At 46.2% G+C, this 230,686-nt stretch carries 213 protein-coding genes, 1 tRNA gene, 1 other RNA gene and 4 pseudogenes (1 of these 219 only partly in view); 106 read left to right on the top strand and 113 right to left on the bottom strand.

Going from position 1 to position 230,686, the window contains the following annotated elements:
• Positions 1 to 77: 77 nt before the first annotated feature.
• Positions 78 to 1,244, bottom strand: coding sequence for a glutamate 5-kinase (gene proB / locus MSMTP_RS02840; protein WP_048177696.1), 1,167 nt, complete (start codon positions 1,242 to 1,244; stop codon positions 78 to 80).
• A gap of 262 nt (positions 1,245 to 1,506) precedes the next feature.
• Positions 1,507 to 2,850, bottom strand: coding sequence for a glutamate-5-semialdehyde dehydrogenase (locus MSMTP_RS02835; RefSeq protein WP_048177694.1), 1,344 nt, complete (start codon positions 2,848 to 2,850; stop codon positions 1,507 to 1,509).
• A 1,146-nt stretch (positions 2,851 to 3,996) separates the two neighbouring features.
• Here MSMTP_RS02835 and MSMTP_RS02830 point away from each other — a divergent pair.
• Complete coding sequence (locus MSMTP_RS02830) at positions 3,997 to 4,413, top strand: DUF356 domain-containing protein (RefSeq protein ID WP_048177692.1); 417 nt, start codon at positions 3,997 to 3,999, stop codon at positions 4,411 to 4,413.
• A 290-nt stretch (positions 4,414 to 4,703) separates the two neighbouring features.
• Here the strand turns inward: MSMTP_RS02830 and MSMTP_RS02825 are convergent, their stop codons facing one another.
• Positions 4,704 to 5,135 (bottom strand): toprim domain-containing protein, encoded by a 432-nt coding sequence (locus MSMTP_RS02825; RefSeq protein ID WP_048182555.1) that lies wholly within the window; start codon positions 5,133 to 5,135, stop codon positions 4,704 to 4,706.
• Positions 5,136 to 5,222: 87 nt separating this feature from the next.
• Positions 5,223 to 5,537 (bottom strand): DUF167 domain-containing protein, encoded by a 315-nt coding sequence (locus MSMTP_RS02820; RefSeq protein WP_048177690.1) that lies wholly within the window; start codon positions 5,535 to 5,537, stop codon positions 5,223 to 5,225.
• A gap of 727 nt (positions 5,538 to 6,264) precedes the next feature.
• On the opposite strand from MSMTP_RS02820, the gene MSMTP_RS02815 reads away from it, so the two are divergent.
• From MSMTP_RS02815 to MSMTP_RS02800, 4 genes are all read left to right on the top strand, one after another.
• Positions 6,265 to 7,395, top strand: a complete 1,131-nt coding sequence (locus MSMTP_RS02815; RefSeq protein WP_048177689.1) for an amidohydrolase family protein — start codon at positions 6,265 to 6,267, stop codon at positions 7,393 to 7,395.
• Positions 7,392 to 7,832 (top strand): universal stress protein, encoded by a 441-nt coding sequence (locus MSMTP_RS02810; protein ID WP_048177687.1) that lies wholly within the window; start codon positions 7,392 to 7,394, stop codon positions 7,830 to 7,832. Before MSMTP_RS02815 ends, MSMTP_RS02810 begins: the two co-directional genes overlap by 4 nt.
• A 103-nt stretch (positions 7,833 to 7,935) precedes the next feature.
• Complete coding sequence (locus tag MSMTP_RS02805) at positions 7,936 to 8,790, top strand: CBS domain-containing protein (RefSeq protein ID WP_048177685.1); 855 nt, start codon at positions 7,936 to 7,938, stop codon at positions 8,788 to 8,790.
• Between the two features lie 97 nt (positions 8,791 to 8,887).
• Positions 8,888 to 9,574, top strand: coding sequence for a 2,5-diamino-6-(ribosylamino)-4(3H)-pyrimidinone 5'-phosphate reductase (locus MSMTP_RS02800; protein ID WP_048177683.1), 687 nt, complete (start codon positions 8,888 to 8,890; stop codon positions 9,572 to 9,574).
• Positions 9,575 to 9,630: 56 nt separating this feature from the next.
• On the opposite strand, the gene MSMTP_RS02795 is transcribed toward MSMTP_RS02800, so the two are convergent.
• Positions 9,631 to 10,347 (bottom strand): YkgJ family cysteine cluster protein, encoded by a 717-nt coding sequence (locus MSMTP_RS02795; protein ID WP_048182552.1) that lies wholly within the window; start codon positions 10,345 to 10,347, stop codon positions 9,631 to 9,633.
• Positions 10,348 to 10,741: 394 nt separating this feature from the next.
• Between MSMTP_RS02795 and MSMTP_RS18875 the strand changes: the two genes are divergently transcribed.
• Positions 10,742 to 10,915 (top strand): DUF5350 domain-containing protein, encoded by a 174-nt coding sequence (locus MSMTP_RS18875; protein WP_197076174.1) that lies wholly within the window; start codon positions 10,742 to 10,744, stop codon positions 10,913 to 10,915.
• Positions 10,916 to 11,354: 439 nt separating this feature from the next.
• Here the strand turns inward: MSMTP_RS18875 and crcB (MSMTP_RS02790) are convergent, their stop codons facing one another.
• The 4 genes from crcB (MSMTP_RS02790) to MSMTP_RS02775 form a co-directional block, all read right to left on the bottom strand.
• Positions 11,355 to 11,723, bottom strand: coding sequence for a fluoride efflux transporter CrcB (gene crcB / locus MSMTP_RS02790; RefSeq protein ID WP_048177682.1), 369 nt, complete (start codon positions 11,721 to 11,723; stop codon positions 11,355 to 11,357).
• A 1-nt stretch (position 11,724) separates the two neighbouring features.
• Positions 11,725 to 12,105 (bottom strand): fluoride efflux transporter CrcB, encoded by a 381-nt coding sequence (gene crcB, locus MSMTP_RS02785; RefSeq protein ID WP_048177681.1) that lies wholly within the window; start codon positions 12,103 to 12,105, stop codon positions 11,725 to 11,727.
• 196 nt (positions 12,106 to 12,301) lie between these two features.
• Complete coding sequence (locus MSMTP_RS02780; protein WP_048177679.1) at positions 12,302 to 13,495, bottom strand: molybdopterin molybdotransferase MoeA; 1,194 nt, start codon at positions 13,493 to 13,495, stop codon at positions 12,302 to 12,304.
• 27 nt (positions 13,496 to 13,522) lie between these two features.
• A complete protein-coding gene (locus MSMTP_RS02775) occupies positions 13,523 to 13,816 on the bottom strand; it encodes a ubiquitin-like small modifier protein 1 (protein ID WP_048177676.1) in 294 nt (97 codons plus the stop codon).
• A gap of 197 nt (positions 13,817 to 14,013) precedes the next feature.
• On the opposite strand from MSMTP_RS02775, the gene MSMTP_RS02770 reads away from it, so the two are divergent.
• Complete coding sequence (locus MSMTP_RS02770; RefSeq protein ID WP_156153652.1) at positions 14,014 to 14,697, top strand: HPP family protein; 684 nt, start codon at positions 14,014 to 14,016, stop codon at positions 14,695 to 14,697.
• 145 nt (positions 14,698 to 14,842) lie between these two features.
• On the top strand, positions 14,843 to 15,970 hold the full coding sequence (locus MSMTP_RS02765) for a cation:proton antiporter (RefSeq protein ID WP_231582899.1): 1,128 nt from the start codon (positions 14,843 to 14,845) through the stop codon (positions 15,968 to 15,970).
• Positions 15,971 to 15,998: 28 nt separating this feature from the next.
• On the opposite strand, the pseudogene MSMTP_RS20300 reads toward MSMTP_RS02765, so the two are convergent.
• Positions 15,999 to 16,321 (bottom strand): annotated as a pseudogene (locus tag MSMTP_RS20300) (mechanosensitive ion channel domain-containing protein).
• A 481-nt stretch (positions 16,322 to 16,802) separates the two neighbouring features.
• The gene (locus MSMTP_RS18310) at positions 16,803 to 19,628 is read right to left on the bottom strand and encodes a cation-translocating P-type ATPase (protein ID WP_048177672.1); all 2,826 of its coding nucleotides are present in this window, start codon (positions 19,626 to 19,628) and stop codon (positions 16,803 to 16,805) included.
• 127 nt (positions 19,629 to 19,755) lie between these two features.
• On the opposite strand from MSMTP_RS18310, the gene MSMTP_RS02750 reads away from it, so the two are divergent.
• The 3 genes from MSMTP_RS02750 (at position 19,756) to MSMTP_RS02740 (ending at position 21,576) form a co-directional block, all read left to right on the top strand.
• Positions 19,756 to 20,592, top strand: a complete 837-nt coding sequence (locus tag MSMTP_RS02750) for an undecaprenyl-diphosphate phosphatase (RefSeq protein WP_048177670.1) — start codon at positions 19,756 to 19,758, stop codon at positions 20,590 to 20,592.
• A 456-nt stretch (positions 20,593 to 21,048) separates the two neighbouring features.
• Complete coding sequence (locus tag MSMTP_RS02745; RefSeq protein ID WP_048177668.1) at positions 21,049 to 21,267, top strand: hypothetical protein; 219 nt, start codon at positions 21,049 to 21,051, stop codon at positions 21,265 to 21,267.
• A 42-nt stretch (positions 21,268 to 21,309) separates the two neighbouring features.
• Positions 21,310 to 21,576: a DUF3303 domain-containing protein gene (locus MSMTP_RS02740; protein ID WP_048177666.1), complete on the top strand. Its 267-nt coding sequence runs from the start codon at positions 21,310 to 21,312 to the stop codon at positions 21,574 to 21,576.
• A gap of 229 nt (positions 21,577 to 21,805) precedes the next feature.
• Here the strand turns inward: MSMTP_RS02740 and MSMTP_RS02735 are convergent, their stop codons facing one another.
• On the bottom strand, positions 21,806 to 23,236 hold the full coding sequence (locus MSMTP_RS02735; protein WP_048177665.1) for an aldehyde dehydrogenase: 1,431 nt from the start codon (positions 23,234 to 23,236) through the stop codon (positions 21,806 to 21,808).
• A gap of 522 nt (positions 23,237 to 23,758) precedes the next feature.
• Here MSMTP_RS02735 and MSMTP_RS02730 point away from each other — a divergent pair.
• Positions 23,759 to 24,115 carry a helix-turn-helix transcriptional regulator gene (locus tag MSMTP_RS02730; protein WP_048177663.1) on the top strand — a complete coding sequence of 119 codons (357 nt, stop codon included), beginning with the start codon at positions 23,759 to 23,761 and terminating at the stop codon, positions 24,113 to 24,115.
• Between the two features lie 93 nt (positions 24,116 to 24,208).
• On the opposite strand, the gene nikR is transcribed toward MSMTP_RS02730, so the two are convergent.
• The 3 genes from nikR to MSMTP_RS18870 form a co-directional block, all read right to left on the bottom strand.
• The gene (nikR, locus tag MSMTP_RS02725) at positions 24,209 to 24,631 is read right to left on the bottom strand and encodes a nickel-responsive transcriptional regulator NikR (protein WP_048177662.1); all 423 of its coding nucleotides are present in this window, start codon (positions 24,629 to 24,631) and stop codon (positions 24,209 to 24,211) included.
• Positions 24,632 to 25,011: 380 nt separating this feature from the next.
• On the bottom strand, positions 25,012 to 26,364 hold the full coding sequence (gene ftsA, locus MSMTP_RS02720) for a coenzyme F390 synthetase (protein WP_197076173.1): 1,353 nt from the start codon (positions 26,362 to 26,364) through the stop codon (positions 25,012 to 25,014).
• 221 nt (positions 26,365 to 26,585) lie between these two features.
• Positions 26,586 to 26,948 carry a hypothetical protein gene (locus MSMTP_RS18870; RefSeq protein ID WP_156153650.1) on the bottom strand — a complete coding sequence of 121 codons (363 nt, stop codon included), beginning with the start codon at positions 26,946 to 26,948 and terminating at the stop codon, positions 26,586 to 26,588.
• On the opposite strand from MSMTP_RS18870, the gene MSMTP_RS02715 reads away from it, so the two are divergent.
• The 4 genes from MSMTP_RS02715 (at position 26,947) to MSMTP_RS02700 (ending at position 30,814) form a co-directional block, all read left to right on the top strand.
• On the top strand, positions 26,947 to 27,429 hold the full coding sequence (locus MSMTP_RS02715) for a hypothetical protein (protein WP_156153649.1): 483 nt from the start codon (positions 26,947 to 26,949) through the stop codon (positions 27,427 to 27,429). The two genes, MSMTP_RS18870 and MSMTP_RS02715, sit on opposite strands and share 2 nt — an antisense overlap.
• Positions 27,430 to 27,723: 294 nt before the next feature.
• Positions 27,724 to 29,439: a CotH kinase family protein gene (locus MSMTP_RS02710; protein WP_197076126.1), complete on the top strand. Its 1,716-nt coding sequence runs from the start codon at positions 27,724 to 27,726 to the stop codon at positions 29,437 to 29,439.
• Positions 29,436 to 30,233, top strand: coding sequence for a polyphosphate polymerase domain-containing protein (locus tag MSMTP_RS02705; RefSeq protein ID WP_048182546.1), 798 nt, complete (start codon positions 29,436 to 29,438; stop codon positions 30,231 to 30,233). The genes MSMTP_RS02710 and MSMTP_RS02705 overlap by 4 nt, the downstream gene beginning before the upstream one ends.
• Positions 30,227 to 30,814: a DUF4956 domain-containing protein gene (locus MSMTP_RS02700; protein ID WP_048177658.1), complete on the top strand. Its 588-nt coding sequence runs from the start codon at positions 30,227 to 30,229 to the stop codon at positions 30,812 to 30,814. Before MSMTP_RS02705 ends, MSMTP_RS02700 begins: the two co-directional genes overlap by 7 nt.
• Positions 30,815 to 31,185: 371 nt before the next feature.
• Here MSMTP_RS02700 and MSMTP_RS02695 read toward each other — a convergent pair whose 3' ends face one another.
• The 4 genes from MSMTP_RS02695 to MSMTP_RS02680 form a co-directional block, all read right to left on the bottom strand.
• Complete coding sequence (locus MSMTP_RS02695) at positions 31,186 to 31,599, bottom strand: LIM domain-containing protein (RefSeq protein WP_048177656.1); 414 nt, start codon at positions 31,597 to 31,599, stop codon at positions 31,186 to 31,188.
• A gap of 94 nt (positions 31,600 to 31,693) precedes the next feature.
• Entirely contained in the window at positions 31,694 to 32,023 is a 330-nt protein-coding gene (locus tag MSMTP_RS02690) for a carboxymuconolactone decarboxylase family protein (protein ID WP_048177654.1), read from the bottom strand.
• 31 nt (positions 32,024 to 32,054) lie between these two features.
• Complete coding sequence (locus tag MSMTP_RS02685) at positions 32,055 to 32,651, bottom strand: hypothetical protein (protein ID WP_048177653.1); 597 nt, start codon at positions 32,649 to 32,651, stop codon at positions 32,055 to 32,057.
• A 270-nt stretch (positions 32,652 to 32,921) separates the two neighbouring features.
• Positions 32,922 to 33,251: a pyrimidine dimer DNA glycosylase/endonuclease V gene (locus MSMTP_RS02680; protein ID WP_048177652.1), complete on the bottom strand. Its 330-nt coding sequence runs from the start codon at positions 33,249 to 33,251 to the stop codon at positions 32,922 to 32,924.
• A gap of 246 nt (positions 33,252 to 33,497) precedes the next feature.
• Between MSMTP_RS02680 and MSMTP_RS02675 the strand changes: the two genes are divergently transcribed.
• Together MSMTP_RS02675 and MSMTP_RS02670 are read left to right on the top strand one after the other, a co-directional pair.
• Positions 33,498 to 34,598: a hypothetical protein gene (locus tag MSMTP_RS02675; RefSeq protein WP_231582898.1), complete on the top strand. Its 1,101-nt coding sequence runs from the start codon at positions 33,498 to 33,500 to the stop codon at positions 34,596 to 34,598.
• Positions 34,599 to 34,795: 197 nt separating this feature from the next.
• Complete coding sequence (locus MSMTP_RS02670; protein WP_048177650.1) at positions 34,796 to 35,278, top strand: peroxiredoxin; 483 nt, start codon at positions 34,796 to 34,798, stop codon at positions 35,276 to 35,278.
• Between the two features lie 198 nt (positions 35,279 to 35,476).
• Here the strand turns inward: MSMTP_RS02670 and MSMTP_RS02665 are convergent, their stop codons facing one another.
• The 4 genes from MSMTP_RS02665 to MSMTP_RS02650 form a co-directional block, all read right to left on the bottom strand.
• Positions 35,477 to 35,674: a DUF378 domain-containing protein gene (locus tag MSMTP_RS02665; protein ID WP_048177648.1), complete on the bottom strand. Its 198-nt coding sequence runs from the start codon at positions 35,672 to 35,674 to the stop codon at positions 35,477 to 35,479.
• 242 nt (positions 35,675 to 35,916) lie between these two features.
• Positions 35,917 to 37,341 carry a deoxyribodipyrimidine photo-lyase gene (locus MSMTP_RS02660; RefSeq protein WP_048177647.1) on the bottom strand — a complete coding sequence of 475 codons (1,425 nt, stop codon included), beginning with the start codon at positions 37,339 to 37,341 and terminating at the stop codon, positions 35,917 to 35,919.
• Positions 37,342 to 37,515: 174 nt separating this feature from the next.
• Positions 37,516 to 38,277, bottom strand: a complete 762-nt coding sequence (locus MSMTP_RS02655; protein WP_048177645.1) for an MBL fold metallo-hydrolase — start codon at positions 38,275 to 38,277, stop codon at positions 37,516 to 37,518.
• A 142-nt stretch (positions 38,278 to 38,419) separates the two neighbouring features.
• On the bottom strand, positions 38,420 to 39,697 hold the full coding sequence (locus tag MSMTP_RS02650; RefSeq protein WP_048177641.1) for an ATP-binding protein: 1,278 nt from the start codon (positions 39,695 to 39,697) through the stop codon (positions 38,420 to 38,422).
• Positions 39,698 to 40,087: 390 nt separating this feature from the next.
• Between MSMTP_RS02650 and purC the strand changes: the two genes are divergently transcribed.
• Positions 40,088 to 40,801: a phosphoribosylaminoimidazolesuccinocarboxamide synthase gene (gene purC, locus MSMTP_RS02645; RefSeq protein ID WP_048177640.1), complete on the top strand. Its 714-nt coding sequence runs from the start codon at positions 40,088 to 40,090 to the stop codon at positions 40,799 to 40,801.
• 225 nt (positions 40,802 to 41,026) lie between these two features.
• On the opposite strand, the gene MSMTP_RS02640 is transcribed toward purC, so the two are convergent.
• The 3 genes from MSMTP_RS02640 to yciH form a co-directional block, all read right to left on the bottom strand.
• Entirely contained in the window at positions 41,027 to 42,253 is a 1,227-nt protein-coding gene (locus MSMTP_RS02640) for an Nre family DNA repair protein (RefSeq protein ID WP_048177638.1), read from the bottom strand.
• A 40-nt stretch (positions 42,254 to 42,293) separates the two neighbouring features.
• The gene (locus tag MSMTP_RS02635) at positions 42,294 to 42,659 is read right to left on the bottom strand and encodes a transcriptional regulator (protein WP_048177636.1); all 366 of its coding nucleotides are present in this window, start codon (positions 42,657 to 42,659) and stop codon (positions 42,294 to 42,296) included.
• Positions 42,660 to 42,887: 228 nt separating this feature from the next.
• The gene (gene yciH, locus MSMTP_RS02630) at positions 42,888 to 43,196 is read right to left on the bottom strand and encodes a stress response translation initiation inhibitor YciH (protein ID WP_048177634.1); all 309 of its coding nucleotides are present in this window, start codon (positions 43,194 to 43,196) and stop codon (positions 42,888 to 42,890) included.
• Between the two features lie 554 nt (positions 43,197 to 43,750).
• On the opposite strand from yciH, the gene MSMTP_RS02625 reads away from it, so the two are divergent.
• The 6 genes from MSMTP_RS02625 to MSMTP_RS02600 all read left to right on the top strand — a co-directional run bounded on the left by MSMTP_RS02625 (position 43,751) and on the right by MSMTP_RS02600 (position 52,466).
• Entirely contained in the window at positions 43,751 to 43,990 is a 240-nt protein-coding gene (locus tag MSMTP_RS02625; RefSeq protein WP_048177632.1) for a winged helix-turn-helix domain-containing protein, read from the top strand.
• Between the two features lie 691 nt (positions 43,991 to 44,681).
• Positions 44,682 to 46,829, top strand: a complete 2,148-nt coding sequence (purL, locus tag MSMTP_RS02620) for a phosphoribosylformylglycinamidine synthase subunit PurL (RefSeq protein ID WP_048177630.1) — start codon at positions 44,682 to 44,684, stop codon at positions 46,827 to 46,829.
• A 333-nt stretch (positions 46,830 to 47,162) separates the two neighbouring features.
• Positions 47,163 to 48,443 (top strand): alpha-amylase, encoded by a 1,281-nt coding sequence (locus MSMTP_RS02615; RefSeq protein ID WP_231582897.1) that lies wholly within the window; start codon positions 47,163 to 47,165, stop codon positions 48,441 to 48,443.
• Positions 48,440 to 49,636: a glycoside hydrolase family 57 protein gene (locus MSMTP_RS02610; RefSeq protein ID WP_048177629.1), complete on the top strand. Its 1,197-nt coding sequence runs from the start codon at positions 48,440 to 48,442 to the stop codon at positions 49,634 to 49,636. The genes MSMTP_RS02615 and MSMTP_RS02610 overlap by 4 nt, the downstream gene beginning before the upstream one ends.
• Before the next feature lie 38 nt (positions 49,637 to 49,674).
• Positions 49,675 to 50,484 (top strand): V4R domain-containing protein, encoded by an 810-nt coding sequence (locus tag MSMTP_RS02605; protein ID WP_048177628.1) that lies wholly within the window; start codon positions 49,675 to 49,677, stop codon positions 50,482 to 50,484.
• On the top strand, positions 50,481 to 52,466 hold the full coding sequence (locus MSMTP_RS02600) for a glycoside hydrolase family 15 protein (protein WP_048177627.1): 1,986 nt from the start codon (positions 50,481 to 50,483) through the stop codon (positions 52,464 to 52,466). Before MSMTP_RS02605 ends, MSMTP_RS02600 begins: the two co-directional genes overlap by 4 nt.
• A 265-nt stretch (positions 52,467 to 52,731) precedes the next feature.
• Here the strand turns inward: MSMTP_RS02600 and sppA are convergent, their stop codons facing one another.
• A complete protein-coding gene (sppA, locus tag MSMTP_RS02595) occupies positions 52,732 to 53,703 on the bottom strand; it encodes a signal peptide peptidase SppA (RefSeq protein WP_082090469.1) in 972 nt (323 codons plus the stop codon).
• 636 nt (positions 53,704 to 54,339) lie between these two features.
• On the opposite strand from sppA, the gene metG reads away from it, so the two are divergent.
• Complete coding sequence (metG, locus tag MSMTP_RS02590) at positions 54,340 to 56,466, top strand: methionine--tRNA ligase (RefSeq protein ID WP_048177625.1); 2,127 nt, start codon at positions 54,340 to 54,342, stop codon at positions 56,464 to 56,466.
• A gap of 211 nt (positions 56,467 to 56,677) precedes the next feature.
• Here the strand turns inward: metG and MSMTP_RS18305 are convergent, their stop codons facing one another.
• From MSMTP_RS18305 to MSMTP_RS02555, 7 genes are all read right to left on the bottom strand, one after another.
• On the bottom strand, positions 56,678 to 57,145 hold the full coding sequence (locus tag MSMTP_RS18305; RefSeq protein ID WP_197076125.1) for a type IV pilin: 468 nt from the start codon (positions 57,143 to 57,145) through the stop codon (positions 56,678 to 56,680).
• A 223-nt stretch (positions 57,146 to 57,368) separates the two neighbouring features.
• Positions 57,369 to 57,830, bottom strand: coding sequence for a type IV pilin (locus MSMTP_RS02580; protein ID WP_048177622.1), 462 nt, complete (start codon positions 57,828 to 57,830; stop codon positions 57,369 to 57,371).
• A gap of 178 nt (positions 57,831 to 58,008) precedes the next feature.
• Positions 58,009 to 58,542 (bottom strand): class IV adenylate cyclase, encoded by a 534-nt coding sequence (cyaB, locus tag MSMTP_RS02575; RefSeq protein WP_048177621.1) that lies wholly within the window; start codon positions 58,540 to 58,542, stop codon positions 58,009 to 58,011.
• Between the two features lie 308 nt (positions 58,543 to 58,850).
• Positions 58,851 to 59,246, bottom strand: a complete 396-nt coding sequence (locus MSMTP_RS02570; RefSeq protein WP_048177620.1) for a Zn-ribbon domain-containing OB-fold protein — start codon at positions 59,244 to 59,246, stop codon at positions 58,851 to 58,853.
• Positions 59,247 to 59,252: 6 nt separating this feature from the next.
• Positions 59,253 to 60,425, bottom strand: coding sequence for a thiolase domain-containing protein (locus MSMTP_RS02565; protein WP_048177617.1), 1,173 nt, complete (start codon positions 60,423 to 60,425; stop codon positions 59,253 to 59,255).
• A 15-nt stretch (positions 60,426 to 60,440) separates the two neighbouring features.
• Positions 60,441 to 61,490, bottom strand: coding sequence for a hydroxymethylglutaryl-CoA synthase (locus MSMTP_RS02560; RefSeq protein WP_048177615.1), 1,050 nt, complete (start codon positions 61,488 to 61,490; stop codon positions 60,441 to 60,443).
• A gap of 51 nt (positions 61,491 to 61,541) precedes the next feature.
• The gene (locus MSMTP_RS02555) at positions 61,542 to 62,282 is read right to left on the bottom strand and encodes a helix-turn-helix domain-containing protein (protein ID WP_048177613.1); all 741 of its coding nucleotides are present in this window, start codon (positions 62,280 to 62,282) and stop codon (positions 61,542 to 61,544) included.
• A gap of 212 nt (positions 62,283 to 62,494) precedes the next feature.
• Here MSMTP_RS02555 and MSMTP_RS02550 point away from each other — a divergent pair, with 212 nt between their 5' ends.
• Complete coding sequence (locus tag MSMTP_RS02550; RefSeq protein ID WP_231582896.1) at positions 62,495 to 63,286, top strand: Dna2/Cas4 domain-containing protein; 792 nt, start codon at positions 62,495 to 62,497, stop codon at positions 63,284 to 63,286.
• Positions 63,287 to 63,386: 100 nt separating this feature from the next.
• Here MSMTP_RS02550 and MSMTP_RS02545 read toward each other — a convergent pair whose 3' ends face one another.
• Positions 63,387 to 63,674: a hypothetical protein gene (locus tag MSMTP_RS02545; RefSeq protein WP_048177609.1), complete on the bottom strand. Its 288-nt coding sequence runs from the start codon at positions 63,672 to 63,674 to the stop codon at positions 63,387 to 63,389.
• A 221-nt stretch (positions 63,675 to 63,895) separates the two neighbouring features.
• On the opposite strand from MSMTP_RS02545, the gene MSMTP_RS02540 reads away from it, so the two are divergent.
• On the top strand, positions 63,896 to 65,812 hold the full coding sequence (locus tag MSMTP_RS02540) for a phosphoadenosine phosphosulfate reductase family protein (RefSeq protein WP_048177607.1): 1,917 nt from the start codon (positions 63,896 to 63,898) through the stop codon (positions 65,810 to 65,812).
• A 226-nt stretch (positions 65,813 to 66,038) separates the two neighbouring features.
• Here the strand turns inward: MSMTP_RS02540 and MSMTP_RS02535 are convergent, their stop codons facing one another.
• Both MSMTP_RS02535 and dinB read right to left on the bottom strand, forming a co-directional pair.
• Positions 66,039 to 66,290, bottom strand: a complete 252-nt coding sequence (locus MSMTP_RS02535) for a protease inhibitor I42 family protein (protein ID WP_048177606.1) — start codon at positions 66,288 to 66,290, stop codon at positions 66,039 to 66,041.
• Between the two features lie 566 nt (positions 66,291 to 66,856).
• Complete coding sequence (gene dinB / locus MSMTP_RS02530) at positions 66,857 to 67,960, bottom strand: DNA polymerase IV (RefSeq protein WP_048177604.1); 1,104 nt, start codon at positions 67,958 to 67,960, stop codon at positions 66,857 to 66,859.
• Between the two features lie 250 nt (positions 67,961 to 68,210).
• Between dinB and MSMTP_RS02525 the strand changes: the two genes are divergently transcribed.
• The 4 genes from MSMTP_RS02525 (at position 68,211) to MSMTP_RS02510 (ending at position 71,351) form a co-directional block, all read left to right on the top strand.
• On the top strand, positions 68,211 to 69,098 hold the full coding sequence (locus tag MSMTP_RS02525; protein ID WP_082090467.1) for an energy-coupling factor ABC transporter ATP-binding protein: 888 nt from the start codon (positions 68,211 to 68,213) through the stop codon (positions 69,096 to 69,098).
• Positions 69,099 to 69,266: 168 nt separating this feature from the next.
• Positions 69,267 to 70,073 carry a cobalt ECF transporter T component CbiQ gene (gene cbiQ, locus MSMTP_RS02520; RefSeq protein ID WP_048177602.1) on the top strand — a complete coding sequence of 269 codons (807 nt, stop codon included), beginning with the start codon at positions 69,267 to 69,269 and terminating at the stop codon, positions 70,071 to 70,073.
• A gap of 310 nt (positions 70,074 to 70,383) precedes the next feature.
• Positions 70,384 to 71,049 carry a cobalt transporter CbiM gene (gene cbiM, locus MSMTP_RS02515; RefSeq protein WP_048177600.1) on the top strand — a complete coding sequence of 222 codons (666 nt, stop codon included), beginning with the start codon at positions 70,384 to 70,386 and terminating at the stop codon, positions 71,047 to 71,049.
• Positions 71,046 to 71,351 carry a PDGLE domain-containing protein gene (locus MSMTP_RS02510; RefSeq protein WP_048177598.1) on the top strand — a complete coding sequence of 102 codons (306 nt, stop codon included), beginning with the start codon at positions 71,046 to 71,048 and terminating at the stop codon, positions 71,349 to 71,351. The genes cbiM and MSMTP_RS02510 overlap by 4 nt, the downstream gene beginning before the upstream one ends.
• Before the next feature lie 185 nt (positions 71,352 to 71,536).
• Here MSMTP_RS02510 and nth read toward each other — a convergent pair whose 3' ends face one another.
• Together nth and MSMTP_RS02500 are read right to left on the bottom strand one after the other, a co-directional pair.
• Entirely contained in the window at positions 71,537 to 72,241 is a 705-nt protein-coding gene (nth, locus tag MSMTP_RS02505; RefSeq protein WP_048177596.1) for an endonuclease III, read from the bottom strand.
• Positions 72,242 to 72,540: 299 nt separating this feature from the next.
• The gene (locus MSMTP_RS02500) at positions 72,541 to 73,893 is read right to left on the bottom strand and encodes an NAD(P)/FAD-dependent oxidoreductase (protein ID WP_048177594.1); all 1,353 of its coding nucleotides are present in this window, start codon (positions 73,891 to 73,893) and stop codon (positions 72,541 to 72,543) included.
• Between the two features lie 456 nt (positions 73,894 to 74,349).
• Here MSMTP_RS02500 and purH point away from each other — a divergent pair, with 456 nt between their 5' ends.
• From purH to MSMTP_RS19875, 3 genes are all read left to right on the top strand, one after another.
• A complete protein-coding gene (gene purH, locus MSMTP_RS02495; protein WP_048177593.1) occupies positions 74,350 to 75,966 on the top strand; it encodes a bifunctional phosphoribosylaminoimidazolecarboxamide formyltransferase/IMP cyclohydrolase in 1,617 nt (538 codons plus the stop codon).
• Between the two features lie 691 nt (positions 75,967 to 76,657).
• A complete protein-coding gene (locus tag MSMTP_RS02490; protein WP_231582895.1) occupies positions 76,658 to 77,257 on the top strand; it encodes a winged helix-turn-helix domain-containing protein in 600 nt (199 codons plus the stop codon).
• Between the two features lie 27 nt (positions 77,258 to 77,284).
• Positions 77,285 to 77,443, top strand: a complete 159-nt coding sequence (locus MSMTP_RS19875) for a transcriptional regulator FilR1 domain-containing protein (protein ID WP_231582984.1) — start codon at positions 77,285 to 77,287, stop codon at positions 77,441 to 77,443.
• Here MSMTP_RS19875 and MSMTP_RS19605 read toward each other — a convergent pair.
• Both MSMTP_RS19605 and MSMTP_RS02485 read right to left on the bottom strand, forming a co-directional pair.
• A complete protein-coding gene (locus tag MSMTP_RS19605) occupies positions 77,400 to 77,606 on the bottom strand; it encodes a hypothetical protein (RefSeq protein WP_197076203.1) in 207 nt (68 codons plus the stop codon). The genes MSMTP_RS19875 and MSMTP_RS19605 overlap by 44 nt on opposite strands.
• Before the next feature lie 122 nt (positions 77,607 to 77,728).
• On the bottom strand, positions 77,729 to 78,652 hold the full coding sequence (locus MSMTP_RS02485; RefSeq protein ID WP_048177591.1) for a UbiA family prenyltransferase: 924 nt from the start codon (positions 78,650 to 78,652) through the stop codon (positions 77,729 to 77,731).
• A gap of 605 nt (positions 78,653 to 79,257) precedes the next feature.
• Here MSMTP_RS02485 and MSMTP_RS02475 point away from each other — a divergent pair.
• Positions 79,258 to 79,689, top strand: a complete 432-nt coding sequence (locus MSMTP_RS02475) for a methyltransferase dimerization domain-containing protein (protein ID WP_048177588.1) — start codon at positions 79,258 to 79,260, stop codon at positions 79,687 to 79,689.
• Between the two features lie 140 nt (positions 79,690 to 79,829).
• Here the strand turns inward: MSMTP_RS02475 and MSMTP_RS02470 are convergent, their stop codons facing one another.
• Both MSMTP_RS02470 and MSMTP_RS02465 read right to left on the bottom strand, forming a co-directional pair.
• Complete coding sequence (locus MSMTP_RS02470; protein ID WP_048177585.1) at positions 79,830 to 80,687, bottom strand: class I SAM-dependent methyltransferase; 858 nt, start codon at positions 80,685 to 80,687, stop codon at positions 79,830 to 79,832.
• 230 nt (positions 80,688 to 80,917) lie between these two features.
• Positions 80,918 to 81,520, bottom strand: coding sequence for an acetate uptake transporter (locus tag MSMTP_RS02465; protein WP_048177582.1), 603 nt, complete (start codon positions 81,518 to 81,520; stop codon positions 80,918 to 80,920).
• 258 nt (positions 81,521 to 81,778) lie between these two features.
• Between MSMTP_RS02465 and gpmI the strand changes: the two genes are divergently transcribed.
• The 4 genes from gpmI (at position 81,779) to MSMTP_RS02445 (ending at position 89,335) form a co-directional block, all read left to right on the top strand.
• The gene (gene gpmI / locus MSMTP_RS02460) at positions 81,779 to 83,338 is read left to right on the top strand and encodes a 2,3-bisphosphoglycerate-independent phosphoglycerate mutase (RefSeq protein WP_048177581.1); all 1,560 of its coding nucleotides are present in this window, start codon (positions 81,779 to 81,781) and stop codon (positions 83,336 to 83,338) included.
• 597 nt (positions 83,339 to 83,935) lie between these two features.
• On the top strand, positions 83,936 to 86,575 hold the full coding sequence (locus MSMTP_RS19870; RefSeq protein WP_231582894.1) for an ATPase, T2SS/T4P/T4SS family: 2,640 nt from the start codon (positions 83,936 to 83,938) through the stop codon (positions 86,573 to 86,575).
• 14 nt (positions 86,576 to 86,589) lie between these two features.
• Positions 86,590 to 88,539 (top strand): type II secretion system F family protein, encoded by a 1,950-nt coding sequence (locus tag MSMTP_RS02450; RefSeq protein ID WP_048177579.1) that lies wholly within the window; start codon positions 86,590 to 86,592, stop codon positions 88,537 to 88,539.
• Between the two features lie 178 nt (positions 88,540 to 88,717).
• Positions 88,718 to 89,335 carry a hypothetical protein gene (locus MSMTP_RS02445; protein ID WP_048177578.1) on the top strand — a complete coding sequence of 206 codons (618 nt, stop codon included), beginning with the start codon at positions 88,718 to 88,720 and terminating at the stop codon, positions 89,333 to 89,335.
• 60 nt (positions 89,336 to 89,395) lie between these two features.
• On the opposite strand, the gene ablB is transcribed toward MSMTP_RS02445, so the two are convergent.
• Together ablB and ablA are read right to left on the bottom strand one after the other, a co-directional pair.
• Entirely contained in the window at positions 89,396 to 90,217 is an 822-nt protein-coding gene (gene ablB / locus MSMTP_RS02440) for a putative beta-lysine N-acetyltransferase (RefSeq protein WP_255351032.1), read from the bottom strand.
• A 584-nt stretch (positions 90,218 to 90,801) separates the two neighbouring features.
• Complete coding sequence (gene ablA, locus MSMTP_RS02435; protein WP_156153895.1) at positions 90,802 to 92,067, bottom strand: lysine 2,3-aminomutase; 1,266 nt, start codon at positions 92,065 to 92,067, stop codon at positions 90,802 to 90,804.
• Between the two features lie 1,087 nt (positions 92,068 to 93,154).
• Here ablA and MSMTP_RS02430 point away from each other — a divergent pair.
• The 5 genes from MSMTP_RS02430 (at position 93,155) to MSMTP_RS19595 (ending at position 98,834) form a co-directional block, all read left to right on the top strand.
• The gene (locus MSMTP_RS02430; protein WP_048177571.1) at positions 93,155 to 95,146 is read left to right on the top strand and encodes a cation:proton antiporter; all 1,992 of its coding nucleotides are present in this window, start codon (positions 93,155 to 93,157) and stop codon (positions 95,144 to 95,146) included.
• Between the two features lie 394 nt (positions 95,147 to 95,540).
• Positions 95,541 to 96,329, top strand: a complete 789-nt coding sequence (locus MSMTP_RS02425; protein WP_197076124.1) for a hypothetical protein — start codon at positions 95,541 to 95,543, stop codon at positions 96,327 to 96,329.
• Positions 96,322 to 97,407 (top strand): rod shape-determining protein, encoded by a 1,086-nt coding sequence (locus MSMTP_RS02420; RefSeq protein WP_048177567.1) that lies wholly within the window; start codon positions 96,322 to 96,324, stop codon positions 97,405 to 97,407. Before MSMTP_RS02425 ends, MSMTP_RS02420 begins: the two co-directional genes overlap by 8 nt.
• A 718-nt stretch (positions 97,408 to 98,125) precedes the next feature.
• Entirely contained in the window at positions 98,126 to 98,302 is a 177-nt protein-coding gene (locus tag MSMTP_RS20270; RefSeq protein WP_304413658.1) for an MM0924 family protein, read from the top strand.
• Between the two features lie 355 nt (positions 98,303 to 98,657).
• Complete coding sequence (locus tag MSMTP_RS19595; RefSeq protein ID WP_197076122.1) at positions 98,658 to 98,834, top strand: MM0924 family protein; 177 nt, start codon at positions 98,658 to 98,660, stop codon at positions 98,832 to 98,834.
• Positions 98,835 to 99,106: 272 nt separating this feature from the next.
• Here MSMTP_RS19595 and speB read toward each other — a convergent pair whose 3' ends face one another.
• From speB to MSMTP_RS02405, 3 genes are all read right to left on the bottom strand, one after another.
• Positions 99,107 to 99,976, bottom strand: coding sequence for an agmatinase (gene speB, locus MSMTP_RS02415; protein WP_048177565.1), 870 nt, complete (start codon positions 99,974 to 99,976; stop codon positions 99,107 to 99,109).
• 115 nt (positions 99,977 to 100,091) lie between these two features.
• The gene (locus MSMTP_RS02410) at positions 100,092 to 100,478 is read right to left on the bottom strand and encodes a translation initiation factor IF-5A (protein ID WP_048177563.1); all 387 of its coding nucleotides are present in this window, start codon (positions 100,476 to 100,478) and stop codon (positions 100,092 to 100,094) included.
• 458 nt (positions 100,479 to 100,936) lie between these two features.
• On the bottom strand, positions 100,937 to 102,760 hold the full coding sequence (locus MSMTP_RS02405; protein WP_048177560.1) for an aldehyde ferredoxin oxidoreductase family protein: 1,824 nt from the start codon (positions 102,758 to 102,760) through the stop codon (positions 100,937 to 100,939).
• A gap of 240 nt (positions 102,761 to 103,000) precedes the next feature.
• Here MSMTP_RS02405 and MSMTP_RS02400 point away from each other — a divergent pair, with 240 nt between their 5' ends.
• Positions 103,001 to 103,438, top strand: a complete 438-nt coding sequence (locus tag MSMTP_RS02400) for an NUDIX domain-containing protein (RefSeq protein WP_048177559.1) — start codon at positions 103,001 to 103,003, stop codon at positions 103,436 to 103,438.
• A 205-nt stretch (positions 103,439 to 103,643) separates the two neighbouring features.
• Here MSMTP_RS02400 and MSMTP_RS02395 read toward each other — a convergent pair whose 3' ends face one another.
• The 11 genes from MSMTP_RS02395 to MSMTP_RS02345 all read right to left on the bottom strand — a co-directional run bounded on the left by MSMTP_RS02395 (position 103,644) and on the right by MSMTP_RS02345 (position 114,320).
• Positions 103,644 to 104,333, bottom strand: coding sequence for a matrixin family metalloprotease (locus tag MSMTP_RS02395; RefSeq protein WP_048177557.1), 690 nt, complete (start codon positions 104,331 to 104,333; stop codon positions 103,644 to 103,646).
• Between the two features lie 217 nt (positions 104,334 to 104,550).
• Complete coding sequence (locus MSMTP_RS02390) at positions 104,551 to 105,018, bottom strand: carboxymuconolactone decarboxylase family protein (RefSeq protein WP_048177554.1); 468 nt, start codon at positions 105,016 to 105,018, stop codon at positions 104,551 to 104,553.
• A 129-nt stretch (positions 105,019 to 105,147) separates the two neighbouring features.
• Positions 105,148 to 106,083 carry a methanogenesis marker 7 protein gene (locus MSMTP_RS02385; protein ID WP_048177552.1) on the bottom strand — a complete coding sequence of 312 codons (936 nt, stop codon included), beginning with the start codon at positions 106,081 to 106,083 and terminating at the stop codon, positions 105,148 to 105,150.
• Positions 106,080 to 106,685 (bottom strand): methanogenesis marker 17 protein, encoded by a 606-nt coding sequence (locus tag MSMTP_RS02380; RefSeq protein WP_048177550.1) that lies wholly within the window; start codon positions 106,683 to 106,685, stop codon positions 106,080 to 106,082. The genes MSMTP_RS02385 and MSMTP_RS02380 overlap by 4 nt, the downstream gene beginning before the upstream one ends.
• A gap of 6 nt (positions 106,686 to 106,691) precedes the next feature.
• Positions 106,692 to 107,936: a methanogenesis marker 15 protein gene (locus tag MSMTP_RS02375; protein ID WP_048177548.1), complete on the bottom strand. Its 1,245-nt coding sequence runs from the start codon at positions 107,934 to 107,936 to the stop codon at positions 106,692 to 106,694.
• A complete protein-coding gene (locus tag MSMTP_RS02370) occupies positions 107,933 to 108,385 on the bottom strand; it encodes a methanogenesis marker 5 protein (protein ID WP_048177546.1) in 453 nt (150 codons plus the stop codon). Before MSMTP_RS02370 ends, MSMTP_RS02375 begins: the two co-directional genes overlap by 4 nt.
• Positions 108,386 to 108,391: 6 nt before the next feature.
• Entirely contained in the window at positions 108,392 to 108,835 is a 444-nt protein-coding gene (locus MSMTP_RS02365) for a methanogenesis marker 6 protein (RefSeq protein ID WP_048177544.1), read from the bottom strand.
• A 200-nt stretch (positions 108,836 to 109,035) separates the two neighbouring features.
• Entirely contained in the window at positions 109,036 to 110,601 is a 1,566-nt protein-coding gene (locus tag MSMTP_RS02360; RefSeq protein ID WP_048182527.1) for a methanogenesis marker 3 protein, read from the bottom strand.
• 35 nt (positions 110,602 to 110,636) lie between these two features.
• Positions 110,637 to 112,250 (bottom strand): methyl coenzyme M reductase system, component A2, encoded by a 1,614-nt coding sequence (gene atwA / locus MSMTP_RS02355; RefSeq protein WP_048177542.1) that lies wholly within the window; start codon positions 112,248 to 112,250, stop codon positions 110,637 to 110,639.
• Between the two features lie 255 nt (positions 112,251 to 112,505).
• On the bottom strand, positions 112,506 to 113,306 hold the full coding sequence (locus tag MSMTP_RS02350) for an HAD family hydrolase (protein WP_048177540.1): 801 nt from the start codon (positions 113,304 to 113,306) through the stop codon (positions 112,506 to 112,508).
• Positions 113,307 to 113,462: 156 nt separating this feature from the next.
• Positions 113,463 to 114,320 carry a presenilin family intramembrane aspartyl protease PSH gene (locus MSMTP_RS02345; RefSeq protein WP_231582893.1) on the bottom strand — a complete coding sequence of 286 codons (858 nt, stop codon included), beginning with the start codon at positions 114,318 to 114,320 and terminating at the stop codon, positions 113,463 to 113,465.
• A 605-nt stretch (positions 114,321 to 114,925) separates the two neighbouring features.
• Between MSMTP_RS02345 and MSMTP_RS02340 the strand changes: the two genes are divergently transcribed.
• The 5 genes from MSMTP_RS02340 (at position 114,926) to MSMTP_RS02320 (ending at position 120,728) form a co-directional block, all read left to right on the top strand.
• Positions 114,926 to 115,249 carry a hypothetical protein gene (locus MSMTP_RS02340; protein ID WP_048177537.1) on the top strand — a complete coding sequence of 108 codons (324 nt, stop codon included), beginning with the start codon at positions 114,926 to 114,928 and terminating at the stop codon, positions 115,247 to 115,249.
• A gap of 676 nt (positions 115,250 to 115,925) precedes the next feature.
• Complete coding sequence (locus tag MSMTP_RS02335) at positions 115,926 to 116,228, top strand: hypothetical protein (RefSeq protein WP_048177535.1); 303 nt, start codon at positions 115,926 to 115,928, stop codon at positions 116,226 to 116,228.
• A gap of 145 nt (positions 116,229 to 116,373) precedes the next feature.
• Positions 116,374 to 118,260 carry a clostripain-related cysteine peptidase gene (locus MSMTP_RS02330; RefSeq protein WP_082090464.1) on the top strand — a complete coding sequence of 629 codons (1,887 nt, stop codon included), beginning with the start codon at positions 116,374 to 116,376 and terminating at the stop codon, positions 118,258 to 118,260.
• Positions 118,261 to 118,575: 315 nt separating this feature from the next.
• Positions 118,576 to 119,592, top strand: coding sequence for a flap endonuclease-1 (gene fen / locus MSMTP_RS02325; protein WP_048177532.1), 1,017 nt, complete (start codon positions 118,576 to 118,578; stop codon positions 119,590 to 119,592).
• 89 nt (positions 119,593 to 119,681) lie between these two features.
• Complete coding sequence (locus MSMTP_RS02320) at positions 119,682 to 120,728, top strand: cation diffusion facilitator family transporter (RefSeq protein WP_082090463.1); 1,047 nt, start codon at positions 119,682 to 119,684, stop codon at positions 120,726 to 120,728.
• Between the two features lie 112 nt (positions 120,729 to 120,840).
• Here the strand turns inward: MSMTP_RS02320 and MSMTP_RS02315 are convergent, their stop codons facing one another.
• The 4 genes from MSMTP_RS02315 to ffs form a co-directional block, all read right to left on the bottom strand.
• A complete protein-coding gene (locus tag MSMTP_RS02315) occupies positions 120,841 to 121,797 on the bottom strand; it encodes a beta-ribofuranosylaminobenzene 5'-phosphate synthase (protein ID WP_048177531.1) in 957 nt (318 codons plus the stop codon).
• Positions 121,798 to 122,144: 347 nt separating this feature from the next.
• Positions 122,145 to 122,843 carry an ATPase domain-containing protein gene (locus MSMTP_RS02310; protein ID WP_048177529.1) on the bottom strand — a complete coding sequence of 233 codons (699 nt, stop codon included), beginning with the start codon at positions 122,841 to 122,843 and terminating at the stop codon, positions 122,145 to 122,147.
• Between the two features lie 406 nt (positions 122,844 to 123,249).
• A tRNA-Ser gene (locus tag MSMTP_RS02305) sits at positions 123,250 to 123,334 on the bottom strand.
• Between the two features lie 165 nt (positions 123,335 to 123,499).
• An RNA gene (ffs, locus tag MSMTP_RS18295) (signal recognition particle sRNA) lies at positions 123,500 to 123,814 on the bottom strand.
• Positions 123,815 to 124,236: 422 nt separating this feature from the next.
• Here ffs and MSMTP_RS02300 point away from each other — a divergent pair.
• On the top strand, positions 124,237 to 125,856 hold the full coding sequence (locus tag MSMTP_RS02300) for a methylamine methyltransferase corrinoid protein reductive activase (protein WP_048177528.1): 1,620 nt from the start codon (positions 124,237 to 124,239) through the stop codon (positions 125,854 to 125,856).
• 1,671 nt (positions 125,857 to 127,527) lie between these two features.
• Here the strand turns inward: MSMTP_RS02300 and purB are convergent.
• Complete coding sequence (purB, locus tag MSMTP_RS02285) at positions 127,528 to 128,874, bottom strand: adenylosuccinate lyase (RefSeq protein ID WP_048182522.1); 1,347 nt, start codon at positions 128,872 to 128,874, stop codon at positions 127,528 to 127,530.
• Between the two features lie 514 nt (positions 128,875 to 129,388).
• Here purB and MSMTP_RS02280 point away from each other — a divergent pair.
• The 3 genes from MSMTP_RS02280 to MSMTP_RS02270 all read left to right on the top strand — a co-directional run bounded on the left by MSMTP_RS02280 (position 129,389) and on the right by MSMTP_RS02270 (position 130,926).
• A complete protein-coding gene (locus MSMTP_RS02280) occupies positions 129,389 to 129,538 on the top strand; it encodes a 50S ribosomal protein L40e (protein WP_048177522.1) in 150 nt (49 codons plus the stop codon).
• A 6-nt stretch (positions 129,539 to 129,544) separates the two neighbouring features.
• Positions 129,545 to 130,288, top strand: coding sequence for a geranylgeranylglyceryl/heptaprenylglyceryl phosphate synthase (locus MSMTP_RS02275; RefSeq protein ID WP_048177521.1), 744 nt, complete (start codon positions 129,545 to 129,547; stop codon positions 130,286 to 130,288).
• A gap of 398 nt (positions 130,289 to 130,686) precedes the next feature.
• On the top strand, positions 130,687 to 130,926 hold the full coding sequence (locus MSMTP_RS02270) for an MTH865 family protein (protein ID WP_048182519.1): 240 nt from the start codon (positions 130,687 to 130,689) through the stop codon (positions 130,924 to 130,926).
• A gap of 23 nt (positions 130,927 to 130,949) precedes the next feature.
• Here MSMTP_RS02270 and MSMTP_RS02265 read toward each other — a convergent pair whose 3' ends face one another.
• Positions 130,950 to 131,174: a hypothetical protein gene (locus MSMTP_RS02265; protein WP_048177519.1), complete on the bottom strand. Its 225-nt coding sequence runs from the start codon at positions 131,172 to 131,174 to the stop codon at positions 130,950 to 130,952.
• Between the two features lie 350 nt (positions 131,175 to 131,524).
• Here MSMTP_RS02265 and MSMTP_RS02260 point away from each other — a divergent pair, with 350 nt between their 5' ends.
• A complete protein-coding gene (locus tag MSMTP_RS02260) occupies positions 131,525 to 133,249 on the top strand; it encodes an ABC transporter ATP-binding protein (RefSeq protein ID WP_048177517.1) in 1,725 nt (574 codons plus the stop codon).
• Between the two features lie 156 nt (positions 133,250 to 133,405).
• On the opposite strand, the gene MSMTP_RS02255 is transcribed toward MSMTP_RS02260, so the two are convergent.
• From MSMTP_RS02255 to MSMTP_RS02245, 3 genes are all read right to left on the bottom strand, one after another.
• Positions 133,406 to 134,149: a flavodoxin family protein gene (locus tag MSMTP_RS02255; RefSeq protein WP_048177515.1), complete on the bottom strand. Its 744-nt coding sequence runs from the start codon at positions 134,147 to 134,149 to the stop codon at positions 133,406 to 133,408.
• A 273-nt stretch (positions 134,150 to 134,422) separates the two neighbouring features.
• Complete coding sequence (locus MSMTP_RS02250) at positions 134,423 to 135,043, bottom strand: flavin reductase family protein (RefSeq protein ID WP_231582892.1); 621 nt, start codon at positions 135,041 to 135,043, stop codon at positions 134,423 to 134,425.
• Between the two features lie 360 nt (positions 135,044 to 135,403).
• Positions 135,404 to 136,618, bottom strand: coding sequence for an ABC transporter permease (locus MSMTP_RS02245; RefSeq protein WP_048177511.1), 1,215 nt, complete (start codon positions 136,616 to 136,618; stop codon positions 135,404 to 135,406).
• A 623-nt stretch (positions 136,619 to 137,241) separates the two neighbouring features.
• On the opposite strand from MSMTP_RS02245, the gene MSMTP_RS17805 reads away from it, so the two are divergent.
• Positions 137,242 to 139,005 carry an ATP-binding protein gene (locus MSMTP_RS17805; RefSeq protein ID WP_369799624.1) on the top strand — a complete coding sequence of 588 codons (1,764 nt, stop codon included), beginning with the start codon at positions 137,242 to 137,244 and terminating at the stop codon, positions 139,003 to 139,005.
• A gap of 63 nt (positions 139,006 to 139,068) precedes the next feature.
• Here MSMTP_RS17805 and MSMTP_RS02235 read toward each other — a convergent pair whose 3' ends face one another.
• The 8 genes from MSMTP_RS02235 to MSMTP_RS02200 all read right to left on the bottom strand — a co-directional run bounded on the left by MSMTP_RS02235 (position 139,069) and on the right by MSMTP_RS02200 (position 147,396).
• Complete coding sequence (locus MSMTP_RS02235) at positions 139,069 to 140,283, bottom strand: ABC transporter permease (protein WP_048177509.1); 1,215 nt, start codon at positions 140,281 to 140,283, stop codon at positions 139,069 to 139,071.
• An 85-nt stretch (positions 140,284 to 140,368) separates the two neighbouring features.
• Positions 140,369 to 141,625, bottom strand: a complete 1,257-nt coding sequence (locus MSMTP_RS02230) for a COG1361 S-layer family protein (RefSeq protein WP_156153894.1) — start codon at positions 141,623 to 141,625, stop codon at positions 140,369 to 140,371.
• Between the two features lie 71 nt (positions 141,626 to 141,696).
• A complete protein-coding gene (locus tag MSMTP_RS02225; RefSeq protein WP_304413657.1) occupies positions 141,697 to 142,668 on the bottom strand; it encodes an ABC transporter ATP-binding protein in 972 nt (323 codons plus the stop codon).
• A 98-nt stretch (positions 142,669 to 142,766) separates the two neighbouring features.
• Complete coding sequence (locus MSMTP_RS02220; RefSeq protein ID WP_048177505.1) at positions 142,767 to 143,153, bottom strand: transcriptional regulator; 387 nt, start codon at positions 143,151 to 143,153, stop codon at positions 142,767 to 142,769.
• A 44-nt stretch (positions 143,154 to 143,197) separates the two neighbouring features.
• Positions 143,198 to 143,683, bottom strand: coding sequence for a GbsR/MarR family transcriptional regulator (locus tag MSMTP_RS17800; protein WP_052718249.1), 486 nt, complete (start codon positions 143,681 to 143,683; stop codon positions 143,198 to 143,200).
• A gap of 471 nt (positions 143,684 to 144,154) precedes the next feature.
• Positions 144,155 to 145,369, bottom strand: a complete 1,215-nt coding sequence (locus tag MSMTP_RS02210; RefSeq protein WP_048182508.1) for an ABC transporter permease — start codon at positions 145,367 to 145,369, stop codon at positions 144,155 to 144,157.
• A 79-nt stretch (positions 145,370 to 145,448) separates the two neighbouring features.
• Complete coding sequence (locus MSMTP_RS02205) at positions 145,449 to 146,705, bottom strand: COG1361 S-layer family protein (protein ID WP_048177503.1); 1,257 nt, start codon at positions 146,703 to 146,705, stop codon at positions 145,449 to 145,451.
• Between the two features lie 10 nt (positions 146,706 to 146,715).
• The gene (locus MSMTP_RS02200; protein ID WP_231582891.1) at positions 146,716 to 147,396 is read right to left on the bottom strand and encodes an ABC transporter ATP-binding protein; all 681 of its coding nucleotides are present in this window, start codon (positions 147,394 to 147,396) and stop codon (positions 146,716 to 146,718) included.
• Between the two features lie 2,906 nt (positions 147,397 to 150,302).
• Between MSMTP_RS02200 and MSMTP_RS02195 the strand changes: the two genes are divergently transcribed.
• The 6 genes from MSMTP_RS02195 (at position 150,303) to MSMTP_RS02170 (ending at position 154,079) form a co-directional block, all read left to right on the top strand.
• Positions 150,303 to 151,712 carry an ammonium transporter gene (locus tag MSMTP_RS02195; RefSeq protein WP_048177498.1) on the top strand — a complete coding sequence of 470 codons (1,410 nt, stop codon included), beginning with the start codon at positions 150,303 to 150,305 and terminating at the stop codon, positions 151,710 to 151,712.
• 12 nt (positions 151,713 to 151,724) lie between these two features.
• On the top strand, positions 151,725 to 152,063 hold the full coding sequence (locus tag MSMTP_RS02190; RefSeq protein ID WP_048177497.1) for a P-II family nitrogen regulator: 339 nt from the start codon (positions 151,725 to 151,727) through the stop codon (positions 152,061 to 152,063).
• A gap of 195 nt (positions 152,064 to 152,258) precedes the next feature.
• Positions 152,259 to 152,705: a hypothetical protein gene (locus MSMTP_RS02185; protein ID WP_048177495.1), complete on the top strand. Its 447-nt coding sequence runs from the start codon at positions 152,259 to 152,261 to the stop codon at positions 152,703 to 152,705.
• Positions 152,706 to 153,170: 465 nt separating this feature from the next.
• Positions 153,171 to 153,407, top strand: a complete 237-nt coding sequence (locus MSMTP_RS02180) for an Hsp20/alpha crystallin family protein (protein WP_048177493.1) — start codon at positions 153,171 to 153,173, stop codon at positions 153,405 to 153,407.
• A gap of 63 nt (positions 153,408 to 153,470) precedes the next feature.
• On the top strand, positions 153,471 to 153,779 hold the full coding sequence (locus MSMTP_RS02175; RefSeq protein ID WP_048182505.1) for an Hsp20/alpha crystallin family protein: 309 nt from the start codon (positions 153,471 to 153,473) through the stop codon (positions 153,777 to 153,779).
• Between the two features lie 90 nt (positions 153,780 to 153,869).
• Complete coding sequence (locus MSMTP_RS02170) at positions 153,870 to 154,079, top strand: DUF1059 domain-containing protein (protein WP_048177491.1); 210 nt, start codon at positions 153,870 to 153,872, stop codon at positions 154,077 to 154,079.
• 87 nt (positions 154,080 to 154,166) lie between these two features.
• Here the strand turns inward: MSMTP_RS02170 and MSMTP_RS02165 are convergent, their stop codons facing one another.
• Positions 154,167 to 154,649 carry a TspO/MBR family protein gene (locus MSMTP_RS02165; protein WP_048177489.1) on the bottom strand — a complete coding sequence of 161 codons (483 nt, stop codon included), beginning with the start codon at positions 154,647 to 154,649 and terminating at the stop codon, positions 154,167 to 154,169.
• Between the two features lie 341 nt (positions 154,650 to 154,990).
• On the opposite strand from MSMTP_RS02165, the gene glnA reads away from it, so the two are divergent.
• The 6 genes from glnA (at position 154,991) to MSMTP_RS02135 (ending at position 161,745) form a co-directional block, all read left to right on the top strand.
• Positions 154,991 to 156,361 carry a type I glutamate--ammonia ligase gene (gene glnA / locus MSMTP_RS02160; protein WP_231582890.1) on the top strand — a complete coding sequence of 457 codons (1,371 nt, stop codon included), beginning with the start codon at positions 154,991 to 154,993 and terminating at the stop codon, positions 156,359 to 156,361.
• Between the two features lie 407 nt (positions 156,362 to 156,768).
• The gene (locus MSMTP_RS19590) at positions 156,769 to 157,023 is read left to right on the top strand and encodes a hypothetical protein (RefSeq protein ID WP_048177486.1); all 255 of its coding nucleotides are present in this window, start codon (positions 156,769 to 156,771) and stop codon (positions 157,021 to 157,023) included.
• Positions 157,024 to 157,398: 375 nt separating this feature from the next.
• Entirely contained in the window at positions 157,399 to 158,451 is a 1,053-nt protein-coding gene (locus MSMTP_RS02150; RefSeq protein WP_048182502.1) for a glutamine amidotransferase family protein, read from the top strand.
• On the top strand, positions 158,448 to 159,959 hold the full coding sequence (locus MSMTP_RS02145) for a glutamate synthase-related protein (protein WP_048177484.1): 1,512 nt from the start codon (positions 158,448 to 158,450) through the stop codon (positions 159,957 to 159,959). The genes MSMTP_RS02150 and MSMTP_RS02145 overlap by 4 nt, the downstream gene beginning before the upstream one ends.
• A gap of 2 nt (positions 159,960 to 159,961) precedes the next feature.
• On the top strand, positions 159,962 to 160,705 hold the full coding sequence (locus MSMTP_RS02140) for a hypothetical protein (protein WP_048182499.1): 744 nt from the start codon (positions 159,962 to 159,964) through the stop codon (positions 160,703 to 160,705).
• 5 nt (positions 160,706 to 160,710) lie between these two features.
• A complete protein-coding gene (locus tag MSMTP_RS02135; protein ID WP_048182497.1) occupies positions 160,711 to 161,745 on the top strand; it encodes a Coenzyme F420 hydrogenase/dehydrogenase, beta subunit C-terminal domain in 1,035 nt (344 codons plus the stop codon).
• 124 nt (positions 161,746 to 161,869) lie between these two features.
• Here MSMTP_RS02135 and MSMTP_RS18860 read toward each other — a convergent pair whose 3' ends face one another.
• The 4 genes from MSMTP_RS18860 to MSMTP_RS02120 form a co-directional block, all read right to left on the bottom strand.
• Entirely contained in the window at positions 161,870 to 162,055 is a 186-nt protein-coding gene (locus MSMTP_RS18860; RefSeq protein ID WP_156153646.1) for a hypothetical protein, read from the bottom strand.
• An 85-nt stretch (positions 162,056 to 162,140) separates the two neighbouring features.
• Positions 162,141 to 163,067: an ABC transporter ATP-binding protein gene (locus tag MSMTP_RS02130; protein ID WP_082090461.1), complete on the bottom strand. Its 927-nt coding sequence runs from the start codon at positions 163,065 to 163,067 to the stop codon at positions 162,141 to 162,143.
• 5 nt (positions 163,068 to 163,072) lie between these two features.
• Complete coding sequence (locus MSMTP_RS02125) at positions 163,073 to 163,822, bottom strand: ABC transporter permease (RefSeq protein WP_048129818.1); 750 nt, start codon at positions 163,820 to 163,822, stop codon at positions 163,073 to 163,075.
• 5 nt (positions 163,823 to 163,827) lie between these two features.
• On the bottom strand, positions 163,828 to 164,196 hold the full coding sequence (locus MSMTP_RS02120) for a hypothetical protein (protein WP_048182492.1): 369 nt from the start codon (positions 164,194 to 164,196) through the stop codon (positions 163,828 to 163,830).
• 486 nt (positions 164,197 to 164,682) lie between these two features.
• On the opposite strand from MSMTP_RS02120, the gene MSMTP_RS18290 reads away from it, so the two are divergent.
• Positions 164,683 to 164,889 (top strand): Coenzyme F420 hydrogenase/dehydrogenase, beta subunit C-terminal domain, encoded by a 207-nt coding sequence (locus MSMTP_RS18290; RefSeq protein ID WP_082090460.1) that lies wholly within the window; start codon positions 164,683 to 164,685, stop codon positions 164,887 to 164,889.
• Positions 164,890 to 165,675: 786 nt separating this feature from the next.
• On the opposite strand, the gene MSMTP_RS02110 is transcribed toward MSMTP_RS18290, so the two are convergent.
• A complete protein-coding gene (locus tag MSMTP_RS02110) occupies positions 165,676 to 166,488 on the bottom strand; it encodes a hypothetical protein (RefSeq protein WP_048177480.1) in 813 nt (270 codons plus the stop codon).
• Between the two features lie 434 nt (positions 166,489 to 166,922).
• Between MSMTP_RS02110 and MSMTP_RS02105 the strand changes: the two genes are divergently transcribed.
• Complete coding sequence (locus MSMTP_RS02105) at positions 166,923 to 167,735, top strand: winged helix-turn-helix domain-containing protein (protein WP_048177478.1); 813 nt, start codon at positions 166,923 to 166,925, stop codon at positions 167,733 to 167,735.
• Between the two features lie 26 nt (positions 167,736 to 167,761).
• Here the strand turns inward: MSMTP_RS02105 and MSMTP_RS19865 are convergent, their stop codons facing one another.
• On the bottom strand, positions 167,762 to 168,007 hold the full coding sequence (locus MSMTP_RS19865; protein WP_048177476.1) for a hypothetical protein: 246 nt from the start codon (positions 168,005 to 168,007) through the stop codon (positions 167,762 to 167,764).
• Between MSMTP_RS19865 and MSMTP_RS18285 the strand changes: the two are divergent.
• Positions 167,933 to 168,115: pseudogene (locus MSMTP_RS18285) on the top strand (Coenzyme F420 hydrogenase/dehydrogenase, beta subunit C-terminal domain); the annotation flags it as partial. The gene MSMTP_RS19865 and the pseudogene MSMTP_RS18285 overlap by 75 nt on opposite strands.
• Before the next feature lie 138 nt (positions 168,116 to 168,253).
• Here MSMTP_RS18285 and MSMTP_RS02095 read toward each other — a convergent pair.
• A complete protein-coding gene (locus tag MSMTP_RS02095; RefSeq protein WP_048177474.1) occupies positions 168,254 to 168,592 on the bottom strand; it encodes a hypothetical protein in 339 nt (112 codons plus the stop codon).
• A 63-nt stretch (positions 168,593 to 168,655) separates the two neighbouring features.
• The gene (locus MSMTP_RS02090; protein ID WP_048177472.1) at positions 168,656 to 169,552 is read right to left on the bottom strand and encodes a zinc-dependent metalloprotease; all 897 of its coding nucleotides are present in this window, start codon (positions 169,550 to 169,552) and stop codon (positions 168,656 to 168,658) included.
• Between the two features lie 350 nt (positions 169,553 to 169,902).
• Between MSMTP_RS02090 and MSMTP_RS18280 the strand changes: the two genes are divergently transcribed.
• A complete protein-coding gene (locus MSMTP_RS18280; protein WP_082090459.1) occupies positions 169,903 to 170,082 on the top strand; it encodes a Coenzyme F420 hydrogenase/dehydrogenase, beta subunit C-terminal domain in 180 nt (59 codons plus the stop codon).
• Positions 170,083 to 170,249: 167 nt separating this feature from the next.
• On the opposite strand, the gene MSMTP_RS02085 is transcribed toward MSMTP_RS18280, so the two are convergent.
• Entirely contained in the window at positions 170,250 to 172,286 is a 2,037-nt protein-coding gene (locus tag MSMTP_RS02085; protein ID WP_369799623.1) for a DUF3160 domain-containing protein, read from the bottom strand.
• 585 nt (positions 172,287 to 172,871) lie between these two features.
• On the opposite strand from MSMTP_RS02085, the gene MSMTP_RS18275 reads away from it, so the two are divergent.
• Complete coding sequence (locus tag MSMTP_RS18275) at positions 172,872 to 173,078, top strand: Coenzyme F420 hydrogenase/dehydrogenase, beta subunit C-terminal domain (RefSeq protein ID WP_082090458.1); 207 nt, start codon at positions 172,872 to 172,874, stop codon at positions 173,076 to 173,078.
• Positions 173,079 to 173,387: 309 nt separating this feature from the next.
• Here MSMTP_RS18275 and MSMTP_RS02080 read toward each other — a convergent pair whose 3' ends face one another.
• Positions 173,388 to 175,046 (bottom strand): nitrous oxide reductase family maturation protein NosD, encoded by a 1,659-nt coding sequence (locus MSMTP_RS02080; RefSeq protein ID WP_048177469.1) that lies wholly within the window; start codon positions 175,044 to 175,046, stop codon positions 173,388 to 173,390.
• A gap of 20 nt (positions 175,047 to 175,066) precedes the next feature.
• Positions 175,067 to 175,549, bottom strand: a complete 483-nt coding sequence (locus MSMTP_RS02075; protein WP_231582885.1) for a hypothetical protein — start codon at positions 175,547 to 175,549, stop codon at positions 175,067 to 175,069.
• 150 nt (positions 175,550 to 175,699) lie between these two features.
• On the opposite strand from MSMTP_RS02075, the gene MSMTP_RS02070 reads away from it, so the two are divergent.
• Positions 175,700 to 176,425 carry a winged helix-turn-helix transcriptional regulator gene (locus MSMTP_RS02070; protein ID WP_048177468.1) on the top strand — a complete coding sequence of 242 codons (726 nt, stop codon included), beginning with the start codon at positions 175,700 to 175,702 and terminating at the stop codon, positions 176,423 to 176,425.
• Between the two features lie 18 nt (positions 176,426 to 176,443).
• Here the strand turns inward: MSMTP_RS02070 and MSMTP_RS02065 are convergent, their stop codons facing one another.
• The 5 genes from MSMTP_RS02065 to MSMTP_RS02045 form a co-directional block, all read right to left on the bottom strand.
• A complete protein-coding gene (locus MSMTP_RS02065) occupies positions 176,444 to 176,971 on the bottom strand; it encodes a hypothetical protein (protein WP_231582884.1) in 528 nt (175 codons plus the stop codon).
• A 78-nt stretch (positions 176,972 to 177,049) separates the two neighbouring features.
• Positions 177,050 to 178,723, bottom strand: coding sequence for a NosD domain-containing protein (locus tag MSMTP_RS02060; RefSeq protein ID WP_048177466.1), 1,674 nt, complete (start codon positions 178,721 to 178,723; stop codon positions 177,050 to 177,052).
• Between the two features lie 7 nt (positions 178,724 to 178,730).
• On the bottom strand, positions 178,731 to 179,252 hold the full coding sequence (locus MSMTP_RS02055; RefSeq protein ID WP_231582883.1) for a hypothetical protein: 522 nt from the start codon (positions 179,250 to 179,252) through the stop codon (positions 178,731 to 178,733).
• A 92-nt stretch (positions 179,253 to 179,344) separates the two neighbouring features.
• The gene (locus MSMTP_RS02050) at positions 179,345 to 179,692 is read right to left on the bottom strand and encodes a hypothetical protein (RefSeq protein ID WP_156153644.1); all 348 of its coding nucleotides are present in this window, start codon (positions 179,690 to 179,692) and stop codon (positions 179,345 to 179,347) included.
• Positions 179,693 to 180,094: 402 nt separating this feature from the next.
• Positions 180,095 to 181,579 (bottom strand): IS1182 family transposase, encoded by a 1,485-nt coding sequence (locus tag MSMTP_RS02045; protein ID WP_048177463.1) that lies wholly within the window; start codon positions 181,577 to 181,579, stop codon positions 180,095 to 180,097.
• Between the two features lie 309 nt (positions 181,580 to 181,888).
• Between MSMTP_RS02045 and tnpC the strand changes: the two are divergent.
• From tnpC to MSMTP_RS02020, 4 genes and pseudogenes are all read left to right on the top strand, one after another.
• Positions 181,889 to 183,481, top strand: a pseudogene (gene tnpC, locus MSMTP_RS18270) (IS66 family transposase).
• 336 nt (positions 183,482 to 183,817) lie between these two features.
• Positions 183,818 to 184,465 (top strand): winged helix-turn-helix transcriptional regulator, encoded by a 648-nt coding sequence (locus MSMTP_RS02025; protein ID WP_231582882.1) that lies wholly within the window; start codon positions 183,818 to 183,820, stop codon positions 184,463 to 184,465.
• Positions 184,458 to 185,075, top strand: a complete 618-nt coding sequence (locus tag MSMTP_RS19860) for a C39 family peptidase (RefSeq protein ID WP_369799622.1) — start codon at positions 184,458 to 184,460, stop codon at positions 185,073 to 185,075. Before MSMTP_RS02025 ends, MSMTP_RS19860 begins: the two co-directional genes overlap by 8 nt.
• 27 nt (positions 185,076 to 185,102) lie before the next feature.
• The gene (locus tag MSMTP_RS02020) at positions 185,103 to 185,639 is read left to right on the top strand and encodes a UPF0228 family protein (protein ID WP_011024107.1); all 537 of its coding nucleotides are present in this window, start codon (positions 185,103 to 185,105) and stop codon (positions 185,637 to 185,639) included.
• A 441-nt stretch (positions 185,640 to 186,080) separates the two neighbouring features.
• Here MSMTP_RS02020 and MSMTP_RS02015 read toward each other — a convergent pair whose 3' ends face one another.
• Positions 186,081 to 187,319 (bottom strand): Xaa-Pro peptidase family protein, encoded by a 1,239-nt coding sequence (locus tag MSMTP_RS02015; RefSeq protein ID WP_048177460.1) that lies wholly within the window; start codon positions 187,317 to 187,319, stop codon positions 186,081 to 186,083.
• A gap of 209 nt (positions 187,320 to 187,528) precedes the next feature.
• Between MSMTP_RS02015 and MSMTP_RS02010 the strand changes: the two genes are divergently transcribed.
• On the top strand, positions 187,529 to 188,068 hold the full coding sequence (locus MSMTP_RS02010; RefSeq protein WP_048177459.1) for a DUF2284 domain-containing protein: 540 nt from the start codon (positions 187,529 to 187,531) through the stop codon (positions 188,066 to 188,068).
• 75 nt (positions 188,069 to 188,143) lie between these two features.
• On the opposite strand, the gene MSMTP_RS02005 is transcribed toward MSMTP_RS02010, so the two are convergent.
• Positions 188,144 to 189,811, bottom strand: a complete 1,668-nt coding sequence (locus tag MSMTP_RS02005; RefSeq protein WP_052718248.1) for a S8 family serine peptidase — start codon at positions 189,809 to 189,811, stop codon at positions 188,144 to 188,146.
• Between the two features lie 417 nt (positions 189,812 to 190,228).
• Between MSMTP_RS02005 and npdG the strand changes: the two genes are divergently transcribed.
• The 3 genes from npdG (at position 190,229) to hdrB (ending at position 192,870) form a co-directional block, all read left to right on the top strand.
• Positions 190,229 to 190,936 carry an NADPH-dependent F420 reductase gene (npdG, locus tag MSMTP_RS02000; protein ID WP_048177456.1) on the top strand — a complete coding sequence of 236 codons (708 nt, stop codon included), beginning with the start codon at positions 190,229 to 190,231 and terminating at the stop codon, positions 190,934 to 190,936.
• A 528-nt stretch (positions 190,937 to 191,464) separates the two neighbouring features.
• Positions 191,465 to 191,953, top strand: a complete 489-nt coding sequence (hdrC, locus tag MSMTP_RS01995; protein WP_048177455.1) for a CoB--CoM heterodisulfide reductase subunit C — start codon at positions 191,465 to 191,467, stop codon at positions 191,951 to 191,953.
• Positions 191,954 to 191,967: 14 nt separating this feature from the next.
• Complete coding sequence (hdrB, locus tag MSMTP_RS01990) at positions 191,968 to 192,870, top strand: CoB--CoM heterodisulfide reductase subunit B (RefSeq protein WP_048177454.1); 903 nt, start codon at positions 191,968 to 191,970, stop codon at positions 192,868 to 192,870.
• Between the two features lie 60 nt (positions 192,871 to 192,930).
• Here hdrB and MSMTP_RS01985 read toward each other — a convergent pair whose 3' ends face one another.
• From MSMTP_RS01985 to MSMTP_RS01950, 8 genes are all read right to left on the bottom strand, one after another.
• Positions 192,931 to 193,359, bottom strand: coding sequence for a DUF1284 domain-containing protein (locus MSMTP_RS01985; protein WP_048177453.1), 429 nt, complete (start codon positions 193,357 to 193,359; stop codon positions 192,931 to 192,933).
• Between the two features lie 345 nt (positions 193,360 to 193,704).
• Positions 193,705 to 194,184, bottom strand: coding sequence for a DUF1847 domain-containing protein (locus tag MSMTP_RS01980; protein ID WP_231582880.1), 480 nt, complete (start codon positions 194,182 to 194,184; stop codon positions 193,705 to 193,707).
• A gap of 324 nt (positions 194,185 to 194,508) precedes the next feature.
• The gene (locus tag MSMTP_RS01975; protein WP_048177451.1) at positions 194,509 to 195,207 is read right to left on the bottom strand and encodes a DUF169 domain-containing protein; all 699 of its coding nucleotides are present in this window, start codon (positions 195,205 to 195,207) and stop codon (positions 194,509 to 194,511) included.
• 192 nt (positions 195,208 to 195,399) lie between these two features.
• Positions 195,400 to 196,392, bottom strand: a complete 993-nt coding sequence (locus MSMTP_RS01970) for an ATP-binding protein (protein WP_048177450.1) — start codon at positions 196,390 to 196,392, stop codon at positions 195,400 to 195,402.
• Entirely contained in the window at positions 196,389 to 197,243 is an 855-nt protein-coding gene (locus MSMTP_RS01965) for an ATP-binding protein (protein ID WP_048177449.1), read from the bottom strand. The genes MSMTP_RS01970 and MSMTP_RS01965 overlap by 4 nt, the downstream gene beginning before the upstream one ends.
• A gap of 32 nt (positions 197,244 to 197,275) precedes the next feature.
• Positions 197,276 to 198,508, bottom strand: coding sequence for a cation diffusion facilitator family transporter (locus MSMTP_RS01960; RefSeq protein ID WP_048177448.1), 1,233 nt, complete (start codon positions 198,506 to 198,508; stop codon positions 197,276 to 197,278).
• A 46-nt stretch (positions 198,509 to 198,554) separates the two neighbouring features.
• Complete coding sequence (locus MSMTP_RS01955; protein ID WP_048177447.1) at positions 198,555 to 198,920, bottom strand: NifB/NifX family molybdenum-iron cluster-binding protein; 366 nt, start codon at positions 198,918 to 198,920, stop codon at positions 198,555 to 198,557.
• A 110-nt stretch (positions 198,921 to 199,030) separates the two neighbouring features.
• Entirely contained in the window at positions 199,031 to 199,396 is a 366-nt protein-coding gene (locus MSMTP_RS01950; protein ID WP_048177445.1) for a NifB/NifX family molybdenum-iron cluster-binding protein, read from the bottom strand.
• 232 nt (positions 199,397 to 199,628) lie between these two features.
• Here MSMTP_RS01950 and MSMTP_RS01945 point away from each other — a divergent pair, with 232 nt between their 5' ends.
• The 4 genes from MSMTP_RS01945 (at position 199,629) to MSMTP_RS01930 (ending at position 203,843) form a co-directional block, all read left to right on the top strand.
• The gene (locus MSMTP_RS01945; protein ID WP_048177444.1) at positions 199,629 to 199,967 is read left to right on the top strand and encodes a DUF134 domain-containing protein; all 339 of its coding nucleotides are present in this window, start codon (positions 199,629 to 199,631) and stop codon (positions 199,965 to 199,967) included.
• 82 nt (positions 199,968 to 200,049) lie between these two features.
• A complete protein-coding gene (locus MSMTP_RS01940; RefSeq protein WP_082090456.1) occupies positions 200,050 to 200,883 on the top strand; it encodes an Mrp/NBP35 family ATP-binding protein in 834 nt (277 codons plus the stop codon).
• A 434-nt stretch (positions 200,884 to 201,317) separates the two neighbouring features.
• A complete protein-coding gene (locus tag MSMTP_RS01935) occupies positions 201,318 to 202,883 on the top strand; it encodes an ABC transporter substrate-binding protein (protein ID WP_231582879.1) in 1,566 nt (521 codons plus the stop codon).
• A 204-nt stretch (positions 202,884 to 203,087) separates the two neighbouring features.
• Positions 203,088 to 203,843 (top strand): class I SAM-dependent methyltransferase, encoded by a 756-nt coding sequence (locus tag MSMTP_RS01930; RefSeq protein ID WP_048177439.1) that lies wholly within the window; start codon positions 203,088 to 203,090, stop codon positions 203,841 to 203,843.
• Positions 203,844 to 203,879: 36 nt separating this feature from the next.
• On the opposite strand, the gene MSMTP_RS01925 is transcribed toward MSMTP_RS01930, so the two are convergent.
• Entirely contained in the window at positions 203,880 to 204,614 is a 735-nt protein-coding gene (locus MSMTP_RS01925) for a 4Fe-4S double cluster binding domain-containing protein (protein ID WP_231582878.1), read from the bottom strand.
• Between the two features lie 369 nt (positions 204,615 to 204,983).
• On the opposite strand from MSMTP_RS01925, the gene nikB reads away from it, so the two are divergent.
• The 7 genes from nikB (at position 204,984) to MSMTP_RS01885 (ending at position 210,904) form a co-directional block, all read left to right on the top strand.
• Complete coding sequence (gene nikB, locus MSMTP_RS01920) at positions 204,984 to 205,931, top strand: nickel ABC transporter permease (RefSeq protein WP_048177437.1); 948 nt, start codon at positions 204,984 to 204,986, stop codon at positions 205,929 to 205,931.
• Positions 205,915 to 206,745, top strand: a complete 831-nt coding sequence (locus MSMTP_RS01915) for an ABC transporter permease (RefSeq protein WP_048177436.1) — start codon at positions 205,915 to 205,917, stop codon at positions 206,743 to 206,745. Before nikB ends, MSMTP_RS01915 begins: the two co-directional genes overlap by 17 nt.
• Complete coding sequence (locus MSMTP_RS01910) at positions 206,742 to 207,725, top strand: ABC transporter ATP-binding protein (protein ID WP_048177434.1); 984 nt, start codon at positions 206,742 to 206,744, stop codon at positions 207,723 to 207,725. Before MSMTP_RS01915 ends, MSMTP_RS01910 begins: the two co-directional genes overlap by 4 nt.
• Positions 207,718 to 208,668, top strand: coding sequence for an ABC transporter ATP-binding protein (locus tag MSMTP_RS01905; RefSeq protein WP_048177433.1), 951 nt, complete (start codon positions 207,718 to 207,720; stop codon positions 208,666 to 208,668). Before MSMTP_RS01910 ends, MSMTP_RS01905 begins: the two co-directional genes overlap by 8 nt.
• A gap of 385 nt (positions 208,669 to 209,053) precedes the next feature.
• Positions 209,054 to 209,530 carry a co-chaperone YbbN gene (locus MSMTP_RS01895; RefSeq protein WP_048177428.1) on the top strand — a complete coding sequence of 159 codons (477 nt, stop codon included), beginning with the start codon at positions 209,054 to 209,056 and terminating at the stop codon, positions 209,528 to 209,530.
• 51 nt (positions 209,531 to 209,581) lie between these two features.
• Entirely contained in the window at positions 209,582 to 210,232 is a 651-nt protein-coding gene (locus MSMTP_RS01890; RefSeq protein ID WP_048177427.1) for a cytochrome c biogenesis CcdA family protein, read from the top strand.
• Between the two features lie 129 nt (positions 210,233 to 210,361).
• Positions 210,362 to 210,904, top strand: coding sequence for a hypothetical protein (locus MSMTP_RS01885; protein WP_048177425.1), 543 nt, complete (start codon positions 210,362 to 210,364; stop codon positions 210,902 to 210,904).
• Between the two features lie 97 nt (positions 210,905 to 211,001).
• Here the strand turns inward: MSMTP_RS01885 and MSMTP_RS01880 are convergent, their stop codons facing one another.
• The 7 genes from MSMTP_RS01880 to cbiT all read right to left on the bottom strand — a co-directional run bounded on the left by MSMTP_RS01880 (position 211,002) and on the right by cbiT (position 215,911).
• A complete protein-coding gene (locus tag MSMTP_RS01880; RefSeq protein WP_048177424.1) occupies positions 211,002 to 211,730 on the bottom strand; it encodes a precorrin-8X methylmutase in 729 nt (242 codons plus the stop codon).
• Positions 211,720 to 212,520 carry a precorrin-3B C(17)-methyltransferase gene (gene cobJ / locus MSMTP_RS01875; RefSeq protein WP_048177423.1) on the bottom strand — a complete coding sequence of 267 codons (801 nt, stop codon included), beginning with the start codon at positions 212,518 to 212,520 and terminating at the stop codon, positions 211,720 to 211,722. The genes MSMTP_RS01880 and cobJ overlap by 11 nt, the downstream gene beginning before the upstream one ends.
• The gene (locus MSMTP_RS01870; RefSeq protein ID WP_048177421.1) at positions 212,489 to 212,842 is read right to left on the bottom strand and encodes a cobalamin biosynthesis protein; all 354 of its coding nucleotides are present in this window, start codon (positions 212,840 to 212,842) and stop codon (positions 212,489 to 212,491) included. Before MSMTP_RS01870 ends, cobJ begins: the two co-directional genes overlap by 32 nt.
• 353 nt (positions 212,843 to 213,195) lie before the next feature.
• Positions 213,196 to 213,660 carry a cobalamin biosynthesis protein CbiG gene (locus MSMTP_RS01865; protein WP_231582877.1) on the bottom strand — a complete coding sequence of 155 codons (465 nt, stop codon included), beginning with the start codon at positions 213,658 to 213,660 and terminating at the stop codon, positions 213,196 to 213,198.
• 47 nt (positions 213,661 to 213,707) lie between these two features.
• Positions 213,708 to 214,436 carry a cobalt-precorrin-4/precorrin-4 C(11)-methyltransferase gene (locus MSMTP_RS01860; protein ID WP_048177419.1) on the bottom strand — a complete coding sequence of 243 codons (729 nt, stop codon included), beginning with the start codon at positions 214,434 to 214,436 and terminating at the stop codon, positions 213,708 to 213,710.
• A gap of 80 nt (positions 214,437 to 214,516) precedes the next feature.
• On the bottom strand, positions 214,517 to 215,125 hold the full coding sequence (locus MSMTP_RS01855; protein ID WP_048177418.1) for a cobalt-factor II C(20)-methyltransferase: 609 nt from the start codon (positions 215,123 to 215,125) through the stop codon (positions 214,517 to 214,519).
• 240 nt (positions 215,126 to 215,365) lie between these two features.
• Positions 215,366 to 215,911 carry a precorrin-6Y C5,15-methyltransferase (decarboxylating) subunit CbiT gene (cbiT, locus tag MSMTP_RS01850; RefSeq protein ID WP_048177417.1) on the bottom strand — a complete coding sequence of 182 codons (546 nt, stop codon included), beginning with the start codon at positions 215,909 to 215,911 and terminating at the stop codon, positions 215,366 to 215,368.
• Between the two features lie 845 nt (positions 215,912 to 216,756).
• Here cbiT and MSMTP_RS01845 point away from each other — a divergent pair.
• Positions 216,757 to 218,052, top strand: a complete 1,296-nt coding sequence (locus tag MSMTP_RS01845; RefSeq protein ID WP_048177415.1) for an isopropylmalate synthase — start codon at positions 216,757 to 216,759, stop codon at positions 218,050 to 218,052.
• A gap of 158 nt (positions 218,053 to 218,210) precedes the next feature.
• On the opposite strand, the gene MSMTP_RS01840 is transcribed toward MSMTP_RS01845, so the two are convergent.
• Positions 218,211 to 219,239 (bottom strand): isocitrate/isopropylmalate dehydrogenase family protein, encoded by a 1,029-nt coding sequence (locus tag MSMTP_RS01840; protein ID WP_048177414.1) that lies wholly within the window; start codon positions 219,237 to 219,239, stop codon positions 218,211 to 218,213.
• Positions 219,240 to 219,649: 410 nt separating this feature from the next.
• Between MSMTP_RS01840 and MSMTP_RS01830 the strand changes: the two genes are divergently transcribed.
• A complete protein-coding gene (locus MSMTP_RS01830; RefSeq protein WP_048177411.1) occupies positions 219,650 to 220,492 on the top strand; it encodes a TatD family hydrolase in 843 nt (280 codons plus the stop codon).
• A 439-nt stretch (positions 220,493 to 220,931) separates the two neighbouring features.
• Here the strand turns inward: MSMTP_RS01830 and MSMTP_RS01825 are convergent, their stop codons facing one another.
• Positions 220,932 to 221,417, bottom strand: a complete 486-nt coding sequence (locus tag MSMTP_RS01825; RefSeq protein ID WP_048177410.1) for a multiprotein bridging factor aMBF1 — start codon at positions 221,415 to 221,417, stop codon at positions 220,932 to 220,934.
• Between the two features lie 57 nt (positions 221,418 to 221,474).
• Here MSMTP_RS01825 and MSMTP_RS01820 point away from each other — a divergent pair.
• The 10 genes and pseudogenes from MSMTP_RS01820 to MSMTP_RS01775 form a co-directional block, all read left to right on the top strand.
• Positions 221,475 to 222,770, top strand: a pseudogene (locus MSMTP_RS01820) (proteasome-activating nucleotidase).
• Between the two features lie 287 nt (positions 222,771 to 223,057).
• Positions 223,058 to 223,648 (top strand): DUF99 family protein, encoded by a 591-nt coding sequence (locus MSMTP_RS01815; protein WP_048177409.1) that lies wholly within the window; start codon positions 223,058 to 223,060, stop codon positions 223,646 to 223,648.
• 505 nt (positions 223,649 to 224,153) lie between these two features.
• Positions 224,154 to 225,278: a cell division protein FtsZ gene (gene ftsZ / locus MSMTP_RS01810; RefSeq protein ID WP_048177407.1), complete on the top strand. Its 1,125-nt coding sequence runs from the start codon at positions 224,154 to 224,156 to the stop codon at positions 225,276 to 225,278.
• 445 nt (positions 225,279 to 225,723) lie between these two features.
• The gene (locus MSMTP_RS01805; protein WP_048177406.1) at positions 225,724 to 225,939 is read left to right on the top strand and encodes a protein translocase SEC61 complex subunit gamma; all 216 of its coding nucleotides are present in this window, start codon (positions 225,724 to 225,726) and stop codon (positions 225,937 to 225,939) included.
• A complete protein-coding gene (locus MSMTP_RS01800) occupies positions 225,936 to 226,397 on the top strand; it encodes a transcription elongation factor Spt5 (RefSeq protein ID WP_048177405.1) in 462 nt (153 codons plus the stop codon). The genes MSMTP_RS01805 and MSMTP_RS01800 overlap by 4 nt, the downstream gene beginning before the upstream one ends.
• 378 nt (positions 226,398 to 226,775) lie before the next feature.
• Positions 226,776 to 227,261 (top strand): 50S ribosomal protein L11, encoded by a 486-nt coding sequence (locus MSMTP_RS01795; protein WP_048177403.1) that lies wholly within the window; start codon positions 226,776 to 226,778, stop codon positions 227,259 to 227,261.
• A 290-nt stretch (positions 227,262 to 227,551) separates the two neighbouring features.
• Entirely contained in the window at positions 227,552 to 228,193 is a 642-nt protein-coding gene (locus tag MSMTP_RS01790) for a 50S ribosomal protein L1 (protein ID WP_048177401.1), read from the top strand.
• A complete protein-coding gene (locus MSMTP_RS01785; RefSeq protein WP_048177400.1) occupies positions 228,194 to 229,240 on the top strand; it encodes a 50S ribosomal protein L10 in 1,047 nt (348 codons plus the stop codon). It abuts the gene before it with no gap.
• A 50-nt stretch (positions 229,241 to 229,290) separates the two neighbouring features.
• On the top strand, positions 229,291 to 229,608 hold the full coding sequence (rpl12p, locus tag MSMTP_RS01780; protein WP_048177397.1) for a 50S ribosomal protein P1: 318 nt from the start codon (positions 229,291 to 229,293) through the stop codon (positions 229,606 to 229,608).
• A 233-nt stretch (positions 229,609 to 229,841) separates the two neighbouring features.
• Positions 229,842 to 230,686 carry the 5' portion of a radical SAM protein gene (locus MSMTP_RS01775; protein WP_048177395.1) on the top strand. The gene runs 148 nt beyond the window's last position, so 845 of the gene's 993 nt are visible here — the first part of the coding sequence; it begins with the start codon at positions 229,842 to 229,844; its stop codon lies off the right edge, out of view.

The raw sequence follows: 230,686 nt of genomic DNA, 5'->3' as shown, positions 1-230,686 counted from the left end.
GATATTTGGATCCGAATATTGAGTCAGAATGTTTAAATAAGAATATTTAAAGGAATGAGGGCACTAAAGATGCCCCGTTACTCAGGATGTTCCGACGAATCCATAAACCCGATGTTTTCCGTCTTTATGACATTGTCATAGTTTTTATAACCGAGGATACTCTCGATCTGGTCGGTGTGAGCTCCTTTTATTTCCATCAGTTCTTCGGAAGTATAGTCAGTGATCCCTTTTGCAAAAACCCTGCCAGCACATTCGAGTTTCACGACATCGCCCCTGCCAAAATCACCCTCAACACCTACAACTCCCGCAGGAAGAAGACTGTTTTTCCCGAGAATTGCAGCTTTTGCCCCGGCGTCCACGCGGATAGTCCCTGAAGCTTTCGAGAGAATAATCCAGCGGGAGCGGTTTTTCTGGATGTGCCTTTCTGCAAGGAAGAGAGTCCCCACATCCTCACCTGAAAGGATTTTGAGGAGAACATCATCTATATCGCTGTTTGCGATCACAACATAGCAGCCTGCCATGCTGCAGATCTTTGCAGCCTTGATTTTCGTCCGCATCCCCCCAACCCCTTTAAAGCTGGTAGGGTCTCCCCCATAACTCTCGATTTCGGGGGTAATTTTTTCCACCAGGGAGATGAGTCGGGCATCGCTGTTCATCTTCGGGTTCCTGTCAAAGAGCCCTTCAATGTCCGAGAGAATGACCAGAAGGTCGGCATCGATCTTGCTGGCAACCATTGCTGAAAGCTTGTCGTTATCCCCGAAAATAGCTTCAATCTCATTCGTGCAGGTGCAGTCGTTTTCATTAATGATTGGAACGACTCCGTACTCGAGCAAAGTGGAGATACTGTTCCGCAGGTTCAGGTAGGTCACCCGGTCCGAGTAGAAGTCATAGGTCAGGAGGATCTGCGCAACCTTCATTCCATACTTCGAAAATGCCCGGATCCAGTCCTGCATCAGGAGGCTTTGGCCAACCGCTGCCGCAGCCTGCCGGATCGGGATTGCCCGGGGTTTGGGAGCAATACCCATTTCATGGAGCCCCACACCTATGGCGCCCGAGCTTACAAGGATCACTTCTTTCCCATGCTTTCTAAGTTCGAAAACCTGGGCTGCGACCCCTTCCATGAATACCGGATCTATGCTGCAGTTTTCCTTCGTTTCGTCACAGTTCCGTTTGGTTATCGAGGAAGTCCCGATCTTGATAACAACCTTGTTTACATCGTGGAAAAACTGTTTTCTATCTGTCAAGAGTAATGCCTCTTAGGGTATTTTGAATTGCAGCGCTTACCCGGACCTCAGTACAAAGCCGCACGGGGTTCTCGCTGCAATAGGGGATTTACACCGCCTCTGCGCATTTTCCGGCGCAAATTTCACATTTCAAATATATAAGTATTTCATAATTATTCGGAAGATTTAGCCCGAGTTAAGGATTCAGGTGAACAATTGATTCCGCTCAAACCTGCATAGTTCATACCTACTTCAGTTAAAACCTGCCTGGTTCAGAACTGATTCAGTTAGCATCTCCAAACTTAAGGTCAAGTTTCCTGTGAGCGAAGGGTTTTGCGTCTTTTCCGGCATAATCCGCTACAATGTGCCCTTTCCCCATGAGGATGTACTTGTAAATCAGAAGGCCTTCCATGCCCGTCGGCCCCCGGGAATGAATCTTGTTCGTGCTGATCCCGACTTCGGCACCTTTTCCATAGCGATAGCCGTCTGCAAAGCGAGTGGAGGCATTAACCATGATACTGGAAGAATCTACAAGCCCGGTGAACTTCTTTCTCCTCTCATCGCTTGTGGTGATGATCCCGTCGCTGTGGTGGGAGCCGTAGGTATTGATGTGGTCAATGGCTTCCTTGATCGAGTCAACGATTTTGACAGAAAGGATAAGGTCATTGTACTCAAGGCCCCAGTCCTCTGCCGTAGCCTTTGCAAGAGAAGACAGACCCTTTCCTGCAAGCAGGGTGTAGCTATCCTCATCGCAGCGCAGCTCCACTCCGGCTTCAAGATACATTTCCGCCATTTTCGGGAGGAAAGCTTCGGCAAGGTTCCGATTTACGAGCAGGGTTTCGATTGCATTGCAGACCGCAGGGTACTGCACCTTCGCATCGAAACAGACCTTCCAGGCCGTTTCCAGGTCCGCAAACTCGTCTATGTAATAGTGGCAAATGCCACTTGTGTGCCCCAGCACTGGGATCCTCGTGTTATCCTGAATGAACTTGACAAATTCGTTGGAACCCCTCGGGATAAGGAGGTCTATGTAAGCGTCCAGGCTAAGGAGATCCATGACCTCTTCCCGGGTCTCTATCAACTGAAAAGCACCCTGTGGCATTCCTTCCGTGGATTCGATAGCTCTTACGAGAATATCGAAGATCGTGCGGTTCGACTCCCTTGCTTCACTCCCGCCCTTGAAAATCGTTGCGTTCCCGCTTTTCAGGCAAAGGGACATGACCTGTGGCACCACGTCAGGCCGGGACTCGAAGATAACCCCTATCAGGCCAATAGGACAACTCACCTGATAGAGGATCAGCCCATCATCAAGTTCAAGAGCCGAAAGGGTTTCTCCCACAGGGTCTTCCAGTTTTATTACGTCCCTGATTCCTGCTATCATCCCATCAATTTTCGAATCGTTGACCTTCAGCCTGTCCACAAGAGCCTGGGTGAGCTTCCCGGATTTTTTCAGCTCTTCAGCATATTCACAGTCCTTTACATTTGCTTCGAGAATTGCTTTTCTTTCCCTATCAAGGGCATCTGCCATGGCCTCCAGAGCCCTGTTTTTAATTTCCGTACTCACGCTGGCAAGTTCGATTGACGCTTTCTTTGCCGTAATTACCTTCGTTTCGATATCCTCAGCCATATAATCACCGAATTATGAACTAAACTTTGATTTATGAAATAACCTTTAAACGTATCGAGTTCCATGCAATAACCATTAAATGAATCATGACCCGGCAGATAAGCCGGAGAGGCAGAAAAACCAACCTCATCAATTGATAGAGCAAATCACACCACACATATATCCAGGAGGGTATTAAGCCTTCCACACTGCACCTTTTGTGTAAATATAGGACAAATTATAATTGTGAAATATAATTGAAAAGGATTTTTCCACATTAAGATGACAACTTTACATTAGTATGTAAGTTCCCATTTGTGACATACGACATGACAGGATCATGACGCGCCAGAATAATCCATTTGCATCCACAGGCTTTTTTCGTCTACAAGGCCAAACAGATAGCACGAAGAATACGTTATTGCACGTATTTGTGTACTGTTCAGGTATATGATACAGGCAGGACCTAAATAAAAGATACCATTCTTGAAGGGGAGTTCTTAAAGCCTGGCCAGAAATTGGAAATTGTAATAAACTTTATAATATTATTTTGTATTGAACCAATTTATCATTCAAGAAGTTGAAAGCAGGAGATTGAAGAGACAATACACATTTCATAAATATGTAAGAGCCAGATCAAAGCTTTTGATCAAATCAAAACAATTAAGTTTAGATGACAGTATATTAAGATAGAGAGAGTTAACAAGATTAATATAACATACAATGTTAACTATGTTAACGAGATCACTGTGCAGATGTTATATGACATAGGAAAGAGGGTTAATCCTTATTTAATTTCAGGAGGGAGCAGGAAAAATAAAGCAAATTTGCTTCTTCCGGAAATATTATTTCAAAACGAATATATATTCGGAGAATATAAGTATAGAATACTCCAGTAAAACGAAGGAAATACTACATACTGAAAAATGATCTTACAATGCGCCTGTGTAATTTTTGAACTTCGTCGGCATGAAGGTAAGAAGCGGGTTGGGTGTACTTAACCAGTAATTCCAAACATTTTTGAAGGGAGAAAAGCCCCTCAGCATGTCGTTTTCACAAAGAGAACTTCTGGTTAGCAATTTATCAGCCCTCATGTACAAAGATTATTATAGGTGCAGAGCAATAAAGAAATGGGGAAAACTTTAGTAGATTGGCGGTGTGTAAAAAATGAAATCTTTCGCATTAGTCCGGGCAGACGACTCGGACAAAGTAAAAATAGCCCTGCATGACTTAGAACGGTACGGACACATTCAGTTTTCAGCTACTCCCAGATGCATCGAACCAAATATAGCCGATGATCTTCTTGTCAGCGTAATGGGAGTACCTCTCAAGTCAAAATGCAACTCTGCAGCACTTGTAGAACTGAACAACCATGCTGGAGCAGCAATTAGCAGATTGAAGAAAATTCATCCTCCTGCCCATATAATCATCATCAGTCCGAGGCACAAGATGTTCGAGGAGCTGGCTGGCAAGTTCCAGAAGTATCCAGAATTTGACAGAACGTTTAACCAGCAAAAGCATCCCGATAACCTCTCTATGGTTCAGGAAAAAGAGGAAGCTGACAAAGCAGTGCAAAATGAATAGGAACTGTTAATCCCTCTTCCAAGATGAATTACCTGTCCAAATCCACCTCATTTATTTTTTATTTTGGAGAGGATTAAATGCATTTTCACCCACTTTTAGTTTAACACTTTTAGTTTAACACTTTTAGTTTAACACTTTTAGTTTAACACTTTTAGTTTAACACTTTTAGTTTAACACTTTTAGTTTAACACTTTTAGTTATAGGTCTTCCCGCCAGTCCACATTAGTTATTCAATGAGTTGCCGATTCCAAAAAAGCTTTTCAAGCCCACTTATCTAAAAAAAATCAAATTCAGCATAGATCAGAGTCAGTGTATGCGCCTGTTAAAGCTCTGAGCTTTGAGACATATGTGTACAGGCTTTCCACATCCTTGATTTCTTTCTGCGTAATGAGCTTTAGCTTATGCCGGATCTGAAGTTCGGGATTTATGGCGAGATTTCCGAAATATTCAGTTAGTTTTGAGGCCAGCAGGTCCCCTCTGCGGTCCCAGTCAGTAAGCACGACAATATCCCGGTTCTGCCGTGCTATTTTCTCGGAGAAATTAAGAAGAGGGTGCTGGGTGGCAAGCTCAAAATGTCCTTCTATCCCAAGCTTCTTTAGCGAAAGAACATCTCTTTTGCCTTCCACTATTATTATAGAGCCTTTTTCGGCATACTCAGAAAGCTCGGAAAGCAGCTCTTCAAGCCTCTCAAGCCTTTTTCTGTATACTTCAACATCAACCACGTTTACCATCAACCTTTTCTTATGATATAGCCTCGACAGGGCAGGGAATCCACCAGAACTTAACAGAGATCTTTTTGGGCCTTTATATTATTTCAAACGGGACCCAAAAACCGAGACTGCCTGCTCGTAAGAAATACCTTTTATCAAAACAGATTTTTTGCTGCTTGTAGCCCCACTGCTGATCATGATGCTGGAACTACTGATTCCGAAAAATTCAGCAAGGCTTTCGATCAACTGTCCATTTGCTTTTCCTTTCTGGGCATTTTTAGTAAGTTTGACCTCAATTCTCTTACGCCATTCATTATAACCACTGGGAACAGACACGGATTTTGACCCGGGTGTGACCTCTATATCCACAATTACTCCGGAATCCAGTGATTTTATTGCGTCTTCAAAAGACATGTTTGTTAGCTTTTTCCGGATATCCTATAAATCAATAACGAATTAATCTGCAATAAATCAATACAACAACCACATCAGTGATTAATCTGCAACTGATCAAATACACGCAACTATATCGGTGAAGGCGGCAAATAGCGGTTACAAGAGTTGCCAAGAATGCTGACCAGCATTATCAAAAAAACTTACTGACCACGACTGAAGAACCACAAAAATAAAAGTACAAATTGAACAAGGAAAACAGGTAGAAATAGTGCTGTAGCCCGAGCGCACTAACTCCGAAAGTTCATCCTCTGGCAATCCGCAGTCCCTTCCGGTTACCCTCGTGCCGGGCATTCTCACACTATAGGTGTATCGCATTGGGGTTGTCTGTACATTCACAGGCAGGGAATCCCATATCCTCGTGCAAGGACCTATACAATGCGACTGAGTGTTTAAATATCTGTATTTAGATATAAAGATAACGCCCCCTACATGCATATACCATATATCGTATATCATGTTTACAGATAGGACATGCCAGGAAGGATAGTTAGGACATATTCCAGCATATGGGGGGAATTTAATAGTGTATATATGGAAAAAATCCGGAAAATATACCGACTTGAACCAAACTACACAAAAAGTTTCATAAAATATATAAGATTCTTAAGGAAAAGTTATATAGGATGCCCATATCTGGTCATCAATAATTGGACTCAAGCGCCATAAACAATAGGGTTGCTTTTCTATGTACGGCATTGAAAAGATCATCTCCGGAACTATAATTTCAGGCCCCGAACTTGAACCTATCAGGGGCTACGTCTGCATAAAAAACGGGATAATTACGGAAATCGGAGAAGAAAACACTAATTCTTCCAACATTATAGCACCCTGTTTCATCAACGCCCACACCCACCTTGGGGATTCCGTATTCAAAGACCCGTCTCTGGGGAAAGTTTCCGGTTTCAGGGTTGAAAGAGAACTTGATTCACTTGTAAAACCCCCTGATGGATTGAAACATCGGATACTTCGACAAACATCCTATCCGGCCCTCATAGAAAGCATTAGAAGGTCTCTGCTCGATATGATCGAAACGGGTACTTTTGCTTTTGCGGATTTCAGAGAAGGAGGAGTTGTGGGGGCTGCAGCACTGAATAAAGCTCTTGAAGGCCTTAATATCCATTCTCTTGTATTCGGAAGACCAGATAAACCCGAATTAGCTCTGGAAACCGTTCTGAATGAGATAAAAAGAGTTCTTTTGCACTCTGACGGGCTAGGGATGAGCGGAGCAAACGATCTGGACTTCAAGCGCCTAGAAGAAATTGCCGCCTGCACCAGGAAAAGGAATAAACTCTTTGCAATCCATGCAGGAGAAAAAAAGAGGGACGACATTGAAAAAGCCCTTTCACTGAATCCTGATTTGCTCATTCACCTTACAAAAGCAGAAAAAAAAGACCTGGACCAGGTAGCAGATGCCGGAATTCCGGTAGTTGTCTGTCCAAGATCCAACTTTGTAACAGGAGTTGGCATGGCACCTATTGCCGAAATGCTCGAAGCAGGTATTCGAGTAGCCGCCGGCACTGATAATGTAATGTTAAATTCTGTAAATATGTTTGCTGAAATGGAATTTATGTCCAAAGTGTTTTCGATTGATGACAGACAAGTATTTAAAATTTGTACACTTAATGGTTCTTTTGTAATGGGGCTTGATTCCAAGGGTTCAATAGAAAAGGGGAATAAAGCTAATTTGATGATCCTTAACGGAAATTCAAATAATCTTACAGGGATAAAGGACCCGATAAATGGAGTCGTCAGGCGGGCCAGACCCGACGATATACTATCCGTGCTTCATTCAAAGCAGATGGAGAACATAACATGACAAGCGAGTTTTACAGGAACATTGTGATTGCAACCGATGGATCTGAGAACAGTGACAGGGCGATATCTTATGGGATTGAGATTGCAAAAATGAGCGGGGCTACAGTCCATGCACTCTACGTGGTGGATACATCTTCTTTTTCCTCAATACCCATGGATGCCGGTTGGGAAGCAATGTACGAAATCCTGAAGAATGAAGGGAATAAAGCGATTTCCTACGTAAAGGAAACCGGAGAAGCCACGGGGGTTGAAGTCAAAGAAATTCTTGGGGAAGGACATCCGAGCAACGAGATAATCGATTTCGCAGAAAACAACAACGTTGACCTGATAGTAATGGGAACACACGGAAAAAGTGGGATTGACAGGTTCCTCCTTGGCAGCGTTGCTGAGAAAGTTGTACGGAACTCAAAGATCCCGGTAATGGTTGTCAGGAGTTAAGCGAAAAACCGGAAGCCTGTACAATCAGGATAGAGTTGTTTTTAAACAAAAAGGGTATCCAGGAAAAAATCCAGGATCATACGACAACAAAGGTGTAGATGAGATGCCAAAAAACATTTTCATTGAAGATATCATGGTGAGGGACGTTGCATGTGCAACCCTTCCCGGTTCCAGAGACGAGGTTCTTAAAATCCTGAAGAACAAACAAATCTCAGGGGTACCCGTGCTCAAGGACTCGAAGGTAGTCGGGCTTGTAACCAGAAGTAACATTCTGCGCAATCCCGAAGAGGAGCAGCTGGCCCTCCTCATGACTAGAGACCCTATCACCATCACCCCGGAGTCGGACCTGCAAACCGCTGCCCGTCTGCTCCTTGAACACAGGATTCGGAGGTTACCTGTGGTCGATGACGGAAAACTCGTCGGGCTTGTTACGGTGTCAGACGTAATCGGCACCATTGCCGACATGAACATCGAGTCTCCTATCAAGGACTATGTTGACAAGAAGGTAGTTGCAGCTTACAGTGAAACGCCTTTACCTGTCATCGCCAGGATCATGGAACTCGCAGGTGTCAAGGCAGCCCCGATGCTTGACGGAAACCTGGAACTCGTGGGGATTATATCGGACAGGGACGTCGTGAGCGCCAGCGTAATCGAAGACAGTGTAGAGGTGTCTGACATGTCAGCAGGTTCGGACGACGACGCCTGGACCTGGGAATCCATGCGCGACACCATGAGTATTTACTACAGCGTTTCCAGGATCAAAGTCCCGAACCTCATCGCAAAAGACGTGATGATCCGGGAACCGATTACTGCCACATACATAACTTCGGTAAGCGACTGTGCAAGGAAGATGAAACGGAACAGGATCGACCAGATTCCCATCATCAACTCCAACAGGAAACTGCAGGGGCTCCTGAGGGACCGCGACCTCCTGAAACCACTGATTGACGCCGAATAAAGCTTTTTCAAAAGGGGCAAAATCAGAAATGCCCCCAAAAGGAGGCAATTAATCCAAAAATGCCTCCTCCTAATTACTTTTTTAAGGAGCACATGTCATGGACAGACCTTTTATTTTTATTAATTCCGCAATGTCCGCAGACGGTAAGCTCTCGACAAAAGAGCGCAAACAGGTCCGTATCTCAGGAAAACAGGATTTTGAACGGGTGGACGAACTCCGGGCGCAGGCAGACGCCATCATGGTCGGAATAGGAACCGTGCTTGCAGATGACCCGAGCCTCACCGTAAAATCCCCGGAGAGAAAAGCCACTAGGAAAGCCGAAGGAAGAGACGAAAATCCGGTAAGGATCGTCGTAGACAGTTCCGCCAGGACCCCTCTTGACGCAGATATTTTCAGGAAAGGAGAGGGAAAGAGGATCATTGCCGTTTCAAAGTCAGCCCCTTCCGAGAAAGTAAGGGATCTCGAAAAAAAGGCAAGGGTCATCAAAACCGGTGAAGAACGGGTAGACCTCCCCGAACTTGCCAGGGAATTGAAAAAAATAGGGATCGATACCCTGATGGTAGAAGGCGGTGCTACCCTGAACTGGGGAATGCTTTCCGCATGCCTTGTGGACGAAATCTATACTTTTGCAGGAAACGTCATTATAGGAGGAAAAGCTGCCCCTACCTTCGCAGATGGGGAAGGATTTACGGAAGCCGAACTCCTGAAACTTGAACTGCTCTCGGCAGAGCCGATAGAAGAAGGTGTCCTCCTGAAGTGGAAAGTCAAAGGAAAAAGGAACTGAAGTTTAGGTAAATCAAGTTTTCCTTCTTCAATTCAACTTTTTTGATAAGGAGTCAGTCAAGCCTCTCCGGAGTGCAGCGTGTGCTTTTCAAACCGGCCCTCATAGTACACGAAAACCTCTATTTCGACCTCACCTTTCCGGAATTCTCGAATCCTTTTATCATAGGTTCTCTGGACATGTTTCAGGCCGTTTTTCTCGAAGTGGGCCTGAACGGCTTTGAAGAAATCAATCAACTGCAGGAGGTAGGCTTTTTCATAAGCTTTCGTCTCCCGAACGACGGCTTCACATTCGGAATCATCAAGCTCCGAGTGATAGCTCCCGTGCTCGTTCAGGCCGCTAATCTGCCGCCAGTCGACATTTCCCGTTTCGTCTGCCTCCTTGTGGAGCATGTAGGGATAGACCCTGCAGATTGAGGGACGCTTCCCATAAATTTTGCAGCGTTTGTTTTCGAGAAAGATGCAGGAACCGTCGGCTTTTGTTTTCAGCGCATAGCCCGAGACGTAAAACCGGCCTTTCTGGTCGCAAAACTCATAGTAGGGAGCAGGTTCGAGAGCTGCAGGATCGATTTCTTTTATTACAGCTGCATCGGAGTCGAGCAGGAAGACGTGGTCGTTGAACTCCTTCGTACAGCAGCGAGCGCAAAGTTCGCATTTGAAGCCCAATTCTTTGACGATGCAGGCAAAATCAGAGTCCGGATAAGTCCTCAAGCCCTCAAGATCTTTTTTAGCTTCGGCAAGCTCAGTTTCAAGGTATTTGTTTATTACGCTGACCACCTTTTTCAAAAAATTGTCATCAGGAATATCTTAGCAAAAACTTCTCATAAGGAGATACCTGCCCTCATTTTCGGCAAATCTCCGCAACATTTAATTACTAGCATTTCTTTTTATGATAGACCCAATGCTTGATAACATTTATATTTTCGCAATTTCAGGCTTGCAACGGAGAATCACAAATTTTCTTCAATATCATTAATTATAGAGATATATTAGAGATATATAATCGAATCAAGACACTTATATTGCCAGAGAAACGCTGATGAGATTTCAAAACCCGCGGCTCTCGGAAGCTGGGAGCAATAAAGTGCAACAGGTTACGAAAAAACCATCACCAGATCCGAAAATAATCGGGTCCGGAATAAATCCAGATTAAAAATTAAGAGGCATGATAATGGGCAAAACCGGCAGCATTGAATGGATAAAGGCAAAAGGCAGAAAAGGCAGAGTAATCAAGATCGAAAAGTCAAAGGCACACAAGGCACACCCAGGGCCTGCACAGCGCTTCACTTCCTCCGGGCACAAGAGGCGCTTCATGAGAAGGTCCCCGAAAGCCCTTGTTAAGTGATTTTAAGGGCTTTACCCTTACACTTTTTTTGACTTTTCAATATATTACTTCATTTTTTTTCGGGAATTGGATTTCGGTTACTTGATTTGTTATTGATTTTACACTACTAGCAGTTACTGGATTTCAGTTGTTTATTTTTACGCTAACTTAATGTTCAGCCCTAGCTCTGCTTACAACCGTAACTTTGCCAACAGACATAAAACTCAGCTTACAAGGCATAACCTTTGACAACAGACATAAAACTCAGCTTACAAGGCATAACCTTTGACAACAGACATAAAACTCAGCTTACAAGGCATAACCTTTGACAACAGACATAAAACTCAGCTTACAAGGCATAACCTTTGACAACAGACATACACTCAGCTTACAAGGCATAACCTTTGACAACAGACATAACTCGGCCATATCCCCGTACTTACCGGACCTGAATTTAAAATCACACATTAAGAACCATGTATGCAACACTCACACCTGCCAGGCAGAGCGTGACATTCAGGAAGATATTCAGGAAAAAAGAGAGGTTTTCACCTTCTTCGAGGAGCCGGAAGGTTTCATAGGCAAAGGTGGAGAAAGTTGTGAAGGAGCCTAGCATTCCGATATTCACCAGATAGACCATGGACTCAGGTTCGGAGGAAAGAGTCAGGAGCGCGAGGACGATGCTTCCCAGAATATTTACCGTCAGGGTTCCTGCGGGGATGCTCCTTATTTTCGGGACCCGGCTTGAAACCGTATATCTGAGGGATGCCCCGATGAAGCCTCCGGCACCAACAAGGAGGAGTTTTCCCAGAACCGGCGGGAAAAACAACTCAGATCCTCCGACTTGAAATTGATTTTATTACGCTTCTGCCAAGGAAAACCCCTGTAAGGGTCAAAAGAAGGTTTAGGCTGATGTTACCCATTGCAGGAAGAAAGGTCATCCCGAAAGACTGGACTGCAAAGGTGGAAAAAGTGGTAAATGCCCCCATAAACCCGGTCCCAAAAGCGATTTTTCCTTTTGGCCCTATGAACCCCAGGTATTCCGTGTCGTACATGATCATTCCAAGCATGAAACTCCCGAGTACGTTTACCGAAAGGACCCCTAACTCCGCATCAACAAGTTCGCAGAGCAGGAACCGGCACACTGCACCCAGAAACCCTCCGGCTCCTATAAGAAACATCTTGTCCGTATCTTTTTCCAGAAAGGGCATTATCTTCACTTTTGAAGGTTATAGTTCTTCCATAGGTTGTAACTCTTCCTGCATATTATGGTTTTGTGTATAAAATTTTATCTATAGGCAGTAGGAAACCGGATTGACCTTTTCCTGCACCGTTGAGTTTTAGGAAAGAACTTCATATCCCACATAAGGCACCAATCAAAAAAATTATTGAGGATGAAAGCCGAAATCATTCGATCAAAAAGACGGAAACTTCCTCACCAGCTTCATAGCCTTCCACATTTTCGGGCACGAGTACATAGCCGTCGGCTTTTGCAACAGAACTCAGGACCCCTGCCCCGGCACCCATCAAAGGTCTTACACGGTCTCCTTCGAAGACTACCCGCACGAAACTAACATACCCGATTCTGGAACTGAGCTTTGCAGCCAGGCACATTTTCAGAACAGTGTCCGGAATTTCAGGAATTGCCCCGCATTTCCTCAGCCCGGGCCTTGCAAAGAAGTACAGGGCGACAAGCCCGGCTACAGGATAGCCGGGGAGGCAGACAATGGGGACCTCGCCTATGACCCCTAAAGCTGCAGGTTTTCCGGGAACGCTTCCTACCCCGTGTACCAGCAGCTTCCCGAGAGATTCAACTACCTGTGGAGCATGGTCCCGCTTTCCCACTGAAGTTCCCCCGCATATTAGGACCATATCCCCATCCAGGCTGGCTTTTACGGCATCTGCAATCTTTTCCGGGTCGTCGGGCACGATTTTGGTGCAGCGGGGGATTCCCCCCCACTTTTCAACATAAAGAGCCGCCATCAGGCCGTTTGTTTCGAGCACCATTCCCGGAGGTGGGACTTCCAGGGTGTTTTCCCGACTAACGAGTTCGTCGCCCGTGGGAATGATCGTAACTACCGGTTTTCTAAGGACCCTAACATCACTAAAGCCCAGGGATGCGAGAACTGAAGCGTCACAGGGACGCAGGAAATGTCCCTTTTCAAAGATCAGGTCACCTATTTTTACGTCTTCCCCCACCATTCCGATGTTCCTGTTAGGATAGACCTGAGCCCTGGCTTCGACCATATCGCCTACAACCACCGTATCCTCAACCATGAGCACGGCATCGGCTTCGTCAGGCACGGCTGTCCCAGTATGCACCCAGATGCAGGTCCCTTCCCCTACATTCTCCGAAAGCTGCAGCAACACGGGATTAGAAGGGGTCGCTCCCAGGGTATCGGAAGCCCTGACTGCGTATCCGTCCATCGCTGAACGCCGGTAATGAGGCACGTTTCGCTCTGCGATTACAACCTCTGCCAGCACCCTGCCTGCACAGGCTTCAAGAGGCACTTCTTCAGACTCACGAATCGGAGAGATATTTTCAAGAAAAAGTTTTCTGGCTTCCCCGACAGGGGTCCGCTCCCTGAATATTTTGCCCATACTCTTCAAGCACTCCTTAAAGGTAAATCAGCCTCCAGAAACCGGGGGCAAGACTGCTATTTCATCGGCCTCGGACAGAAGAGTATCGAGCCCTTCCAGGTGCCGGACATTGTTTCCGTTGATAAGGACATTTATGTATCCGCAAAGGGCAGGGTTTTCACTTTCATCTTCCGCCTCTTCAAAAATGAGGTCTTTTAGCCCGGGGAATTTTTCCGTGAGAGATAAAAGAATATCAAGCACTTTTTCTCCGGAGAGCTGCAACTCAGGGGTCCCGGCAGCCTCCCGCAAATTTGCAAATAATTTGATTTTAACCTCAGCCATGAGGTAGACTATTTCATTCTATCCCTTAAATATACCTATGTATAAGAGGAACGGGAAACCCTGAGAAAGGAACAGAACAGAAAGGAGAAAAACGGAAAAAGACAGATATCCACGCGCTTCAAACAAAAGTGCATACCCGGAACAAAAGGTCATAAGAAAGAAAACAAATATTATAATTGGGCAGGGGGCTTGTCAGGGTGAAATTTTCGGGAGGAAAGAGAGAATCGGAGGAAAAAGAACCGGGGGGAGAGAAGCTTATGGAAAATTACGGCATCTTCGGGGCCAAAGGATCGGAAATTCCCAAAAATCAAGCGGGTAAAAATAAAGAGGAGCCAGGATCTAAAAAAGAGCCGAATTTTAAAGAAGGGCAGAATTTTGTCAGAGGCTCAAAAGACATAGACCCCCCGGGTAGACTGGATACCAATCCTCTGGAGTGCAAAAGCTGTGCGGAAATAAAGATAGGAGAAATCATGACCCGAAACGTGGTCATAGCCCATGAAGACGCCCTGCTTGAAGAAATCTTCGCCCTTTTTGAAAAACATTCCTACCACACTCTACCCATTCTGAATTCCGAAAAAAAGCTTGTGGGAATCATTAACCAGGACATAGTCCTTGAAATCCTGCTCTTTTCCCAGATTCCGCGGGCGAAACATACACACCTTGCTGCAGTCAGGTCCCTGGGAGTACACGCAAAAGACATTATGATTACCCACCCCATGACCATAACTCCGGATTCCAGTCTAACATATGCCGCAGACCTGATGATGAAACACCGTTTTGACCGGGTCTGCATAACTGAGGATGAAAAACTTGTAGGGATCATATCCAAGAGGGATATCATAAAAGAAGTAAGCAAAAGAATTTCTCTGGAAAAAGGATAAGAGACGAAGATAGAAAAACGATGGAATCAAAAACATTGAATCAAAAAATGGAATAAAAAACATTATGGAATGAAAGGGGAAAATAAATAGCGGGGGTCAACAAACAATTAGCGCTTTATTACAGGTACTGTTTCTCCTGTTTGCCGTGAAAGTCTTAGGAGAAGTATTTGAGCGGGCAGGAGTCCCTGCAATCCTGGGAGAAATCCTTTCCGGAGTAGCATTAGGAATCCTCTTTCTGGATGTCGATCTTGAAGTAATCTCTTTTTTTGCCGAACTCGGAGCTATCTTCCTGCTCTTCACTGCCGGTTATAAGGAAGTTCACCTGAAGGACCTGAAATCCGCCTCAAAAACCGCCCTGGTCCCAACCCTCACCCAGATAGTCCTTGCCTTTGCCTTTGGCTTCGGGATAGGCAGGCTCTTTTCTTTCGGGCTCCTGGAAAGCCTCTTTATGGCTGTTGCCTTCAGCCCGACCAGTATAGGAGTGGTGGTCCGGACTCTTATTGACTTCGATTATCTTTCCAGCAGGCCTGGAATGGTAATGCTTTCCTCGGCAATCCTGGACGACATCATCGGGATCTTTCTCCTCTCCATCGTGGTCACCTTCGCCCGCTTAAACCATATACCTCCGGCTGCCCAGATCCTCCTGCTTGCAGGGAAAATCCTGGCATTCCTTGTAATCATGTACTTGCTCGGACATTACCTGCTCCCCCGCCTCTTCAAGCGCGTCCAGCAGATGCATGCAAAAGAAGCCATCTTTGCCTTCGTGGTCATGGTAGCCCTTTTTTCCGCCTACCTTGCAGAACTCTTTGAACTCCATGCCGTCATAGGGGCTTTCGTAGGCGGCATCATGATCTCGGAAATTCCCCTTGCAAAACTTGAGGACGTCCAGAGCAAAGTCAGCGGGCTTGCCCACGGAATATTGATTCCCCTCTTTTTTGCCTTCATTGGCTATTCAATTGACCTGTCAGCCCTTGAAGGAAACGGGCTTTTCACCCTGCTGGTAACCCTTGCTGCCCTTTCGGGAAAACTAATTGGGGGCTTTTTGGGGTCGAAAGCCGTGGGGTTCGATTTCTACGACAGCCTTATCTTCGGGATAGGCGTAATGCCGCGGGCAGGGGTCGAACTGGTCGTGCTCTCAATAGGGAGGGAACTGGGAATCATTAGCCACGAGGTTTTTTCAGCTATCGTGATAATGGTTGCAGCATCAATAATAGTGTCCCCGGTCTGTTTGAAGTGGGCAATTCTGAAGAAGAAAAATACTTACGGAGATTAATCAGCCGCCCTGTTGATCAGGTACCCCGTTAATCAGGCACCCCATCAGCATCCTTATCAAAGAGCAGCCAGCCGGAAGAATCTATTTTCCCGTTTGGCAGTACAACAATAGTCCCTTCATCGGTTTTTATCCGAGTCTTTCTGAGGGTAACGTTGATGATCTCCCCCTATACTTCATCGTCTCGACCCTGTCCCCGATGTTAAACTGATGATCAGAGAGAAGAAAAAGCCCAGCCACGGCGTCGGCAAGAATTTCCTTTACAGCCAGGGCAAAAGTGGCAGCTATTATGACCGAGCCCCCTATGATGGGTTTCAAAAGCTCCCCGAGATTAAGCTCCGACACAACACACATTATTGCGATGAACCAGAGAACATAAACCACAGCTCGACTCAAAATGTTCTGGACGTCCCGGGGGATATCGGTTCTGCTTAAAAATTCCTTTATAATACTCTTGACCCAGCTGATGAAAAAAAAGGAAAACACTAACAACACTAATACTTCAAAATAAGGTATAAACCCTACCTGCAGAAAGTTCGAAACCTCCATTTCAACCACCTCAGTTACCGGAATTTCCGGTTTTTAGACCAAATGATATCTTTGCCTGAGCACGGACATCCGAACGCTCAGGAAAACTAAGTGCTCAGAAAGCATTACCCAGAGAGCATTACTCAGGAAAACACCTGAAAAGATTTCATTTCAACATATTGTACATAGAAAAATATATAAAACTTTTCAAAATGTTTGCTTTAGGAATCCCTCAGGAAAAATCAGCGTAAAGGAATGTAGTTCCCACCTGAGTTCATTTGTAGCATCTTTTAGCCTGTACAGCCAATCATTTGTACCGCCTGGAGCGCAGAAACTTCATAAGTTCCATGGAAATCAATGTGGTCGAAGCCAGAGGCAGGATTACTCCCCACTCGGCAAGTGAGAGAGGCACGGTCCTGAAAGCTGTCTGCAGGACCGGGGTATATATTACCAGGAGCTGGAGGATCAGTGTGATTCCTATGGCATAGATAAGGGGTTTGTTTGTGAAGAGCCCCAGAGCAAAAACCGAATACCTGTCCGAGCGCCAGTTAAAGGCGTTGAACATCTCGGACAGGACCAGCAGGGTAAATATAAGGGTCTGGAGCTTTTCAAGGGAAAAACCACTTTCAAGAGCCCATATAAGGACTAAAAGAGCCTGGACAGCAATCAAAACCCCTATTCCCACACCTGCAGTTATTTCCCGCCGGGTGATAAGGCCCTCTTCGACGTTTCTTGGTTTCTGTCTCATGAGGCCCCTGTCGGGAGGTTCCACGGAAAGAGCCATTGGAGGCAGCCCGTCTGTTATCAGGTTGATCCAGAGGATCTGCACGGCTATCAGGGGGAGGATTTGCCAGCCCAGGACTGCGGCAAGGACGATCAGGACTTCCCCGAGATGGGTTGTCAGGCCGTAGGTGATGAAGTTTTTAATATTTTTGAATATGTTTCGCCCTTCTTCGACTGCGGAGACAATCGAAGCGAAATTGTCGTCAGTCAGGATCATGCTCGCGGCTTCTTTGCTCACGTCGGTGCCTGTTATGCCCATGGCAATACCCATGTCCGCAGCTTTCAGGGCAGGAGCGTCGTTTACCCCGTCCCCGGTCATGGCTACCACATAGCCTTTCTTCTTAAAAGCTTCCACGACCCGGAGTTTATGAGTCGGGTATACCCTTGCATAGACCAAGACTTGCTCTACCATATCTTCAAATTCATTGTCCTCAATTCGGTCCAGTTCGGTTCCGGTGAGGGCAAGGTCCCCTTCACTGAAAATTCCGAGTTCCCGGGCAACAGCAGAGGCCGTGACCTTATGGTCTCCTGTGATCATTACGGTCTTGATGCCGGCACTCGCACAGGTCCTGATTGCTGCCTTCGCTTCTTCCCGCGGAGGGTCTCGCATCCCCATAAGCCCCACAAAGACCATTTCAGACTCTACCTCCTCCAGAGGGATTTCTTCTTCAAGGCCACGGTAAGCAACAGCAATAACCCTGAGAGCCTGATCCCCCATGTCCCCAACGATATCAAGGATTTCCTGCCTGAGTTCGGGAGTTAAAGGTCTCTCCACGCCCTCAAAAAAAGTTTTCGTACAGGAATCGAGGATTACTTCAGGGGCTCCTTTGGAATAGGCTACGAGCCTCCCCGATTCCCCGGCCCCGGAAGAACTATCGGAACTGATGGAAGTAGCTTCATTTGAATTGGGAATGGAAGTGGAAGTGGAGACTGAATTAGAGACTGAATTGGAAGTTAGATAGGGAGTTGACCTGGAGACTGAATCGGAAGTGAAATTAGAGACTGAATTGGGAGTCGAATTGAGAGTGGTCATCCTCTTGCTCTCAGAAGAAAAAGGGATCTCCTCCACCCGGGGGTATTTTTTTTCAAGTTCCCCTTTTCGAAGCCCGACTTTAGCTGCCGCGACAACAAGGGCGGCTTCTGTTGGGTCCCCTTTAATCTCCCAGGAACCTTCGTTTTTGACAAGGTCCGCATCGTTGCAGAGGGCACCTGCAAGCAGCAGCCTCCTGAGGTGAGGTTCGTCCCCGGATACCGGAGCAGAACCGCCTCCTCCGAAAAATTCTCCGGAGGGCTCGTACCCACTGCCTGTGACTTTCAGTTTCTGTCCGTTCACATAGACCCTTTCAACCGTCATTTTGTTCTGGGTAAGGGTCCCGGTCTTGTCCGAACAGATAACATTGGTTGCTCCCAGGGTCTCCACGGAAGGAAGCTTCCTCACAAGGGCGTTCCTTTTGACCATACGCCGGACCCCAAGCCCCAGCCCCACAGCCACAACCGCAGGGAGGGCTTCGGGAATTGCGGCAACAGCAAGGGCAACTCCCCAGAGGAACATGTCAAAAAGGGGAAAACCGCTGAGAATCCCAAGGACTGCGACAAAAGACACCACCACAAGAGTTGCAGCGCCAATCCACCTACCGAAACGGTCAAGACTTTCCTGCAAAGGAGTCCTTGACCTCTCGATTGTTCCCAAAAGCTTTGCAAGACTCCCGAAAGCCGTACTCATGCCTGTTGCCGTGACCAGGGCTTTACCCCTGCCGTAAGTCACAGCCGTGCCCGTGTAGACCATGTTTGTCCTGTCAACTTCAGGCGTTTCGAGAGGCAAGGCCCCGGTATTCTTAAGGACGGGCAGGGACTCCCCGGTCAGGGCAGCCTCGTCAACTCTGAGGTTAAAAGCCTCTACAAGCCTTGCATCTGCAGGGATGCGGTCGCCCGCCTGGAGCAGGATAAGGTCTCCGGGCACAAGGGTCCTTGAAGGAATTTTCTGATCATGCCCATCCCTTATTACCAGGGCTTCGGGGGCTGTAAGGGACTTGAGGAGTTCTATTGCCTTTTCTGCCCGGTATTCCTGAAAGAAACCAAGGACCCCCGCCAAAAAGACCGTAAACATAATCACGACTGCGTCAACAAGTTCACCAAGAACGGCGGAGACGAGGGCTGCAGCTATAAGGATCAGGATCAAAATGCTTTTGAACTGAACGAGGAAGAGCTTCATGACTGAAATTTGTTCTTCCTCTTCAAGCTCGTTATTCCCGAATTCCAGAAGCCTTTTTTCGGCCTCCTCGAAGCTCAAACCTGCCTCTGAAGATCCAAGTGCTTCAAAAACAGAGCCCTTTTCCTGATCGTAATGCACCCTGACAACTCCCTCCCCGGCTGCTTGGAATAAAGCTTCACTTTAATATCAACGAAGCTTTAATCTATAATCTATTTATGAAATAAGACGGGTTAATATATATACCGGCCAGACATATCGACAATACATGTTAACATTTTTTGAAGCTGTTGTACTCGGAACCATTCAGGGGATCGCGGAATGGCTGCCTGTAAGCAGTGAGGGGATGACATCCCTCGTTCTAATAAACTTTTTTGGGAAATCACTTTCGGAAGCAATCCCAATTGCCATATGGTTGCACCTGGGTACCCTCCTGGCAGCTCTTGTCTATTTTAAAGATGATGTAATTTTAATTACTAAAAGGCTCCCTGAATATTTTACAGGGATTGTTTCCCGGAAAAGGATTCAGGAGATACCTGATTCCGAACCAGCCGGAGCCGGGGAAGACCTTCTGATAAGCTTTCTTATAATATCCACTTTCCTGACAGGGGTAATCGGGCTTCCAATCATGCTTTATATTACGGAAAAAACCGAAATATCGGGGGAAGGCGCAACTGCCGCAGTAGGGGTATTTTTAATATTGACCGGCCTTTTCCAGCGGCTTTCGGCAGGTGCAAAAAACCCAAAAAAAGAGCCAGGGATGCAAGACGCCCTGTTCACAGGTATAGCTCAGGGTTTTGCCGCATTCCCCGGGATCAGCCGGTCGGGAATTACGGTAGCAGCCCTTCTCTTCAGGAAATTTGATTCTGAAAAAGCTCTTAAGCTAAGTTTTTTAATGAGTATTCCGGCAGTCCTTGCTTCCGAGATAGGAATAGGGATTATGGGCCTTCTTGTTGTAGATCTGAACTCACTTCTTGCAGTAATTTTTTCGTTTATTTTCGGGCTGCTGACGATAAACATCTTATTAAAAGTCGCTCGAAAAGTTGATTTTTCCTATTTCTGCATGATTCTCGGCTTCATGAGTGTCCTGCCTCTCTTTTTATGAACAAGACTCAGCCCGGGGAAATTAATCAAGTGCCTTTTTCACCGGCTTTCCTTTGAACTCGCCAGCTTTCTCCTGAACAAATACACAGGACCCCTGGGGAAAGAAGGAGAGAGCTTTTTGAAATATTCATCCGAAAATGCACATTATCCAGAAATGTGTGTGATCCAGAAATGTGTGTGATCCAGAAATGTGTGTGATCCAGAAATGTGTGTGATCCAGAAATGTGTGTGATCCAGAAATGTGTGTGATCCAGAATAAAAATCCCGGGATGATCGTTAGTCCCGCGGCCACAGGCTCTTCCATCCTTAGAAACTCTGCGAGCAATCATTAAGAAATTTTTTAGAACTAACAATTATATAGGCTAAGGGCTGATATTATAATGTAAATTACCTGCGGAACTTATTTCCACAGGAAAGCCTGTCTAACCGGGTTTATCATTCATACTCAGAGGGGTTTTTGGGGGATGATAAACTGCAGGAAGGCAACAAAATATTTAAAAAACTTTTAAAAAAGGTCGCATTTGACCGGCCTTTTGGGGCTCAGATGCCGCATACCTGCTCCGGCAGAGCGGTTACAGGGGGAAGCAATACTGTTTTTCACTGGAGCGGAGCCCATAAAAAATATGGAAACCTGGGAGCGGTAAAGCGCTGCCTGAGCTTCCAGGTCAGGGGGTAGTTGGCAGCATTCGTGTAACAAAGAAAATGGAGTGGTTAAAAGATGTTGTTTTTGGACATTAGTACCTGGGATCCGGCGGAACGCGATAAAGTTATGGAACACTTCAAGAAGCTTGAAGTTCCTGATGGAATTGATATCATCAACCAGTGGATTGACCTTTCCGGCAACCGTTACTTCGTTCTCTATGAAGCGGAAAGTGCAGAAGCCTACGGAGCCTTCAACCTGCCCTGGACTGATATCTGTATAATCGACAGCGTACCTGTTATGGAAGCTGCCGAGTTCATGCAGCTCCTGCCCAAGTACAAGTAAGTTCTCCAGGCATTTCACACAGGTACCGCATAACTTTTACGAATACCGGTTTCTGCAGATAGAGATACCGTAAGGCGTCGAACCCTGCAGAAACTGAAAATGGGCATAAAACCAGAATTTCGGTTTAATTTAAACTCAGTTTAATTTCGATGGACCCGGCCTTTGAGACCGGTTCATCGGAGAAGCTTTCTTTTTTGACAATTTTTCCTCTTCCAGGTCCAGGTCCCGATCAGGTCCTGATCATCACGGTTTTGCTTTCCAGATAGTCCGAAAGAGCGTAAGGTCCGTTTTCCCTGCCAAGCCCGCTTTCCTTCGTGCCGCCGAAAGGAAGTTCCGGGGCAACCTTGAGGTGCTGGTTAACCCAGACCGTACCTGCTTTGAGTTGTTCGTATGCCTGCCGGACCCTATCGATGTTCTTTGTCCAGACGGATGCCCCTAGCCCATACCTTGTCCTGTTTGCCTCTTCAATTGCTTCGTCCAGGTTCTGTACCCTGACAACCGGAAGCACGGGCCCGAAGACCTCTTCTGTCAGAAGCCGCGAATCCGGGGAAACCTCACTTATCAGGGTAGGCTCAAAGAAATAACCGTCACTGTAACCCCCCCCTGCAGGGACCTTTCCGCCTGTAAGGATTTTACCTTCCCCGCGCTCTTCCACACCCCTGACAAGTTCCGCAACGTAGTTCCGCTGCCCCTCATTGTTAAGGGGCCCCATATCGATTCCGTCCAGCATGCCATTTCCCACTCTCAGGCTGCGGACCCTTCTTTCAAGTAGCCCGAGGAATTCCTCTGCGATCCCTTCGAAAAGATAGAGCCTTTTTACCGCCGTACAGGTCTGCCCGCAGTTGTAAAACCTGCCCCTGAGAACCCCGTCCACTGCAGTTTCAAGCTCTGCGTCGTCACAGACGATCATGGGGTCACTTCCCCCCAGTTCCAGGGTCAGCCTCTTCAGGGTGGGCGCCGCAAGGGCTGCAACGCGTTTCCCGGTCCCTGACTCCCCGGTAAAGGAAAGTTTCCTGATGTCCGGGTGCCCGGCAATTGCCTCTCCAACAACTGAGCCAGGCCCGGTTACAAGGTTCAGCACCCCGGCAGGGAGCCCCGCTTCCCCCAGGAGGAATGCAAGCTTCAGGTTCGTAAGCGGGGTAGAACTTGCAGGCTTCAGAACCACAGTGTTGCCCGATACGAGGGCAGGCCCGAGCTTCCAGCCCATGATCAGGGCAGGCATGTTCCAGGGAATGATTGCCGCACAGACCCCCAGGGGCTCATTGAGGGTAAAGGAATAACCATTCCCCGGCCCCTGGATAAACTCCCCTTTCAGCGTACTTGCCAGCCCGCAGTAGTATTCTAACACCGAAGCAAAGCCCCGGATCTCGTTCCTGGCTTCAGGAAGGGGTTTTCCCTGTTCCGAGGTAAGGAGCAAGGCCAGTTCTTCCCCACGTTCCCGCACAAGCCCCGCAGCCCTGTAAAAGAACCTTGCCCTTTCCTGCGGGGAAAGAGACGCCCAGGAACCGCAAGCCCTGCCGGCAGCCTCAACCGCGGCATCCACGTCTTCCCTGCAGCCAGCCGGCGCACTATCGACCAGTTTTCCTGTTGCAGGGTTCCGGACATCCATATATTCCGAACTGCAGGAATCTTCATTCTTTCCGTTTATCCACATTTTCATGATATCATCATCCGTGGTTTTCTAATCCCTGAATATAGAGTAATCATTAAATTCCGGGCTTTTATACGCGGCGCCCGCAGGAAGAAACTACTTGCCGCAAAACTTCCTGCCCGATTTCAACATATGATTCCACTGCACCATTTCAATATACAGCTTCACATATTCCCGACGTCAATATACGATTTCACTGTACAATTACAATAAACCTCAATGCATAACTTTAACGTATAACTCAAACGTATAACCTCAATGCATAACTTTAACGTATAACTCAAACGTATAACCTCAATGCATAACTTTAACGTATAACTCCAATGTACAACTTCTCTTGCAAACCCTTCACCGAGGGATTCCGATTCAAAAACATTAAATATCTTAAAATCGGACAAATAGATAACTGTCAATTTATTAACATATAAATTATTTAAATTACCAGTGAAATGATATTTAAAAAAATAATATTTAGAAAGAGATTTGTTTAAAAAATACTTTTACCCTAATCAGTATTATTAAGTGGAATAAATGTCTGAAAAAAAGCTTATCGAAGTCAGAAACTCGTACGCCCTTCCAGAAGATGTACTGGACGCCGTACATGAAGCAATGAGCGAAGATATGGGGGAACTCGTTAGCCTGTTCAAGGTGCTCGCAGACCCTACCCGCCTCCGGATACTCAAAGCCCTGGAGATCCAGAGCCTTTGCGTATGCGTCCTTGTGGAAAATACGGATCAGAAGCATTCCGCTCTGTCCTATCACCTCAAGCTCTTAAAAGAAGCGGAGCTCGTGGACTCCAGGAGAGAACGCAGTTTCCAGATTTACGAACTCACGGAATTCGGGAGCACGCTCTTGAAATCCATTGAAAAACATTTTGAAAAGAGTTAAAGGCTAAAAGTAAAAGACTAAAAGTAAAAGGCAAAAAGTAAAAGGTAAAGCCAGAAAAAGGCAAAAATTAAAAAATAGAAATTGAAAAGGCATTCAGATATTTTCACTGGATGCCACTGTAGTAAGTTTTGAGAACTTTACACCTTTTAGGGACATGATAGCTTCGGCAAGTTCCTTGATATCTTCTCCGTCTCCGTCCAGCACTATTACTTCGAAACAGTTGTCATGGTCCAGGTGGATATGCACCGAAGACTTGATAAGATGGGTGTAGTGGTGCTGGATGTCGGCAAGGGCATTGGAAAGCCCGCGCTTTGTGTGGTCGTAAATTACAGAGACGGTTCCGACACGATGACCTTTGATATCTCCCATCCATTCATAGTAGGAAATGTAGTTCCTGATGGCATCCCTTATGCCTTCAGAACGGGATGAATAGCCTCTCTTATCAATAATCTCATCAAATTTATTCAAAAGGGTGTCGGGGAGGGAAACCCCTATCCTCATAAGTTCTTTTTCCATCGTATCACCATTACTGTCGGATTTATGCAAGAAAATACTAGAAGTTATTATACTTAATAATACTTTAACTTATCATACTTAATATAATATATGTTTTTTTCACAGAACAATTAAGATAATAAAGTTATTTTTGTGGGTTATTTCAATTTCCTGTAATATTAATGTTTGGGATTTATTAATAATTATATATTAAGAAGTCAAACCGAGATATATACTCAAAATTAAAAGAATCACTGTAAAAAGATTATATATTTGAAATTATAGAGGGTTTTTCAGGAAGGGACCAGTCACCCCCGAAAAAACAAGCTGAAACGCTTCAGGGAAAGAGGTTTCAAAAAAGGCACCTCGGGAAAGCTGCCCCGGGAAGCAAATCATTTTTCTCACCTGCGGTCCACAAGCCTTTTTGGCCTGCCCTTAATCTTATGCAGTTCCAGCCCTTTGTGGCCTGTGAAATTGAAAAGGATCTTGAAAAAACCCTCATCATACGCCCGGGATAATAACAGCCTGTACTGCAGGAAAGCCCTAAGGAAATTTTCCTTAATAAAGTCCCTGTCACAGGTCTCCGGGTTCTCGCACTCCATGCTGACCCTGAGCGTAACTTCTCCTTCGTCCTCGTCCCCATAGAGAAAAGCTTCGTATTCCCCTGTAAGATAGTCCATATTCCCGCGCTGGAAGACCCCCCTTTCCACATCGACCCGGTTAAAGGGAGTGTTTGCCACCCAGACCGTCTCGGCTTCCCTCTGGGGAGTCATGATTTTCATATGCGTCCGCCCGCAGGGGCAAGGGTTCCGGGTGATCACCACAGTTGTGTCCTCGGTATCGTAGTTTAAGAGAAGGTTCCCCGCCTTTGCGCCCACAGGCAGAAGGGTGCTCAGGACAACTCGTCCGCATTCCCCGTCAGGCACAAAATTTTCGATCCTGGGGTCATAGACGTCCATATGGACCATATCTTCGGGCACGTGTAGCCCCGAAATTTCACTGCACTCCCCGCACATGGTCCCTTCCGTGCTCCCATAAATGTTGTAGACCGGACAGCCCCAGATTTCCGCAAGGTAATTCCGTGACTCTTCGGCAAAAGCCTCTCCCCCTACCACCAGCTTCTCGATACCCGATTCCTGGGGTTCAAGCCCCTCAGCCCGCATCCGCCGGGCAAGGTTCAGGAGTTTGAAGACACTTCCCACGATACCTGTCGGCCTGTAGGATTCGATGACCCTCAGGGGAAAAGTGCACTTGCCTTCCGGGATAATTGCCATACCGATCTGGCTTGCCGCAAGGGTCATGGTATTTGCCCCGACGTTCATCCCGTAGGAAGCACAGACCACGACCCGATCCCCGGAGCCGAAGCCCTGGGACGTAAAGATCCGGGCGTACTTTTCCGCATACCTTTCCCAGTCTTCCCAGGTCAAGAAAAAACCCTTTGGTGTCCCGCTGGTCCCGCTGGTTTCGTGGATGGTGAACACGTCTTTCCAGTCCACGCTCTTGAAAAGGAAAGAGTCGGTCTCAGGGGGCTGGTTTTCCCGGATGGTCTTTCCGGAGATAACGGGAAGCTCCAGGAGATCTTCATGGGCTTTGATATCCCCGGGCTTTACCCCGTGCCTTTCGAACCATTTCCTGTAAAAAGGAGAATTTTCGGCTGCGTATTTTACCGTGTAGCGCACGCGCTCTTCAATGAGAGCATCAAGCTCTCCTCTATCCATAGTTTCGATTTCCGGATTGTAGTAAGCCTGGCTGATCTTAAAACCCCCTGCAAGATATTTTCCCTGAATTCTATATGGGCAGTAACCGATATGAAACCCGGCCCTTGGCCACCGCTAAAGATGAGATATTTAAGAGGCAGTATGGCCTTGATAAGCACTAAAACCTTTATTAAAGATTAAATAGTCTATATAAGCTTAATTAAAGATTAATTAGTCCATATAAGCTTAATTAAAGTTTATTTTATAAATTTATGTCATTATCTGGTTTTATTTCTGTAAGTAACCTTATATCTAAGTCTGCCAATCTGGGGAATGTCAACCGGCAAGGAATTGTAGACCGGCGAAACCGCATCAGAAATATCAGAAACAGACCACCTATAAGACCAGGCAGAAATGTCTGGTCTGGAAAAAACATAAGGGTGAAAACACAGGAATCGAGATGATTGTATGAAGATTTCCGTTATGAAAATAATTTCCCTGATCTCAACTTTATTAATTTTATTCTGTACAGTCCCAGGTAGTGCGTTTGCTGAGGAAGGTAGAGAAGCCCCGCCCTTTGCTTCGGATGAAGAAAGCTTTGATGAAATGAAAAGCCGAATGGAGGAGTCTATCTCCAGCATGATAGAAAACCTGGAGGACTCGGAAGAGGATCTTGACGAGGACCTGGTTGATGAGGCCGAAGAACTCATTACGGAACTTGAGCAGTTACAGACAGACCTTGAAGACGTCGAAACGGAGTCCGAATTGCTTGAGATAAAGACCGAACTTGATTCTTTAATTGAGGAAGCCTCTGACGAGTTGAAGGCCGTGTTAGGATCTTTTGGACAGGGCGGACAGGGAATGAACTCTGGCCAGGGCCGTCCGGATGGTAACGGAGCTGAGCAGGGCACTGAAGACGGACCTGAAAGGGACTCATCGATGATGCAAAACAGGAGCCAGGCAAAAGATGGGAATGCAACAGAAGAAGACGGAGCACCTGAAGAAAGGAAAATGTCCAAGCAAAGCTCTGATGGGAATAAAGGAAATGCTGAAGAAACGGAGTCCGAAAGTACAGGTTTCTTTGGACAGCTCTTAAACAGCATAAAATCTCTTTTCGGCTGAGCTTCCAGGCTCAGTCCGTTTCAAGACTCAGTTTTCCATGTGTTCCGTGGTTTGACTGTCCACAGCAAATGTCTCCTCACACAAAAACACAATCGTTGTGAGTATAGAGCAATTTCCGTGCTTAGGGCTCGTCACAAAATAAATTGAGCATTTTATTTACAATGTAAAATTTCGATTGTTGACAATGATCTTGAAAATCAACACATTTCAATCGAAATGATGCATAGGTTGTTGCGTGACAGGCCATTAAATACTCCCCGGAACAACGGTGCAGGAATACCAGAGGAATTCACTATGAAAATATCACTACATAAAAACAAAAAATCAAAGGATAAAATAGTCAGGAGAAAACTTCAATTATGCGTTTTGGCGACCTGCACCTGTACGGTGTTATGCCTGCTTGCATGTGGATGCGCCTCTGTCGGAGATACCGATGAAACAAACCCCGGTGACACCGGACTGAACCGGTCCGCAGACTGGACAGAAGAAACACATGGAAATGACGCAGACCCGGACTATTCTGTCGTATTCCCCGATGACAGGGTAAATGAGATCACCATTTCCATAAGTCCGGAAAACTGGCAGATTATGCTTGATGACATGACCGCAGAATTTGGAGAATTTGGCGGATCTTCGACTGCTCAGGCAGGAATGGGGGAAAAACCACAGGATAACTTTGATTTTGATCCGGTCACAGTTGCGGCAGACATCACATTTAATGATACGGAATGGACCGATGTCGGCATCCGGTTCAAAGGGCAGTCAACCCTTGGAAATACCTGGAAGGACGCTTCGTATAAAATCTCATTCAAACTGAATTTTGACAAATTCGAAGATGAAAATCCCGACATTAAAAATCAACGGTTCTATGGATTTGACGAACTGAACCTGAAGAGCGGATTCGGGGACAGCTCACTGATGAGGGATAAAATTGCCCCGGAAATATTCAGTGATGCAGGAGTTGTCGCCCCTGATACTGCGTTTTACCGGGTGTATGTCGATTACGGAGACGGCCCCGTATACTTTGGCCTGTATACCATGATCGAGAGTGTTGAAGACACCCTTATTGAGACTTCCTTTACCAATGATTCCGGAAATGTGTACAAGCCTGAGGGAAGCGGAGCCACGTTTGCAGAAGGCACGTTTGACACAGAATATTTCGAAAAGAAAACGAACGAAGACGATGAAGACTGGAGCGATGTGGAAACATTGTATACCGTTCTCAATGACGACACCCGGACAACTGACCCCGAAGAATGGAGAGATAATCTGGAGGAGACCTTCAACGTTGATGGATTTATCCGATGGCTCGCCGTGAATACCGTGATCCAGAACTGGGACACCTACGGAATCTCAAGCAAGAATTACTATCTCTACACCAACCCATCAGACGGGATAATTAACTGGATCCCATGGGATAACAACGAGGCCCTCTCCGCGGGAAAAAATGCAGATACCATAGATAGGCAAGCAATGGAACGGCCGAACGGCGGGCAGACAAACACCAGCATCCCGGATTTTGGAGGAGATATGCAGCCACCTGAATGGGCCGAGGGTGAGGATACCCGGCCTCCCATGGGAGGAGACAGAATCATGGGTGGCCAGCGGATGGCCCCGCCGTTAGAAGACACGGATAATGCCGGTGGGATGCAGAACGGTGGTGGCCGGAGGGGAACGCCGCTTTCGCTCACTCTGGATGAGGTTGACGATTCCTGGCCGCTTATTCGCTACCTGATGGACGACCCTGTGTATCATGCAATGTACCTGGATGACCTTGAAGACGTTGTTACAACCGTCTTTGAACCGGAAGCGATGGAAACAACCTACCGGTTTAACCATGAGCTTATTGAGCCTTATGTCACCGGTGCGGAAGGGGAAACAGAAGGGTATTCCAATCTAAAGAGTTCGGACGAATTTGATGCCTCACTCAACGAGCTCATCGAACATGCAGATAGCCGGTATGATGCGGTTATGGCATATCTTTCCACACAAACAGGGGGGTCTTCATGATGAAGACATCCCCCACCCCTCTTTCTAGTCTCCCGGCAGAACTTGAACGGTTTGAAAAAATTACCCTTGAAGAACTAAAAAACTCAGATGCCCAACTCCTCAATAGAAAGGAGCGAAAATTCCTGATGACCCGGGCCCAGTTCTCAGAACTTCTTACCGGCCTTTCCGGGTCATACCGGGTGCTCGAGATTGACCATTCCAGAATGAGCAGGTATTCAACCGATTATTATGACACCGATTCATTCCTGACATATCTTCAGCACCACAACGGCAAAGCCAACCGCTTCAAACTGCGAGTCCGTCACTATCTCTCATCAGGGGACTCCTATCTTGAAATCAAAGAGAAACGAAACACCGGAAACACTATGAAGAGGCGTATCCCTGTAGAGGGCGATACCAAACTCTCAGAGCCGGCCCCGGAGGCATTCCTTTCGTCCGCATTTCCATATGACTACCGGGCGTTCCACCCGGTTCTTACGACCGATTACACGAGAGTCACCCTTGTTGCACGGGACCATCCCGAACGCATCACGTTTGATTTGGACCTCTCTTTCCAAACCGATGAATGCGAATATTCCTATCCGGATGTTGTTGTGGGAGAGATAAAACACAACTGCCCGCTGCGGCAGTCCCCTGCGGGTGCGTTACTGCATACTCTGGGAATCAGAAGTACCAGCTTTTCAAAATATTGCACCGGAATATCTCTTACCAGAACACAGGTGAAGCATAACCGTTTCAAGAAAAATCTGCTGCTCCTCGATAAACTCTCCAGAGGGGGCACCTGCATATGCTGAGCGATACAAACCTCATATTTGTCCTGGGTTTTTTCATCAATTTCCTGTTTGCGTTCATCATCATACGCTTCGTCTACTTCCCGCGGCAGAGTGAGCACACCTACCTCTTCACGTTCCTCGCCTTCAACACGGTGATCTACTTCATCATGGGGCTTTTCACCAGCGTGGAGCTCTCAATCGGGGCCGGGTTCGGGCTGTTTGCCCTTTTTTCTGTGCTGCGGTACAGAACAGAGACGGTCCCGATTCATGAGATGACATATCTCTTTCTCATGGTCGCTCTCCCTGTCCTGAACTCGATACTTATCAGTAGCGGCCAGTATGAGGAGCTGATTCTCACCAATGTGCTGATCACCGGAGTCATCTGGACCCTTGAGAATGGCTGGGGTTTTACCAGCCGGATGCGCAGCAAAGAGATTGTCTACGAAAAGATTGATCTGGTGCACCCGGATAAACAGGAAGAAATGCTCGCTGATATCCGGGAGAGAACCGGCCTCTATGTCGTACGGTTTGAGATTGGCAGGATCGATTATCTGCATGATACGGTGGATGGACGTATCTTCTATTTGGAAGAAGCAGAATAAGGTAGTGTCCCAAATTTTCTGTAAAATTATCTCTGCACCCTTTCACTCTCTATTTTGATTACTCTTCCATTACTAAATTCCTGATCGATAAGATAATCTCTAATAAGTGGTAATACATTGATCATTGACTCTGCATCCTGTTTTTTGTGTCCAAGAGAAAGAGGATACAGAGTCAATCATATTTTACAGAACTTTTGGTACACTGCCTAATAGATCAGGATTCAAGCGGTATTGAGTAAGAATCTCTTCATGTTCCATAGGTAGCTCTCAAATATTTCGAGTTTTATGTTGTATTAATTATAAAAAAAGTAAATGTTGAGTTTATACGAAAAATAACTCAGAAATTGAAGTAACTGGATAGTTACAAAAAATCAAACATTTTCCGGGTTTAAGCTGTCAAAAGGTACCAGGTATACTCCATCCGATCTTTTCTGTCCCTTTACAAGCTCACAATGCCTCAGGAGAGCGAACTGATTCTCGGCTTCCTGCGGAGAAATTTCAAACTTTTTTGCAAGATCTTCACGTTTTACCCCGCCTGTGGAGACGATGAGTTCATAAATGGCTTTTTGCAGGTCAGTCAGACCCTCCGCCCCTTCAAGCCCTGCTCCTTCCCTGAACATCTTTTTGGAACGCACTGCCCAGGGATCACAGGTCTTGATTTTATGGTGGGATTCTATGTAGCAGTCTTCACACAAAACCTTACCATCTTCTTCGATACTGTCTTCCCCTTCCAGTTCACAGCCGCAAACCCCGCAAATGACATGATCGGCTTTTTCTTCTGTCATCTAATATCACCACCCAGTTCTAAAATCCAGTGATTAGTGTAAACTAAAAAATCACTGGATTTTGAAATTGTTTATTTTTGAAATTGCTTATGTTTCAGACATTCAGTTCGTCAAGGGTCTCAAGGACAATCGTAGACCCATAAGCCACGGCAGGCCCGCCAGCCATCAATATGGTCGCGCCTACAACCTCCATGATTTCCTCACGGGTCGCGCCCATACTTACAGCTACCTGAATGTGTTTCCTAAGGCAGTTCTCACAGTGCAGGGCTATTGAAAGCCCAACCATCATTGTTTCTTTCGTTTTGGCGCTGAGAGCCCCGTCTTTGGCGACTTCGCCATGAAGTCCCATAAGTGCGTTCATTACTTCCGGGATCTGTTCAGCTAGAGCTGCCATTCTTTCGTCTATATCAACTTTTTCTGACATTTCACCACTTCCTTCAATACATACGAATTAATCAAGAATCAAAAGGAACCATGTAAATCTCGTCCCTCGTTTTTCGCCACTTTACCAGTTCACAGTGCCTCAGGAGAGCAAGCTGGTTACTCGTTTCCTGAGGCGTTAGCCCAAAAAGCTTTGAGATTTTTTCCTGTGTAGCTCCCCCTTCAGTCAGGATGAAGTCATAGAGCTCTTTTTGCAGATCCGTCAGTCCCTCCGTGCCTTCAAAGCCATGCTGCTTTCGGAAGAGTTTCTTAGAACGCACCGCCATGGGGTCCGCAAACTTGATTTTCTGATGGGCTTCGAGGTAGCAATCTTCGCAGATTGTCCGGCCGTTCTCGTAGACGTATTCATCTCCCGGGATTTCCTTTCCGCACCCCGGACAGATTACAAAATAAGAGGTATTCTTATCGAGTTCCCTGTTCCCTGCTTTATTTGTCCTTACCAGGCCGTGGAACTCCAGGTAACCCATAATTTCGTACACTGTTGTCCTGGACAATCCATATTCGGCCTTTGCCTTTTTGATAACATCCCGAATATGGAAGCCACATTCGATTTGAACCTCTTTGATGCATTCAAGGACCCTGACTTCCTCTTCATCCAGCACAAGCTTCATAAAAACCTCTCAGGAAACCCCGGCCTTTTAATCCGGGTCCAGTTGACAGAAATTATCCGAGATCTGTTATCTCTAAATATCTCTCTGTCTCTCTATTAAATTAAAAGTATATAAAGTTAACGTAAATGATTAATATAAAAATAAAAAAGCCCGAAAACAGAAAGAGGACGTAAAAGAAATAGAACACGAAAGAGAAAATGGAAATGGCACACAGATCCTGGGTATGGACCTGCACAGCAGATAAAAGAACGAACTTAGAAAACAACCGGTTCAGACCCTGCAGTCACATCCTCTTTCCCTCAGGGTTTTGACCTGCTCCTCATAAGAATATACAAACTCGTCCTGTACAGCTTTTCCGGTTGCCAGGGTAGGGTCCAGAGGGGAATGGTGTTTATAGCCCCTCTGCGACATCTCTTCTACCAGCGCTTCATGCCTCAGGTAAAGGGCCTTTAATTTCCCCTTCCAGCGAAGCGTCTCCGGGTGGTTGGAATATGCTTTTTTGTTATTGGTTATTATGGACCACAGGGCATGCAGTTCCCGGTGTTCGCCTAGAAGGTGCTGCCTGCACATTTTCTCAGGGGGAATATCCCAGATTCTCATGAGTATGACCTCTAAATTTATCAAGGGAGGATTTGCGGAGTACAAAGGGGATTTCAAACCCAATTTTCAAGTGTTTTTTATAAAAAATAATATTCAGTATCCAGATTCAATCATAATCATATTCAGTATCTTGACTAAGTCATAATTATATTCAGTATACGAATTCAATCATAATTATTTTCAGTATCCCGGTTCAGACATTTATTTTTCTGATACTTATTTACATCTTCCGGAAGAATATTATATATGAAAAAGTGGGGAGCCCGGAATTCCGGATTTTTACGAAGACCTGTACTTGTGCTGCTGACCGTGTTGCTGACCGTACTGCTAAGCGCATACTTCCTATTGCCACCGGTTTTTGCGCACGTGCCTGTATTCGACGGGGAAGGAAAAAGCCTTGAAGAGGCTATCTTCGTTGAAGACCCTTTGAAATCCCGCGTCCTCTACGGGGAGCTTTCCGGGGGAGGAGATGTCCGGTATTACAGTTTTGAGATGGAGAAGGGAGAAAGAATCCTGCTGGGACTCATCATCCCTGTCGAACCCCGGACCAGAGGCTTTCCTGACCTCGTCCTGATGGGGCCGGGAATTGTAAGCAGAGGAGAGAGTGGAGAAGAGGATGAAGAAGAGAGCGGAGAGGCATCAGAACTGCCCGAAAACGTGGAAATTCCCGAAGGAAACGGGGCAGTGATAGTTCCGGGGAGCCAACCTAAAAGCGCAACTTACGAGGGTTTCACCCCCAGCGCCTTCTATTCCCTTGCCAGGCTCGACCTGGAAGCCCCCGAAAGCGGGACCTATTACGCGGCAGTCAACTCCCCGCCCGGAGGAGGGAATTACGGCGTGGTCCTGGGCTACCTGGAAAGCTTTTCCCTTAAGGAGTGGCTGTTCATCCCCCTGAACCAGATCAGGATCTACCGCTGGGAAGGCCAGAGCCTGCTCTTCATCTTCACCCCCCTGCTGTTCACACTCACTGTAGGCTTCCTGATTATTCTCCGCACAAAGGCAGACGTGGTTGATTACGATCCGGGGCGGTGGTCAGGAGCTCTTGCCGGGCTCCTCTTCCTGGGCACAGGCATATCTTTCCTCTTCCAGATGCTGGTTTCACTGAGCAAGAGCGCCTATACTCCCGAAATTATTATTGCCCTCTTTATGACCTTTGCACATCTGGGGCTAGGAGCATCTGCAATTTACCTGAGCCTCAGGGAGAAGGGATACGGAAAAGAAAGGGCTGCAGACCCCCTGTATTTCTTAATCCTGGGACTGGGAGGGTTTTTGCTCTGGGCAGGATGGATCGTCGGGCCAGTCCTGGCACTTGAGGCAGGACTCTTAGCCTGGGGGCGAAAAGGGTGAAATGATAAAGTGAACCAATAAAAACGCATAAGAAAGAAAGCATAATGAAGGATGCATAAGAAAGGATGAGCCAATGTGGTAAAACACATATAAAATATAACTTGATAGATAAGTTTAAAGTGTATAATTTTTAAATTATTATTACTGTTATCACGGATGGTGTGACCTGAATCGCACAAAGGTTGGAGGGAAAAAATATGGCAAAGACATCTTTAGAGGCAGGCCAACCTGCCCCGGAGTTCTGCCTGTCCGATCAGGACGGGGACAAAAACTGTCTGGAAGACCTGAAAGGAAAATGGGTGGTCCTGTATTTTTACCCGAGGGATAACACTCAGGGGTGCAGCCTGGAAGCCATGGACTTCAGCAGGTTGAAAGGAGATTTCGAAGCCGAAAATGCCGTAATCCTGGGGGTCAGCAGGGACAGCGAGGAATCGCACCGGAAATTCATAGAGAAAAAAGACATCAGTATTTGCCTGCTCTCCGATACGGGAATTGACATTCACAAAACATATGATGTATTCCACATGAAAAACTTCATGGGAAAAGAATTCATGAGCACGGTCCGGACGACCTTCCTGATAGATCCCGAAGGCAGAATCGCCAGGATATGGAGCAACGTAAAAGTGAAGGGCCACGCCGAAGAAGTGCTTTCCGAACTCAGGGTTCTAAAAGGGCAGTGAAAAATCTTCCCGCCCCTCTCTAACTGTTGTTCCGACCTGCTGAAATCCCGGGGAGGGATATACAAACAGGACAGGAGCCGGAATAAAGTGCTTATAGACGTTGCGCAGCTCAAAAAAGGAAAAAACCAGGATTTTTCAGTTATAACCTGGATTTCAGCTCCATCTGAATTTTTTAGTTCCACCCCGATTTTTCAGTTCTCATTTTTTCGTTGCAAAGTAGATCGTATAAAGTGCCGCAAGCCCCACAAGCGAATATACGGCTCTGGAGATTGTGCTCATTTCCCCGAAGATAGCTGCCACCAGGTCAAACCCGAAGAGACCAACAAGGCCCCAATTCAAGCCCCCCACGATGACAAGCACCAGTGCAATCCAGTCAATAGCAGTTTTCTCTACCATGATAACCACTCCCTTTTGTTTGACTCTGATTAGTACAAACTAATATAAAAATACAAATATAAATATGATATTTATTATATTTATAAATGCCAGAAACTCAATTATTCCGGACTTATCTTCGGCAGCCACACCTGAAAAAAGAAGAAATCGTTATTCATGAACCCTGAACTCTTCTTATCCGAAATGAAGCAAAAAAAGTTTCGGAAACTGTTTTCAGAAGGTCCATACCCCCTTTTCTTAAGTCACTCATCGGGAAGATACATAGCCACATAAGCGTCCACATCAAACTTCCGCCTGGCACCCGAATAGTTCATGTAGCGGAGTTTTCCGAAAACCTCCCTTTCCCTCCAGGCACGGTCGTGGAGCCCCCCGATGCTCCAGAGAATCCCCACATAGCCGTTGGGGTCCCTGCCGTCCAGCTCGTACCTGTCATTGAGATAAATGGCAGTTTCAAGCGCTTTTTCCGGGGATTCACTCCATTCAAGGATTTTTTTTGCCCAGTACATTCTCATGTACCCGTGCATCTTCCCGGTACGGAGCAGCTGGACCTGGCTTGCGTTCCAGAGAGGATCATGGGTCTTTCCAAACTCCAGTTCTTCTTGCGTATACAGGTATTCCCGCCGGTCCTGCCTGTGAGCAGCCAGAGTCTCCTTTGCCCAGGCAGGAAAGCTCTCAAAACTGTCATACGCCCGGTTATGGTAGCAGAAGTTATCCGTAAGTTCCCGTCTCACGATTAACTGTTCCAGAAAAGCAGCCTTCGATTCCTCGTCTACCCCGGTTTTTTCGACCTCGAGAGCAACCCTCTGAGCTGAGATCTGCCCGAAGTGCAGATAAGGAGAGAGGTCCGAGGATACGTCCTTTGTAGGATCGTTGTGTAGAGCATTGTAAGAGTCCAGGCGTTCGTTGAGGAAAGTTTCCAGTGCTTTCAGGGCGGCGCTTTCTCCCGGGAAGAAGTGACCGGGTTCAAAATAAGGGTCAGCATCTGCAACCTTTAACCGTTCAGGCAGGAGTTCTACCATATTCCTGCTCCCGGAACTTTCTTCAACCTCCTTTCTTGCTTTTTTCCCCCGGGATTTTTTCCCTCTGACTTTTTTCCCGGCAAAAGTTTCCGGGAATTCGGAGTTAGGCTCCAGTTCCGGGAACTCGACCAGAAACTCGGGAAGCAAAGCGTTAACCTTCGGACGGAAAGTGTAAGCTGCATATTCCTGTTTCCCTGAAGCAACCCAGCAGGGTACGATGTTGTGGGCATCCACCTCGTAAAAGGGAATCTCAAGCTTCGATGCAGTTTTTTCTGTCCACTCCCTTTTGGGTCTCAACGGACTGAAATCAGTAACAAGGGTACCAATTCCGTGTTTATCCGTAAAAGAAGGGATTTCTTCCCCGGGACTTCCCCGGAGGAATATGAAGGGGATATTTTTCAGGAAAAGGGAACTTTCGACTTCCTGCAGCCCTTCCAGCATGAACTGGTACTGTCTTAGTCCGGCCCCCAGAAACTCATCCGTCATGCAAAAAACAACCACCAGAGGTACACCTGCGTCCTCTGCTATTCCCCTGGCAAAGAGGAGAGCCCAGTTGTCCCCCACCCTCTGGTCCCGGCTCATCCAGTAAGCAACAGGCCCGCTTCCGGGTTCCCCGGATTTAAGAGTCCGGATCCTTTTAGGGTTCATGGTAAATTTTAATTCCCCCTTCTATAAAGAGATGCCAGAAGGATTAGTAACGCTAGAAAAGAGGAACTAAATGAGGAATGGGGAAGGGAAAAGAGGAAACAAAAAAGAAAATAAAGAGTAACTGAAAAGTAACTGAAGAGGGAAGGAAAAGTGAGCGAAAAAAGGAGTGATTTTTCAGCCTTGGAATTCAAAGACCTGCCCATCGTACCCCAGAGGTAAAAACATCGATTCGATATCGTGAGGCCGGAAGAAGTGACTTAAGTGCGTGAGCACGACTTCCTTTGCATTTAGTTCCCTGGCAAGTTCCATGGCTTCCTCGGAATTCATGTGCTTTTTGATGTGGATGCGAGGGGGAACTATTGCATCGGCAATCAGGAGGTCGGGGTCTTTCATGAGGTCAAGGCTTACTTTGGGGATGTCTTTGTTAGTGTCCCCCGTTACCACCACTTTCGTATCCCCTTCGCGGATAACAACCCCGGTAGGAATGTCGACAGGAGGATGGTTGACCTGAAAAAGGGTAAATTCCAGCCCTATAAGCTCGAAAGGCTCGTAGAGTTTCACGTAATGGTACCTCGGTTTCAGGAAATAGACAAACTGGTTGATGTAGTCCAGGGTTTCGGGAATCCCGTAGACATCGACTTTATGCTGAACCCTGTAAAACTCCCCGAACCCCGAATAATGGTCATAGTGCCCGTGGGTCCAGATTACCCCGTCCACACAGGTCCCGTCCGTACAGGAGATCTTTTGCCGGAGGAACTGCTGCCGCAGGTCCGGGCTCGTGTCAATAAGTATCCTGCCCTCGGAAGATTCCACAAGGATCGAAAACCTCAGACGCTGGCTCTTGCCCCCTTTGCGGGCGTCCGTGCAGGCAGGGCAGGTGCAGCCTATTTTCGGGGTACCGATGGCATCCCCGGTTCCAAGAAGTGTTATTCTCATTCTTCGAACCTCATTTACCTAAACTCATTATTCAAACCTCATTTTGCGAAACTAATTATTCAAGCCTTATCTTCCATTAATCGTTTTGAGAAGCTTATTTTTCAGGCCCTATCTTCCCGGTATCTTTTTACTGGTTCCGCGCTTAATCTTCACCGTACTGCTCGGACTTGAGCCCTGCCCTTTCATCAAAGTCAAGCACGGCTTCCAGAAGGTCCTGCTGATTTAGCACCTTACGCTCTTCCAGAAGGGCACTCAGGACAGCTTCCCGGATTACCATGCGCAGGTCCGAGCCAGAGTAACCTTCGGTCATTTCCGCGATTTCCTTTGTATCCAGTTCCCCTTCGATATGTTTGGTCACCAGATCCAGAATTTCCTTGCGCATCTCGATGTCCGGTAGAGGGAAGTGAACGATTTCATCAAAACGTCTCCATGCAGCACTGTCAAGCATCCGGGGGTGGTTGGTAGCGGCAATCAGGAGGACCCCGTGTTCTACAAGGCTGATCTCGTCAATTGCTTTCAGGAGGGTGTTGACAGCCCGCTTGATTGCGGCGTTCTCATCCGATGTCCGGGCCTTTGCCACGAAGTCCAGTTCGTCGATAAAAAGAATGCATGGATTCAGTTTCTTGGACAGCAGGAAGACCCTGTCAATGTTCTTTGCAGTCTCGCCAAGGTACTGGTCCGTGACCATGGAGAGCTTGACCTCCACGAAAGGAATGGAAAGCCGCTCGGAAAGCGCCCTTGCAACAGAGGTCTTCCCGGTCCCGGGGGGTCCTACGAACAGGAGCTTGCCTATATCATGCAGCCCGATTTCCCGGAGGTAATCCCGGTGCTTGATCGCTTTCAGGACCTTTTCGACTTCTTCTTCCTGCTCCTTTGTGAGGACAAGGTCCTTGACTTTCTGCTTAACGTCTTCCGGGGCGATGATAGACACCAGTTTGAGCATGTCTTCGCCCTTATCCTCTTTCCGGATTTCAGCAATCAGGGACTCGATCCATTCCCGATCAACTTCTTTTGGCCTTGCCTTCGCCTTTGCCTCGACATAGCTTGCAGCTTCAAGTTTCCTGATTTCCCCAAAGTAGTAAGCAAGAACAGGGTTATTTTCAATTTGCCCCGGGGCTTCGTCCTGCTTTTCGAACCATTCCACTGCAAGGTCAAAAGCGCTCAAACGGATTTCAAAATTGGACCTGTCGGTAACTATGAACGGCACATTCCTGACATTTTTCTCAACATTTTCAATGCCGTATAATTTTTCAACCCTGGAAATTGAAACCAGAATAGGTTTGGGGACGGTTTTTTCCGCGCTGCTCCAGTAGTGTTTCCGGATCTCTTTTGGAAGATCATTCACGTCAAGCTCAGAGTAGCGGTTATAGATCTCTGCGGTAAGCAACAGCTCTACTATAGAAATTATGGTACCTGGCATGTTTTTTACCTGTTACGTGCTTAGGATAATTCACTCTCAAGTGCTGAGCCCTTAAGTGCGGTGAGTTATGAAGTCCTTGTTTAAGTGGCTAAACCCTGTAATAGGTTTTCTTCCATGATATAATTTACTAAGCGGCAGACAGAATACAGGATTTAAAACGGCTCCCTGATGATACATTTATCTAGCAGAAAGACATTATCGTCTACTCCATCTTTATGGGAAAAGCCAGAGGCATTCGTTTCGAATAACTTTTTCGTATATGAAAATGCTTCAAACGCTCCTGAAAAGACAAATCTTGTTATCACCAATAAAAATTCATTAAAAATTCTATTATTGTCCGGAAGTCCCTCTGTTTCCGGGAATAAAGAATAATCCTGAGAGGATCACTTCATGAAAAGAGAACAGCTCTATTCCGGGAAAGCAAAGACCATCTACACAACTGATGATCCCGACGTCCTCATCTCCGAATTTAGAAACAGCCTAACGGCCTTCAACGGAGAAAAGAAAGGGGAAATGGAAAAGAAAGGGTATTACAACTCCCATATCTCAAAAAAACTCTTTGAGATGCTGGAAGAAAACGGGATCAGCACCCACTATATAAAGATGCTTTCCGATATCGAAATGCTGGTGCGGAAAGTAGAAATTATAAAAATAGAGGTTATTGTCAGGAACATTGCCGCAGGTTCCATTACAAGGAAATATCCCATAGAAGAAGGCACTGTTTTCGAGTCTCCTGTCCTGGTCTTTGACTACAAGAGCGACGAGTTAGGCGACCCCATGCTCAATGACGACATAGCTCTGGCCCTTGGCCTGGCTACCCGGGAAGAAATCGCCACCATTCGGAAGCTTGCCCTCAGGATAAACGAACTGCTTGTGCCCTATCTGGACAAGCGGGGAATCCTGCTCCCCGACTTCAAACTCGAGTTTGGGAGAAGCAAAGGGGAAATCATCCTTGCCGACGAAATATCCTGTGACACCTGCCGTTTCTGGGACAAAGAAACAAAACAGTCCATGGACAAGGACGTCTTCAGGTTCGATAAAGGCGACATTTCAAAGGCTTACGAAGAAGTTGCCCGGCGCATCGTCCCCGAAATCTTCGAATAAAGTGCAAAAAACTAATTTTTATTTTTGATTTTTAGGTGGATGCCCCATCCACCAGCACTATTTTTTAGGGGACTTGAAAAAGAAAAACTTCACATTTTCGGCTTTAACGTCAGGATATTACATTTTGGGATTTACAGTCAGAATATTACAATTCAGGTTTACATTTTGAGATTCAAATTTCGAGTTTACATTTTGAAATTCAGATTTTGAGTTTACATTTTGAATTTAAATTTTAAAAAAAGAATTCAGTGTAGTCTGGAAGCGGAAATCCGAAAGCATCCTGGCTTTTTGCATCCATTCGTCCCTGGGGGTGCGTACCCTTCCTGTAAGGTCCGAAACTGCGGCTTCAAGGGAATCAAAGGTTTGCGGCGGGTTTTTGAGGGCGTTTTTTACCCCTTCCCGGACTACCCAGACTCCCAGGGGAGCCCAATAATCGGGAGTGATTTCCCTGAGGATGAAGACCGAAGCCTGCCTTCTGACCCCTGCAAGGTACTCAAGTACCGGAAGCCTTGCCGCATAGTAACCTCCTGCCAGAGAAGAATACTTCTTTTTTCCGTCCAGCCCCTCACTGTCTTCCCCTACCCAGCTCGATTCTCCGGACCAGACAGTCTTTGGGAGCCAGGCCTCGATTAGTTCGAAAGAATAGACTCTCGGGAGGAGGAGGATTTCGAAGTGGTTCCCGAAATGGGTCCCGCTAAAGAGCGTGATTTCGGAAACCCAGGGGTAGTCCAGGATTTTGTCCGCCAGTTCCTTTCCGGCCATGTCGTCCACGGCGGTGATGGACCAGCGGGTGGGCACGACTTTTCGCTCTTTTCCCAGAAGGCCGATAGAAAAGAGGCGGGTTATCTGTTCCCCTGAAACGTCACCTTTGTAAAGCTCGAGTACTGCATCTTTTGCCAGGGCGTCGGTATCGTAGACGAGATAGTCTACTTTTTTTGGGACATTTGGGTTTTCGGCAAGCTCGAAGTTCTTTACAAGCCCTGAAGGGCCCATGGGAGTGTGGACCGCATCGAATTTAAGCTCCTGTTTCGGGGCTTTGAAAAACCAGGCTTCCGTATCCACGGGGTTTTTGGAAAGGGCAAGTTCCTGCGCCTTTGCCAGAAGAGGATTTTCCTTGCCCCGGGCATCCTTTACATGGAGGGTCGTGTTTGCCCTTACCAGGCGGGAACGCATTGATATGATGTCCTCTATCTGCATGTTCGCCCATCTGGCAGGGTCCTCAAGGAGCAGGGAATCCCCCTCTTGTGCAGAGGGAGGGATCAGGGGGCCCGCAGATACCCTGGGGTAACCGAAACTACCTACAAAAAGAGCCGGGGGAGAAGCTCCGAAAACGGAGTTTCCGGATATCTCGGAAGAGATTGACTGTACGGACTTGAATTTTTCAAGAATAGGACATCGAGGACGCCCGCACAGACCCTTACCTTTGCATTTGATACAGGTTTTGGCATTCACTCGGAATCAATGTCTCCACAAATGCTACAGGTTTTGGCATTCACTCGGAATCAATGTCTCCACAAATGCTACAGGATTCCACCCCAGGCGCATTTTTGTACAGCCAGCCGGATTTCTGGACAAATTTGCATACGTTGCACATCCCCTGGATTTTTTCCTGAGAGGACAACTCTTTGTCCAGGAGAACTGCTGCAAACCTCCGGATTTCTCCCTGGGTCTCCATCGAGAAATCAACCTCAGCTCCACGTTTTTCACTCACATACTGGGAGACTGCGGCTCGTGAAAGCTCCAGAATCTCCGCTACATCCTGCTGAGTGCAGCCATGTTCGAAAATCAATACCCGCGAAAGTTCAGCCCGGATAGCAGGCAGTACTTTCTGTACCATTACTTCACATGTTGTTTTCATGAGAGACCTCACTTACACAGGCTAAATACGGATATCGGCATTCCCAACTACTGCATATTATTTATTCAAATAGTTCTTCTGGAAGAGCCTGAACTCTCCTTACTGCAACACCAGGGCACTGCAAGTTGCCGAAAAAAACCGATAAAAAATATGTGTGCAACTCCGGTAATCGGAGAAGTTGCTTTATCAGAAGGCCCGCTCTAGCCCTGAAGAGCGAAAATTCAGCCATTAATTTTTGATTTGTTCAGCAGTGAACCCTTTTTCCATAAGTACATCTTTCATGCGGGCCAGATGGTTGCCCTGGAGTTCGACCGTATTCCCTTTTACGGTACCTCCGCATGCAAACTTTGACTTAAGGTAAGTGGACAGTTCGTGAAGGTCAATTTCACTGGCGTCGAAACCCTCTACAACCGTAACTTCCTTTCCATATCTTCTTCTGTTGACTTTCACTGTGATCCGCTGCTGCTCTTTCGCAACCTCTTCGCAAATGCAAAGTTCATTTGGAAGCCCGCAAACCGGGCACATTCCGCTGCTCATTTGTTGGTATATCCTCCAAATTTGTAATAAATATATATGTACATTACATCTAAAAATTAATGAGTGGATGTAAAGTACTTATCGATGAAGGTATTAAAGCCTAATGGTATTTTCAGGCATTCTTATGCCGAATTTTGCACACAGAGTACAAATTTGTAAGATCTACAAAAAGCATAACACCTGAACCGGAGCTTTATGGTTTTATTGTTTACTCCAATATATTATATTATTGATCATGTTATTTTACGTTATGTAACGCTACATGGGGATCTAACGGGTGTTTTCACCTGTCTGCAAAGTAAAAAACATCATCATACGAGCAATCTACGCAACAAAAAGAAAACATCCCGGCAAAGAAAATCTACCAAAACTGTCTTTCCACTTGAAAAAACACGCTTCAGCGGCGAAAAGCTAAATATAGCTTAAACTCCATAGATTTATATAGTCCATTATATTTACGAACATATGCATTTATAAGATATAAAAATGACCATATAAAAATTGTGGGAAAAAATAATGGGACAAAAAGATCAGGTATATTCGGGAGGTGCCCAATGAACGAGTTAATAGGTTTTGTGAACGGAAGCAATGCACGGCAAAAAGTACTCTCCCTGCTCGCCTCGAAGGGAGAAATGGAAGGGAAACGCATCGCAAAAACACTGCACATCGTATACCCAGCCATGGAAAAAACCCTGAGGGAACTGGAGGAAAAAGAACTGGTCTCTAAAAAGGAGGAGAATTACTCCCTGACCGAAAATGGAGCAAAAGTGGAAAAAATTATCCAACAAATCTAAACATCATAACATCATATATACTCCAGAGAAAATCAATTTTTATTTTTTTACCTGAGGCCCGGTTATCACCCAGGGTAAAAGTTACTGTTTTGGTAGTTTGCCTTACAGATTTATTCCGGCCACTGATTTTACGGAGAATTTTGATCGATTGAATATTGATTGAATATTGATTGAATATTGATTGAATATTGATTGAATATTGATTGAATATTGATTGAATCTTCGGACATTTTCTGGAGACCGGTTTTACGGACAATTTTGGTCGACCGGATCTACAGACTTTTTTAGCTGCAAGGTTTGCTGGCGGACATAACCTATTGAAGGCAAGGTTTAGTTACCCATTGTCTCACCAGGCTTTTACAGACAACGGTTTCTTCTTAAAGCCAACAGGGTATCCGTGACTCATTCTATCAGGCGCAAAGAAATCTTTATCTAATCCCTGTCCCTTTATGACGGCATAGTCTAGTAATACCAATCAAAAACCCTGTATTCTCAGGGACAGATTATAAAAAACAAACCTCAATTTTCGGGTTACCTTAATAAACGAACCTGCAGGGAACCAGGAAAAGAAGCCAGTATTAGTAAGGGATCGGAAACCAGACCTGAATCGGTCCGTCAGCAGCCCGGAAGGTCCCGGTTCCTGGCATTCCTGGAACATCCGAAAGAGGCTTTAAGAATCAGAGGCAAGGCAATGTTACCTGAAGAAGACCTGAAGATCATAAAAAAAGAACTTGGGCGTGAGCCTAACCTGGTAGAGCAGGGCTGTTTTTTAAACCTGTGGAGTGAACACTGCTCATATCGTTCAAGCGCCCCCCTCCTGAAGACCTTCACCACCACGGGCGAAAATGTCCTGATCGGCCCGGGAGACGACGCTGCGATTATTAATTTCGAAGACGGGTACGTGCTCTCCATAGCCATGGAAAGCCACAACCACCCGTCCTACGTTGACCCCTACAACGGGGCAGCCACAGGAGTTGGAGGCATTGTAAGAGACGTTATTTCCATGGGAGCCCGTCCGATTGCCCTCATGGACCCGCTCTACTTCGGCCCCCTTGACACCCCGAAAAACCTCTTCCTCTTTGAACAGATCATAAAGGGAATCGCAGGGTATGGGAACTGTATCGGAGTTCCGGTGGTTAATGGTGAGACCTTCTTTGACCGGCAGTACAGCGGAAATCCCCTAGTAAACGTGGTATGCGTGGGGCTCTGCAAGGAAGAGGAAGTCATAACTTCCATAGCTAAAAAAGCAGGGAACAAGCTGGTCCTTGCGGGGTCAAGCACTGGAAAGGACGGGCTTGGAGGAGCCTCCTTTGCCTCAAGGGACCTCTCGGAATCTGCTGAAGCCGATGACAGGCCAAGCGTCCAGGTAGGCGACCCGTATACCGAAAAACTTGTCATTGAAATGACCCTTGAAGCCACCGGAAAGGGTTATGTAAAGTCCTGCAGGGACCTCGGGGCCGCAGGTCTCGGAGGAGCAAGCTCGGAGATGGCTGCCAAAGGCAAGCTGGGAGCCCGGATCATTGCAGATGCCGTACCCCAGCGCGAACCCAACATGAACGCCTATGAAATCCTGCTTGCAGAGTCCCAGGAACGTATGCTCTTTGAAGTGGCTCCCGAAGATGTGGACGCCGTGCTTGCCCTGATCGAGAAGTATGACCTTAACGGCGCAGTTATCGGCGAGCTTACCGAAGAGCCGAACTACACAATTGAATTCAGGGGAGAAACCGTTGCCACCATCCCGGTCGACCTCCTTACTGAAGGAGCCCCGACCTTTGAGAGGCCTTCAAAAGCTCCGGAAGCCCGGGAAGAAGGCAAAAAACCTGAAAGTCCTGCAGACCTGAAACAGGCGATCCTGACAGTCCTTTCCTCTTACAATATAGCCTCAAAGGAATGGATCTACAGGCAGTACGACCACCAGGTTCAGCTCAGGACTGTGGTTCTTCCCGGAGAAGACTCGGGAGTCCTCAGGATCACCGACAAGAAAGGAATAGCCCTTTCCTGCGGCTGCCAGCCCAGGGCAACTCTCCTTGACCCCTATGCAGGCGGAAAGACCGCGATTATCGAAAACGCCATGAACCTTGCCGTAAAAGGAGCTGAAGGGCTGGCTATCGTAAACTGCCTGAACTTTGGAAACCCCGAACGCCCGGAAATCTACTGGCAGTTCAAGCAAGCAGTCCTGGGCCTCGGAGACGCGGCAAGGGAACTGTCGATCCCTGTTGTGGGAGGAAATGTTTCCCTCTACAACGAAAGCGACGAGTTGGGAACCGCAATTCCCCCAACGCCGTCCATCGGAATGATAGGGAAGATGGATCTTGAAACCCCTCTCCCCTCAAGCTTCTTTGCAAAAGCTGGGGACAGCATTGTCCTGGTAGGAGAAACAACTCCCGAAATGGGAGCTTCCGAATACTACTCCTGCCTCGGAGCCCAGGAAGCCGGAAAAGCTCCGGAAGTTCCGGAAAATGCCCCGAGATTAATAGAAGCTGTCATCAAGGCTGTGAAAAGCGGGAAACTGAGCTCTGCCCATGACCTCTCCCTTGGAGGGCTTACAGCAGGCCTTGCCAGGATGTGCAAAATCCTCGGGGCGAAAGTGGACCTGAGCGAAATTTCCGGAGACCTGCAGGCAGATGAACTCCTCTTTGCAGAAACCCCTGCAAGAGCCATCCTTGCCACTTCCGAGCCGGAAGCTCTCCAGAAAATCCTGAAAGACGTGCCCTACACCGTAATCGGGACTGTCAGCGAGGGTGCCCTGGAGATCAAAGGAAAGGACTTTGAAATATCCCTTTCCCCGGAAGAACTCACTGCAGCATACAAAAGCCTGACCGATTTTATGATGGGATAACTCCCATCACCCATTTCATAATTTTTTGCAAACTTACTTTTTTATCCGGAATCATTTTTCAGAATCATTTTTCAGAATCATTTTTCAGAATCATTTTTCAGAATCATTTTTCAGAATCATTTTGCCAAGGATCGTTTTTTCCGGGTTGTATTCCACAGGATCATTTTCCGGAATCATTTTGACCAGAATCATTTTTCAGTGCTTGCTCCTAATTTTATCCAGGGCACCTGACTTTTGCCCCCCTCTAACCCGGCAGCAGGGGAAACAATAGGTTTTAGTACCTCAACCGTACATCATGATTATGTTATGAAAGCGGTATGCGTGTGCGGGGGGGTGCACTTGCCTTACAGTCCTAAATGGTACTGGCCTGTAGAAGGTTTTTCAGGGACACCTGAACCCAACCGATACTTCGATATGGAGCACATTTTTATGCGGTTTCAGGAAACAGGGAGGGAGCTGTTGCGCCTTAACGACCTGCTGCTGGAATCCATAGAAGGGGGAGGCAAGTATGCCCTGAACCTCTCGGGACTTTTCCTGGAACAATGCAGGTGGGACCCGGAACTTGTTGATTCTTTCCGCGACCTCGGAGAAAGTAGAGGCGTGGAATTTACAGGAAACTGTTACTATCACTCCCTGAGTGCCCTTTACCCTAACCCGACCTGGTTCAGGGAAGAAGTGTTGAAGCATAGAGAAATAAGCAAGGAAATGCTTGGGGCTGCCCCTGAGACTTTCGTAAACACCGAACTCCTGTTTTCCGGGAAAGTGGGAAAGCTACTTTCGGGAATGGGATTCAAATGCCTTATTTCCGAAGGCTCTTCAAATCTAACTAACGGATATGACCCGGCATATGTCTACGAAAATGATCTCCCGATCCTGCTCAGGCATATAAACCTGAGTGAAGACCTCGAACTCCGTTTCTCGGAAAAAGACTGGGAAGGCTACCCCCTGATCCCGGAAAAGTTCGCGGACTGGATAAACAGCATGGATGGAGAGGTCCTTACACTTTATTTCAACTACAGTAGCCTCTATTTCCACCACAGGAAAAAGAGTTTGGTTGCCGACTTTATCCGGGAGCTTCCGGAAAAACTAGAAGAAAGGGGGATCAGCATGCTTACACCTTCGGAAGTTGTAAAGAGCTTTAAGCCCGTAAAACTTCCCACCCTGAAAACCGAGCAGACTATCCGCTACGGGATGCACAATGCTCTCGGGAATAAGGCCCAGCAGCTCTATCTGAGGGAACTCGTACAGGTGGGGGAAGAACTTGAAGAGGCAGGAAGGAAAGAAAGCCCGAACTACGGAAAACTGAAGAGGGTTTTCGGCTACCTCCAGCAAGGCGACATCCTCTTTTCCATGAAATCCGGGGAAAATATAAGGGAAGGATACGAGAAGGCTGTTAACTATTATTCCATACTCTCGGATTTCAGGCGAGCTGTCCTGGAGGAAAGCAATTTTCCGGAAAAAAGGGTAATTCCGGAGAAAAAGACTGCTACAGCGAAGAGAACAGTTACAGAAGAAAGTCCCGTTCCAGAGGAGAGAGACATTCAGGAGAAAAGTGAGGGTCAAGGGAAGAGAGATATTCAGGAGAAAAGGACTGTCGGGGAGGAGAAAGCATGACCTCCCTTTGCCTTTATTTCCAGATACACCAGCCATTTCGCTTGCGCTGGTTCTGGCCCGATGACAGGACAGGTTTTTTCCGCTATTTCGATGAAAGGGGAGACCGCGAGATTTTCAAGAGAGTGGCAGAAAAATGCTACCTGCCTGCCAACAGGATCCTTCTGGAGGCCCTGGACGAGCACAGGGGAGAATTCAAATTCGCCCTTTCGGTGACAGGAACCCATCTGGAGCAGTGCGAACTCTGGGAGGAAGATGTGCTTGAAGACTTCAGGCAGATGGCGAAAACCGGAGCTGTGGAGTTCCTGGACGAGACCTGCTACCATTCAATCTCAAGCCTTTTTGAGGACAAAACGGAATTTATTGAAGAGATAAGGGAACACCGCAGGCTCATGAAAGACCTTCTCGGAGTAAAACCCGAAGTGTTCCGGAATACAGAGCTACTTTACAATAACACGATAGGGAAAATTGCCTTGGATCTCGGATACAAAGCAGTCCTTACGGAAGGTGCGGATCACATGCTCGGCTGGAGGTCCCCGAACTTTGTGTACGAAGCAACGGGATCGGGAATACCGATACTCGTCAGGAACTACAAGCTGAGCGACGATATAGGGTACCGTTTTTCGGCCCGCTGGTGGGACGGCTACCCCCTGACTGCGGAAAAATGGGCTCAATGGGCTTCCGGAATCAGGGAAGATTGCATCAACATTTTTATGGACTATGAGACTTTCGGGGAGCACCAGTGGGAAGAAACAGGCATCTTTGCGTTTCTGAGAAATCTCCCGGAGAAAGTCTTAGAGACTCGTTTGACTTTCGACACCCCCTCGGAAGTTGTGAAAAAATATACTCCGGTAGCGGAAATCGATGTAGGGGACTTTTCCACCATTTCCTGGGCGGACATGGAACGCGACACCAGCGCCTGGTTGGGAAACGATATGCAAAGACGTTGTTTTGAAGAGATTAAACTCCTTGAACCTTTTGTGAAAAAAACCGGGGACCCGGAACTCCTGAACATCTGGAAACACCTGCTGACCTCGGACCACTACTACTACATGTGCACAAAATGGCTCGGGGACGGGGATGTTCATTCTTACTTCAGCGTACACCCGACCCCCTATGATGCCGGCGTGAATTTCATGGCCGCATTGATGGACTTCAAGGCCAGGGTGTTCAGAAAACTCAGCACAATAGCTTAATCAAATGTATACATAACTAATTCAAGGGAGCAAAGTCTATGGTTCGAGACTTGTGCATGTTTGCAGGCCGTAATGAAAATACGCAGATCGCGTGGTTTAAGATCTCTTACTCAAAAGATCCTGGCTCGTTATCATCAATAATCAATTTTATGGAAAGCCATGAGGTGCAGACCAAGTTCGGGCACCTCGACAACATCACACAGCAAACAGGAGAGTACTCAATATTTACGGAAATCGGAAAAGACGTAGACGTTGACGACCTTGCCAGAAAGATAGGGGGACTGGAAGCTGTAGAGAAAGTCGAACATGGGATTTCGGAACACAGGATGATCCATCTGGTGGACTTCCCATTAAATGTGATCGGAGTCAGGGGAATCATTGCACGGGCACCCACCCTTGTAGATATCATCAGGACTCTGAATGATAGCGCCCCACATGCCGAGGGCCTGCTCACCCTTTCCGGCCTGCGGGGGGGGATCCACGCTGCAAAGTATTTCAGGAATATCATGCCCCTTGACGACAAAAACTTCGCCAGCATCCTGGCAGAACTTTACAGAGCCGTTGGCTGGGGCATCCTGGAAATCGATTGCGACCCGGAAACCTTTGAAGGAAAAATCATTGTCAAAGAATCTTTCATTGCAGACGTCTACGGGGAAACGGACCAGCCGGTATGTGCCTACATGAGCGGATACTTCGCAGGTTACCTGACCGAATACTCAGGGAAGAACATAAGGGTCAGGGAAGTTAGTTGCAAAGCCACGGGGAATGAGGTCTGCGAACATATCATCTCCCCGGCCCCATCCGGTGAAAACCAGGAACATGTGATCACAAGAGGGGTTAGCAGGTGATCAAACAACCCAATGTCATTCTGGGAAATGCAGAACTGCTCGTGACAATGGGCAGGAAGGGGGAACTCTTCGGCTTTTTTTACCCGCGAAGAGACCACGCCCAGCATATCGATGAGTCTCTTGCCTGCATCCATACTGGAGAAACTCTCCTCTGGACAAACAGCAACGACTGGCAATCAATTCAGAACTACATAGAGGACACAAACATCGTGTCCACAAAGCTTTACCATGATTCGGGAATCCGGATTTCGATCCTGGACCTGGTTCACCCTGATGTTCCGGTTCTTATCCGCAGGTTCAAGATCCAGTCCCAGAAAAAAATATCAGGGAAGTTTTATTACTATTCGAACTTCAACGTAGGGGAGACCTCAAAGAAAAATTCAGGTTACTGCGACTCAAAAGCCCGCCTGATAGTACAGTACTGGCAAGACTACTATATCGGAATCCACTCCATGCCAGAGTTTTCGGAATGGCAGGTAGGAAAAGCGATGGACACCATCTGGTGGACGAATTCCAGGTACGACATGGAAGACGGGAAACTCCAGAATAATAAGGAGGACATTGGGAACATAAACAACGCTGCGGGCTGGGACCTCGAACTGGAAGCTGATGGCACCAACGAGTTTGTGATTTTCATTGGCGCAGCTCCTACCCGCAACCTCCTCTACAAAAGGATGCAGGAACTTTCAAAACTGCCCCTTGAACAGATCTTCGAAAAGACAAGAGAACACTGGGTTATGTGGCTATCCAAAAAACAGGTGCTGAAAATGCCGGGCCTCGAAGGTTATAACAACCTCCGCCAGGAACTTTTCAACGCCTACAACCGCTCCCTGCTCGTGCTCTACCTTATGAACGACCACGAAAATGGCTCCTTTGTGGCTGCCCCCGAATTTGATTCCAACTTTGAGAAATGCGGAGGGTACGGTTTTTGCTGGAACCGTGACAGTTCCGAATTGGTGCTCGCCCTGAAACATTCGGGTTATCCCGAATATTGTGACAGGTTTTTCAAGTGGTGCATCAGGACCCAGCTCCCCAACGGCTCCTGGTTCCAGCGCTACTGGCTGGACGGGAGTAAGGCTCCTTCCTGGGGTAACTTTGATTATTCCACCCAGATCGACGAAACCGGTTCCACCCTCTATGCCATGGACGTCTATTACAGGATCCTGGAAGGCCTGAAAAAAATAGAGTTCCTGGAGGAAGTCTGGGTTTCGGTGCTGCGAGCTGCCGAATACCTGATGAAAAGGACAAAAACGGGGCTGCATGAAAGCTGCATGGACCTCTGGGAAACATACTACGGAATTTTCACTTATACGAACGCCTCGATCTATGCAGGCCTCATGGGAGCTTCCCACCTGGCTGAGGAAAACGGAGAGGCGGGAATGGCCCGGCGCTGGAAAAAGCGGGCTGAATTTATAAAGCAGGCTACCATCGACCGCTTCTGGCTCCAGGAAGGCTATTTTGCAAAGGGAGTTATAAACGAAAAGCTGGACAAGACTATGGATGCAAGCGTCCTTGCCACCTATATTCCTTTCGGGATGCTCTCCCCGCGAAACCCGGTGGAAAGGGACATGATCTTCTTCCTTATAGAAAACATCCAGAAAAAGCTCTCCAGCCCGGTAAACCGGCACTATGGGATCAGACGCTACGAAAACGACAGCTACATCAACGGGAACCCCTGGCTTGTAACAACCCTCTGGCTCTCGGAAGCCATGTTTGCCCTGGCCCTGGCCCTTCCTTACGAAAAAGAAAAAGACCAGTATGAAGAGACCCGGAAAAAGCTGACCGAAGAAGGGATCAGGTTCCTTAAATGGAGTCTTGCAGGCACGACCAGTGCAGGGCTCCTCCCCGAACAGGTGGACAAGTCTACAGGCAGGCCTGCCTGGGCAATTCCCCTGGGTTGGAGCTGTTCCCTTATGCTTGACAACATCCTCCTTCTGGACAAAATCTGCAGGAGAAAAGCCGGAAATGAGGCCGAAGGCTGAAGATGAATAAAAAAGAAGGCTGAAAAGGGGAAAAACGGGACAAAATCGGTAAAAAGAGGAGTAAAAACTGAAAAAATATGGGTACTTCATTTATAGTCAATGACCCAAATTCCTTCACCAATCTCAAGTGAAATTTTAACCACAGAAAACACGGAATAAAGGATATGGGAGCACAATCCTTCCGTGTTTTCGGTGTCTTCCGTGGTTATAGTATAAAGTGTAAATATTTACGTCCAGGACTATAGTTCCAGATCTTTTTAACACTTCATGCCTGGATTTTCCCGTAGGGGCTTTCTTCATAATAACTAACAAACTGCCGGACTGCATCGGAACTCGAAGCATCGGAACTCGACGATTCCGAGCCCAGGAGCAGTCTTGAGAGGGTTGCTCTGTTCATATACACGACCCTCGGTTCCCCTTCGATGCCTCCAAGTTCGGCAGCCTTATCAATGGCGTCGTAAAGGTTTCCCATTTCGTCTACAAGTCCGAGTTCCTTAGCCGTTTTCCCCGTATATATGCGCCCGTCGGCAATGGCCTTTACATCACCCCGCGTCATGTTCCGTCCTTCGGCAATCTGGGCCACGAAGTCTTCATAGCTTTCGAGAACCACCCTGTCAGCGTGTTCTTTTTCCTCATCAGTGAGTCCGCGCCAGGAGCCGCCCATGTCTTTCAGTTCCCCGGACTTTGAGATGTAAAACTCAACTCCCTCTTCCTCATAGAAAGCAGACATGTTCTGGAAGATCCAGATCACCCCGATCGACCCGGTGCTTGTGGAAGGATTTGCAATAATGTAGTCCGCCGGAGCCGAGATGTAGTAAGCAGCACTGGCAGCCATATCTCCCATAGAGATCACCACAGGGACGCCTTCTTCCTGGGCCTTCTGGATCTCGCCTACAACTTCCTGGGCAGCTGCGGGTGACCCCCCGGGGCTGTTGACCCGGAGCACTATGGCACTGACCTGTTCATCTTCCACAGCCCGCTGGATATTTTCAGAAATTTCTTCGGAGGTTGCATACCCAAGCCCGGAAGGGATGTTTCCGGTAAGCATGGTGCCCTGGACATAAATTACGGCCACCTTATCCGAGGTACCCAAGTCCCCTTCAAAGCCAAAGCCGTAAAAAATTGCCATCATACTTACCCCTATGACCAGAAGCAGGGCGATTACCACGACCACGTAAGATATGTGGTTGCGTTTCTTTTTTTCAGGTACCGGGGAAGAAGAGGTGTTTGAATCCATGATTTAACTCTCGCGTCGCTAAACATCAATATTAACCTATTTGGAATTAAGAATCGATTTTGGATTACGAATCAATTACGTATTCAAGCCCCTGACTTAAGGAAATGAGAATTTTTCCGGAAGCAAAACGGAAAGGGCGGAAATCGGGAATAAAACCCTCTGTCACCAGGACATCCGAATAGGAGTTCTTTTCGGCATTCATTATTAATATTACTTTCCGAGACCCCTTTTGAAACCACTTCCGGATAATAGATCGAAGATACTACGTCGAAGGTAATACATCAAAGATGCTAAGTCGAGGGTAATACATCGAAGATACTAATCGAGGGTAATCGAGGGTAATCGAGGGTAATACATCGGAAATATAAGTTCAGGGAACCTTTCCTCCGAAGAATTTAATAAAAAATTCATAGGACCATGCCGATAAATTAATTTTCCTGGCATTATACCCGTCTTAAAACAGGTCTGAAAGGATTCCACATCCCGGCCAAAAGCACCGAAATCGTCTTTTTACACATAAAACTATAAACTATCCCTTCAAAAAGCTTCCCTTTAAACCTGCAATAAGCGAAATATATTTTAGAATTGCAGACGTCCAAGAGGGATATATCCGTAAAATAATACATGGAGATTAGAATGTCAAAATCATCCGATAAACCCGTACTTGTTACCTGCGGCCTGCCCTACGCCAACGGAAAGGCCCATGTAGGCCACCTTCGGACTTACGTACCCGCAGATATCTTTGTCCGCGCCCTCAAGAAGGAGGGGAGGGACGTTACCTTCGTCTGCGGTTCGGACACACACGGCACTCCCATTGTCGTTAACGCCGAGCAGCTCGGGATCACTCCCGGGGAACTTGTAGAAACATACCACAAACATTTTGACGAGACCTTCAAGCAGCTGGGGGTTAACTTTGACGCCTTCGGGACCACTGACGACCCTGAAAACCATAACAGAACCCTGGAAATAGTCAACAAGCTGATAGAAAAGGACTACGTCTACCCAAAGACTATCGAAATTGCCTACTGCCCGAAGTGCGACCGTTTCCTCCCTGACCGCTATGTGGAAGGGACCTGCCCCCACTGTGGGGAAACCGCACGTGGGGACGAATGCGATCAGGGCTGCGGAAAGCACCTGGAACCCGGAGAACTCAAAAGCCCTGTCTGTACCATCTGCGGAGGGCCTGCCGAGTACCGCAAGCAGGAGCACTTCTTCTTCAAGCTTTCCGAATTCAGTGACTACCTGATGAACTACCTTTCAAACGAGCTAGGAGGCACCACCAACGCCAGGAACTACGCGCTTGGTTGGGTAAAGCAGGGCCTGGAAGACTGGTGCATCACGCGAAACCTGGAATGGGGGGTTAAGTTCCCCGGCCACGACGACCTGGTGGTCTATGTCTGGGTTGACGCACCCATAGGGTACATGGCCTTCACGGAAGAATGGGCTGCCCAGGCCAACGATTCCTGGGAGAAGTACTGGAAAGGTGACGGGGAGATAATCCATTTCATAGGAGGAGACATCACCTACCACCACTGCATCTTCTGGCCTGCCATGCTCAAAGGTGCCGACTACTCCGTACCTACGGACGTTGTGGCCTCAGGCATGGTCAAGATCGAGGACAAGACCTTCTCCAAGACCAGGGGCTATGTGGTCTGGGTCGGGGAAGACTACCTGGACCACGGCTTCCACCCGGATATCCTGCGCTACTACCTGGCAAGCTACACTTCCCATACCAAGGAACTGAACTTCTCCTGGCGCGTGCTCCAGGAAAAAATCAACACCGAGCTCGTGGCCGTACTCGGAAACTTCCTGTACAGGACAATGCTCTTTGCCTTCAAGAACTACGGGAAAATCCCTGAAGGGGAGATCGAGCCGGAAGTTAAGGAAAAGATCGAAACTGCGATCAACGAGGTCAACGCCGCCATGGAAGAGTACGAGTTCAAGAAAGCAGTGGACACCGCTATGGCCCTGGCATCATTCGGGAACATATACTTCCAATCCCACGAGCCCTGGAAACTTATCAAAGAAGATAAGGAAGCCTGCGGGCAGGTGCTCTACAACTGCCTCCAGCTTGGAAAGGCCCTTACCCTGCTCTTCGAGCCCGTACTCCCGGGAAGCATGGAAAATGCCTGGAAAGGCCTCGGCCTGGAAGGAGACGTGCACGAGGCACAGTATTCAGATGCCCTCGTACCCCTGAAGGCTGGCAGCGGATTTGCAAAACCGAAGATCCTCTTTACCAAGCTCGAAGACGACAAGATAGGGGAAATGGAAGAAATCTCCAGTGAGAGGGTCAGGATTGCCATTGCAAAGCAGACCGGTCCAAAGGAAGGTAAAGAAGAAAAGGAAGTAGCCAAATCCGAAGGCAAACCCCCGGCAACAGAAGAAAAGGCTGAGGCAAAGCCCGAAGAAGAGGGAGAAGAGGAAGAAAACCTCCCCCAGATCGAGTACGACGACTTTGCAAAGCTCGACATCAGGGTAGGAAAAGTCCTTGTGGTCGAAAAAATAAAGAAGTCAAAGAAACTCCTGCGGATCGAAGTGGATATCGGTGAGCCCGAACCCAGACAGATCGTCGCAGGCATGGCCCCCTACTACGATCCCGAGGAACTGGTAGGAAAGAACATAATCGTGCTTGCCAACCTGAAACCCACCAAACTCTGCGGAGTCAAGTCCAACGGCATGATGCTCGCAGCCGACGACGGTGGGGAAATTGTCGCGGCCCTTATGCCGGATAAGGAGCTCAAACCCGGCTCAAGGATAAGGTAAGAATAAGAATCCAGGGTAAGAATCCGGAATTGCCGGAAGATTATTGAAAAAAGCTTCTGATTCCAGCGAATCAGAAGTATTAATTTTTTTATTCACGAATATTTTGTTATTCACGAATATTTTGTTATTCACGAATATTTTGTTATTCACGAGTACTTCGATTCAAGGCATTAAAGGAAGTTTTCGATATCCATCCCAGAATTTAAAATCATCATACAATAATTTCCTGCCTTAATATCACAAGCTTCTGGTCTCCGTCAACGACCTTCAGGAAGATGGTATCCCCTGAATTAATCGAATCTATTTTGCCCGTGTTTTCAGGTTCCAGAGGAGTCAGACACACATTCACCGTGTCGCCTGCTCTGATGGTTGTACCATATAAACCGGTAATATTAAGTTCAATGCTCTCCCCTTCGACCTCGATAAGTACCTTTGTGTTGTCCTGGAAAGTGAAGGGCTCCCCTCCATTGTGGCTCAGGGTTATTGTATCTCCTTCAAGATCGCCCCCGTCAAGCCTACCCATTCCAATATTTGTGGAATAACCCTGCAAAATCCCTGTAAGAGAACTGGAACTAATTACAGTTGCAAAGATAATAGTTAATAAAGTAACCAGGGCAACCCCAACAAGAGGAGAGATAGCTTTATTATCTTTAAGAATGCCTGTTGCCGTTACTTTCACCCCACATAAAAACCATTTTTGCAAACATAAACCCACTTTTCCGATATAAAAACAACTTGTTCCACATACTAAAATTGTTTTCAAATAGTATAGGTGGTTCAGGATATATAACTTTTAAGATCGAGTGCTAAAAAAATATAGAAGTTAGTATGTTTACTCCTGGTTGGTATGTTTAACCTCTGGTTGGTATTTTTTGCCCCTTATACATTACAACGTAAAGTACTCAGACCACAACTTCCTGCCTTAAAATCACAAGTTTCTGATCCCCGTCAATGACCATCAGGAAGATTTTATCCCCTGGTTTAATATTATCGATTTTGCCTGTATCTTCCGGGTTTGCAGGAGAAAGGTGAAGGTCTACCGTTTCACCCGCATTGAGGGTGCTTCCGTACAAATGGGAAATATTGAGCTCAAGGTTATTCCCTTCGACATTGAGAAGCACTTTTGTATTTTCTTTGAAGGTGAAGGGTTCTCCTCCATTGTGGCTGATTGTTATTGTATCTCCTTCAAGGTTGCCTCCGTCAATCCTGCCTATACCGAGGTTTGTAGAGTAGCCCTGCAAAATCCCTGTGAGAGAACTGGTCCCGACCACAGCTGCAAGAATAATGGTTAGTAAAGTAACCATAACAACCCCGACAACAGGAGAGATAGCCTTTTTGTCCCTAAAAACCCCGCTTGCAGTCACAATTATTCATCCCCTGATCTGAAAGTCATTTTTAACACATGAAAATCATATTTAGATAGAATAGATAGATACATTTATATAATCGTTAAGACATTTATAAAAAAATGGGCATTGATAATAACTGCCCATTGAAAAATTAAGCTATTTTAGCTTTTCCAAAAAGAAAAAGAAAGTAAATTCAGGTGTTCAGTTTTTCAAGCACCATTTCAAGATAGGAAGTACGGATTGAGTCCTCCTCACTTATCCCAAACTGCTTTAAAAACTCAAAAAGCTTAAGCCTGATCGGGCCAGGTTCCTGCTCTTCCTCGACAACAATTTCCACTTCAAGAAATTCCCCGAGACCTTCGACGGAATCAAGGCAAACGGTAATGTCCCCGGCCCTGAAGACTTCCCGACTTTTCCTAACAGCCCCTGCTTCCGAAAAACCCAGGGCATGGAGGATTTCGGTGGTGTTTTTTTCGTCCACAACAGTTTCAAACTCTTTCCGGGTTTTAGAGACACTGTCCAATTTAGGCCCCTTATAGGTCAACACAGCCCTTCCGTCCAGGTTCCGGATCCTCAGTGCCTCGTCGGTTTTTGCAAAATCCCGGTATGGAGCAGCGAAATAGGTATCGGACTGATCCTCAACCCTTATTTTTACTGCCCTTATATTTTCAAGGATGAGGCGGACCTTTGAGAGATCCGCTTTTGCCTTGATTTCCACTTCAATCATGTTTTCTCGATATCCCCAGTTCAATCCACTGTGTTCAATTCTTCACGAGATTTAAAGTTACATGATTCAATCCACTATGTTAAACTATCCACAATAGTTAGTCCACAATAGTTAGTCCACAATAGTTAGTCCACAATAGTTAGTCCACAATAGTTAGTCCACAATAGTTAGTCCACAATAGTTAGTCCACAATAGTTAGTCCACAATAGTTAGTCCACAATGTTAGGTCGGCCCTGGGATTCGACCCCCAATGTTAGATCAGTTACCGGATTCAATCCACAGAAACCCGGAACCGAAATCTGACAGGGTCACGCATCAGCAGGGATGAATTTGGTCCCGTAGTAGATCATGCCCCGGTCGCCGCCTTCGCCAAGTTTCCGGAAGACGGAACTAACACGCATCCCGATGTGCACCTTTTCGGGGGAGCCGACCACCTGGGCGGTGAGGCTCGGGCCCTCATCCAGTTTGATGATGGCAAGGGCGTACGGAGCCTGCTCTTCAAAGCCTTCGGCAGCGGTGCGGATAACCGTATAAGTAACGATTTCACCTGTGCCCTTGAACCTGTAAGGCTCGATCTGCCCAAGACGCCTGCAGTTCACGCAGGTCTTGCGGGGCGGATAGAAGTATTCACCGCACTCCGTGCAGTGAGTGCCTTCAAGGTTGTACCGGCTATCAAGATTTCTCCAGAATCTGGGTACTGACATTGAATATCACCTCTCCCTCGAAAATATGTGTACTACTGCTGTTGCTCCTGACCCTCCGACATTGTGGGCCATCCCGTACTCTGCACCTTCTACCTGACGTTTTCCGGCTTCACCGCGCAGCTGGGTTACGATTTCCACAGCCTGCTTGATACCGGTGGCTCCAACAGGATGTCCGCAGGCTTTCAGACCGCCTGAGGTATTGACAGGGATCCGGCCTCCAATTGCGGTTTCACCTTCTTCGGTAAAGATTCCCCCTTTGCCTTTCTCTGTGAAACCGAGGTCTTCCACGGCGCAGATTTCAGCAATTGTGAAACAGTCGTGCACTTCCACAAGGTCAATGTCTCCGGGGCCCAGCTTTGCCATCTCATAAGCCCGCTTTGCAGCCATCACCGACGCGTCCAGGGTTGTTATGTCCCTGCGGTCGTGAAGCGCAATGGTATCGCTTGCCTGGGCTGTGGCCTTGATGTAAATGGGAGTGTCGGTGTACTCGTGGGCTACTTCAGCCGGAGCCAGTACAAGGGCCGCAGCTCCGTCCGTAATGGGGGAACAGTCAAAGATGTGCAGGGGGTCTGCTACCATTATAGAGTTCAGGACCTGGTCGACCGTGATTTCGTTCCTGTACTGGGCAATGGGGTTCAGGCAGCCGTTCCTGTGATTTTTCACCGCAACTTCGGCGAGCTGTTCGCTTGTAGTCCCGTACCTGTGCATGTGCAGCTTTGCGATCATTGAATAGAGTCCCGGGAAAGTTGCTCCTGCCATGCCTTCCCATTCCCGGTCAGCTGCTGCTGCAAGGGCTGAGGAAGCTTCTTCGGACCCGACATCCGTCATCTTTTCGGCTCCTGCCGCAACCACGATGTCGCCGTAACCGGAAGCGACGGTCATAATCGCCTGGCGAAGAGCAAGCCCTCCGGAAGCACAGGCAGCTTCAACCCTCGTGGCAGGGACGTGCAGGTTCCTGGAAAGTCCTGAATAGTCCGCGATCAGGGCCCCGATGTGCTCCTGATCGACAAAACGGCCTCCACTCATGTTACCTACATAAAGGGCGTTAATGTCCTTTCCGCCCACACCTGCATCTTCAATTGCACCGATACCGGCTTCTACCACGATATCCCTCAGGGAACGTTCCCAGAGTTCCCCGAACTTCGTGTTCTTTACTCCGATAATTGCTACGTCTCTCATATACTCACCCCGTTTTCAGGCCAGGCGTATCTTGCCTTTGTGCTTGGCATATCGTGCATAGTCAATGTATATAGGGTCCTTGATAAGTTCGGAAACCGTCGGCGCCCTGTTCCGGATCTCTTCGATTTTGTCGGTGACCGTTATGCTGAAGGCATCGGACCCTGCCCCGGACCCGAAAGCCGTCGCAAAGATCCGGTCCCCGGGTTTTGCCTGGTCCAGGGTTGCCGCAATGCCCATAAGGCAGGAACCGGAATAGGTATTTCCGATCTTCGGGACCACAAGCCCGGGCTCAATCTGGGCTCTGCTAAAACCGAGCATCTTTGCAGCTCTGGTCGGAAACTTCCCGTTTGGCTGATGGAAAACCACATAATCGTAATCTTCGGGCTTTGTCCCCATCTTTTCCATAAGCCCTCTGGCCCCGTTTGTAACATGCCTGAAATAGCCGGGATCTCCCGTAAAGCGTCCTCCGTGTTCCGGATAGGGCATTCCCTCCCTTCTCCAGAAGTCAGGGGTGTCAGTTGTAAAAGAGTAAGTATCTTCAATGATAGCAGCAATTTCGGATTCTTTGCTTCCGATAATGCAGGCAACTCCGCCTGCAGCTGCAGTGTATTCGAGCGCGTCACTGGGGGCTCCCTGGGAAACGTCAGCCCCGATTGCCAGGCCAAGATCGATCATCCCGGAACTCACAAGCCCCATGCAGGCCTGGACTGCCGCAGTCCCTGCCTTGCAGGCAAACTCAAAGTCTGCCGCAGTCATTACCGGGGTTGCCCCGATAGCCTGAGCGACAATCGTGCTGGTGGGTTTTACAGCATAGGGGTGGCTTTCAGAACCCGTATAAACAGCCCCGATTCTTGAGGGGTCAATTTCGCTCCTTGCCACCGCAGACCTTGCAGCCTCAACTGCAATGGTAGCTGCGTCTTCATCAACATCAGGAACGGATTTTTCATATACCATGAGTCCTTTTTTCAGGGCCTCTGCGTCATCGCCCCAGAGCCGGGCGATTTCCTCGATTTTTATACGGTATCTCGGGACGTATGCACCGTATGATACGATTCCAATGGTCATATTCTCACCTGTTTTTGGAAAAAATTCAGGGAATAAAGTTACCGGAGAAGGTCATTCCTTCACGTGGTACTTACTGTATTTTTTAAGTGTCTGGATGATCTGGTCAAGGTCCATGGTAGTTGCAAGAACAGGGATGCGGTCGACCTCTGCCATCTTAACGGCAACAGGCTCGACCTCTTCTTTTCGAAGCCCCTGGAGCACAACTGCCCCGGGTTTGAGATTGGTGACCCGGATAGCTACCATGGGAGATTTCCCGGTTGTCACCTTGGTAAAGATCATAGCCCGGTCCGTACTCCAGCCATAGAGTTTCTGGAACTCGTGGGAAGAGAGTTCCAGGATTGCACGCTGGCTGTCGATCACGGAGAAACCGTAAAGAGGCCTCTCAGATCCTTTATAGACCACTTCAGCTTCGATCAGGTTAACCAATTTTGCAAGCTGTATGGGGATAGTGTATTCGTATGTAGAGTAAATAGCTTTCGAGCTGTTTTCAGAACTTAGCATTGTTTCGTAAGCATGGATCTTCTTTCCGCCCCGCTCTAAATCAATCTCGATCAGGGACTCCACGATTTTCCGGACGATAAGAGTCCCGGGGGACTTTCTTCTCCCGCTTTCATAGTCGCTGATAACGGAGGGGGAAACCTTCAGGTAATTTGCAATATCGGTCTGAGAGATCTCAAAGTTCAACCTCCACTTTTTCAGTGACTCTCCCGGCTTATCCGAAAGAGTGATCTCTCCAGCCATTTTTTCCGCCAGGCGGTTTCGAAGATTTTCTGATGATTCATTGGATGTCATGACTCACATACCCTATGATGAAACAGTCCCATATATATTTAACGAATGTGGTTTCGTCAATTGTCGGGAATTTATCCGTACCTGATTTACAAAAAAATCTCCGCTCGAGATTATAAGACATATCCGGTTTACAGTCAAATCTTCCTTCAATTATTTATATTACATTCATCATAAATTAATATGTAATGCCTGCAGATTCCCGAAGTCCGGAAATGAGCGTTTCTGACCTCATACTATATATTAGCTGCCCAAGACGGGTGTACTTTGCCAGCCGGGGTTTTGAACTTATTGCCGAAATGAATGCTTCAAGAATTGAAAGGATGCTCCTGAAAGAGCTTGCCCTGACGTATCCGGAAATTCTGAATAAGTGTTCGTTAAATGCCGATAGCCTTTACCATGAACTCGATGCCTCCCTGGATAGAGCTCAAAAAGACCTGCCACTTTTGTTTCCGGGGGAACTCAAGGAAACGGGGCAGGAGATGCTTGAAGAAGCTGCGGCAGCTGCAAGAGCCCGGCTTCAGGAAATTACAAGCAACCTTCTCCTGGCCCTGGAAGAATACGGGAGAGAACCCCTGCTTGCGGCAGTCACTCCCGTGAAAACCGAGTCTTTACTCTCCTCCGCCCGCCTGAACCTGAAGGGCGTACCTTCAAAACTGGTCTGTTTCGAAGACACCCTTGTCCCCTCCATCATCAGGCCCGGGAACTGCCCCACTCAGGGCGTATGGGCCTCGGACAGGCTGCGTGCGGCAGCTTTCACCCTCTTACTGGAAAACGAATCAGAAAAAGAAGTCCCCTTTGCCTTTGTAGAGTATGCGGCATTCGGCTTTCTCCGAAGGGTAACGGTCCGCAGTGCCGACCGCAGGGAAGTCCTGAAAATCACCAGGCGCGTGGAAAAAATAAAAGCCGGGTTCATGCCCGAAAAGAAAGAAGGAAAACTCTGCGACCACTGCAGTTTTGCCGAACATTGCAGTTCCAGCTCCTCCCTCCTGTCAAAATTCTTTTAGGAATCGACAAAAAAATGGAAAGGCCAGGAATTCGGAAACGCCGGAATATCTATCCTTTTAAGAGAACTCAGGTTTCCAGTGTGCCAGAAGTACCCGGAAGTCAGTGCAAGATTTCCACACGAAAGCCTTTTTTCGAACCAACGACCGCATTATACAGTGCCCCGGTGATAAGCCCTATGAAATAGCCCGAGACCCCGTAAAAAACGGGCAGGCTGACTATCGCCCACTTCCCAAAAATCAGGGAAAAAATTCCCAGGGAATCGGGCATTGAAAAACCCATAAACGCGGTGACTGTTGTGAAAAGCCCGAAGACTAAACCCATTGTCCCGTAGAGTATGGCAAGGATCTTGCCGTATGCAACCGGGTCTATTTCCTTAACGATTACCATAAAATCCCCCCTTGTATGTTATAATTCTGATTTTTATTGTATATATAGTATGTATCAAGGAAAGGGAATAACGCAACAGTGAGTACATCGAAATAACAAAAAAATCAAGGATTCAAAAAAATCAAGGATTCCGAGCCTGAAAAATTATGGATGTCAAGCCCCGGAAATCCGGGCTTAAAGCCAAAGCCTTTTAAAGGTGGACTGCTCTCAATCAGCGTGACATGTCCAGACCAGCATACCTTGGCAAAATGCTCCTGCACTGGTGCGAGGCCTGCAATGTGCCCGTGCTTGGAAAAAAGTGTGGGTGCGGCAAAAAGACTCAAAAAGTCGAGGTCACCCCTCCCGGAGACATCCGCCCGGCTTTTGATTATGATATCAAGCGCATAAATACTATTTCTGAAAAACAGTTCAACGTCCCCCTGATCCCCGAGGGGCACCTCACGGTTCTGAACAAGGCTCCTTACGATGACCGGATGGACGAAATCATAGTGGACGGGAAAGTCCTGGCTTCCATCAGGTTTGAAATAGAGAGTTGTGAATGGGTCATCCTCCCCCGCCTCGAAGGGGCAAGGCGGCTTTTCCATGGAAGGGACCCGGAAAGTTTGAGTGGAAATTTGAAGAAATGGGTCATCATAGACGAAGGAGTGGTACCCTTCATCCTGGAAAAAGGAGCAAGTGTCCTTGCCCCGGGGGTGCTGGACGCGGACCCCGGGATCCGGAAAGACGATGAAGTGGTGGTGCTTACCCCCACAGGAGACGTTATCTGCTGCGGAAGAGCCCGGATGGCAGGGCAGGAGATGCGTGATGAAAAACGCGGGAATGCCGTGAAGCCGCGCTGGAGCGAAGCCCCGGCTGAGGCAAAGATCCCTGCCGGAGGACAGAGCTGGGACGACGCAGTAAGGGCAAATGAAAAGCTTCTGGACGCAATGATAGAAGAATCCCACACATTCATCCGAAACGTTGCCGGAAGCATTGACAAGAAAGTCAGCGTATCTTATTCCGGAGGGAAGGACAGCCTTGCCGTGCTCCAGCTTGTTGACGAAGTCCTTGAAGATTACGAAATCCTGTTTGCCGATACCGGGATTGAGTTCCCGGAGACCCTGGAAAACGTCCGGGAAGTTGGCACATACTACGGAAAACCCCTCAAGATCACCAGTGCTGGGGACGCGTTCTGGGACTCCATAGGGGTTTTCGGCCCCCCGACAATGGACACCCGCTGGTGCTGCAAGATCTGCAAACTGGGCCCCATAGTTCGGCTTATCGACGAGAATTACGAAAATGGGTGCCTGAGCTTCATCGGGCAGAGGCAATACGAATCTCATGCCCGCGCCATGAGCAAGAAGGTCTGGAAAAACCCCTGGGTAGGAAACCAGGTGGGAGCCACCCCAATCCAGGAATGGACCGCCCTGCACATCTGGCTCTACCTTTTCAGGACAAAAGCCCCTTACAATCCCGCTTACGAGAAAGGCTACGACCGGATGGGCTGCTGGCTCTGCCCCTCATCATCCCTTGCCGACTTTTTCCAGCTCGAGGAAAGCCACCCCGAACTTGCGGAGAAGCTAAACTTTCATCTCCTCGCCTATGCTGAGCGCATGGGCCTCTCCCCGGAATGGGTGAAGTACGGCTTATGGCGTTATAAACGGTATCCCAAAGTCCTCATGGAACTTGCGGAGAAAAAAGGAATAAAACTGCTCCCGAAACAGGCTACCCCCGAAGAACTCCACCTTGAAGTCACCACGGGTTACAGGCCCTGCAAGGTAGGAGGAATTTCTGCGGACGGGAGTTTCGGGCAGGCCGTGGACATCGAAAGCCTGAAAGAGAGCGGGATGCTAAATGCCGTCGGAAAGGCATCTTACATCGAAGGTGCGGCTTCGGTCGCAGCCGGAGAGTCCAGAGCCCAGGTATTTGCATCAGGAAACGTCAACGGGAGAAGTGAAAACGAAAAACTCGTGAAAAAACTGATGAGGAAGATGGAACTCTCGGTGAGAAGGGCAATTCTCTGCCAGGGCTGCGGGATCTGCGTAGGGCACTGCGAACACGGTTCGATAAAAATGAAAGCCGGAAGGGCAGAGATCAAGGACACCTGCACACACTGCGGAAACTGCATTGAAGTCTGTCCACTTGCAAAATTCATGTAAGTTGATCACATGCAAGCTGATCAGTATGAAGAAAAAGATAACATATCCCAACTAAGGAATAGAAAAACAGCAGCAATTAAGGCTTAATGTGAAAGAGCAGGAAAATGTAAAAATGAGCATTCAGCTTCAGGTCGGGCACCTGAAGCTATTTTCCGATCAGGGGTCACTGATCCGGCAAAGGGAACTGTTCCGGTTCAAAGTAATATTGAGCAACCTTTGTGGGGTTTCATTCGGCGTCTATATTGATTTCAAAACAGCTTACAATCTGGTTTCCTTTACGACATGTTCCTGTAATTTTCTGGCTTCCAGAGGAGATCACCTGGATTTCCCATATGCGGTAGCCGCCTTCCAACGCTACATCGCCGTTGGAGACGTATCTTTCGCTCATAACCTCAAGGCCGTTGCTCGTTGCTATGTCCCAGGCAAAACCCGTGTCCGGATTCTCCGGGAACTGGATGGTAAACGGTCTCCTCAGCATGTTATTCCCTCTCCTAACAGTCTACTAACAAATCCGTCCTTCCCTGTACCACTTGATACGTTCTTTGCCATTCCTGAGCGAATATCCTTATAGTTTGCCATTTTACAGGAAATTCGCATGCAGATAGGATCTACAGTAAAAATAGCCACATCTGAAAATATGGGAATGGAAACTCAGGTCATGGACGCAATTTTTAATCATTAATCCATATAGATATTGGATTTCTTGTGTGATAAATTTTGTGAAAAAATATTTCACAGGGGTTAACATAAAAAAGGAAGTATAAAATATAAAACGCAACTTGTAACCGTTGCAGATGCATATATAAACAGCATTGAAATATTAATTTATGAATTTATATCCACCCTGCCATAGGCAAAAAAAGGTAAACAAAAAGTCCTGCCCCGGGGGAGTCAGAATTTCAAAAATTCTTGGTAGGTAAACCTCAGGACCTTTAAGCTGCACTTTACCAGGCTCAAGACCCATGAAGGACAAAACCTGAAAAATCAGGCTCCTTGGGCACAAAACCTGAAAAATCAGGCACCCTGTGGACGAAACCTGAAAAATCAGGCACCGTAGTCAAAAAGGCTGGTCTGACCCTTCTTTTTCTGAAGCCCCCCAACCCTTACCCCCACACGCCGGAGTTCGATGGAACTTTCCGAAAGGAAAGCGTCGAGAATTTCCCGGGCGGTCTCCAGGAGAATTGCTCTTTCCGAGACGGGATGGTTCAGGGTCCGGCTCTTCGTGTGCGTCCTGAAGTTCGAATTTATCACAGTTATGGTAACGACCCTGAAAGCCAGTCCCCTTGCATCCAGTTTTGCAATAACATCCTCGGCAAGCCGGTCCACCAGCGGATAGATCAGCTCGGGATCCAGGGTATCTTCGAAAAGAGTTGCAATCCTTCCTATCTGCTCGGAACCTTCCCGCTCCTTTACGGGAGAATCGTCAAGCCCTGAAGCAGACTGCTTGAGCCAGGTCCCCCTGACCTTCCCGAAAACCGAGATCAGCCCGATCACGTCATACTCTGCAAGTTCCCCTACCGTGGAAACCCCCATTTCCTGGAGTTTATCTGCGGTTACGTCCCCGAGTCCCCAGAGCTTCGTAAGTTTCAACGGACCAAGGAAAGCGACAACACCTTCCGGTTTCACCATCGTAATCCCGTTGGGTTTTTTCACCGAAGAAGCCATCTTTGCAATAAGCTTGTTCGGGCCGACACCCACGGAACAGGTAAGCTTCTCTTTTTCCCGGACCTCGGCTTTTATTCGCGCCCCGAGCTCGAAAGCCCTGTCAAAGTCTCCTCCGACCCGTTCCGTAACCTCCAGGAACGCCTCGTCAATGCTTATCTGCTCAAAGGCATCCCCTTTCTCCCCGGAATCCGCATAGCTCCGGAGAATTTCCATGACATTGTCCGAGACCTCTTTGTAAAAATCCTTCCTGACCGGCAAAAACACCGCATCAGGGTTCAGTTTCTTTGCCCTTGAACAGGGCATCCCGGACCTGATCCCGGACTCCCGGGCAATGTAGTTGCAGGTGCTGACCGACCCGCTCAGCTCACTTCTCCCCGAGAGCATACAGACCACAACAGCTTTTCCCCGGAGCTCGGGGTTTTCCCGCTCCTCGATGGAGGCATAAAAAGAGTCCATGTCCACATGGAGAACGATCCGCTGCATTGAAAGAAAAAATGCATGGAAGCTTTGTATAATTATCCGTCATTGCCTGTCAACGCCTTCAAGTTCTTAAAAACAAAGCAACAAAACACAAACCATAATAAATAAAAACAATAACCTCTTTTGTGTTAACACTGTTTTTCAAAAAGTTAACAGCGAGTTCCAGCTTACGGGATTCCGCTTATAATATACCACTAATGGCACACAACTTACGGGACAGCACTTACGGGACACTACTTACAGGAAGTTATCGATGAAGCAAAAACAAGATCCCATGAATAACTTAATCAAGAAAAGAGACGGGACTCCTGTCCTCGAGATAAAAAAGCTCTGCCACAGGTACCCTCACCTTTCCGAAAACGCCCTTGACAACATAAACCTGAAGATATACAGAGGGGAAAGGGTCGCGGTACTGGGAGCCAATGGGGCAGGGAAGTCCACCCTCTTCAAGCACCTTAACGGGATCCTGAAACCGCTCTCAGGGGAAGTGCTGGTAAAGGGAGAGAAGCTTACCAAAAAGAATGTCCGGGACTGCCGGGAAACCGTTGGGATCGTCTTCCAGGACCCGGACGACCAGGTACTTGCCCCAAGCGTGGAAGAAGACGTGGCTTTCGGGCCTATCAACATGGGGCTTTCCAGAGCCGAGGTGGAAGCAAGGGTAAAAGAAGCCCTGGAAATGGTGGGGCTCAGCGGCTTTGAAGAAAGGGCTCCGCACCACCTCAGCGGAGGGCAGAAGAAACTGGTTGCAATCGCCGGGGTCCTTGCCATGCGCCCCGAAGTAATCGTGCTCGACGAGCCGACAGCCGGCCTCGACCCCCTAAGTTCCACCCGAGTCCTGGACCTGATAATGAAAATGAACCGGGAACTCGGGATTACCCTGCTACTCTCCACCCACGACGTGGACGTGGTGCCCTATTTCGCAGAAAGGGTGTTCGTCCTCCACCACGGGAAACTTGAAGCCGACGGGAGCCCGGAAGAAATATTCAGCGACCCCGAACTCCTCGGGAAAGCCCATCTGAGACTTCCCAGGGTTGCCGAAGTTTTCGAACTGTTGAGGCAGGAAGGAATCAATGCAAATATACAGATCACAGCCGAATCCGCCAAAAACGAGATCTTGCGGATCATGAGACCGGGACATTAAAAGCATGGGAATAAGATGAAAGTTTGAGAGAGATGAAAGTTTGAGAGAGATGAAAGTTTGAGAGAGATGAAAGTTTGAGAGAGATGAAAGTTTGAGAGAGATGAAAGTTTGAGAGAGATGAAAGTTTGAGAGAGACCTGAAAAAAGATGCCGGATGGAGAATAACTCAATGGTAAGCCTTACCGATATCGAGCGCGAGTCATACAAAAACAGCCCCGTGCACCGGCTCGACCCCCGGATAAAATTGATATTCACACTTTTAGTGATCATTTACGTCGTGAGCCTGCCCCGAATCCATGAACAAAACATAGTGCGCCTCCTGTCAGTGGAAACGTATCTGCTACTCCTTGTCCTTCTTGCGGGGCTGGACCTCAGGTACTTCGGGCTGCGAATCCTTGCCGTACTGCCTTTCGGACTCGGAATAGCCCTCTTCCAGCCATTCATCAGGCACTCTTTCGTGGAAAGCTACACTCCTTATCCACTGGACCTACCCTTCGGGCTCAGTGTCACCTACGAAGGGCTGGCTTTCGGGACCACCCTTCTCATGAAATTCCTGGTCTGCGTAACAGCGGTAATCCTGCTTTCCTCCACCACCCGGATGCGGGATATGGTAACTGCAGCCGACAGGCTGGGCGTCCCCCGGGAGTTCACCCTGCTTTTGAGCATGATGGTGCGCTACCTCTTCCTTTTCTGGGCCGTCCTGAAACGCATAAGAATTGCCCAGCAGACCCGGCTCTTTGACATCTGGAACAAAGATGTGCCCAGAAAATGGGTTCTTGAACAGGTAGGGCACAGCATAAGCTCAATTTTCATACGCTCCTACGAACAGGGAGAAAAAACCTACATTAGTATGCTCTGCAGGGGATACGGGAGCGGGCATGAGAAGGCATATTACAGGATGAAAATAGGGCTTAAAGATGGAATTTTTTTGTTTGTAAGCCTCGGCTGTGTCCTGAGCATCCACTTTTTTATTTGACTAGAGATCCGAAACTGGAAGCCCCCAACTCAGGAAGAAAATAATGGGTGCACCCCTTCATTCAAATCTTTTTTTCAGAGAATCGCCTGGAAAAACATCCGAATATTAATACCGAGCCCATCTGCAGGCTTACAGGATATGAGTAAATTAACTAATCATCGAAAGAAGTAATATCAAAAGATATTTATGTAATACGAATCTACATTAACAGTGTTAAGTAACGCTGTGAAGATAACACTGATAAAATTAAATAACGGGATAAAAACGGGCAGACCTGAAAATGGGTACATAAAAAAATGGAGGGAAGAATTTGCACATACCTGATTCATTCATACCTTTAAGCCAGGCAATAGTTTACTGGATTATTGCTCTTCCTTTTATCATAATGTCTATGAAGTGGGCAAAAAATGAACTTGACGAGATGAAAGTACCGATTCTTGCTGCCCTTGCAGCAGGAATCTTTGCAATCCAGGCAATGAACATTCCCGTCGGGATGGGGACAAGCGGGCACATGGTTGGGGCAACCCTTGTGGCTATCGTCTTTGCCAGCCCCTGGGCAGGCGTCCTGGTCCTTACCCTCGTGCTGCTCGTGCAGGGCTTCGCCTTTGCAGACGGGGGAATTACCACTATGGGCGCAAACATCCTGAACATGGGTGTAATCTCCGGTTTTGTCGGATATTATACGTACGTCATGCTCCGCAAGAATATGAATGTGAACATTGCCGCCTTCGGAGGCGCCTGGGTAGGGCTCTTTATCTCGGCAATAGCCTGCGCAGTCCAGATGTGGCTTGCAGGGACCTTTCCCCTGGTTCCGGGCCTCATGGCAATGGGCACCTATCACCTGATCATAGGCTTCATCGGGGAAGGACTGATCACTGCAGTTGCAATCTCTGCAATAGCCAAATCCCGCCCTGATCTTCTGGAAGACAGTTTTGCCGCAGGAAACGAAAGACTTGACATGGAGGCCACGGCATGAGCGGGAATTCAAACATGAAATTCCTCTACGCAGGGATTGCAATCGCCCTGCTGCTCTCAGCCCTTGCCCCTTTCCTTGCCTCCTCGGACCCGGACGGGCTGGAAAGCGCAGCAGGAGGCGTGGTAGAAGAAGTCAGGATGTCCGAACTTGAAGAAGCAGAACCTGCAGTTGGCTCACCCATGCCGGACTATGCAATTGAGGGCATGGGCAAAGGCGGGGAAGTGGCAGCAATTGCCATTGGAACCCTTGCGGTCCTTGCCATAAGTTTCGGATTCGGGAAAGTGTTCAACAAAAAAGCCTGAAACTTCCTAAACCGTTAATTTTGCGATAAATTTTGCGATAAATTGGACCTACAACCCCCCAAAACAAGAGAAAAAAATCATTATCTCTTCCGGGCAAAACCCGGGAGAGAAATGATTCAACGACAGCACAAAGTTACCTAGAGAAATAATCCGGAAAAAGTTATCCGAAAAATTGTCCGGAAAAGTCACCGGTCCATGAATATAAGACTTGAAGGACACAAGTTATTAATTACACACTCCGAGCACTTCGGTTTCCGGGCAGTACATACTTTTCTTCCGTGAAGGATCAGGGTCATAGAAAGCGAATCGAATTCATTTTTTGGGGTAAGGGCCATAAGGTCCTGTTCTATTTTTACGGGATCGGAATTATTAGTAAAGCCCAACCGCCCTGAGAGCCTCTTTACGTGGGTATCTACCGCAATACCTTCTATTACCCCAAACCCTCTTGAAAGTACGATATTTGCGGTTTTACGCCCGACCCCGGGCAGGGTTACGAGCTCTTCCATGGTATCCGGGACTTCCCCGTTATAGCATTCCAGAATAAGCCGGGCAGCCGCGATAATATTTTTTGCCTTGTTCTTGTAAAAGCCCGTGGAATAGATATCTTCTTCGAGTTCCCCGAGATCCGCATTTGCGTAGTCCTCCACAGTCCGGTATTTTTTAAACAAATCTTCGGTCACCCTGTTGACCTGCGCATCCGTACACTGGGCTGAAAGGACGGTGGCTACCAGGAGTTCGAGGGGATTTCCGTAGTTAAGGGCTGGCTTTGCATCCGGGTATTCTTCCCGGAGAATAGACCAGATTTTGTTGAAGTTGTGACGGTTGTCAGGAATTTTGAATTCTTCATCGGAACCGGGGTTTTTGGTTTCTTTTCGGCTTTTTGAGGGCATGAAGCGGCACCTTTCAGGATTGAACCTTGATTTTCGAGTAAGTTTGAAAAAATATTGAAATATGCTAACAAAATATGCTAACAAAATATGCTAACAAAATATGCTAACAAAATATGCTAACAAAATATGCTAACAAAATATGCTAACAAAATATGCTAACAAAATATGCTAACAAAATATGCTAACAAAATATGCTAACAAAATATGCTAACAAAATATGCTAACAAAATATGCTAACAATCCATTTCCGGAACTGGTATTTACAGGTTTGCGGGGAAAGTCATATCATGAAAACTGAATCATACCATGTGCACTATATCCGAACAAATTCCGGGATACGCATACACGATTTTCTTGAGGTCCGAGGCTTTTAAACCCAGCCGCATTACCATGGCGAAAATGTTGATCGCTTCTTCGGCGTTAGGGCCAAGGATGTGGGCACCCAGGACCCGGTCGTTTTCCTCATCGATAATTACCTTTGATGCCGCAAATTCAAGGCCAGTCCGCCGCGTGGAATACCAGCTGCTCCGGTCCCTGAAGACCACCTTATATTCCTTACTATCTATGGGCGCAGTGATCCCCACGGAAGCCATTGTAGGAATTGTAAAGACAGCACTCGGAACGCCTGTATAATCTGCCTCAGCAAGGTTTCCGTCCAGGATGTTTGCCGCCGCAACTCTTGCCTGGAGACCGGCGATAGGGGTCAAGGGCATTCCTTCCGAAGTGCAGTCTCCCCCTGAATAGACCCGTGGGTTTGAAGTCCGCATGTGCTTGTCAACTTCAATTGCCCCGTTCTTGATCCTGACCCCGGCATTTTCCAGTTCCAGGCCTTCGATGTCAGGGACCCGCCCTGCACCATGCACAACCATATCCGCGACAAAAGTATGAGTTCCGGTGTGGGTTTCGGTTTTGAACTCTGTTTTGACCAGGAAATGGGCTCCTTCTTTTTCCACCGCAATCACGGGATTCTCGGGGAGTACCTCGATTCCTACGGCTTTGGAAGCTTTGAGGAGTGGATCCACAAGGTCAGAGTCAAAACTCTTCAGGACCCTTTTACTCCTGTGCAGGATTACGACTTCGGACCCGGCTCTCCGGGCAATATGGGAAAACTCGAAGGAGATGTAACCGCCCCCGACAAAGACAATTCTTTTGGGCAGTTGTTCCGTTTCCATGAACTCTTCGCTTGAAGTAAGGTACCCCTCACCCGGGATGTTCAGTTTGCGGGGTTTTGTCCCGGTGGCAACGAAGATGTATACCCCACGGAGCAGGTCTTCCCCCACGGCAACGGTGTTTTCATTTTCGAAGTAAGCCTGCCCGTGATACGTATCGATCCCCATCTCAAAGAGACTTTTCTCTATCTTCCGGGAGTAGTCCTCCGTAAAAGTCCTTTTGAAGCCGATGAGAGAGGGCCAGTCAATGCTCAACAGCCCCTCAGTACCTGCCCCTTTGCCTATGAGCCTGTTGTTCCAGTCCGTAGCCTCGGATGCGCTGGCAAGTACTTTTTTCGGGTCGCAGCCTCTCAGCGGGCAGGTCCCCCCATACTCCCTGCAGTCGATGATAGCAATGTTAAGTCCTGATGACGCAACTTTGTATGCAAGGGTTGTGCCAGCAACCCCACTTCCTATGATTATGATATCGTAGTCCCTTTCCATCCGACACCCCTTCTTCTGCTTCGATAACCCCTTAAAAAAACCAAAAATTCCGGAAAAGCTACTTTATCCTCTATTTCTAAACAATAAGTATTTCACCTGAACCTTTTTCCTTAAAGGTGATACTGAATGGGAAACCGCCGTAGGGGGAAACACACGGGGTGGAAAAAATAACCAGAGAAGAAAACAACCATAGTGGGAAACGGGACGAATGGAAAAAAATAAAATGAGGAAGGAAAAGGCTCTGTATGAAAATCCAGAAAGATTTCAGAAAAAGACTTTAAGAAAGGCCTTTAGATCCTTAAAGTGGGAGAGATCCACGTACTCACGTTAACAGAAATAAAAATCAAAGGAATTGTACCCCGATTTTGTCTTGGAGCGGAAACTCTTTTTATATAAAATATGTTGACCAAAAGCTATATAGGTAGGGATTTTTAAACCAAGTATATTGGTGATTTCTTGGTAAAAAGGGCACTGCTCAGCGTCTCAGATAAAACAGGAATCGTGGAATTCGCACGTGGGCTCGAAGAACTTGGCGTGAAGATTATCTCAACAGGCGGGACAGCGAAGATCATTCGCGACGCCGGTATTGAAGTTACTGATGTTTCGGAAGTCACGGGCTTTCCCGAGATGATGGGAGGACGGGTCAAGACCCTGCACCCAAGGATCCATGGGGGCCTCTTATGCCTCAGGGAAAGCGAGGAACACATGGAAGAGGCGTCGAAAGAAGACATCTCCCTCATTGATATGGTGACCGTAAACCTCTATCCCTTCGAGGTCACGGTCTCGAAAGAAGGTGTGGAACTGGAGGAAGCCATCGAAAACATCGACATCGGCGGCCCTACCCTGCTCAGATCGGCAGCCAAGAACTACCGCTCGGTGACAGTACTCTCTGACCCCGCAGACTACGGGCATATCCTGAAAGAACTGCGTTCCAGCGGGGTTATTTCCGATGAAACCCGGGCAGGACTTGCGGTCAAGGCCTTCAGGCATACTGCAGATTACGACGCAGCCATCGATACCTACCTGAGCAAAGTTCTTCTCGGAGAAGAAGTGCTACGCCTGAAGTTCACCGACGGCACGAAACTCCGCTATGGAGAAAACTGGCACCAGGAAGCCAGTTTTTATAAAGAACCCCGGCAGGAAGGACCGAGCCTGGCAAAAGCCGTCCAGCTGCACGGAAAAGAACTTTCCTTTAACAACTACGTGGACGCCGACAACGCCCTTCAGACAGTCAAGGAACTGGGAAATGCCACCCCGGCTGTTGCCATTGTAAAGCACAACAACCCCTGCGGACTTTCCACAGGAAAAACCCTCCTGCAGGCACTGCAGGCTGCCTGGGACGGGGACCCCATCTCGGCTTACGGGAGCATTATCTGCACAAACGAAACCTTCGACCTTGAAGCTGCCCAGCTCCTGAACGGGAAATTCGTGGAAATCATCCTTGCCCCGGATTTCACACACGATGCCCTCGAATACCTGAAAAACAAGAGTGCTAACTTAAGGCTCCTTAAACTGCCCGATATAAGGGAAAGTTTCGGGACGAATTGCACCTACAAATACATAATCGGAGGCATGCTCAAACAGTCCCGGGACATAGGGATCTACGAGAAGTGGGAATCCGTTACAGAGACCCCCTATCCCGAAGAAAAGCGCAACCTATCGGAATTCTGCCTCAAAGCCTGCAAAGCCACGAAATCTAACGCAGTCATAATTGCCCACGAATACGAACCCGGTTCCTTCATGGTGCTGGGAATGGGCGCAGGACAGCCGAACCGCGTGGACTCCATCCGCAAACTGGCAGCCACAAAGGCAATCGAAAACCTGAAGGTTATCTACGAGCGCGAAGAGCCGGGTATTTCCTTCGAAGAGTACTGTAAAAATATCCTGTCCGAATGCGTGATGGTCTCAGATGCCTTCTTCCCCTTCGACGACAGCGTAATCCATGCCTCAGAGAACAACATCCGCTATATCGTATCTCCCGGCGGGTCCATTAGGGACGGAGAAGTTATAGAAACCGCAAACCGGCTCAATGTATCCCTGGTTTTCACCGGTATGCGCCACTTCCTTCATTAAATTTAAAAATCGAAAAGCTGCAAAATCCAAAATGCAGCCTTCCCTGTCGGAAATGGCAGGGAACCATTTCACTATTTTTGGACATACGAATTTTAATATGGCTTTAAAATACGAATTTTAACAGACAGGTTTTAGCATACAAATTTTAACGAAAGCTCTTTTTTCGAAAAAAATTCAATACACAGCATTCCACACACCTTGCACTCCAATTACAGGTCTTTTCCTAAAAATCGTTTATAAGATACCGAATATACAATAAATCCAAAATGAAAAAACTGTTTTAATCACTGATTTCTTTGAGAGAGAAATCATTTTTTTAGATCCAATTGAGGTATATCAGTAAAATAACTGTACACCAATAATATAATAAAATTAGTTACGAAGTATATAAAAATAATAATAATGTAATCTAATAGTTTGGGACTACCGCTTCAGATTATCTGTGAAAGATAAAAAATACCAGAGAATATGTAACACTCCCAAAAAAGATAATATAGATTGAATTCATATACCATTCTAGCAATAGTATACGACTAACATATAACAGCCACCGCGAAAAAATATAACAAATGAAATGAAAAAGAGATGAATAAAACAAAAAATCCCTTTAATTTAGAGATATCACCTGGAAGACTTATTCAGGAAGACGGGATTTACCATCACAAAGTTAACGAAATGAGGGTTGATCAAAGTGAAATCCAACGGATTATTAAGTATCCTCACATTTTCTGAAAAACGAAAGGACCTGCTCTTCCTTATTCAGGAGAGTCCAAGGACCCTTTCCGATATCAAGGAATATTTTGATGTAAGGTCTCCTGAGATTCTGCCCCGTCTGAAGGAGATGGAAAATGCAAACCTGATTTTCCGGCAGGAAGGAATGTACTGGCTGACTCCTCTCGGGAAGGTTTCAGCAATGTATTTCAGACCTTTCCTGGACACCCTTGCCGCCATAGAAGCAAATGAAAACTTCTGGAAAGAGCACGATCTTACAGGGGTTCCCGAAACCCTGCTTAACAGAATCCAGGAACTCAAGGAGTGTAGGGTTGTAAGAGATGAACATGAAAACATCTATGACTCTCACAAAACATTCATAGAAAACGTACAATCATCCACCCGTCTCATGGGTTTTGCGTCAATATTCCTCCCCCACTACCCCCAGATGTTCCTGGATGTGGCACGTAAGGGCATCCCAATCTCCATAATCGTAACTCCAAATGTTTTTTTCAAGCTGAAAAGCGAATACAACACTGAAATCGAAGAATACCTGGAATACAAAAATACGAGCTTTTAAGTTTACGACAATGCCAGGGTCGCTTTTATCGTAACAGACCGCTTTACATCCCTCTCCCTTTTCTATAAGAACGGCACCTTTGACCCACGAAACGACCTTGTCGGTTTCGATGCACTTGCTATCAAATGGGGAGATGACCTTTTCAAGCACTACAAAGAAAACTCAGTAGAAATAAAGAACCTTTAAAAACCGGAGCTTGTAAAAGTTTCCTTTTCCCCCGAAATAGGAGCAGGGGAAAGAAGAAAGGACAGGGCCAGAAGACCATTTGATCTTCTGCCAACTCTATTTTTAAAATTAAGGGAATGTTATCCGGGTTTCCGGTCACAGCAGTCAATCCCCTTTCCTTCATGAGGACACTCCATCCCTTACAGGATAGTGCAGCCTTCACAGGGATATCTTATCTCTAAAAGGAATCATCCCACCAGCATAGATCAGATGCCAGTTAAGGTCGGATTTCAGATAAGGAAATCTTTAAGCCAGGAAAGCCCCCGCGACTGCCCTCAACCCTACAATTGATGTTGATTCCCCGTCCACCATAAAGGTCCTTTCGAGTTTCCGGAAAGGAAGTTCCTCTTCTTCAGTCCGGGTGTAGTTTTCGATACACATGAGTCCGCATACGAAGCTGTATAGAAGGATGAGAGGTTCGAATGCAACCAATCCCTGAATTAGCGCAACTCCGAGTACCATGTGAGAAGTCAAATGAAGTGTGATGAGAAGATTGCGGGTATTTTGTTCCCCCAGGGCAACCGGAAGGGTCCTGATGCCCGCAAGGGTGTCTCCCTTGACATCCTTGAAGTCATAGATTGCAGAGTTAATGAAGAGTTTGATTCCGAAGAAGGCAAAGACCAGAATAACAGGCAGCATATGAGTGGAACTTCCTCCGGCAAGTCCGGCAATGAAAATCCCCCAGGTAGCCCCCACAACAAGGTTTTTGACCCCGAGTCCTCCCTTGAGTTTCAGGGAAAATTTACCGAAATTTATACCTTTACTATAAAGATAACCGGTTATAAAAGGCAAAAACGCGAGTGCACAAAGCCCTTCTTTTGCAAGAATAAAAACGCCGATGACAAAAGCCAGAAGAGAAACAGCAAGTGCAACCTCCCGCTTCGAACCATTTAATTCCTTCCGGTTAACGGAATCTTCTGCGGACTCCAGGGCCCGGTCCAGGGTGTAGACCGTATAGATCACAAGGCCACCTGCAAAGCAGGTAAGCAGACTGGACGTTATGTGCAATAACAGAAAAGCTAAATGAATCCGGAGAGCCCCGGAAAAAGCAACAAGTACAGAACTTTTTAATAACTCAAGGGTAGCATTTTGCTCCCCGAATTCTGGCACGTTTGTCTTTCTATGCCTTAAAACCTTTTCAAAACTTCCCAAAAATATATTAGAGTTCATAAAGCTAATACTGCATCACAGTTCGATATAATTAATCGAATAGAATATTGAAGGAATGGTATAACATGTAGAGAACAAACCAACTAAGAAAGGACCTTGATAATGGTTATAACAATGGTATAATAAATATTATTACGATGTATTAAACTGGAAACAGGAAAAAACATTATACCAATAAACTAACAAACAATAAATAATGAGCAGTGTTTTTTCAATTTTTTGAGCAGGTATTTTCAACAAAAGTAAAAAATAATCAGTATAAAAATAGGGGAGATTGCACAAAATATTCCGAAAGTTTTATCTTTGACAACGCCTTATTTCAGAGAGCACATCATAAAAAATATAAAGACATCGAACATATTTTATATAATGTTGGTTGGTCCTCCAGCGTAAAGACCAGTTTACTCCAAAGGACCATAAATGGAAGAGCCCTAGAAACCCGAAAAATAAAAACAAAAAAACAAAAAACCCACACCGAGATAACCCCCAGAAAACCCATAACTGATATTTTTGAAAAATTGGAGAACTGTCTTGGCAGGAAGAAATACGGGTAAAACGTAAAGAATCTTCCAAAAAAAACGATTAAAGCCAGGTGGTAGATAAGATTGAATCCGGTAAAGCTTGCAGAGAGGATGCTGTCTTCTGCAGACAGTAAAAAATTCCTGCGGGAAATTGCAATGAACTATGAAGAAGGACAAATTTTCCTGACGGCAGTAGAACTTGGAATTTTCACAAAATTGATAGAACCAAAAAGTGCGAAAAACCTCGCAGAAGAACTCGGGACTGACTCCCGGCTCACGGCCAGGATTCTGGACGTGCTGGTCTCCGTCGAAGTCCTGAAGAAAAGAGAAGAAATTTACACCACATCCCCCATGCTGGCTCCCTTTCTGCTGGAAGGCAACCCTGCTTCGTTCAAGAGCTTGAATTTTTCACATAAGGAAGGGACGGGGGTAAAAAATAAGAACCTGTTTGAAGAAAAAAAGCTGCATAACAGCTGTGAAAACCAGCAGAGAAACCCCGTCCTCGGATTTAATTGAAGGTCTACAGTGATTGAAGGGATATGGGCCATGGAGATAACAATTAAATGGATATTGAATGTTTATATGGAAATTTAATACATATTAAACCATAAAAATGCAAACAAGAGGAAATAAACATAGATAGTCCCCCCGGAGAATCACAGCTTATTGTCATCTCGGCCCCGGTTTTTCCACCACAATTTTACCCTTGTACTCCAGCCCCTGTGCACAAGCTTTCCGTTTTCTTTTTCAAGTATCTCATTGAGATAGTCCCTGAGAATCCCTTCCTGTTCTTCCGACATTATGGCATAATTGGGCTTGAAATTCTCAACAGCTTCATCCAAGCTTGCAAAGCTCTGGATGTGTTCAAAGGGGAAAACCTTCATATTGGGATGGATGCCCAGCCCATAGAGCACATTGTAAAGGACATCAACTTTGGGGCCCTGCTGGTATTCACATCCGTGCAGAGAGGGCCAGAGCATTCGGGAGTGCATGTCCCAGGAAGTTTCCCCTGCAAACCAGTAGAGATAGATGTACCCCGAAGAGACTTCCATCATTTTCCGAATTGAAGCACGGATATCCTTCATTCCGAGGGAGTAGGAAGCAAAAACCACGTCATAAGGCCCATAGAGGTCCGTTTCGGAATCAACGGCTTCCCAGTCTTTGTGTACACAATTTATATTCTCAATTCCGTAAGCTTCGATATTCTCCCTGAGGACGCTCACCATCCCGTCAGCAGGTTCCACAGCGGTGACGTGATCAACCTTTTCTGCGAGAGGGACTGCAAGAGTGCCTGGACCCGCCCCTATGTCAAGAACCCGGGATTCGGGACTTAAGGCCATCCCCCGCATACATTTTTCCATCCGGCCCCAGTTTTTTAGCGACATCTCCCAGAAACGCCTTGCACTTTCTTTTTCCTGCCAGATGCTCCCGGGCCCGGTATTGGGGCAAGCCCTTTTCTGGGCATCCATTTTTTCTTTCCACACTTCATTCCAGTCAATATTCTTTGTGTCCATTTTCTTTCCTCAATCGTTTTCCCCGAAATGAGCCCACGTAATACAAATTTACGGATAAGTATTAATAGATAAATAATTTTCTAAAAAAGATTCCAAAAATTTCTAAAAGATACGGAAAATGTAAAAAAGAATATAAAATGGCATGTGGAAAAACGGTGTAGAAAAAAATGTGGAAAAAGATCCGGGCAGAAGACCCGGAAAAATTGTTTAATATAAAGGTAATGGTGTTTTTAGAGGGGAACCATCTTTTTCCCGTACATCTCGTTCAGTACCTGGCCGAGGGCCGCATAAATAGCTGTAAAGCCACAGAAGATTCCCTCAAATCCGGCAATTCTGAGTATTGCTGCACTTCCCAGGTAGTTACCGGCGGCAAGCAGGAAAAACAGAATTGTAAGGGTCAAGAAAACAACCTGCAGTGCCCTGTTAGCTTTCAGAGTACCTATGAACATGAAGAAAGTAAACAGGCCCCACATAAAGAGGTAGGCTGCAAAAGCCGTTGAGGCAGGAGCCAGACCTTCCGCCCATTCAAATCTGGGGAGCAAGACAATTCCAACAAGGGTGAGCCAGAAAAGCCCATAGGAAGTGAAAGCAGTAGCTCCGAAGGTATTACCTTTCCTCCATTCCTCAATCCCTGCAATTACCTGGGCCAACCCACCGTAAAAGAAGCCCATGGAAAGAATCACTGCTCCGAGATTATAGAAACCTGCATTGTGTATGTTCAAAAGCACCGTGGTCATTCCGAAACCCATCAGCCCGAGGGGAGCCGGGTTCGCAGTAAAGTCCTGGACTTTTACGTGCGTAATATTCATAATGTCTTGAATTTCCTCACTCATAATAGTCAATCCTCCTTGCCTGTTACTCGGAGATATAATCCCCTTACCTGTTACGCGGGGAAAACAATTTATTTTTTATATAGATGTTAACGGAGACTCTGCGAGAATATTTGCGATCCCGTTTTTACCTTTTGGGGAATTATGTAATTATTAATACTTATATTTACGGACTTCCATTATATTTTCAATACAATATAAATATATTACACATATTTTCATAACAAGCTTTTTATCGACGGATGCGGAAATTCCCTGCATATGACTCAAGCAAGACGACCTCTCATGCTCATGATCCTGGACGGCTGGGGCTACCTGCCCGAAGGGGAAGGAAACGCAGTCCTGGCAGCCAGAACCCCGAACCTTGACCGCCTGGTGGAAAAATACCCGTCCTGTTTTTTTGAGGCCTCGGGGGAAGCCGTGGGACTGCCCAAAGGGCAGATGGGGAATTCGGAAGTGGGACACCTTAACATCGGGGCAGGGCGTGTCGTGTACCAGGACCTTACCCGCATCAACCTATCTATCAGGAACGGGGACTTTTTCGAAAACAGCGTGCTTCTGGATGCAATAGAGAACGCTAAAAGCCATGACTCAGGCCTGCATCTCATGGGACTTGTCTCCCATGGGGGTGTACACAGCCACATGACCCATCTAAAGGCCCTTATCCGGCTTGCAAAAGAAAAAGGGCTCAGAAAAGTGTATATACATGCATTTCTGGACGGGCGGGACGTGCCTCCCAGGGCAGCCCTGGAAGACCTCAAAGAACTCGAAGCCTTCTGCAGGGAAGGCGGAGTTGCAAAAATAGCTACCGTATCAGGGCGCTACTATGCAATGGACCGGGATCGGCGCTGGGATAGGACAAAACTCGCCTACGATGCCCTTACCCTTGGACTTGCACCCTACAATGCCCCTGATGCAGTTGCCGCAGTCTCCGAAGCCTATTCCAGGGACGAGTCCGACGAGTTCGTAAAACCGACAGTAATCACCGATGCGGCAGGGAACCCGACGGCCACCGTCCGGGACAATGATTCCGTAATCTTCTTTAATTTCAGACCTGACCGGGCCCGGCAGCTTACCTGGGCTTTCGTAAACGAAGACTTCGAAGACTTCCCCAGAAAAGCCACCCCGAAAGTGCACTACGTTTGCATGGCCCAGTACGACGAAACCCTGGACCTGCCAATCGCCTATCCTCCCGAAACCCTGAAAAACGTACTTGGGGAAGTGCTGAGCAAAGCCGGAATGACACAGCTCCGCATAGCGGAAACCGAAAAATATGCCCATGTGACCTTTTTCCTTAACGGGGGAGTCGAGAAGTGCTATGAAGGAGAAGACCGCTGCCTGATCCCGTCCCCAAAAGTCGCCACCTACGACCTGCAGCCCGAGATGAACGTCTACGAGGTAACAACAGAGATAATCAAAAGGATCGAGTCTGGAAAGTACGACGTAATTATCCTGAACTTCGCCAACATGGACATGGTTGGCCACACAGGGATTTTCGACGCTGCGGTCGCAGCAGTGGAAGCCGTGGACAACTGCGTTGGAAAAACCATTGAAGCCCTGCAAAAAGCGGACGGGGTGGCAATCATCACCGCAGACCACGGGAATGCCGAACAGATGGAAAACAGGAAAACAGGAGATGTCCACACAGCACATACCTCAAACCCGGTGCGCTGCATCTACGTGGGCAACGACGAGGTCGATACCCTGAAAGACGGGAAACTCTGCGACCTTGCCCCAACCCTGCTTGACCTGCTGAATATCCCGAAACCTGCAGAAATGACCGGGGAGTCGATAATAATAAGAAAAGGAAACAAACTTTGAGACTTTTATTTATTCCTTTCTTTATTCACATTTCCCCATTCATTTCGTGATCATGTAATTATCTTCACAATTTTTAAATATTTATCTTGTTAGCCACCACATAATATTTCTTTTTTTAGATTGTAGCTCTACATAATTTTGTTTTGGTAAGCATGTAATCCCACCACATTTTCTTTTTTTCCGACTTTCCGTCTCAATATATTACATGATTTCCCACATAATTTTTTACATAAACTTTTAAGTTTTACACAGTTTCGCATATATCCACAGAATTTTATATCCACCCACAGAATTTTGCATTCACCCACTTAGTATTGTATTTATCCGGACGAAGCCAACTGTTTTTGACTACGTAAACCATGTCGGAGTCAAACTATTTATATAATTATGAATATAAGTTTAAAAAAAATAATAATGATAATATACATTTGCTTTTTGGATATCAAGTAAAGTGTAATCGCCCAAAAGGTACAAACTTATAAAAATTACATATGAAAGTTCACCAAAAAGGTTATAAATTTTTATTGACAGATTATACCTACAACATGTAAAAATTATTTTATTATAGGGGTACAGGTCTTAGTGGGATGAGTCTCAATGGATAATAAAAACGAGAATCTCTCAGAAAATACTTTAAGCTCAAATCAGAGCTCGGATGAAACGGACAATAAAAGAGACCTCCAGGCTGAAAAAGCCGATGAAAAGGAGGTTCCGGATGAAAATTCGGTGGTGCTACAGAGCAAGGGGGAAAAGGACTCTGAAGAAGACTCTTCTGAAGGGAGTAACGACGAAATTCTTCTGACCGGAGAAGCCGCCGACAACAGCGGGTTTGAAGAGGAGGCTTCAGGGGGAGATAAGGAAAAAATCCGGGAAGAAAAGCCCGATAAAAAAGTTCTGGTTGCTGATTCGAGAGTTGAAACTCCCCGGAATTCCGAAGAAATTCCGGAACCGCAAACAGAAGAAAATCCGGAACCGCAAACAGAAGAAAATCCGAATAAGGGGGAAGGCACCCCCAATTCAAAAACCAAAAATAAAGGGGATGAGCCATTATCGGACATCTCCGGGGAAGATATTGATTCGGAAGAAGAATCCGCATTTTCCAAAAATTACGGCCTTGGAATAGAAGTCGGGCTTGTTATAGAAACCGAAAAGAAAGGAATATTTCCTCCTGCATATGAACCCGAGATTGAAAATAAGCTGCATCCCGCAGAAAAAACAAAAATTGATACGGTTCCCAAAAAAATGAGCGAGAAAACGGAAGTAAATAATCCCAGCAAGTTGAAAAAATCCCCTGAAAAGAGGAAAGCAGAGGGAGAAAAAAAAGAAAAAGAAGGAGGAGAAGGAGAAAAGAGAGAAAAAGAAAAAGAGGAGGGAGAAAAGAGAGGAAAAGAAAAAGTAGAAGTTGAAAAGGGAGAAAAAGTAGAAGTTGAAAAGGAAGAAAAAGCAAAAGAAATTGAGAAGGAGGGAAAAGGAAAAAAGAAAGGGAAAAGGAAAGGAAAAGAGAAAAAGAAAGAAAAAAAAGCCGGATCGTCACTTAAATTCAAAGAATTGGTTTATGATATTGCGGGAGTAAAGGGAGACGAAAAGTTAGGAGATAAAGTAAAAGAATTCCTGGAAGAAGTAAAGACTCCTGAAGGAGCAAAAAATAAGTTTGCCGAAATAATGAGAAAATTGAGGGAAGAAGAGATAAGGACCCTTCCTCCTTACGACCCGGAAACCTATGGTCCTCTTCTGGAATACGAAATCCCTGTGGGTTTTGCCGAAGTAGAGCGCTACTGGGTAGAAGAACCCTACGCTTTTGTTAGCATTATCGAAAACAGGGAAATGAAGTTTTACAACGTGGTCGAACCCACCCTTTCCGCATATGAGAAAGCTATTCTTGAACGTGTACGGGACAACCTCGAGGATACCCTGACCCAGGAAGACATGGGGCTTGGCAGGGAAAAGGAAGTCATACTCACAAACAAAGCTTTGCGCCTTTTTGACCAGTATTACAACACCCTTGAACTGCCCTCTCTCCATAAGATTATGTATTTCATCCGGCGGAATTTTATAGGGTACGAACGGATCAACGCCCTGATCCATGACCCAAACATTGAAGACATCTCCTGTTCCGGGGTTGAAATCCCGATTTACCTCTACCATATGAAGCACAATAACATTGTGACAAACGTTATTTTCGGGGAGAAAGAACTTGATTCTCTTGTGGTCAAGCTCTGCCAGCGCAGCGGGAAGCATATTTCCATAGGGGAACCGATTGTGGACGCCACTCTTCCTGACGGGTCAAGGATCCAGGCAACCCTTGGAAAGGAGGTCACCACAAGAGGCAGTTCCTACACCATTCGAAAGTTCAAGGGAGACCCGATTACCCCTATTGACCTTATAAACTACAGTACATGTAGTGTTGAAATGATGGCTTACTACTGGCTTGCCATCGAAAATAATACCAGCGTGCTCCTTGCAGGCGGGACCGCTTCCGGGAAGACCTCACTCATGAACGCAATTTCCCTGTTCATCCCCAGGCTTGCCAAGATCGTATCCATTGAGGACACCAGAGAAATCATGCTCCATCATGAAAACTGGATTGCAGGAGCTACCCGAAAGTCCTTTACAGTGGGAGGCACCGGGGAAGTTTCCATGTACGAACTCCTGAAAGCTGCCCTCAGACAGCGTCCGGAATACATCATTGTGGGAGAGGTAAGAGGAAAGGAAGCCCTGACCCTTTTCCAGGCCATGTCCACGGGGCACACCACCTATTCCACCATGCACGCAAGTGACGTACAGACGGTTGTTAACAGGCTTGAAAACGAACCCATCAATGTCCCGCATGTGATGATGCAGGCCCTTGGGGTCATTTCCATCCAGATGCAGACCTACGTGGATGAGGTGAGGGTGAGGAGAACCAAGACCATTGTTGAAATAACCGGGCTTGATGCGAGGACCGGCAGTCTCAGGATCAACGAACTCTATAGCTGGGAGCCCCAGCATGACACTTTCAAGCGGGCAGGGGATTCCTATGTGCTGAACGAGATTATGAGGGCAAGGGGCTGGAACCCGGACAAACTCTTTAAAGAATTCCAGGACAGGGAAAAGATCCTTGAATACATGGCTGAGAATCATATGAGGGATTATGTAAGTATCTCTTTGATCGTGCACATGTACGCCACCAATCCCGGGCTTGTGATGGAAGCGGTTGAGAATGGTAACTTGCGGGAAATGTTCCTACACAGGGACTGAGGAGTGGCGGTGGCATGAGCGCTATTGATACATTTGCCTTCCGAATTTTTGGGGCAAAAATCCTTGAATATGAAGACCGTTTCTCGATGTTCAGGGTTAAGCTAAGGCAGGCACAGATCCCCCTTCCTGTGGAGCAGTACGTATCTACAGCTGTCCTGTATTCCCTGCTTGCGGGTTTTTTTGGAGGGTTTATAGGCCTCTTTCTGGGCCGGCTGCTGTTCAGGGGCATAACTCCCGAATCCATAGTTTCGACTCTGCGCATCTCTCCTAGGGTTACCCGGGCAGTTGAAACGCCAGGGGTTATTGAAGCTCATCTCCCCCTGATCCTCACATTTGTAGGGGGGATTTTGCTATTTCTGATGCTTGCTGCTTTTACCTACGGGCTAATCATGAGCTACCCTCCCATGAAAGCTGACAACAGGAAAAGGGCAATAAATGACGTCATGCCTCACGCGACCGCTTTCCTCTATGTTCTGCAGCGTGGGGGTGGGATGACGATTTTTGACATCATGAAATCCCTGGCGGAGCATGCCCACCTTTACGGGAACACTTCCAGGGAGTTCGGAAACATTATCCGGGACATGGAGTATTTCGGAAAAGACCTGCAGGACTCCCTCTGGGATGCGGCCGACAGGACACCTTCCGAGCATTTCAAGGACCTGGTCGACGGGCTTATTTCCATCGTTTCAAGTGGAGGAGACGTAACCCTCTATTTGAAAAATAAGACAGAGCATTACAAGTCTGAAGCCAACAAAGCTCACAAGCGTTTCCTTGAAACCCTGGGGCTGCTAGCTGAGGTATACATCACCGTGTTTGTCGTGGGTCCCCTTTTCCTTATGATAATTCTTGTGGTGATGAACCTTATAGATAACGGGGGTCCCACCAAACTCTACCTTCTGGTATATGGGGCAATTCCCTTCGGAACAGTCATTTTCCTTATTTTTCTGGACATGCTTACCGGAGATGCCGAAAAACTGCCTGAGGAAATCATTACCCGGACCAAACCCGATTCTTACAGTGACGTGAGGGTAAAACCGGAAACGGAACATGACCTTGAGCTGATGAAGAAAATAGAGTTTTATGAAAAGCTCTTCCGGGTCAAAAATACCCTCTTTCACCCTATCCGGGCAATGATCCAGAAACCCCTGTATGCTTTTGTCGTGAGCGCCCCCCTCACATTTGGGTATTTTATCTCCGCATACCTGAAGAACAGCCCTTACTACGGAGGATTCATAGAAATTGCATCGGCTCTGGACGACCACATATACGTGAGCCTCCTCATCCTCTTCATCCCTTACATCATCTTCCACGAACTTGAAGTCAGGAAGATCAGGCAGATCGAAGAGCAGGTGCCAGAGTTTCTCAAAAGGCTTTCAAGCATCAACGGGACCGGAATTTTGCTAGCTGATGCCATTGCCATTACCGCCCAGTCAAACATGGGCCGGCTAAAACCTGAGATTAAAAGAATGGTTGAAGATATCCGCTGGAACTCAAATATGGTGAATGCCCTGAAGCGCTTTGAGTCCCGTATCCGGACCAATCTTACCCGCCGCAGCATGACTCTCATTGCCCAGGCCAGCGAGTCCACAGGAAACATCCACGAGGTAATAAGCATCGTTGCGGAAGATTCCGATGTCCAGAAAAACCTGAAAAAAGAACGTTCTGCAGAGATGTTCATCTACGTTTTCATCATCTTCGTGACCTTCTGCGTCTTCCTGGTCATCGTATACGTGCTTGCGGCTTTCTTCCTCCCTGCCCTGGACGGGTCCAGCAACCCGGCAATGTCCATGGGTGGCTTCGACCTGAACGAATATACCATGCTCTTCTTCCACGCAGCCCTCCTCCAGGGCTTCGGTTCCGGGCTTGTAGCCGGAAAAATGGGATCAGGAAGCCTTCCATCAGGGCTCAAGTACTCCCTTGGCATGATGACCTTAGCCTATGTGCTGTTCATCGTGTTTCTCTGAAACTCCGGAACTTTTCCGGAATTTCTCTTTTTTCAGAGGTGTGATTACTCAGAGGTGTGATTTTTATGCGAGATTTATTTCACTTATTCCCCCGCTTCTTTTTAGACGTATATTATAAAAGACCGAATCTCATTTTACCCGATTCTTTTTTAAAAAATGAACTTTAAACTTAAAGAGTATGGGAGAAGATGCAAACACGAAAAAAATACTTCTTGCCGTACTCATCCTGGCAGTAGTCCTTTCTTCGTTTTTTGTTCTGGACTTTAAGGCTGCAAAGAGCGAAACCAGGGCAAATTCCCGGATAGCGGCTTACTCTACAGGAGAGCCTCAAATAGACTTTCCGGGCAGGATCTATCTCTATGTGGAAGGTGACGAAGCCCTTTCAGGATTTGTCCGGGAAAAAATCAGGGCAGAACTAGAAAAGGCAGGGATGGATGTGGAGGACTCCGAATCCTTCGAGGAAAAGTATGATTCTCAGGCCCTGCTGGTAAATGTCAGGGAATCCGAAGGAATGTATACGCCCATTTATGCATCCTCAAACCTTGAGATTATGTATTTCTATACCTCCACAGGAGAAGACACCATATATTTTGAAAAATTCAAAGAAGGAAACGTCACCGTGAGATTCGTAAACACGGGTTCACAGGAAGGAGAAAAAATGGCGGATGGGAAACTGGAACTGCAAGATTCCACAAAAGGCATTGTCTCCAGGAAAGCCTACAGGAAGCACCTTGCTGAAGAAGCGGCAAAGAATGTTGTCGACCAGCTTCAAAATCAGATCCGTGATATCCCCTGAAGTTTCCTGCCGAGGTTATCAATTTATTTGCCAGACTGCCACTGTCCGGACCCCGGCCCTTTACCGAAGCGGTTTGCACCAGATGTTCATGTCCTCAAACCCTTCCGCGATCCTGCAATTGTTTACAAGCCTGCCGGTATAGGAATAGCAGAGGGAGGAAAAGGCCTGGTTGATTCCGGGAGAGGGAGCCCTGCACAAGGTGTAGAGGCTTTTAAAGTTTCGGGCCGCAAGTTCATCTTCAAGGCCCAGAATAAGCGATTTAATGTGGCCTTTTCCCCTTTCTTCCGGAACTGTCAGGCAGTCGGTTAATTCGGCGTTTTTCAGCGCAGTTTCCGTTTCCGCAGATGCAAGACTCACGATTTTCCCCCTTTTTTCGATCACCAGGTAGAAGACCCCCGAACCCATGGTTTCCAGCAGATAGCTTTCTTTGTGAAGAGGACTCGGGTATAGCTGAAACCCCCCGGAATATAGGGCAGCCATTGCAGGGACATCGGCCTCATCTGCGGGCCTGAGGACATAGCCTTCCGGAAGGGTATTTATTTTTGTGTTCATGCCCCTGCATTCCCCATTTTTTTCCCGGGACCCGGATTTTTTAAGGCATTCTTCTACGATCCGGTTTTCTTTCCTGGGAAAGTAAGATTCCTTTCTGGATTTTTCCGGAAAGGTAGAGAAGATGTGACAGTCCTCCCCGGCAAAATAGCCTGTAATCATCCCTTCTTTTTTGTATCCGCAAGCTTTGAGAGCATGCACTTCTCTTGAAGGGGTGTATACGATTATTTTCCCGGCCTTTTCCAGGGCTGCAAGTTCTTTAAGGAAAGGGTCAAGAACCTTAAAAGGTCCCCTGAAATTCATTACTTTTATCCTTTTGCTGTAATAATCAATAACAAGGTCTGCTGAAAGTCCGGGAATTTTAAGTATTGTTTTTTTCCAGTATCCCGGAAGTTCATCTTCCTTATTTAGGGTTAAAGGTGTTTGTTTTTCGATAAAAAATTCCTCCTCGGATTGGTGGCTGGCGCATTTTAAAGCCGGTGTTTATTATAAAAGGTAAATATTCAAAACTTGAACATCTAAAAAGTTCAGCGCCTCAATGGTTGAATATCTCGGTGGTTGAGCACCTCAGTGATTGAGCATCTCAGTGGTTGAGCATCTCAGTGGTTGAGTATCTCAGTGGTTGAGTATTTCAGTAGTGAGTATCTCAGTGGTTGAGTATTTCAGTAGTGAGTATCTCAGTGGTTGAGCATCTCAGTGGTTGAGCATCTCAGTGGTTGAGCATCTCAGTGGTTGAGCATCTCAGTGGTTGAGTATCTCAGTAGTGAGTATCTCAGTGGTTGAGTATTTCGGTGGTTGAGTATTTCAGTAGTTGAGCATCCAAAAGCCGAAAAAGAGGATTATTTAGCCCCTTTTCGAGGTGCATATTTAGAAATGAATGAATTCTTAGATAGTTATTTAGATGCATCTCAGCCATTTTAGAAGCGATTTTTTCGGTCGAGTCCTTCGGGTTCAAGGGCAATGGTATTGTTCTCGTCGTCGTAAAGCTTTGCAACCCCGACCTGGCTCTTAAGCTTAGGATTGTCGTCGCATATCTGGCATTTCTCGGGACATTCCCCTGTGTATTCAGGTTCCGGATATACGCAGATGACACCTTCATAATTCCTGAGAGTGACCTTCGTATCCGAGCTTGATATCAGGTAATTCGGACCCACGGGGATCTTTCCCCCGCCCCCGGGAGCATCCACTACAAAAGTCGGGACCGCAAGCCCTGATGTATGTCCCCTCAACATCTCTATGATTTCTATGCCCTTGGAAACTTTTGTCCTGAAATGCTCAAGTCCGTAGGACAGGTCACACTGGTAAAGGTAGTAAGGCCTGACCCTTATTTTGAGCATTTCCTGACAGAGGTTCTTGATTATAAAAGGACAGTCGTTCACACCCCTCAGAAGAACAGACTGGTTCCCCAGGGGCACTCCTGCATCAGCAAGCATTTCTATGGCTTTTGTTGCTTCCGGAGTGACTTCTTTCGGGTGGTTGAAATGGGTATTTAACCAGACCGACGGATACTTTTTCAGGATATTGCACAGTTCAGGGGTTACTCTTTGAGGAAGGGTAACAGGCACTCTTGACCCTATTCTTACAATCTCCACGTGGGGAATTGAAAATAGTTCGTCCAGAAGCCAGTCGAGCCTCTCATCGGATACAAGGAGAGCATCCCCTCCGGAAAGCAGCACGTCCCTGACTTCCCTGTGCTCTCTTACGTATTCGATTCCTTCCCGGATCATCTTCTCGGAAAAGTCGCATTCGCGGTTCCCCACTCTCCTCTTTCTTGTGCAGTGCCGGCAGTACATCCCACAACGGTTTGAAATGAGAAAGAGAACCCTGTCCGGATACCTGTGGGTGATGCAGCTCTTTTCCGAAGGAGAATCCGCATCTTCACATAGAGGATCCTCAAACTCCCATGCAAAAGTCTGGAGTTCGGCTGCCTGAGGTATCGCCTGCAGCCTGATAGGACACGTCGGATCATTGGGATCCATAAGGGAGGCATAGTAGGGAGAAATCGCCATGGGAAATACTTCAAGAGCCTCCTTTATATCCTCTTTTTCGAGATCTGAAAGAGGTATTAGTTTTTCAAGCTCTTCAACTGTCGTAATACGGTGTTTATACTGCCATTTCCAATCTGAATATACTTCATCGTATACTTCATCGTTTACACCATAAATTTCTTTGATTATTGACATCACAATAGAACCTCAAGTGAGAGTCGGAAAGTGAATTAAACCTTAAAATCCCCAAAAATATTAATTACAAATATTGTATCTTTCCGACTTCTGTTAAAGAAAATAGGTTTTAAATCGGCCATATAATCATTAAATACATCTGATATATAGTTTTTTATCAAATAGAGGAATATTATTGCTTATTTTTCAAAAATAGATAATTAAAAGCACCTTTTATTTACGCTGGATTCTGAAAAGCTCTTATTAGACAGAAAAGATATTAAAATACATCTTTTACCCACAATTAATCATAAAATAAGCCAATTAACTCAAATTAATCCCCAAATACTTCCATTAGCTACAAAGAACATTAAAATACCCCCTATATTCGCAAAGAATATTAAAATACCCCCATTACCCACAAACAATCTTAAAATACTCCAATTATAAATGATTAATCTTCAGAAGTCCCCGTTATATTCAAGTAATCTTCAAATTACTCCATTATTTCAAAGCAATCATATAATGTCCAAATAAAACCCAATTATATGCATAATACTCCCATTAACTCCAATTGATCCCAAAATACTCCTGTTAAACAGAATGGATTCTAACTAAATTTTTTTATACCCAATTAATCGAAAAATAGTCAAATTATCAGGGATGAATCGGGAATAAATCCCTTCATGCACCTTTGATTGTTTATAAAAATTAAAAAACATGAGGATTCTTATTTTTATTGCTTTAAAATATACAGGATCTGTGAAAGTCTGACCAACTACCTTATATGAACTTTTTCAGGCACATTAAACCGGCAATCAAATAGGGAAACAACACCTGAGATTAGATTTCACCCAAATAGTATATCACATAAATTATATTTCACCGGAATTATATTCCGAAAAAGTACCACAGGGATTACATTTAATCAAAGTATGGTACATAGAAATTACATCAGACATGAGTTTAATTTTGGATAAGTCATCCAATATATAAGTTACACAATTATTTGAGATGTATTAGATATAAATTCAAGTTCATTTTAATTAAATATTGGATTCAGGTATTGATGCCATATTATAATTAATTGAAAATCAATCTATAAGTGATGACATTTCTTCTGCTCAGGGACCTACTGATAATTTTTGGACTTTCGATTCCGGTAGTCTATACATTTTCCCGTTTGAAGATTGCCCCTCTTGTTGGTTTTTTAATAGCAGGAATCCTGGCCGGACCTTTTGGTCTGGGGCTGATTACGTCGGGAGAAGAGATTGAGCTCCTGGCTGAAATAGGCGTAGTGCTCCTGCTTTTTACGATAGGGATCGAATTTTCCCTGAGCGATCTTCTGCAAATCCGGAAAATAGTGCTGCTCGGAGGAGGGCTTCAGGGTTTTATAACTTCGCTTGCCGTTGCTTTATTCTTTTATTTCTTCGTAGCTTATCCTCCGGAAGAGGCTCTTTTTATGGGGTTCCTGATAGCCCTCAGCAGCACGGCAATCGTTCTGAAACTTCTTCAGGAAAAAGGGGAAATATACAGCACTCACGGAAGGATTGCACTGGGGATCCTGATCTTCCAGGACATTGCTGCAGTGGTGATCATCATTCTGACCCCGTTTCTTGCAGGGACACAGGCCTCTGGAAATATATTCATTGAACTCGCGTTCCGGGGGCTGGGGCTTATCCTGTTCACCTTTTTAAGCGCCCGCTTTGCGGTACCTTTTCTTATGTACCAGGTGGCAAAGACGCGCAACAGTGAACTCTTCCTGCTCAGTGTTGTGGTAATCGGGCTTTCCGTTGCCTGGCTGACCTCTCTGGCCGGGCTCTCCCTCGCCCTCGGAGCTTTCCTTGCCGGGCTCATTATATCGGAATCCGAATATTCAGCCCAGGCTCTTGGAAATGTCATCCCTTTCAGGGACATGTTCATGAGCATCTTTTTCATTTCCATAGGGATGCTCCTCAACCTGGATTTATTGAAAGAGCACCTCATTCTTGTCATAGGAGCTACCTTGATTGTGATTTTCCTGAAAACTGTCATAAATGCCCTGACAACTTTTCTTATAGGATTCCCTCTCCATACAATGCTCCTTGTCGGTTTTTCCCTATCACAGGTAGGGGAGTTTTCGCTGATTACGGCAAATGTGGGATTTGCAAATGGGCTGATCTCGCCGGAAGTATATCAGGACTTTCTTGCCGTAACAGTACTTTCCATGGCCCTGACCCCTTTTTCCATGGGAATGGGGCACCGAGTTGCGGCTTTTTCACAGAGACTTTCGCTTCCAGAGTTGCTGAAACACGGCAGGTACGGGGAACTGGAGAAAGGAAAAGCTGAAAAAAGGCCTGAAAACCACCTGATTATAATCGGTTTCGGGATCAATGGAGAAAATGTGGCAACGGCTGCCCGGGAAGCTTTGATCCCCTACCAGGTAATCGATATTAACCCGGAGACTGTCCGGAAAGAAAAACTGAAGGGAGAGCCGATTCTTTACGGGGATGCAGCCCAGGAAGCCGTACTGGAGCACGCAGGCATCAAAACTGCAAGAGCCGTAGTTATTGCTTCTGGAGACCTTGTCAGCACCCGCAGGATCATTGAAGTAATAAGGAGACAGAACTCCGCCGTACATGTCATTGCAAGAACCCATTTCCTGAGCGAACTGGACCTGCTATATGCGCTGGGAGCTGACGATGTTATCTCGGACGAATTTGAAAGTTCGATCGAACTCTTTTCAAGAGTGCTTCACAAATACCTTGTCCCGGAAAATGAGATCGAAAACCTCAGCTCCGAACTCCGCACCGACCATTACCGGATGCTCCGCAGCCCCGGAATTCGCAGGACAGGGATCTGTGACCTTGCTCTCGATTTTGCCGATGTGGGAATTCGAAGTGTACGGCTGGAGGAAGGTTCGCAGGCTGCAGGAAAATCCCTGGGAGAACTTGATATCCGGAAAAAATATGGGGTTTCAGTCCTTGCAATCTCCAGGGATCACAGGATAATTCCGGACTTGAAAGCTGAAACCGTACTTCATCCGGGCGACCTCCTGCTCATCATCAGCCGTCCAGAAAAAATAGAAGAACTTGAGACTTTGTTTGCCGGAAAGAAGTAAGCAGACCAGCTGACAATCAGGTGATTTTTTTCAAGATGAATTTTTACCCCAGAAAAATTCAGGAACTTTAAAAAATATATAAATAATATGGGATCTTGAAGAGGAGATATCTTTCAAAAGATAATTCTATATAAGTTCTTCCTTTTATTTCAAGACTTATGTGTTTAAATAAGATGGTTTTCAGTGAAAACTTGCACAGTAAATCAAAGGATATGAGGGTGTAGCGGAGATACGAAACGAAGATGGATTTAGCATATGTCGATATATGAGAGCGGAAGAATGCGTATTTTTTCAAATAGTAAGTCTTCTAACTAAATTATAAATATGTGAAAGTGTCTTAGTAAAAAAACCAAAACATATTTATCTACATTCACTATTTTACATAGTGGATACGATGAAATCAAAATTAAGCCACTATTTTTCGTCTGTGACCATGCTTTCAGGATTTCTTCTGGCGTTAGCGGGCATTGTTTATGCTCTCTCCGTACACCTCACTAGATCTGATCCGGGGGTGATCGTAACCTATAGTTCCATGGGTTTAGGATTATCCCTCATCCTTACAGGTATTAACCTGATGATCAAGGAACCAAAGGAGTACCACTACTATGTGATTGGAGGAGGGCTTGTCCTCAATTTTGTAGGGGTAGGAGCTTTTCTTATGCTCTATCCCGGCGGCTGGCACTATCCAAACGTTACCTACGTAGCAGGCACCTATGTCGCAGGGACCTGCTTGCTCGCAGGAAACGCCTTTGCGAACTCGGTTTTGAATCAGATTGAAGAGAGAGCAAGACAACTTTTTGAGAAGAAAGCCGAAAATACGCAGAAGTATAGTGAAGAAGAGATCGAAAGAGAGGTCCAGAGAACCCTTGAAGAATCCCTATCCGAAAGAGACGGTTTTTCAAGTTTTGACCTGGGAATTAAAAAAGAAGATTATGACTTTATTCTCGGAAAAGCACTTACTGACTCAGAAGAAAAGAGGATTGTTGTCAAGGACGACATTTCAGAAGTTGAAAGCTTGCGGCTTGCAAGAAGCGGAAAGCTAAAAGTTAGCGATGATGGGCTTGATTCAGCATCAATGCTGCTTGCTCAGGCCATCAATACAGATCCGGCTACGCAAAGTAGCAATAAGAAAGGCATATTCAGTAGTAAAATGAAGATGTTCAAGAGGCACAAAAATGGCTAAAGGACTTGATGTAGGAACCATGAACATTATTTGTGCGGACAAAGGGAACGGCTCGATTTCCTTTGCGCAACAGAGAAATGCATTCCTTGAAATGGAATCCAACGACCTGACAAAGCACATGCTTGACAATGGAAAGGTACTTTACACCCACCGAGGAAACAACCTTAATATCCTGGGGGAGGATGCCTTCAAGTTTTCCAATGTTTTCAACAAAAGCATCAGAAGACCTATGAAGCAAGGTATCATCAGCCCCGAGGAAAAGGAATCCATCTCGATGATCAAAGTTATCATCGAAAGGGTACTTGGAGCTCCTGAAAAGAAGGGTGAAATCGCGTACATTTCCGTCCCTGCAAACCCCGTGGACAACCAGCTCAATGTGCTCTACCACAGCAAAACCGTAGAGGCACTTGCAAAGCAGCTAGGTTACAACACTTACCTGATCGATGAAGGACTTTCAGTGGTCTACTCCGACCTCAGCGAATCCAACTTCACCGGTGTCGGGGTAAGCATAGGGGCCGGAATGACAAACGTCACCGTGGCTTACATGGCAACCCCTATTGTCTCTTTCAGCATTGCCCGCGGCGGCGACTGGATAGACGAACAGGTGGCAATCGCAACCGGGATGGCAAAGGAAAGGATCACCGCAATAAAGGAGACGGACTTCGCCATTGGATCTCAGTACGAGATCGGAAGCGTTCAGGGAGCCCTTGCCGTCTACTACGATGCCCTCTTAACCTATGTCCTCCAGCACCTCAAGCGCAAACTCTCCGAGACCGCGCCTCCTGATGCAGAGTTCCAGGTCGCAATCGCCGGCGGGAGCACCAGGGCCAAGGGCTTTGTTGATATGTTTGAAAAGAGGCTGGCACAAGCAGACCTGCCGATAAGGATTTCCAGCGTCAGGAAGACCAGGTATATAAGCTCCTCAAACGGTGGCGACTCCAGAGATCCGATCTACGCAATTGCCAGAGGCTGTCTGATTGCCGCTCTCACAAAAGAGGCGAGCCTTGCTCCGGAAGCCAACTCCGCCATATCCCAGTCTCAGGTGGCAGAGCCAGTAGGATCTGAAGAAGAAGATTGAACAGGCAGAACCATTACAAACATTTGAAGAAGGGTAAAAACCCCTCTTCTTAATCTCTTTTTTAGATCCATTTCTGTATTTCCGAATCAGGTAACTTGCAATAGGTGTCGTATTTGTGAGCATGGCCGCGATGTACCTGAACAAACTTACCCGACTCTTTGAAGTATGAATTGAAGATATCTTACTTTATGAGGAAGCTGGAAATTGAGAAGTTTTTCCCGGATAGAAATTCAAAAGAAAAAAGTAGACAAAAAATAATAAAAAATCCATCCAGGGAAAAAATATTTTCCCCTGTAAAAAGTTTTTGTTTACTCGCCTAAAGTGCCCTGACACGGGAGGGGAAAAGAGACACTACAAATAGTTTCCCCAACAAAGGGCATATTTTTAACCTGATTTTTCAAAAATATGGTCATTCTGTCTTTTTTTAAAGTAAACTTAACTTTCCCGAGTCTACCAACGCAAATAAACCTGAACAGAATCGTGTATATATTATTCTTTCGATTTTACAGGTAAACGACAGCGTGCGCTGGAAACAGATTTCCGGGCACTAAAGAGAACCTTCCAATGAATAGAAGAGGGCGTTGCACCCCGAAAATCAAATTTAGTTTTTAAACAAATTTATAAGGAATGAGTTTGATAATTAAAATCACAGGCACCTGTAGATTTACAGTAGTTGCCGCATTCCGTAAAAAATGTATATACCGGAGGAAAAAACGAGATGCAGTCATTTATAGTGGAGCATTACCTCAACAAGGTCGTAGATGTTTACTGTGGCGGACCGGACGTATTCAGAGGAAACATAGAAGCCTGTGCAGATAACGTACTTACTCTCAAAAAAGATGGGAAACATACCCATATAGCCATTGATAAGGTCATAGCCATATGGGCACAGTGATCCCATAAAGTCGCTAGCAAAAGGTACAATTTCAATACAAAAGGGATTTCACGGATCCCTAAAAGTACTTAATGATAGTATAATTTAAGGTTTTCGATTTTTTTTGAGTACAGGTAAGGCAGGCAAGTTCCCAGCGCCGAAACTGCACAGATATAAAGGAAAACAGAAGGGAAAACGGGTTTCCAGGAAATCGACCGGAATGCCAACCCTATAAAGAGCAGCTAACAGGTGCAAAAACGCCACCATTAAGCCAACGCGAAATGTGCGGAAGGACAGAGAAACGAAAAACGAACGTAACGGATAAAACTCCGATACATGGAAGAATATACAGAAGAAATCTAAGAGGTGTAAAGCAATGCAGTCCTTTATCGTAGAACACCATCTCGGTGAAGTAATTGATGTCTACTGTGGCGGTCCCGACGTTTTCAACGGAAAAGTCGAAGCCTGCGCAGACAACGTGCTCACTCTTGTAAAGGGTGACAAGTATACCCACATAGCCATCGACAAGATCATCGCCCTCTGGCGCGCATGATCGGTCTGAGATTTGCTGAAGAGCAAGGCATGTGTAAAAACTGATGAGAAAAATAGGCAGAATCTCTCAAGAAGACAATAAATCTCACCTAGAGATAACAGGTATTTTCAAGAGATTATGCTTGAAGTGGAAAAGCCACGAAGTTAAGAAACTTCGTTCTTTTCCTACCGATTTTAAATTTCAGTATATTTGACGGTAGTTTTTGCATTTAACTTTCAGACTTGACTTTTAGACTTAACTTTTTTCGAACCTGTGACTGGGCATTCTTATTATTACCTATGACTGGCGGCGTGAGCGGCGATAAATTCCCGCATGAGTTTTGTGCCCAGCATTGCTGTCTGTCCGGAATCATATTCCGGGGCAATTTCCACTATGTCGAAAGCCATTGAGAAGGGGGCAAGAGTCCTGACTGCGGTCCTTACATCCCGGGCACTCAAGCCGAAAGGTTCCGGAGTTCCGAGCCCTGGGGCGTACGCAGGGTCAAGGGCATCCATGTCAAGGGAAAGATAAAGCCGGGAGCAGTCCAGCCATTCCAGGGCTTCTTTCAAGACTTCGACCATGCCGATTGCTTCCACGTCATCGGCAGTGTAATATTTCAGCTTGTTTTCCTTTGCAAAAACCCATTCGTCCTCCGGACCACTGCGAATCCCAATTGATACGAGGTTTTTCGAGACTTCCGAAAGGATGTTCCTTGAAACGCAGGCGTGGTTGTGCTTGAAGCCACGGTACTCGTCCCGGAGGTCGAAGTGGGCGTCCAGAACAAGGACCCCGAAGTCGTCCCCTGCTGACTCGGCACAGGCCTTTACCGTTGCAAAGCTAAGGGAATGTTCACCTCCGAGCATGATGGGCAGTTTCCCATCGGAAAGGAGATCTTTTGTGTCTTCATAAAGGTCCTGCAGGGTTTCGTCAACAGATGCCGAGGTATCGAGGTTTCCTGCATCGTGGATGAGCAGGTCCGCAAGATCGATATCAAAGGTTGGGTTGTAGCTTTCGAAGTTCGCGGAAGCCTGGCGCATTGCATCTGGAGCCCAGCGGCTTCCCGCCCTGTACGAGGAGGTGTTGTCAAAGGGCACCCCGAAGATTACATATCGTGCGGACTCATAATCTGCAAGGGAGTCCACAAAAGTATTGGGAAAAAACATATTCTGATCTACCTTAAATTCTACTGATAAAGTTATGCCAACAAAATGACGCTAATAAAAAAGAGGGGTTCAGGTTGATAAAAACCTGAGTTTTTTGCAGTTATTTTCCGGAATTTTATTTTCTGATGTCGAACTTGATCTTGCCAAGAGCGGTGATGTAAGAGACTTCTTCCCCTTCCGTAACCTTGTCCTTTAAATCCTCGGGGATTGTGATCTCGAAAGTCGTGAAATCCGCCATGTCCATGAGCTGGGCGATGCCGCCAGTGATAGAGAGGACCTGGGCGTTCTTCCTTTCCACGAGGGGCACGTAGATCTTGTTTGCAACGGAACCTATAAAGGAGCGCTTCTGGCCGTCAAAGAGCCCGATTGCTTCGACCCTTGCCTTGGCTGACCCGTGTTTCCCGGGTTTGGACTTGGAAATGCTCTTGATGACGCATGCTTCATCGTCAATGATTACGTATTTGCCTTCTTTGAGGTTCTTAACTTCTACCTGTTCTTTCATGATGATTCTTCCTTTAAATTTCGCAATGTAACGGTTAAATTGGTTAACGTAAACGCCGCTGTGGGACTTTTCAAGGGGAATGCCCGACAGAGGCTTTCTGTGCAGGGCTTTTTACAGACATGCTGCCCCTGGTTTTATCCTTATATTTATGTATTTACATGCCTTTTGTGACAGTTTAAATGCAATGTAACGGAAACCCGAGGTCCATCTAAACCAGAAACGGATCAAAACTAATACGATTAATTATCCTAGACTATATAATGCTTATGCGAGAGACACCGTTATTAATCCTTCTCCCGGAAAAATTGCAGGGAATTCAGGAGAAATTCCCCCGGATTTTCGGAAAATTCCCGGCATTTTGAGGACAAAACCCGGAATTTATGTAAAAGATCGTTATTTCAAGAAGTCAGCGGTTCCGGGCCAGGAGAGTGTTCTGTTCATCTCCATGAATATTCCCATCAACTCCTGAGTCCCACTTCCTCCAATTTTCGGGCCAAAGGTACCCCATCATCATCCCAGCCCCTGAAATGATAGTATTCCAGAAGAGCAGTTTCAAAATCAGGTAATGGTATCCCTGTTCCATTTCCTTCCGGAGCTACAGTTTCCTCCAGAGCTACAGTTCTATCTCCTTCTTCATCATCATTTCCTTTACCCCCCCTTTTTTTCCCGAAGGCTTCCAGAAGCCTTTCCGGAAGGGTATCATCTGCCCGCGTGAATCCTGCTTTCAGGTTGAACAGCCTCTCGAGATTCCAGATCCCCTCCCCTATTTTCAGGAGTTCTGCCGGGGAAAGCTGCTTTCCTGTAGCGGAAAGCAGAAGGTCGGAACAGGTCCCTTCGTTCAGGGCAAAGACCGAATAAGGGCAGAAGGAAAGAGAGTCAAGCAACGCTGTCAGGTTTTCAAAGACCTGCAGGACACCTGATTTCCCGCTCAGGCTAAGGCGGTCAAGTCCAAGGGGTTTTCCAAGCACTTCGGGACCAACCATAAAGGCTGTCAGGTAATCGGCCCCATGGGGAGATGTCGCATATGCGAGGGCCTGTCCTCTGATCCCCCGAGGGTCAAAGCCAGCCATTTCAAGCCCTTTCACGTCCATGCTAAGCTCTTTTCTGCCTCTCGCAGAGAGGTACTCCAGAGCCCCCTTCCCAAGTTCACTTTGTCCCTCCCCGATTTCGAGAAGGAGAGTTTCGATTTTCAGGGAATCAAGGACGCAGGACTCGAGTTCCGCATAAGCCCCGAGGACGGAACCTGCGGATACGGGGTCAAGCCCGTATTCCGTGCAGATGCGGCTTGCCCTGAGCACGGATTCGAAGTCAGGGTTTCCCAGGTTCAACCCGAATGCCCAGAGCCCATCGTAGCCCGGAACCAGCTGTTTTGTGGATTTGATCCTGTGCATGCAGCCCAGGGGACAGGCAGGACAGCTTTCTTTTTCAAGTTCGAATCTGGCTCTGATGTATTCTCCCGATAGCCGGTCCGCAATCACTGTGCCCCTCTTTAAAAAGTTCCTGCAGGGTATAAGGCCCAGGTAATTGAGCAGTTTAACGAGCACCGGGGTCCCGTAGTTTGCCAGCCCTTTAGACAGCACGGGGTTTGCCTCAAAAAGTTTCAAAACCTTTGATTCCGCTTCTTTGAACCCCTCAGGATCTGCTGGCGTAAGCCCTTTGCCCTCACCTTCCTCACCCTTACTACCCTTGCCTTTTACAACAACTGCTTTTAGCATTTTGGAGCCTGCTACGGCCCCTAAACCCCCGCGCCCGCTGTGAATGGAATCACATACGAAAGAAGATATCCTTACAAGTTTTTCACCTGCCCTGCCTATACAGGCAACGCTTCCCTTTCTACCCAGAATTCCGGTACATTCTTCCGTATTTTTCCCCCAGAGTTTTCCTGCATTTTTGATCGCAACATTTCCTTCCCCAAGCTCAATATAGACCGGCTTTTTAGCCATTCCTGTGACTACAAGGGCATCAATGCCCTCTTTTTTCAGTTCCTGCCCGAAATTTCCTCCGGCATTCCAGCTGAACACGGTACCGGTGAGAGGGGATTTCGAGGTCAGGACAAAACGTCCTGCCATGGGAGCAAGTCCTGTCAGCGGCCCTGAAGTAAAGATAAGGGGGTTTTCCGGACCAAGGGGATCAGCCCCGGGATCTGTAAGGTCGAAGAGCAGTTTCACCCCGAGCCCTCTGCCGCCCAGGAATTTATCCTTTAACTCCCCATCTGTCCGGGAAGTCCTTATCGATTCGGAACTCAGGTCAACGTGTACGGTTTTTCCTGTCCAGTTTTCCATGTCAAATCCCCTTCATTTTTTCCGGTAATACTTTCCTTTCCCCGGATTTTTATTATCCTATGCCGCCTCCCATTTTAAATGCTTGTCCTCTCCGCCTCTGAAAGAAACCCTTAAAAATCAAAATAAAGTTGAAAATGATAAAAATAAATATTTGAAAAGGGTTAAAAGATAGAATTATAGAGAACGTGAAAATATTAAAGAAGCCAGCCTTTAAAACAGGGGAACCTTAAATATTAAGGTATGAAACTCAAGAAACCTTACGTCATTTCGGTCTATGCCCTTATCCGTAATGAGAAAGGGGAGTACCTGCTGCTCAAGCGTTCGGAAAATTCCCGCACGAACCCGGGAAAATGGGACCTTCCGGGGGGAAAGGTGGATCGGGGGGAAACCCTTAAAGAAGCAGTTGCAAGGGAGGTCCAGGAAGAAACCGGGATATCAATCAATCCGGGGGGAATTGCAGGAGAGGTGACTTTCGAGCTTCCTGCAAAAAAAGTTATTGCCATTGTCTATGACGGCGGGTTCAATATGGCAGACGTGCAGTTGAGTTATGAACACATGGAGTACACCTGGACCCCCTTAGAAAAGATAGTAGAAATGGAAGCTCTTCCCCACTATTTCAGGAATTTCTTCAAGGAGCATGCCATAGAAAGCCTGGAAGCTTCAAGGTCCTCCGTTTAACCCTTTTACATAATTACTTCGCACCCTTACCCTGAGTTATTTAGGGAATTTCATTTTAAGGGAATTTCATTAAGGACTCGTCACAGAACAACTTATGCACAGGTTTCGATTGAATGCATTAATTTTCGAGATCAATGTCATCAATTGGGAATTAACTTCTTAAATTATATGCCTAATTTATTTTGTGACAAATCCTAAGGGAATTTCATTTCAGGTATTTATCTTCAAGTTTCTTTCTTTTTTTCCTGCTGGAACGCCAGCTTATCCCAATGAAAAGCAGAGCTACAAGAGCTGCCAGGGCTCCTGTGCGGAGCAAAGAGGCATACTTGCTGAGGAGAAGTGGGTTTACATCGTCCCGCAGTTCGTATTCAGGGTACATTATATCCCGGGGGTCATCGCTGTGCCCGAGCCCAAGCGCATGTCCGAGTTCGTGCTTTGAGATGGCGAGCATTGTTCCATCCCCGTACTGGCGCCAGCCCCTGCCCTGATAGTTCCCGACTTCCAGGACAATGTCCACCCGCACAAATCGCCCGTTCACAAGATGCGGCTTTGCATACCCTGCCACTCCTGCAGGTGCACCCTCGATATTTTCCAGGTTTTCGACCCAGCGGATTCTGATGTCGGCTTTTTCGGAGTTCGTGAACTCAAAAACAGGCGTATAAGCCAGTTTCCCATTGCCTCCTTCTTCCCAGTACTCCAGGGATTTTTCTACCTGTGTGTAGTAGGTTGGGCTGTAGTGGAGAGGCACGTTTTCATCATCGATAAAAACCGTGATAGGAGAATGGTCCCATGGTTCATCAAGGATTCTTTCATAGCTATATGCGCAAGCTGCGGGGGTGAGAGATAAAACAAGAAGCAGCAATAGTGTTATACGCAGTAATTTCATTTGAGGCATAAGGTTTCAATTAATACAGACGGCTCTTCATAATAAATAAGTGATTGATCAAACTTATTAAACAAGTAAGGATCTAAGGTTAGTTGACCTCTTCTAATTGATCATTCTCACAAAGCTTGCTCTAACACGAGTTATTCGGACCAGGTCGGAAAGGATGTGGGTTTGCCCGACCAGATTCAAAAAAGAATTATCAGGAGAGAGGTTTCTTCCCGATTTATTATTCAAGATGTGCTCCGGAAATATTACAGACTTCGCAGTTAGGGTCGCAACACCGGTCTTTTTCTTTATCCTCGCCTTCGAACTCGGATGCAAGAGCCCTTGTACTTTCGGCAAGCACGGCGGCATTCGAAAGGGAAGCCCCTATCATGATTGCAGAAAAGATACTTTCTTTAGGGATACCTTTTCTTTTTGCGATCCTGATATGCATCTTCAGGCAGTGCTCACAGCGAATGGCAGAAGCGACCCCTATGGAAATAAGTTCCACGATTTCGGGGTCGAGGTTCTTGAATTCCCGCATGATTGAATTGTCATAGAGAGTTTTCGGGATGAAGATTTCCGGCATATCTTTCATGAAATTCATGATATAAGGGACTTCACCGTACTGTTTCTTGACATCCTCAAGGAGTTCGGGGACAGCGTTATCAGGATCCTTTTTTAAAATTTCCACAATGTCTTCCAGTTCCATACGAAACCACCAGCATGCATTCGATGCTAAAGCCGGATTCAGAATGTCACTTTAAGTTCCCGGCTTTACGAATTAAAGGATGAGTGAATACACAAACCCAAAAAAAATGTAAAGTGGGCAAAATCCGGGTCAAATTGCAAAACCAACGTCAGACTTAGATTTGATCTTTATCAATATATAATTTTTCATTTTTGATCGGGAAATATTTGCAAGTTCCGAAAGTACGACCCCTTCATCAAACTCCAGGTTTTCGAGCCTCTCATGGTATTCATCATAGGGCAGTTTGACCCTGAGTCCATTCAGCTGCATGGTAATAGGAGCCGGAGAAAGCACCCTGTTGATTGCAGGGACCTGGTTTTCGATTTCCTTCATAACCCTGGCCGGCAAAATGGCAAGGGGATCTTTTGCAAGCTGCTTTCGGATCTTGTCTACGACCTTTCCTACTCCCTCGTTGAGCGCATCCAGAGCATCGGTTTCATTTTTTTGCCTGAGTCGGTGGGAAACCCTGCCTATGCCCCCAACGTAAAGGTCTGCTCCAGGAACGTCTTCGGTCTTCAGGTACGGGCCGCCTGTAACTACAATAGGGATCTCGATACCCTCAAAGAGTTTGGGTTTCTTATTTATAATGCAGTCACTGAAAGACCCAAAAGTGAACACCGCAATGTCATGTTCATTGATCAGCTTTCTCTCGTAGTCCATGGACAGGGAAACTCTTCGCCCCATCCCCCGGGCAAGCCCGATCATATTGGTATTGGCTCCGGGATGACGGAGGTACTCTGCCACATCGCAGGCAGAGTGAGGAAGATGGTGAGAGGCAAGAGTGGGAGAAACAACTGCTATTTCAACTCCCGTAAGGGAAGCCTTGAGCAGGACCCCGAGCAACTCCTTGGAAAGTTCCTTTACCAGGTGCACGTCCTTCTCGGGAATAAGCATGATAAGGTTGACTTCGGTCCCGGTAACAACTTTCTGGATTATGTATCCTCCAAGGTCTTCCAGCAGTTCCAGAATAAGCCCGTGCTTATGAACCCCGCCGGTGTAAAGATAGGGGAGGAATATAGACGTCATTTTGTTTTCCCTCCTGCCATTAATTTTTCAAGCATTGCTCCTGCTTCTTCGATCCATTCCCTATCCATGGCTTCTTCGGATGCCACGAAGACAAAACGGTTGCCTTTGAACAGGTGATAGCGGACCCTGAACCCTTCGGGGGTCACCCGGATTGCAAAGTCCACAAGGTCTTCGTGCAGAGTGTGCCTGGGATCGGCCACAATCATCTTTCCTATAAACTCGGCTTCTTCCTGGGGATTGTCCGAGTCCACGGCAACGGTCCAGCGGTCAGGCTGCCTGATGTTAGCCTTCCCGTGGCGCACCCAGAGTTTCTTGAGAAGCTCCGGGATATACCGTTCTTTTTTGATCGAGATAACAACCTCGTGGGAAGCTCCTGTTTTTGCTTCCACGTCAGCCATATCAAGGGTTGTGACCTTCGTGCCTACGTCCCGGAGAATGATTGCCATCTGGAAGAGGGAGTCTTCCGGCCGCAGCACAACTTTTATTCTCCCTATTGCCGGCCCGAGCTTGAGACTCGAGAGGTTATCCTCGATAATCTGCCTGTAAAAGGCCGTTTCCGAATCAATTGCCGATTCAACAATAAAGGTCTCAAGCGCATCCATGCCACTTCACTCCTCCACATAGCCGGAAGCAAGCAAAGCCGCCCCGACTGCCCCTATCAGATGAGAGCTCTTTGGCACAAGGACGTCGATCTTGAGAAGGTCTCCGAGAGCTTTCGGGACTCCCTCGATCAGGGAAGAGCCCCCGACCAGGATGAGGGGTTCTTTTACGTCCACTTCCTGGAGCTGCTGTTCAAAGATCTGCTCGACCACACTATAACAGGCTGCGGCAGCAACATCTTCAGGGACAGCCCCCTTGGCAAGGGAGTTTACCAGGGACTGGATCCCGAAGACTATACAGTAACTGTTCATGGTTACGTTTTCCTGCATGCCTTTAACTGCAAGGGATCCAAGTTCCGTGATGTCCACTCCCAGGCGTTTTGAGATCATCTCAAAGAAACGCCCCGAAGCTCCGGCACAGATCCCTCCCATGGTAAACATACCGGGGATCCCGTCGTCCACGGAGATCGCCTTGTTGTCCATCCCGCCAATATCAATGACAGTTGCAGGGCCTTTCTGGCAGTCTGCAAGATAGACCGCTCCCTTGGAGTTTACCGTGATTTCTTCCTGAATCAACTGAGCATTGAAATGTTTCCCAATCAGGAAACGCCCGTAACCTGTGGTCCCAAGAGCCTGGATTTCGTCCCTGGAAACCCCTGCTTCTTCAAGAGCAAGGGAATACGCTTCGTCGGCACTTTCCAGGACTTTAGTGGTAGGCACCCAGCCCGACCCAATGACCTCGTTGTCTCTCATGACCACGGCTTTGGTCGTGGTGGAACCCGAGTCAATGCCTGCGGTCAGGCCTGTCTGTACCTCCCTTGCCAGAAGGTGCCTGCGCCGAGCAACGGTTGTCAGGGCCTCCAGCCTTGTTAACAGGGTTCCGGCAGTGGTCCTTTCGGTGAAAGAATAACTGATTACCGGGATATCCGAGTGCTTGTGAATATACCTTCGGACTTCGTTTCGGACAATCGCCCCTTCAGCACAGCGGAAACAGGTAGTAATAAAGACCCCGTCAACGTGGGTTGTGCCTTCTACAACGGCTTTTGCCCTGGCCATCATTAGCAGGAGATCCCCGCTGGCCACCTCAAGCCCGAACTCCTTTCCTATGCTGTCCAGGCCTGCGACATCAATTTCAGGGTACACGAACTTTGCGTTTACTTCGGCGGCAGCAGCTTCAAATTCGGGCTGGACACCCGAATATTCGGAGCCGCAGGATACCAGAGCTATTTTGACGGTTTCAAGCTCCTCACTCATTTTTCTTCCTCCCCCGACAGTGCTTCCAGGAAAGCTGCGATTTTGTACACGAACTCCTGGGCGTTTTCTTCGGCTTCAGGGTACCTGAGCTCAAGTATGGGGATATCTTTCGAGCGGACAAGGTACTTCATAAGTTCGTTCGTGCGGTTGCAGCCCACGCATCCGAAGTCCACGGGAGGTTCATGTACAATGATTGCCGCTTCCGCTTCTTCGATCAGGGGACCGATAAGGGACATCCTGCCCCTTACCCCGGCAGGAACCTCCACTGCAGCATATCGAAGCCCTATTTTCGGGTCTTCGGGGGTGATATTGACCGGGGGTGAGTCAAGGCTGATATTCGTAACTTTTTCGCGCACCTGGTTCATGACAGCAAGGGGCTTGTGCCCGAAGCGCTCAACCAGGTCCGCAAGGATAAGACTGTTTACAGGATAAATGAAAATCTTCGCCAAACACACTCACCTCGCAATTTCCGCTTCAATGATTTTTTCTAATTCTGATACCTTAAGTTTGTCCTTTTTCCCACGGCTCTTTTTCAAGGGTTCTTTTACCTCGAGTTCATCAAGTGCAGTCCCTATGGCAGGGAGCATCCGCACTTCTTCCCTGAGGAAATGAAATCCGGGCCTCGGCCCCCCACCCCGGGATGCACGGCAGCGCCGTTCGTCTCCTGCGGGGAATCCTCTGTCCTTAACGAAAATATGGTTTTTATCAAGTTTCCGGATTTCTTCCGTCACCATCAGGACATCTTCAGCAGGCCCGGTCACGATCAGCCCGAAACAGGTTTCCTTTACCGTGACGGGAAACTCTGATTCGTAAATCTTCATGGCTGCATCTACAGGCAACACCTTATCCGAACTGATTACGATGACCTTTGTAATTTCTTCCTGTTTAACGTCTGTCATTTTCCGTCTCTCCTAAGCTTGCGGGAGACTTTACCTGCGGTGAGATCCGCCTGTGATAAAATTCACGCGCGTGAACCTATTCGCAGATATTGTATTCATATAACTGAATTGATAAACGGGTTTATTTACGTATAGATCCACTTTAATGACGTTTATTTACATATAGATCCACTTTGATGAGCGTTAACTTACGTATAGCTTCACTTACGTATAGCTTCACTTACGTATATTATATCTCCTTCCTTGATGCCCTTCAGTTTCTCAGGATCAATAACCCGGCCAATTATATTTGTTGAGGAGAACTTTTCCCCGGTAGGGCCGAAAAGGTCGTCATCCACAAGTTTTACCCCGATGTTTCCCATCCTCTTTGCCGATTGATTTGTGATCCCGAATTCTCCGGCAAGGACTTTGTCCCGGGGGCTGTTTTCGGGCAGGATCTCTTTATACTTAATGGCTTCTACTTTCTCGGCCCTGAAAAGGTAGGTATTTTCATAGACCATGCTAACAAGCAACTGCCCTACGGTTTTTGTCTTGAGTTCCAGGGAATGGCGGAAAAAGTCCACTGATTTGGGAGCCTTTTCAGGGTAGAGTTCCACTTTTACGAGTTTTGACCCGGGCACAGCAAAAGCAGTAACTTTAGCATCCCCGAGGATCTCGAGAGTGGTCGCGGGCTCCTGTCTCACAATTACCGCGTCTTCTTCTGTATATCCTTCTTTTACCAGTTCCACCCCTATGGACGAAAGCACAGGTTCTACTTCTTCAAAACTGTGACCCAGAAGAACAAGCTGAGGCGGAAGACTCTCTACCGCAAGTTCCTGTCCTTTCTCGGCAAGTTTCACTAGTTCCAGCCCCTTCGTCACATGCCCTACGACAGAGTGTACGAGACTGGAAGGCCTGTCCTCTCTTGATATGTAGACCTTGCCTGTCCCGTACCCTACAGTCCTGACCGAAACGGCACCTTCTGTCCGCGGTTCAAAGTTTTCGTAAGGAGCGATTTCTTCCCGGAGGGAATTATCCGAAATAAAAGAACTGGCCACATAGTCAACTTTCAAAACCCCTTCCCGGGACAGGGCATAGAAATGCTCTGCACCCACAGGGGCGTTTCTGGAAAGCTCGATCTCAAAATAAGTGAATATGCTTGCCCCGTCTTCGATAGAAGTTGAAAGGTCACCTGTGCAGGTTTTTTCTGCAAGTTGCTCCCATTCGATTATCGGTTCTATGTTCAGAATGGAGTCATCTTTTGAAAGCCGATTTAATAAGTTTTTTCCACCTATGACTTTTGCAAAAACCCCCTCTTCAGGAGTTCCATATTCTGCAGCATGCCTTTTCCTGGAAATGATCAGGTGTGTGTTCCCCGGATCGAATCCACCGGCTCCGAACACAACATCAAAAGCTTCAAAACCTCTGAGCCCTCGCTCAGGCTTCAATTCGGCTTCAAAAGGCCCGAAAGCCAAAGCTTCCGGACCTGCCCAATGGACGTTTTTCCCTTCATATTCTTTGAAGTTTTCAGCCCATAATTTTCCGGAGGGAGAATCGGAATCTTCAAGTTCGATCCTGAATTCCCCTTTCGTTGTGTTGATAGCGTATTCAGTGATGACTTCCGATTTCCTTTCAGCGGTCATTTTCAAAATTCCGATCGCTGTACCGGCTCTATAGGGAGCATTGGAAACTTTCAGGGCGTCTCCAAGTGTAGAGCCTTCAGGCAACTCGAATTGCTGCCCGTTCACCTCTACGCTAATCTTTTTACTCGTAATCCAGCACCTCATCTTAGTATTTTCTATACTAAGAGGGGAAAGCACATTTATAATTCTTCTGCAGCCTTGAGCTTTTCTTCATCCGTAAGTTGAGAAAGTACGGAATTAGGCACTCCAAGGTCCACGATCTTTCCATCGCGCATAAGGGCGACCCGGTCGCAGATTTCATTTACAAAGTCCATGTCGTGGGAGACGACAACGAAAGTCTCTCCGATTTCATCTCTGGCTTTGAGGATAGAGTTTGTGACCGCAACCTTTGTAATCGGGTCCATTGTCCCGGTAGGCTCATCCATGATCACGATTCTCGGCTCCTTGATAAGAACCTGGGCAAGTGCAATCCTGTGCCGCTCCCCTTCGCTCAGTTCATCAGTCATTTTGGTTAGAACGGCTTTTGCCTTATCTTCATCGAATCCCGCAGCCTTAAGGGTCATAACCGCTTTCCTTACCCCAAGTTCGAAAGGCAGATCCAGGCTGATGGACTCGGTCAGGTTGTCAATGACAGAGCTGTGAGTGTAAAGCCCGTATTCCTGATGCAGGAAACCCATGTACTTGGTTGCCCTGCCTTTGTTGTCCACGCCTAACTTGGTCATGTCCACCCATTCGTCCCCTACACGGACTTCTACTTCCCCTTCAGTGGGGGGTAAAATTCCCATGAGGATCTTGGAGGTGGTCGTCTTGCCCGCACCACTCACTCCGACAAGCCCGAAGATTTCGCCTTCTTTTACGTCAAAGGAGATTTTGTCCACTGCCCTGACAACTCCGCGGTCCACCGAGATGTAGCGCTTTGCAAGGTCTCTTACGCGGATAATTGAGTCCCCCACCATCACGTCCTTATCCTGTCTAATCATGGACGCGCTCTCCATGAAGGCTGTGGAGACTTCAATGGGGTCCCCGGTCATGGTGACCTCCCCATTTTCGAGCAGAATCGCCTTGTCCGCAAGCTGCTCGATTACCTCGGGCCAGTGGGAAGTCAATACCATGCTCATATTGTAATTATCAACTGCCCTCATAATGGCTTCATGGACCAGTTTTGCAGTCATCGGGTCAAGGGTACCTGTGGGCTCGTCTGCCAGCAGGATCAGGGGATTTCTGACGAGCTGCCTGGCAAGCACCACTCTCTGCTTTTCGCCCCCGGAAAGTTCCCTTGCTACGTGCATCATGCGGTGGTTCAGGTTTACCTCTTCCAAGAGTTCAACCGCCTTTTTCATGGCGTCTTCGCCCTTGTACCCGATTTCGTTAAGGGAGTTCATGACATTTACAAGGACCCTTTCGTCCCCGTAGAGGGCAAAGGTTCTCTGGAGCATGATCGCAATCCTTTTTGCAATCTCTTTCCTGAGAGGGTCATAGAGAGAAAGTTTTACAAAATCCGCTTCAAAAGCCAGGAGTTCCTCACTGCAGACCGGACATTTCTGACTTACCTTGCTGGGGCGTTCGATATAGCCGCACTTTTCACAGCGAGCAAGGTGGTAGATCACTTCTCCGGAAATGTTGTCAAAAGATTCGGTCCCTCGTAACACGTGCATGAGGATGGTCTTTCCAGACCCGCTTCTCCCCAGAATTCCGACAACTTCTCCTTCGTTGATAGTAAGACTTACATTTTTCAGGGCCTTGACACCGTCAAAATCTACAGTAAGGTTTTTAACTTCAATAAATATTGACATGAATTTTCCTCCGCAAACTATGAGCTGCAAATTATTTTTTAATGTGGGGTTTCCCGCCTGTCGGGACAGGTTCCAAAGAGTTTGAAAAGAAACTGCTCTAACGGAACCAGTATTTTAACATAAATAAATAATTTCACACATTTGGGCAACAAGTACATAAGAATGAACATTACATAAACATAACGCATTATTTTCTCACTGTTAACTCCAGGAACCGGGATGCGGCGCCGGATTCTCCCGAAATTTGTAATCCCTTCATAGTCCCTTTACCACATCCACAACCTTTATAATATCATCGAGCACCAGATCGGCGGCTTCCTTGAGTTTTTCAGGTCTTTTATCACCCTGCTGGACCGTCATTATTCCCAGGTCTGCTGCCCTCAGGGCAAGGATATCGTTAATACCGTCCCCTACCATGATCACCTTTTCATATTTGTTTTTTAGCTTAAGAACGACTTCCTCCTTCATAGTTGTAGTTGCGAGGGCAAAGATCCTTTCGGGGGGTATGCCAATGTATTCCGCAAGTTGAGAGAGGGTGCGCATGCTGTCGCCGGATGCTATGTAGGTGTCCACCTTCATTGCCTGGAGAGCCCGGAGGGTTTCCAGAGTGGTAGCAAAAACCTGCCCTCCCGTACTGAGCACATAGGGCACGTCCCGGGCCTTTGAGTCTACAATCAGCCCTGCGGCCAGGTAAAAGATGTTCGGACAGCGGGCAGAAACTGCGTGAAGAACTTCATGGACGTCTCCCATCCGGAGTTGCGTTCCTTTTATGATCTCACAGACGGTTTCCAAGGACAATTCTCCCTTTGAGCAACTAATCCCTATCGGGACCCTATACTCTTCTATGAACTCAAAAAGGAGCATTTCTTCCCTGGACCGGAGTATGGTTTCGTTTTCGGCATTCAGGACAACGAGCCCGCACCCATTCTTCTTTGCAACAATTGCGGTGCTCTCTATGTTTTCAAGAATACGGCCCGTTGCGGCTTCTTTTGCAACCCTGTACATATGGAGAAGGGTCCCGGCACTGTCGAAGACCACGGCGATTCGTTTGGCCATAGGAAAGGATAAACCTGTAAAATAAAAAAATCTTTGTGATAACTGAGAAGACAGCAGGGAGAAGAAAAATTATAAAAATAAATTAAATGATGAGGGTGAAAGTTACGTTTAGACATTCATACAGCAACATCATACAGCAACATCATACAGCAACATTCACATTATTGCTGACCCTGAAACGAAAACTCCTGCGAAAAAGCCAAGAATTGCCCCGCTGTTCAGGAAAGGAAGCCCTGCCTGGGGTTTCCCCTTCATGACAAGGATGGAGAGGGCAAAGTATCCTGCCAGGGTTCCGAGCATGGCTCCCAGTACAGGATAGGTTATTGGCCCGCCGTTTTCCATAAAGATACTTGCCGATACCACCAGCAGGGTAGGCATGACAGCGTCCCCGAGCCCCATGAAAAAGGCTTCCCTCTTTTCCCCTTCCGCGAAGTTTTCCTTCAGGAAAGAGTAACCGCGCTGTTTGGGAATTACGAAAAGGATGGGAAGTTTCAGATCCATTACCCCTTCGGCGAGGGTGATCATGTGCTTTGTCTTGTAGACGGAGAGGGCATCATAGATTGCAAGGAGCAGGAGGAGGACGACTACCGGGATAACGGACATGGAAATCCCTAGGAGGGCACTGACTCCGCTAGCTATGCAAATCCCCACAATGTCAATAACATACCACTCCGGATATTTGTAAAGCAGCACTGTCAGCCCTGCAGAGAGCAGGGTTGAAACCAGAACTTCAAGTCCTGCAAGTGAGGGGAAGAGGGTCAACAGAGCGAAGAATACATAGTAAAGGGTGCTGAGGACCGCAAAGTATATAAATAAGCTGATGAGCCACGTCATATTCTTTTTTATTGCGATCAGGACGAGCACGGTGAAGGCCAGGATTAGCCCGATGTAGTAGATGGAATGAGATACCTGTGTCGGGTCCTCAAATGCCTGCATTTCATTAATTTCCATAGGGGTGGCCATGAAAAGCGCCAGGGCCTGTACTAAAAGGATCAGCCCTGCCATGGTAATCATTGGAAAATATGCCGCTAGTGATTGCTTACTGAAAGTCAAGTACCTGTGCTCCTTAATTCTTGACACTATGCCTTTACTATTCCTTTATAAATTTACTGTCTTTCAGAAATATTATTTCATACAGTTGACCGATAGGTTCACCATCTGATCGACGGGAGGTAGAAGTTCCTCTGAAAAATGATTATGTATTCAGGCATTCAGACCTCTGGTAATGGGATTTCCCTCTAAATCTTCTTGTTAAGATATGCCGTAACGTATATTTACCTATGCTACCAGTGAAAGTGCACAAGAGATAACGTTTTTAAAACCGATTCCTTCGCGTAACCGGACATTAAAAAAATATCCACAAATATTTCGAGATATTACAGCGCTGACGCTATTTTTAGACATCATACGGGAAAGAGGTAGAAGTTGGGAAAGGAAAGATAAATAATTTGTGCAAAAAAATAAATAGCATATCTGTGTAAAAAATAGAAAAAAATAGAAAACCCGCAAAATATTTCAGCGAAAGTATTTCCGCCAAAAAATATACAATGTTAGAGATATTTTCACGGAAATCATGGCAGTGCAGAGAATTTCCATAACTAGTATGTTAGAGGTATACAATGGAAACGAGAGATACCGTATTTTTTGTTGTGATGGTCCTGTCATCTTTCCTTCTATCCTTTGAATGGCTTAGAAGGTTCACGTACAAGCCCTCAAACCCCCTTATCATCATCTCGGTGATGATCCTCATCGCGACGTTATCCGCAATGCTGATCTCGATCGATGCCAGGCTTCGGAGTCTCGAGGAAAAGATGGAATCAAAGGATCGTTCCCTCAGGGCAAACATCCAGAACACGGAAAACAACATCGAAGACAAGATGAATGAGCTCGTAAGCAAGGTCGACAACGCCATTTACGAATTCAACCGCAGGAAATACCACTAAGCTGTATGGCACTCCTTTTTTAAAAAAGGCAGGCTTTTTGCGAGATGGGAGCGTTGAGCCCTCAGGGCTGTTTTTCGAGAGCTTCAGCTTTGCAAAAGAACTAATTCAGGCGCTTTAGCAGTTTACTTTAAGCGCTATATTATAGAATATAGAAGAGCACGAAGTTTCATAGTTAGAATTTCAGAAATAAGAAGTCAAGTAGTAAGAAGTCGAGTAGTAAGAAGATCCACAGTCTCTTGTTTGTGATCCACCCTTCCCTACGACATTTTTATACTCCAGTATTCTTTTAAGCGACTCTTATCTGCCAGTTACCGATTTAGATCTCCCTGCAATCCCCTGTCTTTTGTAGCTTCGACCTGATTTTTCAGGGAATCTAATTACAACCAGAGAGAATAATTTAGAGATTTTAATTATAATACTAAAGAGATAGAAAGATAGTGATAAATATTAAAAATTTGAAGGATAGTATTAACAGGAGAGAGAATATTTTCGTCCAAATTGGAAACGGTACCGAAAGATGTATAAATCAGATCGGATTTATTACGGCGACCGTCGGAAAAAGAGGATGTATCAAAATATATAATTGAAGTGATGCACGATCGTAAGTTATTATTAACCCTAAATATGTATAATCTACTTATCCTTTGGTTTAAAGAGGAAAAGAAGGAACGCAGATATGCACCTTAATCTGGAACCAATCGGTATTATTAAAAAGGCTGTTAATAAATCGGAAATATTAATTTATTCCGATTTCGAGCAGGTAATACGGAATATAGCTTCAAAAATGGGGGAAGGGGCCGAAGCCGGACAGAAACTTCTGATCATCCACAAGAGCGGCAGCAAGAAATCCTCTGACGGACACCAGGTAAGGGTTACGAAAACAACATTGCTGGAAAGAAAAGGCAATCTTCTGACCGTATCCAAAATTGACGCTAATGAAGACTCCGTGATCGACGTACGTCTCGATGCCATTGCCTGACCCCTTAAAGGTAATTAGGCATGGAGGAATAGAATAGACTATAGACCAATCATAATATTTTTATATTTTAATATTTTCGCATTTTTTTATTAAACCGGAGAGCCCGGAGGAGATTTCCGGGAGTTTCCGGACCAGGGGACCTGGAATGAAGAGGTTGGGGATCATAGTGCTCATCCTCATATTTCTCCTGGTCAGCGGCTGCTTTGAGAGCGGCGTTGGCCCCGAACAGGGGGAAATGGAGGGAAACATAACTGTTGCCGACGGAACAGAGTCCGGAAAACTCCAGGTTACTACTCTTGTAGCTATCTATATGGTTGGAAGCGACCTTGAGTCTGAAAGCGGGTATGCGAGCCGGGATATCCTTGAAATCCTTGAAGGTCTGCCCACAAACCCGGAGGACATGGAAGTTGTGCTGGCTTACGGAGGGGCTGCTGCGGAAGGCTGGAAAGGCATGACCATTGCTGATCTGGAAGACCTGAGGCAGGATGCTGACGACGAGGTCGTGGGCAATGAGGCGTACCACCGAGAAGTATATACACGGGCAAATATGGGGGACAAAAAAAGCCTGGAAACCTTTCTTTCCTATATCCGGGACAATTACGAAAGCGAAAAGGTCCTGCTGGTTTTCTGGGACCACGGAGACGCCTACCGGGGACTTTGCTTTGATGAAAACCACGGCTACGACAAGCTTGAAATTTCCGAACTCGAAAGCGCCCTTGCAGCCTCAGAACTTCATTTCGACCTCATAGGCTTTGACGCCTGCCTCATGTCCACCCTCGAACTTGCAAAAGCAGTCGGACCTTTTGCCGATTATATGCTAGCCTCCGAAACAATCGAACCTACACACGGCTGGGACTACACCGCTTTTGCGGAGTATGCCGCAGAACACCCGGAGGCTCCGCCTGAAGCCGTGGGCAGGGAAATCATTGACAGCTACCTGGAAAACCCCACACATGTGCGCCCGCGGACCCTCTCCCTCCTGGACCTTTCAAAAACCGATGCCGTCCTGGAAAGTTTTGATACCCTTGCAGCAGGACTGAAATCCGAAATCGCAAATCCCAGGGCTTACTGCGGACTCGGGGCATCCTTTACCGGGGCCAGGAAGTTCGGGGTAGAGCCCCGGCAGGAAGCCGAAATTTCGATGGACCTGAAGGGTTTTACCCTCGAAGTCCGGGAAGAGGTTCCCCACCTTTCAGAGGATGCAGATCACCTTCTTGAAACTCTTGACAGCTTAGTGGTTTATGCACGGCATGACGGCTCCGTCCCAGGGGCACACGGCGTCTCCATATACTCCCCACACGCCACCGAGGGCAATTACCGGCAATACCGCGAAGTTTCGGTTTCCGATACCTGGTACGGCTTCCTGGGGGAGTATAGGGACAGGGCCTGCACGGACCTGACAGAACCCGGGATTTCGAAAAGCGGGGATTCTTTTACGGTTGAAGATGATTCGGGGGTGACTTCGGTTGAGCAGGTATACTTCATAAATTCAGCCAGGGGAGCCGTCATTTTCGGAAAACTGCCTGCTGCCTGCTCCGGGGACAGTGCATACTGCCTCCCGGAATGGGATGGGAAATGGGTCTACTTCCGGGACAATCAATCAGGCGCTTACACCCTCATATCCGCAACGTATGAAGGGGAAAGCGAGGACGGCACCCGAATATTCTCCACGGAACTCGAACTTAGAAGGAATGGGAAAGCCAGGAACTGCCTTGCTTACCTTTACCTGGAACCGGAGAACGGGACCGTGGATACATACCTTAACCCATACGAGAACCTGGAAAACGGGGACATTCTTTTTTCACGGGAGGTGTTGAGCCCGCAAGGAGGAGATGCCCTCACCGCATATGCCCCCCTTTACGGGAATGACGGGACCCGGAAATGGATATCGCTGGAAACGATTTCAGTGGGAGAAGATGCGGCATTTGTCTTTGACTACCTGCCGGAAGGGACCTACTACACCGCGCTCTATGCCAGGGATTTCGGCTCAAACTTCAATATGAGCGAATCGGTGGAAGTGGTTCTGGACTGAATTTACCCGCGGTTTTTTAGGATTCATCCGATTTTCATTCTGTTTTCCCATCCTTCGGCATCTGTCTTTCATTCTTTAGTTCTGGAATTACTCAATATTTCAATTTTTTCGTTCCAGAGAGGATTTACCCTTCCGTCTTTTTTCCCAGAGTTTTCCCCTGTTCCATTGAGGTAAACAGATACTTAACTAAGCAATGATGCGGTAAAGATAAAATTTCAGTACGCATAACCTATACTAAGCACAGAATAAAACACATAGCACAGAATAAAGCGCCATATGCGCTGAAGGAAATTCAGAGGAAACACGAGGGAAAACATGGGTACAGATATCGGCGACCTGCTCCAGAAAAGAAAGGTTGAGCTCTCATACCTTGCAAACCGTGTAGTTGCAATCGACGCATTCAACACCCTGCACCAGTTTTTAAGCATCATCCGCCAGCGGGACGGAAATCCCCTGCAAGACTCCTCAGGGAGGGTAACCTCCCACCTTTCAGGCCTGCTCTACCGGACCACGAGCCTGGTGGAAGCCGGGATCAAGCCGGTCTTTGTCTTTGACGGCAAACCTCCGGACCTGAAAGCTGAAACCCTGAACAAAAGAAAAGAGGTAAGGGAATCGGCCCGGGAAAAATGGGAGACCGCTAAAGCCACCGGAGACCGGGAAGCTGCCTACAAATACGCCCAGGCTTCTTCAAAGGTCGACCAGCATATTGTGGAAGACGCCAGGTACCTGCTCGACATTATGGGCATCCCCTGGGTCCAGGCACCCTCCGAAGGCGAAGCCCAGGCTGCCTATATGGCCCTTAAGAAAGATGCGGATTTCGTTGCCTCCCAGGACTACGACTCCTTCCTTTTCGGAGCTCCTGCGGTTGTCCGGAACCTGGCGATTACGGGAAAAAGAAAGCTTCCCGGAAAGAACGTTTACGTTGACGTAGAACCCGAAATGATCGAACTCGAAGAGACCCTCAAAGCCCTTGAAATCAACAGACAGCAGCTAATCGACATTGCAATCTGCGTGGGCACGGACTACAATAAGGGTCTTGAGAAGGTGGGCCCGAAAACCGCCCTGAAACTGGTCAAGAAGCAGGGGGATATCCATGCCATACTCAGGGAGAAAAAGATTGAAATCGAAGCCCTGGACCGGATAAGGGATTTCTTTACATCCCCCGAAACCACGGACGACTACGAGCTGAAGTGGAAAAAACCGGACCATGATAAGTTGATCGAATTCCTCTGCAGGGAGCATGATTTCTCGGAGGACAGGGTGGAAAAAGCTTTCGAACGCCTGAAGGCGGCATCCGGAGGGAGGCAGCAGACCCTGGATCAGTGGTTCTGAAGAACTCATAGCGGTTCTGGAATATCAGACATCGTTTTCCGGGAGAACTGTGGGATACGGCGGGATACGGTGGAATGTGGTGAGATAAGATGGTAGAGCTGGCAGAGCAGGAGTTAGAAGAAGAGGGGGATTACGGAAAACTCCCCCGGAGAGAGGAAACTAACGCCGGAAACCCTCATTCCCACACCCATGGCGTAATAGACCCGGAGCTCCTTTCCACAGAGAGGGGACTCTACGCGGTCAGGTGGTCTTTTGCAGGACTCATGCTCACCGCGCTCTTCCAGATCTTCATTGTTTACATCTCGGGCAGTGTTGCCCTCCTTGCCGATACCATCCACAACTTCGGGGATGCCGTAACTGCGATTCCCCTGGGTTTTGCCTTCCTGCTTGCCCGGAAGAAGCCCAGCAAGCGCTTCACCTACGGGTACGGGAGAGCAGAAGACCTCGCTGGGCTCATAATTGTTTTTTTGATCTTATTCAGTGCCATTGTTGCGGCCTATGAATCCGTGCAAAGGCTACTTTCCCCTCAGCCTGTGAATTTCCTGGGGGCGGTGGTTGTCGCATCCTTAATAGGCTTTCTAGGCAACGAACTGGTCGCTAAATTCAGGATAAGCGTAGGAAAAGAAATAGGAAGTGCCGCCCTGGTAGCTGACGGATATCATGCCCGTGTGGACGGGTACACAAGCCTTGCCGTGCTGTTCGGGGCGCTGGGAGTCTGGCTTGGTTACCCTCTTGCAGACCCGCTTATCGGACTGCTCATAACCGTTGCAATCCTCCACATTGTCCTGGACGCGGGAAAAGCCGTTTTGTCCCGCATGCTCGACGGAGTTGACCCCGAAATCGTGGATGAGATCAGGGAGGAACTCGGCACGGTAAAGGAGGTGAATGATGTGAGCGAGGTCAGGGTACGCTGGCTCGGACACAGGCTGCACGCCGAGGTGAACATTGCAGTGGACCCGGGCCTCTCAGTGGAAGACGGCCATGCCGTTGCAGTGGAAGTGCGCCACAGGCTGCTGCATGACCTGGGTTACCTCTCAAATGCTGTCGTCCATGTGGACCCCCTTGGTTCCTCAGGCGAGGAGTTTCACAGGATCCCGGAGCATGAACACGACAGTTTGCCCCCGCATTCCCACTAAATTGAGTTACAAAAAGTTGAGTTACAGCCCCCGTTTTTACGGTATATGGCAGCCAGATTTTTCAGAGATTCAAAGGTTTGAATTTGGGATTTCAAACCTCAGGTCCCCCTAATCAAAGCCGGGAAATCTCCGCTCCACTGTTTTTGGCTTTTGTCATGAAGACTGTCCCACCTAAGGACTCATCGAGCATCTGCTGGACTTCTGCCTGGAGTTCCTGCCCTTCGGCTTTGTTATCCACCAGGGAATAGACCACAGGCCCGAATGAGCTCACCCCGGCACCGTAACTTCGGGTGCGCATGAAGGCTGAGACTTCCTTGACAATATCCGGCCAGACATAGTGTTCAAGCCTGTTGAAACCCACGTTCTGTACATGGTTTACGGCTGATCCGAAGCTCTCGATATCTTCTTCCATCACGGCAGGCATCATTTGCATGAGCACGACGTGAGCAACCTCCCTGACTTCTTCTATGGGAAGGGGGCAGAATTTCTTGAAAACCGCCACTTCCTCCTCATCGTGCATCCCCTTGTCATTTGGAACGGCAACTACCAGGTTCCAGTCCGGGAAATCTCTCCTGAAGAGCACGGGACCCGGAGGCACCCTGCTGGCAGCCGAGGGTAAAAAAGCTCCTTTATCCCTGAACCTGTGTCCCCCGTCAACAATGAAACCGCCGTTTTCAAATGCTCCTACACCTATTCCCGAGGTCCCCCCCCGCTGCACGGTAAACGCGAGGTCCCGGACGCTCATCCCGAGCCCATAGAGCTCGTTCACGGCCGCAGCAGCCGAGAGAGAGGACTGGGTTCCGGAGCCGAATCCAACATGAGGGGGAATGAGGGACTCAACATTTATCCGTACACCTTCCCCTTCCGGGAGAACGGCTTCAACGGCCCGTTTCATGCGATCGGTAAAAGCCTCCGCGCCTTCAACCCGGATTTCGTCTGCTTTTTCAGCTGTTAGCGTGACGTTGGGAGTTGGAAGTGCAAGGCCTGCCCCCCCATCTACCCTTCCGATCTCCCCGTTTAAGTCAATAAGAGTCATATGAAGCCTGCAAGATGTAACTATTTTGATCATTGTTTAGTCCGACCTGGAAATTACCATTTCCTGTGATATATAATATTTTGATAATGTTTACTGTTCTTAATTATTGTTTATGATATTTAAGTTTTTAATAAATTTCCGGAATGGATGCCACGATATTGTAAAAAATTTTACACAAGAGGTTCTTCCGGAAGCTTAGAGAACAGGAATATTTAAATCTGAATTAGATAGAGGAAAGGATTTAAATCAAGGTTCAATTTTTCGAAAAACATCCCACGGAACATAAGAACCCTGAAAAAATAGAGCGTAAGAAGTAAAGCGGACTTGAAATCAAGAAAAATCAGATAAAAGAAGACTTGATGAAATCAAGAAAAATCAGATTAAAGCAAACTGATACCACCCGAACCGATTTCAAACCTTATCAACTCCAGTTTGATGCAGGTTCTTCGCATTTTCGGTATATGGATGTGGCGCTCAAGGTTGCCGGTATAGGGATTTTCACCCAGCACGAGCCTGAGAGAGCCACTGGAAGAATACTCTGCAAGGCCCCGGGTCATTTTGCAGGCGGTTTCATCCATGACAAACATGGCCGTGCAACCTTCTTTTGTGCTGAGAATGAAGTTAAGGGCATCGAACTGGTCCCTGAAGTCCTGGACCGAAAGGCGAAGGGTGAAAACTCCTAGATTATCAATAACAACGACATCGGTTCCTTCAGGCACATAGTCAGCAAGTAAAGGGAGTTCGATTTCCAGGCCCTCGGGAGTGAAACCGAATTTGGAGGTCTGGACTTTCTCGGACCGGTTCTGGAATGCCTTTTCTATAACCAGTTGCCCGTTCTCATAGAACCTTGAAAGCCCTAACCCGAGCATTTCCGACTGCTTGATGATATCTTCAGGAAGCTCCTCGGTTGCGACCAGCACGCAGCGCTTACCATCCATGCATGTCCTGTAAAGGAAATGGATGCCAAAGATGGTCTTACCCGTACCGGTACTCCCGGTAACCATGATTACCCTGCCCCTTGGATAGCCACCGTTAAGTCTGTCGTCCAGTTCAGGTATGCCCGAGGATATGCGTTCCATTTTTACTGCACCCCTTTTCCTTCCATCAAACGGTAAATTCACAATAATATAACAAACATATTGAAAAACACCTGAATTCAAAGTAATTATGCCCTGAAAATGTTTTATTCTGCTGCCAGCCACCTGTCAGTGGCCAGTTTTTGATGTAGTTATTGATAGTATTTATACAAACTTTAAGTGATATTTATAAGATGTGGGCATAAAGGGCGTTCCCTATAAAATACTATCTATACGTAAATTTTTAACTATGTACAGTTAAAGTGCATCACATATAAAAAATTGCACAGTTCACGAATAATTGAATGAAGAAGGAGGAGAAAGAGAAGGAGAAGAGAAGGAAAAAAGAGAATACTTAGAACAAAAACGCAGAGAGGACGTAGATAAAAAGATCGAAAATAGGGAAAAACGACGAGAGGGGGATTCGAACCCCCGAGATGCAAAGCATCACAGGATTAGCAATCCTGCGCCATACCGGGCTTGGCTATCTCGTCATTCAGGTTTTAGAAGACGCGTTTCCCTTAAAGGCATTTCAGATATTTAACCTTTTCCGGAGAAAAAACAGTTTGCAAAAACTGCACATCCACCTCACATTAAGATTTTTGCAGATTTTTATGTCAGGTTGAAAGGTTTGAAATTAACCGATTAAAGGTGTTTAGTGATGAGCACGCCGCAGGTTGATACACCTCGGAGATCCCAGGGGGCTGGCACCCCTTCTCCACCCCGCAACCCCACAAGCGATGATTGCCCACGGTGAGTCTGCTCCCTTCCGGACCTCGACCGGTTTCCGCGGTTAAGATAGGAAGACCTGTTCTCCAGCAAGCCCTCAAACCAGCAACATCCAAGCAGGACGGGGCTTCTCAGTTGAGGCCCCAGGCTCGGAACTCTTTGATAAACCTTCCATTGGCTTCGTCCCCCGCGTATCGGCGATTTCGGGTTACAGGTAACGCCGGGCTACCCGAACTAGCTCATCAACCATACAACACGCTAGTAATTTATAAAAGTATCCCTACTGATATGCATTTATTTCCGACATGCAGACAGGACATCTCATCTCCCCCGGACATTCGGAGAAGAATCAAGAGTCCATGCGACCCCCTTTTCAAAATATTGAACTCAAAAAAGGATTTAAGAACCGGAGACCCCTTAAAACCCCCTTTTTGCGGAAAGAGAATTATTATTGAACTTGAAAATATATATAAATACTTATAATTCCCTCTATGTATTTATACGTAGATTTACAAAGTAATCCATATAATTAGATCTCAAACGACTACGAACAAGTATAAACGACTACATAAGACTACAAACGACTGATAAGTTCCAAACGACTTATGGGAACTATTTACTTAACACACCGGGATACCGGAAAAAAGTCAGATAATGGGGGAATTGTATGAGAGTTGGAGTTGCAGTAGACCTGGGAACGAGCGGTTTTAGAGCTCAGAAAGTAGACCTTGACCGGGATGAAATCAAAAGAACGGTAATCACACTGAGGAACCCCCTGCCGGGAGCGAATGTGATGGACCACATGGACTTCGCAATTCACTACGGGCAGGACCTGGCCCACGGACTTTCCGTGAATGCGGTAAAGAACCTGCTCCAGGCCCTTGATGTGAAAACAGGGGAACTTGAAAGGATTTCCATATGCGGAAACCCCATCCAGTTATCCATATTCCAGGGGATTACCATTGAAGACCTTGCCTACGCAGGGGAGCGGAAGAAAAAGAAATACCACATAGAAGACCAGAAAAGAGACGCAAGGATAGTGCCAAGCAGTGAAATCCCCGGGCTTGAGGAATTTGAATGTGAGGTGATGGTACCCCCGGCAATCAAGCACGAAGTAGGGGCCGATGCCCTTGCCCTGATCGTAAAATCCGGGATGCTTGACAAGGATGAGATTTCGATTGCAACGGACTACGGGACAAACGCCGAGATGGCCCTGAAAGTAGGAGATGTTATTTACACAGGCTCTGCAGCTGCCGGGCCTGCGCTGGAAGGGCAGCAGATAAAGCACGGGAACCTTGCATCCCCGTTCACGATTTCCGACATAGAATTTGAAAACGGGGCACTCCGGAACTATGTGTTGAACGAAGAGATGAAATCAACCCCAGGAGACCTTGTTGATCCGGCAACAGGGGAAATTCTTGAGGAGGGCCAGATAAAAGCCAAAGGGATTACGGGCACGGGAGTTATAGCCCTGATCGAAAAAGCGCTGGGAAAAGGCCTTGTTGAACTTCCTAAAGTCAAGACTCCCGAAGGGATCATTCACCTCCAGGATAAGATACTTTTCTCGGAGCATGACCTGAAAGAAGCCGGAAAAGCTATCGGGGCAATTCGTGCGGGGCATATCACCCTCTGTGCGACTGCCGGAATTACAATGGAAGATATCGAAACGGCTTACATGGCAGGAGCCGCAGGCACCTATATGGATGCGGCAAAAGCCCAGAAAATAGGGCTGATTCCCTACGGCACAGGTAGGATCTGCCAGCTAGGAAACACCTCGCTTACCGTGGCAAAGGAAATCCTTGTTTCCGAAGATAGGCTCTGGGAACTGCAGGACGTTGCAAACAAGATCATAGGTACTCACACTATGTTTGCAACTGCCCCGGAATTCAGCGACGCTTACGTCCTCGAACTTGCCTACTGGGAAGAGGGGATGCCCATGAAAATGTTCAGGAAGTACCTCAAAAAGAAGGGACTTCCCGCCCTGGGCGACCCCATAGAAAAGCCGATAATCGAAAAACGCGTGGAAAGGGACATCCAGGTACTAGGGGAAGAGGGGCTGCACGTACTCGAAAGGGTGGGGACATACCTCTCAATGGTTGTCGAAGACTGTCCCGAGTGTCCGAAGTGCATAAAAGTCTGCCCCAATGACGCCATCAGCATTGACGAGAACAACAGAGTCATGATCAGCACCGACCTCTGTGACGGCGCCCACTGCCAGAAATGTATCCGGGCCTGCCCCGGGGACAAATTCAACTGGGAAAACCTGGAAGTCTTCGAGAATCCTTAATCAGTATTAAAAGCAATAGGATATATCCGGAATCCGACAAAAGGTTTACTTCCGGTAACAGATTTCTGGCCGAACCCCGGTGTCCCTCTGAATAGGGCAACCCCCTGGTGACACCCACATAAAAAGATTTCGCGTGATTCAGAAGCAAAACAAGAAGTGAACATGTGCCAGGAGAATAAAGAGGAAGGGGGCATAAAAGGGAAAAATCAGGGTCATGATGCATAAAAATGGGAAAAAGATAGAAATAAGAGATAAAAAAGAACAGAATATTGGTTCAAAACGGAGAATAGGAACAGACCAAATTTAAAGGAATTTAAGGGCAATTGACGAGTTTTGGACGGTTGTGCGCATATTCAGCACAAATTATATAAACAACCTCATCGTAAGAAATTATTGAGGCATCTAATCCACTTTCACACCGTAAAAAATCTACCACATTTTGCCCAAATAGACTTTTTAAAGTTACGCAACGCCTTTTTAGGTGCCTCAATATACCCAATTTTAAGCAACGTTTTTTTGGAAGGCAATTCATCACATATAAAGTTATATATTTTTTTAGAAAAATAAAAATTGAGTAAGCCGTTTACCCTTTTTAAAGCACCGCACAAAAATGGCACTCCTGCACGAGAAAGGGCATTGAAACCCAGACATATACAAAAATAATAAAGAACTCAGGAGAGCTAACTACGTCTTTTTTTCATGCTAAACCCTGGTGGGGCATAAGGCAGGGCACATAAGACCACAGGGGAAAAACTACCCCCGGGCCTGTGAAACAATTTTAATCCTGAAAAACGGATTCAAGCCCTGTAAAACGGTTTCGGACCCTCATATAAAAGGTAAAAGCAAAAAAAAATCCCGCAGAATTAAGAGTTACCCCATAAAACCCGAAAGAAATCCGAAAGAAGTAACAAAAAGGAGGGAAAAAATAAAAAAAATAAAGACAGATTAGAAACAGAAGGGATGAATAGTAAAAAATGCAGGAAAAAAGGCGAAATGTTGACACGGAAAGAGCATTAGTGAGAACGAAAAGCAAATAGTGTGAACATAGGAAGAAGAATCAGAAAAGGAGTGAGAATAGTTTTGGATGGTTGTGCACAGAACGAACACAAAGTATATATGCAACCTTCACATAGGAATTATTGAGGCATCTAATCCACTTTCACACCGTAATTAATCTACCACATCTAGCCCAAACAGACCTTTTAAAGTTACGCAACGCCTTTTAAGATGCCTCAATATACCCATTTTTATGAAGACGTGACAAGGATAGGGCTGATCACATATAAATATTTATATTTATTTTTAATGATATAAATAGTGTAGAGTACACCAACCCTCATCGAAGATTAAATTGCCGTTGATACACATAATCACAGAGAAGCCCGAAAATATACGGTCCGCCGAAAGGGAAAAAGAGGAGAGATAAAAAGTAAAGGGCCGCACAAGGTAAAAAGAAAGTAAAGGGGCAAAAAGCTTTTTTTAGATTGTACAGTTTTTAGATTGTACAGTTTTTAGATTGTACAGTTTTTAGATTGTACAGTTTTTAGATTGTACAGTTTTTAGATTGTACAGTTTTTAGATTGTACAGTTTTTAGATTGTACAGTTTTTAGATTGTACAGAATTGTTTAGAATTGTTCGGACTTCGAGAGGGGAAGGAAAAGAAAAAAAGATTAGAGGTCGTAAGCCTCCCGCAGTTTCACGGCAAGGGATTCGACCTGTTCCACGGCAGTTCCGATGTATTTGTCAGGGTTTACAAGGTTTTCAATATCCCCGGCACTCAGGTATCTTACAACTTCCGGAGCTTCCAGAAGCACGTTTTTGAAGTGCTGTCCGGTTTCATGGGCTTTCATTGCAGAGGCCCGGACGAGTTCATGGGCTTCCTGACGGCCAACCCCGCGTTTTGCAAGTTCTATCATGACAGCTTCCCCCATATTTAGGCCCCGTAGCAGTTCAAGGTTCCGACGGATGTTTTCGGGATAGAAGCGCAGATGTTCGATTACACTGATTCCGAGTTTTATGATATGGTCCGTTAACACGCAGGCCTCGGGGAAGACTACTCTTTCACAGGAAGAGTTTGTCAGGTCCCTTTCATCCCAGAGGGTGTTGTTCAGGAGTTCGGGCTCGACCATGGACCGCACGATCCTTGCAAGCCCACAGATCTGTTCGGACTTGATAGGGTTTCGCTTATGCGGCATGGTGGAAGAACCCACCTGCTTTTTCCCAAAGCTTTCTTCTACTTCCGCAATCTCACTGCGCTGGAGAGACCTGATTTCAACGCCGATTTTATCAAGGGTCGTAACCGTGTTTGCCATCCACATCACAAACTCGGCATGCCGGTCTCTCTGGATGATCTGGTTGGAAACGTCAACCGAACCGACCCCCAGATGCTGCATGGAGAGTTTCTGGACCATAACCCCTGCAGACCCAAAGGCAGCCTGAGTCCCGACAGCCCCCGTCATCTGCCCGACAGTGGCTCTCGGAGTCAGCTGAGCCAGACGCTCCAGATGCCTCGCGACTTCGGAGGCCCAGATAGCAAAACGGAGCCCGTATGTTGTAGGAACCCCGATCTGGCCGTGGGTCCTCCCGCAGCAAACCGTATGCTTGTGAACTTCCGCCTTATCAAGGAGAACCTTGAGTAAGATTTTCAGTTTATCCTCCAGGAGGTCAATTGCATCTTTTATCTGGAGAGCCGTTGCCGTGTCCAGAATATCGTTTGAGGTGGCCCCGAAATGCACCCACTTCCCTGCATCATCCCTGCACTGTTCGGAAATTGCAATGACCACCGCCATCATATCATGGTGGATCTCAGCCTCGATTTCGTTTACTCGCTCGGCCTTCACCAGACCAATGCTCTCAGAAATAATCTCAGCAGCCTCTGCAGGGATTAGCCCCATGTCTGCCTCGGCCCTAGCAAGGGCAGCCTCGGTCTGTAGGATCCGGGAAAGCCGGTTATCCTGACTCCATACGTACTTCATTTCTGCGGTACCGTAACGGTATTCTATCGGATGAATCGCCACAACAATCACCATTTCTGGAATAAGGAAAATTTAACCATTTAAATCTAAATTCGACCTTAAGTCATTTCAATATTGACTTAATCAATTTTGAGTTCAATTCAATTCGAACTTCAATTCAATTAGGACTTCAATTCAATTAGGACTTCAATTCAATTAGGACTTCAATCCAATTCGGAATTTAATTCAATTAGGACTTCAATTCAATTCGGAATTTAATTCAGAATTGAACCTGCATCGTCTATAATACGTCATTGAGATCAATTAAGAGCAGGGGGGAATAAACAACATAACTAATAAATAAACTTTAAGTCTCGAAAGGAAAAATCTGGGGAAAGGGAAGAAAAGAAAAAGGAAAGAATAGGAGAAGGGAAGAGAGAAAGGAAAAAAGTAGAAAGAAGGGGGACTGTCCCTGAAGACAGCGGAATTTTTTAATGAAAAACATTATATGCCTTAACATCCATTAAGCGGGCTATATACCGTACCTAGAATGAAAAAATAATAGCAGGTGACAAAAATGGCTAGATTCCCAGAAGCAGAAGAAAGGTTACTAAACAAAAAGATCTGCATGAAATGCAATGCCAGAAACGCAGTAAGGGCGACCCGCTGCAGGAAATGTGGCTACGAAGGCCTTCGCGTAAAATCCAAGGAATCCAAGGGAGCATGATCCTTTTTGCAGGTGGAAGCACACCTCCAGAAAGTTATTGATAAAGACGGAAAAGTTCATCTTACCCTTATTGACCCGGCGTCCCAGACACCGGAAAAGGCAGCAGCTATCGCCCTTGCCGCAGTGGAAGGGGGGAGCGATGCCATAATGATCGGAGGCTCTACGGGAGCTTCCGGGACCCTCCTGGATGAAACCGTCATAAGGATTAAGGAAAAGGTAGATGTACCTACCATCCTTTTCCCGGGCAGTTCAGCCGGGCTTAGTAGCTATGCTGACGCCGTATTTTTCATGAGCCTGTTGAACTCCAGGGATGCCAGTTATATCATCACAAACCAGGTACTTGGAGCTCCGCTTGTGTACAGGAGTGGAATCGAGCCAATTTCCATGGCTTACCTCGTGGTCGAACCAGGGGGAACCGTGGGCTGGGTAGGGGATGCAAAACTGATCCCCAAACAGAAACCGGAAATTGCCGTTGCCTACGCCCTTACAGGCAAATACCTTGGCATGCACTATACCTACCTTGAAGCCGGATCAGGAGCTCACACGCCCGTTGACCCGAAAATGATAGGGGCTGTCAAGAAAGTGCTCGGAGACAACAAGCTGATCGTAGGAGGCGGAATCCGGGACGGGGAAACCGCAAAACTCTGCGCCGCCGCAGGTGCGGACATGATCGTAACGGGCACGATTGTCGAGGAAGTAGAAGACGTTACGGCAAAGGTTGCCGAAATAGTGGCCGCCATAAAAGAATGAAAGAAGTTCATTAAATTACAGTTCTTTTTACCATTTATTTTTTTAAAACCCTGTTTTTTCGAGAGCTTAAGCTATTTAATTCTCTAAAAGCCTTCTTTTTACCCGAGCGATTACAGAAAGTGATCTGAAAGGGAAAAACTCCACCGGATAACTTAGTAAAGTTGTTATACCCGGGATAATATGGTTTTGTACCAGGACATACAAGGTTAAAACAGAGGATATTTGGTTTACACCGGGACAGGCCTGATTCAAACATAATATATGTTGATATTGCAGTACCGATTAGGAATACAAAATACCCTGAGAATAAGAGATTATGGAACAATATTTCCTGAGAACGCCAGCCTGTACCGGGAAAATGAACAAAAAGGGAAATGAACAAAACCGGAGGAAAAAAAATGGACGTAAGGGAAGAGGTCCATGAACAGATCCTTGAAATACTCAAAGATGCAAAGTTTCCCATAAACACGCTGGAGGAATTGATTACTGCTCTACCCGAGGGGCTGGACACCACATGCAGAATAGGAGATGTTGAAGTTACTGCAGCAGAGGCAAGAAGTCTGATTACTGAAAAGGACTTCCCGTTCAAAGATGCGAAAAATGTGGCAGACTTAATGGTTGAAAGAGCAGGATTGTGAACTTATTTCTTTTTAATATGAATTTATGGAGTTTGACCGGAAAAAACCCAACCAGCAATACTTTTCATTTTCCTTATTATTTTATTGAAGCTTGCAGGATAAGCTGCTGCTTCATCAGTTGTTGCCGGAGAGGGAGTTTTCAACACCCTGGTAACAAGCCATTCCTTGTACCCAAAATTTTTATTTCCTAAACTATTTTTATACTTGAAAACAATCCTGAGGATTAACAAAACAATCCTGATGCTCATATTTCCAAAGCATACCCGAGCAGGATACAGTTTGCAGGCAGGCGATTATAATAAATAGTTTTAAAGGTAATACTGGTTTCCTATTTTATTAAATCAGCAAAAACCATATCCGGACAGTGCCGGGGTTTATAAGATACCCGGGCAGCCGCCGATAACACTATCGAATATCACAGGGTATTCGAATATCACAGGATATTATACAGGATTATAGTCCTCATAGTAAAATTAACACTTCCGAAATAAGCAAGATGCATTTAATTGGCGTTTAAAAGTGTGATTAATTCGTGAGTATACCATAATCATCGAACATCACCCGGATAGACCCAAGAAACATTCAAAAGGTGAATAACATGCTCAAAATCTCCAATCTGGTAAAGGATTATGAGGTCAATTCCGAAACCATCAGGGTGCTGGACAATATCGACCTTACGGTACAGGACGGGGAAATTCTCGGGATTACAGGTCGAAGCGGGAGCGGGAAATCAACGCTTCTGAGAATCATCAGAGGGGTCGAACCCTTCCAGGAAGGCAGCGTGGAAGTGGATGGGGAAACAGTTACCCCTGATTCTGGGAAGGAAGGGGAAAAGTTCCTGAAAAGGGTAACAGCAATTCATCTCCAGCGGAACTTCGGACTCTGGAACGGCCCCTGCATTGAGAATGTGATAAGGAAACTCTATTACCTGGAAGTTGGCCATGAAGCGCTCCCGGCCACTGATGCCCCTGAATACGACGATCTTTATGCAGAAGCGATGGAGTACATGAAACTCGTAGGTCTCGAGCAAAAGGCCCTCCATTCCACCAACCTCTTAAGCGGAGGGGAAAAGCAGAGGGTCGTCATGGCCAGGCAGCTTGCCGCAAAGCCCCGGGTCCTCCTTCTGGATGAACCCGTAACGATGACCGGCCCGGACACAAAACAGGAAATCCTCGACGTAATAAAGAGCCTTAAGGAGAAGCTTGACATTGCAATTATCGTGGTCTCCCACCTTCCGGAAATCCATGCCTACCTTGCCGACAGGCTGATCTTCCTGGAAAACGGAAAGATTGCAGCAGACGGAGAACCCACCACCGTGCTCAAAAACTTCCGGAAAGATATGAAGCCCATGGAAGAACCTGCAGCCCTCACATCCAGGGAAGCCTGCATTCGGGCAAAGGACATCTCCAAACGCTACTCCCTGATCCGGATGGGAGAAGTCCTGAACATCAAAGACTTTTCCCTTGACGTCAACAGAGGAGAAATCTTAGCCTTTATAGGTTCTTCAGGAGCCGGGAAGACAACCCTCATAAAGCTCATGGAAGGGCTGATCAAACCGAAGAGCGGGACAGTCGAGTACAGCTGCAATGGAGAATGGGTTGACGTTATTAATTACAGCAAGAAGCGCATAGAACTCCGCAGGATAATGAGCATCATGAACCAGGAGTTTTCAATGTCCCCGCACTCCACGGTCAGGGAGCAGATCCGCTTCAGGCTCAGCCTGAAAAGGAGAGGAGCTATCGAGTACGCCAGGAAAAAGGCTCAGGATATCGGGATGTCGGATGAGACCCTGGACAATGTATACAGGCTGCCCGATATGCCGACGGAAGAAAGAGATGCCTTCTTCAGGGAAATGAATCTCCCGGAAACAATCTACTCCGAACTTTTCCCCTATATCCCCGTAACGGACGTGGACACATACGCAAAACCGGTCTTTGAAGCCCTGGACCTGCCAACGGAAGTCCTGGACAAGACCCCCTACCAGATCAGCGGAGGAGAACACGTAAGGGCTTTTATCGCCCTCAGCCTTGCAACCTCCCCCGAATACCTGCTTCTTGACGAGCCCTTCGGAGACCTTGACCCTGTAACCCTGAGGGACGTCACCAATTCCCTGAAAAAGATCAATGAAGTTTTCGGGACCACAATCGTTCTCGTGAGTCACCACATGGACTTCGTCCGGGAAGTTGCCCACAGAGCCGTGCTGATAGAAAACGGGGCACTGGTAATGGACGGGGAACCTGCAGAAGTCTGCCAGGAACTGATCAACAGGAGCAACGCCCCCTACATGGAACACAACCTTGAAGACCTTGTCGAAGGCAAATAAAAGAAGAGAAACAAAAGGTTTTGCCTTCCGCAAAAACCTTTTTTCTTTTTTAAACCTTTTTTACTTATTAAAGATATTTGCCCGCTGTCTAAAGATATTCGCCCGCCTTCGGACTATTTTTTAATCAACTAAACCATATTTCATTTCGAAAAGATTTTAAGCCCCTTCTGACCCTCTTTTCCCTTTATTCTCAATCATACGGTCCATTTCTTCGTTCCCGAATTTTATGTAGAGATAATCAGGGACAATTGTTTTTTCAAGTTTCTCCCGCAATTCGTCGGAAATTTCCTGATTCTCCACAATAGACCGGCCCGCGTTGCGCAGGAGTTTTTTGTACTTTGAGACGAGGGGTTTTACGAGGAGGTTTTTAACTTTCAGGACTTCCCCCTCCCCTCTGTAGATTTCACCAATTACTTCAGTGTGGAGAGTCCTCGCAAACCGCCTGAAAAAGAGGCTCACAACCTGGAAATTGCTAAGTCCGGGAAGTCCGGAGTTTGAAATCACGACGATTTTGGGATACTTTTCAAAGCGTTTACCGTGCCTGTACCCCCCCTCCCCATCTTCCACGAAGTGGGGCAAAAGGATAGGAAGCAGCCTATCGATAAAAGTTTTCATAAGTGCCGGGATATTATCAAAGTAGACCGGAAATGCGAACACCACAACGTCCGATTCCATAAAGCTCGGGATAAGGACCTCCATGTCGTCATGGAGCGTGCATTTTCCGGAAGTTTTGAGCCAGCAGTCAAAGTCCCCCTTGCAGTACCGGATATTTTTTTCGGCAAGGATGACGTTTTCGGTCTCTGCCCCTGCCTCTTCTGCCCCTTTCAAAAACTCCTCCACCATAAGAAGGGTATTGCCTTCCCTGCCCTTATGGCTCCCGCTGAATACCGTAATTTTCATGTGATCACTCCCCTTTTTCTCCCCCAGGCAAACGGAACTATGTAAACGGAAGAGTTGCCTGTAAAATCCTTTATTATATTCAATGCCGCAAATTCCTTCGCCAATCTCAGTGAAAGTTTAACCACAGAAAGCACGGAAAACACGGAATAAAGAAGATTTGGGTACAATCCTTCCGTGCTTTCCGTGTCTTCCGTGGTTATAAATTAAATGTAAATATTTACTTTCGGGACTATAGTAAATACTTAGCCAATGATTAAGCAATATTTATTCCCGTTACTCATATTTTTTTACGGCATCCCCATTTCCACTGAAGTTCTTTCCTACAGACCAGGCTTTGCCCAGGTGACTGCCTATTCCCCAGTAGTTGTTGTCATACATCGAGAACACGATGGGTTCAATCTTTTCAATATCAGGAACCCCATTGCAAAGGTAACATTCCTCGGCGTAGCTTTCCACGACCTCTCCGATGAAAACCTCGTTTGTCCCCCCGAAGTCCAGAGTATCCACAAGTTTGCACTCCAGGTTTACCGGACATTCCATGATCATGGGAGCATTTTCCAGTGTCCCGTAGAAGGTTTCGAAAATTTGGGACTTATCCGCTTTTTTCCCGGAAACAATCCCGCAGTAATCCGTAACTTCCACCATGTGCCTGGAAGGGATGTTCACACTAAAACAGCGGTTTTCCTTAATTCCCTCGTTTGTATAGTGCATCTTTCCCAGGGTGACCGCAATCATGGGGGGGATTGCCTGTACGACCCCACAAAAAGCGATGGTCAGGTAATTAGGCTTTCCCTTTACATTTGCGCCCACCAGGGTTGTTGGCATCGGGTACAGAAAATTCCTGGCTCCGAGATTCTGTTTCTCCATGCGGTTCATCAGTCCTCTCTCCATCATTATCCAAACTGAAATATTTAGATTGAAATCAAAGTATGAATTGGATTGAAATCAGAATCTGAATTAGATTGAAATCAGAATCTGAAGAGTTGTGATATCATGAAAGCTAACAAAATGAAATTTCACTATATTCAATATGCCCACCGGGATCTAATTAGTATTCCGGTTTTGTGCAATATATAATGTAAGATATAATAAAGAAGGATATAAATATCCAGCAATAATTTTTGAAATACAAAAATGTAACATGGAAAAGGATAAACCAGTAAAGGAGAACAGAAAACTCAGAGCAGCTCTTCGACTTTCAAGAATCCGCAACAGAGATAGCTCGATCATTCCAGGAAAAAAATATCCGGCAGCTTACTCATACCTCAAAGCGTCCACCGGGTTCATTTTCGCAGCCTTGTTTGCCGGATACGCCCCGGCGGCGACCCCTACTATAAGTGCCACCCCTAACCCGATCTCCAGTATATAATGCGGATAAAGGAAGGGCAGGTCCAGGAAGTTCGTAACCGCATAAGCGCCTGCCAGTCCTACTCCCAGCCCCATAATACCACCTAAAAGGCTCAGGATCATGGCTTCCACGATAAAAAGCAAGAGGACATCGGTGCTTGAATAACCCAGGGCCTTCATAATCCCAATTTCCCGGGTGCGCTCCGTGACAGTAACAAGCATGATATTCATGATCCCAATGGAGCCCACGAGCAGGGAGATAAGGGCAACTGCGACAAGGAAAGCTGCCAGGGAATCAGAGAGCTGGTTGACCTGTTCAAGGACATCGGCCTGGTTGAAGATCGTGTAAGGTTTTGCGTCCTCGTCGTCCAGGTCCCTGGAAGAAACCCCGAAATTCCTTGCCAGGCGCTTGTCCACTTCATCCGAGACTTCCTCCACGTCTTCAAGGCTTCCGGACATGATAAAAAAAGCCCCGAAATCATCTTCCTCGAGCATTTCGTTGATTGTGGAGACAGGGACAAATATGCTCACGTCCCGGTCAATCCCCCCTTCGGCGAATGAGGTATCCGGGCTCTCGATTATGCCCTTTACCTTAAAGGTCCGCGTCACAAACTCCCCTTCTTTAAGACGGAAGGCAACGTCAATAGAACTCCTGGAAGAGATGTTCCGGTCGAACTTCTCAGACGCCACGTCGGAGCCGATAACCGCTGAAAACTTATCCTGGTCAGTTATGAAACTGCCTTCTTCCATGATGATGTTGGCCGTCTCCTCGTAGTCTTCGGAAACCCCGACAATGTTAATATTCTTATTCTGTGAGAGATAGGTGACCTCTCCAAGTTGCTGTTTTATTGGCGAGACCCCCATCACTCCAGGGGTTTTATCAATAATTTCCAGTTCGTCAGTATAGAAGAGGTTAGGTTCCTGGCTGAAAACGATTATAAAATTGGAACCCAGAGCATTGATTTCTTCTTTGAAAAAGAGGTTGAAACTCCCCCCCAGAGAGACATTTGCAACTACTGCCGCAATTCCTATAATAATGCCCAGAGTCGTCAGGCCCGAGCGAAGCTTTGCACTCCCCACACTCCCCAGGGAAATTTTGATAGCTTGCCTGAAATTAAGCACCTAATCCCACCTTAATTCCCGAAAAAGGACTTTATATGACCTTTTTAAGACTTAAAATTCCGAAAGCAAACCTGAAAAAACAGGCCTGAACTTACGGAAAAGCAATTCACTGAAAAAATACCCCAATCCAGACAGCTGTATGTCCCAATACCTCATTGATATGCGCATTATTAAATTGTATGCATTATTAGATTATATGCCACAACTATATAAGCAGGTTGTACAAACAGATAGAGGGTCAACTGATCAAACAAACGGCAGTTTTACAAGGGGCAGTTTTACAGGGGAACCGCAAACCCATATTATAAACACCGCAGTCAACTAACCGATGGCAAAAAGCAAGAAAGGAAAGGAAAGGAAAGGAAAGGAAAGAACCAGAAACCCGATCACGCCCCAAACATTGTAAATTGCCACATTTCTTATATATGTTTGAGATATATCATATGAAGAATGTAGTTATAGATGTTCTGCATATTTGGATGTTCTGCGCATTAAAACAAAATAAATACACGATGTATTGAGACAAAAGAAAGAAAAAATCGTACTCAATGCAGGCTTTGCAAAAAAGCCATTATTAACCCTTATCAAATCCATATTTTGCTTATTAAGAAGATTAACCTCAAATATCCGGAGGGGGAAGAATTCAGACAAAAAATAAAAACACAGATACCGATTTTTCTCTAACCGTACCATGCAGCCCCCAGACAACCGCATTATATAGCAACCCTGAAGAAGTGGTAGAGTTACTTGCTCTTTATTTTAAAGAGGGGATCGAGAAGGGAGAACGCTGCGTATGGATAAGCCCCGAACCAGGGGAAGCTGAAAACGCAAAAATGGCGCTGGAAAATACGGGAGTGGATTTTGAGCGCTGCCTACGATCAGACCAGCTGGAAATAACACAGGCCAGGGAGTTTCAGGAAAATACAGCTTGGCCTGCCCCCACAGCAGTGGAAATGCTGGAAAAGAGATCTGAAAAAGCCCTCTCGGAAGGGTATTCAGGACTCCGGATAAACCTGGACCTTAAAAAAGCAGAAGGAGCCCCATCATCCGTTTTTGAGAACTGCAGGGAAGCCCTCGAAAAAATAGACCGAAGAGAAAATATTACGCTTCTTTTAACCTGCCCCCTTGAAGGACTTTCAGCTTCGGAACTTCTCAAGCTGATGGGAAAGCAGGAGGACCTGATAGTAAAGCAGGAAGGTAAATGGGAGTTTATCGGAAGTGAGAAAACCGTAAAAGAAGACGTTAACGAACGCAAAAAAATGGGAAAACTCCAGCAGGAGAAAATGTGTTTCCTTCAAAACCTTGTAGATTCCATTCCGGCACCTGTTTATTATAAAGACAGAAATGGGGAATACATCGGCTGCAACCGGGCCTTTGAAGAGTTTATGGGAAAAAGCAAAGAAGAAATCGCTGGAAAGACGGTGTGCGATTTCGCCCCAGTTGAAGTTTCCGAAAAACAGCACCTCAGGGATCTGGAATTAATCCGGACTCGAGGAAAGGAAGTGTTCGAATCAACCGTTGGGTATGCTGACAACACCCTCCATCAAGTGGTTTTCAATAAGGTTGTGTTTGGCGGCCCCTCCGAGGAAGACTCCGTGCTACTGGGCATCATATGGGATGTCACCGAAAGAAAAGAACTGGAGAAAAGCCTCCTCAAGGCGAAAACAGCAGCTGAAGCTGCCAACAGGGCAAAAAGCGGGTTCATCGCAAACATGAGCCATGAACTGCGGACCCCCCTTAATTCCGTAATAGGGTTTTCGGATCTCCTGCTTGAAGGGGCTTTCGGGACGCTCAATGGGAAGCAGGCCAGATACGTACACAATATCCTGAACAGCGGGAAACACCTGCTGGAAATCATCAACAACCTGCTGGACATCTCAATACTCGAAACAGGAGAAAGCTCCCTCGACTACGAAGAGCTGGACCTTGCACCCTTCATAGAAGAAGTTCGAACCTCCATCCGCCCCCTGGCTTCAAGCAAAAATGTTGCCATTGAGACTGACTTTGACCCTACCCTCGGAAACATCCGGGCTGACCGGGCAAAATTAAAACAGGTCCTCTACAACCTCCTGAGTAACGCCATAAAGTTTACACCCGGAGAGGGAAAAGTCAGCGTAGAAACACGTAAAAAGGACGGAGTTGCAGAGATCAGGGTCACTGACAATGGTATAGGCATCCCCTTAGAAAGCCACAGGAAAATATTCCAGCCTTTTGTACAGGGAGATTCGTCCTCCGCAAAAGAATACAAAGGGGTTGGTCTCGGGCTTTATATTGTTAAAAATTTTGTAGAACTTCATGGAGGCGAAGTAGGGGTGAACTCAGAACCAGGAAAAGGAAGCACTTTCACCTTTACGCTTCCCCTGGAGCGGAGAGTGGCGAGCAGCTGAAGCTATATCCGGGGGTATCCACCTTCAAAAAACGGTCAGGGCAACAGCCCGGACCGGAAATATTTATTCATAACGTAGAGCTTCCACAGGGTTCATTTTTGCCGCTTTCCTTGCGGGATAAACTCCCGCCACCACTCCTACCATAACCGAGACAAAGAATCCTATCTCGATCAAAGTGAAAGGGAAAACAGTGGGGAGTTTAAGAACAGTTTCCAGGGCAAAAGCTCCGAGTCCCCCGACCAGGGTTCCCAGGATGCCCCCGAAAAGGCTGACCAGAACGGATTCCAGAAGGAAGAGGGAAAGGATTCCGGAGTTGGTATAGCCAAGGGATTTCAGGACCCCGATTTCCCGGGTACGTTCCGTGACGGTTACAAGCATGATGTTCATTATCCCGATGGAGCCCACGATAAGGGAGATCAGCGCCACTGCAAGCAGGAAAGAACCAAGGGCATCCCCAATCTGCCCTGTCTGTTCGAGAATCTCGGCCTGGTCAACAATCCCATAGGGTTTTGCGTCCTCGTCCTCACGGTCCCGCTTGGGAACCCCGAAGTTCCGGGCCAGCCGGCCATCCACCTCATCAGAGATATCCCCGACATTATCCAGGCTGTTTGCCATGGCAAAGAAAGCCCCGTAGTCCTTTTCCCCGAGCATTTCGTTCATGGTTGAGATAGGAACAAAAATCATCGTGTCCGTATCCCCGTTCCCTCCAATGACAGTTTCCTTCGATTCCTGAAGAATTCCTTTTACTTTGAACGTTTTTCTTACGATGCTCCCGTCTTCAAGCCTGAAAGCAATGTCGACGGTGCTCCGATGGGATATTTTCCGATCAAACTCCTCGTTTGCCATATCATACCCCAGCACTACGGCATAGCCGTCCTTATCCGAGAGGAAACTTCCCTCGTCCAGCTGGAGGCTCTGGATTTCCTGGAAGTCTTCACTGACCCCCGAAATGTCCACATTTTTGATTTCGGAAAGATAACTGAGTTCTCCGCTCATCCGTTTGCGGGGAGAGACTCCGGTAATTCCCGGAGTGTTTTTGATAAGTTCATATTCATTATCAAAAAAGAGGTTTGGCTGCTTGCTGTATGCGATTACGAAATTCGAGCCTACGGAGGCGACTTCGTCTTCGAAAAACTGGTTGAAACTGGCCCCCAGGGATGCGTTGGTTATCACCGCCGCAACCCCGATCACGATCCCCAGAGTGGTAAGGGCAGAGCGTAATTTGGCACTGCCTATACTGCTTGCAGCAATCCTCAGGGCCTGTTTAAACTGGACCATAGTTAGGACCTCCTGACATAGCTGTCTTCCAGGCAGAGATTAACATTCATGACCTGTTTTTTTACCGGGTGCGTTTCTGCCCCATTCATTCCTTGTTCTGCTTTTTCTTCCTGTAGACCAGCACACCCGCAGCAATCAGGGCTACGAGCACCACGGCTCCTATTATGGATTGCGAGCTACTGCCCGTATTTTCCGTGGCAAACCTGAGCTGAAGGTTGCTTACATCGTTTTCATGCAAGTTGACCCCGTTGCTGTAACTTGCTATGAGGGTCAGGTTTACAGGCTCCGATCCATCAGGAGCCAGACCTCCCAGACCTTCCGAATCTTCCGCCACGGCATCAAACTCGATTGTAAAGAGCTCATCCGGGTCCATGGGCCCTATGAAATACTCGGCCGGATAGAAAACAACTCCTTCAGCTGTGGGTTTTATACTCACGGAACTGAACTCGTTGGGATGGGTGTTTGCCACATCAAACTCAAGGGTTGCCTCCCCGTTCACCAGTTTGAGGGGCTTTGAAGGGATCACTCTCACATTGGAAGAGTCAACCTCAAGGGGAATATTCTTCCGGCTGTTATAGTCAAAGGAATTGCCCTCGATTGCAAGTACAAGGTTGTGAGTCCCGTCCCTGACGTATTCACCTACCTCCACATTAAAGGTCAGGTCGATGCTGTCCCCGGACCCCAACAGGCCCATATCAACGTAAGGGGCACTGAAAACCGTTACGCCATCAGTCGAAGTTTCCAGAACTGCAGACTGGATCCGGGCATTGGTATCGAAATCTTCCCCGCCTATGGAAACCGTAGGTGTTGTTGCCCTGTTAATGAGAGTAACAGTTACGGTACCCCTGTCCCCCGGCATAAAAACCTCGGGGTCAAAGGTGATTGTCTCGAGTTCCACGGTGCCTTTGCTGTCAAAGGTTTCGGTACCTACCCTGATATCAAAAGTCTCTTCACTCCATGGGCTATCCTTATCGATCCTCGTCCGGATGTCTATAGAGCGGGTCCCCTTCTGGGCATTCTTGTCCACGAAAAGGTGAAACTCCTTTGTAGCGACTTTTTCAGGGGCAAGACCCCCGATATTTTGCACCGCGTTTAGAGGGGAATCCAGAGAGAAGGGATATTCCGGGACCACCTGTACGGAAGCGTCATCCGCCCGGTCTCTCCCTACATTTTCCACCTGCACGGTTAGGTCCACGTACTGTCCTATCTGGGCAGGATAGGGGCTGATTTCAATAATCGTAACCTTCAAATTTGCACTCCCGACACTGGCAGAAACCGGAGCCGCAAAAACCGAGGCTATTAAAAGCAAAGACAATACAAGAGGAATGATTCGATGTTTCATTTTTGTCACTTTCTCCACCCTGATTGGCCTAGAAATGGCAACTAATCTGATTCTGAATTCCTGATTCTGAATTATTCTGATTCTGAATTATTCTGATTCTGAATTCCTGATTCTGAATTATTCTGATTCTGAATTCCTGATTCTGAATTATTCTGATTCTGAATTATTCCGTCTTTTACGAGCACGACCCTGTCCGCATATTTTGCTATATCCGGGTCATGGGTAATCATCACAATAGTCCGGCCTTCTTCGTTAAGTTTTGTAAACATGTTCAGGATTTCACAACCGGTCTTAGAATCCAGGTTCCCGGTGGGTTCATCCGCAAGGAGGATGGACGGGTCGTTGATAAGGGCGCGGGCAATTGCAACCCTCTGGGACTGGCCTCCCGAAAGCTCACTTGGTTTATGGTGCATGCGGTCTTCGAGCCCAACAAGTTTCAGGAGTTCCCTTGCCTTTTTATGAGAGTCAACCCCGGGCCTGGCATTTGCATATGTAGGAAGCTCCACATTTTCAAGGGCATTAAGCCGCGGGATAAGGTTAAAAGTCTGGAAAATGAAACCGATTTCCATCCCCCTGAGCCTGGCGATCTCCTTGTCCGAAAGTTTGTTGACATCCCTGCCTTTAATAATGATCTTTCCCTCAGTAGGCCTGTCAAGAAAACCGATAAGGTTCATGAGAGTGCTCTTTCCAGAGCCTGAAGGTCCCATGATTGCAAGGAAATCCCCTTCCCGGACTGTCAGGTTGATCTCGTGAAGGATAAGAACTTCCATATCTCCTAGCGTGTAGCTCTTTTTTACATTGATAACCTCGATGATGGGTTCACCTTCCGGGACTGAACCGGGAGCACGCTTTGCGGAACGTTTCACCTCGCATACGAAGGGCTCTTCATCCGTTGATTCCTTATCAGGCGTTGATTCCTTATCAGGCATCAAACTCCGGTCTTCAGAGGAAAGAGCATCCTCTTCAGACCCTGAAGCCCCTTTTCTGGACTCAGAAACGGATTTCACGACCCGGGGTTCTTCATCGGATTTATTATCTTCCATGTACACTCCACTGTTTTTCATATCTTGAAATCAATTGTACAGTCGGGCAAATTCACCCTATTAATAGTATCATTGTTCTGACTTTTATGCTTTGAGCCTCATGACGCAGGGCAACTTTTCAATATCCTGAGTACCGAAGAAGGGTCGGCTTTTTTTCCGGGGACCAGCACGATAAGCTGATCCACTGCGGCATACACTTTTATTTTCCTCCCTTTCCGGCTCCACTTTACCTGCTGGACACTGATCAGGCCCGATTCCTCCAGGGTATCAAGGTTGTATTTCAGGGTATTGAGCCGTATACCCAGAGCTTCCGAAAGGTCCCCTGCAGACATGCTTTTTTTGCCAAGAGTTTCAAGGATTTTAAGGGAAGTTTCATTGGAAAGAGCCCTTGCAAGCTTTCTGGAACCCCCGGAAAGTGGGAGGACCAGCAATTTCCCCTGTTTTTCAAAGGAAGCAACCCTGGTGTTCGTATTCTGTTCTGGCATTTTCACCCCTCATAGGTATAAAGCAGCCGGGACCCATAGAAAACTCAGGTTTCCCGGCTGAGCTTTTCAAGTTTTTCGAGCATTTCCTCAAGCGCGGAATCAAGCTTGAGCATATCCCGATGGTAGCGCCTGAGGATCTCAAGTTTCTCCTGCTGCTTTTCGCTCAACTCTTCCTTTTCAAAGCGTTCTATCATACGAGGAATTTCAACAGCAGCAGGCTGGGTTTCATTAGCCCTTGCCCTTAGCAGCTGCCCCAGAGCAATTTTCAGGATATCTTTGTCGGTATGAACATAGACCTTCCTGGTGCCCGGCTTTGTACTTCGGGCAATTAAGCCTGAAGGTTCAAGCTGCCGGATCTTATTGCTCACCGAAGCAAGGGAGTAACCGGTTTCTTCAGCGAGCTCACTCATAGCCAGCTCCCCGGGTTCGATAAAAGCCCGTGCGAAGATGGTGGCCATCAGACTGTCCATCCCATAGGCTTTGCCGACGTTCTGATAGAAAGCAATGAATTCTCTGTCAATTTCATCCATGAAAGGTCATTTAACCCCATTTACTATATTTAGTATTTAGTAAAAATACAATAAATAATAAAATACTTAAAACTTACGGCAGCCGAAAAAAAACTGATAGAAACAGCCGAATTGGCCGAGTCTAGTTGCCCAGTCTAGTTGCGCCAGCCAAGTTGCGGCTCTGCATCAGAAAAATCTTTGATTTTTCTTTTAGTTGCGATGAAATCACAACAGTACGCGGTCCGTTTCGCTCGCTGCGCTCACTCAAGCGGACTAAGGAATGGCAACAGATGTACGTTAGATAAAAGTTAGAAATTTTCACTGGCAATGTATCAGACTTCTGGCTTTTAACCACCGGTTTTCTGAAGAGAGGAGAAGGAAAAAGATAGGGATTTCCAGGTGGAAGTGGGAAATTCCCTGTTCAGATTCCTTTTTCATCTCCCTTTTCAGAATATTTTTTCATAATTCCTTATTCTATACCTCAGGGCATCTTTATTCATATCTCAGGGCATCTACGGGATTCATGTTTGCAGCTTTTCGGGCAGGGTAGAAGCCTGCGAGTATTCCGACGAGGACTGAGACCAGCACTCCGATTTCAATAAGTGTGAGAGGGAAGACAGGAGGGAGTTTGAGGAAATTTTCAAGGGCGTAAGCCCCTAAGCCGCCGATAGCTGTACCCACGATTCCCCCTAAGAAACTTACCATCACGGATTCAAGCAAAAAAAGAGAAAGGATGTTGGAACGGCTGTAACCGATTGACTTCATGATCCCGATTTCCCGGGTGCGTTCCGTGACGGTAACGAGCATAATGTTCATGATCCCGATGGAGCCGACGAAAAGGGAAATCAAAGCCAGGACCAGCAGGAAAGAACTGAGTGCATTTCCCAGTTCTTCGGTTTGTTCAAGGATATCAGCCTGGTTAAAGATTTCGTAGGGCTTTACATCTTCCTTTTCAAGGTCTCTGTCCGGAATTCCGAAATTCCGGGCCAGCCTTTCATCAACTTCATCCGAGATTTGACGAACATTTTCAGGACTGTTTGCCATGGCAAAGAAAGCCCCGTAATCCTGTTCTCCAGCCAGCTCGTTCATGGAAGAAACCGGGATGAAAACCAGCAGATCAGTACTGCCGTCTCCTCCGACAATGGTTTCTTTTGAATCCTGCAAGATCCCTTTCACTTTAAAATCCTTTTTCACAAGAGTGCCGTCTTCCTGTCGAAAAGCGATTTCCACCGTGCTCCTGTGGGAAATTTTCCTGCCAAACTCCTCATTTGCCATGTCATACCCGAGCACCGCCGCATAACTGTCCTTATCCGTCAGGAAACTGCCCTCTTCCATCTGAAGGTCCTGGATCTCCCGAAATTCCTCCTCAACCCCTACGATATCCACGTTTTTTGTCTCGGAAAGGTAATTTAGTTCTCCAGACATCATTTTTCTAGGCGAAATCCCGGTAATTCCGGGAGTGTTTTCGATTATTTCAAGTTCATTATCATAGAACAGGTTAGGCTGCTTGCTATATGCAATTATGAAATTCGAGCCTACGGATGAAACCTCATCAGCAAAAAACTGATTAAAACTGGCACCCAGAGATGCATTAATAACAACTGCAGCTACCCCTATCACTATCCCGAGGGTTGTAAGGGCAGACCGAAGCTTGGAACTGCCTATACTCCCCAGAGCAATCCGGGCTGCCTGTGCGAATTTGATCATATTTTCCCCCAAATAATATGACACCCAGCCAACTTTCAGCTTCCGTTAACTTTCAACTTCCGTCAACTTTCAACCCGCATCATTGCTTTTTTCTTCTGTAAAAAAGAAGAGCTGCGGGAACAAAGAGGGCAACAACCCCACCCGCAACAGCTGCCCCGGAGTCAAATTCAAGAGAGTCCGATTCAGGAGAACCCGTTGAAAGTTCTAGATTTCCGGCAATATTTTCATGCCTGTTAATCCCGTTGCTGTAACTTGCAGTAAGGGACATATTTATCGGCTCCCTGTCACCCCCATATCCACCCACAGGATTTCCATAAGTGGCATCGAACTCGATTGTGAAGAGCTCATCCGGATCCATGGGACCTATGAAATACTCGGCCGGGTAGAACTCAACTCCCTCGGCTTCAGGTTTGATGCTCACGGAACTGAACTCATTGGGATGGGTATTTGCCACATCAAACTCAAGGATTGCCTTCCCGTCAACCATTTCCAGGGGTTTTGAAGGGATCACTCTTACATTGGAAGAGTCAACTTCGAGGGGAACATTCTTCCGGCTGCTGTAGTCAAAGGAATTCCCCTCGATGGCAAGTACGAGGTTGTGAGTCCCGCCCCCGACGTCTTCACCGACCTCCACATTGAAAGTAAGGTCAATGCTGTCCCCGGGACCGAGCAGGCCCATCTCAACGTAAGGGGCACTGGAAACCGTTATGCCGTCGTTTGAAGTCTCAAGGACTGCAGACTGGATCCGGGCATTAGTATCGAAATCTTCCCCACCTATAGTAACTGTAGGCGTTGTTGCAGTATTACAGAGGGTCAGGGTGACAGTCCCCCGGTCTCCGGGCATGAAGACCTCAGGCTCCGAGACAATCTCTTTGAGTTCCACGGTACCTTTGCTATCAAAAGTTTCGGTACCTATCCTGATATCAAAAGTCTCCTCACTCCACGGGCTATCCCCGGAGGGCCTGCTGTAGATGTCGATAGAACGAGTCCCTTTCCTGGCACCTTTGTCCACGAAAAGATGAATCTCCTTTGTAGCAGTCCTACCGGGACCGAGAGCTCCGATGTTCCGCACTGCGTTTGCAGAAGAGTCAAGGGAAAAAGGATACTCAGGCACAACTCTGATATCGACATTTTCAGCTTTATCCCCTCCTACATTTTCCACCTGGACTGTGAGGGTCAGGTACTGCCCTATCTTTGCAGGATAGGGGCTGGTCTCGATTATTGTGACTTTCAGGTTTGCACTCCCTACACTGGCAGAAGCCGGGAATGCTAAAACCAGAGTAACCAAAAGAAAAGAAAAAGCAACTGCAACAACATGGCTTCGTATTAATTTCATATTCCCCACCTTAATTATGTTTAATTACCCCATCTTTTACCAGAATTATTCGGTCTGCATAATTCGCAATTTCCGGGTCATGAGTGACCATCACTATGGACCTGCCCTCCTTATTGATCTCTGCAAACATCCCCAGGATCTCGTCCCCGGTCCTTGAATCCAGATTTCCCGTGGGCTCATCCGCAAGGAGAAGAGCCGGGTCATTGATAAGGGCTCTCGCAATTGAAACCCTCTGGGACTGGCCACCGGAAAGCTCCCCGGGTTTATGGTACATGCGGTCTTCCAGCCCCACCTGTTTAAGAAGTTCCGTTGCACGGATTCGAGAATCAATCCGCTCCCTGGAATTGGCATAAGTGGGGAGCAGTACGTTCTCCAGAGCAGTCAGACGCGGGACAAGATTGAAAGTCTGGAAAACAAAACCGATCTCAAGCCCCCTGAGCCGGGCCAGTTCTTCATCGGGCATTTTATGGATGTCCCGCCCCCTGATCAGGACCTGTCCCTCGGTAGGCCTGTCAAGACAACCGATAAGGTTCACAAGAGTACTCTTTCCGGAACCCGAAGGCCCCATAATAGCCAGGAATTCCCCCTCGTTGATTTTGAGGTTGATATCCGAGAGAACCGGAACTTCCGCACCCCCAAGAACATAGCTTTTCCTGACATTAGCCACTTCAACAAGCGGAGGCTCCCCCACAGGCAAACCAGTTGTGTTTCTACTTACAGTCCCCCCTCCCCAAAACATTTGACATGCAATTATTAGAAAAAGTCACATGCGTGACGTCGATTGCTTTTAGGCATTATGTACAAAAATCCATTTTAATCTATGCTCTATTATTTTTTCCATTAAGACCGGCACCGTTAAACATCATACAACAAAAAAGTGCTCATAAAGAAGCCGAACAAAGCTTTCGAGAGAAGAAGCCAAATCAAGTTAGTTAACAGGAGAGAATTTTTACAAAAAAGTACAGAAAATCTGGTTAACAGATTTTGCTGTATTAACAGGCCTCTCAAGACACGAAAAAAAATGGTTTCAGGAGACCGGTAAAATCATGTTCAAATTCGATGCGTTTCTCCAACTGGGATATTGTCTTAATTTTTGAATACCTTAGCTCCAGAAGAAGAATTGCAAAATGGAATCATAGAATTGACTCCATAAAAATATAATGAAAGTTATAGCGATTGTCGTGTTCTTCTTAGGCACTATTTATACCCCCCTTTAAATATTATATAATTCCTGTTTAAATGACGGAATTAACAATACACGGAAACTCAAGCTTACTTTTTTTAATGGAAAGTTTTAGCATTCGGACGGATAACATGCCAATAAAAAGATAAAATGGCAAATAGAACCACCGCCCGAATTTCCCCAGTAGATAATATACTATAAATAATATATAAGGATTTGTATTTAAAAAATCCGGAAAAAAATAATAATATAGAACCCTGGAGGAAGTTGATTCTAAGCAGCAGATCTCATGAAAAGGAACGAATAAAAACCGACCGGGGCATCTGAAAAAGAGACTATTAATAAAATACCAAAATAAGACATTATTTAAACAAATTGGAGATTTCAAAGTCGGTTAAAATGTGTAAAGAAATATGTTAACTAAAAAAATTAAACTCCGAAAAAATAATACAAAAGTTATATATAGAAACTGAATACAAAAATATAATATTCAAGAAGAAAAGATAAAAAAGTAGAATATTAGATTCTTAAAAAGCTTTCATATGATACATCATTATTTATCACATTCTTATTTTGGAAAAATCGATATTAATCGGACCAAAGTTTGCCAAGAAAACGAGATACTTACATCCGATTAGTATCATAATTTCCCAACGTATTATATAAAAATTCTACTTATAAAGGGGATAATATAAAAACGGTTTATCCAAAAATGAGGTGTAAATGAAGCTATACTTGAAATATTAATGCAGTCATTTGCACAAAAAAACATTACAAATAAATAATTCAGCAAAAAAGCCCTAAAGAGGGCAAATGTCTAAAATATAACAGATAGTTAAAAATTATATAAATAATTGGGGAGGGGGGAATTAAAATGCTGGACTTCTTAATTTTCGCATTCAATGAGTTCTGGTTTAGCTATTTCCAGTTTTACATCTAAGGTAAGAACAGGATGAAAGAAACCAGGTATAGAAAGAAGAACAAAACCGTTTCGGGGGGATTAAAATGCTGGACTTCTTGATTTTCGCATTTAACACCTTTGCATACAGCTTTTTCCAGTTCTTCATGTAAGGTAAGAACAGGATGAAAGAAACCAGGTATAGAAAGAAGAACAAAATCACATCAGGGGGAAATCAAAATGCTGGACTTCGTGATTTTCGCATTTAACACCTTTATATGCAGCTGGTTCCAGTTCTGCATCTAAGGAAAGAACGGGATGAAAGAAAACCAGGTATAGAAAGAAGAACAAAATCACATCAGGGGGAAATCAAAATGCTGGACTTCTTAATTTTCGCATTCAATGAATTCTGGTTTAGCTATTTCCAGTTCTACATATAAGGTAAGAACAGAATGAAAGAAAACCAGGTATAGAAAGAAGAATAAAATCGAGTATTAGGGGGCAGCTACTGTGAATCATAAGCAAAAGAAACGCCCTCAAATATGGGCAAACAAGACGAATGAACCTATTTTTACAGACACGATCAATAACTCACCCCCTACTACTCAAAATTATATCAGGGAAAATTAAAATGCTGGACTTCATGATTTTCACATTCAATCAGTTTTTGCTTAGCTATTTCCAGTTCTAGATATAAGGAAAGTACAGAATGGAAGGAAAAACAGGTACATGAAAAGGAAAAGCCAGAGGAGTAAACATGCTGAGCTTCATGCTATACGTATTTGACTTTATATTCGCCAACATAAATTTCTTTGCATAAGACCAGATTAAGAAGTATCTACACGGATGGTGAGAATCAATGATAGAAATCGCAATTGAGGTATTGAATTGGTTTGTATCAGTATCTATTGGACCTGAATTTTTTGCTGGATTCTCCATAATCTTTGGGCCGATAGTTTAAAGTTCAAACTTTACAAAAAATCAAGACATTTTTTTAAAAACGATTTTTTAATTTTTGGTTGCTGGAATTGGATCAAAAATTTCATAATCTCTTCTTAATCTGATTTTGTAAAAGATTTTGAAACTTATTTCAGCGGAATACCCATAACTTGTTGCGGGGATGGACACTTCTCCGAGAACCGTTGATGATAATACGATTATCAATTTCGTTTTTTGTTTTTAACTTCTGCTCGAACTAACTCGTATTAAGGATTATTGCCTTCTTGTGCGGAATTAATTGTTTGTACACGCATTCCAGAATAAAAGAAACAAACGTAAAGTATTATATAAGCAGATTATCGAAGGAAACATTATATTATAAAAAATATGACAAGATTTTTAGAAACAATAATTTGAGAAAATATAGATATATAAGCTAAAAAAAAGTTATTTATTATTTTTAAGAGGGGAATAATCCAATATAAAGTATATATAGCCTTGTTTATGCGCCAACTATAAATAGTATTAAATCTACAGTCAGATACCGGTTGCCGAGTGAAGGAGGCAAATGAGAATTATGTTAAAAAACCTGGAAAAGATTGGAAAATTATTATTGTTAACCTGTGTGATACTTATTGCATTGTCATCACCGGGAGCAGCTGTGACGGCAGAGGAAAACGCGCAGGCGATCTCTGACGTGCAGACAGCTCTTACCTTTGTATGGCTCCTGGTAGCAAGTGCCCTGGTATTCTTCATGCATACCGGGTTCTCAATGGTAGAAATCGGGCTTACGAGAAGCAAGAACACGGCAAACATCCTCATGAAAAACTTCATGACCGTGGTTCTTGGAATCCTAGTCTACTGGGCCGTGGGCTGGGGCGTCATGTACGGAGCCGATGCAGCAGGCCTTGTAGGGACTAACCAGTTCTTCCTGATGGGTGCCGACAACGCGACCTTTAACGGCTGGTTCTTCCAGATGGTCTTTGCAGCAACCGGAGCAACGGTTGTGTCCGGGGCAATGGCCGAACGTACCGATTTCAAGGCTTACCTGGTCTACTGTGTCCTGATGGTTGCAGTAATCTACCCAATTTACGGGCACTGGGTCTGGAGCGGGGCTGACATGGCACTCCTGACCGGAGCCGAAAGCCCGATCGTCAAGGCAATTGGAGTCGCACACCACGACTTTGCAGGATCAGGAGTGGTACACTCAATTGGCGGATACTCAGCCCTTGCAGGAGTACTCCTTGTGGGAGCCAGAATAGGCAAGTTCAAAAACGGAAAGCCTATGGCAATTCCGGGTCACAACCTGGCCTTTGCTTTCTTCGGGACTTTGATCCTCGCCCTTGGCTGGATAGGGTTCAACGGAGGAAGTACCCTTGACGGAAACGACGCTTACATGAACCTTGTCGTTGCCAACACTTTCATTGCGGGCGCTGCGGGCGCTGTCGTAGTAATGCTGATCACCTGGCTGAAGACCGGGAAACCTGACCCGTCCCTTACCGCAAACGGGCTTCTCGGCGGACTTGTTGCAATCACCGCTCCCTGTGGATCTGTTAGCCCCTCAGCATCCCTTGTTATAGGGATCATTGCAGGATTCGTGATTTATTTCGGTGTAATGTTCAACGAAAACGTCCTCAAGGTAGACGACCCCGTAGGTGCGATTGTAGTACACGGGTACTGCGGAAGCTGGGGCCTGCTCTCAGTAGGGCTTTTCTCCATAGGAATGGGGAACGGAATCCTCGCAGACGCGGTCTATGCCGCTGAAGTCCCGGGCCTGCTCTATGGCGGTGGAATAGGGCTGCTGACAATCCAGGCAGTGGCTGTAATCGTCAGCATGATCTGGGGATTCGGAATGTCATATATATTCTTCAAGATAATTGACGCAGTAATCGGACTGCGGGTGCCCGAAGACGTTGAAATCATGGGTCTGGACATCGCTGAACACGGCATCAGGGCATATCCTGAGTACCAGCCTGCAGAGGACTAAGAGGTGATCTGAATGTACAAGATCGAAGCAATCATAAAACCCACTAAATTGCATGAAGTAAAAGACGCTCTTGATGAAGCGGGGTTTGCAAGCCTCACCGTGACAGATGTCAAAGGAAGAGGGCAACAAAAAGGCATGGTGCAGCAGTGGAGAGGAAGGAAATACTGTGTTGACCTCCTTCCGAAAACTAAAATAGAAATCGTCATCCCGGATAATAAACTCGACCAGGTTATCGACGTGATCCAGAAAACGGCCTCCACGGGAGAAATCGGAGATGGAAAGATCTTTGTCTACCCGGTAGAAACCGTAATAAGGATCCGGACAGGCGAAAGAGATGGAGATGCACTCTAAACGCATCCCTCTCTTATTTCCTTAATTTCCTTCCCGGATTAAACACCGCCTGAAAAGGATCATTCCAGAAAAACCTCAAAAACCTTAAAAGCCAGGCTGCAGACCTGCAAAAAACAGAGATAAAATTTAATAAAAGACGAAATTGCTAATTAAAACAGACCGTAAAAACAACTTTAAACCCGGGAGGTATCCATAATGTCAGAATTCAAATCAGTATCAGAATTCAATGTAAAAAACGTAAACTTCGAGATCCCTCGAGGATACGGTACGTCCGTAATCAAGTTTTATTTCTGGATCGGACTCGTATCCGCAGTCCTTCTGAGGGCCATAATAATAGCTGACCACTACAGCGCATTCTACGCAAAAGTGATCTGGTATCTCGGGGTCACGGGATACCTCTGGTTCTTCATGCACAGATACCATATCGCAAAGCGCAGATTCAGCGTCATAAAGGACCTGGAACTGCTTAAAAAAATCCGAAACCAGCAGAAACTCTCGGAAAAAGATATTGAAGGACTCGATTACCTGCTCTGGAGCCTCTCGGTTTCCAAAGAACGCTCAAACTATCTGGTAATCTCGGTATTTTCCGTGATTTCAATCGTGTTGTCCCTTCTTCTGGACCTGGGGATCCTTAACATCTAAAAGGGACTTCCCCCAATTTTCTTTCCTACTACTTTTACATGAAATTCGACAATTCTTGAATCAAAACTTTCAAAATCAAACTTTTTTGGATCGAAGAGTTCCGGGAACTTATCACCTTAAACTGCCTGAAACCACCCTAAGACATCTGAAAAAGCATGAAAAAATCTGAAACCACCTGAAAGCATCTGAAAAAAACTGAGAAAAACTGGAAACATCTTAAACTAAAGAAACAGGACCATGTGCCGCTTCAGAAGATTTTTAAAGATATGAATAAGAAATCTATATAATACATACCTGATTATGATCTTAGGGGGAGTTTTATGGCAGAAGTTTTGAAATTATCACCAGCTATCTGCGCATATCCTGACGACGAGTGACGACGAGTGTCAACACCCCTCCCTAAAACCTTCGCCTGATGGCTCTGGTTTTTGAGGAAGGGGTATCCTGCTGTAAGATGATGAAAATTTGAAGATTGAAGTTATACTTCCGGGAATTGAGAAAGAAAACATTTCTTTCAAGCTGGGCGAAGACGGTTTCTACGTAAAAGCGACAAAAAAGGGAGTGGAATACGTAGACAGTTATTCGATTTGCTTCCCGGTAAACACTGACAAAGCCGCTACCACCTATTCAAGCAGGATTCTGAAGGTCACTGTCCCCTACCAGGAGCCCTTTGAAAATGCAGTGGACGTGAAAATCGAATAAATGCCTGAAACAGTAAACAGGAATCAAGAACCGGAGTACCGAAGTTTTCCGGGGAGGGGTATTATGGAAAATCCGATACCTAAAATAATGAAAACTCCTATAATAGCAATGTATCATGATGATGAGCATAAAAACCTCACAGTTGAGGTTGAATTGCCGGATGTGGAAAATGAAAACATAACCCTCATGATGCATGAGAACAGCTTTTACCTGAAAGCCTTCAGCAATAACGTTGAGTACCTGGGGTCCTTTTTTATGGATGGGCCCGTAGATCCCGAAAAAGCCATAGCAAAGAACAATAAAGGTATGCTTACGATTAAAGTCCCTTACAAAGAGGGTTTCCTGTGCGCAAGAAACATACCAATTGAATAAAAGCATGGTCCGGAATCGGAATAAAAAACAGAAAACTTATTTTTTTGATATTAATTTTACCCGTATTTCTTGCAAAGAAGAGGGAATCCCATGAAGATAGTAAAATGCGGAGATCTTGGATTCAGGTGCAATTTTATTGCAACCGGCACCAACGCCGAGCAGGTAAAAAAAGAAATGTTCAAGCACATAGAAAAGGAACATAAGGACCTTCTCGAAGAGATGTCAGAAGATGACATAAACCACATAAAGTACAGGATTTCGACTCTTCTTGCCCGGGGATGCGGCTGTGGTGCCCTTTAAACCGAAAAAAGAAGAAATATTTTAGGGGGGTATGGAGCCCCGCAAAACTTACCGCAAGCTCTCAAGGGCATAGAGCCCCGGATTTTTTTACGGGTTCAGCACCCAGATCCGGTAATTCAGCAATGCTGCGAAACTGACCCAGAGAAGATAAGGGACCAGCAGAAGGGAAGCTGTTTTTGAAATCCTGCCGAAGAGGATTATTGTCAGGAAGATTGACAGCCAGAGCAGGATGATTTCAATGAAGGCATAAAAAGGAGACTGAAGCCCGAAAAAGAGAAAGGACCAGAGGATATTTAGTGCCAGCTGGACCCCGAAAACAAATATCCCCACTTTTACTTCTTTTCGTTCCAGACCTTCTTCCCAGATCAGGTAAAGAGAAATCCCCATAAGGGTATACAGGATAATCCATACAGGGGAAAAAACCCAGGACGGAGGATTGAAAGCAGGCTTTTCAATGGCAGCATACCAGCTTTCAATGGAAGTTACCGTAAAAACCGAACCAATTATCCCTGCAAACTGACAGATCAGTACCGAAACAATGAGTCTGAATTTGTTTATTTCTTGAAGCATACTCCCCACCACGTGACATCCAGATCCCGGAAGTTCCGGCCTCTGGAGATTATAAGGTACTCAGGAATTATATACGTGAAATGATAAATATCTATACCGAGGGGAATGAGATCTGTTAGCGGGACCTGTTAATGGGATATGTCAGCTGAAACTGTTGAGCTTCTTCGTGCAATAGGATATGTTAGCTGAAACTGTTAGTAGGAGATGTCAACTGGACATGTTAGCGGATCTCTTAGCCCGATTTTCTGGAAAAAGCCAGTTTTCAAAAAACGTCCTTCCAAGTTTTAACCCCAAAATAATAGAAAATTATAAATATTATGAGGTAGGTAAGTGATTACCTAATGCCTAGTGAGGATGACGTCAAGATGGTGCAAACAAACAACATACCTAAGACTAAAGAAGATGTACTTCAGGCTGTAGTCGAGCGTGATGTAAAATTTATCAGGACCCAGTTTACCGATACACTCGGGATTATCAAAAGCTGGGCAATTCCCGTTGAACAGCTCGAAGAGGCCTTTGAAAACGGAGTCATGTTTGACGGATCTTCCATTGAAGGATTCACCCGAATCGAAGAATCAGACATGAAGCTCGTACTTGACCCTTCAACATTCAGGCTTCTCCCCTGGAGACCCTCAACAGGGGCTGTTGCCAGGATTCTCGGAGATGTTTACCTCCCTAACGGGAAACCCTTCGAGGGAGACCCGAGATATGTCCTGAAGAGCGCAATTGCAGAAGCCGAAAAAATGGGCTACTCCATGAACGTTGGCCCGGAACTCGAATTTTTCCTCTTCAAACTGGACGAAAACGGAAACCCCACAACCGAACTTACCGACCAGGGCGGGTACTTTGACTTCGCACCCCTGGACAGGGCCCAGGATGTCAGGAGAGACATTGACTATGCCCTGGAGCACATGGGCTTCCATATCGAGGCCTCCCACCACGAAGTAGCCCCATCCCAGCACGAAATAGACTTCAGGTTCGGGGACGTGCTGACAACGGCGGACAATGTGGTCACTTTCAAATACGTGGTTAAGTCCATCGCATACCACAAAGGTTACTATGCAACCTTCATGCCAAAGCCCCTGTTCGGCGAAAACGGCTCGGGTATGCACACCAACCAGTCACTCTTCAAAGACGGCAAAAACGCCTTCTATGACCCTGATACTCCGGACCAGCTTTCTGACGAGGCAAGATACTACATCGGCGGGCTGATGAAGCATATAAGGGAATTTGCAGCCGTAACAAACCCTGTGGTAAACTCCTACAAAAGACTCGTCCCGGGGTATGAAGCTCCTATTTACGTGACCTGGTCCGCCAGCAACAGGAGTTCCCTGATCAGAATTCCAGCCACCCGCGGCAACGGTACAAGGGTGGAACTCAGGTGCCCGGACCCGGCATGCAACCCCTACCTGGCCTTTGCCCTCATGCTGAAAGCCGGAATCGAAGGGATCAAGAACAAGATCGAGCCTGGAGAAGCGACCAACGTCAACATCTTCAACCTGACAGAAAAAGAGCGTGAAGAAAAAGGTATCGCATCCCTGCCCGGAAACCTTAAGGAAGCAGTCGACGAGATGAAGCAGAGCAAATTCGTAAAGAAAGCTCTCGGGAAACATGTCTTCGAAAACTACCTCTGCTCAAAGACCGCCGAGTGGGACGAATACAAAGCTGTTGTTCACTCCTGGGAACTCGATAAATATCTGTCGATGCTCTGAGCGTTTAACATAGGTATTATAGAAAAGCACTGAAAATACGATAAAGCATCAGACATCCTCCCGGAAACATTATGCGTGCCTGCCGGAAAAACTCAGGGGGAAAATGTTCCTGCCGGAGACCCCGGAAGGCATGTATAGTTACCTGGGAAATGTGCCCTCACTTAAAACGGAAAAAGTACACCATTAAGTACACATTTTAACTCATTTATTAGGTTAAAATGAGAAAGTATTCCTTTTAAGGAGTTCATTTCGCGGACAGAAGCCAGCATGGGATTTCACGGCATGGACTGCCGCCAGGAACCCGTAATTTTCCCCACTTTTTTACCGCCAGAGGAAACAACTTCCCTTTTCAACTTCCCTTTTTCAGGAGATATCAACTGTTATCCGGGCTGTCCGGAATTTCCACGGTGCGGATAAGCAAAGCAAATAACAATATCAGGGACCAAATCAAAGATTCCGAGATCCTGATCACTGCCACCGGAGAGAAAAACCATTTCAAGAGGGATAATACAGAGAAGAAAAGTATCCCATTTCAAGGAAAAAAAAGTATTTTCCAAGCTGCTTCAAAGGAAACACTGGTCAGGAAAAAAGAAACATATATATATTGTCAAATAGGTACTAAATTACTTACTTCCCATAGCGGCGGCCTTCTCAACACCTGACAAGGAAAAAACAGGAACATGAGAGGGAATGTCGAAAATTATACACATTATTAAAATAATTATAATTAGTCCAATTTATGCGACTTGTTATCTTCAAAAATCGCAAGCATAAACCCCACTGGAATCCGTATTCTTCACTGATAATTTTTTGAAGAAATTTTTAACAACGGAACATCGGATTCTCAAAAATATCCGGACTACCAAAAATGTCCGGATGATCAAGAATATCGGATTTAAGAAAAGATCCAGATAATCAAGAATATTCGGACTACTAAAAATTTCCGGATTATCAAGAATATCCGGATTTAAGAAAAGATCCGGATTATCAGAGATTTGTTAACAAAAAACATTACGTTCATTTCTAGAGTGATCGAAATGTGTGGAATAATAGGCTTCATAGACAAGACAAAGTCCCCAATGGACGGGTCGAAAATAAAAGCCGCCCTGAGTCTCATGAATGAAAGAGGCAGTGGAGACGGGGCAGGCTATGTCGCATACGGGATTTACCCGGATTATGCAGACTGTTACGCGCTTCATGTTTTTTTTGACAACATGGTAGAACCAAAAACAAAGGTTGATGAAATCCTCCACCGCTGGGGCACTGTTGTCCACCAGGAAGAAATCCCCACCGTAGAACAACCGGGACTGAAGAGAGTCCACACACCCTGGAGATACTTCTTCAAGCCCTTTGACGACATGATCGGAGGAAAGGTAGGTTCCGAGAAGGACATCATCAAGCACATCGTAATGGAAGTGAACGCTTCTATCGACGGAGCCCTGGTCTTTTCCTCAGGTAAGAACATGGGAGTCTTCAAGGCTTCCGGCTGGCCGGAAGAGGTGGCGGACTTCTACAGGATCGAGGACTACGAGGGCTACATCTGGCTTGCCCACAACCGTTACCCCACGAACTCCCCGGGCTGGTGGGGAGGCGCTCACCCCTTCAACCTGCTTGACTGGTCCGTTGTACACAATGGGGAAATTACCTCTTACGGGACAAACCAACGCTACGTGGAAGGCTACGGGTACAAGTGCACCCTGCTAACGGACACCGAAGTGGTAGCCTACCTTTTTGACCTCCTCGGAAGGCAGCATGAGCTTCCAACGAAAACGGTGGTTAAAGCCCTTGCCCCTCCATTCTGGGACGAAATAGACCGCATGCCCCCTGCCGAAGAAGAACTGCACCGGGCAATCCGCCTGACCTACGGCTCTGCCCTCATGAACGGCCCCTTTGCGATTGTAGTCGCATCGAACGAAGGGATTGTGGGCTTCACTGACAGGATCAAACTCCGTCCCCTTGTGGTAGGAGAAAACGGGGACAAGCTCTACATATCCAGTGAAGAATCCGCAATCAGGGTCCTGGACCCCGAAGTTAAGAACATCCGCACCCCGCGGGCAGGAGAGCCCATCATAGGGAGGTTTAACGCATGAGCCTCGGAAGCATACCCCCGAAATACAAGGTCACCATTGACCGGGAACAATGCATGGACTGCGGGCGCTGCATTGAAAACTGTTCCTACGGCACTTTCAGGAGAGAAGGAGACAAAATCCTGATCCAGTCCAGGAAATGTACCGGCTGTCTCCGCTGTGTATCTATGTGCCCCAGGGACGCGATTTCGCTTACCGAAAACCCCGTGGACTACCGCAGCCACCCCCTCTGGACCCGGGAAGCCAGGGAAGATATCATCAAACAGGCCAGGAGCGGAAAGATCATCCTCGCAGGGATGGGAAACGCAAGCAACCTCCCAAGCATCTTCGACCGCCTCCTGCTTGACGCCTGCCAGGTAACAAACCCGAGCATTGACCCCCTGAGAGAGCCGATGGAACTTCGGACCTACATAGGGAAAAAGCCATCAAAGCTCGAATTCAAGAAGACCGAAGCAGGGGACGTAGAACTTGCAACAAAGCTTGCCCCCAACCTGAAGCTTGAAACACCCATCATGATCGGGCACATGAGCTATGGGGCAATCAGCTTAAACGCCCACCTCAGTATGGCAAAAGCCGCAAAGGAAACCGGGACCTTCATGGGAACCGGAGAAGGCGGACTGCACAGGGAACTTTACCCCTACCAGGGCAACATGATCGTCCAGGTCGCTTCAGGCCGTTTCGGCGTGAACGTGGACTACCTTGAAAGGGGAGCGGCAATCGAGATCAAGATCGGCCAGGGTGCAAAGCCCGGAATCGGCGGCCACCTGCCCGGAGAAAAGGTCTCTGCCGAGGTATCCCGCACAAGGATGATACCCCTCGGAAGCGATGCCATCAGCCCTGCCCCGCACCATGACATTTACAGCATTGAAGACCTGGTCCAGCTTGTCAGGAGTTTGAAGGAAGCGACCGAGTGGAAGAAACCGGTCTTCGTGAAAATCGCAGCCGTGCACAACGTGGCTGCCATTGCAGCAGGCATTGCCCGCTCTTCTGCGGACGCGGTGGTAATTGACGGGTCCCGCGGAGGGACCGGAGCCGCCCCGAAGGTCTTCAGGGACCATGTGGGAATCCCCATCGAAGGCGCCATTGCAAGCGTTGACCAGAAACTCAGGGAACAGGGCACAAGAAACGAAGTATCCGTCATTGCCAGCGGCGGGATAAGGAACAGTGCCGACCTTGCAAAGTCCATTGCTCTTGGCGCGGACGCGGTCTACATCGGAACCGCTGCCCTTATTTCCATGGGCTGCCGGGTCTGCGGAAACTGTTACAGAGGCCTTTGCCCGTGGGGTATCGCGACCCAGCGCCAGGACCTTGTAGACAGGCTCGACCCCGAACAGGGAGCAAGGCAGGTTTCAAACCTGATCCATGCCTGGACTCTGGAACTCAGCGAACTGATGGGTGCTGCAGGCATCAACAGTATCGAAAGCATGCGCGGAAACAGGGACCGCCTGCGCGGGTACATGCTTGATGAAGGAATACTTGAAGTCCTTGACGTAAAGAACGCGGGGGCATGAAGATGAAGACAGTCACGATTGACGCCAAAGACATGCACTACACCCCCCTGAACCAGAAGGTCAGGGCTGCAGTTGCTGACGGGGCAGAGGAAATCGTCCTTGACAACGTGCTTGGCCAGCGCTTTATCGGAAACGGGGTCCGGGGAAATTCCCGGATCATAGTCAACGGAGTCCCCGGAGGAGACGTCTGCATGTTCATGAGCGGGCCCACCTGTATCGTAAACGGGAACGCCGAACACGCCCCCGGGAACACCATGGACAAGGGCATGCTCGTGATCCACGGGAGCGCAGGAGACGCGGTTGCCCACGGGATGCGCGGAGGCAAGGTCTTTGTAAGGAACAATATCGGGTACAGAGGCGGCATCCACATGAAGCAGTACGAAGTGGAAGCCAGGCCCATACTCGTGGTGGGCGGTACAGCCCACTCCTTCCTGGGAGAATACATGGCAGGAGGGCTTGTGCTCGTGCTCGGAATCGGCCAGGAAAAAGCCATGACCGACAGGGGCATCGGAAGCGGGATCCACGGCGGAGAGATAATCATCCGCGGGGAAGTAGACGACTACCTGCTCGGAGTCGGAGCCAAAAAGTTCGAGTTCACTGAAGCCGACCTGGAAAGGACAAAACCGGTTATCGAGAGCTTCTGCGAACAGTTCGGCCTTGACCCGGCCCCCTTCCTGGACACAAACTACACCAGAATTGCCCCGGCAAGCAGCCGGCCCTTTGCAGGGAAATACGTCTGGGAGTGATCGAGATGGCAGAAGGAAAACCAATTAGCAAGAGTTACATTGACCTTGAAAAGGAAGTATGGGACGCGGACCTCTGCTCAGGCTGCGGGGCCTGCATTGCGGTCTGCCCTGCCGACGCCCTTTATTTTGAAACCGGAACCGATTCCGCAAAGCCCAAAAGCAACGGCTACTGCAAAGCCGCAGTTGACGACGTACCCTGCGGGGCCTGCTACGAAGTCTGCCCCAGGATAGGCGAACAGCCCGAATCCATCTTCGGGGACTATCTTAAGATCACTGCCGCAAAAGCCGAGTTCGACATCCCGGGAAAGCAGAGCGGAGGAGCCGTCACAGCCCTCCTAACAAACGCCCTGGATACCGGCCTTGTGGACGCCGTGGTAACAGTCACCGAAGACCCCTGGACCCTCAAGCCGAGCTCCATGGTGATCACAAAAAGCGAAGCCCTGATAAACGAGGCAGGAAGCCGCTACAACTGGTGGGTCCCCCTGGTCTCCGCCCTCAAGGAAGCCGTGGTCAACAAGAAGTACAGGAACATCGCAGTAGTCGGTGTCCCCTGCGTGGTCCAGGCAGTCAGGAAAATGCTCGAAACCGACCACGACCTTGTCCGCCCGTATAAAGACTCCATCCGTTTCGTGATCGGCCTCTTCTGTACCGAAAGCTTCGACTACGAAAAGCTGGTCGCAGGCAAGCTGAAAAGCGAGTATGCCCTCGAGCCCATGAAAGTCTGCCGCATAGACGTCAAAGGCAAGCTGGAAATCACCCTCAACGACGGGACCCAGTACGTAATCCCCCTCGCCGAACTCGAGGACACCGTCCGCCCCGGCTGCCATGTCTGCACCGACTTTACAGCCCTCAAAGCCGACATCTCCGCAGGTGCAGTGGGAAGCCCGAACGGCTACACCACCCTGATCGTCCGCACCCTTGTAGGACAGCACCTCCTGGAAAGCGCTGTTGCCAGCGGAAAGCTCAGCACCACCGATGAACTCAACCTCGGAATCATCGAGAAGCTTGGCGCAAAGAAGCTCGAGCGGAAACAGAAATAAGATTGCAGGACAGAAATTAACTTACAGGAAACATGTAAAGGTGAAGCTTCAAGCTTCATCTTTGTTTCATTATTTATCAAGTGACATTTAAATATAATTTAATTCTGTTTTTATCAAACATAATTTAGAGCTTTTCTACAGCTCGACGCCTGATCCTGTAAACGAGATACAATCCGGATAATCCGAACAGCTCGTATATGGAACTGGAACCAGAAATGCTATTTGATTCCTCTTTGCTTGTCTGCTGCCCTGTTTCAGTTTGTTGATTCGTATCGTTTTTAACCCCTGAAAGGTCTGCATCTTCAGGCATCAAATCTGCCCAAAATCCAGAACCAACTAATTTTTTGGAACCCGGCCTCCTTTGAAGGTGAAAATGTAGATTTCCTGCCTGAAAATTAAAGGTTTATTCCGGTAGCTTCAAAATAGGCGTCTTCCAATGAGAAAGAATTTTCTATAAGTTTGAAAACCTGGCCTCCGGTCTCAACAATTAACCTGTTAATTTCCGGTTTGACATCTGCTCTGGAATTTACAAAAATGTCCAGAGTATGTTCAGCTTTCAATTCGGTTTTTACAACAAACTCCAGATTCTCAATTAAAGAAATCATCTCAGAAGAAAGATTGTAGACACCAACCGTAATTACCCCATTTGACTCAAGGTGACGGATTTTTTCCATTGGGCTTTCTGCGATAAGTTTGCCTTTATCCAAAATTCCTACATGAGTACAAATCTCCTGTATTTCCAGAAGGTTATGGGATGAAAGAAATATCGTGATTCCTTTTTTATTGCACTCACGAAGAATTTGACGGATTTGACGGATCCCAACAGGGTCAAGGCCATTTGTGGGTTCATCGAGAATCAGTATTTTCGGATTATTCAAAAGAGCTTGAGCAATCCCTAGCCGTGTTTTCATACCATGGGAAAAATAGCTCACTTTTTTGGACATTTCATTTCCAAGCCCGACCCGGTCTAATAAAACCCAGGATTGCTCTAGGCTTTCTTTTTTACTCAGGCCTTTTAATCTGCCATAATAAACCATGTGGCTTAAGGCGGTACGTTCATCGTAAAACCCGGAATCCTGGGGAACCAGGCCCAGAATCTGTTTTATCTTTCCTGATTCGCAAGACAGGTCCATATCGTCAACAAAAATCCGCCCCTCCGTAGGTATTGAAAGCCCGGATAATAATTTTATTGTAGTTGTTTTCCCTGCACCATTCTGGCCTAAAAAGCCGTAGATACTCCCCTTTTCCACATTCAGGGAAAGATTTTCCAGAACAAAGTGAGAGCCGTATTTTTTGTACAGGTTTTTGGCAGAAATAGCCATAGTAATTACAAATCCCTCCTTTTAATGGCTATCAAACTTATAGATAGAAAGACTGATATGTACAAGAACATTGAAAGCAGGCTTTCAAAAACCCTTAGATATCCAGTTTCAACCTGAAAGTCTTTTAAGAACTCCAAATTTATAATTCCGTAAAAATAGGGGGTAATATATTTTAGATAACTCTCACTCCCCTGTAAAAAGAAAAATATTAAAATCCCAAGAAAGACTGCAGACATTGCAAATGAAATTTTGTTGTTTGTAGACAGCGTTGAAATGAATATAAAAATACTTATGAAGCACCCCAGATAAAGGCTTGAGAAGATCCAGAGCAAAAAGATTTTTCCGAACTGAAAGGCATCACCTGCTGAATATTGGTAGATCTGGCTCATAAGTGCAATTCCAAAGGAAATGGAGACAGATACCAGAAACAGAAATAAAAATTTTCCAATGATCAGCGATGATCTGTGAACTTTGGAAATAATGTATCTTATCGACCCGGTTTCAATTTCACTGCATACGATATCGAAAGATGTTGCCATAATCATAAAAGGCCCGATAAACAATATCACCAGATATGAAACCAAAGTATACGGGACACGCCCGGAGTTTGGAAATAAAAAGGATATGTAAGTACTGTAGTGCATTGCCAAGAAACAAAGAAAGGTAAATATCCCACCAAAAAGCCATACGTACCGACTTTTTGACCCCCTCAATATTTCATCTTCCCAAATAATCCGTATTTCCGAGAAATTCATAATCCTCAACCCTGTTCATTCCTGCTTAGGTTGCAGGTAACAAATGCCCCGAAGGAGCCGATTATTGAATAGAAAAATACCAGTACAAGCAAAGATCCGATAAAAACAGACACAGCCGGGCCATCAGATAGAAATATAAGCTTTCCATCGGAGGTAAACAAAAACGTTAAAACCCAGGCGATCAGGTTGTAAGTAAATATTGAAAAAAAAGCATATTTTACCGAGCCTTTGCCTATAATTTTGCCACTAAATATACCAACAATAATCGCACCTATAATCCCACCATAGATTGGATCAAAAGCTAAAACATCAAAAAATTCGAATAATACAAGCCCAATAAGTATTCCTGTAAACAACGAATTCTCGGTTTTCATGATTTCATATCCCAAAAAATAAAAATGCTGGTCATATCGTTTTCCCCTTAAATATATTCAAAATGGACGAATGCCACAAATTTTGTCAGTCTACACTGTAAGCGAATTCCAATAGCAAACGCGATGCGTGCTCCATTGTTGCAACATCCATCTCCTAACATTCGTATTCATGCAATTCGTCCATTTGTAATTGACCTGATAGCAGTAAGTCGACATTCCCTAAAGCAGACTATAAGCTTGCCTTAGGGCAATGTGGAGTTCAAGTCTACTCTGAAAAGTCCTTTTGAACTCCGTTAACTACTTTTAACCAACTCTTGATAAGTTTTCTGGCCAAATCATCAAACTATCAATAAGGTTGTTTTATTTATGATCCTTCTTTCAATTAGTATTACTTTAGATGACAAACAGTTTGATACATTAGACAGAAGGTTTATATATCTAACAACTACTGCCGGCAGACTTCCCAAATAAAAACAAGATCATAAAATTAGATTTACCGCCCTCAAAGCCGACATCTCCACAGGCGCAGTGGGAAGCCCGAACGGCTACACCACCCTGATCGTCCGCACCCTGGTAGGACAACACCTCCCGGAAAGCGCGGTTGCCAGCGGAAAGCTCAGCACCACCGATGAACTCAACCTTGTAATTATCGAGAAGCTTGGCGCAAAGAAGCTCGAGCGGAAACAGAAATAAATATTCTTCAAAATGGATTTAGATGGAGCAAGCTCCATCTTTTTACGTAACTACTCACGTTTTAGAAGTATGGCGATCGATTACGAAAAATTGTTTATTTAACACCGATTTTCGTCAAGTGTTTATGTCTCATAATTGAAGCATGCTCAAGAGATCCAATCAAATCGAATTCTCTTGTTGCCTAACCATGGTATTGGATACGATTTCTGAAAAATCTCATTCGATTTGAAAACAGGTGTTGTTGCCTTATTCTTCATTTTGATTATTATCTCCTCGCCAACAACCTCTCCATTACATCTGCAGTTAATGAAATCGGAAAAAATAGTTTTTGGAGTGAAATCCTCAAATCTCTTCAGGTCATCGGCAAGCAACCTGTAAAGTGTATCGGCTATAAGGTCAAAACAACATCAAAATATATTCGAATTATAAATGGAGAACTCAAAGTGTTAAGATTGAAAAAATCAACTTAAATTCAGTAATCAAAACCCCCCTGACTTATTCGACATTTGAGACCATCTCTTATAATTATATCATTATTAGGAATATTTTTTAACAATAATTGATAATATTATAAGTATCAACGTAAGGAATAAAAAATATAAACTGAAATTATCTTCAAACCATGAGAGGTACATATTATATAGTGCCATAAGTATGGCGATTAATGACAACACACGCCATAATATATTAATTAACTTTTTGTTCATTGTAATCCCTTGAAAATTTAAGTTCGTTTCGCGATATTTCAACAATTTAAAAAATAAAAAAGTAAATGATGTCAATAATTTACATATAACAATAGTAGTAATCTACTTCTATGTATAACGAGATAAAAGGACTTGTAAAGAAATCAAGATATATGTCTCTGGCATCAATATCCAGATACTCTGGTATTGCAGCTCCAACAGCAACAGCAACTGCAGCTAGAGCAGCACCCTGTGCCACTCCGAAGTACGCCAGTATCGCAGCTAATACCGCTCCAGTTGCCAAAATATCTGCATACTGAACATCGTTAAAAACTAAACAAGATAAAGGTGGAGCTAAAGATGGTAAGTCAACCTTTACTTTTGTCGCCGTTGTCGTAAACATTACTGAATCAGTAGATTCTATGAAGTTTACTGACTGTGCCTTATAGGCATCGACTTGTTCTTTAGACACTTCGAATGTTTCTGTTTGAGAACTTTTTTTTCCATTTACCGTCAGTGTCTGCTCGGTTTGATACAAAAAATTCTCCTCATCTTCACCAATTTTAGAAGTGTCAGTCACAAGTTTAAAGTTATCTCCAGTGCATTCGGTGTGAATTGAAGAGTCTGGATATATAATCCCTGAAATTGTTCCACTGGACTTCAGTTTTTTAGTTTGTTTGTTTATATCTTTTTCAACATCAAATTTGAATGTACCACTGAAATGAATTTGATCTCCTACTTTTTCATATTCTGTCAACTCTGTATCAAAATCATTAACAGTGATTTGGTTTGACTCCAGTAATTGTTCATACCATCTAGTTTCAGCCTGTGCACTTACAGCCGGTACAAAAGCGAGACTCACAAGAATCATTGCTGCAAATACCGCACCTATTTTAATCTTGTTCTTTGTCATTTGTTTAACTCCTAGTTCTTTTTTCCTAGGAGGCAAATCAGGTAAACCTTAAGTACTCTCAAAGATAACATTTCTTTGCCTCCGGGCAATGTGGAGTTCAAATTGGCTCTGGAAAGTTCGTTTGAACTTCACATCCAAAAATCTCTATTAATCTTCTCCTATACATTTATTACGATGATGAATATTCATCAGTCTGATTAACATTCACTCAATCGATCAGCTTTTTCATCGAAATAATGGAGGTTCAGAGCCCTAATTGACATCAGGAATTCGACCTCACTTTTAGCAAATGATTTTAACATTCTTTTCTTAACAAAAACATAAAATTGGCAAAAGTGATAGCAACATACATGCCCTACAAAAGACAAAAGAAAATATTTATTAGAAGAATTCAATAAGAAAGTAAAAAAAATCTGTAGATGTGGCGACAGGAAATGAAAAGCTTTGAAATATATAGGGAGATGGGAGATGATGTCCAGGCAATATACAGGTCAAGACTTATAACCGAGATCCTTTTGTCGTTAAACGAAAGCAGCAGAAAGCTTTCCCAGCTGCGGGAGATTACCGGAAGTACATCCCAGGCAATAATTCCAAAACTAAGAAAACTCGAAGCAGATCATCTGATAGAAGCAAAAGAACACGAGTATTACCTGACTCAAACAGGAAAAATTGTGGCTTCAAGATTAGCTGACTCTTTTGCAACAGTAGGAACAATTAATAAATTCAAACAATTCTGGTCGGGACATTACCTTGAAGGAATTCCCGTTTTCATCTTAAAAGAAATCGGATGTCTTTACGAGTCTGAAGTCCTCAAAGACAGAGGCATGAAAGTCCTTGAGGTCTACAACAATCAGTTAAAAATGATTAAAGAGGCAGATCATATACATGGCATATCGTCCGTGGTAACAGAAGGGTATGCTGATTTTATCTCTGAAAGAGTGAAAGAAGGAATCTCTGTCGAGCTTATAGTTCCTCCTCATATTGCGGGAAAATTGAAGCAATCACCTTATCTGGAAAAAATAGACGCACTGAAAGATTATGAAAACTTCAAATTAATGGTCATTGGTGAAGATATTAAAGTTGGGATCATTGTTACAGATAAAAGCTTTTCCCTGAGCCTGTACAAAAAAGACGGCGTTGAATACGACATTACTACAGGATTATTCAGTTTAGATCCGAAAGCTATTGAATGGGGAGAATGGCTTTTTTGGTATTGTAAAGGGAAGGCAGAGTTCACAAAAAGGTAAATTTGATTTTGCAGTTGTCGATCAAATCAGGAAAGAATCAGGAAAAACGGACATATCAGCCCTGAGTATCCAGATTTGAAAATTATTCTTCTACTGGCGGCTTTCAATAACTGACTGCCGGGTCCGCATGCTGAAGAACTGAAGACACCGTCCGCCCCGGCTGCCACGTCTGCACCGACTTTACCGCCCTCAAAGCCGACATCTCCGCAGGCGCAGTTGGAAGCCCGAACGGCTACACAACCCTGATCGTCCGCACCCTTGTAGGACAGCACCTCCTGGAAAGCGCGGTTGCCAACGGAAAGCTCAGCACCACCGATGAACTCAATCTCGGGATCATCGAGAAGCCTGGCGCAAAGAAGCTCGAACGGAAGCAGAAATAAAATTACGGAACATAAATTAACTTACAGGAAACTTGTAAAGGTGAAGCCTCAGGCTTCATCTTTATTTCATTCTTTTTTAGCTTATTCAAAAACCTGAATTTTCGCCTTTGATCCTGTATTTTGAATAGCGTGCGCTGATTAATCAGCAGATTCATAATGGATGTTATAATACTCATTATTCACTTTTATACAATTGGTATTATTATAAGACGTTATTTTACCAAACTCCGACATATTTTGATGATGCTCGGAAGGAACCTTAATATCAGTTCCCGGATTCATCACTGCTTCTTTTACATAAGGATACTTTTCAAGATCTGCTAAACTGAATTCCACATAATTTTCCGGTGTATCAGAAAGCTTAACCGCACGAACATACATGCCTGCTCCCGGCTGATAAATCATTAAAAAGAAAACCAGACCTATTGCAAGTATCATAAAGGAAATGGCGATTAAGAATTTTGTTCTTGTTTTCATTTAGTACTCTCTCCAAATACATTGAAAAATAAGTGTAGGGTTTGATCCTACACACAAATAATCTTAGAAATGATTCCTATTGGCCTCTATGGTTTGATCACAGCCACTACACCAATTGTCTGTTGTCATCATAAAAGTGTAAGTCATTATGCAGGTTGGGCCAGCATATCCATGATCTGGACAATTATAGTTATGTGACGCTTCATGTTGCGCAAGATGCCAATCCCAACCAGAAGTTATTTGATGTTTCATTATCCACGCATCCCCTCCATTGTAATTCATTGATTCACTCCGACCTCTGTGATCCATACTTTGGTCGGTGAAAATGGCAAGCATATCCATACCTTGCTGATTGGAGTTCCATCCAGTTTCGCTTTGTGCCTCAGCTAGAAGTACACTGCTATTATCCGTACTGTCAGTACTATCCCATGTTGAGTATTTACCCACCACAAAATTTATGCTATGATCACTGTAGAATGCATCGTCGGCGTTTTCGATGGTGTTGTATGCTTGTGTTTGCCAATTACTTCCGAATGTATCCCTGTACTCTTCATCTGCGACTATCCAAACATTAACTGTGTTTGTCATTGTTGTTTGCATAGTTGGAGACTGTTGACTAATGTATTTAGAGGTGAAATTTTCAGTTATTACTTTTTTGATATTCTCAGGATAATTAGTAGGAAGATTTTCCAAATCGTCAAGATTTTCGATTTGTACAGACTTAATTTTTAGATCTTCCTCGATCATTTTCTTTACGGTTTCATTTTGCTCGGCAAGGGAACGACGTTCATCTCCGCTAAGCTGATTTAGTTCATCACCTTTTTCAAACCAAGGAGTTCCGATGGATCCTTCCTCATTCATTCCAACATTACCTGCTGCACTTACAGCCGGCACAAACACCGCGCTCACCAGCAGTGCCGCTAGCAACACACCGATTCCAAATTTTCTGTTTGCAATCATTTCTTCATTGCCTCTTTTCTTTACTCCAGAGACAAATCAGGTAAGCCTTAAGTACCCTCAAAGCTAACATTTCTTTGCCTCCGGGCAATGTGGAGTTCAAATTGGCTCTGGAAAGTTCGTTTGAACTCCATAAACTACTTTTAACCAGCACTTTATAAGTTTTCTGGCCAAACTATCAAACTATCAAGAAAGATGTTATATTTATGATTATTTCTTCCATTAGTATTACTTTATAAGACAAACAGTTTGATACTTTGGACAGAAATATTATATACATGACAACGGTTGCCACCAGAATTTCCAAATAAAAACAAGATAATAAAACTGGATTTCCCGCCCTCAAAGCCGACATCTCTGCAGGCGCAGTGGGAAGCCCGAACGGCTACACCACCTTGATCGTCCGCACCCTGGTAGGCCAGCACCTCCTGGAAAGCGCGGTTGCCAACGGAAAGCTCAGCACCACCGATGAGCTCAACCTCGGTATAATCGAGAAGCTTGGCGCAAAGAAGCTCGAGCGGAAACAGAAATAAGATTACTTCAAAAATGGATTTAGATGGAGCAAGCTCCATCTTTTTACTTTCTTTTTCTATTTTTATGTATAATTTTCTTCAAGATCATAAAGAACCGCTGTTGCGTTGTCTGATGGAGAAGATACTAAAAATGGATGAAAAAGATAGGCTGTCCAGAATAGCATATTTTACCCCCTAAAAGAACTTATCCATTCCGGTCTTTCAGGAGGGTTATTATTTAGCATTTCTCGCCATTCTTCATCAGTCAATCTTTCCCCTGAGGGCTGCCAGAACTCATAATAACTCATTACGGGGCCTGCTCCGAGCACGATCCTGCCGTCAAGCTGTTTGTACGCTACTACCATCAGATCCAGTTTTCCTGTTCCTTCTTCCAGGACACTTCCTCCGGGACCTGTATAAACATCCGCAACCATAGTGGACATCTGGGACTTTATATCCACATTCTCAAGCATTGGAGATATGTTCTGGGCGAAATTCCTGATGAACTCGTATTCTTCATCCGTCAGCTCTTTGTTTTCAAGTTCTTTAATCGAGATTTCAAGTAGTTTTTCAAGCGTGTTTTCCAGAATTATGAAATCTTTATCCGACTGCTCATCAAGCACTTCCATTTCTGCCAGCCCGCTGTGTGCCATTTTTGTAAGAGCAAGCATTCTGGCATAAAATTCAGGAACTGGCTCCACATATCCCTCTACAGGTTTTTCTTCCAGATTATAGAAAGCACCTGTAAAGTAAGCCTGTTTTGCATAGAGGATAGTATCATGCCTGAGTTCGGTCCAGGAAGCAAGGGCTGTGTTAAGCTCCTTATCTTCCCAGGCTCCAGTCCGCATGAAGGTGGGGTAACCCTCCGGATAACTTACAAGGAGAGGCTTTAGAGCGTACAGTTGAGCCCAGTAAAGGTTTTTATTCCAGTCTTCTTCATCAAAAGCTCCGAATTCGTTTTCCAGAGATTGGTGGCGGTTTTTGTATCCTTCGTTTTCAGAAATATTCAGGTTTTTCAGGTGTTCTTTCGCTCTTTCAGAGCCGAGAAGATTCATGATATTCAGGGCAGGAGGACTGAGCGTCTGGAGTATATGGGAATCAGGGGTATAGCGCTGACCCATTAACCTGAAACCTTTTGTAGTATCAAGAGTTTCGTATTCAGTTTCGGAACCAGTCGGAATTAGTTTCCCTGTCCCGCCGTAGATTTTCGGGTTTTCGTATCTTTCCAGCTCGGATTTCAGTTCTGCCAGGCTTTCATTGTCGAAACCCACTCCATATCTATTACCCCCAAATACGGTATCCAGAGCTTTTGCATATTCATAAGGCCCGAGATCATCGGAAAAACCAACATAGAAAGCCGTCACCTCGTAAATTTTATCCCATCTGTCCCGGAGGTCCTTGTCCCTGACAAAATGGTCAGAAATTAAAAGGGCCTGAATAGTCTGAATTTTTGCCTCCTTTTCCGGGTCTTCTGCAGAAATCATGTCCGGCTGGAGCAGCATACTTATTCTGCCGTGCCACATCATGGCCTTAAAATAGTTCTTCAGTTTCTCAGAGCGAGTGTAATGTCCTCTTGGAGTATACTGAGAGTAATCTTCCACGTACTTGAAAATTGGAGATACTCCTCCTTCCCGGGCTTCTATTAAGCGCAGTTCAGCCTCTACATCGGATTTTACAAATGAGGGGACTTCGACGCTATATTTTTTTGCATCCTGAGAATTGAAAAGTGCAATTTCCCCCGACAATTCCCGTGATTTCCCTATCTGATAAGATTCCGGTTCAAGAAGTCTCAAAGCCACAGCAAAGTATGCGACATTTCTTCTTGCAGCTTCCTTTTCTCGCCCCGATGCACTGTCATAATCCTCTATGGAGGCTTCAAGGAGAGCTTTGTCAAGTTTCCAGAGCTCGTCATAAAATTCCTCAGATTCTGCTCTTTTTAGCGTCTCATCAAACTGGATGTGATAAAGGTGAAGAAGAGAATCCGACGTGATGAAAATAGGAACATCAGCCACTTTCAGGTCTCTGTAAGCATCATTTACCCGCGTATTCCCTGCTCCAGGTAAGTTTTCGATAGCCGAATTTTCAATTACAACAAATCCATTTTTGTATAGCAAATCCCTGCTATCATTTGCCAGGGGAATTTTCTGAGTAAAATCATAATAATTTGAAATTTCGGAAACTTCAAGAGGCAAGGAATAAGGAGAAATATCGGGCTCAAACTGCAGATTTTCTTTGCTATAATATTTGGAAAAAGAGCTTTGCTTTTCAAGCCTAAGAGAGTTTATATTGCCTGCATTCTCTGTACCGGAAATATTTTTGATTGGTGTTTCACTTGTAATGTTCCCAGGACTAAGAGAGTTTATAGTGCCCGCATTTTCTATACCGAAAATACTTTTGTTTGGTGTTTCATTTGTCACGTCCCCTGGATCTTTTCCTTGAGCCAGATTTTCTTGATTATCAGTACACCCGCTGAAAAAAACTAACGATGCTGCCAGCAGACAGAAAAAAACAGCTTTAATTGCTTTATTCAAAGTATATTCCTCATATATTTATATTGAAATTGTGCTGAAAAATTGAGTCCTAAGTCAAGAATAATAGATAAATTAAATAAACTTCATAAATTACTATTAACCATCTCATTATAAGTTTTCTGACCATATCATCAAACTATCAAGAATGGTGTTCGATTTATAAGCATTATTTCCAGTAGTAATACTTTATCTGATAAACCGCTTGATATATTGGACAGAAATTATATATATGTGGCCACTATTTCCGTAACATCCACCAAATAAAAACAAGATTATGAAATTGGATTTACAACCCTCAAAGCCGACATCTCCGCAGGCGCAGTGGGAAGCCCGAACGGCTACACCACCCTGATCGTCCGCACCCTTGTAGGACAGCACCTCCTGGAAAGTGCAGTTGCCAACGGGAAGCTGAGCACCACCGATGAACTCAATCTCGGGATCATCGAGAAGCCTGGCGCAAAGAAGCTCGAGCGGAAGCAGAAATAAAAATTGCAGAACAGAAATTAACTTGCAGGAAACATGTAAAGGTGAAGCTTCAAGCTTCATCTTTGTTTCATTCTTTTTTGTGTTTTTTTGACTTTTGTTGCGATTTTGCCTGCGACTTCCTTCCCACGAACTTTTCTGCCAAAAATGAAAGATGCAAGCAAGACTGCAGCAACTGCCAGCGCAGAATCCGGAAAAGAAGTTCTACCCGTACAACCTGAATTCACCATCTCCCGTCGTTATTGTCCCGGACACCGAAGGTGGCCGGCCTTTCCGGAGTAAAATGTGAAGAGCAATAATAATTCTTACTGATCATTTTAAGTCAACCTCAATCAAGAGACCACCCAGTCCGTCCCATTTCAACTCACCGTAATAGGGATGCGGATAGTCGAGTTCTTCTTTCAGTAATACATTGATTGATAAATAATAGTCAGTTCCTGATTTCAGGTCAAATGTGCATTCATAGGGATTGGTTTCTAAGTACTGCAAAATGATATTTTCTTCACATTCCAAATCAGCAACTTCGTCGGTATATGTTCCATCTGCCGGAGACGAAGATTTTACCTGAACAATAACAGGCAGGTTGTCAGTCATATCGCCTTTATTGGTGTGAGAGAAGGAATCCTTATATAAATAATTGAGATTCATTGACAGAGTTACCCTGGAAAAGGTTTCGTTTATGGGAGTGATATTAGTCTCTATGTCTTCAATGTAAACATTATTGCCAGGTAGACCTGATTCAAATGGGAAATACCAGGCGATAATTACAATCAAAGATATTACAATTAAAATGCCTAAACCTGTAAGGACTTTTTTCAACAAAGACTTTTTATTTAAGTAATATGCAAGAACAGCTCCTGTTAGAAGAAGAAGGGTGACATAAATTGGCGTGGAGTAAGAGGTAAAATTATCGTCACTTTTTTTGTTGTTCAAAAAAATGTTTCCTTTGACGATGTTGCTGTCTTCTGAGAATACGTAAAAAATACCATGTTCTTCATTAGAACTAAAAGTATTGTTTATAACAAAGTTATTGCTGGAATCTTCTATTGAGATGCCGTTGACATTGTTGGATAAGGTATTTCCATAAAAAGTATTATTTGAACAGGAAGGCAGGAGATAAATGCCAGAGTTTTCGTTTTCTATGAGGAGGTTGTCTTTTACGTTATTGGATCGGGAGGTCCATAAAAGAAAGCCGTACTGTTTGTTGCTGCTGGCAATGTTATCTGTTACTACATTTTCATGAGAGTCGGTTAGACAGAGCCCATATTTGTTCATGAAAAATTGGTTATTTGTTAAGTTATTGGCATTTGATTTCCTGAGAGCAATTCCATAGTTTTCATTGTTACTGGCATTGTTGCTGGTTAAAGTATTTTGATTTGAAAGGTCCAGATAAAGCCCGAATTTATTGCCAATGATGAGATTGTTTCTCAAATTGTTACTCTTCGAGTTAATCAGGTAGATTCCATGTAAATTGTTCGAGAGTAAAGTGTTATTTTTAATACTATTTTCGGATGAGGCATTTAGAACAAGGCCATCCTGAACGTTTGAAATGATATTGTCTTGAATGAATGAGTTACTGACGTTATCCAGATAGATTCCTGAGATTTGATTTTCGTTGCCGGTTCCAAGGATTGTCAAGCCGGTTATTTCAACATTGTTTGATGCAACGTGGATTATTTGTCGGGAAGGGATATCCGGGTTGATAATTACATCTGCGGGGTTGCGAGAAATAGAACTGATTTTTAATTTTTTGTCGATTGTAAGAATTTCTGAATAGTTTCCTTCGTAGATCAGGATAGAGTCATTTTCCTGTGCAAAAGTTATTGCTTCCTGTATTGAAGAATGATCTGCCCACCCGTTGTCATCTACCGTAATTGTGCCTGCAGCCCCGGTACCGGCAGTCATCAACAATAAGATGAGAGTTATCAGACAACAGTATTTTATTTTTTCACACAATCCCGAAACTCTCAAAGCCAGCCCTCCTATGATTTTTATGTATACTCCATGATTGATACATTGAATTCACCACTATAATTAACCAGCTCGAAGATCACAGTGTTTGTAAGGTGCGGAGTTGAATAATAGCTTGCTGAAACATTCCCGGATTCAATGTAGTAATGGTAATCCCCCGATGCATAATGCAGATACCCTTCTTTAAAAGGGTTTGACCATTTTAACAAAAGCTTTTTTGGTTTTCCTACGCTTACCGTTTGTCCCGGATTGAGTTGATAATATGTTTCTTCAAAATACTCTCCATTGTATCCGGTGATTTTGACTGTTGCATTATGTGGGTGTTCGTCATAATTCTTAATTGTGTAAAGTGGTTCGATTGTCGTGAACGCCAGTGGTGCCATTATAAGAAGCATTATCAAAAAAAAGCAAAGTAAAGCTACTGCCATTATTTTATTTAATAGGCCCAATTCATCAACTCCATAAAATGATGTAAACCCACTCTTAATAAGTTTTCTGACCAAATCATCAAACTATTGATTAGTATCACTGTAAATTTTCCAGATATTTGAATTCAGGCTTAAGTATGTTTTTCAAACCGGGCACTCAATTTTCAGTTGGATGATTTGGCCATAAAAATTAAATAAGTCCCAATTAAATATAAGGTGAAAACTATGTGGAAAGCAGGGTTACTTTTTATTCTTATTTTAAGCACATGCCCCATAGCCCATGCTGAAGAAGGAGGATATATCGTAGGCCCCTGCCCGCCCCAGGAAGAGCTCGATAAGCTGGGCGATGCCGTAGACATGAGCGGGGCTGACGTGACATACTCGTTCTGGGAATTTCCGTTGTCGTTCAAGATAGCTTATATAATAGGATATCTGGCTGCCTTTGCTTCCATACTCAAACTGGTCCCCTTGATCCTGGGCAAGGTTAGAATCCCGCAGGGAAATGAAAACAGGCAGAAAATATACCGTTACATACAGCAGCTCCCAGGGTGCACGATATCCGAAATATCAAGAGACCTGGAAATTAACCGGGGGGCTGTGAGGTTCCACCTTGAAATGCTTAAGGCCGGAAATAAGATAACCTTAATGAGGGCTGAAAAATTTACAAGAGTCTTTCAAAACTCCGATGTTTTCGCAAGCAGTGAAAAGATGATAATAGCACATCTCAAAAGCAACACACGAAAGCAGATACTTCTTAAGATCCTGGAAAAGCCCGAAATCACAAACAAGGAACTCTCGGAAGACCTGTATCTGGACAAAAGCACCACATACTGGCATATAAAGAGTTTAAGGGACGACAAAATCATTCTTTCCGAAACAGAAGGCAAATCCAGGAAATATTTTGTGAACCCGGCTCTCGAAACTGATCTGCTAAAATGGCTCAATATGTGAACTTTGATTTTGAGGAATTTATTCAACAGCGACGGACTCTGCAATCCCCAGAGCCCATTCAGGCAGCTTATCCACCTTCTCAATGGATTTCACGGTCCCGTTTGGCGTGTCAATAGTCACCATGTAGAATTCTCCACCGGTGATTTTCGAGTCAACGGATTTTACAGACCCGTTCAGGGAATCAACTTCTTTGTAGAGATCATCCAGGGTGTCCTCCGTTTCAATGGATTTCAAGGTACCGTTTTGCATCTCAATAGTTACTTTGTGAATATACCAGCCATTAATCCGGATATATCTTACGGACTCCCCGGTCTCATTGAAGATTGTAACCGGACAGGTGTAATTTCCTTTTGTCAGGTTTTGAAAATCGCTGTCATTTAGACAGATTTCTTGCATTATTACTGAAGCAGGTGTCCTGTTAATCCCGCCACGGTTATCAATATCATCCGCACCCCAGGGTAGTTTGCCGGATTCATGGAGGGATAAAAGGAGGGTTCCCGAGAGAAATAAGACGATCAACAGCATGACCCATTTACTTCCTTCCAAGACAGTTCCTCCTCGGTTATAGACAATTCAGATTTTCAAATAGAATTAATTGCTTTTCAAGTTAATGTCTTTAATGTCTTAGTTCCTTTTCAGGTCAACATCTGTTACTGCCAGTCCTATTAATTCCCGGCTTGAGTCCCCATAAGCAGGATTTGGGTATTCGTAGTATCTCACAGTGAAAATTTCAACTAATACTTTATGCTGTTTTTCTTTTTCCAGATCCAGCAGGTGGCTGTATCGATATGTTTCCGAATACTCCAGGGTGAGAGGTTCTTCATGTAACAGAGCGTAATCCCCTAACGTGCTTTCAGCACTCATTGAACTTATACGGATATCAACCGGTAAGGCATCTGTTTCAAGGCTTTTTCCGGAGTCTGGAGGATATGTATACTTTTCGATATAGTCAAGGTCCATTGAGAGGTTTCCTCTTGTGTAACTCTCATTTATGGAGGCTGTATCGGTCCATTGGATATTGTTTATTTCAACACTGCTCTCATACAGGCCTGATTCGAACGGGAAGTACCATGCAAGGATTGCAAGTATCAATACTATGGCCGCAATAAGCAGGACCTTTAGAGCTTTCAATATCAATGACTCTTTTTTCAGGTAATATGCCGTCCCGATTACTATCAGGATGAGAAAAGCAGATATTAGTTTCCGGATGGTCAGCCGGTCATCAATCGTATTTGAAGATACCCGGTTTTCTGACAATTTTTTAGTCTCAATTCCTTTTTCATTATCCAGAAGAGTGTTGTTTTCGATGATATTGCCTTCAGTGTATATGAGAAGTATTCCGTATTTGTCGTTGGAATTTATGGTATTGTTCAGGATAAGAGCGCCGTCACTTCTGGAATATATCCCGTTTTTGTTGTGTGAAATCTCATTGTTTACAATTCTATTATTTTTATTTTCGTGAAGAAGAGTTAAGCCCGAATCCCCATTGAAGCTGAAATCATTGTTTTCCAGCCGGTTAGCTCCCGAGTCCCACACAACCGAACCGGTCAAGGTATTCTTGACAGCATTGTTGTTTTCGATTTTATTGTTGAAGGATGAAGTTAAACAAATCCCATGCTTGTTTCCGGTAGCAATGTTCTCTTTTACAAAACTATCATTTGTTTTGAACAGGGCTATTCCATAATTCTCGTTGAGGCTTGCATTGTTACCGGAAATTAGATTACTGTTTGAAGATTCTATAATTATTCCATATCGGTTGCTGAAAATTTTATTTTTACTTATGACATTGTTATCGGAGCCGGATATGTTAATTCCGTGCAGGCCGTTTGAAAATAAAGAATTGTTTTCGATATTGTTTTCCTGGGAAGAGGAAAGGAGAATGCCGTCTTCTACGTTCGAAATACTGTTGCCTGAGATTTGACAGTGCTTTACATTGTTAAGGTATATCCCGGACCTGAGTTTGTTCCCGGTTTCGCCCAGCAGGTTGAAACCGGTTATGCTGGCATTTGATGATCTGATGTGGAATATGTAATTCGAAAAATTTGTAGCTTTGATGATTACATTTGAGTTATTATCTGCAGGCTTTAGTGTTAGTGGTTTGTTAATGAGTATATTTTCAAAATAAATACCGCTGTGCACGATAATGAGGTCTGTATCATTTGCGTTATCGACTGCGTCCTGGATTGAAGTATAATCTGCTCCCCCGTTGCCATCTACCGTAATTTTGTCTGCAGCCCCGGTACCGGCAGTCATCAACAAAAAGAGGAAGGTTATCAGATAACAGAATTTTATTTTCATATACTAATCATTCCCCTGGGAATCCACTATTTGATGTAATTTCCGTAACCGTTTCAACTACTATTCCTTTTTCTTCATCAACCAGGAAATCTACTGTCCTGTCTTCTGACTGTATCCTCAAAGCCGGAGCACACCCGGGCCCGGCATAACCTTCAGGAGTCGGATGACAGGAATAAACCACGCCTGCAATCGTTGCTCCTTCCCGGATCATTTGTTTGGCACGGCTGTCATTAACTGCAATTTGAGCTACAAAAGATGCATTTGTTTTGAGCCATTCTGATTCAGATTCGTTGTATGGGGGAAGAACAGGTATAGCAGAGAAATTAATACTTAAATTATCTACATCTTCACTTACAGATGCATCTGTGCTGTCGTTTGGTATTTTTGAAAAATTCCCGGTTGGTTCTTGATCAACACATCCAATGCAGGTGCTAATAATCAAAAAAACGATTAAAGAAAAAATTTTAGAGTTATTTGTTTTAATGTTAAGCGCCCCCATATTCCAGATTTTCAGTATGTCATTATTCATTTCACTTCCTGGCCTTGACGTTTAAACAGTTTCCGACAAAATCATCCGGGTATCAATTTTCAAAGAGATTTCCCGGAAATGATTCCGAAACATTAAACCGTACTGTTGACAGCTCTCCCAAACACGTTTATGTTTCCACCCACATTGATGGAATTAGATCCTAATTCTTTTTCAACAGATACGATAATATGCCAATCCCCGGGTGAGACATTTTCATACTTGACATTCAGGTATTTTTCCAGTTGATAAAAAGTATCGTTTGCTACAGGTCGGTTATTATTATCATACAATGTCAGGCGGATTTTTCCGTAATCATCGGAATCAAACTCATCGATACGCAGACGGACTTCGATATTACTTGCACCCACTTCCACGGGGAAATCCTGTCTGTACTTTTCATTATGTGGGCCGATATCCTCATTTACAGATTCCGAATACAAAAGCTCCTGTTTTTTCAACTCAGAAAATTCGTTGTTTTCAGAAACAAAAGTAAACGGCAAAAAAGACAGGAAAATTAAGAGCAGAACTAAAAATAACCCTCTTTTCAGATTCATGAGTTCCTCTGAAGAATTAAATACAAATGTGGCAAGATACACCCTTATAGTATAAGTTCAACTTTAAATTAACAATATAGATCAAAAAATTTTTCTATAAACTACTTTTAACCAACTCTTGATAAGTTTTCTGGCCAAACCATCAAACTATTGATTATCAGCATTATGAATTTTCCAAGAAATTGAATCCAGTTTAGCAAGCTGTCTCAAAACCATTTTGAATTCTACAATTGGGTAATATCCATTTCCATTTCAATTTTTATTCAAAAAAAGATCAGTTTTCATTGATCAACGTACCATACTTGCCTTTCTTGCAGTAATTCCCCCTTTATTCCTACATTCATTTCCTCTCCCGGTTATCATATTCAGTATTTCCTTCAGGCTTTTTCCTTCTCTTTTCATGAAATCTGCTATTTTCTTTATGTTGTGTACAGTACACATCATAAGAAACTCAATTTTTGTCTTCCTTTTCCCTCTCAAAAGAAATTCCCTGAATCCTCTATCCTGTTTCATCTGGCCAAACACAGGTTCTACAGTACACATTCTTTTCTGATACTGTTCCGTTCCTTCTTCTGTATTCAGTTTAGCCCTCATATTCTCCATGAGGTACTCCCTTGGATCTCTTGATATTGTCCTGTTTTCACTCTCAGTACATGCATTTTTTAACACACACAAAGAACAATACTTGCAGACATAATACCGTAAATCTGGCTCATCATTCCTTTTTTGGATTCTTGTAAATGGGATTTCAAAAGCAGCAGGGCAATAATAACAGTCCTTTTCCGGATCATATTTAAAGAGAGATTTTCTGAACTTCTTTGTTTTTCCCCTTTTCTCTACTTCATAAAAGTTATCAGGAATATAAGCATCAATTTCTTGATCGAGTAAAAATTTCACATTATCATATGAAAAATAACCTGCATCTGCCAGCACTATTGTCGGCTTGTATCCCAGTGTTTCCTTTACATTTTCTATCATTGGTACAACTTGATGCAAGTCATTTTCTTCATCGACAACGTCTGATGCAACGATTATTTGTTCCTTTTCATCAACAGCAACCTGACAATTATAGGAAGGTTTCTTGCTTCCATCTTTATGCTTCATAATTTTAGCATCGTTGTCTGTGATGTTTACTTTTTTTAACTTTTCTTCGTCAATTTTTTTCATAGCAGCTTTGATTTTCTCTACTCTTTTCTGCTTGTTAACCAGTTCTTCTGGCACCTGGTACGGTGTCGAATCACCATAAATTTCGTCTTCCTGTTTATCGATCTCAATGCTTTCTTTGAGTATCTTATCGATCTCTTTTTTGAGAGCGTCGGAACTTTTACTTTGTCTTGGTGAAGCGTTTGCCTTAACCTTTGTTCCATCGATCGAAATACTGGAACCAATCATATCCATTTCCTTACAAAACGTGACAACCTGTGAAAATATTTCTTTAATAGAGTCAAGATGAGTTGAACGGAATCGACAAATAGTGCGGAAATCAGGTTTTTGCATAGCTGCAAGGTACATAAAAGCAGTATCAGTTTGTGTCATTTGCTCTATCTTGCGTGAACTTCTAATGTTTATAAGGTACCCGTAGAGTAAGATTTTTAAAAGAAATCTTGGGTGATAGGCAGGACAACCTTCCTCAGAGTAAGTGGACTCAATATCACTGATATCAACGAGATCTATGAGGTCGTTTAACACTCTGGCAATATGGTTTTCAGGAACAAACTCTTCCAGGCTTAATGGAAGTAAAAATTGCTGCTTTTGATCGTACTTTTTGAACATGGTGAAACACTGGAATTAATTTTCTCAAATAGTGTACTTAGATGTAATACATATTTTTAAAAAGATAAATATTCCTAATATTTCTTACCCAAATGTACGATCAAGCATAGTTTTGAGACAGCCTGTTAGGGAATATTTTTCAAAAAACGTGTATAAGAGAATGAATTTTAACTAACGCAAAGATTTAATGTAACAATTCACGTTTTAGAAGATTTCCAGATTAATTTTTAAACTTTGTTCAAAGGTCCGCAACTAAAAAATAATATTTTCAAAACATTTTTTTACTTTGAAAAATATATTAGCCATTCAATGAAGAACGTTCCTCAAGATGAAACAAAAAACATGAAGGAACAAGTAAGTGATTTGGAACAAAAAATCACACAATTAAAGGAAGAACTCGAAAAAGAGCGTAACGAGAAGCAAAGCAGTTTGCAGCACGTAGAAAAGCTCAAAACAGAGAATGACAACCTCACAAAGCAAACTGAACGCTTCAAAGAGCGTGCAAAAAACCTCAGAAATGAAAATAAATATCTCAAAAAACAACTTGCTCAATTTTAGGGTTCTGCACCTGTTCTCGCATCATCTGACAAGACTTCTGAAGCAGGTGGTGTTCCATCATCTAAAACTTATTACCGGCGAAATAGACAGGAAGGGCCGAAAAAAGCCAGAGGTGGTCAGCCTGGACATGTTGGACACGGGCGAAAAACACCAATTCCCAACTCTCCTCCTATATATATCAAAACGGAAGAATGTCCATGTTGCGGCACTCCTCTGGGCAAACCTGTTAAAGGTGCCAAAGAAACCCGTACCATCACTGAAATCCCAGTTCCAAAACCTACTATCTTTGAAATTATTTATCAAAGATATTGGTGCAAAAAGTGCAAAAAGATGGTTCGTGGAGAAGTTTCATGGATACCACCAAACCAGGAGTTTGGACCTTCTATAGCTTCATGGGTTGCTTATCAGCGAATGTTAGGATTGAGTATAGAAAAGATTCAATCCAGCTTGTATGAGACATATAATATCAAGATTAGTAGAGCCACTGTGCTTAAACTGGAAAAATGGGTGGCAGATACACTTCAGGAAGACTATGAGAAACTCCATAAAGAAATAGTAAGATCAAAGGCTGTCAATGGCGACGAAACGGGATTTAGGATAAACGGTAAGAATAGCTGGTTATGGGGTTTTACTTCTTTATTAGGTACTTACTATAAAGTTTCTCCAACTCGTGGTCACATAGTACCGGAAAGAATACTTGAAGGATTTAAAGGTGTTCTGGGAAGAGATGCCTGGAAACCGTATGATGTAGTAAAATGTGCGGGACATCAGCTTGACCTTCTTCATGTGAATAGGTGGTTGGAAAGAGCTGAAATTAAACACAAGATAGAACCTCGAAGTCTTTTAACATCCAAGCCTGCAAAAAGGACAAAACCTGGAAGACCACCTAAAAAGTTCATAGAATTCGTTGATGGTGTTCGATCAATTCTGAAAAGAGCAATTGAGTTCACGCAGAAAGATCCGCCTCCATCAATGGAAAAACGTAAAAATGCTTGTAAAGAGTTCCAAAAAGAGATGAAGGCTCTACTCAATAGACAATGGACTGATGTGGATGTCATCAGAATATCAAAAGAGCTTCGAAAGAGACAGTCCATGCTATTTACGTTCATGGAATTTGAGGGAGTACCCTGGCACAATAATGACGCAGAGCGTGCGATGCGTAAAGGAGTATTGCATAGGAAAATTAGTGGTGGGAGAAGGACATGGTACGGTGCTGGAGTATTTGAAGTGCTTCTGAGTATTTATGAGACGTCAAAGATGAGGGGGAAAAGATTTATGGAAATGTTGAAGGAAAAATTTGAGATACCTCCGAATGAAAGGAGTAGAAATACCTCAGCTTCTTAAACGTGAATTGTTACGATTTAATGTTCCAATTTGCAGAAATTAAGCACCGGACCGTTAATTTTCAGTTGGACGATTTGGCCATAAAAATTATATAAGTTTCTTTTGAATCATTTCTAAAAAAGTTGAAACATATTAAAGAAACACATCAAAAAAGAGGGTTTCTGGAACAGGAAAGCCGTAATAGGAAAGCCAAAAAGGGCAGACAGAACAGGAAAGCCTGAACAGAAGACACTTCTGCCTGGATTTAAGGTAAAAACTATGTGGAAAGCAGGGTTACTTTTCATTCTACTTTTAAGTACAAGCGCCTTAGCCCATGCTGAAGAAGGAGGATATATCGTGGGTCCCTGCCCGCCCCAGGAAGAGCTTGATAAACTGGGCGATGCCGTTGACACCAGCGGGGCGGACAGGACTCTCACCTTCTGGGAATTTCCATTGTCGTTTAAGATAGCTTACATAATAGGATATCTGGCTGCCTTTGCTTCCATACTCAAACTGGTCCCCTTAATCCTGGGCAAGGTTAGAATCCCGCAGGTAAATGAAAACAGGCAGAAAATATACCGTTACATCCAGCAGGTTCCGGGATGCACGATATCCGAAATATCAAGAGACCTGGAAATTAACCGGGGGGCTGTGAGGTTCCACCTTGAAATGCTTAAAGCCGGAAATAAGATAAACTTAATGAGGACCGGAAAATTCACAAGGGTCTTTCAAAACTCCGATTTTTTCGCAAGCAGCGAAAAGATAATAATAGCACATCTCAAAAGCAGCACACGAAAGCAGATACTTCTTAAGATCCTGGAAAAGCCCGAAATCACAAACAAGGAACTCTCAAAGGACCTGTATCTGGACAAAAGCACCACATACTGGCATATAAAAAGTTTAAGGGACGACAAAATCATTCATTCCGAAACAGAAGGCAAATCCAGAAAATATTTTGTGAATCCGGCTCTCGAAGCCGACCTGTTAAAATGGCTCAATATATGAGCAGAGATTAAAGAATGGGATAGAAAATAATATAAAACACTGGCAAGAAAGTGATGAACTTGCTAAATCTATAGAACAAGCAGCATCTACTAAGGGAGTTAATATTAATGCGACGGCCACTGAAGAAAATATTAAAAAACTCAGTGGCGATATAACAAAAGCGACAACAGATGTTGAAGTAGATCTTGGTGCTACTGTATATGCGCAAATAACGAGTTACTACTGTGGTCCAGCAACTGCCAAAATGCTTACTAAATATTACAATGATGAAAGTCCTCACCAAACTACTATATATGAAATGATGAATGGGGTAGCTCCTAATGGGGTTACTAATTCCCAGCAGTTACTTTATTACAGGTCAAGTAGTGGATTAAATAAACCTAATTCATATTCGGTAACTTCTGTGATTTTTGATACAGCCATTAATGAGATTGACAATGGAAGGCCTTTCAAGAGTGGAGTTCCAGGTCATGCTCGAATGTGTCGTGGATACAAAATAAGTGGTTCGGATGAATATTTGCGTATAGGTGATCCTAATCCCATATATTTCTGTATACCTTATTGGGAAGCATTCGGTTCTGAAATTAAACGTATATATGTGAGGAGTTAAAACTCCTCATTTTTTTCGGTGATTGATGTGAATAAAATTAGCAAAGTAGTAGTTGTTTTCATTGCTCTTCTAACCTTCTTAGCACTGATGATGCAATCTCAAGAAGTTAAAACACCTGGTTTACTTATTCAATTTGAAAATGAAACTAGTGAGGCGGAAGTTAAAGCCATTCTTGAAAATTACGACATACCCGTGAATTATACCATAGACTATAATTCTAATATTGGGCGAGGAATGTACTACATAGAAGTTGATGAAGATAAAATATATGAATTAAGGAAAGATGAAAACTGGACTTCTGTAGTTGAAATCAAAAAAGGAAATTATAACATAATTATGTTATCTGAAGAATTTGTTCCAGATGAAAATGTTCTCGCAATGCTGGAAAAAAATAACCTTCAGTTGAAAAAGGCTGTTGTGTGTTATATCCAGTTTGGAGATGGATCAGCGCCCTGGGTTGTTGGAGAGAATTGTATTCTGGAGAGGGATGCAATCAGGATAAAAAATGAACTCGAAACAAATGAGAAAGTTTTGATTGTAGGTCTGGATGATATTGTAGGATAAAAACCCTGTACTGAATTATCACTGCAGACATAATGAGACAGTGTAACGAGAGTTCTATAAGTGCCGGTTTAATCCCCTTTTATTCCTCTGTTAAAAGATAAGAATGAGATAATTTCTTGGGTGAATAAGCTGTCTGAGATTGCTAATGCTACCAAGGAAAAAAATCACTCCATATATGGAACAAAATGAAAGTAATTTCCTTCTGACAAAAAAGACTATACTTTGTATAGTAAAATAATTATAGAAATATAAATATAGGAGTTACGCACTTGAGATGTAAAACAAGCATATGAGAGCTTTCCGAGAAGATAACGCTTTAGACAGTTTGGCGTTTTATGTTTTGGTTTTTTGTTCAACTGCGTAAATCCTATTTTTAAAAGCTATACTTTCCCATTTTTTGCTCTTAAAGCACTAAACGTAAATTTTATTCTCATTTACTAATCAATATACAGGAATCAATCCCGGATTGTCCCCGGTAATACACTCCCCGCCTTCTTTTGTCACCACAAAGGTATTTTCAATTCCCACCATCCCGACGTTTTCAATTCCCCTTTTGGGTTCCAGGGCAAATACCATTCCTTCCTCAAGGGGCTCATCAAACCCGCCGGCAATTACGGGAGTTTCATCGATCAGCAAGCCGACCCCGTGCCCCAGGAATTTTACTTTCTGCTTCCCAAATCCCATGAAATTTTGCAGGAACTCCTCATCAAGCCCGTTCATTATGGTACTGTAGATTTCCGAGGGGATAGCGCCGGGTTTTAACATCGATGCAGCTTCGTTCTGGATAGCCACGCATTTATTGTGGAGATCTATGGCATACTGCGGAAGGGAAAAGCCGAACATGTATGTCGTGGTTTTATCCGTATGGTAACCTTCAACCCCGCAGCCGACATCAACAAAGACCAGGTCGCCTTTCCTTAATTTCCGGTCCCGGCTCCCGAGCAGGGGGACTGCAGGGCTCATTCCGCGCTTTCCGCCGGGGCCGTTGAAGTAACACGGGTAAATGGAGCTTTCCCCGAAACAGACATTTCCCAGGATCATTTCCGTATCGAACATGCCAAAACGGCAGGCTCCGTGGTGCCCTTCCTTTACCAGCACCGAGAACAGTTCGGTTGAAAGGTCCGCTTCACTCATCCCTTCCCGCAGCATGTCGGGCACGAGGTCTTCGAGCACATGCCGGTGAATCCTGCCGGATTCTCGCAGAAGGGAGAGTTCATATTCACTTTTTACGGCTCTAACCGCGGCAATCTGAGGGTCAACGGGTTTAACGGCTTTGAAGGGGAAGTGTTTCTGGAAACGCTGATAAAGGGCCAACGGGACTACTTCAGTTTCAAGATAGACAGCATCCGGAAGCTTGCTTCCATTGCCTGCATTACCTGCATTATCCGCCGTACCTGCCTTGCCTATACTCCCTGCAGCATCCCGGAAGCTGTTCATTGGTGCTATACTGGGAAATAACGATTCTTCCAGAGCCCTTTCATAGCTGCGCCGGACCCAAAATGTTGCATCTCCGTTCTTCGGGATAATTAGCATTCCGTCCTGCATCGTGCCGGTAAAGTAGTAAAGGTTAATTTTGCTGAAGATCACGGCGATTTCCCAGTCGGGATTCGATTGATACATCCGTTTTCTGAAGCGACCCATACGGTTTTCAAGTTCAGATGAAGGTACTTTCTTCGTCATAGAGATCCCTACTAAGGTTATTTGCTGCAAATTATAGAAGTGTATCCCACGCAACGAAAAGTGCAGCTAGGATAGTGAAAAAACGTAACCCTCCAGTAAAAGGAACAGCAAATTTAGAGCATAATTATCAAAGTTACTAAAGTTATATGGGTGCAGTTACCAAATTATATCAAGCACAAATTCTAAAATTAAAAAGAAGGGGGATTGAATTGTCCGAAAACCTAAACAACCTGATTGAAAAAGCCTCAGGCCTGGGGCTTAAAGCCTACCCGCTGGAATCGGGAGACATTGCGGTGGAAAACCGGATCGCATTGAAGTGCGCCTACGGCTGCCGGAGCTACGGAAAGAGGCTTAGCTGCCCGCCCCACATCATTTCCATAGACGAATTCAGGCAGGTCCTTCAGGAATACAGCAACGCTCTGCTCCTTGTGGACGAACACGACACGTCAGAAGTTCAGGATATCCTCGAAGCCTGGGGAGAGTTAAGGAAAGAATCTTTCCGGAAGATGTTCGAGCTAGAACAGGAAGCTTTCAGGAAAGGCTTCATCTACGCCCACCTGCTCAGGCCCGGCTCCTGCAACGAATGCGACAAATGCAACCTTGAAAGGTGCGTAAAGCCTGAAAGAAGGCGTTTTGCTCCGGAAGGCGTGGGGGTAAACCTGCAGAAGGTAATGGAAAGGGCAGGAGTTGACCTTAAATTCTGCAAGCCGGAAAAAACGATGTGTGTGGGGATTTTGCTGGTTGAGTGAAAAGGTTCTCCCCAACTCTAACTGCCCCTTCAACCTTAACTACCCTTTTAACCTTAACTACACCCTGTTTAACCTTCACTGCCCTTCCGTAAAGGCGCTGGAATCAACAATCCCATAGCCGAAGATGCTGTCATATCCAGGGGCACCCAGGTCTCCTGCTGTGGAACATAAGATTTCCCGGATTTCACTGGCATTTTTCTCCGACTGCCCACTCCAGACAAGGGCAGCTACCCCCGCCACATAGGGAGCCGAAGCGCTGGTGCCTGCAAAAAGATTGCGGCTTTCATCCGTTCCTCTGATTTCCACGGACCCGGGGCCGCAGAGGTCCGGCTTATTCCTTGCTTCGTACTGAGGGGAATAGATGCTTACCGGCCCGCGGGAAGAGTAAGGAGCAATGCCCGAATTTTCATTTCCCGAATTCCCATTTTCAGAACCAAACGCTCCGACGCAGAGCACTTCCGGGACAGCCGGGTGCCCGAATACCGAATCCTCTTCAACCAGGTTGTCAGGGTAGATATCCCTGCAGGATTCCGGATAGATGAAAACTTCCAGCACCTGTGGCTCTCCTGAATACTTTTCAATACAGATCATCCCTTTAATGACCGTTTTTTCCGGGTTCGTGTATCGGAAAAACTCCAGGGGGATGCCGTTTCCGTCCTGGGAATTTTTGCTCGAGGCAAGTCCCTCTCCACCGGAACAGTCCTTGAGGTAGAGGTCATAATCGTTTCCCGCAGCATCCCAGGGGTCGTTCCACTGGAGGACCACGGTCACTTCCCCGGCAGGAGGGATATCCACATAGAGGTTTTTGGAGCTGCTTTTCCCGGAACTGAAATCATGCCAGCCTGAACCGTCATCGAAAAACATACCCTGATAGTGGCGGCTCGCATCATTGCCTGCAGCACTTACATAAAGGAGGTCCTGGCTTTCAAGGGCTTCCCGGACATGGGAAGCGACGACCCCGTCTTCGAAGAAAGGCTCGTCAGGCCAGCCGATGTCATCGCAGATGATCTGGCAGCCCTCGGCAAGGAGAGCATCGACCGCTTTGTTAAATTCAAGTTTATTGCTGCCTGCCTCGTGGAAATACAACTTGGCATCCGGGGCTATACCGTGTACGATTTCGAGCATAGCTGTGCCTTCGTTTCCCTTTCCTGCGGCAAGGACATGCACATCCCCGGGAAGAGCCCCGGAAGCCTGAGCTCCGGCAAGAGAATCCACTCCATCGGAGATAATCCCGACCCTGAACCCCTTTCCCGAGACTCCTGGGAGCTTCCTAAAGGACTCCAGACCTGGTACATAGGAATTCTCATCCTGATAATTTCCACCAGGAGGAAGGACTTTTCTGACCAGCGGAGAGGAGACAGTCCGGACTCCCCGGACTTCCTCCAGGCAAACAAGCGTTTCAAGGGAGGCGGGAGTCACACGGGCCACAGCAACATGGTTGCTTTCGTCCCTCTCTATGACCCGGACAAAAGGGTCAAGCACATGGGTACCGAAAGCCGGAAAGAGGTATATGTACACCAGACCTTCCTGCTTAGTTATCTCTCCTTTCTCTCCCGGCCCGGTCAGCTCAATTATCTGCCCGGATCCGGCTTTTAAATTTACCCCATCCGGAACTAAAGAAAATCCTGAGGGCCAGGCCTGTCCTGAAGTCCATCCCTGGAGCTTATCGATCCCACTCTCCTCCGAAGTTTTGAAACAGGGAGAGAAAAATATGCCTGTGACAGCTACTGCTGCTATAAACACATATAACACTTTTCGGGTGTAACTCCCCAGTTACCCCCACCCCCGGTATTCGCTTACGTATTAACGCGAAGATAAACAGGAAATAACCCCGAAAAGACAGCCGTGAAGAGACACAATTCTGAACAAAGTTATCCCCTGTAGATAACACTCCCACATTAACAAATTATTTAGAAGAATGGGCACATACATTATAAATATATCTACGAAGATTGGGAGAAATTTGAAAATGCTCAGGCAAAAAACCGAATTAATTAAAAACTTTAGCCCCATAGTACCCGGGAGATCTGCCAGGTAACCTACAAGAATAACAGCGACATAACTTTGATATTATATTTTGATGTAAAAAAATGAGAGAAGGTATATTAAGCACCCCGGATATGTTATGGGGTGACATAACAAACTGGAGGTTTATGTTAATTGAATTCTGAAAAGCTGAAAATAGCTGTCCTGGGAGGAACCGGCAATATAGGAGAAGGCCTGGTGCTAAGGCTTGCCCTTCAAAACCTGATGGACGAAGGAGTTAAAAATGAAATAATCATCGGGTCCAGGTCGTCGGAAGCTGCAGAGGAAGCTGCAAAAGAAGCATTAGGAGAGCTTGAGAACTGCGGTTTTGACACCACCGAAATCAGGATCACCGGGAACAGCAACCTTGAAGCCGCAAAGGCAGCCGATCTCATCGTCCTCACAATCCGTTTCGATAATGTTCCATCCCTGCTCGAGGAAATCCGCAAGGCCATTGAAGGCAAAATCCTTATCAGCCCCGTTGTCCCCATGGCAAAAGCAGGCCCCATCTTCGAATACAGGCCCCCGGCCGAAGGCTCGGCAGCCCAGGCAATAAAGGAAATGACCCCGGAGTCAACAAAAGTGGTCGCAGCTTTCCATAATATTGCAGCCAGGAAATTGAAAGATATCGTCAAATGCAAGGCAGTCAACGATTCCGTAATCTGCAGTGACGATGAAGAAGCGAAGAAACTTGTCATTGAACTGACCCGCCATATGGGCTGCCTGAAACCCCTGGACGGCGGACCCCTGAAGAACGCAAACACAATCGAATCCCTCACCCCACTTCTGATAAATCTCGCAAAACTCAACGGGATGAAAGACCTGGGTGTAAACTTCTCCTGAGAAACGCTACTGCTGACCCGGATAAATCCGGAAGCTCAAAGCCCTGATCCAGCTCAGGGTTTCAAGCCCCGGAAAAGAGGGGGCAAACATTTATTTTATATAAAAAAAGGCATATAATAGATTAATGTAGATATTTTGAGGGATAGTATACAGGCATGGGAGAGGAATCCGAAATGGATCCGAAGGGCATTTTTCCGTAACCAAGCCCAATTATCAGCCATACAGATATTAGCTATTCAACTGCCCCCTCAAATAAAAAAAGCTTATCAAAGTAAAAGTACAGATCCGGATGAATGGCCCGAAAAGAGGGAATTCAACCCTGTGAACAGATTTAGTCTACATTAAATATTATGAGAGTTATACGATACATAAAAGGAAAATTATTAATCCTGAGACATTTGAAGCGTTGTCGCATTACGGCAGCATTTCTTTCAAGAGCGTGTATATTCGATCAAGGTCGCGTATATTCGACATCATCTTTACTTTTTCTAAAACAGACCAATCCGAAAAATCAGCCGGTGAACCTGTATGAGTGATGACGAAGAAGTATTAGAAGTATTAAAGGCTGCAGGGCTTGACATTCTTTCCTGTATGCACTGCGGCACATGCACCGGAAGCTGCCCTTCGGGAAGACATACCGGGCTAAATACCAGAAGAATCCTGAGGGACGCGCGAAAGAACAGGCCTGTCCTTGAAGATAAGGACCTGTGGCTCTGTACCACCTGCTACACCTGCCAGGAGCGCTGCCCAAGAGGGATCAAAATAACAGATGCCCTGCTTGAAATCCGCAGGCTTGCGGTCCGTAAAGGGCTCATGCTGCCCGAGCACCGACGGGTTTCGGAAATGGTGCTGGAATACGGACATGCCGTCCCTCTCGACGAGGAAACGAAGAAAAAGAGGGAGGAACTGGGGCTGGACCCACTCCCTAACACAGCCCAGCACTCCCCGGAAGCCCTGGAACAGGTCAGGACCCTCCTCAGAACCTGCAGATTCGATGAACTGACGGCTGAAAAATAAAAAGAGGACTTATCATGGCAAAATTATCACTCTTTCTCGGTTGCATAGTCCCGAACCGTTACCCGGGCATTGAAAACGCTACGAAGATCTGCCTTGAGGAACTTGACCTTGACGCGGTAGACCTGCCAGGAGCCTCGTGCTGTCCTGCCCCCGGGGTTTTCAAGTCTTTTGATAAGGGGACCTGGCTGTCCCTTGCCGCCAGGAACGTCGTCATCTCCGAAAAAATGGAAAGGGACGTGCTGACCATCTGCAACGGCTGCTATGCCTCTCTTGCGGATGCCAACATTGAGCTAAAAAACGACCCCGAAATGAAAGCCCAGACGAACATGTGCCTGAAAGGAATCGGCATGGAGTACCAGGGCACGGTAGAAGTCAGGCACATCATAGAACTGCTCTATGAGGAGATCGGGCCTGAAAAGCTCAAAAGTTACGTTACGACTCCCCTCGACCTGAAAGTAGCCCTCCACTACGGCTGCCACCTGATAAAGCCTACAAAGGAAAGAAAACTCGGAAACTCGGAAAATCCTACTTTCTTTGACGAACTGGTCGAAGCCACAGGGGCAGAAAGTGTGGATTACACTGACAAAATGATGTGCTGCGGAGCAGGCGGCGGGGTGCGCTCGGGACACATAGAAGAATCCCTGGAAATGCTCGAGCACAAACTGGCATGCATCCAGCGGGCCGGAGTGGACTGTATCGTCAACGCATGCCCCTTCTGCCACCTCCAGTTTGACAAGGGGCAGCTCGCAGTGAACGAAAAATTCGGAACGGACTATTCCATCCCGGTCCTGCATTATTCCCAGCTCCTGGGCCTGGCCCTGGGGATCTCCCCTGATAAGCTCGGGATTGAGCAAAACGCAGTCCAGAACCTGGAATTCCTGGCAAAAGTATATGAAATCAATGCAGGGATAAGGTAAAAACAAAGAAACGGAATTCCGGATTCAAAAGGCCTTAATGTGAATTCCGGAGTTAAAAGCTCAGTTTCCCTCATTTTTTTGCAGGTACCAGAGGCACTTTTGCCTCCACCTGCAACTTCCGCAGACCTCCTCGATATCGGAGGGGTTTTTAAGTTTTTTATTGACAAGTCTGAAAAGCTCTTTTGCTTCCCCAACAGTTTGTTCTTCCATACCAAGCTTTTCCAGCACAAGCTGGTCCATCTTCCGGATCTTGAGCGCGAGGAAAGAATCGGAAAGTGAACATTCTTTTTTATGGGGACAGGAAACACAGATTGCATCACATTCGGAAACAAGTTCCAGATGCCCGGAAGGGGAGGCTTTTATCGATTCCAGAACTAAGCGCATGTTTGCAACAAACTCAGAGCTATACCCGTAACCCTGGAAGCCCTGCATGCAAAAAAGATGATGAGCCCGGATTCTTATACATTCTGATTCGGATTCTTTGAACATGTGTTTCTCCGGTACAAAAAATCTGTATCCTTTTCAAATTGAGTGGAAAGCTCTTCACTTTCAACTCTATATTCTAACCTTGAAAATTCCTATTCAGGGCTTGTATTAATTTGTAATTATATAAATAAATATTTCAGAACTCCCGAAAATCAATCAATCAATCAATCAATCAATCAATCAATCAATCAATCAATCAATCAATCAATCAATCAATCAATCAATCAATCAATCAATCAATCAATCAATCAATCAATCAATCAATCAATCAATCAATCAATCAATCAATCAATCAATCAATCAATCAATCAATCAATCAATCAATCAATCAATCAATCAATCAATCAATCAATCAATCATATCGATATCGGAACTACCCAGCTGAGAGATTTCCTGCACGGGAAGAAAGACAGAGGGGGCATCAGAATGCGCTGCAAAGAGAATATCGTACCCCGTTTTCAGCCCGAGCATGATGTTAAGGTCGGTTTCGTCGTCGTTCAGGAGCAGGGCTTGCCCTATTGGATTGCAGGCAACCTCGAACCCGGCCCCTTCGCATTTCCTTAGCCCGAAATCAGCTTTACCAAACCCGCAGACTTTGCAACAGACCGAAAACACCTCAAAGTACCTGGAAAGAATTTCGTAAACCAGCCTGGATTCTCTTTCGTAATCGATACAAAAGGCAACCCCTATCTTCTCGTAACCCAGCTTCTTTGCATAAATTACAATTTCTTCAACCTTTGTCCTTTTTGTAGGGTCAGCCTCGAGCCAGGCGGAAACCTGAAGCGATTTTAAGTCCTTGCCGCCATACTCAAGCCCCGACTTGATCACAGAACAGTTCTTGCCCTTCAAGCATTCTTTATTTTTACATAACGCACACTGCATTTTTACTCCCAGTGATTTTTTTAACAAGGATAAAGTGTTATAAATTCATAAATAAACTTTGAAGGTATAAATATTTCCATGAAAGTCAGACAGACAGGAGAGAAAAATACAGGTGAGAAAGAAAAAACAAGATTAAAAGGCTGATAATATAGAAAAAAACAGAAAATATAAAGAAACGGAAAAAGCAGAAAACACAAGGGAACGGAAAAAATGAAAAATTATTGAAAAATTTGTAAGAGATGTAATAAAAGAGTAAAAAGGCAGAAGAAATTATTTCTGCCGGGCTTTCTGCATGGGCCCATCGTAGATCTTTTCGAGGGCACTGACGATTTCTTCAATCTTACCGAAGGGGATTCCAACAAGCATTTCATCGACCTCGATATCCGTGGACCTGCGGCAACCGTAGCATCCAAGGGAGAGGTTGATTTCTCCGGAAAGTGTGGGGAGAATGGTTGTGTCGGCACAGGTAGCCTGGAAAGCTGCAGTGCTGAAACCGATCCGTCCGCCTTTATAGAAAGTGCTCGCAGGGACAATCCAGTAGACAGTCTCAGGCCTGTCCACAAGGATCACGACGTCAGGCTCTACTTTTGCGTCCTTGAGGGGGGAAACCACGGTTGCAATCCTGCTCCCGGGTTCGAAAGTCGGACGCTGGGCAATCATTTCGGCTGCAGCTTCGGCGCTGTCAAACATACCGAGGTTTTTGTGGAACTCGCCTGCCGCCACTTTGTCCGGGGTCTCTAGAATTCCAAGGCTCGAACCTCCGACCACACAGGCATGCTTGTCGGCTGTGACCACAAGGGACTCACCTTTCCTGGCTCTCATGATAGACTGGCAGTGACGGATGTTTTTCTCGGGAATATTATATCCCTCAGGAATCGCTTCGCCTTTCTTAATAACCTTCACTGCTACAGGTTCGTATCTCAGATCCAGTATCTTGACAAGTTTCTCTGAAATTTCAGCGTAATCCATTTAAATTCCTCACCAACTATTTATTAAATATTAATAACAGGCTGTTACATTATCTAACTTTCGAATAATATCTTTTTAAACTTATCTTTTCCTGAAACCCTGCCGTCCTGTTTTCAAGCCAGCCGGGAATACCACCGTTTTTGAGGATAAATAAAATTTTGAGATATTAAAATTGAAATTGTTAAAATTTTTTCATTTAAAGGACACCATCCCAGGTCCTTTAAAGGACACTTCGGAAAGCCGTTCCTCAAGCCGTTCCCAGATTTTACGAACCTTTGAAGTGAAATCCCTTCCTTTTACAGATTCTTCATGGTCAGGACTGTTTTCAAGGCAAGGACTGTTTTCGGGGCAAGAGACTTTTTCATTACTAAGGGAACCTTCCCTGGCTGCATACTCGATTACGGTTTCTTCCCGCATCATTGCCCGGGTTGTGATGTCGTCATAGGGCAGCCTTCCGAGTACCGGCACTCCGGCTTCGGCACAGAATTCCTCAATCTTCAGGCTGTTTTCCTCGTTGATGTCGCACTTGTTAATGCATACAGCTGCAGGAATTCGGAAATGTTTTGCAAGTTCGATAACCCGTTTCAGGTCATGTATCCCTGAAACCGTGGGTTCGCTAACCGCAAGGACAAGGTCCGTGCCGGTAATTGCTGCAATCACAGGACAGCCGATCCCGGGAGGGCCGTCAATAATGATAAGGTCCTTAGTATATTGTTCCGCAAGCTTTGTTGCCCGTTCCCGGGCCGCACTCACAAGTTTTCCGCTAGCTTCCTCCCCTATACCGAGTTTTGCATGGGCAAGAGGGCCAAAGCGTGTTTTGGAGGAAAAAACCTGCCCTGAGATTCTCGGCTTCATGGAAACCGCATTTTCAGGACAGGCAACGGTACAGACTGCACATCCTTCGCAGCTATACTGGTTTATCGTGATATTCTCGCTTATCGCACCGAAACGGCAGACTTCCCTGCACTTTCCGCAACCGGTACAGAGTTCCGGGTCGATAGAAGCGACTTCGAGACCTAAATAGTCATCTTCATCCTGAATTTCGGGCTTAAGGATCAGGTGCATGTCTGCAGCATCCACATCACAGTCCGCAATAACGGCATTTTTTGCAAGGGAAGCAAACGCTGCCGTAAGGGTGGTCTTTCCACTACCGCCCTTTCCACTGATAATAGCAAGCTGCTTCATGCATTCATCACCCCGGATTCGGAACCGGATTTAATTGCTTTGAACATAGCTGCAAATTTTTCTTTCCATCCGGGCATTTCTTCAACAAAGGGGATCCCTTCGGAATAAAGCCGGGCTATCCTCATATCATTCGGAATCTTCAGGAGAACAGGGATTTTTTCGCCCCTGCAGAAATCCTCTACCCTTGAATCCCCAAGCCCGTCCCGGTTGATGACCACTCCGAAGGGGATTTTCATCAGCTTTACGACCTCAACGGCAAGCTTGAAATCGTGGAAACCAAAGGGGGTGGATTCGGTTACAAGCACGCAGTAATCCGCATCCCCGACTGCCGCAATGACAGGGCAGGCGACCCCGGGGGGAGAATCAATAATTGCAGGCCTGTTTGCATCGATATGTCCTTGAAGGGTCCGGATGACAAGGGTTGCCATCGCTTCACCTATGTTCAAAAGCCCACGGTAAAACTCAAGGGGAGCAGTTGCCTTTCCTTTTTCGACCACACCAAGAACCCTCGGTTCTTCCCGGACCGCCCCCTCGGGGCAGACAAGCCCGCACCCTCCGCAGCCGTGGCAGAGGAATGGGAAAACCATAATCCCTGTTGAGAGGGCAGCCAGGGCGTTGTACCTGCAAAAATCCGCACATTTGCCGCAAAGGGTGCATTTTTCAGAATCAATGACAGGAACCGGGCAGGAGACGTCTTCCACCTTTTCAAGTTCCTGGCCCAGAAAGAGGTTGCAGTTTGGCTCTTCAACATCACAGTCAAAAAGCTGCATGCCCTCAACAGAGAGGGCAAGGTTTACAGCAACCGTTGTTTTTCCGGTACCTCCTTTTCCACTTGCTATTGCAATTTTCATATTTTTCTTCCTTATTCAGGCACCTTTTATTCTTATTCTGGCTCCTCGATTTCTTCAAGACCCTCAATTCTTTCAAGGATTTCAAGAGCAGTTTCGACACCATCGGGGGTCCGGTAAATCCGAACAAGATTATCCCTGAGCATGTGAAAAGGGCCTTCTCCCACACTGCTCAACACCAGAGCGTTTGCCTTTTCCTGCAGGAGAAATTCCACGGTCTTGACGCCCCTTTTTTTCTCGATGTCCGAGGCGGGGTTTTCAAGCACTTTCCAGTTTCGAAGCTCCCGGGCTTCCAGGTCGGCAAAGAGGAAATAGGGCGCTTTCCCGAGGTGCTCCGAAAGCCTTGCAGAGAGCCCCTCATTTCCAAAAACCGGAAGTGCAAACCGGATCCGCGTCCGTTCCACAGCTCTGGCATTGACTGCAAGGTGCTCGAGGTTTTCCACCTCCTTTCGGACTGCCCTTTCGACAGATTCCGAGAGAAGATTGATCTGTTTCAGGTCAGGATCACCTTCGATTTCGACAGTTGCTTCTCCGAAGACCACGAGCCCTGATTTCCGGAGTTTCAGGTCCTTGAGGGCAAGCAGCCCTGGAATGTTTTCGATGTTTTGCCTTATCTTCTCATTTGCTTCCCTGTCCAGCCAGGCATCCATGAGGATGAGCATTGCGTCCTTTGCACTTTCAAGCCCTAGCTTGAAGATGAAGAAAGAGATCACGATCGCTCCTAAACTATCCAGCTGCGGCACCCCGAACATTGAACCAAGAACCGCCGCAACCACCACGAGGGAAGCAAAGACATCCGTGTACGAATGCCTGGCATCCGCAATCAGGGCCTGGGAATTGATCAAATTCCCGATTTTTTCCTTGTAGACTGAAAGAGCATAAACCCCAAGGACCGAAAACACGGACGTTGCAAGGGCTAACCCTTCAAATTGGATCTCCGAGGGGGCTTTTACACCTGCAAGCCCTTCCCGAAGCAGTTCGACCCCGGAGAGGAGAATAAGGAGGGAAACAAAGAGTGCAACTATGTTTTCGGCCTTGTAGTAGCCGTAAGGAAAACTCTCTCCCCCGCTTTTCATGCTCACTTTCAGGCCTATCCAGACTGCCAGGGAAGTAAAGACATCCATAGCCGTGTGGACTGCGTCTGCCAGCAGAGCCGTGCTTCCAGAATAAAGCCCGACAGAACCTTTAACCAGGGCCAGCAGGACCAGGGAGAAGATGGCGTTTCTGGAGGCCGTGATCCCGAGTCTCAGCTTCTCCTGTACAGTCATTTGGAAAGTCCTTTTAGAATATCAAAGCAAGTTTTTCAGAACCCTTTTAATGGTTGTGTCCGTGATCGGCGCAGGAATTGCTAGCATTTGCGTCCTGCAGCTTGCCTGCCTCCCAGGCTTCGAAAGTGTCTCTGGCCGTACCGCCAGCCCCTACGAAGACTTTAATCCCGTAGGATTCAAACATCTGAACTGCTTTGAACCCTAGCCCTGCACAGAGCATGATATCTACGCCTTGCTGGTGGAGGTACTCAGGGGGCAGCCCCACACCGCCCAGGTGTTCACTGGTGTTGGGGATCACCACAACTTCCCTCGTATCGGTGTCAAGGATAGTATATGTGGGAGCTTTTCCAAAGTGCTGTTCAACAATTCCTTCCATACCGTTTTCATCCCTGGTGGGAACGCATACCTTCATAGGAGTCACCTTAAATTGTTTTATATATAATTGAGAGTTGTTTGAGAGCTATTTGAGAGTTATCGTGTAATTTACACGTTTTTTTTGTTTTCCGGCTTATTTCCTTTGCTTTATTTCATTCCCGCATGGGCAGAGGCATTCGGAGAGTCTATTGCTTCAAGTTTCCCTTCTCGATATGCATTCAAGGCATCTTCAACTGTGCCTTTTATGCCGACCCTGACATCGATTCCAACCTCGGAAAGGATGGAAAATGCATTCGGGCCTACCGAGCCTGTCAGGAGGGCTTCGGCTCCCAGGTTTGCCACGGCTTCCGCAGCTCGTATGCCAGCTCCACCTGATGCACCTACCGCTGTATTTTCAAAAGAGTTCACAGAACCTGATTCGGAATCAACGATTACGAAATACGCGCATCTTCCAAAACGTGGGTCAATCCCTGAATCCATGCCTTTATCTTTAGCTGTTACGCAAATTTTCATATTAATTTCTCCGTCTCCGACAGCTCATTTCCAAGCCTGCACCCAGGCTCATTTCCCGGAAACAGGATTTTTGCCGGCAATGACGAGTTCCCGGATTCCAACCGGAACCTGTCGGGACTCGGGTACATCCATAATAACTAATTTAACTCAATAGTACATAAATATTTATACTTTTCTGTGTGGAAAGAGAAATAATTATATATTTACTCCGCAATGTGCATAAGTAATTACCATGAAAAAATGCAGAGGAAGACCAAAGTGCCCCAGGCGCGTATCACAGACGCCTGATATCACGTACTTCAAGCCAAGAGGAGTCCCTCTATCCGAACTTGAAGTGGTATCCCTCACAATAGAAGAACTCGAAGCCCTCAGACTGGTGGACCTTGAAGACCTGCGGCAGGAAGATGCCGCGACCAGGGTAGGAATCTCGAGAAGAGCTTTCTGGGAAGACCTGAAAGCCGCCCGCATGAAAGTCGCTCTGGCCCTTAGCCGGGGCAAAGCAATAGAAATAAAGGGCGGGAACTATATCGAGGCAGAGAGTACAGATAACATCAAAAATGATGAAACGTGAAAGGGATATAGAGAATTAATAGGTACATGGATAGTGGATACTGTTTAAAAAATCATAATAGATATCACAAAGGCGATCAAATATGACAGATAAGGTTCAACCATTAGAAACATTATCGAAGACAAAGCCCGAAGAACCAAAAATCGTTGTCAATCTACGTCGTATCAAGCGCAAGATTATGGTCATGAGCGGAAAAGGGGGAGTGGGAAAAAGCACCATTGCCGCAAACCTTGCTGCAGGCCTGGCCCTGCGCGGGTACAGGGTAGGGCTCCTTGACTGCGACATCCACGGGCCGACAGTCCCAACCATCTTCGGACTCGAATCCTCAAGGCCTGAGGTCAACGAACAGGGAATTATCCCGGTACGAGTCTTTTCCAACCTGTCCGTTATGTCCGTGGGCTTCCTGCTCGAAAACAAGGACTCCCCCGTAATCTGGAGAGGCCCTGCCAAGATGGGAGCAATCAAGCAGTTCCTGGAAGAGGTATACTGGGGCGAACTTGACTACCTGATAATCGACCTTCCTCCAGGCACGGGAGACGAACCCCTCAGCGTAGCCCAGCTCATCCCCAACTGTGACGGCTCCGTGATCGTCACGACCCCCCAGGACGTAGCCCTGGTCAGCGTCAGGAAGTCCATCAACTTCTCGTCCAAACTCAACGTCCCTGTAATCGGGATCGTGGACAACATGAACGGCCTCGTCTGCCCCCACTGCGGCGAGATGATCAATGTCTTCGGAAGCGGAGGCGTGGAAAAAGCCTCACAGGACTTCAACGTCCCCGTCATTGCCGAACTCCCGATCGAGCCCAAAGTAGCCGAAATGGAAGACAAAGGCACAGTCCTCCAGGGCCTCGACCACAGCACCGAGTGGCAGAAGAACTTCGAACTCGTAGTAAACTCAGTCGAAAAGATCCTCTAAAAAAAATAAATTTATTTCTTTTTTTCTTTTCATTTATTTATCTATTTTTCATTCATCTTCTTTTTAATTTCCTTTTATGCCTCAGGGTGTGGAACATATCCTATCACACCTGAAAATTAGCATTTAAGTTATGTTTGACCTGATGCATTATGATGTCGCTACATGAGAAATGTTCAAATTAATTCAATATCACATAGAAGTTCATGGAACAAAATGAGTAAGATATTTCTGAAAAAAAAATGTTTTATAGATATATTGTGAGAATTTATAAGCCATGTATCGGATATAGTAGCAAATAAAAATATAATCGTAACATTTAATAGAACAAATGAGAATGTTAATATACTTTGTTCAATTACACATTTTTAGTGATTGAAGTGTTACCAATTAACAAAAAAGAAAGGAATTCCATATATATTGCATTGATTTGCATTGTGCTGATATCAGTGTTTTTTTCCGGCTGTGTCGATTCCGATAAGGCTGAAGCATCTTCACTTAATGATTCAGAGGTAGCTGGAGAAGACCTTTCCTCCGGAAAGAGTGGAAACCTTCGGGCTGTTATGATTTTCGGACCGGATGAGTCCCTTGACCCTGCTTACAAATGGGTGGGTTGGTACGTCCGGGAAGCCGGGATATATGAGACCCTCTTTGCTTATGATTCCGATATGAACCTCAAGCCTGAACTTGCGGAAGGCTACGAAAGGCTCAATGATACCGCCTGGCAAATCGACCTGAGGCCGGGGGTACGGTTCCATGACGGAACTCCCCTTAATGCCGAAGCGGTGGTATATTCGATAAACAGGGCCCTGGACCCTGAAAACGTCAGGCATACTGAGTATGATTTTATCGAATCGGTATCAGCCCCGGAAGACCTGAAGGTCCTCATCAGGACGAAAGAACCTTATGCACCGACCATTGCAAGCCTATCCGACCCCCTGCTTTCAATTGTAAGCCCGAAAGCAGAAGACCTTACCCATAAACCCGTGGGGACGGGGCCTTTTAAGTTTGAAAGCTACGAAGACGGCCTCAGACTATCGGTTTTGCGAAACGAGGCATACTGGAGGGGGGATGTTAAGCTTGAAAGTGTGACCATTGACTACGTTTCCGATCCTCTTACAAGGTCGTTCAAACTCCAGGCAGACGACTGCGACCTTGTCCGGGGTGTCCCGGCCACGGAATCCGGACTTATCAGCAAAAGCCCGGACCTTGAAGTCCCGAGTAAGGAAACCCTGAGACTCTGTTTTATGTATGTCAATACAAACAAAGCACCCCTTGGCGATGTGAGTGTCAGGCAGGCCCTTAATTATGCAATCGACCGTGACCAGGTTGTAAGCGCTGCTCTCGAGGGGGCAGGGGGGCCTGCAAAGGGAGTGTTCCCGTCAACTCTTCCCTGGTCAGCCAATGAAAAGCTCGAAAGCTACGATTATTCCCCCGAAAAAGCAAAGGAAATGCTTTCAGAGGCAGGAATTTCCGATACTGACGGAGACGGCTGGCTTGAATATGGAGGAAAGCCGTTCGAACTTTCCATCCGCACCTATGAAAAAAGGGCTGAGCTTAAACCCACGGCTGAAGTCATAGCCTCCCAGTTTGAGAAAATCGGCATCAAAACCGAGGTAATTGTCCTTGAAACAGGGGCTTTGAGCGCAGACACCAGTGATGGGAACTATGACCTTTCCCTTTATGCCTGGAACGTTGCGCCTGCCGGAGACCCCGACTATTTCCTCTCCTACCACTTTGAGTCCACCGGCGTACAGGCAGCCTGGACAGGGTACTCTGACAGTGAGGTTGACGAATGGATCAAAGAAGCTAGGGAAAGCACGAGCCCTGAGGAAAGGCAGGAATACTACGACCTCGTCCAGGCCCGGGTCCTTGCCGACTCTCCGGAAATATTTGTATTTTACTATAAGGAACTTGATGGAATAAACACACGGGTAAAAGGATATGAGATTTACCCTAATGACATTTCCTTCATAACGAAGGACATCTACATTGAAGAATAATTAGAAAACTTTGCAGGGAGAAATTCGCAGGGAGAAATTCACAGGAAAAGCTCCTGATGGAGGGGTTTCTCCCTGCTTTTCAGGTCAATGGCCGACCCGGGAAAAACAGGCTTATGAAAATGGAAAGTTGTGAAAAGAAAACTCATGAAAACGAAAAAGCAGAAACTGCATTTCTCTTAAAGATTTATGATGGGGAGTAATTTTATGGACTGCAAGAAAGTTATTGCCGATTACTGGAACCTCAGGTCTTCCACATATACAAATGGGGAGAATGGCTTTGATGAAGAAGAGCGGATTGTCTGGAGGCGTATGCTTGAAAATTCCTTGCCTTCAGGGCAAAAGTTAAAGGTACTGGATGTGGGAACAGGGCCTGGTTTTCTTGCACTTCTCTTTTCCGAAATGGGGCACGAGGTGACGGCCGTAGATATTTCCCTAGGCATGCTCGAAAAAGCACGGAACAATGCGAAGAGCCTGGGAATTAAGGTTGATTTCTTTCAGGGGGATGCGGAAAACCTGCCATTTGAGGACTGCTATTTCGATCTTGTTGTGAACAAATACCTGCTCTGGACCCTCCCCCGACCCACCGCGGCTGTTCAGGAGTGGAAGCGAGTCCTCAAACCAGGGGGCAAGGTTTTTGCCATCGACGGCAACTGGTTTAACCCCCGCCCGGACAAGAGGATCAAACGCTGGATTACCGGCGTGGTGAACACGGACATGAATAAAAACCCTCCAAGATCATTTTTCGACGAGTTTTACGAGCCGATCCGAAATTCCCTTCCCCTTTATGAAGATATAAGCCCGGAAAACATCTCTATTGTCTTTTCCAAAATGGGTTTTGCAAACACTGCTGTAAATCCCCTTCAAGAAGTGCAAAAATTTAAGAAAAGCAAGCTTTCATTCACCCAAAGATTTCTCAGGGACACCTCAATCTTCCTGATTACGGGGCAAAAAACGGCCTAATGAGCCCCCTGATTCCTAAATTTTTTGTATTCAAGCTTAAGTTTTGCTTTTTGTGGACGCCTTTTTTAGGTATTTCAGAGTCCACGGACAGGCAGCAATGCAAATCCCGCATATTGAGGCTTGGACGTCCCTTTTTTCAAAATTGTTATTGCATTCCTCGTAGCATGCTTTTATGTCCAGAAACTCATCCCTGTAAAGCCCAGGACACCATTCTTTGCCTGAAATGGCACCGACAGGGCATGCTTCTACACACCGGGTACATTCCCCGCAGAAGGAACGCCCTACAGGTTTGCCGGGTTTGAGAGGCGCACTGGTAAAGACCGTGTTAAAGCGAAGAGCCGAACCGAACTCCCTTGTGACCAGGAGATCGCATTTGCCAACCCAGCCCAGGCCCGCCCTTGTGGCTGCAGTTTTGTGGGGAAAAGCCACGGATAATTTTTCCTTATCAAAGTTTTCAGTGGTCGGACCGAGGGAAACTGCCTCAAACCCCCTCTCTTCAAGGTAAGTTACAAGCTTTGTGCCCAGTTCCCGAAGTTTCCCGTTTGCCCGTGTGCATTCGGCAGAATAACCAGAATCAGGCCCATTGACGAGATTCCCGAGAACCCCAGGGTCCAGTGCAACCCCGTAAACTACCGCCTTATGCAGGTCAGAATAAGGATTAGAATCCAGTGAATCAAGCCCGGCGACCCCTACCAGGGAAGCCCCATTTCCACGAAGATAAGCTATAACGTCAGCAGTTATATCATCGTCCGTCAATTTGCTATCATTCATTAATTTGCTATCATTCATTAATTTACTATCATTCATTAATTTACTATCGTCCGCTAATTTACTATCGTCCACCAATTTACCCTCTTCTCTTTTTTGCTCATTATTCCAGGTATTCCGGCAACTCGCATATACTACCTTTTAAACAGATTCAGCATATTGAGCTTTTCATCAGTATGGAAAAATCACTCATAAGTATACCATGAAAAGATACTCCCGAGCCTAATAACCATTTTTAGGGCTCTTTGAAATCCGGAAATCCCGGAACAAATCGAAAAAAATATATATGAATAATAGAGAGACAAATTAACAAAAGGATAACAATAAATCATAAAAAAATAAAAATTAATGCTAAAAATGGTGTACTTCAAAATGATAACATATATGTTAAAAAAGATCGTGTTGATGGCACCAGTGCTTCTTTTCATTTCAATTGTTAGTTTTTCTTTAATTTATATAGCCCCCGGAGACCCCGCCGAAATTATCTTGACAAGTTCATCGGGAGGGGCTGACCCTGCCGCTGTGGAAGAATTCAGGATCAAGGAAGGCTTTGATAAGCCCCTGTATGTGCAGTACCTGAACTGGCTAGGAGCCGTGCTGCGGGGGGAGCTTGGCTATTCCTATATGAGCGAACGCCCGGTCTCTGAGGCAATCCTGCAAGCCTTTACCGCCACTTTCAAGCTTGCCTTTGCAAGTTTCCTGGTCTCGCTTGCAATCTCGATTCCCGCAGGCATCCTTGCAGCTTTGAAACATGATACCTGGATTGACGACCTGAGCAGGTTTCTTGCCCTCCTTGGGGTTTCCATGCCAAATTTCTGGCAGGGGTATCTTATGATACTGGTTTTTTCCGTATTCTTACGTATTCTTCCTGCAGGAGGGTTTGGGGAGAACGGAGACTTTTCACACCTCATCTTACCCATGCTGACTCTCGGGACAAGTTCCGCAGCCGTGACAATGCGCCTTATGAGGGCAAGCCTCCTCGAGGTACTTCAGGAAGACTACATCTACGCCTCCAGGGCAAAAGGGCTTTCGGAAAAGGTTGTGATCGGAAAACATGCCCTTAAAAACTCCATAATTCCCGTGCTGACCATGGCGGGCCTGAATTTCGGATACCTGTTAAACGGTTCCGCGGTGGTTGAAACCGTATTTGCCTGGCCGGGGCTTGGAAACCTTATTGTCAGTTCGATCTACAACCGGGACTATCCTATGATCCAGGGAACCCTTCTCTTTGTGGCTGTCCTCTTTGTTGCCATAAACCTGCTTGTTGACCTTTCTTACAGCTGCCTTGACCCGAGGATTCGAGATGAAATGCGGAATTAAAAACAGGAGCCTGCTTGCCGGGCTAATTATTCTCGGCTTCCTCGGCTTTATAGCCCTTTTTGCAGCCTGGCTTGTCCCCCACGACCCGGAAGCAATAAACCTGGACTTGAGGCTGACTCCCCCAAACTCCGAATACCCTTTCGGCACCGACCACCTGGGGAGATGTGTACTTAGCAGGGTACTGTTTGCGAGCCGCATATCCCTTTTAATCGGGTTTTCGGTTGTGATGCTATCCCTTTTTATAGGAACTGCCGTTGGCACCACTGCCGGCTACTTCGGAGGGTTTGCGGATGAAGTCCTGATGCGACTCGTAGACGGGTTTCTGGCGTTCCCCAGCATGTTTCTAGCCCTGGCGATAGTGGGGCTTTTCGGAGGGAGCCTTACGAACCTGGTGCTGGCCCTTGTCCTGGTTGAATGGACAGGCTATGCAAGAGTGGTCAGGGCTTCGGTACTTACGGTTAAAAACCGGGAATTCGTAACAGTAGCAAAAGGGTTCGGAGGAAGCGACCTGTACGTGATCATCCGCCATGTCCTCCCACATGCTTCATCCCCTCTCCTTGTGATGGGGACCCTCGGGATCGGATATGTGATCCTCGCATCTGCGGGCCTGAGCTTTCTCGGGTTTGGGGTGCAAACCCTCCCGGAATGGGGGGCCATGCTAAATGACGGGAGGTATTTTCTCCGCACGGCCCCCTACCTTATGATCTTCCCGGGGCTTTCGATAATGTTTACCGTCCTCGGGTTTAATTTCCTGGGAGACGGGCTTAGGGACTGCATGGACCCGAAATCAAAGCAAGGGAAGGAATCTTTATGACCCGGATCCTTACGGCCTGTAACCCCGGCGTCCAGGGGGTCTCTCCACCCCTACTTGAGATCCGGGATTTGAAAGTCCATTTTCCTGACGGCGCCGGTCCCGTAAAAGCCGTTGACAGGATCGACCTTACAGTCAGGGATAAGGAGTGCTTTGGAATCATCGGGGAATCAGGATCAGGAAAAACGGTGCTTTGTCTGGCGATTCTAGGACTCCTTCCCGAAGATGCGTCCTGTTCAGGAGAGGTCCTGTTCAGGGGGAAAACACTTTTTTCTATGTCTGCCCCAGGGATCAGGGAACTTCACGGAAGGGAAATAGGGGCAATTTTTCAAAACCCCGCAGCTTCCCTTGACCCCGTATTTACGGTAGGGAACCAGCTTTCGGAAGCCCTGGGCAGAGGTGCAGGAGTTTCAGGGACGGATATGAAAAAAAATGTGATGCAGCTCCTGGACAGGGTCAGCATCAAAGAGCCGGCCCTCCGCATAAGGCAGTATCCCCACGAGCTGAGCGGGGGCCTGAGACAGAGGGTGATGGTTGCCATGGGAATTGCAGCCGAGCCCTCGCTTATCGTTGCAGACGAACCCACAAGCGGGCTAGACCTCAGGGTTAAGCGCAGAGTCATATCCCTCCTGCAGGAAATCAGCCAGGATACGGCAATGTTTGTTATCACACATGACCTGGAACTTGCGGAAAAACTCTTTGAAACCCTTGCTGTGATGTATGCTGGAGAAATTGTCGAAATTGCAAGCTGCAAAGAGTTTTTCCAGGCCCCCATGCACCCTTTTTCAGAGGGGCTTCTGAATTCTCTTCCCTCGAGGGGGATGCAACCGATCCCGGGGTCAAGCCCTTCCCTGCTTGCCCTACCGACGGGGTGCAGGTTTTTCCCACGGTGCAGGCATGCAATGGAGGTTTGCAAAACCAGGCATCCGGAACTATATTCTGTGGAGGGGAAGCGGCAGGTGAGGTGTTTTAAGTATGCTTGAAGTCCGGGGACTGAAAAAATACTTTTCTTCGGGACATTTCAAAAAAGAAATTATAAAGGCAGTAGATGACATTTCTTTTGAGGTAAGGGAAGGAAAAACCCTCGGGCTTGTGGGAGAAAGCGGGTCCGGAAAAAGCACTGTTGGCAGGTGCATCCTGCGTTTTACGGAGCCGGACTCCGGGATCGTATCTTTTGAAGGGAAAGACCTGGCAGGGCTCACGAAGAAAGAGTTTTCAAAAGTGCAGCCCCGGATGCAGATGATCTTTCAGGACCCTTATTCTTCTCTTGACCCTAAAATGAAACTAAAGACAAGCATTTCCGAGCCCCTCAGGCTTCAGGGCGTCAAAAGAAAAGCGGCTTATGCCGAGGTTCCGCACCTTCTGGAAACAGTAGGGCTTTCCCCGGAACATGAAAACAGGTATCCCCACCAGTTGAGCGGGGGGCAAAACCAGAGGGCTGCCATAGCAAGGGCTCTAGCACTGAGGCCGAAGTTCCTGATTGCGGACGAGATTACAGCTTCCCTGGACGTATCTGTACAGGCGCAGATCCTGCATCTAATAAAAAACCTGAAAGAAGAACATTCCCTGGGTATGCTTTTTATTTCTCACGACCTCGAAGTTGTAAGGTATATGTGCGACCGGGTAGCTGTAATGTATGCCGGAAAGGTCCTGGAGATCGGAGCCGTAGAAGAAGTCTTTTCCCATCCCCAACACCCTTATACCCGGCAGCTTCTATCGGATAAGATTCAGGAACAGGGGGGAAAGGAAATCAGAGGGCCTGATTTTGAAGCAAATTTTGAAGCAAAAACAGACATTACCCCTGGTTTTGAAGGTTGTGTATTTTATGCAGAATGCCCTTATGCAGACCCGGAATGCAGGGCTGAAACCCCGAAAATGCTGCAAACCGGAAGAGACCACTCCGTCCGGTGCAAAAAACTAAGATGAAGCTATTTTCACACCCGGATTTTCTATATTTTCTGTCTGCGCAACTGCAAGATTCAGGTCATTCAGAGAAGTAGAAACAAAATTATTTGTTTGAAAAGGAATTTATTAGCATTGGTCATAACCATTCAGGGAAGAAATAGAAATTATAGTCAAGGTCCCAAATTCCTTCACCAATCTCAAGTGAAAGTTTAACCACAGAAAGCACGGAAAACACGGAATAAATGAAATAAATGAAATAGGGGCACAATCCTTCCGTGCTTTCTGTGTCTTCCGTGGTTATAATGTAAGTGTAAATATTTACGTTCGGGACTACAATATACAAGAAGAAGAAGAAGAAGAAGAAGAAGAAGAAAAACCAAAACCAAAACCAGCGCATTGGGGCAGTATGAATAAAATTGTTTTACTCCTGATCCTTGTTTCAGCCTTCCTTTTTACGGCAGGTTGTACGGAAGAGACCCCGGAAGCCGTAGACTCGGGGAAAAACCTTGTTGTCGAAGTAAACGACCTGGAGCAAATAAACGAAGCCATTCAGAAAGGCCCTGTCTTCCTGAAACTGGGATCTGAAGGGTGCGGACCCTGCAGGGAAATGAAACCTATAATGGCTGAAATGGCAGAAGAATACGAAGGAAGGGCTACAATTATGTCCGTCGATATAGATGAGAGTCCACACCTCGCAGCCTATTTCAATGTGGGCTACATTCCGGACTCCTGCGTGATCACAGGCCTTGAAAATGGAAATTACCTGTACATGCAGCAGGATGGAAGCGTCACGGAAGACAGGATGCAGGCAAGGATGATCGGACTCAGGGACAAAGAAACCTTTGAAGCCCGCCTGGAACTTGCCCTGCCGCAGACAGAATGAAAAATAATAAAAGTAGAGAGAACAACTCAAAACCCGAATCCCGGATGAAACATGTTCAATGAAGCGATTTCCCCCCTGGCTGCTTTTGGGGCAGGGGTCCTCAGTATCCTCTCCCCCTGCATCCTGCCCCTGCTGCCGGCCGTCCTGGCCTCATCTACAGAGAAAGGGAAGTTAAGGCCGCTTGCAATAGTCCTGGGGCTTTCCATGACATTTACACTCATGGGTGTGGTGACTTCTACATTCGGAGCGACTGCCCAGGCCTATATTGGCCATCTTAAAATCCTCGCGGAAATCCTGATTATCATAATGGGAGTGGCAATGCTCCTTGATCTCTCCCTCTTCAATGCCTTTGCAAGGTTCCCTCTCCTTGCGGGATTAAGGGAAGGCGGCCTGATCTCAGGCCTGCTGCTGGGACTTTCCCTGGGAATTATCTGGATTCCCTGTGTGGGACCAATCCTTGCCTCAATCCTGACCCTTGTGGCCCTGGAAGGAGACACTTTATACGGAGCACTGATGCTTTTCATCTATTCCCTGGGATTTGCGGTCCCGATGCTCTTGCTGGCTTATTCGACGCATCTTTCCTCCACAAAACTAAGGACGATCTCCCAGTACGATGCAGCCTTTAAGAAGGGCGCCGGAATTGTGCTTATCCTGATAGGGCTCTGGATGATATACCAGAACCACCTTGTCAGTATTTTTTGAAAAGCCACACAAGCTGCCAGACCGCCAAACTCTGCACCTTAAACTGGCACACTCACTGCCACCCTCGAAATTTTTAATCGAAACCCTACTTTTTTATTCATCCCCGCCTTTTTATTTACGGGGGAATTTATGAAGGGAAATGCCGCAATTCTGCTCATGATCCTGTTTTTCCTTATAGCCTGCGGCTGTATTGAAGAAAATGAAAACAACCCGAACAGTTCCGGATGCGGCTTCGAACGGATTGTCCAGGTAACGGAACCCGGGCAAATCAAAGAAGCTACTCAGCAAGGACCTGTACTCCTTATGGCAGGCTCTTCAAAGGACCCGGAGTACATGGCACAGGCAGCGGTTTTCGAAGAGCTTGCAGAGGAATATGAAGGCAGAGCAACGGTCTTATGCGTCGACTCCGACCAGGACCCTGATCTTGCCAAACGTTTTCTGGGGAGAAAGGACGAGAAAAAACTGGCATCCTGCGTAATCCTGAACATAGGACGCGGCATGTACCTTTACATGCTAGAGGATGGAGACGTAACCCCTGAATACCCGTCTGCAAGTTTTTCAGGGTTTACGGAAAAAGAAGTCCTTGAAAGAACCCTGGACCATGCAGTCAGGCTCAGGGAAGAAGATTTCCTGAAAGAATTTGAAGAGCGGAACAATAAGACAGAAGGATAAGGGCTAATTAAGAGAGATAAACCAGTGAAGAATCAGGTTTAAAAAAGGAAGAAGAAAAAAAAGGAAGAAGAAAAAAAAGGAAAAAGAAAAGAAAAGCTTATTCTTCACTTTCCCTTGCGATTGCCACAAGCTCGTTTACGCAGGCAACAGCCATCGGAGTTCCGCCCCTGGTCCCGACGCAGCTTATGGAAGGGACCGGGATTTTCAGGTTTCTGACAAGTTCTCTGGACTCGGCTGCGTTTACGAAGCCGACGGGAAGTCCGATAATGAGAGCAGGCCTGACCCCTTTTTCAATCATTTTGCAGACCATGATAAGGGCTGAAGGGGCGTTTCCGATTGCAATGATGCTCCCGTCCAGTTTGTCCTTTGCTGCCAGGTAGCCTGCGGAGGTCCGGGTAATCCCGAACTTGTTTGCGATTTCCGAGTTCGGGTCCTCGTCGAGGACGCAGATCACTTCGGAGGAGTGCCCGACCTTTGTGATCCCGGCTTTTACCATATTGATGTCCACGAAGATGGGGGCACCTTTCTTGATGGCTTCGACGCCTGCGGGAATGGGGTCATGCGAAAAGCGCATGATGTCAGCTACGGAGAGGTCGCCTGTAGCAATCACGCAGCGCTGGCGGAAACGGTCTTCAAGGGTGTTGTTCCCGACCAGTTCCTGGATCATGGTCCGGCTCTTCATGTAGATAGCTTTGGCTTCCTCGGTCCTTGCCCCGGAATCCTTGCAGATGCTCACGAGTTCGGGGTCAACATCCACGGTGAGTTCGGTAAACTCTTCCAGGTCGTCCACAGACCCGGCTTTTTCGGAACTTTTTTCAGTAGTCATATTTCTTATGATACCCCCTGGGTGTGATGATGATATCCTTTTTCGGAGACTTCCAGATCCTGGACTCCCCGTTGCAGACGAGAATGGCGGTGCTCATGTCCACCCAGTCCTCGTATTCCATGACTTCCCCGAGGGTTGTCACGATCTGGTCTTCACCTTCGCCTCTCATGGCGTTCTTGACAAGCCCGACCGGCACGGAGTCAGCCTTATGCTTGCGGATGATCTCGATTGCCCTTGCAAAGTTGGACTTTCTCTTCCGGCTCTTCGGGTTGTAGAGCCCGATAACGAAATCAGCCTCTGCTGCCAGGTTAAGCCTCTTTTCGATGACTTCCCAGGGCGTCAGGAGGTCGCTTAAGCTGATCACCGCAAAGTCCGTTACCACGGGAGCCCCGAGCAGGCTTGCTCCTGCAAGGACCGCCGTTACCCCTGGAAGGATCTCGATGTCCACGTCAAGGTTCTCGTGTTCGGCAACCTCCAGCACTATGCCTGCCATGCCGTAGACGTTGGTGTCGCCCCCGCTGACCATGACCACATTTGCGTCCTTTGCGAGTTCCACGGCTTTTCGGGCTCTTTCGACCTCTTTTCCCATGAAACTCCGGATTACTTCCTGGGTGCCGAGAAGGCTTTCCATCTGGTCCAGGTATGTACTGTTCCCGAGCACGTAATCAGCGTTGAGGATCACTTCCCGGGCCTTGATAGTCAGCTGTTCCACGGAACCCGGTCCGATCCCCACAACGTAGAGTTTTCCACCGGTTTCCTTACCTTGCGATTGCGATTGTGACTCTGCCATAGACTTTCTTCCTGCAAATCAATTCCTTTTTTTCCGAAAGGGCCAGAGCAGCCGGTTCTGCTACCCCTTTAAGCCCGAAGCGAGATGCCTGGGACGCCGAAGGCGGGTTGTAACTGTTCAGCACTTCATCCGGCATAAATTCAATCGGGATGCCCAGCAGTTCGACCGCTTCCAGCAGCCCCTGTTCATTTTCTTTGAGTTTCGCAGAGGCAAAGGCTGTGACCTCTTCCAGGTCTGCCCCGCACTCTTCGAGGGCTTGCCCCACAGCCTCAATGACTTCTTCTTTTGTTATACCCCTGCGGGTTCCGATTCCTATGATCATCCGTAATCGTAACCTGAATTAACCTGTTAACTTTAGTATTCGTTAACCTTATTATCCGTAACCGTAGCGAATTAACGGTTAACTGATGATTTATAGTCCTGAACGTAAATATTTACACTTACATTATAACCACGGAAGACACGGAAGACACGGAATAAAGGAAATAGGGCACAATCCTTCCGTGTTTTCCGTGCTTTCGATGCTTAAACTTTTGCTTGAGATTGGTAAAGGAATTTGGGTCCTTGACTATAAGTTAACCTTAGTATCCGTAACCTTAACCTGGTAACCCATTAACATTATTGCCGGAAACCTGATTACCCATTCAGATAACCTGATCCGTTACGTTAACGGGATTAGCCGTTATCCTGCTTTTTCCTGACCAGCACGGATACGTCCTCGTCCACGACAACGATCTTCGGGCCCTTAAGTTCAAGGACCTCGACATCCTGGTCAAGGAGAGCGCAGTTTACGGCTACCGTGGATTCCTTATTGAAAATATCGCAGCCAAGCCTGTCGGCAATTCCCTCAACGGATGGTTTCCCGTGCACTTCCGTGGCAGTGGTCAGGACCGGGACGGCGCCCAGTTCCGCCAGTTTCTTTGCGATTTCGTTTGCCCCGTGGTGCCCGCCAAGGATAGGGATTGCGAAGTTCAGGTTCGAGTCCACAACAACTACCCCGGGGTCCGACCACTTATCCTTGAGGAGAGGAGCGATGTCCCTGATCACTATGCCCGAGGCAAAGACGGCTACGATTGCCCCATATTTCTCAAAGGCGGTTTCGAATATGCCCTTTTCGTAGAGGAGCAGGTCTGCGCCCAAATGCTCCGCTATTCTGGAAGCGACTTCCCGGTTCCTTTCAAAAGTAATTACAGCGGTTCCTGGGGCACTCCGTATAGGTGTGACCTCCTGTAGTTCTTTGGGTCGACTACCCCGCCGATGAGGATCATTGCCGAACGCTTGATCCCGGCATCCTTCACCTTCTCCGCGATATCTTCCACGGTACCGGTGATAACTTCCTCATCTTCCCAGGAGGCATGGAATACGACCGCCACGGGGGTGTCTTTCGGGCACTGGACCTTTTCCATGATCTCCTTGATTTTCTGGGTGCCAAGGAAGATCGCCATTGTTGTTCCGTAAGAGGAAAGCTCGGGGATCAGGTCCTTTTCCAGGGTCTTGCCTGCCGGCCGGGTGATAATCAGGGTGTCGGACACCCCGTTTAAGGTCAGCTGGGTGTTCAGGGCGGCTGAAGTTGCAAAGACCGAGGAAACTCCCGGGACCCTTTCGACCTCTATATCGAATTTCTTCAGCTCTTCCATCTGCTCCACGATGGACCCGTAGAGGGAGGGGTCCCCGCTGTGGAGGCGTACCACGAATTTTCCTGCGTCGACGGCGTCCACGATAATCTTCGTGGTTTCGTCAAGGGTAAGCCCATAACTGTCCACGGTCTCCCCATTCGTATAGTCCAGAACTATGGGGTTTACAAGGGACCCTGCATACATTACAAGGTCCGCTTTCTCAAGCAGTTCGCGCCCCAGAACGGTAATTAGTTTGGGGTTTCCGGGACCTGCTCCTACAACATACACTTTCCTTTCCATCTGACCATTCCCTTAGCATTCTTGGTAAATTAAAACTTGCCCGGAGACCGTAATTTCAGAGCCCCGGCGCAAAAATTCAATCATTTCTTCCCGTAAACAATGCTGAAATAGTTCCCCTTTTCAGGGATCTCTTCCTTCTTGTCGATAATCACTTCATCATCCGAAAAAAGTTTTTCCGCAAAGATGAATTCCCTGTAACCTTCGGCTTCAAGCGTTTCGATTATCTGTTTCGGTTTTGTGGCTTTCAGGTGGATCTTATACCCGATTTCCGAGCCGTCGCTGACCTCGAAGGAAGTTTCAACCGCCACATCGGTCCTGGCAGCAAAAGATGTGATAGAACTGATGCCCGGGATGGTTGAGACTTCGACATCCGGATAATACCTGCGCATGACCTTTTTCAGGTGGGTGAAGGTAGAGAAAAAGTTGGGATCACCTATGAGCCCGAAAGCTACGGTCCCATTCCGGGCTTGCTCCGCAACCTTGTCGGCATTTTCTTTCCAGAGAGCGTTTAACGCCTCAAGGTCCCTGATCATGGGAAACTCCAGAATTTCAGAATCCGCGTAAGGGGCCACAAGCTCCTGTGCCATGCGCCCGGGCACGTATACCTTATCACTGTTTTTCAAAACATTCACTGCTTTCAGGGTCAGAAGTTCAGGGTCTCCGGGACCAAGTCCTACTCCTATTAACATCTTATCGCTCCATAAACTGTTAAATATAAACGTAAATCATCAGGTAAACATAAATTACCAGATTAAACGCAAATCATCAGGTAAACGCAAATCATCAGGTAAACGTAAATTACCAGATTAAACGTAAATTGTCACGTTAAACGTAAATTACCAGATTAAACGTAAATCATCAGGTAAACATAAATTACCAGATTAAACGTAAATCATCAAAGATTAACACAAAGCATGAAATTCAGTTATTCAGCTTTTTCCGACAATAATGTACACCGGGTTTTCAGGCTTGAACATGGTCTCCCCTGCAATCGGGGCGCTTCTTGAGACCACCAGGTGGATGACTTCATCAAAAATCTCGAGTTTCTTCATGGCCTCGATTGTCCTGACAACAGTCTCGATCCGGACGGCATTTACCACAATGCTCCTGGCATTTTTCTGCACCAGTTTTTCTAGCACGGTGCCAATGTTCTTTGTCCCACCGACAAAAGCGCAGTCAACAGAATCAATGAGTTCTCCACCCAGGATTTCCGAGGCTTCTCCGGCAAAAATCCTGCCGTTCTCAATATTGAAATTTTTAAAATTCGCTTCTGTAGCCCTGAGAGCCTCTTCCCGGGCATCGATTGCATAGATCGTGAGCCCCCTGACCAGCCGGGTTGCTGCAATTGATACCGAACCCGTACCGCAGCCTACATCTGCAAACCGGTCCCCGTCTCGAAGCCCGAGCTTTGAGAGGGACACCACAATGATTTCCGGTTTTGTCGGACCGCCGCTAACACCTACTATTTCGGACATGTTCCACCTGGGTAAAAGTGATGCAAATATACCAAATGTAAATTAAATATCAAATGTAAATTAAATATGTGCCGGATGCGAATTTAAATTGAAACAAATTAACTATACAATTCACTTCATGCAACAATTCACTTCATGCAACAATTCACTTCATGCAACAATTCACTTCATGCAACAATTCACTTCATACAGCAATTCACTTTATACAGCAAATTAACATTATATAATTCTGAGCAAGTCAGGCATGTGATATTATACAACAATAAATATAAATCATACACCTGAAATCTGCGGAGATATAAATATAATTTGTTCTAGATATACCTTATTATCAGCAGTAGGGGCTTGTCAGGAAAGTAAACTTTCATGCGACAAAAAAGTGTTCGGAAAAATTATCCATGGGAAAGTTTGTATCTACTGGCAAATCACTGATCGTGGGGGGGACACATTAAGAAAATATGTATTATTAATGATAGGACTTGCCCCTTTAAGTTAAAAGTGAAAAACAATATGATGGGAAAGATTTGTGAATATTAACCGGGTATTCTTGAAAAATGGGTTTTTATAAATAGAAATATATTTTTTAAATAGAAGAAAAACATTTTAACCATAAACGCATATATTTATGCTGACAACTTGACCTGAAAAAGCAAACGTCGACTCAGATACACCTGAAAAGGGGATTTTCAGGTTAGAAACGGGATAATTTCTCGCTTATTTAGACTGGTTTTTCCGACTTTATATCATGTAACGACATTTTTTAATAGAAGATGGGGACCCCCAACAGTGTAAGCCCGCTCCCCCTATGCAGGCCACTGTTATCTACAAATACAGGAGGAAAAGTGATGAAGGTTTACGAATCATATGACGATTTACCCAAGTTAAAGCTGCCCTACGGAAATGAGATTTTCATCAGTGATAGCACAATCCGCGACGGCTCCCAGATGCCGGGGATAGTCCTGAAAAGGGACCACAAGCTTCAGATCTACGAGTACCTCCACGAGATAGGAATTGAAAAACTGGAAGCTTTTGTCTTCAACCAGAGAGATAAGGACGCCGTAAAGCTCATGTTTGACAGGGGATACGAGTGCCCCGAGATCACGGGCTGGTCAAGGGCTTCTCGCGGGGACATTGATAAGATCCTGGAAGTTGACGGGCTCGAAGAAACAGGAATATTAATGTCGGTCTCGGATACCCACATAAAGTCCAAAATGCGGCTTTCAGGAAGGGAGGAAGCAGAGGAGAAATACCTTGATGCCCTCCAGTACGCCGTTGACCATGGGCTTCGCACCCGGGCTCACCTGGAAGACATGACAAGAGCTGACAACTACAACTTCGTCTTCCCACTTATCGAAAAAATCATGGAAATCGATCCTGACTGCATTATCAGGGTCTGCGACACAGTAGGGTACGGGCTTCCGTACATAGGAATTGATGAACCTTACGGGATCCCGAAAATAATGGAACATCTGAAAAAAGAGATAAAAGTCAAGAACATCGAGACCCATATTCATGACGATTACGGGATGGGGACAGCAAGTTCCATTGCAGGATACTGGTATGGAGCTAACTGGAGCAGTGTAACCTTCCTCGGAATAGGAGAGCGTGCAGGAAATACGGGGATGGAAAAAATCCTCCTTTTCCTGGCAGACCGCGTGGAAGGCTTTGAGAAATACAACCTCGAACCCATTTCCCGTTTCACGGACTTCATGGAAAAAGCCCTGGGACTCCGGATCCCGAGAAACAAACCGGTTGTGGGGAAAAATATCTTCGCCCACGAATCAGGGATACACGCCGCAGGCATCCTGAAAAACCCCTTCAACTACGAACCCTATCCTCCGGAACTGATAGGAAGAGAAAGGTTGCTCCTAATTGGGGATTCCTCGGGCCTGGAAATAATCCGACATAAGGTCCAGGAAACCTTAAACGAATTGCTGGGAGTCGAAACAGCCGTAGAAAAAGACGATGAAAGGCTCCTCAACATCCAGCAAGAAATCCAGAAACTCTACGACAACGAAGAGCGGGTCTCCTCCATCTCGGACGAAGAACTCCTGGCCTACGTGGAGAAGTATTTCCTTTGCCAGTCGATCTGTGACCCTGTACACGCAGGAGGCAGAGGGAAGTTTGCGAAAAAGAGATGAAACTGAGACCGAAAACCGGAATATAGGAACACGAAAAAAAGAAAAATAAGGAACAGAACAAGGCTCTAAAGTAGGAGAACTCTCTGAGATATTCTCTCAAAAACTCTTTCAGAGACCTTATTCCGCGTTATTGCACTTTGTGCATCAGAATTACTTTTTTACTTCAAGATTTCTGCCGTGTACTTTGCGATCTCGTCGGCCATCTCGCTGAGTTTTGCGTTTCCGCCTAGGTCGTAGGTGACGTACTTGCCTTCGGAGACCACGCGCTCCGTGGCTTTGAAGATGGCTTCGGACTTATCCTTTTCACCCAGGTAGTCAAGCATCCAGGCCCCTGCAAGGACGGTTGCAACCGGATTGACTTTGTCCAGACCTGCATATTTGGGGGCTGAGCCGTGGGCGGGTTCGAACATGGCAAAAGAGTCCCCGATATTGGCGGAGTAGATCATCCCGATGCTGCCGACCAGAGCCGCACATTCCTCGCTGATAATGTCCATGAAGAGGTTGGTAGACAGGAGGATCTTCTTGTCGAAGATCTGCGGGTTCTTAATAAGCTGCATAGCGATGTTGTCTACATGGTAGGGCCAGATCTCGATGTCAGGGAATTCTTTTCCGACCTTTTCGACCTCTTCGAGGAAGGTACCACAGGTCTGTTTGAGGATGTTGCTCTTGTGGATTGGGACAACAGTGTCGTAGCCTCTCCGCTTTGCTTCTTCAAAGGCGTAGCGAGCAATCTTACCTGAGGAAGTACGGGTGATTTTGCGGATAGCTATCGAAACATCATCCGTAAGTGCGACTTCTTCGCCGATGTAGAGGCCTTCCGTCCCTTCCCTGACACAGATGTGTTCAACGTCTCCCAGGGGGGCATTGGAATTCGGGAAAGTCTTTATGGGGCGCACGTTTGCATAGAGGTCGTACTTCCTCCTGATGGACACGGCCACACTTCTCGGGGAACCGATCCCCCCGGGAGTGGTGGTAGGCCCCTTAAAGGAGGCGTCGGAGCTGTCCAGGATGTCCCAGGTCTCGTCAGGGATAAGGGAATTTCCACCGTGTTCTTCCCACCAGGTGGCACCGGCTTCACACATCACGAATTCGACGTCCGTACCTGCGGCTTCCACGACTTTAAGCATTGCGTCGACAAGTTCGGGGCCAACCCCGTCACCTTTTATTACTGCTGCGGTTTTGCTCATATTATCACCATTTCAGGTCACCGTATATCAGGTTGCCATTTCAGGTCACCGTGTATCAGGTAACCATGCGTTTGGTTTCTTATTTGAAGAATGGTAGCGCTTGATAAGCTGGAAAAGGGAAAAAGACCTTTCAAAAAATTTGACTAAAAATTACTTGATTGCTTCCCGGGTACTCAACAGCAGGCTATCTATTTCAAGTTTTGGGTGCTAATATATCGGGGACAAGCCTTCTGCGAAAGTGTAGCGAAAGAGGCCGCAGACCTGAAAAACCGGAAAATTTACAGGCCGTGAAAACACATAAAAATATTCAAGATGAAAAAAAGAACTTTCGGAAAACCCTTTTTGAGAAAGATTCAAGCAAGGCTAAAGCAAGGCTAAAGCAAGGCTAAAGCAAATTTGAGGAAGAAAAAATGCCCGCAAAAATTCCGATTACCGACAACCACATGCACATCGACCCGAGAGCCAGGGGGCTTGCCGCCGTAAAAGACTTCCAGAACGCAGGGGGAACCCACATTATCCTGGTGACCAAGCCGACCTGGACCCTGGGGATCACTGTAAAAAAGCCCGAAGATTACCTGCCCGTCTTTGATGAGACAGTGGAAATCGCCGCAAAAATCCGGGAGATGGGAGTTGGGGCATTTCCCGTGCTTGGGGTACACCCTGCAGAGATTTCAAAACTCACGGAGTACATGGAACTAGGAGAGGCTGCCGAGACCATGAAAAAAGGCCTTGAGCTTGCGGCAGACTACGTGGAAAAAGGTCTTGCGGTGGGAATTAAATCAGGGCGCCCGCACTACCCCGTTCCCGGAGAGGTCTGGGAAGCCTCAAACGAGATCATGGAACACGCCTTTTCCCTGGGAAGAGACCAGGACTGTGCAGTCCAGCTCCACACAGAAAGCGTCGAAGAGCCGGAACTCACCGATATTGCGGAGAGGGCAAGGAAAACCGGGATCAAAATGTACAGGGTGGTTAAGCACTATGCCCCGCCTCTCGTTAACGCCTGCGAGAAACTGGGAGTCTTTCCCGGAGTGATCTGTTCCAAAGGAGCGATTGAAAAGGCCCTTGAAGAAGGTACCCGTTTCATGATGGAAACAGACTATATCGATGACCCTGAAAGGCCCGGCGCGGTACTTGGCCCGAAAACAATCCCTCGCAGAACATTAAAACTGGTAGAAAAGCACGGGGAAGAACCTTTCTGGACCATCCACAAGGAAAATCCTGAAAAAGTGTACGACATTGAGATCGAAATGTAAAGGGAAGGCAAAAGGCAGGCAGGTAGGAAACTGTACAGACCAGGACCTAATTGAAGAGAAAAAGCAGAAAAAAAATAGAGGAGAGAAGAAGAGAAGAAAAAGGGATGACATAAGGGAGTAAAAAATAAAGGGAAATGAGAAAAAGGAGAGATAAAGAACTCTCCAGCCTACATTCCAGTCTGGATTACTGAGGTGTCAGGATTGAAAACCGATACCCCGGAATTCACCTTTATATTGATTTATCTATTTTAATTACCTTATCTTAGTACCTTATTTTACTTACCCAACTTTAATACCTGATATGTAATACCGTAACCTAATTACCGTAACCTAATTACCGTAACCTAATTACCGTAACCTAATTACCGTAACCTAATTACCGTAACCTAATTACCGTAACCTAATTACCGTAACCTAATTACCATGTCTCAGCGGAGAATTACTTCCTCTTGATCTTAACGATATCCCCGAGGGTCGTATCCGTCTTAAAGTGGGAGACCTCCTGATCCGAACTGGAAACCCGCTCCGTTAGCTTGATGTTGAGGGTGTGCTCAAGTTTCTTGCGCACGGAGTCTTCGGGCACGATCTCTTTTCGTTCTATTTTCTTAATGAGGGATGCTTTTTCTTTAATTTTGACAGCCAGCTCTTCCTGAGACCAGCCATGAGATTCCCGGGCTTCCCGGAGAAGATGTTCATAATTTTCTACAAGTTCATCCTTTAGAATGTCAAAGTAATTCTTTTGGGGCCTCTTTGTAACCCGTGGTGCCGTTCGAGCCACCGGAGAGACTTTCCTGGAAACAGGTGCCCTCTTATTGACAGGCTGCCCGTATGGAGCACATTTAGGGCATACCTGAAGTACACTATTGTCTATGGTAACGCTTATCGGCTTTTCACGGATCTCTGCACCACATATTTCGCACTGCATATTGATCACTTCGAAAACGCTATATACGGTACGAACTTAAATATTATTCGGAGCTCCATGACGGAAAGTACCAAAAGTAAGGATGAAAACATGCGCAGTCACGTTGTGAAGTCCGGACCTGTGTATGACGGAATCGAGACTGGCGGGATGGAAGAGTCATCAGAGAACCTTCAGGACCGCATGAGACAGCTTGAAAGCCGCAACACCTATCTGGAAGAGCAGTGTAGCCAGATCGAATCAGAAAAGCGCTATTTGGAAAACCAGAAGATCAAATATGAAAGGGAAATCCGGAAGCTGCAGTCTGAACTGGATCGCATGAAGACCTCTCCTCTGATCATTGGTACGGTTATCGATGTGATCAAAAACGATCGGATCATTGTGAGGAGCAGCAACGGACCCCAGTTTCTGGTAAACGTGTCCCAGTACATTGACGAGAAAAAACTGGCCCCAGGGGCAAAAGTCGCCCTGAACCAGCATACCCTTGCCATTGCTGAGGTGATTCCCTCTACGTAAGAGCCTTTTGTAGCTGCGATGGAAGTCCTCGAAACAGTGGAAGTGGACTACGGCCAGATCGGTGGGCTAGAGGAGCAGATTCAGGAACTTCAAGAAGCAGTGGAACTGCCGCTTATCGACCCGGAACGCTTTTCCCGCATAGGGATAGAACCTCCCAAGGGAGTGCTTCTTTTCGGTCTCCCGGGGACAGGTAAAACCCTGCTCGCAAAAGCCGTGGCTCACAGGACGAAAGCAACCTTCATCAGGGTAGTCGGCTCGGAACTTGTGCAAAAGTACATAGGGGACGGTTCCAAGCTTGTCCGGGAAATCTTCGAAATGGCCCGGAAAAAAGCCCCGAGTATTATATTTATTGACGAACTGGACTCGATTGCAGCCAGGCGTCTGAACGAAACTACCGGCGCGGACCGGGAAGTCCAGAGGACGCTCATGCAGCTCCTTGCGGAAATGGACGGCTTTGACAAGCGGAAGAACGTTCGGATCATTGCAGCAACTAATCGCCCGGACGTCCTTGACCCGGCAATTCTCAGGCCAGGGCGCTTTGACAGGTTGGTGAACGTTCCGATGCCCGGACCAGAAGCCAGAGAAAAGATCCTCCAGATCCACAGTGAAAACATGACCCTTACCGGAGGCATCAATTTCAAGAAGCTCGCAAAACTCACCGAGGGCATGAGCGGAGCGGACCTGAAGGCAATTGCCACGGAAGCGGGGATGCTTGCAGTCCGGAAGGACGGGCAGGCAGTGGAGATGGAAGACTTCCTGGAAGCGGTAGATAAGGTCTCAATGGCCGCAAGTACGCAGAAAATGAACCAGATCGAGCTGGCCGAAACAATGTTCGTCTGAAACCGGGGGGGAAGAAAGCCCCCAGGGGTATTTTTTAAATTCAGGGCCTGATGGATATCGACAACAGCACGTCCTCTAAAAAAAGCAGTTTCCGGAAAAAATATCCTGAAAAATATCCTGAAAAACGGATCTTGAAAAATATTAGGGGGAAACTATTTTGGGAAAACGAACATAAAAAACAATTCCTGTAAAACTATTCCTGTAAAACTATTCCTGTAAAACTATTCCTGTAAAACTGCTTTTGAAAACCGGTAAACTATTTTTGCAATTTCAACGTAAAGAAAAGCGTGGAATCGGATTTTCATGTCAAACCCGAGATCCGGGTCCTCGGGATAGATGACTCGGCCCTCATTACAGAAAAAATAATGATAGTCGGAACTGTTTTCAGGGGAGGGGACTGGATGGACGGGGTCCTGCGTTCGGAAATCACCCGGGACGGGCTTGATGCAACCGAGGTCATCAGCCGGATGGCAAAGGAAAGCAAGCACTACGGGCAGCTCAGGGTTATCATGCTGGACGGGGTCACATACGGAGGCTTCAACGTCGTTGACATTGTGAAGCTTCACGAAGAAACAGGACTTCCCGTAATAGTGGTCATGCGCTCGTACCCGGACTTTGAAAAAATAAAAGCCGCACTTAAGCACTTCCCTGACGGGGAAGAACGCTGGAATATAATAGAGAAAGCCGGGAAGATAGAAAAGGTCGTCACGAGAAACCGGGAAAATCCCGTGTATATCCAGAAAAAGGGAATCGGGCTCAAAAGCGCGGAGAAAATAGTCAGGCTCACAGCAATAAGAAGCAATATCCCGGAACCCCTGCGAGTAGCCCATCTGATTGCCACGGGAATTATTTTAGGGGAATCAAGGGGAAAAGCATAACACGCAGGGCAAAAACCCGAAGGATACAACCTTACAAAAAACCTTGCAGGGCTCACAAAGCCGGGCCTGAGATTATAGAAACCAGGTATGAAACACTAGAAGCCAGGCCCTGGACATTAGAAGCCGTAACAGGTTAAGAAGGGTTCATAAAAAAGAAAAGGAAGAAAAAATCCGGGGCAAAAGGGAAAAATAAAAATAGAAGGGCGTCTTCAAAAAATATAAAATCTAAAAAAATATACAGCTTGCCGAAAAAAATAAGAGAAGATCCCGGAGAGAGTAGGGAGAAAAAAGACATCATAAGACGGGCAAGAGGCAAGAAAAAAACAATTTAGAGAGAGAAATCCGAAAACATTGGCAAAATTTTTAAACAATGAACATCTAAACCAGAAACCCGGAAAAGGAAAACTCTTAAATTGGAAACTGTATATGTGATGTTTAAAAATAATTTTATCCTTCAATACTATTCACTAAGCGATTACCCTACAGGTCGGAGGAAAACAGTAGCATGAGATCCATTGTGGAAGAAGCCCTTGCTCGATCTGCCCAGGAAGGACGTGGCGGGCAGGGAGAGTATGTAAACCCTGATGACTCGAACGAAAACGACGAAATCAACGCCGAACTCGAAGAGATCCTGAAAAGCCTTCAAACAACCATCAAGGTCGTTGGCTGCGGAGGCGGCGGTTCGAACAGCATCCAGCGCATGCTGGGGGAAGGAATCCAGGGAGCGGAAATGGTTGCCCTGAACACTGATGCCCAGCACCTCCTCCATGTACACGCTAACAAAAAGATCCTTATAGGGAAAAAGAAGACCCGCGGACTTGGAGCTGGCAGCCTCCCCCAGATAGGAGAAGATGCTGCAATCGAGAGCATCGATGAGATTAACAGAATTGTCGAAGGCGCTGACATGGTCTTCATAACGGCAGGTATGGGAGGAGGAACCGGAACAGGGTCCGCCCCGGTCGTTGCCGAAGCTGCCAGGGACGCAGGCGCCCTTACAATCGCAGTAGTCACCCTCCCCTTCAGTGTGGAAGGGCACATCCGCCGAACCAATGCAGAAGCAGGGCTCGAACGCCTTAGGGACGTTGCCGACACCGTGATCGTGGTTCCCAACGACAAACTGATAGAAGTTGTCCCGAGACTTCCGCTTCAGGCGGCTTTCAAGGTATCGGACGAAATCCTGATGAGGGCCGTAAAAGGTATCACTGAGCTTATCACAAAGCCGGGGCTTGTCAACCTTGACTTTGCGGATATCAGGACTGTCATGCAGAACGGAGGCGTTGCTATGATAGGACTCGGGGAATCCGATGGCGAGAACAAGGCGGTAGAATCCGTGCAAAAAGCCCTCAGGAGCCCTCTTCTTGACGTTGACATCTCAGGCGCGACCTCTGCCCTCGTGAATGTGGTCGGAGGCCCTGACATGACCATAGCCGAAGCAGAGAACGTGGTCCAGGAAGTTTACAACCGGATCGACACCAATGCCCGCCTGATCTGGGGTGCCCAGGTCGACCCCGAACTTGAACAGACCGTGCGCACAATGATCGTGGTCACCGGAGTTACCTCCGCCCAGATTTACGGGCACGGAAACGACAAAAATGTCACCCTCAAATACGGGATTGACTTCGTAGAGTGATAGGGCTTAAAAAGCAGAAGATCAGGGATAAAAAAGGCCGATTGGATAGACGTACTGTTTTCCTCTCCTTAAGGGAAAAAAATAAAGGGTAAAAATCCAATCGAAAACTATTTTTATGGTAAATAACGTATGATGCCGATACGACTCGGCATCAAAAAAACATTTCAGGATACTGATGCGGATACTGATGCGGTTTCGAATTTAAAGTAGACGGAAGGTCCGAAAATCGAAACCATCTGATGTTTTAAGGCCTGAATCAGTGATATCTTAAAATAAGAGGAATTAGTAATATTACCCGCTCGGTTCATCCCGAACAGAGCCCGGACATCCTTGCGTACAGGGCAAACATATCCTGTCATGGGGCGTAAGGGAAGGAGCCGGAAGCGTATTTATATAACAATTCCGATTATCAAAGAGTAGTACAGAAAACCTGGATGTGAATCGTTTGGCAGAATCCATGTTTGAACAGAAAATAAGTACAGAACGCATCGGTCAGGTAATCCGGGCACACCTGAGGGTCCTGAAACTTACAAAAAAACCGTCCAGGGAAGAGTTCTTGACCATTGCTAAAGTTGCAGGTGCCGGGATCCTGGCTGTGGGTGCAATAGGCTTTATTATCTATGTACTGTTAACAATGTTGCCCCAGTGGGTGGCTCAATGAGTGAGGAGTCCCAGATATTCGTAATCAAGACCACGGCAAACCAGGAAAGATCGGTAGCGACAGCCCTTGCAAGAGTTGTGAAGAAAGAAAAGTCCGACATAAGGGCAATCCTAGCTCCGGATGAGTTGAAGGGATATGTCCTTGTAGAGGCCCCGAAATCCGGGATAGTGGAACTGGCAATCCAGACTATCCCCCATGCAAGAGCTCTTGTCAGGGGAAGTTCCACGATTGCCGAAATCGAGCACTTCCTGAAACCGAAGCCAGTGGTGACCGGCATCAAAGAAGGGGCCATAATAGAAGTAACCTCAGGACCCTTTAAAGGTGAGAAAGCCCGGGTCAAGCGGGTTGACGAAGGGCATGAAGAAATTACGGTGGAACTCTTTGACGCAGTGGTCCCAATCCCCATTACAATCCGCGGGGATACCGTGAGGGTACTGAAAAAAGAGTTTGAAAATTAAGGAAAAAGGACACAGGGCACTATCGAAAGTTAAAAGCCCGAAATATTCCGCTTATTAATTACTCACCAGTACTCAATAACCAGTACTTGATAACCAGTACTTAATAACCAGTACTTGATAATCAGTACTTGATAATCAGTACTTGATAATCAGTACTTGATAATCAGTACTTGATAATCAGTACTTGATAATCAGTACTTGATAACCAGTACTTGATAACCAGTACTTGATAACCAGTACTTAATAACCAGTACTTGATAATCAGTACTTGATAATCAGTATTTGATAATCAGTATTTGATAATCAGTACTCAATAGGAAAATAAAGGTAAATTCAAGCAAAATTATAATTATACTTATCAAAACCGGTGATACTCAGATGACAAGTATTGTTGAAGCACTTGTCCCGGGTGGAAAAGCAAACCCAGGACCCCCCTTAGGTCCGGCACTTGGTCCCCTCGGGGTCAACATAAAAGAAGTAGTCGACAAGATCAACGAGAAAACCAGGGATTACAACGGGATGCAGGTCCCTGTAAAGGTAATCGTTGATGACAAGAAAAACGTTGAGATCGAAGTTGGTACCCCTCCGACCTCGGCCCTGGTAATGCAGGAAGCCGGGATCAAGAAAGGATCGGGGACTGCGGGAAGCGAAGTTGTTGGCAACTTGAGCATCCAGCAGGTTGCGAAGATTGCCCGCATGAAAAAGGAAGATATCCTTTCCTACGACCTCAAAGCTGCAATGAAAGAGGTTATGGGCACCTGTGTTCCAATGGGCGTAACCATTGAAGAGACGGAAGCCAGGGAATGCCAGAAGGCACTCGACGAAGGCAAGTTCGATGACGTACTTGCTGGCGAAGAGTGGTAAAACCTTCAACCCTTCCTTTTTATCCGGGACACCCAATCCACACCAATAGTTTTAAATGGGATACCACTAATAGCTCAGAAGCTTTGACCAGCATCCCCCGGGACAGTGTGAAAGCTAGAGAGCTATAAGTGGCTTACTGTTATGTGAATTATATAAATGATACAAATTATAGGAATTATATAAATTAACAGTAAGAGGGCCCGAAATCCCGGGCAGCCAACTATCGACAAACCGTAGTAAGCCGTAGCGGCTGATGGACAATTAAGTTCAACACTACGGAGAGGAGCAAGATGGTAGAAGATCATATACTGGAAGTCGTCAAGAAAGTACTTGAGGAGTCGCCGAAGCGCAATTTTTCGGAAAGCGTGGACGTAGCGATTAACTTAAGGAACCTTGACATGAACCAACCAAAGAATAGAGTCGACGAAGAGATTATTCTTCCGCACGGGCTCGGAAAAGACCTTAAGATAGGCGTTTTTGCAAAAGGTGACGTGGGACTCAGGGCAAAGGATGCCGGTGCCGCGTACGTTATTTCTGATATTGAGCTTGAGGAACTTGTCGGCGACAAGTCAAAGGCAAGGTCTCTTGCAAACGAATGTGACCTTTTTATCGCAGAAACCCAGTTCATGCCGATAATCGGTAAGAACCTTGGTGTCGTACTTGGACCCAGGGGAAAAATGCCGATCCCACTCCTGCCAAACAAGGACATAGGGGAACTGATCCAGAGCAAGCAAAATGCAGTAAAGCTCAGGTCAAAGGACAAGCTCACTTTCCACGTAGCTGTCGGCAGGAGAAACATGGACTCGGATGCCCTGGCAGAGAATGTCGAGACTATTGTGACCAGACTGGAGCGTGCCCTTGAAAAGGGTAAGCACAACGTGAGATCGGTCTATGTCACGACAACTATGGGCAAATCTGAGAGGGTGGTGTAAATGGCTGAGGAGAAGCATCATACCGAACATATCCCGCAGTGGAAAAAGGATGAAATAGAGAACATAAAAGAACTCATCCAGTCCCACAGCATTTTCGGAATGGTGGGGATTGAAGGTATCTTTGCAGCCCAGATCCAGAAGATGCGCAGAGACCTGAAGGACGTTGCAGTGCTTAAGGTTTCCAGAAACACCCTCATCGAGCGGGCTTTAAGCGAACTCGGGGAAAATATTCCCGAGATGAAAAATCACATCGACAGCCAGACCGCCCTGGTTTTCACGAACGAAAGCCCCTTCAAGCTTTACAAACTGCTCGAAAGTACCAAGACCCCGTCTCCAATAAAAGGAGGCGCGATCGCCCCCAGTGACATTATTGTCCAGAAGGGCCCGACCAGTTTCCCCCCTGGCCCGATCCTCGGTGAATTCCAGAGTGCCGGGATCCCCGCAGCAATCGAAGCGGGAAAGGTTGCCATTAAGGAAAAGAAAGTGGTCTGTAAGGAAGGCGAAGCCGTCCCCCAGAAGCTTGCAACAATGCTTGCAAAACTGGAAATCTACCCCCTTATAGTCGGTCTGGACTTGAGGGCGGTTTACGATGCCGGGACTATTTACAAGCCGGAACTCCTTGAAATTGATGAAAGCAAGTACTTTGCCGACATCACAAGGGCAGCTCAGAACGCATTCAACCTCTCTGTCAACACGGCATTCCCGACTGGCGCAACCGTCAGCACCCTGCTTGCGAAAGCCTTTGCAGAAGCAAAGAACCTGGGTGTCAATGCTGTTATCCTTGAACCGGGAGTCATGGACGCCCTGCTCGGCAAGGCACATGCCCAGATGACCTCTGTAGCATCCAAAGCCGCAGACAAGGACGCAAACGCAGTGGACGACGAACTGAGAGAAACTCTCGGAGCCGCCGCAAGCGCAGCCGCTGTGGCCGCCACAAGCGCCCCGGTTGAGGAAGCTACTGAGACTGAAGAGGAAGAAGCAGAAGAGGAAGAGGACGACAGTTCCGAAGAAGACGGAATGGCAGGCCTCGGAGCCCTTTTCGGATGAACAAATTTGAAATTCACAATTTACGCTAATACAAATCTAGGTGATCAATGATGGAATACATATACGCAGCACTCTTATTGCACAACGCAGGTAAGGAAGTTACTGAAGACGCAATCGTTGCCGTCCTTGCGGCAGCAGGTATCGAAGTGAACGAAGCCAGAGCAAAGGCACTTGTCGCAGCCCTTGAAGGCGTGGACATCGAAGAAGCAATTGCACAGGCAGCATTCGCAGCACCCGCAGCAGCAGCAGCACCCGCAGCAGCAGCACCCGCAGCAGCAGAAGAAGCTCCTGCAGAAGAAGAGGAAGAAGAGGAAGACGACTCCTCCGAAGAAGACGGCATGGCCGGTCTCGGCGCCCTCTTTGGCTAAATTCGATACAAGGTGCTCGCCTCAGGGCGAGCACACTTTTTTTTTGGTTTTGTGAACTTTAGAATAATTTTAATTATTACGGCATCCCCACACTTAAGTTCCTCAACTTTTTCAAATCCGCCTTACCTTTTTAGCTTACAGATTACAAAAAAGCTATAATAAAAAAGCCCATGAATAGAAGACATTCTTTTGTTAAAAACAAAATTTTGTTAAAACCAGAAAAATGATCTCCCATGTCCCGATTCGACCCCCTCCTCGCAGCAAGAGCTCTCTGGCAGATAAGAATCAAAAAACGCCCCTTCGTAATCTCCCACGGCGTAAACGCCCGCTGCAACATGCGCTGCAGTTTCTGCGAATACTGGAAGGAAACGGGCGAAGACCCGGGCCGTGAAGAAGTCTTCAAACTGCTCGAGGACGCAAAAGCCTTCGGGATAGGAGTCTACAACGCCTGGACAACCGAACCCCTCCTCCGAAAAGACCTCCCCGAGATCATGGCTCACGCCAAAAAACTCGGCATGATAACCTCCATGGTCACAAACGGCAAACTCCTCTTCAAGCGGGCGCACGAATTAAAGGACGTGGACTTTCTCTCCGTCTCCGTGGACGGCACAAAAAGCTACAAAGAAATCCGGAACATGGACTTCGAAGACCTGATGAAAGGACTGAAAAAAGCCATAGAAGTCCGAAAGCAGCAAAACAAAGAACACCCAATCCTGATGAACTGCGTGCTCAGCAACAAAAACCTCGACGACATCGAAGACCTCATTTTGCTTGCAAAAGACCTGGGCACAAAAATCTCCTTCGAGCCGGTCCACGAATTCCCCAAAATCGAAGACGGAACCTGGGAAGAGTTCGGAATCCGAGACAAAGAAAAATTCCGCCGTACCGTTGACCGGATAATCGAGCTGAAAAAACAGGGCTACCCCATCATCAACTCCAAAACATACCTGCGCATGGTCAGGGACGGGGACATGAACTACAAATGCCGGGCAAGCAGCGTAATCATAAACGTCACCCACGACGGCACGGCGGAAACCTGCCGGGTGCAGCACGAGCCGCTCGGGAATGTGATGAGGGA

It is taken from the genome of Methanosarcina sp. MTP4 (assembly GCF_000970045.1).
Classification (GTDB): domain Archaea; phylum Halobacteriota; class Methanosarcinia; order Methanosarcinales; family Methanosarcinaceae; genus MTP4.
This window is presented reverse-complemented; position numbering and strand designations above follow the sequence as displayed.

What these genes read in the sequence shown, in the direction of transcription:
- MSMTP_RS02835 (WP_048177694.1), bottom strand. Translation starts at nt 2,850, where the DNA reads ATGGCTGAGGATATCGAAACGAAGGTAATTACGGCAAAGAAAGCGTCA.
- MSMTP_RS02830 (WP_048177692.1), top strand. Translation starts at nt 3,997, where the DNA reads ATGAAATCTTTCGCATTAGTCCGGGCAGACGACTCGGACAAAGTAAAA.
- MSMTP_RS02820 (WP_048177690.1), bottom strand. Translation starts at nt 5,537, where the DNA reads ATGTCTTTTGAAGACGCAATAAAATCACTGGATTCCGGAGTAATTGTG.
- MSMTP_RS02815 (WP_048177689.1), top strand. Translation starts at nt 6,265, where the DNA reads ATGTACGGCATTGAAAAGATCATCTCCGGAACTATAATTTCAGGCCCC.
- MSMTP_RS02810 (WP_048177687.1), top strand. Translation starts at nt 7,392, where the DNA reads ATGACAAGCGAGTTTTACAGGAACATTGTGATTGCAACCGATGGATCT.
- MSMTP_RS02805 (WP_048177685.1), top strand. Translation starts at nt 7,936, where the DNA reads ATGCCAAAAAACATTTTCATTGAAGATATCATGGTGAGGGACGTTGCA.
- MSMTP_RS02800 (WP_048177683.1), top strand. Translation starts at nt 8,888, where the DNA reads ATGGACAGACCTTTTATTTTTATTAATTCCGCAATGTCCGCAGACGGT.
- MSMTP_RS18875 (WP_197076174.1), top strand. Translation starts at nt 10,742, where the DNA reads ATGGGCAAAACCGGCAGCATTGAATGGATAAAGGCAAAAGGCAGAAAA.
- crcB (WP_048177681.1), bottom strand. Translation starts at nt 12,105, where the DNA reads ATGCCCTTTCTGGAAAAAGATACGGACAAGATGTTTCTTATAGGAGCC.
- MSMTP_RS02780 (WP_048177679.1), bottom strand. Translation starts at nt 13,495, where the DNA reads ATGGGCAAAATATTCAGGGAGCGGACCCCTGTCGGGGAAGCCAGAAAA.
- MSMTP_RS02775 (WP_048177676.1), bottom strand. Translation starts at nt 13,816, where the DNA reads ATGGCTGAGGTTAAAATCAAATTATTTGCAAATTTGCGGGAGGCTGCC.
- MSMTP_RS02750 (WP_048177670.1), top strand. Translation starts at nt 19,756, where the DNA reads ATGTTAACATTTTTTGAAGCTGTTGTACTCGGAACCATTCAGGGGATC.
- MSMTP_RS02740 (WP_048177666.1), top strand. Translation starts at nt 21,310, where the DNA reads ATGTTGTTTTTGGACATTAGTACCTGGGATCCGGCGGAACGCGATAAA.
- MSMTP_RS02735 (WP_048177665.1), bottom strand. Translation starts at nt 23,236, where the DNA reads ATGAAAATGTGGATAAACGGAAAGAATGAAGATTCCTGCAGTTCGGAA.
- MSMTP_RS02730 (WP_048177663.1), top strand. Translation starts at nt 23,759, where the DNA reads ATGTCTGAAAAAAAGCTTATCGAAGTCAGAAACTCGTACGCCCTTCCA.
- nikR (WP_048177662.1), bottom strand. Translation starts at nt 24,631, where the DNA reads ATGGAAAAAGAACTTATGAGGATAGGGGTTTCCCTCCCCGACACCCTT.
- MSMTP_RS02715 (WP_156153649.1), top strand. Translation starts at nt 26,947, where the DNA reads ATGATAGAAAACCTGGAGGACTCGGAAGAGGATCTTGACGAGGACCTG.
- MSMTP_RS18870 (WP_156153650.1), bottom strand. Translation starts at nt 26,948, where the DNA reads ATGCTGGAGATAGACTCCTCCATTCGGCTTTTCATTTCATCAAAGCTT.
- MSMTP_RS02710 (WP_197076126.1), top strand. Translation starts at nt 27,724, where the DNA reads ATGAAAATATCACTACATAAAAACAAAAAATCAAAGGATAAAATAGTC.
- MSMTP_RS02705 (WP_048182546.1), top strand. Translation starts at nt 29,436, where the DNA reads ATGATGAAGACATCCCCCACCCCTCTTTCTAGTCTCCCGGCAGAACTT.
- MSMTP_RS02700 (WP_048177658.1), top strand. Translation starts at nt 30,227, where the DNA reads ATGCTGAGCGATACAAACCTCATATTTGTCCTGGGTTTTTTCATCAAT.
- MSMTP_RS02695 (WP_048177656.1), bottom strand. Translation starts at nt 31,599, where the DNA reads ATGACAGAAGAAAAAGCCGATCATGTCATTTGCGGGGTTTGCGGCTGT.
- MSMTP_RS02690 (WP_048177654.1), bottom strand. Translation starts at nt 32,023, where the DNA reads ATGTCAGAAAAAGTTGATATAGACGAAAGAATGGCAGCTCTAGCTGAA.
- MSMTP_RS02685 (WP_048177653.1), bottom strand. Translation starts at nt 32,651, where the DNA reads ATGAAGCTTGTGCTGGATGAAGAGGAAGTCAGGGTCCTTGAATGCATC.
- MSMTP_RS02680 (WP_048177652.1), bottom strand. Translation starts at nt 33,251, where the DNA reads ATGAGAATCTGGGATATTCCCCCTGAGAAAATGTGCAGGCAGCACCTT.
- MSMTP_RS02675 (WP_231582898.1), top strand. Translation starts at nt 33,498, where the DNA reads ATGAAAAAGTGGGGAGCCCGGAATTCCGGATTTTTACGAAGACCTGTA.
- MSMTP_RS02670 (WP_048177650.1), top strand. Translation starts at nt 34,796, where the DNA reads ATGGCAAAGACATCTTTAGAGGCAGGCCAACCTGCCCCGGAGTTCTGC.
- MSMTP_RS02665 (WP_048177648.1), bottom strand. Translation starts at nt 35,674, where the DNA reads ATGGTAGAGAAAACTGCTATTGACTGGATTGCACTGGTGCTTGTCATC.
- MSMTP_RS02660 (WP_048177647.1), bottom strand. Translation starts at nt 37,341, where the DNA reads ATGAACCCTAAAAGGATCCGGACTCTTAAATCCGGGGAACCCGGAAGC.
- MSMTP_RS02655 (WP_048177645.1), bottom strand. Translation starts at nt 38,277, where the DNA reads ATGAGAATAACACTTCTTGGAACCGGGGATGCCATCGGTACCCCGAAA.
- MSMTP_RS02650 (WP_048177641.1), bottom strand. Translation starts at nt 39,697, where the DNA reads ATGCCAGGTACCATAATTTCTATAGTAGAGCTGTTGCTTACCGCAGAG.
- purC (WP_048177640.1), top strand. Translation starts at nt 40,088, where the DNA reads ATGAAAAGAGAACAGCTCTATTCCGGGAAAGCAAAGACCATCTACACA.
- MSMTP_RS02635 (WP_048177636.1), bottom strand. Translation starts at nt 42,659, where the DNA reads ATGAAAACAACATGTGAAGTAATGGTACAGAAAGTACTGCCTGCTATC.
- yciH (WP_048177634.1), bottom strand. Translation starts at nt 43,196, where the DNA reads ATGAGCAGCGGAATGTGCCCGGTTTGCGGGCTTCCAAATGAACTTTGC.
- MSMTP_RS02625 (WP_048177632.1), top strand. Translation starts at nt 43,751, where the DNA reads ATGAACGAGTTAATAGGTTTTGTGAACGGAAGCAATGCACGGCAAAAA.
- purL (WP_048177630.1), top strand. Translation starts at nt 44,682, where the DNA reads ATGTTACCTGAAGAAGACCTGAAGATCATAAAAAAAGAACTTGGGCGT.
- MSMTP_RS02610 (WP_048177629.1), top strand. Translation starts at nt 48,440, where the DNA reads ATGACCTCCCTTTGCCTTTATTTCCAGATACACCAGCCATTTCGCTTG.
- MSMTP_RS02605 (WP_048177628.1), top strand. Translation starts at nt 49,675, where the DNA reads ATGGTTCGAGACTTGTGCATGTTTGCAGGCCGTAATGAAAATACGCAG.
- sppA (WP_082090469.1), bottom strand. Translation starts at nt 53,703, where the DNA reads ATGGATTCAAACACCTCTTCTTCCCCGGTACCTGAAAAAAAGAAACGC.
- metG (WP_048177625.1), top strand. Translation starts at nt 54,340, where the DNA reads ATGTCAAAATCATCCGATAAACCCGTACTTGTTACCTGCGGCCTGCCC.
- cyaB (WP_048177621.1), bottom strand. Translation starts at nt 58,542, where the DNA reads ATGATTGAAGTGGAAATCAAGGCAAAAGCGGATCTCTCAAAGGTCCGC.
- MSMTP_RS02570 (WP_048177620.1), bottom strand. Translation starts at nt 59,246, where the DNA reads ATGTCAGTACCCAGATTCTGGAGAAATCTTGATAGCCGGTACAACCTT.
- MSMTP_RS02565 (WP_048177617.1), bottom strand. Translation starts at nt 60,425, where the DNA reads ATGAGAGACGTAGCAATTATCGGAGTAAAGAACACGAAGTTCGGGGAA.
- MSMTP_RS02560 (WP_048177615.1), bottom strand. Translation starts at nt 61,490, where the DNA reads ATGACCATTGGAATCGTATCATACGGTGCATACGTCCCGAGATACCGT.
- MSMTP_RS02555 (WP_048177613.1), bottom strand. Translation starts at nt 62,282, where the DNA reads ATGACATCCAATGAATCATCAGAAAATCTTCGAAACCGCCTGGCGGAA.
- MSMTP_RS02550 (WP_231582896.1), top strand. Translation starts at nt 62,495, where the DNA reads ATGAGCGTTTCTGACCTCATACTATATATTAGCTGCCCAAGACGGGTG.
- MSMTP_RS02545 (WP_048177609.1), bottom strand. Translation starts at nt 63,674, where the DNA reads ATGGTAATCGTTAAGGAAATAGACCCGGTTGCATACGGCAAGATCCTT.
- MSMTP_RS02540 (WP_048177607.1), top strand. Translation starts at nt 63,896, where the DNA reads ATGTCCAGACCAGCATACCTTGGCAAAATGCTCCTGCACTGGTGCGAG.
- MSMTP_RS02535 (WP_048177606.1), bottom strand. Translation starts at nt 66,290, where the DNA reads ATGCTGAGGAGACCGTTTACCATCCAGTTCCCGGAGAATCCGGACACG.
- dinB (WP_048177604.1), bottom strand. Translation starts at nt 67,960, where the DNA reads ATGCAGCGGATCGTTCTCCATGTGGACATGGACTCTTTTTATGCCTCC.
- MSMTP_RS02525 (WP_082090467.1), top strand. Translation starts at nt 68,211, where the DNA reads ATGAAGCAAAAACAAGATCCCATGAATAACTTAATCAAGAAAAGAGAC.
- cbiQ (WP_048177602.1), top strand. Translation starts at nt 69,267, where the DNA reads ATGGTAAGCCTTACCGATATCGAGCGCGAGTCATACAAAAACAGCCCC.
- MSMTP_RS02510 (WP_048177598.1), top strand. Translation starts at nt 71,046, where the DNA reads ATGAGCGGGAATTCAAACATGAAATTCCTCTACGCAGGGATTGCAATC.
- nth (WP_048177596.1), bottom strand. Translation starts at nt 72,241, where the DNA reads ATGCCCTCAAAAAGCCGAAAAGAAACCAAAAACCCCGGTTCCGATGAA.
- MSMTP_RS02500 (WP_048177594.1), bottom strand. Translation starts at nt 73,893, where the DNA reads ATGGAAAGGGACTACGATATCATAATCATAGGAAGTGGGGTTGCTGGC.
- MSMTP_RS19605 (WP_197076203.1), bottom strand. Translation starts at nt 77,606, where the DNA reads ATGAAGGAAAGGGGATTGACTGCTGTGACCGGAAACCCGGATAACATT.
- MSMTP_RS02485 (WP_048177591.1), bottom strand. Translation starts at nt 78,652, where the DNA reads ATGAACTCTAATATATTTTTGGGAAGTTTTGAAAAGGTTTTAAGGCAT.
- MSMTP_RS02470 (WP_048177585.1), bottom strand. Translation starts at nt 80,687, where the DNA reads ATGGACACAAAGAATATTGACTGGAATGAAGTGTGGAAAGAAAAAATG.
- MSMTP_RS02465 (WP_048177582.1), bottom strand. Translation starts at nt 81,520, where the DNA reads ATGAGTGAGGAAATTCAAGACATTATGAATATTACGCACGTAAAAGTC.
- gpmI (WP_048177581.1), top strand. Translation starts at nt 81,779, where the DNA reads ATGACTCAAGCAAGACGACCTCTCATGCTCATGATCCTGGACGGCTGG.
- MSMTP_RS19870 (WP_231582894.1), top strand. Translation starts at nt 83,936, where the DNA reads ATGGATAATAAAAACGAGAATCTCTCAGAAAATACTTTAAGCTCAAAT.
- MSMTP_RS02450 (WP_048177579.1), top strand. Translation starts at nt 86,590, where the DNA reads ATGAGCGCTATTGATACATTTGCCTTCCGAATTTTTGGGGCAAAAATC.
- MSMTP_RS02445 (WP_048177578.1), top strand. Translation starts at nt 88,718, where the DNA reads ATGGGAGAAGATGCAAACACGAAAAAAATACTTCTTGCCGTACTCATC.
- ablA (WP_156153895.1), bottom strand. Translation starts at nt 92,067, where the DNA reads ATGTCAATAATCAAAGAAATTTATGGTGTAAACGATGAAGTATACGAT.
- MSMTP_RS02430 (WP_048177571.1), top strand. Translation starts at nt 93,155, where the DNA reads ATGACATTTCTTCTGCTCAGGGACCTACTGATAATTTTTGGACTTTCG.
- MSMTP_RS02425 (WP_197076124.1), top strand. Translation starts at nt 95,541, where the DNA reads ATGAAATCAAAATTAAGCCACTATTTTTCGTCTGTGACCATGCTTTCA.
- MSMTP_RS02420 (WP_048177567.1), top strand. Translation starts at nt 96,322, where the DNA reads ATGGCTAAAGGACTTGATGTAGGAACCATGAACATTATTTGTGCGGAC.
- MSMTP_RS20270 (WP_304413658.1), top strand. Translation starts at nt 98,126, where the DNA reads ATGCAGTCATTTATAGTGGAGCATTACCTCAACAAGGTCGTAGATGTT.
- MSMTP_RS19595 (WP_197076122.1), top strand. Translation starts at nt 98,658, where the DNA reads ATGCAGTCCTTTATCGTAGAACACCATCTCGGTGAAGTAATTGATGTC.
- speB (WP_048177565.1), bottom strand. Translation starts at nt 99,976, where the DNA reads ATGTTTTTTCCCAATACTTTTGTGGACTCCCTTGCAGATTATGAGTCC.
- MSMTP_RS02410 (WP_048177563.1), bottom strand. Translation starts at nt 100,478, where the DNA reads ATGAAAGAACAGGTAGAAGTTAAGAACCTCAAAGAAGGCAAATACGTA.
- MSMTP_RS02405 (WP_048177560.1), bottom strand. Translation starts at nt 102,760, where the DNA reads ATGGAAAACTGGACAGGAAAAACCGTACACGTTGACCTGAGTTCCGAA.
- MSMTP_RS02400 (WP_048177559.1), top strand. Translation starts at nt 103,001, where the DNA reads ATGAAACTCAAGAAACCTTACGTCATTTCGGTCTATGCCCTTATCCGT.
- MSMTP_RS02395 (WP_048177557.1), bottom strand. Translation starts at nt 104,333, where the DNA reads ATGCCTCAAATGAAATTACTGCGTATAACACTATTGCTGCTTCTTGTT.
- MSMTP_RS02390 (WP_048177554.1), bottom strand. Translation starts at nt 105,018, where the DNA reads ATGGAACTGGAAGACATTGTGGAAATTTTAAAAAAGGATCCTGATAAC.
- MSMTP_RS02385 (WP_048177552.1), bottom strand. Translation starts at nt 106,083, where the DNA reads ATGACGTCTATATTCCTCCCCTATCTTTACACCGGCGGGGTTCATAAG.
- MSMTP_RS02380 (WP_048177550.1), bottom strand. Translation starts at nt 106,685, where the DNA reads ATGGATGCGCTTGAGACCTTTATTGTTGAATCGGCAATTGATTCGGAA.
- MSMTP_RS02375 (WP_048177548.1), bottom strand. Translation starts at nt 107,936, where the DNA reads ATGAGTGAGGAGCTTGAAACCGTCAAAATAGCTCTGGTATCCTGCGGC.
- MSMTP_RS02365 (WP_048177544.1), bottom strand. Translation starts at nt 108,835, where the DNA reads ATGACAGACGTTAAACAGGAAGAAATTACAAAGGTCATCGTAATCAGT.
- MSMTP_RS02360 (WP_048182527.1), bottom strand. Translation starts at nt 110,601, where the DNA reads ATGAGGTGCTGGATTACGAGTAAAAAGATTAGCGTAGAGGTGAACGGG.
- atwA (WP_048177542.1), bottom strand. Translation starts at nt 112,250, where the DNA reads ATGTCAATATTTATTGAAGTTAAAAACCTTACTGTAGATTTTGACGGT.
- MSMTP_RS02350 (WP_048177540.1), bottom strand. Translation starts at nt 113,306, where the DNA reads ATGGCCAAACGAATCGCCGTGGTCTTCGACAGTGCCGGGACCCTTCTC.
- MSMTP_RS02345 (WP_231582893.1), bottom strand. Translation starts at nt 114,320, where the DNA reads ATGATTACCATGGCAGGGCTGATCCTTTTAGTACAGGCCCTGGCGCTT.
- MSMTP_RS02340 (WP_048177537.1), top strand. Translation starts at nt 114,926, where the DNA reads ATGGAAACGAGAGATACCGTATTTTTTGTTGTGATGGTCCTGTCATCT.
- MSMTP_RS02335 (WP_048177535.1), top strand. Translation starts at nt 115,926, where the DNA reads ATGCACCTTAATCTGGAACCAATCGGTATTATTAAAAAGGCTGTTAAT.
- MSMTP_RS02330 (WP_082090464.1), top strand. Translation starts at nt 116,374, where the DNA reads ATGAAGAGGTTGGGGATCATAGTGCTCATCCTCATATTTCTCCTGGTC.
- fen (WP_048177532.1), top strand. Translation starts at nt 118,576, where the DNA reads ATGGGTACAGATATCGGCGACCTGCTCCAGAAAAGAAAGGTTGAGCTC.
- MSMTP_RS02320 (WP_082090463.1), top strand. Translation starts at nt 119,682, where the DNA reads ATGGTAGAGCTGGCAGAGCAGGAGTTAGAAGAAGAGGGGGATTACGGA.
- MSMTP_RS02315 (WP_048177531.1), bottom strand. Translation starts at nt 121,797, where the DNA reads ATGATCAAAATAGTTACATCTTGCAGGCTTCATATGACTCTTATTGAC.
- MSMTP_RS02310 (WP_048177529.1), bottom strand. Translation starts at nt 122,843, where the DNA reads ATGGAACGCATATCCTCGGGCATACCTGAACTGGACGACAGACTTAAC.
- MSMTP_RS02300 (WP_048177528.1), top strand. Translation starts at nt 124,237, where the DNA reads ATGAGAGTTGGAGTTGCAGTAGACCTGGGAACGAGCGGTTTTAGAGCT.
- MSMTP_RS02280 (WP_048177522.1), top strand. Translation starts at nt 129,389, where the DNA reads ATGGCTAGATTCCCAGAAGCAGAAGAAAGGTTACTAAACAAAAAGATC.
- MSMTP_RS02270 (WP_048182519.1), top strand. Translation starts at nt 130,687, where the DNA reads ATGGACGTAAGGGAAGAGGTCCATGAACAGATCCTTGAAATACTCAAA.
- MSMTP_RS02265 (WP_048177519.1), bottom strand. Translation starts at nt 131,174, where the DNA reads ATGAGCATCAGGATTGTTTTGTTAATCCTCAGGATTGTTTTCAAGTAT.
- MSMTP_RS02260 (WP_048177517.1), top strand. Translation starts at nt 131,525, where the DNA reads ATGCTCAAAATCTCCAATCTGGTAAAGGATTATGAGGTCAATTCCGAA.
- MSMTP_RS02255 (WP_048177515.1), bottom strand. Translation starts at nt 134,149, where the DNA reads ATGAAAATTACGGTATTCAGCGGGAGCCATAAGGGCAGGGAAGGCAAT.
- MSMTP_RS02250 (WP_231582892.1), bottom strand. Translation starts at nt 135,043, where the DNA reads ATGATGGAGAGAGGACTGATGAACCGCATGGAGAAACAGAATCTCGGA.
- MSMTP_RS02235 (WP_048177509.1), bottom strand. Translation starts at nt 140,283, where the DNA reads ATGGTCCAGTTTAAACAGGCCCTGAGGATTGCTGCAAGCAGTATAGGC.
- MSMTP_RS02230 (WP_156153894.1), bottom strand. Translation starts at nt 141,625, where the DNA reads ATGAAACATCGAATCATTCCTCTTGTATTGTCTTTGCTTTTAATAGCC.
- MSMTP_RS02225 (WP_304413657.1), bottom strand. Translation starts at nt 142,668, where the DNA reads ATGGAAGATAATAAATCCGATGAAGAACCCCGGGTCGTGAAATCCGTT.
- MSMTP_RS02220 (WP_048177505.1), bottom strand. Translation starts at nt 143,153, where the DNA reads ATGCCAGAACAGAATACGAACACCAGGGTTGCTTCCTTTGAAAAACAG.
- MSMTP_RS17800 (WP_052718249.1), bottom strand. Translation starts at nt 143,683, where the DNA reads ATGGATGAAATTGACAGAGAATTCATTGCTTTCTATCAGAACGTCGGC.
- MSMTP_RS02210 (WP_048182508.1), bottom strand. Translation starts at nt 145,369, where the DNA reads ATGATCAAATTCGCACAGGCAGCCCGGATTGCTCTGGGGAGTATAGGC.
- MSMTP_RS02205 (WP_048177503.1), bottom strand. Translation starts at nt 146,705, where the DNA reads ATGAAATTAATACGAAGCCATGTTGTTGCAGTTGCTTTTTCTTTTCTT.
- MSMTP_RS02195 (WP_048177498.1), top strand. Translation starts at nt 150,303, where the DNA reads ATGTTAAAAAACCTGGAAAAGATTGGAAAATTATTATTGTTAACCTGT.
- MSMTP_RS02190 (WP_048177497.1), top strand. Translation starts at nt 151,725, where the DNA reads ATGTACAAGATCGAAGCAATCATAAAACCCACTAAATTGCATGAAGTA.
- MSMTP_RS02185 (WP_048177495.1), top strand. Translation starts at nt 152,259, where the DNA reads ATGTCAGAATTCAAATCAGTATCAGAATTCAATGTAAAAAACGTAAAC.
- MSMTP_RS02175 (WP_048182505.1), top strand. Translation starts at nt 153,471, where the DNA reads ATGGAAAATCCGATACCTAAAATAATGAAAACTCCTATAATAGCAATG.
- MSMTP_RS02170 (WP_048177491.1), top strand. Translation starts at nt 153,870, where the DNA reads ATGAAGATAGTAAAATGCGGAGATCTTGGATTCAGGTGCAATTTTATT.
- MSMTP_RS02165 (WP_048177489.1), bottom strand. Translation starts at nt 154,649, where the DNA reads ATGCTTCAAGAAATAAACAAATTCAGACTCATTGTTTCGGTACTGATC.
- glnA (WP_231582890.1), top strand. Translation starts at nt 154,991, where the DNA reads ATGCCTAGTGAGGATGACGTCAAGATGGTGCAAACAAACAACATACCT.
- MSMTP_RS02150 (WP_048182502.1), top strand. Translation starts at nt 157,399, where the DNA reads ATGTGTGGAATAATAGGCTTCATAGACAAGACAAAGTCCCCAATGGAC.
- MSMTP_RS02145 (WP_048177484.1), top strand. Translation starts at nt 158,448, where the DNA reads ATGAGCCTCGGAAGCATACCCCCGAAATACAAGGTCACCATTGACCGG.
- MSMTP_RS02140 (WP_048182499.1), top strand. Translation starts at nt 159,962, where the DNA reads ATGAAGACAGTCACGATTGACGCCAAAGACATGCACTACACCCCCCTG.
- MSMTP_RS02135 (WP_048182497.1), top strand. Translation starts at nt 160,711, where the DNA reads ATGGCAGAAGGAAAACCAATTAGCAAGAGTTACATTGACCTTGAAAAG.
- MSMTP_RS18860 (WP_156153646.1), bottom strand. Translation starts at nt 162,055, where the DNA reads ATGCCTGAAGATGCAGACCTTTCAGGGGTTAAAAACGATACGAATCAA.
- MSMTP_RS02130 (WP_082090461.1), bottom strand. Translation starts at nt 163,067, where the DNA reads ATGGCTATTTCTGCCAAAAACCTGTACAAAAAATACGGCTCTCACTTT.
- MSMTP_RS02125 (WP_048129818.1), bottom strand. Translation starts at nt 163,822, where the DNA reads ATGAATTTCTCGGAAATACGGATTATTTGGGAAGATGAAATATTGAGG.
- MSMTP_RS02120 (WP_048182492.1), bottom strand. Translation starts at nt 164,196, where the DNA reads ATGAAAACCGAGAATTCGTTGTTTACAGGAATACTTATTGGGCTTGTA.
- MSMTP_RS02110 (WP_048177480.1), bottom strand. Translation starts at nt 166,488, where the DNA reads ATGACAAAGAACAAGATTAAAATAGGTGCGGTATTTGCAGCAATGATT.
- MSMTP_RS02105 (WP_048177478.1), top strand. Translation starts at nt 166,923, where the DNA reads ATGAAAAGCTTTGAAATATATAGGGAGATGGGAGATGATGTCCAGGCA.
- MSMTP_RS02095 (WP_048177474.1), bottom strand. Translation starts at nt 168,592, where the DNA reads ATGAAAACAAGAACAAAATTCTTAATCGCCATTTCCTTTATGATACTT.
- MSMTP_RS02090 (WP_048177472.1), bottom strand. Translation starts at nt 169,552, where the DNA reads ATGATTGCAAACAGAAAATTTGGAATCGGTGTGTTGCTAGCGGCACTG.
- MSMTP_RS02070 (WP_048177468.1), top strand. Translation starts at nt 175,700, where the DNA reads ATGTGGAAAGCAGGGTTACTTTTTATTCTTATTTTAAGCACATGCCCC.
- MSMTP_RS02060 (WP_048177466.1), bottom strand. Translation starts at nt 178,723, where the DNA reads ATGAAAATAAAATTCTGTTATCTGATAACCTTCCTCTTTTTGTTGATG.
- MSMTP_RS02055 (WP_231582883.1), bottom strand. Translation starts at nt 179,252, where the DNA reads ATGAATAATGACATACTGAAAATCTGGAATATGGGGGCGCTTAACATT.
- MSMTP_RS02045 (WP_048177463.1), bottom strand. Translation starts at nt 181,579, where the DNA reads ATGTTCAAAAAGTACGATCAAAAGCAGCAATTTTTACTTCCATTAAGC.
- MSMTP_RS02015 (WP_048177460.1), bottom strand. Translation starts at nt 187,319, where the DNA reads ATGACGAAGAAAGTACCTTCATCTGAACTTGAAAACCGTATGGGTCGC.
- hdrC (WP_048177455.1), top strand. Translation starts at nt 191,465, where the DNA reads ATGAGTGATGACGAAGAAGTATTAGAAGTATTAAAGGCTGCAGGGCTT.
- hdrB (WP_048177454.1), top strand. Translation starts at nt 191,968, where the DNA reads ATGGCAAAATTATCACTCTTTCTCGGTTGCATAGTCCCGAACCGTTAC.
- MSMTP_RS01985 (WP_048177453.1), bottom strand. Translation starts at nt 193,359, where the DNA reads ATGTTCAAAGAATCCGAATCAGAATGTATAAGAATCCGGGCTCATCAT.
- MSMTP_RS01975 (WP_048177451.1), bottom strand. Translation starts at nt 195,207, where the DNA reads ATGGATTACGCTGAAATTTCAGAGAAACTTGTCAAGATACTGGATCTG.
- MSMTP_RS01970 (WP_048177450.1), bottom strand. Translation starts at nt 196,392, where the DNA reads ATGAAGCAGCTTGCTATTATCAGTGGAAAGGGCGGTAGTGGAAAGACC.
- MSMTP_RS01965 (WP_048177449.1), bottom strand. Translation starts at nt 197,243, where the DNA reads ATGAAAATTGCAATAGCAAGTGGAAAAGGAGGTACCGGAAAAACAACG.
- MSMTP_RS01960 (WP_048177448.1), bottom strand. Translation starts at nt 198,508, where the DNA reads ATGACTGTACAGGAGAAGCTGAGACTCGGGATCACGGCCTCCAGAAAC.
- MSMTP_RS01955 (WP_048177447.1), bottom strand. Translation starts at nt 198,920, where the DNA reads ATGAAGGTATGCGTTCCCACCAGGGATGAAAACGGTATGGAAGGAATT.
- MSMTP_RS01950 (WP_048177445.1), bottom strand. Translation starts at nt 199,396, where the DNA reads ATGAAAATTTGCGTAACAGCTAAAGATAAAGGCATGGATTCAGGGATT.
- MSMTP_RS01945 (WP_048177444.1), top strand. Translation starts at nt 199,629, where the DNA reads ATGAAAAAATGCAGAGGAAGACCAAAGTGCCCCAGGCGCGTATCACAG.
- MSMTP_RS01940 (WP_082090456.1), top strand. Translation starts at nt 200,050, where the DNA reads ATGACAGATAAGGTTCAACCATTAGAAACATTATCGAAGACAAAGCCC.
- MSMTP_RS01930 (WP_048177439.1), top strand. Translation starts at nt 203,088, where the DNA reads ATGGACTGCAAGAAAGTTATTGCCGATTACTGGAACCTCAGGTCTTCC.
- MSMTP_RS01925 (WP_231582878.1), bottom strand. Translation starts at nt 204,614, where the DNA reads ATGAATGATAGCAAATTGACGGACGATGATATAACTGCTGACGTTATA.
- nikB (WP_048177437.1), top strand. Translation starts at nt 204,984, where the DNA reads ATGATAACATATATGTTAAAAAAGATCGTGTTGATGGCACCAGTGCTT.
- MSMTP_RS01915 (WP_048177436.1), top strand. Translation starts at nt 205,915, where the DNA reads ATGAAATGCGGAATTAAAAACAGGAGCCTGCTTGCCGGGCTAATTATT.
- MSMTP_RS01910 (WP_048177434.1), top strand. Translation starts at nt 206,742, where the DNA reads ATGACCCGGATCCTTACGGCCTGTAACCCCGGCGTCCAGGGGGTCTCT.
- MSMTP_RS01905 (WP_048177433.1), top strand. Translation starts at nt 207,718, where the DNA reads ATGCTTGAAGTCCGGGGACTGAAAAAATACTTTTCTTCGGGACATTTC.
- MSMTP_RS01895 (WP_048177428.1), top strand. Translation starts at nt 209,054, where the DNA reads ATGAATAAAATTGTTTTACTCCTGATCCTTGTTTCAGCCTTCCTTTTT.
- MSMTP_RS01890 (WP_048177427.1), top strand. Translation starts at nt 209,582, where the DNA reads ATGTTCAATGAAGCGATTTCCCCCCTGGCTGCTTTTGGGGCAGGGGTC.
- MSMTP_RS01885 (WP_048177425.1), top strand. Translation starts at nt 210,362, where the DNA reads ATGAAGGGAAATGCCGCAATTCTGCTCATGATCCTGTTTTTCCTTATA.
- MSMTP_RS01880 (WP_048177424.1), bottom strand. Translation starts at nt 211,730, where the DNA reads ATGACTACTGAAAAAAGTTCCGAAAAAGCCGGGTCTGTGGACGACCTG.
- cobJ (WP_048177423.1), bottom strand. Translation starts at nt 212,520, where the DNA reads ATGGCAGAGTCACAATCGCAATCGCAAGGTAAGGAAACCGGTGGAAAA.
- MSMTP_RS01870 (WP_048177421.1), bottom strand. Translation starts at nt 212,842, where the DNA reads ATGATCATAGGAATCGGAACCCGCAGGGGTATAACAAAAGAAGAAGTC.
- MSMTP_RS01860 (WP_048177419.1), bottom strand. Translation starts at nt 214,436, where the DNA reads ATGGAAAGGAAAGTGTATGTTGTAGGAGCAGGTCCCGGAAACCCCAAA.
- MSMTP_RS01855 (WP_048177418.1), bottom strand. Translation starts at nt 215,125, where the DNA reads ATGTTAATAGGAGTAGGACTTGGTCCCGGAGACCCTGAACTTCTGACC.
- cbiT (WP_048177417.1), bottom strand. Translation starts at nt 215,911, where the DNA reads ATGTCCGAAATAGTAGGTGTTAGCGGCGGTCCGACAAAACCGGAAATC.
- MSMTP_RS01845 (WP_048177415.1), top strand. Translation starts at nt 216,757, where the DNA reads ATGAAGGTTTACGAATCATATGACGATTTACCCAAGTTAAAGCTGCCC.
- MSMTP_RS01840 (WP_048177414.1), bottom strand. Translation starts at nt 219,239, where the DNA reads ATGAGCAAAACCGCAGCAGTAATAAAAGGTGACGGGGTTGGCCCCGAA.
- MSMTP_RS01830 (WP_048177411.1), top strand. Translation starts at nt 219,650, where the DNA reads ATGCCCGCAAAAATTCCGATTACCGACAACCACATGCACATCGACCCG.
- MSMTP_RS01825 (WP_048177410.1), bottom strand. Translation starts at nt 221,417, where the DNA reads ATGCAGTGCGAAATATGTGGTGCAGAGATCCGTGAAAAGCCGATAAGC.
- ftsZ (WP_048177407.1), top strand. Translation starts at nt 224,154, where the DNA reads ATGAGATCCATTGTGGAAGAAGCCCTTGCTCGATCTGCCCAGGAAGGA.
- MSMTP_RS01800 (WP_048177405.1), top strand. Translation starts at nt 225,936, where the DNA reads ATGAGTGAGGAGTCCCAGATATTCGTAATCAAGACCACGGCAAACCAG.
- MSMTP_RS01795 (WP_048177403.1), top strand. Translation starts at nt 226,776, where the DNA reads ATGACAAGTATTGTTGAAGCACTTGTCCCGGGTGGAAAAGCAAACCCA.
- MSMTP_RS01790 (WP_048177401.1), top strand. Translation starts at nt 227,552, where the DNA reads ATGGTAGAAGATCATATACTGGAAGTCGTCAAGAAAGTACTTGAGGAG.
- MSMTP_RS01785 (WP_048177400.1), top strand. Translation starts at nt 228,194, where the DNA reads ATGGCTGAGGAGAAGCATCATACCGAACATATCCCGCAGTGGAAAAAG.
- rpl12p (WP_048177397.1), top strand. Translation starts at nt 229,291, where the DNA reads ATGGAATACATATACGCAGCACTCTTATTGCACAACGCAGGTAAGGAA.